208 protein-coding genes, 2 tRNA genes and 1 pseudogene (2 of these 211 only partly in view) are annotated in these 230,686 nt (G+C 57.1%); 115 read left to right on the top strand and 96 right to left on the bottom strand.

Going from position 1 to position 230,686, the window contains the following annotated elements; genetic code table 11:
- On the top strand, positions 1–47 hold the final stretch of the coding sequence (locus KP707_RS02580; RefSeq protein ID WP_099211091.1) for a helix-turn-helix domain-containing protein. 343 nt of this gene lie to the left of the window's left edge; the window shows 47 of its 390 coding nt (coding positions 344–390); its start codon lies off the left edge, out of view; the stop codon is at positions 45–47.
- 45 nt (positions 48–92) lie between these two features.
- Here KP707_RS02580 and KP707_RS02585 read toward each other — a convergent pair whose 3' ends face one another.
- A complete protein-coding gene (locus KP707_RS02585) occupies positions 93–2,558 on the bottom strand; it encodes a helicase-related protein (protein ID WP_174694765.1) in 2,466 nt (821 codons plus the stop codon).
- A 136-nt stretch (positions 2,559–2,694) separates the two neighbouring features.
- On the opposite strand from KP707_RS02585, the gene KP707_RS02590 reads away from it, so the two are divergent.
- The 3 genes from KP707_RS02590 (at position 2,695) to KP707_RS02600 (ending at position 7,125) form a co-directional block, all read left to right on the top strand.
- The gene (locus KP707_RS02590; protein WP_046899709.1) at positions 2,695–3,582 is read left to right on the top strand and encodes a ferredoxin--NADP reductase; all 888 of its coding nucleotides are present in this window, start codon (positions 2,695–2,697) and stop codon (positions 3,580–3,582) included.
- Between the two features lie 27 nt (positions 3,583–3,609).
- Entirely contained in the window at positions 3,610–5,010 is a 1,401-nt protein-coding gene (gorA, locus tag KP707_RS02595; protein WP_211502048.1) for a glutathione-disulfide reductase, read from the top strand.
- 75 nt (positions 5,011–5,085) lie between these two features.
- Positions 5,086–7,125: an FUSC family protein gene (locus KP707_RS02600; RefSeq protein WP_086634575.1), complete on the top strand. Its 2,040-nt coding sequence runs from the start codon at positions 5,086–5,088 to the stop codon at positions 7,123–7,125.
- A 9-nt stretch (positions 7,126–7,134) separates the two neighbouring features.
- Here the strand turns inward: KP707_RS02600 and KP707_RS02605 are convergent, their stop codons facing one another.
- Complete coding sequence (locus KP707_RS02605) at positions 7,135–7,956, bottom strand: alpha/beta fold hydrolase (RefSeq protein ID WP_211496539.1); 822 nt, start codon at positions 7,954–7,956, stop codon at positions 7,135–7,137.
- An 84-nt stretch (positions 7,957–8,040) separates the two neighbouring features.
- Positions 8,041–8,496, bottom strand: coding sequence for a hypothetical protein (locus tag KP707_RS02610; protein WP_086634573.1), 456 nt, complete (start codon positions 8,494–8,496; stop codon positions 8,041–8,043).
- A 96-nt stretch (positions 8,497–8,592) separates the two neighbouring features.
- On the opposite strand from KP707_RS02610, the gene alkB reads away from it, so the two are divergent.
- The 8 genes from alkB to KP707_RS02650 all read left to right on the top strand — a co-directional run bounded on the left by alkB (position 8,593) and on the right by KP707_RS02650 (position 18,989).
- Complete coding sequence (gene alkB / locus KP707_RS02615; protein ID WP_211502049.1) at positions 8,593–9,249, top strand: DNA oxidative demethylase AlkB; 657 nt, start codon at positions 8,593–8,595, stop codon at positions 9,247–9,249.
- Between the two features lie 48 nt (positions 9,250–9,297).
- Positions 9,298–10,692, top strand: coding sequence for a class II 3-deoxy-7-phosphoheptulonate synthase (locus KP707_RS02620; protein WP_064273966.1), 1,395 nt, complete (start codon positions 9,298–9,300; stop codon positions 10,690–10,692).
- Positions 10,689–11,879, top strand: coding sequence for a nicotinate phosphoribosyltransferase (locus KP707_RS02625; RefSeq protein WP_211500059.1), 1,191 nt, complete (start codon positions 10,689–10,691; stop codon positions 11,877–11,879). The genes KP707_RS02620 and KP707_RS02625 overlap by 4 nt, the downstream gene beginning before the upstream one ends.
- Complete coding sequence (locus tag KP707_RS02630) at positions 11,876–12,328, top strand: hypothetical protein (RefSeq protein WP_086634570.1); 453 nt, start codon at positions 11,876–11,878, stop codon at positions 12,326–12,328. The genes KP707_RS02625 and KP707_RS02630 overlap by 4 nt, the downstream gene beginning before the upstream one ends.
- A 131-nt stretch (positions 12,329–12,459) precedes the next feature.
- Positions 12,460–15,129: a pitrilysin family protein gene (locus tag KP707_RS02635; protein WP_211502050.1), complete on the top strand. Its 2,670-nt coding sequence runs from the start codon at positions 12,460–12,462 to the stop codon at positions 15,127–15,129.
- An 88-nt stretch (positions 15,130–15,217) separates the two neighbouring features.
- Positions 15,218–15,712 (top strand): DUF523 domain-containing protein, encoded by a 495-nt coding sequence (locus tag KP707_RS02640; RefSeq protein ID WP_211502051.1) that lies wholly within the window; start codon positions 15,218–15,220, stop codon positions 15,710–15,712.
- 90 nt (positions 15,713–15,802) lie between these two features.
- The gene (locus KP707_RS02645) at positions 15,803–17,620 is read left to right on the top strand and encodes a M3 family oligoendopeptidase (protein ID WP_211502052.1); all 1,818 of its coding nucleotides are present in this window, start codon (positions 15,803–15,805) and stop codon (positions 17,618–17,620) included.
- Positions 17,621–17,627: 7 nt separating this feature from the next.
- Positions 17,628–18,989, top strand: a complete 1,362-nt coding sequence (locus tag KP707_RS02650) for an AarF/ABC1/UbiB kinase family protein (RefSeq protein WP_086634566.1) — start codon at positions 17,628–17,630, stop codon at positions 18,987–18,989.
- A 73-nt stretch (positions 18,990–19,062) separates the two neighbouring features.
- Here KP707_RS02650 and KP707_RS02655 read toward each other — a convergent pair whose 3' ends face one another.
- The 7 genes from KP707_RS02655 to KP707_RS02685 form a co-directional block, all read right to left on the bottom strand.
- Entirely contained in the window at positions 19,063–20,436 is a 1,374-nt protein-coding gene (locus KP707_RS02655) for a glycosyltransferase family 1 protein (RefSeq protein WP_211502053.1), read from the bottom strand.
- On the bottom strand, positions 20,433–21,893 hold the full coding sequence (locus tag KP707_RS02660; RefSeq protein WP_211502054.1) for a glycosyltransferase family 1 protein: 1,461 nt from the start codon (positions 21,891–21,893) through the stop codon (positions 20,433–20,435). Before KP707_RS02660 ends, KP707_RS02655 begins: the two co-directional genes overlap by 4 nt.
- Before the next feature lie 366 nt (positions 21,894–22,259).
- Positions 22,260–23,474, bottom strand: coding sequence for an HAD-IIIA family hydrolase (locus KP707_RS02665; RefSeq protein WP_338085299.1), 1,215 nt, complete (start codon positions 23,472–23,474; stop codon positions 22,260–22,262).
- A gap of 132 nt (positions 23,475–23,606) precedes the next feature.
- Entirely contained in the window at positions 23,607–24,518 is a 912-nt protein-coding gene (locus KP707_RS02670) for a GDP-mannose 4,6-dehydratase (protein ID WP_211502055.1), read from the bottom strand.
- A 9-nt stretch (positions 24,519–24,527) separates the two neighbouring features.
- A complete protein-coding gene (locus KP707_RS02675; RefSeq protein WP_064273974.1) occupies positions 24,528–25,511 on the bottom strand; it encodes a GDP-mannose 4,6-dehydratase in 984 nt (327 codons plus the stop codon).
- Positions 25,512–25,726: 215 nt separating this feature from the next.
- Positions 25,727–26,143 carry a hypothetical protein gene (locus KP707_RS02680; protein WP_211502056.1) on the bottom strand — a complete coding sequence of 139 codons (417 nt, stop codon included), beginning with the start codon at positions 26,141–26,143 and terminating at the stop codon, positions 25,727–25,729.
- Between the two features lie 106 nt (positions 26,144–26,249).
- Positions 26,250–26,474, bottom strand: a complete 225-nt coding sequence (locus KP707_RS02685) for a hypothetical protein (protein WP_211502057.1) — start codon at positions 26,472–26,474, stop codon at positions 26,250–26,252.
- A 52-nt stretch (positions 26,475–26,526) separates the two neighbouring features.
- Here KP707_RS02685 and KP707_RS02690 point away from each other — a divergent pair, with 52 nt between their 5' ends.
- From KP707_RS02690 to gshB, 6 genes are all read left to right on the top strand, one after another.
- A complete protein-coding gene (locus KP707_RS02690; protein WP_211502058.1) occupies positions 26,527–26,694 on the top strand; it encodes a hypothetical protein in 168 nt (55 codons plus the stop codon).
- 98 nt (positions 26,695–26,792) lie between these two features.
- Positions 26,793–29,000 (top strand): excinuclease ABC subunit UvrB, encoded by a 2,208-nt coding sequence (uvrB, locus tag KP707_RS02695; RefSeq protein WP_277355119.1) that lies wholly within the window; start codon positions 26,793–26,795, stop codon positions 28,998–29,000.
- A 64-nt stretch (positions 29,001–29,064) separates the two neighbouring features.
- On the top strand, positions 29,065–29,946 hold the full coding sequence (locus KP707_RS02700) for an aldose 1-epimerase (RefSeq protein WP_211502059.1): 882 nt from the start codon (positions 29,065–29,067) through the stop codon (positions 29,944–29,946).
- Positions 29,946–30,446 (top strand): transcription elongation factor GreB, encoded by a 501-nt coding sequence (greB, locus tag KP707_RS02705; protein WP_211502060.1) that lies wholly within the window; start codon positions 29,946–29,948, stop codon positions 30,444–30,446. The genes KP707_RS02700 and greB overlap by 1 nt, the downstream gene beginning before the upstream one ends.
- Positions 30,447–30,457: 11 nt before the next feature.
- Positions 30,458–30,871 carry an NUDIX domain-containing protein gene (locus KP707_RS02710; RefSeq protein WP_211502061.1) on the top strand — a complete coding sequence of 138 codons (414 nt, stop codon included), beginning with the start codon at positions 30,458–30,460 and terminating at the stop codon, positions 30,869–30,871.
- 83 nt (positions 30,872–30,954) lie between these two features.
- Positions 30,955–31,932 carry a glutathione synthase gene (gshB, locus tag KP707_RS02715; protein ID WP_211502062.1) on the top strand — a complete coding sequence of 326 codons (978 nt, stop codon included), beginning with the start codon at positions 30,955–30,957 and terminating at the stop codon, positions 31,930–31,932.
- A 36-nt stretch (positions 31,933–31,968) separates the two neighbouring features.
- On the opposite strand, the gene KP707_RS02720 is transcribed toward gshB, so the two are convergent.
- On the bottom strand, positions 31,969–32,175 hold the full coding sequence (locus KP707_RS02720; RefSeq protein ID WP_211502063.1) for a hypothetical protein: 207 nt from the start codon (positions 32,173–32,175) through the stop codon (positions 31,969–31,971).
- 163 nt (positions 32,176–32,338) lie between these two features.
- Between KP707_RS02720 and KP707_RS02725 the strand changes: the two genes are divergently transcribed.
- From KP707_RS02725 to KP707_RS02735, 3 genes are all read left to right on the top strand, one after another.
- Positions 32,339–33,019 (top strand): class I SAM-dependent methyltransferase, encoded by a 681-nt coding sequence (locus KP707_RS02725; RefSeq protein WP_211502064.1) that lies wholly within the window; start codon positions 32,339–32,341, stop codon positions 33,017–33,019.
- Between the two features lie 83 nt (positions 33,020–33,102).
- Positions 33,103–34,278 (top strand): cbb3-type cytochrome c oxidase subunit I, encoded by a 1,176-nt coding sequence (locus KP707_RS02730; protein ID WP_211502065.1) that lies wholly within the window; start codon positions 33,103–33,105, stop codon positions 34,276–34,278.
- Positions 34,275–35,222: a heme o synthase gene (locus KP707_RS02735; protein ID WP_211496521.1), complete on the top strand. Its 948-nt coding sequence runs from the start codon at positions 34,275–34,277 to the stop codon at positions 35,220–35,222. The genes KP707_RS02730 and KP707_RS02735 overlap by 4 nt, the downstream gene beginning before the upstream one ends.
- A gap of 126 nt (positions 35,223–35,348) precedes the next feature.
- On the opposite strand, the gene KP707_RS02740 is transcribed toward KP707_RS02735, so the two are convergent.
- From KP707_RS02740 to KP707_RS02765, 6 genes are all read right to left on the bottom strand, one after another.
- A complete protein-coding gene (locus KP707_RS02740; RefSeq protein ID WP_211500074.1) occupies positions 35,349–36,254 on the bottom strand; it encodes a TIM44-like domain-containing protein in 906 nt (301 codons plus the stop codon).
- Positions 36,254–37,585: a TldD/PmbA family protein gene (locus KP707_RS02745; RefSeq protein WP_211502066.1), complete on the bottom strand. Its 1,332-nt coding sequence runs from the start codon at positions 37,583–37,585 to the stop codon at positions 36,254–36,256. The genes KP707_RS02740 and KP707_RS02745 overlap by 1 nt, the downstream gene beginning before the upstream one ends.
- Positions 37,582–38,847, bottom strand: coding sequence for a pitrilysin family protein (locus KP707_RS02750; protein ID WP_064273984.1), 1,266 nt, complete (start codon positions 38,845–38,847; stop codon positions 37,582–37,584). Before KP707_RS02750 ends, KP707_RS02745 begins: the two co-directional genes overlap by 4 nt.
- 68 nt (positions 38,848–38,915) lie before the next feature.
- On the bottom strand, positions 38,916–40,316 hold the full coding sequence (gene thrC / locus KP707_RS02755) for a threonine synthase (protein ID WP_211500076.1): 1,401 nt from the start codon (positions 40,314–40,316) through the stop codon (positions 38,916–38,918).
- A gap of 22 nt (positions 40,317–40,338) precedes the next feature.
- Positions 40,339–41,331 (bottom strand): hypothetical protein, encoded by a 993-nt coding sequence (locus KP707_RS02760; protein WP_211502067.1) that lies wholly within the window; start codon positions 41,329–41,331, stop codon positions 40,339–40,341.
- Positions 41,332–41,380: 49 nt separating this feature from the next.
- Positions 41,381–41,719: a hypothetical protein gene (locus KP707_RS02765; RefSeq protein WP_249202728.1), complete on the bottom strand. Its 339-nt coding sequence runs from the start codon at positions 41,717–41,719 to the stop codon at positions 41,381–41,383.
- Between the two features lie 152 nt (positions 41,720–41,871).
- Here KP707_RS02765 and KP707_RS02770 point away from each other — a divergent pair, with 152 nt between their 5' ends.
- Positions 41,872–43,560, top strand: a complete 1,689-nt coding sequence (locus tag KP707_RS02770; RefSeq protein ID WP_211502068.1) for a lipopolysaccharide assembly protein LapB — start codon at positions 41,872–41,874, stop codon at positions 43,558–43,560.
- Here KP707_RS02770 and KP707_RS02775 read toward each other — a convergent pair.
- From KP707_RS02775 to KP707_RS02790, 4 genes are all read right to left on the bottom strand, one after another.
- Positions 43,529–46,378: a [protein-PII] uridylyltransferase gene (locus KP707_RS02775; protein WP_046899676.1), complete on the bottom strand. Its 2,850-nt coding sequence runs from the start codon at positions 46,376–46,378 to the stop codon at positions 43,529–43,531. The genes KP707_RS02770 and KP707_RS02775 overlap by 32 nt on opposite strands.
- Complete coding sequence (mutS, locus tag KP707_RS02780) at positions 46,375–49,005, bottom strand: DNA mismatch repair protein MutS (RefSeq protein ID WP_211502070.1); 2,631 nt, start codon at positions 49,003–49,005, stop codon at positions 46,375–46,377. Before mutS ends, KP707_RS02775 begins: the two co-directional genes overlap by 4 nt.
- Before the next feature lie 98 nt (positions 49,006–49,103).
- Positions 49,104–50,660 carry a murein biosynthesis integral membrane protein MurJ gene (gene murJ, locus KP707_RS02785; RefSeq protein WP_203548525.1) on the bottom strand — a complete coding sequence of 519 codons (1,557 nt, stop codon included), beginning with the start codon at positions 50,658–50,660 and terminating at the stop codon, positions 49,104–49,106.
- A 64-nt stretch (positions 50,661–50,724) separates the two neighbouring features.
- The gene (locus KP707_RS02790) at positions 50,725–50,961 is read right to left on the bottom strand and encodes a hypothetical protein (RefSeq protein ID WP_046899673.1); all 237 of its coding nucleotides are present in this window, start codon (positions 50,959–50,961) and stop codon (positions 50,725–50,727) included.
- A 105-nt stretch (positions 50,962–51,066) separates the two neighbouring features.
- On the opposite strand from KP707_RS02790, the gene KP707_RS02795 reads away from it, so the two are divergent.
- Positions 51,067–51,522, top strand: a complete 456-nt coding sequence (locus KP707_RS02795) for a DUF4112 domain-containing protein (protein ID WP_211502071.1) — start codon at positions 51,067–51,069, stop codon at positions 51,520–51,522.
- Here the strand turns inward: KP707_RS02795 and KP707_RS02800 are convergent.
- Positions 51,463–51,957, bottom strand: a complete 495-nt coding sequence (locus KP707_RS02800) for a glutathione peroxidase (protein ID WP_083956279.1) — start codon at positions 51,955–51,957, stop codon at positions 51,463–51,465. The genes KP707_RS02795 and KP707_RS02800 overlap by 60 nt on opposite strands.
- Before the next feature lie 89 nt (positions 51,958–52,046).
- Between KP707_RS02800 and KP707_RS02805 the strand changes: the two genes are divergently transcribed.
- A complete protein-coding gene (locus tag KP707_RS02805; protein WP_249202729.1) occupies positions 52,047–53,291 on the top strand; it encodes a NupC/NupG family nucleoside CNT transporter in 1,245 nt (414 codons plus the stop codon).
- 8 nt (positions 53,292–53,299) lie between these two features.
- On the opposite strand, the gene KP707_RS02810 is transcribed toward KP707_RS02805, so the two are convergent.
- Genes KP707_RS02810 through tsaD form a run of 3 tightly spaced genes read right to left on the bottom strand, consistent with a single transcriptional unit; the run spans position 53,300 to position 56,199 of the window.
- Positions 53,300–54,277: an NAD(P)H-dependent glycerol-3-phosphate dehydrogenase gene (locus KP707_RS02810; protein ID WP_211500082.1), complete on the bottom strand. Its 978-nt coding sequence runs from the start codon at positions 54,275–54,277 to the stop codon at positions 53,300–53,302.
- A complete protein-coding gene (locus KP707_RS02815) occupies positions 54,274–55,101 on the bottom strand; it encodes a 23S rRNA (adenine(2030)-N(6))-methyltransferase RlmJ (protein ID WP_064273992.1) in 828 nt (275 codons plus the stop codon). The genes KP707_RS02810 and KP707_RS02815 overlap by 4 nt, the downstream gene beginning before the upstream one ends.
- Before the next feature lie 24 nt (positions 55,102–55,125).
- Positions 55,126–56,199 carry a tRNA (adenosine(37)-N6)-threonylcarbamoyltransferase complex transferase subunit TsaD gene (tsaD, locus tag KP707_RS02820; protein WP_211502073.1) on the bottom strand — a complete coding sequence of 358 codons (1,074 nt, stop codon included), beginning with the start codon at positions 56,197–56,199 and terminating at the stop codon, positions 55,126–55,128.
- Positions 56,200–56,257: 58 nt separating this feature from the next.
- Here tsaD and hemC point away from each other — a divergent pair, with 58 nt between their 5' ends.
- A complete protein-coding gene (hemC, locus tag KP707_RS02825) occupies positions 56,258–57,307 on the top strand; it encodes a hydroxymethylbilane synthase (protein WP_064273994.1) in 1,050 nt (349 codons plus the stop codon).
- 2 nt (positions 57,308–57,309) lie between these two features.
- The gene (locus tag KP707_RS02830; protein ID WP_211502074.1) at positions 57,310–57,981 is read left to right on the top strand and encodes a uroporphyrinogen-III synthase; all 672 of its coding nucleotides are present in this window, start codon (positions 57,310–57,312) and stop codon (positions 57,979–57,981) included.
- A gap of 4 nt (positions 57,982–57,985) precedes the next feature.
- Here the strand turns inward: KP707_RS02830 and KP707_RS02835 are convergent.
- Positions 57,986–58,243 (bottom strand): annotated as a pseudogene (locus KP707_RS02835) (protein-export chaperone SecB); the annotation flags it as partial.
- 207 nt (positions 58,244–58,450) lie between these two features.
- Here KP707_RS02835 and KP707_RS02840 point away from each other — a divergent pair.
- From KP707_RS02840 to KP707_RS02855, 4 genes are all read left to right on the top strand, one after another.
- Positions 58,451–59,206, top strand: coding sequence for a Tim44/TimA family putative adaptor protein (locus tag KP707_RS02840; protein ID WP_211502075.1), 756 nt, complete (start codon positions 58,451–58,453; stop codon positions 59,204–59,206).
- A gap of 16 nt (positions 59,207–59,222) precedes the next feature.
- Positions 59,223–60,368, top strand: coding sequence for a murein transglycosylase A (locus tag KP707_RS02845; protein WP_211502076.1), 1,146 nt, complete (start codon positions 59,223–59,225; stop codon positions 60,366–60,368).
- Entirely contained in the window at positions 60,365–61,195 is an 831-nt protein-coding gene (locus tag KP707_RS02850) for a site-specific DNA-methyltransferase (RefSeq protein ID WP_211506691.1), read from the top strand. Before KP707_RS02845 ends, KP707_RS02850 begins: the two co-directional genes overlap by 4 nt.
- 96 nt (positions 61,196–61,291) lie before the next feature.
- Positions 61,292–62,752: a cytochrome-c peroxidase gene (locus KP707_RS02855; protein ID WP_064273998.1), complete on the top strand. Its 1,461-nt coding sequence runs from the start codon at positions 61,292–61,294 to the stop codon at positions 62,750–62,752.
- A gap of 60 nt (positions 62,753–62,812) precedes the next feature.
- Here the strand turns inward: KP707_RS02855 and KP707_RS02860 are convergent, their stop codons facing one another.
- Positions 62,813–63,019, bottom strand: a complete 207-nt coding sequence (locus tag KP707_RS02860) for a hypothetical protein (RefSeq protein ID WP_211502078.1) — start codon at positions 63,017–63,019, stop codon at positions 62,813–62,815.
- A 310-nt stretch (positions 63,020–63,329) separates the two neighbouring features.
- Here KP707_RS02860 and KP707_RS02865 point away from each other — a divergent pair, with 310 nt between their 5' ends.
- Positions 63,330–63,908, top strand: a complete 579-nt coding sequence (locus KP707_RS02865) for a Smr/MutS family protein (protein ID WP_211496505.1) — start codon at positions 63,330–63,332, stop codon at positions 63,906–63,908.
- Between the two features lie 4 nt (positions 63,909–63,912).
- Here KP707_RS02865 and KP707_RS02870 read toward each other — a convergent pair whose 3' ends face one another.
- Together KP707_RS02870 and hemF are read right to left on the bottom strand one after the other, a co-directional pair.
- Positions 63,913–65,001, bottom strand: a complete 1,089-nt coding sequence (locus KP707_RS02870) for a hypothetical protein (protein ID WP_249202771.1) — start codon at positions 64,999–65,001, stop codon at positions 63,913–63,915.
- On the bottom strand, positions 65,001–65,918 hold the full coding sequence (hemF, locus tag KP707_RS02875) for an oxygen-dependent coproporphyrinogen oxidase (protein ID WP_099210370.1): 918 nt from the start codon (positions 65,916–65,918) through the stop codon (positions 65,001–65,003). The genes KP707_RS02870 and hemF overlap by 1 nt, the downstream gene beginning before the upstream one ends.
- A gap of 256 nt (positions 65,919–66,174) precedes the next feature.
- On the opposite strand from hemF, the gene KP707_RS02880 reads away from it, so the two are divergent.
- On the top strand, positions 66,175–67,065 hold the full coding sequence (locus tag KP707_RS02880) for an S-methyl-5'-thioadenosine phosphorylase (protein WP_211502080.1): 891 nt from the start codon (positions 66,175–66,177) through the stop codon (positions 67,063–67,065).
- A gap of 47 nt (positions 67,066–67,112) precedes the next feature.
- On the opposite strand, the gene KP707_RS02885 is transcribed toward KP707_RS02880, so the two are convergent.
- The 3 genes from KP707_RS02885 to KP707_RS02895 are packed head-to-tail and all read right to left on the bottom strand — an operon-like array spanning position 67,113 to position 68,964.
- Positions 67,113–67,499: a DUF2934 domain-containing protein gene (locus KP707_RS02885; protein ID WP_046899656.1), complete on the bottom strand. Its 387-nt coding sequence runs from the start codon at positions 67,497–67,499 to the stop codon at positions 67,113–67,115.
- Between the two features lie 2 nt (positions 67,500–67,501).
- Complete coding sequence (locus KP707_RS02890) at positions 67,502–68,242, bottom strand: SDR family oxidoreductase (RefSeq protein WP_211502081.1); 741 nt, start codon at positions 68,240–68,242, stop codon at positions 67,502–67,504.
- An 8-nt stretch (positions 68,243–68,250) separates the two neighbouring features.
- Positions 68,251–68,964, bottom strand: coding sequence for a dienelactone hydrolase family protein (locus KP707_RS02895; RefSeq protein ID WP_083956283.1), 714 nt, complete (start codon positions 68,962–68,964; stop codon positions 68,251–68,253).
- Between the two features lie 42 nt (positions 68,965–69,006).
- On the opposite strand from KP707_RS02895, the gene KP707_RS02900 reads away from it, so the two are divergent.
- Positions 69,007–69,201, top strand: coding sequence for a DUF4169 family protein (locus KP707_RS02900; RefSeq protein WP_215751552.1), 195 nt, complete (start codon positions 69,007–69,009; stop codon positions 69,199–69,201).
- Here the strand turns inward: KP707_RS02900 and KP707_RS02905 are convergent.
- On the bottom strand, positions 69,111–69,332 hold the full coding sequence (locus tag KP707_RS02905; RefSeq protein ID WP_215751576.1) for a hypothetical protein: 222 nt from the start codon (positions 69,330–69,332) through the stop codon (positions 69,111–69,113). The two genes, KP707_RS02900 and KP707_RS02905, sit on opposite strands and share 91 nt — an antisense overlap.
- Here KP707_RS02905 and groES point away from each other — a divergent pair.
- The 3 genes from groES (at position 69,331) to KP707_RS02920 (ending at position 74,516) form a co-directional block, all read left to right on the top strand.
- On the top strand, positions 69,331–69,621 hold the full coding sequence (gene groES / locus KP707_RS02910) for a co-chaperone GroES (RefSeq protein ID WP_046899653.1): 291 nt from the start codon (positions 69,331–69,333) through the stop codon (positions 69,619–69,621). The genes KP707_RS02905 and groES overlap by 2 nt on opposite strands.
- A 51-nt stretch (positions 69,622–69,672) precedes the next feature.
- Complete coding sequence (gene groL / locus KP707_RS02915) at positions 69,673–71,310, top strand: chaperonin GroEL (protein ID WP_064274005.1); 1,638 nt, start codon at positions 69,673–69,675, stop codon at positions 71,308–71,310.
- 254 nt (positions 71,311–71,564) lie between these two features.
- A complete protein-coding gene (locus KP707_RS02920) occupies positions 71,565–74,516 on the top strand; it encodes a TonB-dependent receptor domain-containing protein (protein ID WP_211500093.1) in 2,952 nt (983 codons plus the stop codon).
- Between the two features lie 84 nt (positions 74,517–74,600).
- Here KP707_RS02920 and KP707_RS02925 read toward each other — a convergent pair whose 3' ends face one another.
- Positions 74,601–77,495: an ATP-dependent DNA helicase gene (locus KP707_RS02925; RefSeq protein ID WP_211500094.1), complete on the bottom strand. Its 2,895-nt coding sequence runs from the start codon at positions 77,493–77,495 to the stop codon at positions 74,601–74,603.
- 202 nt (positions 77,496–77,697) lie between these two features.
- On the opposite strand from KP707_RS02925, the gene KP707_RS02930 reads away from it, so the two are divergent.
- From KP707_RS02930 to KP707_RS02940, 3 genes are read left to right on the top strand one after another with little or no spacing between them, the layout of a single operon-like run.
- Positions 77,698–79,317, top strand: a complete 1,620-nt coding sequence (locus KP707_RS02930; protein ID WP_211502083.1) for a lysine--tRNA ligase — start codon at positions 77,698–77,700, stop codon at positions 79,315–79,317.
- Positions 79,318–79,322: 5 nt separating this feature from the next.
- A complete protein-coding gene (locus KP707_RS02935; RefSeq protein WP_099210354.1) occupies positions 79,323–81,422 on the top strand; it encodes a lysylphosphatidylglycerol synthase domain-containing protein in 2,100 nt (699 codons plus the stop codon).
- Complete coding sequence (locus KP707_RS02940; protein ID WP_211502084.1) at positions 81,419–82,117, top strand: MarC family protein; 699 nt, start codon at positions 81,419–81,421, stop codon at positions 82,115–82,117. The genes KP707_RS02935 and KP707_RS02940 overlap by 4 nt, the downstream gene beginning before the upstream one ends.
- A 4-nt stretch (positions 82,118–82,121) precedes the next feature.
- Here KP707_RS02940 and KP707_RS02945 read toward each other — a convergent pair whose 3' ends face one another.
- Positions 82,122–82,727: a uracil-DNA glycosylase family protein gene (locus tag KP707_RS02945; protein ID WP_211502085.1), complete on the bottom strand. Its 606-nt coding sequence runs from the start codon at positions 82,725–82,727 to the stop codon at positions 82,122–82,124.
- Entirely contained in the window at positions 82,724–83,287 is a 564-nt protein-coding gene (gene thpR, locus KP707_RS02950) for an RNA 2',3'-cyclic phosphodiesterase (protein ID WP_211500099.1), read from the bottom strand. Before thpR ends, KP707_RS02945 begins: the two co-directional genes overlap by 4 nt.
- A gap of 149 nt (positions 83,288–83,436) precedes the next feature.
- Between thpR and KP707_RS02955 the strand changes: the two genes are divergently transcribed.
- From KP707_RS02955 to cyoD, 5 genes are all read left to right on the top strand, one after another.
- The gene (locus KP707_RS02955; RefSeq protein ID WP_211502086.1) at positions 83,437–84,207 is read left to right on the top strand and encodes a Bax inhibitor-1/YccA family protein; all 771 of its coding nucleotides are present in this window, start codon (positions 83,437–83,439) and stop codon (positions 84,205–84,207) included.
- Between the two features lie 448 nt (positions 84,208–84,655).
- On the top strand, positions 84,656–85,594 hold the full coding sequence (cyoA, locus tag KP707_RS02960) for a ubiquinol oxidase subunit II (RefSeq protein WP_046899644.1): 939 nt from the start codon (positions 84,656–84,658) through the stop codon (positions 85,592–85,594).
- A 7-nt stretch (positions 85,595–85,601) separates the two neighbouring features.
- Positions 85,602–87,590: a cytochrome o ubiquinol oxidase subunit I gene (cyoB, locus tag KP707_RS02965; protein WP_086634522.1), complete on the top strand. Its 1,989-nt coding sequence runs from the start codon at positions 85,602–85,604 to the stop codon at positions 87,588–87,590.
- Between the two features lie 14 nt (positions 87,591–87,604).
- Positions 87,605–88,225, top strand: a complete 621-nt coding sequence (gene cyoC, locus KP707_RS02970; RefSeq protein ID WP_046899642.1) for a cytochrome o ubiquinol oxidase subunit III — start codon at positions 87,605–87,607, stop codon at positions 88,223–88,225.
- On the top strand, positions 88,225–88,554 hold the full coding sequence (gene cyoD / locus KP707_RS02975; protein ID WP_086634521.1) for a cytochrome o ubiquinol oxidase subunit IV: 330 nt from the start codon (positions 88,225–88,227) through the stop codon (positions 88,552–88,554). The genes cyoC and cyoD overlap by 1 nt, the downstream gene beginning before the upstream one ends.
- A gap of 199 nt (positions 88,555–88,753) precedes the next feature.
- Here the strand turns inward: cyoD and fdxA are convergent, their stop codons facing one another.
- From fdxA to KP707_RS02990, 3 genes are all read right to left on the bottom strand, one after another.
- Positions 88,754–89,086: a ferredoxin FdxA gene (fdxA, locus tag KP707_RS02980; RefSeq protein ID WP_046899640.1), complete on the bottom strand. Its 333-nt coding sequence runs from the start codon at positions 89,084–89,086 to the stop codon at positions 88,754–88,756.
- Between the two features lie 78 nt (positions 89,087–89,164).
- The gene (locus tag KP707_RS02985) at positions 89,165–89,461 is read right to left on the bottom strand and encodes an RNA-binding S4 domain-containing protein (RefSeq protein WP_046899639.1); all 297 of its coding nucleotides are present in this window, start codon (positions 89,459–89,461) and stop codon (positions 89,165–89,167) included.
- Positions 89,458–92,016, bottom strand: a complete 2,559-nt coding sequence (locus tag KP707_RS02990) for a helicase-related protein (RefSeq protein ID WP_211502087.1) — start codon at positions 92,014–92,016, stop codon at positions 89,458–89,460. The genes KP707_RS02985 and KP707_RS02990 overlap by 4 nt, the downstream gene beginning before the upstream one ends.
- A 77-nt stretch (positions 92,017–92,093) precedes the next feature.
- Here KP707_RS02990 and KP707_RS02995 point away from each other — a divergent pair, with 77 nt between their 5' ends.
- The gene (locus tag KP707_RS02995; RefSeq protein WP_211506690.1) at positions 92,094–93,485 is read left to right on the top strand and encodes a leucyl aminopeptidase family protein; all 1,392 of its coding nucleotides are present in this window, start codon (positions 92,094–92,096) and stop codon (positions 93,483–93,485) included.
- A gap of 310 nt (positions 93,486–93,795) precedes the next feature.
- The gene (locus KP707_RS03000; protein WP_046899636.1) at positions 93,796–94,197 is read left to right on the top strand and encodes a MarR family transcriptional regulator; all 402 of its coding nucleotides are present in this window, start codon (positions 93,796–93,798) and stop codon (positions 94,195–94,197) included.
- On the opposite strand, the gene KP707_RS03005 is transcribed toward KP707_RS03000, so the two are convergent.
- Entirely contained in the window at positions 94,198–95,163 is a 966-nt protein-coding gene (locus KP707_RS03005) for a glycosyltransferase family 4 protein (protein WP_211502089.1), read from the bottom strand.
- Between the two features lie 96 nt (positions 95,164–95,259).
- On the opposite strand from KP707_RS03005, the gene KP707_RS03010 reads away from it, so the two are divergent.
- The 3 genes from KP707_RS03010 to KP707_RS03020 are packed head-to-tail and all read left to right on the top strand — an operon-like array spanning position 95,260 to position 98,773.
- Positions 95,260–97,212, top strand: a complete 1,953-nt coding sequence (locus tag KP707_RS03010; protein ID WP_338085302.1) for a nucleoside-diphosphate sugar epimerase/dehydratase — start codon at positions 95,260–95,262, stop codon at positions 97,210–97,212.
- On the top strand, positions 97,209–98,351 hold the full coding sequence (locus KP707_RS03015; protein ID WP_211502091.1) for a DegT/DnrJ/EryC1/StrS aminotransferase family protein: 1,143 nt from the start codon (positions 97,209–97,211) through the stop codon (positions 98,349–98,351). The genes KP707_RS03010 and KP707_RS03015 overlap by 4 nt, the downstream gene beginning before the upstream one ends.
- Complete coding sequence (locus tag KP707_RS03020; RefSeq protein ID WP_046899633.1) at positions 98,348–98,773, top strand: hypothetical protein; 426 nt, start codon at positions 98,348–98,350, stop codon at positions 98,771–98,773. The genes KP707_RS03015 and KP707_RS03020 overlap by 4 nt, the downstream gene beginning before the upstream one ends.
- On the opposite strand, the gene KP707_RS03025 is transcribed toward KP707_RS03020, so the two are convergent.
- From KP707_RS03025 to KP707_RS03035, 3 genes are all read right to left on the bottom strand, one after another.
- Positions 98,733–99,539: a MerR family transcriptional regulator gene (locus KP707_RS03025; RefSeq protein WP_211502092.1), complete on the bottom strand. Its 807-nt coding sequence runs from the start codon at positions 99,537–99,539 to the stop codon at positions 98,733–98,735. The two genes, KP707_RS03020 and KP707_RS03025, sit on opposite strands and share 41 nt — an antisense overlap.
- Before the next feature lie 61 nt (positions 99,540–99,600).
- The gene (locus KP707_RS03030) at positions 99,601–100,743 is read right to left on the bottom strand and encodes an AI-2E family transporter (RefSeq protein WP_099210338.1); all 1,143 of its coding nucleotides are present in this window, start codon (positions 100,741–100,743) and stop codon (positions 99,601–99,603) included.
- 145 nt (positions 100,744–100,888) lie between these two features.
- Positions 100,889–102,805: an ABC-F family ATP-binding cassette domain-containing protein gene (locus KP707_RS03035; RefSeq protein ID WP_211502093.1), complete on the bottom strand. Its 1,917-nt coding sequence runs from the start codon at positions 102,803–102,805 to the stop codon at positions 100,889–100,891.
- Between the two features lie 114 nt (positions 102,806–102,919).
- Between KP707_RS03035 and ndk the strand changes: the two genes are divergently transcribed.
- Complete coding sequence (ndk, locus tag KP707_RS03040; RefSeq protein ID WP_046899630.1) at positions 102,920–103,342, top strand: nucleoside-diphosphate kinase; 423 nt, start codon at positions 102,920–102,922, stop codon at positions 103,340–103,342.
- A gap of 156 nt (positions 103,343–103,498) precedes the next feature.
- A complete protein-coding gene (locus tag KP707_RS03045) occupies positions 103,499–104,902 on the top strand; it encodes a DUF2142 domain-containing protein (protein ID WP_211502094.1) in 1,404 nt (467 codons plus the stop codon).
- 72 nt (positions 104,903–104,974) lie between these two features.
- Here the strand turns inward: KP707_RS03045 and KP707_RS03050 are convergent, their stop codons facing one another.
- The 3 genes from KP707_RS03050 to purM form a co-directional block, all read right to left on the bottom strand.
- Complete coding sequence (locus KP707_RS03050) at positions 104,975–106,387, bottom strand: DUF2142 domain-containing protein (protein WP_211502095.1); 1,413 nt, start codon at positions 106,385–106,387, stop codon at positions 104,975–104,977.
- A gap of 231 nt (positions 106,388–106,618) precedes the next feature.
- Positions 106,619–107,200, bottom strand: coding sequence for a phosphoribosylglycinamide formyltransferase (gene purN, locus KP707_RS03055; RefSeq protein WP_211502096.1), 582 nt, complete (start codon positions 107,198–107,200; stop codon positions 106,619–106,621).
- The gene (purM, locus tag KP707_RS03060) at positions 107,197–108,258 is read right to left on the bottom strand and encodes a phosphoribosylformylglycinamidine cyclo-ligase (RefSeq protein ID WP_211502097.1); all 1,062 of its coding nucleotides are present in this window, start codon (positions 108,256–108,258) and stop codon (positions 107,197–107,199) included. Before purM ends, purN begins: the two co-directional genes overlap by 4 nt.
- A 101-nt stretch (positions 108,259–108,359) precedes the next feature.
- On the opposite strand from purM, the gene KP707_RS03065 reads away from it, so the two are divergent.
- From KP707_RS03065 to KP707_RS03090, 6 genes are all read left to right on the top strand, one after another.
- Positions 108,360–109,085, top strand: coding sequence for an HdaA/DnaA family protein (locus KP707_RS03065; protein ID WP_052750013.1), 726 nt, complete (start codon positions 108,360–108,362; stop codon positions 109,083–109,085).
- A gap of 183 nt (positions 109,086–109,268) precedes the next feature.
- Positions 109,269–111,461 carry an RNA degradosome polyphosphate kinase gene (locus KP707_RS03070; RefSeq protein WP_211502098.1) on the top strand — a complete coding sequence of 731 codons (2,193 nt, stop codon included), beginning with the start codon at positions 109,269–109,271 and terminating at the stop codon, positions 111,459–111,461.
- A gap of 6 nt (positions 111,462–111,467) precedes the next feature.
- Positions 111,468–112,946 carry a Ppx/GppA family phosphatase gene (locus KP707_RS03075; RefSeq protein WP_046899624.1) on the top strand — a complete coding sequence of 493 codons (1,479 nt, stop codon included), beginning with the start codon at positions 111,468–111,470 and terminating at the stop codon, positions 112,944–112,946.
- Positions 112,947–112,954: 8 nt separating this feature from the next.
- Positions 112,955–113,719, top strand: coding sequence for a CDP-diacylglycerol diphosphatase (locus KP707_RS03080; RefSeq protein WP_099210322.1), 765 nt, complete (start codon positions 112,955–112,957; stop codon positions 113,717–113,719).
- A gap of 78 nt (positions 113,720–113,797) precedes the next feature.
- Positions 113,798–114,940, top strand: coding sequence for an MFS transporter (locus KP707_RS03085; RefSeq protein WP_046899622.1), 1,143 nt, complete (start codon positions 113,798–113,800; stop codon positions 114,938–114,940).
- Positions 114,937–115,623, top strand: coding sequence for an HAD family acid phosphatase (locus KP707_RS03090; RefSeq protein ID WP_211502099.1), 687 nt, complete (start codon positions 114,937–114,939; stop codon positions 115,621–115,623). Before KP707_RS03085 ends, KP707_RS03090 begins: the two co-directional genes overlap by 4 nt.
- Before the next feature lie 67 nt (positions 115,624–115,690).
- Here KP707_RS03090 and KP707_RS03095 read toward each other — a convergent pair whose 3' ends face one another.
- Both KP707_RS03095 and lysA read right to left on the bottom strand, forming a co-directional pair.
- Positions 115,691–118,372 carry a DUF4175 domain-containing protein gene (locus tag KP707_RS03095; RefSeq protein WP_211502100.1) on the bottom strand — a complete coding sequence of 894 codons (2,682 nt, stop codon included), beginning with the start codon at positions 118,370–118,372 and terminating at the stop codon, positions 115,691–115,693.
- A complete protein-coding gene (lysA, locus tag KP707_RS03100; RefSeq protein ID WP_211506688.1) occupies positions 118,365–119,696 on the bottom strand; it encodes a diaminopimelate decarboxylase in 1,332 nt (443 codons plus the stop codon). Before lysA ends, KP707_RS03095 begins: the two co-directional genes overlap by 8 nt.
- Before the next feature lie 68 nt (positions 119,697–119,764).
- On the opposite strand from lysA, the gene KP707_RS03105 reads away from it, so the two are divergent.
- The 3 genes from KP707_RS03105 (at position 119,765) to KP707_RS03115 (ending at position 121,400) form a co-directional block, all read left to right on the top strand.
- The gene (locus KP707_RS03105) at positions 119,765–120,157 is read left to right on the top strand and encodes a cytidine deaminase (RefSeq protein WP_202206617.1); all 393 of its coding nucleotides are present in this window, start codon (positions 119,765–119,767) and stop codon (positions 120,155–120,157) included.
- A complete protein-coding gene (locus KP707_RS03110) occupies positions 120,154–120,846 on the top strand; it encodes a serine protease (RefSeq protein ID WP_211506687.1) in 693 nt (230 codons plus the stop codon). Before KP707_RS03105 ends, KP707_RS03110 begins: the two co-directional genes overlap by 4 nt.
- Positions 120,847–120,974: 128 nt before the next feature.
- Positions 120,975–121,400 carry a response regulator gene (locus KP707_RS03115; protein WP_233126240.1) on the top strand — a complete coding sequence of 142 codons (426 nt, stop codon included), beginning with the start codon at positions 120,975–120,977 and terminating at the stop codon, positions 121,398–121,400.
- A gap of 19 nt (positions 121,401–121,419) precedes the next feature.
- On the opposite strand, the gene KP707_RS03120 is transcribed toward KP707_RS03115, so the two are convergent.
- The 3 genes from KP707_RS03120 to KP707_RS03130 all read right to left on the bottom strand — a co-directional run bounded on the left by KP707_RS03120 (position 121,420) and on the right by KP707_RS03130 (position 122,047).
- Positions 121,420–121,496, bottom strand: a tRNA-Arg gene (locus tag KP707_RS03120).
- Between the two features lie 36 nt (positions 121,497–121,532).
- Positions 121,533–121,609 (bottom strand) — tRNA-Arg (locus KP707_RS03125).
- 63 nt (positions 121,610–121,672) lie between these two features.
- Positions 121,673–122,047, bottom strand: a complete 375-nt coding sequence (locus KP707_RS03130) for a hypothetical protein (RefSeq protein WP_211502103.1) — start codon at positions 122,045–122,047, stop codon at positions 121,673–121,675.
- 75 nt (positions 122,048–122,122) lie between these two features.
- Here KP707_RS03130 and guaA point away from each other — a divergent pair, with 75 nt between their 5' ends.
- Together guaA and KP707_RS03140 are read left to right on the top strand one after the other, a co-directional pair.
- A complete protein-coding gene (gene guaA, locus KP707_RS03135; RefSeq protein ID WP_174694761.1) occupies positions 122,123–123,745 on the top strand; it encodes a glutamine-hydrolyzing GMP synthase in 1,623 nt (540 codons plus the stop codon).
- A 367-nt stretch (positions 123,746–124,112) separates the two neighbouring features.
- Positions 124,113–125,663 (top strand): M81 family metallopeptidase, encoded by a 1,551-nt coding sequence (locus tag KP707_RS03140; RefSeq protein ID WP_211502104.1) that lies wholly within the window; start codon positions 124,113–124,115, stop codon positions 125,661–125,663.
- 161 nt (positions 125,664–125,824) lie between these two features.
- On the opposite strand, the gene KP707_RS03145 is transcribed toward KP707_RS03140, so the two are convergent.
- Both KP707_RS03145 and KP707_RS03150 read right to left on the bottom strand, forming a co-directional pair.
- Complete coding sequence (locus tag KP707_RS03145) at positions 125,825–126,274, bottom strand: CHRD domain-containing protein (RefSeq protein ID WP_211502105.1); 450 nt, start codon at positions 126,272–126,274, stop codon at positions 125,825–125,827.
- 42 nt (positions 126,275–126,316) lie between these two features.
- Positions 126,317–126,880, bottom strand: a complete 564-nt coding sequence (locus tag KP707_RS03150) for an HNH endonuclease (RefSeq protein ID WP_046899613.1) — start codon at positions 126,878–126,880, stop codon at positions 126,317–126,319.
- 150 nt (positions 126,881–127,030) lie between these two features.
- Between KP707_RS03150 and gluQRS the strand changes: the two genes are divergently transcribed.
- Positions 127,031–127,864 carry a tRNA glutamyl-Q(34) synthetase GluQRS gene (gene gluQRS / locus KP707_RS03155; protein ID WP_211502106.1) on the top strand — a complete coding sequence of 278 codons (834 nt, stop codon included), beginning with the start codon at positions 127,031–127,033 and terminating at the stop codon, positions 127,862–127,864.
- Positions 127,865–127,926: 62 nt separating this feature from the next.
- Here the strand turns inward: gluQRS and lptM are convergent, their stop codons facing one another.
- Complete coding sequence (gene lptM / locus KP707_RS17220) at positions 127,927–128,064, bottom strand: LPS translocon maturation chaperone LptM (RefSeq protein ID WP_215751551.1); 138 nt, start codon at positions 128,062–128,064, stop codon at positions 127,927–127,929.
- Positions 128,061–129,506 (bottom strand): argininosuccinate lyase, encoded by a 1,446-nt coding sequence (gene argH, locus KP707_RS03160; RefSeq protein WP_211502107.1) that lies wholly within the window; start codon positions 129,504–129,506, stop codon positions 128,061–128,063. The genes lptM and argH overlap by 4 nt, the downstream gene beginning before the upstream one ends.
- A 15-nt stretch (positions 129,507–129,521) precedes the next feature.
- Between argH and KP707_RS03165 the strand changes: the two genes are divergently transcribed.
- From KP707_RS03165 to KP707_RS03220, 12 genes are read left to right on the top strand one after another with little or no spacing between them, the layout of a single operon-like run.
- Complete coding sequence (locus KP707_RS03165) at positions 129,522–130,097, top strand: TlpA disulfide reductase family protein (protein WP_211502108.1); 576 nt, start codon at positions 129,522–129,524, stop codon at positions 130,095–130,097.
- A gap of 39 nt (positions 130,098–130,136) precedes the next feature.
- A complete protein-coding gene (locus KP707_RS03170) occupies positions 130,137–130,706 on the top strand; it encodes a TlpA disulfide reductase family protein (protein WP_215751550.1) in 570 nt (189 codons plus the stop codon).
- A 34-nt stretch (positions 130,707–130,740) separates the two neighbouring features.
- Positions 130,741–131,376 (top strand): TlpA disulfide reductase family protein, encoded by a 636-nt coding sequence (locus tag KP707_RS03175; protein ID WP_086634042.1) that lies wholly within the window; start codon positions 130,741–130,743, stop codon positions 131,374–131,376.
- Between the two features lie 15 nt (positions 131,377–131,391).
- Entirely contained in the window at positions 131,392–132,156 is a 765-nt protein-coding gene (locus tag KP707_RS03180; RefSeq protein ID WP_211502110.1) for an N-formylglutamate amidohydrolase, read from the top strand.
- Positions 132,153–132,983, top strand: a complete 831-nt coding sequence (locus tag KP707_RS03185) for a shikimate dehydrogenase (protein WP_215751573.1) — start codon at positions 132,153–132,155, stop codon at positions 132,981–132,983. The genes KP707_RS03180 and KP707_RS03185 overlap by 4 nt, the downstream gene beginning before the upstream one ends.
- Before the next feature lie 3 nt (positions 132,984–132,986).
- On the top strand, positions 132,987–133,592 hold the full coding sequence (coaE, locus tag KP707_RS03190; RefSeq protein ID WP_211502112.1) for a dephospho-CoA kinase: 606 nt from the start codon (positions 132,987–132,989) through the stop codon (positions 133,590–133,592).
- Positions 133,589–134,275 carry a DNA polymerase III subunit epsilon gene (gene dnaQ, locus KP707_RS03195; RefSeq protein WP_046899604.1) on the top strand — a complete coding sequence of 229 codons (687 nt, stop codon included), beginning with the start codon at positions 133,589–133,591 and terminating at the stop codon, positions 134,273–134,275. Before coaE ends, dnaQ begins: the two co-directional genes overlap by 4 nt.
- Positions 134,275–135,183, top strand: a complete 909-nt coding sequence (locus KP707_RS03200; protein ID WP_211502240.1) for a glycosyltransferase family 9 protein — start codon at positions 134,275–134,277, stop codon at positions 135,181–135,183. Before dnaQ ends, KP707_RS03200 begins: the two co-directional genes overlap by 1 nt.
- A 37-nt stretch (positions 135,184–135,220) precedes the next feature.
- A complete protein-coding gene (locus KP707_RS03205) occupies positions 135,221–136,297 on the top strand; it encodes a glycosyltransferase (protein WP_211502113.1) in 1,077 nt (358 codons plus the stop codon).
- Complete coding sequence (asnB, locus tag KP707_RS03210) at positions 136,297–138,057, top strand: asparagine synthase (glutamine-hydrolyzing) (RefSeq protein ID WP_211502114.1); 1,761 nt, start codon at positions 136,297–136,299, stop codon at positions 138,055–138,057. Before KP707_RS03205 ends, asnB begins: the two co-directional genes overlap by 1 nt.
- A 33-nt stretch (positions 138,058–138,090) precedes the next feature.
- A complete protein-coding gene (locus KP707_RS03215; RefSeq protein WP_211502115.1) occupies positions 138,091–139,410 on the top strand; it encodes a dihydroorotase in 1,320 nt (439 codons plus the stop codon).
- 45 nt (positions 139,411–139,455) lie between these two features.
- The gene (locus KP707_RS03220) at positions 139,456–139,836 is read left to right on the top strand and encodes a hypothetical protein (protein ID WP_086634050.1); all 381 of its coding nucleotides are present in this window, start codon (positions 139,456–139,458) and stop codon (positions 139,834–139,836) included.
- A 7-nt stretch (positions 139,837–139,843) separates the two neighbouring features.
- Here KP707_RS03220 and KP707_RS03225 read toward each other — a convergent pair whose 3' ends face one another.
- Positions 139,844–140,146: a hypothetical protein gene (locus KP707_RS03225; protein ID WP_046899858.1), complete on the bottom strand. Its 303-nt coding sequence runs from the start codon at positions 140,144–140,146 to the stop codon at positions 139,844–139,846.
- A gap of 109 nt (positions 140,147–140,255) precedes the next feature.
- Between KP707_RS03225 and KP707_RS03230 the strand changes: the two genes are divergently transcribed.
- From KP707_RS03230 to KP707_RS03250, 5 genes are all read left to right on the top strand, one after another.
- Positions 140,256–140,981 carry a tetratricopeptide repeat protein gene (locus KP707_RS03230; RefSeq protein ID WP_211502116.1) on the top strand — a complete coding sequence of 242 codons (726 nt, stop codon included), beginning with the start codon at positions 140,256–140,258 and terminating at the stop codon, positions 140,979–140,981.
- On the top strand, positions 140,981–142,375 hold the full coding sequence (locus KP707_RS03235) for a PQQ-binding-like beta-propeller repeat protein (RefSeq protein ID WP_086634052.1): 1,395 nt from the start codon (positions 140,981–140,983) through the stop codon (positions 142,373–142,375). Before KP707_RS03230 ends, KP707_RS03235 begins: the two co-directional genes overlap by 1 nt.
- A 4-nt stretch (positions 142,376–142,379) precedes the next feature.
- A complete protein-coding gene (gene der / locus KP707_RS03240) occupies positions 142,380–143,771 on the top strand; it encodes a ribosome biogenesis GTPase Der (RefSeq protein ID WP_211502117.1) in 1,392 nt (463 codons plus the stop codon).
- 184 nt (positions 143,772–143,955) lie between these two features.
- Complete coding sequence (locus tag KP707_RS03245) at positions 143,956–145,368, top strand: sugar porter family MFS transporter (RefSeq protein ID WP_046899598.1); 1,413 nt, start codon at positions 143,956–143,958, stop codon at positions 145,366–145,368.
- 6 nt (positions 145,369–145,374) lie between these two features.
- A complete protein-coding gene (locus KP707_RS03250; protein ID WP_211502241.1) occupies positions 145,375–146,763 on the top strand; it encodes an MFS transporter in 1,389 nt (462 codons plus the stop codon).
- On the opposite strand, the gene KP707_RS03255 is transcribed toward KP707_RS03250, so the two are convergent.
- Positions 146,732–147,400 (bottom strand): methyltransferase, encoded by a 669-nt coding sequence (locus tag KP707_RS03255; RefSeq protein ID WP_211502118.1) that lies wholly within the window; start codon positions 147,398–147,400, stop codon positions 146,732–146,734. The genes KP707_RS03250 and KP707_RS03255 overlap by 32 nt on opposite strands.
- Positions 147,401–147,405: 5 nt before the next feature.
- Positions 147,406–148,317: a 4-hydroxybenzoate octaprenyltransferase gene (gene ubiA, locus KP707_RS03260; protein ID WP_211502119.1), complete on the bottom strand. Its 912-nt coding sequence runs from the start codon at positions 148,315–148,317 to the stop codon at positions 147,406–147,408.
- A 36-nt stretch (positions 148,318–148,353) separates the two neighbouring features.
- On the opposite strand from ubiA, the gene KP707_RS03265 reads away from it, so the two are divergent.
- The 3 genes from KP707_RS03265 (at position 148,354) to KP707_RS03275 (ending at position 151,306) form a co-directional block, all read left to right on the top strand.
- Positions 148,354–149,094 (top strand): 16S rRNA (uracil(1498)-N(3))-methyltransferase, encoded by a 741-nt coding sequence (locus tag KP707_RS03265; RefSeq protein WP_211496462.1) that lies wholly within the window; start codon positions 148,354–148,356, stop codon positions 149,092–149,094.
- A 75-nt stretch (positions 149,095–149,169) separates the two neighbouring features.
- Positions 149,170–150,546: a glutamate--cysteine ligase gene (locus KP707_RS03270; RefSeq protein WP_211502120.1), complete on the top strand. Its 1,377-nt coding sequence runs from the start codon at positions 149,170–149,172 to the stop codon at positions 150,544–150,546.
- A 127-nt stretch (positions 150,547–150,673) separates the two neighbouring features.
- Complete coding sequence (locus KP707_RS03275) at positions 150,674–151,306, top strand: outer membrane lipoprotein carrier protein LolA (RefSeq protein WP_211502121.1); 633 nt, start codon at positions 150,674–150,676, stop codon at positions 151,304–151,306.
- 3 nt (positions 151,307–151,309) lie between these two features.
- Here KP707_RS03275 and rsmI read toward each other — a convergent pair whose 3' ends face one another.
- A complete protein-coding gene (rsmI, locus tag KP707_RS03280) occupies positions 151,310–152,143 on the bottom strand; it encodes a 16S rRNA (cytidine(1402)-2'-O)-methyltransferase (protein WP_046899856.1) in 834 nt (277 codons plus the stop codon).
- Positions 152,144–152,292: 149 nt separating this feature from the next.
- On the opposite strand from rsmI, the gene KP707_RS03285 reads away from it, so the two are divergent.
- Positions 152,293–153,573: a penicillin-binding protein activator gene (locus KP707_RS03285; protein ID WP_211502122.1), complete on the top strand. Its 1,281-nt coding sequence runs from the start codon at positions 152,293–152,295 to the stop codon at positions 153,571–153,573.
- 116 nt (positions 153,574–153,689) lie between these two features.
- On the opposite strand, the gene KP707_RS03290 is transcribed toward KP707_RS03285, so the two are convergent.
- The 7 genes from KP707_RS03290 to pdxH all read right to left on the bottom strand — a co-directional run bounded on the left by KP707_RS03290 (position 153,690) and on the right by pdxH (position 160,363).
- Entirely contained in the window at positions 153,690–154,073 is a 384-nt protein-coding gene (locus tag KP707_RS03290; protein ID WP_198150455.1) for a hypothetical protein, read from the bottom strand.
- A 164-nt stretch (positions 154,074–154,237) separates the two neighbouring features.
- Positions 154,238–155,152: a lysophospholipid acyltransferase family protein gene (locus tag KP707_RS03295; protein ID WP_211502123.1), complete on the bottom strand. Its 915-nt coding sequence runs from the start codon at positions 155,150–155,152 to the stop codon at positions 154,238–154,240.
- Complete coding sequence (lpxK, locus tag KP707_RS03300; protein WP_215751549.1) at positions 155,149–156,132, bottom strand: tetraacyldisaccharide 4'-kinase; 984 nt, start codon at positions 156,130–156,132, stop codon at positions 155,149–155,151. The genes KP707_RS03295 and lpxK overlap by 4 nt, the downstream gene beginning before the upstream one ends.
- Positions 156,129–157,994, bottom strand: a complete 1,866-nt coding sequence (locus KP707_RS03305) for a glycosyltransferase N-terminal domain-containing protein (protein WP_211502125.1) — start codon at positions 157,992–157,994, stop codon at positions 156,129–156,131. The genes lpxK and KP707_RS03305 overlap by 4 nt, the downstream gene beginning before the upstream one ends.
- A gap of 53 nt (positions 157,995–158,047) precedes the next feature.
- Positions 158,048–158,758, bottom strand: a complete 711-nt coding sequence (locus KP707_RS03310) for a polysaccharide lyase family 7 protein (RefSeq protein WP_211502126.1) — start codon at positions 158,756–158,758, stop codon at positions 158,048–158,050.
- Positions 158,759–158,833: 75 nt separating this feature from the next.
- Positions 158,834–159,718: a universal stress protein gene (locus tag KP707_RS03315; protein WP_046899585.1), complete on the bottom strand. Its 885-nt coding sequence runs from the start codon at positions 159,716–159,718 to the stop codon at positions 158,834–158,836.
- Between the two features lie 42 nt (positions 159,719–159,760).
- Entirely contained in the window at positions 159,761–160,363 is a 603-nt protein-coding gene (gene pdxH, locus KP707_RS03320; RefSeq protein ID WP_211496455.1) for a pyridoxamine 5'-phosphate oxidase, read from the bottom strand.
- Positions 160,364–160,654: 291 nt separating this feature from the next.
- Between pdxH and fabI the strand changes: the two genes are divergently transcribed.
- Both fabI and aroC read left to right on the top strand, forming a co-directional pair.
- Positions 160,655–161,506, top strand: a complete 852-nt coding sequence (gene fabI, locus KP707_RS03325) for an enoyl-ACP reductase FabI (RefSeq protein WP_015074825.1) — start codon at positions 160,655–160,657, stop codon at positions 161,504–161,506.
- Position 161,507: 1 nt separating this feature from the next.
- A complete protein-coding gene (gene aroC / locus KP707_RS03330; protein WP_211502127.1) occupies positions 161,508–162,590 on the top strand; it encodes a chorismate synthase in 1,083 nt (360 codons plus the stop codon).
- A gap of 16 nt (positions 162,591–162,606) precedes the next feature.
- On the opposite strand, the gene KP707_RS03335 is transcribed toward aroC, so the two are convergent.
- Positions 162,607–163,038, bottom strand: coding sequence for an OsmC family protein (locus KP707_RS03335; RefSeq protein WP_086634066.1), 432 nt, complete (start codon positions 163,036–163,038; stop codon positions 162,607–162,609).
- A gap of 439 nt (positions 163,039–163,477) precedes the next feature.
- Here KP707_RS03335 and KP707_RS03340 point away from each other — a divergent pair, with 439 nt between their 5' ends.
- Complete coding sequence (locus tag KP707_RS03340) at positions 163,478–165,331, top strand: ribonucleoside-diphosphate reductase subunit alpha (RefSeq protein ID WP_232309134.1); 1,854 nt, start codon at positions 163,478–163,480, stop codon at positions 165,329–165,331.
- A 69-nt stretch (positions 165,332–165,400) separates the two neighbouring features.
- Here KP707_RS03340 and KP707_RS03345 read toward each other — a convergent pair whose 3' ends face one another.
- Positions 165,401–167,971: a YfhO family protein gene (locus KP707_RS03345; protein ID WP_215751548.1), complete on the bottom strand. Its 2,571-nt coding sequence runs from the start codon at positions 167,969–167,971 to the stop codon at positions 165,401–165,403.
- Positions 167,972–168,247: 276 nt separating this feature from the next.
- Between KP707_RS03345 and KP707_RS03350 the strand changes: the two genes are divergently transcribed.
- Complete coding sequence (locus KP707_RS03350; protein ID WP_046899852.1) at positions 168,248–169,273, top strand: ribonucleotide-diphosphate reductase subunit beta; 1,026 nt, start codon at positions 168,248–168,250, stop codon at positions 169,271–169,273.
- Between the two features lie 18 nt (positions 169,274–169,291).
- Here KP707_RS03350 and KP707_RS03355 read toward each other — a convergent pair whose 3' ends face one another.
- Positions 169,292–170,131 (bottom strand): tRNA1(Val) (adenine(37)-N6)-methyltransferase, encoded by an 840-nt coding sequence (locus KP707_RS03355; RefSeq protein ID WP_252348822.1) that lies wholly within the window; start codon positions 170,129–170,131, stop codon positions 169,292–169,294.
- A 147-nt stretch (positions 170,132–170,278) separates the two neighbouring features.
- Between KP707_RS03355 and KP707_RS03360 the strand changes: the two genes are divergently transcribed.
- Positions 170,279–171,334: a polyprenyl synthetase family protein gene (locus KP707_RS03360; RefSeq protein ID WP_211502129.1), complete on the top strand. Its 1,056-nt coding sequence runs from the start codon at positions 170,279–170,281 to the stop codon at positions 171,332–171,334.
- 49 nt (positions 171,335–171,383) lie between these two features.
- Here the strand turns inward: KP707_RS03360 and murI are convergent, their stop codons facing one another.
- The gene (gene murI / locus KP707_RS03365) at positions 171,384–172,220 is read right to left on the bottom strand and encodes a glutamate racemase (protein ID WP_211502130.1); all 837 of its coding nucleotides are present in this window, start codon (positions 172,218–172,220) and stop codon (positions 171,384–171,386) included.
- Positions 172,221–172,225: 5 nt separating this feature from the next.
- A complete protein-coding gene (locus tag KP707_RS03370) occupies positions 172,226–172,972 on the bottom strand; it encodes an orotate phosphoribosyltransferase (RefSeq protein WP_016737749.1) in 747 nt (248 codons plus the stop codon).
- A gap of 174 nt (positions 172,973–173,146) precedes the next feature.
- On the opposite strand from KP707_RS03370, the gene KP707_RS03375 reads away from it, so the two are divergent.
- Positions 173,147–173,383 (top strand): hypothetical protein, encoded by a 237-nt coding sequence (locus KP707_RS03375; RefSeq protein ID WP_211502131.1) that lies wholly within the window; start codon positions 173,147–173,149, stop codon positions 173,381–173,383.
- A gap of 23 nt (positions 173,384–173,406) precedes the next feature.
- On the opposite strand, the gene KP707_RS03380 is transcribed toward KP707_RS03375, so the two are convergent.
- Positions 173,407–174,708 (bottom strand): citrate synthase, encoded by a 1,302-nt coding sequence (locus tag KP707_RS03380; RefSeq protein WP_211496451.1) that lies wholly within the window; start codon positions 174,706–174,708, stop codon positions 173,407–173,409.
- Positions 174,709–174,971: 263 nt separating this feature from the next.
- On the opposite strand from KP707_RS03380, the gene KP707_RS03385 reads away from it, so the two are divergent.
- The gene (locus tag KP707_RS03385; protein WP_249202732.1) at positions 174,972–176,717 is read left to right on the top strand and encodes a Hint domain-containing protein; all 1,746 of its coding nucleotides are present in this window, start codon (positions 174,972–174,974) and stop codon (positions 176,715–176,717) included.
- An 18-nt stretch (positions 176,718–176,735) separates the two neighbouring features.
- Here KP707_RS03385 and KP707_RS03390 read toward each other — a convergent pair whose 3' ends face one another.
- The 11 genes from KP707_RS03390 to KP707_RS03440 form a co-directional block, all read right to left on the bottom strand.
- Positions 176,736–177,251, bottom strand: a complete 516-nt coding sequence (locus tag KP707_RS03390; protein WP_211502132.1) for a histidine phosphatase family protein — start codon at positions 177,249–177,251, stop codon at positions 176,736–176,738.
- Positions 177,252–177,566, bottom strand: a complete 315-nt coding sequence (locus KP707_RS03395) for a chorismate mutase (RefSeq protein WP_046899577.1) — start codon at positions 177,564–177,566, stop codon at positions 177,252–177,254.
- Positions 177,556–178,242: a metallophosphoesterase gene (locus tag KP707_RS03400; RefSeq protein ID WP_046899576.1), complete on the bottom strand. Its 687-nt coding sequence runs from the start codon at positions 178,240–178,242 to the stop codon at positions 177,556–177,558. Before KP707_RS03400 ends, KP707_RS03395 begins: the two co-directional genes overlap by 11 nt.
- A gap of 113 nt (positions 178,243–178,355) precedes the next feature.
- Entirely contained in the window at positions 178,356–182,879 is a 4,524-nt protein-coding gene (locus KP707_RS03405) for an AAA family ATPase (RefSeq protein ID WP_211502133.1), read from the bottom strand.
- A gap of 28 nt (positions 182,880–182,907) precedes the next feature.
- Entirely contained in the window at positions 182,908–183,546 is a 639-nt protein-coding gene (locus KP707_RS03410; protein WP_061931762.1) for a thioredoxin domain-containing protein, read from the bottom strand.
- Positions 183,547–184,176 (bottom strand): thioredoxin domain-containing protein, encoded by a 630-nt coding sequence (locus KP707_RS03415; protein ID WP_086634075.1) that lies wholly within the window; start codon positions 184,174–184,176, stop codon positions 183,547–183,549.
- 58 nt (positions 184,177–184,234) lie between these two features.
- Entirely contained in the window at positions 184,235–185,173 is a 939-nt protein-coding gene (locus KP707_RS03420) for a hemolysin family protein (RefSeq protein WP_064274061.1), read from the bottom strand.
- Positions 185,170–185,658, bottom strand: a complete 489-nt coding sequence (ybeY, locus tag KP707_RS03425) for an rRNA maturation RNase YbeY (RefSeq protein WP_211502134.1) — start codon at positions 185,656–185,658, stop codon at positions 185,170–185,172. The genes KP707_RS03420 and ybeY overlap by 4 nt, the downstream gene beginning before the upstream one ends.
- On the bottom strand, positions 185,627–186,811 hold the full coding sequence (locus tag KP707_RS03430; RefSeq protein WP_046899571.1) for a PhoH family protein: 1,185 nt from the start codon (positions 186,809–186,811) through the stop codon (positions 185,627–185,629). Before KP707_RS03430 ends, ybeY begins: the two co-directional genes overlap by 32 nt.
- Complete coding sequence (gene miaB, locus KP707_RS03435; protein WP_083956298.1) at positions 186,805–188,214, bottom strand: tRNA (N6-isopentenyl adenosine(37)-C2)-methylthiotransferase MiaB; 1,410 nt, start codon at positions 188,212–188,214, stop codon at positions 186,805–186,807. The genes KP707_RS03430 and miaB overlap by 7 nt, the downstream gene beginning before the upstream one ends.
- Positions 188,215–188,455: 241 nt before the next feature.
- The gene (locus tag KP707_RS03440; protein ID WP_211502135.1) at positions 188,456–189,412 is read right to left on the bottom strand and encodes a 1-acyl-sn-glycerol-3-phosphate acyltransferase; all 957 of its coding nucleotides are present in this window, start codon (positions 189,410–189,412) and stop codon (positions 188,456–188,458) included.
- A gap of 215 nt (positions 189,413–189,627) precedes the next feature.
- Here KP707_RS03440 and KP707_RS03445 point away from each other — a divergent pair, with 215 nt between their 5' ends.
- A complete protein-coding gene (locus tag KP707_RS03445; protein WP_211502136.1) occupies positions 189,628–191,739 on the top strand; it encodes a BamA/TamA family outer membrane protein in 2,112 nt (703 codons plus the stop codon).
- Entirely contained in the window at positions 191,739–195,878 is a 4,140-nt protein-coding gene (locus KP707_RS03450) for a translocation/assembly module TamB domain-containing protein (protein ID WP_211502137.1), read from the top strand. The genes KP707_RS03445 and KP707_RS03450 overlap by 1 nt, the downstream gene beginning before the upstream one ends.
- Here the strand turns inward: KP707_RS03450 and KP707_RS03455 are convergent.
- The 5 genes from KP707_RS03455 to KP707_RS03475 form a co-directional block, all read right to left on the bottom strand.
- A complete protein-coding gene (locus tag KP707_RS03455; RefSeq protein WP_211502138.1) occupies positions 195,872–197,449 on the bottom strand; it encodes a tetratricopeptide repeat protein in 1,578 nt (525 codons plus the stop codon). The genes KP707_RS03450 and KP707_RS03455 overlap by 7 nt on opposite strands.
- A gap of 4 nt (positions 197,450–197,453) precedes the next feature.
- The gene (locus tag KP707_RS03460) at positions 197,454–197,834 is read right to left on the bottom strand and encodes a response regulator (RefSeq protein ID WP_099210234.1); all 381 of its coding nucleotides are present in this window, start codon (positions 197,832–197,834) and stop codon (positions 197,454–197,456) included.
- A 3-nt stretch (positions 197,835–197,837) separates the two neighbouring features.
- Entirely contained in the window at positions 197,838–198,638 is an 801-nt protein-coding gene (locus KP707_RS03465; protein WP_064274068.1) for an SDR family NAD(P)-dependent oxidoreductase, read from the bottom strand.
- A 157-nt stretch (positions 198,639–198,795) separates the two neighbouring features.
- Positions 198,796–199,383 (bottom strand): CarD family transcriptional regulator, encoded by a 588-nt coding sequence (locus tag KP707_RS03470; RefSeq protein ID WP_046899564.1) that lies wholly within the window; start codon positions 199,381–199,383, stop codon positions 198,796–198,798.
- Positions 199,384–199,436: 53 nt separating this feature from the next.
- Complete coding sequence (locus KP707_RS03475; RefSeq protein ID WP_064274069.1) at positions 199,437–200,312, bottom strand: bestrophin family protein; 876 nt, start codon at positions 200,310–200,312, stop codon at positions 199,437–199,439.
- A 234-nt stretch (positions 200,313–200,546) separates the two neighbouring features.
- Here KP707_RS03475 and KP707_RS03480 point away from each other — a divergent pair, with 234 nt between their 5' ends.
- From KP707_RS03480 to KP707_RS03490, 3 genes are read left to right on the top strand one after another with little or no spacing between them, the layout of a single operon-like run.
- On the top strand, positions 200,547–201,662 hold the full coding sequence (locus KP707_RS03480; protein WP_211506680.1) for an S-(hydroxymethyl)glutathione dehydrogenase/class III alcohol dehydrogenase: 1,116 nt from the start codon (positions 200,547–200,549) through the stop codon (positions 201,660–201,662).
- A gap of 2 nt (positions 201,663–201,664) precedes the next feature.
- Entirely contained in the window at positions 201,665–202,513 is an 849-nt protein-coding gene (gene fghA, locus KP707_RS03485; RefSeq protein ID WP_215751547.1) for an S-formylglutathione hydrolase, read from the top strand.
- Positions 202,510–203,286: a ribonuclease T2 family protein gene (locus KP707_RS03490; RefSeq protein ID WP_211506678.1), complete on the top strand. Its 777-nt coding sequence runs from the start codon at positions 202,510–202,512 to the stop codon at positions 203,284–203,286. The genes fghA and KP707_RS03490 overlap by 4 nt, the downstream gene beginning before the upstream one ends.
- On the opposite strand, the gene hisI is transcribed toward KP707_RS03490, so the two are convergent.
- Together hisI and KP707_RS03500 are read right to left on the bottom strand one after the other, a co-directional pair.
- Positions 203,280–203,690, bottom strand: coding sequence for a phosphoribosyl-AMP cyclohydrolase (gene hisI / locus KP707_RS03495; protein WP_211506677.1), 411 nt, complete (start codon positions 203,688–203,690; stop codon positions 203,280–203,282). The genes KP707_RS03490 and hisI overlap by 7 nt on opposite strands.
- Entirely contained in the window at positions 203,687–204,496 is an 810-nt protein-coding gene (locus KP707_RS03500) for a folate-binding protein YgfZ (protein ID WP_211506676.1), read from the bottom strand. Before KP707_RS03500 ends, hisI begins: the two co-directional genes overlap by 4 nt.
- 278 nt (positions 204,497–204,774) lie before the next feature.
- Here KP707_RS03500 and KP707_RS03505 point away from each other — a divergent pair, with 278 nt between their 5' ends.
- The 6 genes from KP707_RS03505 (at position 204,775) to KP707_RS03530 (ending at position 211,936) form a co-directional block, all read left to right on the top strand.
- Positions 204,775–207,093, top strand: coding sequence for an adenylate/guanylate cyclase domain-containing protein (locus tag KP707_RS03505; protein WP_215751546.1), 2,319 nt, complete (start codon positions 204,775–204,777; stop codon positions 207,091–207,093).
- Positions 207,090–207,905 (top strand): ABC transporter permease, encoded by an 816-nt coding sequence (locus tag KP707_RS03510; protein WP_046899556.1) that lies wholly within the window; start codon positions 207,090–207,092, stop codon positions 207,903–207,905. Before KP707_RS03505 ends, KP707_RS03510 begins: the two co-directional genes overlap by 4 nt.
- Position 207,906: 1 nt before the next feature.
- On the top strand, positions 207,907–208,635 hold the full coding sequence (locus tag KP707_RS03515) for a hypothetical protein (protein WP_064274077.1): 729 nt from the start codon (positions 207,907–207,909) through the stop codon (positions 208,633–208,635).
- Positions 208,635–209,588 carry an MlaD family protein gene (locus KP707_RS03520; RefSeq protein WP_211502242.1) on the top strand — a complete coding sequence of 318 codons (954 nt, stop codon included), beginning with the start codon at positions 208,635–208,637 and terminating at the stop codon, positions 209,586–209,588. Before KP707_RS03515 ends, KP707_RS03520 begins: the two co-directional genes overlap by 1 nt.
- Positions 209,585–210,409 carry a hypothetical protein gene (locus KP707_RS03525; protein WP_211502144.1) on the top strand — a complete coding sequence of 275 codons (825 nt, stop codon included), beginning with the start codon at positions 209,585–209,587 and terminating at the stop codon, positions 210,407–210,409. The genes KP707_RS03520 and KP707_RS03525 overlap by 4 nt, the downstream gene beginning before the upstream one ends.
- A gap of 81 nt (positions 210,410–210,490) precedes the next feature.
- The gene (locus KP707_RS03530) at positions 210,491–211,936 is read left to right on the top strand and encodes a glycoside hydrolase family 32 protein (protein ID WP_211502145.1); all 1,446 of its coding nucleotides are present in this window, start codon (positions 210,491–210,493) and stop codon (positions 211,934–211,936) included.
- Positions 211,937–211,940: 4 nt separating this feature from the next.
- On the opposite strand, the gene KP707_RS03535 is transcribed toward KP707_RS03530, so the two are convergent.
- A complete protein-coding gene (locus KP707_RS03535; RefSeq protein ID WP_099210214.1) occupies positions 211,941–213,245 on the bottom strand; it encodes an Hsp70 family protein in 1,305 nt (434 codons plus the stop codon).
- Positions 213,246–213,350: 105 nt separating this feature from the next.
- Complete coding sequence (locus KP707_RS03540) at positions 213,351–213,758, bottom strand: helix-turn-helix domain-containing protein (RefSeq protein WP_086634094.1); 408 nt, start codon at positions 213,756–213,758, stop codon at positions 213,351–213,353.
- Between the two features lie 122 nt (positions 213,759–213,880).
- Between KP707_RS03540 and KP707_RS03545 the strand changes: the two genes are divergently transcribed.
- Positions 213,881–214,435, top strand: coding sequence for a flavodoxin family protein (locus KP707_RS03545; RefSeq protein WP_211502146.1), 555 nt, complete (start codon positions 213,881–213,883; stop codon positions 214,433–214,435).
- Positions 214,436–214,487: 52 nt separating this feature from the next.
- Here KP707_RS03545 and bioB read toward each other — a convergent pair whose 3' ends face one another.
- Entirely contained in the window at positions 214,488–215,513 is a 1,026-nt protein-coding gene (gene bioB, locus KP707_RS03550; protein ID WP_211502243.1) for a biotin synthase BioB, read from the bottom strand.
- A gap of 116 nt (positions 215,514–215,629) precedes the next feature.
- On the opposite strand from bioB, the gene KP707_RS03555 reads away from it, so the two are divergent.
- The 4 genes from KP707_RS03555 (at position 215,630) to KP707_RS03570 (ending at position 220,156) form a co-directional block, all read left to right on the top strand.
- Positions 215,630–216,451 carry an acyl-ACP desaturase gene (locus KP707_RS03555; protein ID WP_046899547.1) on the top strand — a complete coding sequence of 274 codons (822 nt, stop codon included), beginning with the start codon at positions 215,630–215,632 and terminating at the stop codon, positions 216,449–216,451.
- Positions 216,452–216,544: 93 nt separating this feature from the next.
- Positions 216,545–217,177, top strand: a complete 633-nt coding sequence (locus tag KP707_RS03560; protein ID WP_211502147.1) for a Dabb family protein — start codon at positions 216,545–216,547, stop codon at positions 217,175–217,177.
- Between the two features lie 14 nt (positions 217,178–217,191).
- Positions 217,192–219,351, top strand: coding sequence for a M13 family metallopeptidase (locus tag KP707_RS03565; RefSeq protein ID WP_211502148.1), 2,160 nt, complete (start codon positions 217,192–217,194; stop codon positions 219,349–219,351).
- Between the two features lie 73 nt (positions 219,352–219,424).
- Positions 219,425–220,156, top strand: coding sequence for a glycine betaine ABC transporter substrate-binding protein (locus KP707_RS03570; protein ID WP_064274085.1), 732 nt, complete (start codon positions 219,425–219,427; stop codon positions 220,154–220,156).
- Between the two features lie 51 nt (positions 220,157–220,207).
- Here the strand turns inward: KP707_RS03570 and KP707_RS03575 are convergent, their stop codons facing one another.
- Complete coding sequence (locus KP707_RS03575; protein WP_211502149.1) at positions 220,208–220,987, bottom strand: acetoin reductase; 780 nt, start codon at positions 220,985–220,987, stop codon at positions 220,208–220,210.
- Between the two features lie 455 nt (positions 220,988–221,442).
- Between KP707_RS03575 and KP707_RS03580 the strand changes: the two genes are divergently transcribed.
- The 8 genes from KP707_RS03580 to mltG all read left to right on the top strand — a co-directional run bounded on the left by KP707_RS03580 (position 221,443) and on the right by mltG (position 229,320).
- A complete protein-coding gene (locus tag KP707_RS03580; RefSeq protein ID WP_373687772.1) occupies positions 221,443–222,870 on the top strand; it encodes a carbohydrate porin in 1,428 nt (475 codons plus the stop codon).
- A 124-nt stretch (positions 222,871–222,994) separates the two neighbouring features.
- On the top strand, positions 222,995–223,873 hold the full coding sequence (locus KP707_RS03585; protein WP_064274087.1) for a bifunctional 2-polyprenyl-6-hydroxyphenol methylase/3-demethylubiquinol 3-O-methyltransferase UbiG: 879 nt from the start codon (positions 222,995–222,997) through the stop codon (positions 223,871–223,873).
- Between the two features lie 26 nt (positions 223,874–223,899).
- Entirely contained in the window at positions 223,900–224,646 is a 747-nt protein-coding gene (locus tag KP707_RS03590) for a DUF2987 domain-containing protein (RefSeq protein ID WP_215751544.1), read from the top strand.
- Between the two features lie 71 nt (positions 224,647–224,717).
- Positions 224,718–225,662 (top strand): ACP S-malonyltransferase, encoded by a 945-nt coding sequence (gene fabD, locus KP707_RS03595; protein WP_211502152.1) that lies wholly within the window; start codon positions 224,718–224,720, stop codon positions 225,660–225,662.
- A gap of 12 nt (positions 225,663–225,674) precedes the next feature.
- The gene (gene fabG, locus KP707_RS03600; protein ID WP_046899539.1) at positions 225,675–226,415 is read left to right on the top strand and encodes a 3-oxoacyl-[acyl-carrier-protein] reductase; all 741 of its coding nucleotides are present in this window, start codon (positions 225,675–225,677) and stop codon (positions 226,413–226,415) included.
- 202 nt (positions 226,416–226,617) lie between these two features.
- The gene (locus tag KP707_RS03605; protein WP_007282219.1) at positions 226,618–226,857 is read left to right on the top strand and encodes an acyl carrier protein; all 240 of its coding nucleotides are present in this window, start codon (positions 226,618–226,620) and stop codon (positions 226,855–226,857) included.
- Between the two features lie 120 nt (positions 226,858–226,977).
- Positions 226,978–228,261, top strand: a complete 1,284-nt coding sequence (gene fabF / locus KP707_RS03610) for a beta-ketoacyl-ACP synthase II (RefSeq protein ID WP_202206687.1) — start codon at positions 226,978–226,980, stop codon at positions 228,259–228,261.
- 18 nt (positions 228,262–228,279) lie between these two features.
- Positions 228,280–229,320 (top strand): endolytic transglycosylase MltG, encoded by a 1,041-nt coding sequence (gene mltG / locus KP707_RS03615; RefSeq protein ID WP_211502153.1) that lies wholly within the window; start codon positions 228,280–228,282, stop codon positions 229,318–229,320.
- A 39-nt stretch (positions 229,321–229,359) separates the two neighbouring features.
- Here mltG and KP707_RS03620 read toward each other — a convergent pair whose 3' ends face one another.
- Positions 229,360–230,238 carry a lipid-binding SYLF domain-containing protein gene (locus KP707_RS03620; protein ID WP_046899537.1) on the bottom strand — a complete coding sequence of 293 codons (879 nt, stop codon included), beginning with the start codon at positions 230,236–230,238 and terminating at the stop codon, positions 229,360–229,362.
- Positions 230,239–230,329: 91 nt separating this feature from the next.
- Positions 230,330–230,686 carry the 3' portion of an inositol monophosphatase family protein gene (locus tag KP707_RS03625; protein WP_086634127.1) on the bottom strand. It continues 432 nt past the right edge of the window, so only the last 357 of its 789 coding nucleotides appear in the window; the start codon falls outside the window, past its right edge; the stop codon is at positions 230,330–230,332.

Raw genomic sequence — 230,686 nt, forward strand, 5'->3', positions numbered from 1 at the left:
GGGTAGAACGGCGCGTTCGGCAGGCTGAAGACGCCGCAGAAGGTTAAGGTGCTTCGAAGGGCAGGATGTTTCCTGCCCTTCGGAACAGCTTTTCAGCTTCGTTTCCGAGGGAAGCCGCCAGGCTTCCCTTTTTTCTTGAAGCCCGGCTTGGCAGGGTGGCCTGACTTTCCGGCAAAAGGCTTGTCACTGCGGCCTCTCGGCGTGAACCCGCCGCGCTGCTGCTTCTGGCTTTCGCGCATTCGGCTCTGGGTGCGCAGAACCTGCTCAATCCAGTCATTCAGGATCGACGTGTTGATCTCAGCGTTCTGCTGCGCGGGATAGGCTTCCGGGAAGCGCAATGCGAGCCAGCGCCAGGCGACGAGGCGCTTATGGCGCTTCTCTGCTCGTTCCAGCTCTTCGCGGCCTGCCTGCTCTGGATGGGGCAGGCGACCCGTTCCTGGTGGCGGAACTGGGCGACCCGCAGCGTGATCCGCGGCCCAACTCACCAAGCGCTGAATCCCATTGTCCCGCTCATCAATCGGGCACATGGCGTAGGTCCAGCGTGTGGTCAGATCGAGGTTTTCCACGCCTTCCAGAGCTGCCGCAATCTCAAGAGACTGTTCCATGTCCGCCAAGCGGTAGTTTGGATCATCCGGCCGCAGAACAGCGTGCTTGATGCGTGTCAGAACACCATAAAGACTGTCGCTGCCGATTTCTTCAGCAACGGCACGCACGATGTCTGAGTCTGGCTGAACCAGTGGTCGCAACTCCGTCACAGGTTCTGGAGGAGCAGCCAGCATGTGGCGAACGAAAGTCGGGCTGCCAGATTCTGCAAGAACGCAGACAAGGCCTTCCTCATGCTTGCCGTAGCGGCCAGCACGCCCACCAATCTGTTTGACCTCCTGCGAGATCAGATCGCGGGTCTGACGCCCATCAAACTTGCGTAGGGCGCTGAAGACAACGCGGCGGATGGAGAGGTTCAATCCCATTCCAATAGCATCTGTCGCAATCAGAATATCTGCATCACCGTTGTTGAAACGGGCGGCTTCTGCGCGGCGCACTTCCGGACTGAGGGCGCCATAAACAACGGCCACCCGGCGTCCACGGGCCATAAGCTCGGCCCGCATGTCCAGAACTTCACGCCGTGAAAACGCAATGACGGCATCGCCGACCGTCAATTCGCTGAGATGAACTGTTCCGCCAGCTTTGAGCGGACTTTTTCGTTCGAGATGGATCTCGTCCACCGGGTCGTCACAGAGTTCGGCAATCCGTTTGACGAGCGGGATACAGTCCGCAGCGCCAAGAATGTACACATGTCGAGCTGGCACACCCATGATCGCGGCTGTCCATGCTGCACCCCGATCCGGGTCTGCCAGCATCTGGGCCTCATCAATGATGGCGACGTCCACCGGCTTATGGAACGGGCACATTTCGACCGTTGCTGCCAGGTGGCGAGCACCGGGCATTTCAATGCGCTCTTCACCCGTGGCCAACGATGCGGGGACGCCACGGGTCAGCAGAGCTTCCCGGAATTCATGCGCCAGGAGACGAAGAGGGGCGAGCGCCAGGCCGCTCTCTGCATTGGCGAGAGCATTGAGTGCTGTGTACGACTTCCCCGAATTGGTCGGGCCCGTAACGAGCGTAATGCGGCGCTTGAGAGAACGCGCCGTGCGGAAATGAGCCGCAAAACGGTCCAGCGCTGCAACGCGGGCAATGGCGGCATTGCCGACCTTGGTGCCACGCTCCAGCTTCTCCGGACGATCCGGTGTGCCACTGCGCCATTCGGGAAGGCGCGCGCGCAGTTTCTTCAGTTCGTCTGGATCGAAGAAGAACAGTTCGATGCCGTCGTCACGTGTTTCGCGTTTGGCAATGGGAAGACGGTTTTCCGCCACCCACCGCAACGCTTCACGCCGGGAACAATGGAGAATGCCCGGGACTTCTTCAAACCCGGCAAGATTGGCTTCCCACTCTTTCAGGCGTTCGAGCTCACGCTCCCGGCGACGTTCTGCGCGAGCCTGAATGTCAGCCTGTTCGCGGGCGCGGCGCTCTTCCGCCAGACGGAGATCGTCTTCGAAGCCGAGGTCAACGCTTCCGAATGCGCTCGCAATACTGCGGGAAAGCTTTTCAAGCTGGCCGCCAGACAGGATCAGTCCGGCATCTGCAAGATCGGCACGAACCTCTTCGAGAACGCTGCGTGGCGAGTCTCCCAGATCCTGCCAGCGTGAGACCAGAACATCCTCTAGTGTGAGGCGCAGAGCCGCAATGTCGGCACGAGGGTCATGCGTGCGGGCTGCAGCTTCCTGTGTGTCGGCTTTCGTGACCCAGACTTCACCGGCACGGCGGGCGACATTCATGAGCTGGGACGCCCATGTCTTACGCCGTACGACGCACAGCGCGTCGATCAAGGCCTCGTGGGGGAGGGTAGCTTCATTACCCTCAAGCCGCCGGGCGACCTGCCGAAGCAGCGCTGGCCGCTCACGGGGGGTGATGTCCAGCGGTGTCCCGAAATCGGCTTCAGCCTGGTTCAGGGCACGTTCGGCGGGAGAGAGGGGGGCGTCGCTCACGGAGTCGTCTGTCATGAAAAGACTTTTGCGTCATTCGGCTATCGGGTTCAACGCAGATGGGTTTTCCGAAACGTGATGATTGCGCTAAAAGGTCCGGCTCTTATCAGGTCCGAGACCTGTTATCCGTGCCACACCGGAGACAGAAACCGATATGTCCACCCCGAGTTTTGCCGCCCCGACTCCTGAGATCGACGAACCCATTACGGGCCTGACGCCGTATGAAGGCCATCCGAAACAGTATCGCCTGGCTGAACCCAGCAAGGAATACGCTCATCTGTATCCTGCAAAGGTTCTGACCGTTCATCACTGGACGGACCGTCTTTTCAGCTTCACCACAACGCGTGACCCGGGCCTGCGGTTCGAGAACGGCCAGTTCGCGATGATTGGCATTGAGGTCGAGGGCAAGCCGCTTCTGCGCGCTTATTCCATCGCGTCTGCCAACTATGAAGACCACATGGAGTTCCTCTCCATCGCCGTGCCGGAGGGGCCGCTGACGTCCCGGCTGCGTCATGTGAAAGTGGGCGATACGGTTCTGATCGGTCGTAAACCGGTGGGGACGCTGCTTCTTGATAACCTGAAGCCGGGTCGTAACCTGTACTTCCTGTCCACAGGCACAGGCCTCGCGCCGTTCATGAGCCTCATCAAGGACCCGGAAGCCTACGAGCGCTATGAGAATGTGATCCTCAGCCACACAGTCCGTATTTCGGGCGAACTGGCTTATGAGAACCACATCCGTCATGAGCTGCCGGAGCATGAGTTCCTGGGTGAGTTCGTTGCTGAGAAGCTCAAGTACTACCCGGCTGTGACGCGTGAAGACTATGCTGTCACGGATCGCATCACGAAGCTGATCGAAAGCGGCAAGATCTTCGAGGATCTGGGCATCGATAAGCTCGACCCTGAGCATGATCGCGTCATGATCTGTGGTTCGCCGGAAATGCTTGCGGATACGGAAGCACTTCTGGAGCGTATGGGCTTCGAAGAAGGCAACATGAGCCGTCAGGGTTCGTATGTTGTCGAGAAGGCGTTCGCAGAGCGCTGAGACCACAGGCACGGAAGGCCGGGATTTATGCAGGAATTCGATCTTTTCGTCATCGGAGCCGGATCGGGTGGTGTACGCTGTGCGCGTATTGCTGCCCAGAACGGCGCGCGCGTCGCGATTGCGGAGCGTCGTCACTGGGGCGGAACCTGCGTCAATCTCGGCTGCGTGCCGAAGAAGCTGATGGTCTATGCGGCGGAGTATGGCCGCGAGATCGACGATGCCCGCGCTTATGGCTGGGATGTAACTCCGGGACCGCATGACTGGCGCACGCTGATTGATGCCAAGGACCGTGAGATCGAACGCCTGAATGGCATTTACGTCTCAATGCTGAAGAAAGCTGGTGTTGAGCTGTTCACCGGCGATGCACGCTTTGTAGATGCGAATACGGTTGAAATCGGCCCGTCCGAGCTTGATCCGGATGCTGAGGTTCAAACCGTTCGTGCCAAGAACATTGTCATTGCGACGGGTGGTGCGCCGACGCGTCTCGATATTCTCGGCGCAGAGCACGCGATTGTCTCGGATGATGCATTTCATCTGGAGAACCGGCCTGAGCGCGTTGCCATTATTGGCAGCGGCTATATCGGAATTGAATTCGCAGGAATTTTTGCGGGTCTCGGTTCGCAGGTAGACTTTGTTTATCGGCAGGACCTGCCGCTGCGTGGCTTTGACGAGGAAATGCGTCGCCATATCGCAGAATTGGTGCCACTGAATGGCATCACATCCCATCCGGGCAGCACGCCGGAACGGATTGAGAAGACTTCTGAAGGGTATAACCTTCACCTGAAGGGTGGGAAGGTTATCGAAACCGACTGCGTTTTCATGGCAACCGGGCGGCATCCGAACCTGACATCCCTGCGGCTGGATCTGGCCGGGGTCGAGGTCACAGACGGTCGGATCGTGACGCGCCTTGAAGATGCAAAGACGAACGTTCCGGGCATTTATGCCATCGGGGATGTGACCGACACTTATAACCTCACGCCGACCGCCATTGCCGAAGGTCATCTTCTGGCGGAGCGTCTATTCGGCGAAACGGGCCGCGAGTGGTCTTTCGGAACGACCCCAAAAGCTGTTTTCTTCAGTCAGCCGCTCGCTTCGGTTGGGCTAACGGAAGAAGAAGCTGCGGAACACCATACACTTGATATCTATACGTCGTCTTTCACGCCGATGCGCCAGTCGCTGTCTGGTCGCAAGGGCAAGGCGTTCATGAAGCTGGTCGTGGATTCAAAAAGTCAGGTTGTGCTGGGTGCCCACATGATCGGTCCGGATTCACCGGAAATCATTCAGGGGCTGGCCATTGCCGTCACGGCAGGTCTGACCAAGCGCGATCTGGACCGCACGATCGGCCTTCACCCCACAAGTGCGGAGGAGTTCGTGACCATGCGGACCCCGACGCGCCATGTTCCTCCTTCTTCCGACAAACAGAACTGATACTCCGATGGCTCATGACGATCCTTTGCCGCCCCTGAAGATCATGAGCCATTACACAGCAGGGCAGGTGCAGGCGTGAAACTCGGCTGGCTGTTTGCGCCGTCCATCACCTCTGTGATGTTCGCCCTGCGTACGACGATTGCTTCGCTACTGGCTCTGGCCATCGCTCTGTGGATGGAACTTGGTGAGCCGCAATGGGCCGCCATGACGGTCTGGATTGTCGCGCAAAATTCCCGCGGAGAAAGTATCTCCAAGGGCCGCTGGCGTCTGGTCGGCACGGTTGCTGGTATGGTTGCCGCCATCGCCCTGATGGGCATGTTTCCGCAGTACCCCTGGCTCTTTCTTCCTGCCTTGGCGATCTGGGTCGGACTTTGCGCCGGGTTCGCCACACTGACGCATAACTTTCGAGGCTATGCGCTCGTTCTTGCCGGCTACACCTGCACGATCATTGCTCTTGGCGCCGTCAAGGAGCCGGACAATGTGTTCAACATTGCCATGGCGCGTGGAACGTACATTTTTCTGGGCGTGATCTGCGAGACGGTCATGGGAATGGTGTTCGTTCCCAATGTGGCAGACCGCGCCCGCGAAGAACTGCGAAAGCGGTTGCAGGCTATTCTTACAAAGGCCAGCGGTGCTCTGACGGACGTTCTGAACCAGAAAGCCAACGCCACAGATACGCTCTGTGCCCTCATGGGATCGCTTCAGGCATCAAGCGATCAGATCGAGTTCTCCCGGATCGAAATTCGCAGTCAGGGAAATGAGGTCGAACATGCCTATGTGACGCTGGGTCTCGTGGCGCGTGTTCTGTCACGTGGACTGGGGCTCAAGACGCGTATGACGTCTGTGTCTCATATTCCGGAAGCGCTTCTCCCGTTTCTTCACGACATGGGGGTCGCCCTTGAAGGGCTGCCAGCGCGCTTGGAAAGCGACCGTCGCGGCATTGCAGCTCTTGTTCAGACGGAAGCCTTACTGGCTGAATGTCGAGGTCGAATGCAGGCAGTTTTGCCACGGGACGACGAAGATTCCCTGAATGAAGGCATTATTCTGACCGGCGTGGAGGTCATGATTTCGGACCTCTGTGAAACACTGCGTTCCTATCGCGCCAGTGTAGATGGTGCCCCGATTTCTGAGCGTCATCGCCTGACCCGGAACACAGACTGGCGCGCGGCCGTCCGAAACGGAGTGCGGACGATGGCTGCTCTTCTATTCGGGGCTTACGTCTGGGAAGTGACAGCCTGGCCGCAAGGGAGTGTGTTCCTGACCTTCATCGCCGTGGTCTGCGCGCGTTTTGCCACCTTCGAGAACACAGTTCTGTTGAGTGGCGCATTCTTTTACGGCGCAGTCTGGGCTGCATTAGCGAGTGTTATTCCCGTTTTCGTCGTGATGCCTGTGACGGCCAGCTATGTCTTTTTCTGTCTGACCGTTGGCTTCTTCATGATGTTGGGCGGTCTTGCGACGCGTAATCCTGGCACGGCCGTCATGGCAGCGTCCTATGGGACGTTTTTTCCGTTCCTTCTCGGAATGGATAATCAGGGACGTATGGACGAGATTTCGTGGTTCAACACGACGATCGCCCTGCTGCTTGGTCTTGGAGCCGGCGTCGTAATTTTCCGCGCAGTTCTGCCGTTCACACCACGCCGTGCGGCGGAGGTGCTGCGTTATCAGCTGCGTCGCAGTCTACGGCGTCTGGCGCTTCCCGGCGTCGTCATGGACGAATACGTCTGGATTAATGATGGTACGCAAAGCATGGAGCGTGCCGTCCGATTTGCAGGCTCTCTGGCAAGCGATCGCGCTGAAGAAATGCTGCGTGGAACGCTATCAGTCATGACGGTCGGGCGAAATGTGTTGATGCTGCGAAAGCTGGCGCAGCATGGTAGTTTGCCAGATACTGCCGTAGCTGCGGTGGATGGTCTGATCCGCAATCTTCTGCGTCGTAAACTGCCGCTCACCCATACAGCCGCAACGATTGAGCCGACACTGACGGAACTTTACGCCCTCGAGCGTGAATCTCAGGACCCGTCCATTCGTCATGATCTCGTGCTGGCGATTGGCTCCCTGCTGATCGTACAGTCAGAACTGCCGACCAGCAGGGCATTTCTCAGGGCAACAACCTGAGTTTCAAGGTCAGGACGCCAGGAATTCCAGCAGGTCTGCATTGACCTGTTCGGCATGGGTGAAGAACAACCCATGCGGAGCACCGTCATATTCCCGGAAGATCGATCCCGGAATCAGATCGGCGGCACGTCGGCCGGCGATATCAGCCGGAACCGCTGAATCAGCCGTTCCATGGATGATGAGCGTGGGAATGGTGAAAGATTGTAGATCACTGCGGAAATCGGTTTTCCCCCAAGCATCTACGCAGTCGAGCGTCGCCATCGGGCTAGCCATGCTGGCCAGTGTGAAAGACCATTCCAGCACGCCCTCACTTACAGGGTGGTGCAGCATGGTCGTACCATAAAAGCCCGGCAGAAAACTCTTGAGGAAGCCGAAGCGATCCTGTCGAATTTCCTGTTTGATGCCATCGAAAACAGAAATATCCACGCCTTCGGGATTGTCCGCAGTCTTCAGAAGGAATGGGACGATGGAGGCCAGAAGCACAGCTTTTGAAATTCTTGAGCGACCATGGCGCGTCAGATAGCGGGCAACTTCGCCACCCCCCATGGAGAAGCCCACGAGGGTCGCATCCCACAGGTCAAGCTGTTCCAAAATGACCGCAAGGTCATCGGCCAGAACGTCGTAATTATAGCAGTTGATGGGATGGCCTGAGAGACCAAAGCCGCGCCGGTCATAGGTAATGACGCGGTAGCCAGCTTCGACCAGTGCGAGGGTCTGTTTTTCCCACATGTCGCCGGTCAGCGGCCAGCCGTGGATCAGAACAACCGGGCGTCCGACGCCCATATCCTTCACATGAAGGCTCGTTCCGTCAGTAGCAGTAATATACGGCATGGAGTCTGCTCCTCATACGATCTGGCTGGATGATACCAGCCGCATCCTGAAGAGCAGAACCCCCACGCTGAAGATTGGTTTCTTTTACCAGCCGTTGCCGCGTGGAGCGACATAACCGTTGCCGGTGGCATCACCGAGCTGGCCAGACTGGGTGTTGTTGCTGCCCTGATAGGACGACCCGAATTTGGAGAGGTTGGCACCCGTTACGCTATCGCGTTCCACCCCGGCCTCATGGTCCGGATCGGGCCCGTGCTCGAATTCCGTGCTCGGAGCATCCTGATAGCCAGGTGGTAGGGACCGGTGGCCACGGGCACGGAAATGCTCTCCGCCATTGGCCTTCTGTTCAGCGCCCGGCACTTGAGACTGGGTGCTGTTTTGCTGGGGGGCTGTTTCGTAGGGCTGACCGAAAGTCGTGCTCTGAGCCTGAGCCACCCCTCCCAGCAGAGCGGTCGCCAGCAGGGCATGGCAGAAAAAGCGGGAAGAGGGCAGCATGGGATCTGGTCCTGAACCAATCATGGAAATCAACGGCCCCATCACCATATGGAAAGCAGAACCGCATATTTTTTTATAATCGGTCCGCTTGGGCTGAGGTTCAAGAGTTCTTTTCATCTCGAATGGCGGGAGCAGGAGGAAGCAGTGGAGGATCTCTTTGCGGAAATGCGGGTTCGCACAGAGCTTGGGACAGGCGCGGTCTGGTTTCCAGGCTTCGTCGACTCCGTTGCAGACCAGCTTTTGCAGCATATCCATTCTCTCTCCCAGATTTCTCCTTTCCGCGTCATGATGACGCCGGGTGGTCGCTCAATGTCTGTCGCTATGACCAGTTGTGGGGCCTGCGGGTGGTATACTGACAACCGTGGATACCGGTACGTTCGACACGACCCGATGACTGGCGAACACTGGCCGGGTATGCCGGATATATTTCGTCATATCGCTGTCGCGGCTGCGCAGGAGGCCGGATTTCCAGATTTCACTCCCGTGTCGTGTTTGGTGAACCGCTACGAGCCAGGCGCAAAGATGGGGCTTCATCAGGATCGGGATGAAGATGATCTGGCGTCTCCGATTGTGTCTGTTTCTCTTGGGGTTCCGGCCCGATTTGCGTTTGGAGGCTTACAGAAGACAGACCCGGTCAGGCGCTTTGATCTGAGGCATGGAGACGTCATGGTGTGGGGCGGGCCGTCTCGGCTGGCATGGCACGGCGTTTCGCCCGTGCGTGAAACATTCCATCAGCAGACAGGTGCCATGCGTTACAATCTAACTTTTCGCGCTATCAACCCGGCGCTTTTTCAGCCATAAACAGCGCCCCGCAATTCTGTTCACTTCCCGACCCCCGGAGGGCATTCAATGCACCCCTCGACCAAGACCCAGACGTCCGACAACACGATGTCATGGTCTCCTGCAAGCTGGCGTTCCCGTCCGATCGTCCAGGCCCCGTCTTATGAAGACGAAGCTGCGCTTGCTGCTGTCGAGGCTCGTCTGCATCGATATCCTCCGCTGGTTTTTGCCGGTGAAGCTCGCCGCCTGAAGACACGTCTGGCCGCAGCATCCCGCGGTGAAGCCTTTGTGCTTCAGGGTGGGGCCTGTGCGGAAAGCTTCGACGAATTTACGGCCGATATCGTCCGCGACACTTTCCGTGTGCTGCTTCAGATGGCTGTGGTTCTGACATTTGCCGCCAAGGTGCCTGTCGTGAAGATCGGTCGTATGGCGGGTCAGTATGCCAAGCCACGCTCATCCAACACGGAAACAATCGATGGTGTGACGCTGCCGTGCTACCGCGGTGACATCATCAATGGTCCGGAATTCACGGCGGCTTCCCGTATCCCTGATCCTGCCCGCATGGAAACGGGGTATTTCCAGTCTGCCGGTGTGATGAACCTCCTGCGTGCGTTCGCAAATGGCGGTTATGCAAACCTGCATCAGGTTCATAGCTGGAACCTCGGCTTCGTGGAGCGCTCACCGCTCGCAGCCCGCTATCAGGATCTGGCCCATCGCATTGACGAAACGCTGTCCTTTATGCGGGCTTGTGGTTTCGACAGTGCGGCATCCCAAATTGATGAGACGGAATTCTATACGTCTCACGAAGCTCTTCTGCTGCCCTACGAGCAGGCTCTGACGCGCATCGATAGCACCAGCGGTAACTACTATGACTGCTCTGCGCACTTCCTGTGGATTGGTGATCGCACCCGTCAGCCGGATGGCGCGCATGTTGAGTTCCTGCGTGGCGTTCAGAACCCGATCGGTATCAAGGTTGGTCCGACGACCACAGTCGCCGATCTGGAAAAGCTGCTTGAGATCCTGAACCCGAATGACGAGGCAGGCCGTATTACGCTGATCTCGCGTATGGGCAAGGACAAGGTGCGCGAGCATTTGCCGCCGCTTCTGGATGCCGTCATCAAGACGGGGCGTACGGTCACATGGCTGTGTGACCCGATGCATGGCAACACCACCACAACGTCCAGTAAGGTCAAGACGCGTTCTTTCGAGAGCATTCTGGGTGAAGTGCTTGGTTTCTTCGATGTATTTGAAGCCGCAGGCCGTCGTCCGGGCGGTATCCACCTTGAAATGACAGGTCAGGATGTGACCGAATGCATTGGTGGTGCCCAGTGTCTGACGGAAGCCGATCTGGGTGATCGGTATGAAACATTCTGTGATCCACGCCTTAATGCGGAACAGTCGCTTGAAATGGCGTTTCTACTTGCGCATGAACTGACAGGCCGACGAGCAGGAAAGCAGGAATGAATTCTTCCGTTTCTCAAAGCGCATTAGAACAGTCCAGCGGTGCCATTGGCCCGCTGGATCAACAAACAATTGAATCCAGGACCGATGCTTATTTCGGGCGCACCCGAAAAATCGTCGAACATTTTGGTGATGCGAAAGTCACCTATGCGGTTTTTATCCGCCGCCCGGTCATCGCGGCCTGTGGCATAGCAGTCACCTGGCTGCGGAATGTGGCCAAGGCCCAGAGTTTCGATCTCCATATTCGCGAAGTTTATGAAGAAGGGCAGTGGGTCGGCGCGGGTGAACCGCTTCTGTATCTGACTGGCCCGTTCACAAAACTTGCTCCTCTTGAAACTCTGCTCCTTCAGCGTCTTGGCGCTGCCTGTGTCGCTGCCCATAATGCCTATCAAATGGCAATGGCCTTGCCAGAAGTCCCGTTCCTGGCAATGGAAGCGCGTCATTGTGCTGGCTTCGAAATGCAGGAACAAATGGGCTATGCGGCAGCCGTTGGCTCCCGTGCAGCTCAAAAGGAAGGGGCTCGTGGGTTCATTGGGAATGCCAATGATGCAACAGCTGGCTTCTTTGGTCAGGAGCACGGTCTTGGGACCATGCCGCACGCCCTGATCGGGTATGCAGGTTCAACGCTCCGGGCTGCCGAGATGTATGCCGAAGTCTACCCGAATGATCCGCTGACCATTCTGGTGGACTATTTCGGACAGGAAGTGACGGATGCGCTGGAAGTCTGCCGACGTTTCCCGGAAAAAGCTGCTGCCGGGCAGTTAAGTGTCCGCCTCGACACGCATGGTGGGCGCTTTCTGGAAGGGCTGGACCCACAGTCGTCTTACGCCGTGCTGGAACGCTACACGCCGGGTACGATCCGTCGCTACCGCTCCGATGCAGAGCTGCGGGATCTGGTTGGTACGGGTGTTTCGGCTGCTGCGATCTGGCGGATGCGCGAAGCTCTGAATGAGGCTGGTTTTCCGAAAGTGAAAATCACGGTGTCGTCAGGGTTCAATGTGTCCAAGTGCACAAGTATGCGCGATGCTCACGCGCCGATTGACGTTGTTGGCAGTGGCTCTTTTATTCCTGATCGTTGGTCCGAGACCTATGCAACGGCAGACATCGTGGCCTATGACGGCACGCTTCGCGTCAAGGTTGGGCGTGAATTTCTGCTGAACAAGGCAAAAGCCGAACAGGAGGTCTCATGAGCGACGAAGCCGAAAACCCGGGAACGGAAACTGCCGGGCAGGGCCAGTCCTGGAGTGTCAGGATCATCGATCTCTCCGGTGCATCCGAGGATGACACTGTAGAAGTTGTAAAAGACTTCATGGACCTGATGCACGCCAATGCTTACGCCCGCGCCTATGTGCGAGACAGTATTGAGCGCTGCCGTGTTTCCGGTGCGACAAGTCGTGAAGTGCTGGAAAGCTGGATGGCTTTTGGTGAGAACGCGGAAGTTGTTGATGCGGGAGATGATGGCTGGAAGTCGTCCACGGAACTGGATGACTTCGTTGCCAATCGGGCGACACCCATGGAGCGCGACTGGCGCGCTATTGATCCGCGTCGTCTCGTGGATGACGACGAGATTGCTGGTCCTCCAGACGATGACGAAGATGATGAAGACGACGAAAATACCCACGAAGTCATTCGTCACTGAATAAATTGCTGCCCTTGTGAAACAATAGTCTCACAAGGGCGGCATCCCCGCACCGAGTGGGGTCACAAAATATCCACATGACTTGGGATCTGTAACTGTTACGTTACATTGACCGATACACTGATGAAGTCATGTCGATGCATATTTTTCAAAAGACATTTCTAGCGATTTCCCTGCTCACGGGTCTGGCCTGCTCAACGGCTTATGGCGCAGACATTGGGCGCGAAACTTTGCCGAATGGTTTGCGGGTCGTTGTGGTCCGCAATCCGATCGCCCCTGCCGTCAGCGTGCAACTGAACTATATGGTGGGGTCTGCTGCGGCTCCGAAAGGCTTTCCGGGAACAGCTCATGCGCTTGAGCACATGATGTTCCGTGGAACGCCCTCTCTCAGTGGAGACCAGCTTTCAACAGTGATGGGGACGCTAGGGGGGCAGTTCGATGCTTTCACGCAGACGGACCTGACCCGCTATCACTGTCTGATTCCGGCGCAGGATCTGGATGTCGTCCTACATATGGAAGCGGATCGGATGCAGCATCTTTCATTGGATGCGGGGCAGTGGGCGAAAGAGCGGGGTGCGATTGAGCAGGAAGTTTCGCGGGATCTTTCGAGCCCTGATTTCCGGCTGAAAGAACAAATGAATTCTATTCTGTTTGAAAACAGCGGCTACGATCATTCGCCGTTAGGAACCCGGCTGTCTTTCGAGGCGACAGACGTGAAGCTCCTACGAGATTTTTACAGTAAATGGTATGTGCCCAATAATGCTGTTCTAGTTATCGTCGGGGATGTCGATCCGGCTACGAGCCTGAAGCAGGTTGAACAGATCTTTGGATCTATTCCCGCACGGCCGCTTCCAGAACGTCCGAAGGCTCCTGTTACGCCGGTTGTTCCCCAGGCCTTGAGCATGCAGTCAAATTATGCGGTCGATGGGGTTACTTTGTTCTGGAGAGGACCCACTCTCCGCGATAGGGATGCTCCCGCTGCAGTCCTGTTGGACGCAGTTCTTTCGAACCGTCGTGGACCCCTCTACAAATTGGTGCTGCAACATAAGGCGCTGTCGGCGGAATTGGGTATCGCTCGGGGTCTTCACACGGGAACCGTTCAAGCATCTTTGACAATTCCCAGAGGAGGCGACCCAAAGGCGGCTATGGCCCTTCTCAAGACGACACTTACTGAAATTCGGGCCAAGGGTGTATCAGCGGATGTGCTCGAGGGTATGAAAAAACGGGTGCTTTCGTCGAAGGCTTTTGAAAAGAACTCCATTGCAGGGCTTGGTAGTCAATGGTCTGCCGCTGTGACAGCAGAGAATGCCGATAGCCCCGATGCTGTCTACGATCGTTTTACAAAAGTGACTGTGCAGGACGTCAATGCTCTGGCGCGTAAACTTCTGGATCCGGAACATGCCGTTGCGGTGACGATGCTTGCATCAGATCATGCGGTTTTGCCAGCAGGAACAGGCTTTGGTGGCGCAGAATCCTTTGGCAGTCACGCTAGCGCGACAGGGCCGCTGCCTGATTGGGCCAAGCCGATTGAAAATGTTCCCGTGCCCCCAATCTACGACGCGCCGGATGCAGACTTCATGCTTCCAAACGGTCTGCGGGTGCTGGTGCGAACCAGACATATCAGTCCAACGGTATTTTTGTTTGGGTACATAAAGTCCGACCCTGACATGCAGGCCCCAACCGGAAAAGACGGAGTTGCCGCCCTGACAGGTCAGTTGTTTTCGTTTGGCTCAGTTACACGAGACCGGGAAATATTAGAGAAGAATCTGGATGATCTGGCAGCTACTGCAAGAGGTGGGACCAATTTTTCCATTCGAAGTCGGACACAGGATTTTGGTGCAGCCCTTACCATTTTGGCAGACTTGGAACTGCACCCGGCGTTTCCCCAATATGCGTTTGATTTGATACGTCAGAACATGATCCGTCTGCAGTCAGGGGCTGAGCAGATGCCTGCCTATCGTTTTCGGAGAAGCATCACGAACACATTGATGCCGGAAGGTTTTCCCTCTCGTCGCATGCAAACCATGAAGACACTATCGGATCTGACCCGTGAGGACGTGCTATCCTATTACGCGTCCGTCTATCGACCAGATATGACGACGATAGAAGTTGTTGGTGACATTTCCGTCGAAAAGGCACGCAGACAGATCACAGCGGCCTTTGGGGGCTGGAAAGCCAGCGGACCAAAGCCAGATGTGGATTTGCCAGCCCTTCCATTGCGTACGCTTCCGGAAGTCCAGTCCGTCAAAGATTCTGTTCGGTCACAGGATATGGTGATTATCGCACAGGCGAATGCCCACGGATGGACGGACCCTCAGCGTTACAACATGATGTTGGCTGATACCATGTTAACCAAAGGCCCTGACAGTCGCCTGTATCAAGATCTGCGGATCAAAACGGGATATGTTTATACTGTCGAATCAATGGTCTTTGCTCAGAAAAATTTTGGTACCTACAGTGTGGGTTTTGGTGCTGATCCTGGCTCCGTGAAGGTCGCGCGGGAGCATGTTCTGCAAGAGCTGCAAAGCATGGCAGCAACGCCCGTCACTATTGGAGAGTTGAACAGGGCCAAAGCTCATTTGATCCGCGATATGATTCTCTCAAATGCGACTATGACGGCACCAAGCGGCCTTGATGCAGATCTGACACTACATGGACTAGGCTGGGAGCATTTGAACGATGCCGCCAAAGCCTATCAGGCTGCGACACCTGAAAGCGTTCAGGCGGCATTCAAAAGTTATATTCGTCCAAATGGGTTTGCGACGTTCATATTGGGGCCAATGCCGGCGGGCCTGAACTGAGGCAGAACCAGAAGGCGTTCTGTTTTCGGGCAGATGAGGGTATTGGAACAGAATTCTTAGATGCTCCGAAAGCAGGATATTGCCGCTCGTGAAGAACCGAATTCTGGTCAGTGCCTGTCTGCTGGGTCAGCCAGTCCGATATGATGGCAAGGCAAAGACCCTTCTGCACCCGCTGCTTCAGCAATGGCAGGAAGAGGGACGTCTGGTTGTGGTCTGTCCCGAGCTTGCAGGTGGGATGCCCGTTCCACGCCCCCCGGCGGAAATCGGGGCACGGCAGGATGGCAAAGATGTTCTTCTGGGTGAGGCGCGTGTGACCGACACGTCCGGTGCAGATGTGACGGATGAGTTTATAGCGGGAGCCCGGATTGCCCTGAACGTCGCGCAGGCACAGGGATGCGGGTTCGCGTTGCTTATGGAAGGTAGCCCGTCCTGTGGAAGTCAGATGATTTATGACGGCAGTTTCAGCGGGCAGAAACATGCCGGAGCAGGTGTAACGGCTGCGCTGCTCAGCCAGAACGGGATTCAGGTTTTCAGTCAGGACACGATTGAAGATCTGAGGATTGCTGTTCAGTCAGCCCATTAAATACTGCTCTGAATGGGGTCAGTGCATTTCCTACCGATTTGTCATCAACCTCCCGTTTGACCCGGCGGCAGGGACGTCTAAATTCAAATTATGAACAGTCAAAATCTCTCAGCGGCCACTGGCCCGTCTGCCCCCTCGGCCGAGAACGGTGTTCCGCCGCGCTGGGACCTGTCCGATCTGTACGCGTCGTTGGACGATCCGGCGATCGAACAGGATTTCGCGACTCTGACGTCATCCGCCAGGGCTTTCAGCGAAACCTGGAAAGGCAAGCTCGGTCAGGCCGATGGTGCTGCTTTGGCGAAGGCATTCGCAGAATATGAGCGGATCGAGGAAGGGCTGGGACGCATCGGCTCCTTTGCCCAGTTAGGTTTTGCCGCTCATACGACAGATCCGGTCTGGGGTCGTTTCACACAGGGCATTCAGGAGCGTGTCACAGACATTTCTGCTGATCTGCTCTTTTTCTCGCTGGAACTGAACCGTCTGGATGACGATGTTCTGGACAACGTGTCAGTTGCGCCAGAAATGACTAAATGGCAGCCGTTCCTGCGGGATCTGCGGGTATTTCGTCCTTATCAGCTCTCGGATGAGGTTGAGCAGGTTCTGATGGACAAGTCCGTAACGGGACGGAGTGCCTGGAACCGGCTGTTCGATGAAACCATGGCCAGCCTGACTGTTACGCTTGATGGAGAAACAAAGCCCCTCGGTGCGGCGTTCAACACTCTGACGAGCGCTGAACGTGACAGGCGTGCCGCAGCCGCAGAGCAGATCAGCGCTGTACTGGCAGACAACTCCCGTCTCCTGACGATGATTACCAACACGCTCGCCAAGGATAAGGCGATCGGGGATAAGCTCAGAGGCTATCCGCGCCCGTCCAGCAGCCGGAACCGTGGCAACATGGTCGAGGACGAAGTTGTGGACGCGCTGGTCAGCGCCGTTGATGAGGCTTACCCGCGTCTGTCCCATCGTTATTACGCAATGAAGGCCAAGTGGCTCGGTCTGGACAAGCTGGAGCACTGGGACCGGAATGCGCCCCTGCCGGGTGTGGCTGACACGGTTATTCCGTGGGAGAGCGGCAAAGAGATCGTTCTCAATGCCTATACGGGTTTCGATCCGGCGCTTGGAACACTGGTGGACCGCTTCCTGACGCATCCATGGATTGATGCGGAAGCCGCACCGGGCAAATCTTCGGGGGCTTTTGCCCATCCAACCGTACCGTCCGTCCATCCCTATATCCTGATGAACTATCATGGTCGCGCCCGCGATGTGATGACGCTGGCTCACGAGCTTGGGCATGGTGTGCATCAGATCCTTGCTGGCCAGAAGCAGGGTTATCTGAACTCCGCGACGCCTCTGACACTGGCTGAAACAGCGTCCGTCTTCGGTGAGATGTTGACCTTCCAGTCTCTGCTCGATCGGGAAACCGATCCGAAGCGTCGCCGTCATCTTCTGGCAGCGAAAGTGGAGGACATGCTGAACACGGTAGTCCGCCAGATCGCGTTCTATCAGTTTGAGGTTCGCGTGCATGATGAGCGGGCCAAGGGTGAGCTGTCCGCAGAGCAGCTTGGTTCCATCTGGCGCGACGTACAGGAACGAAGCCTCGGTCCGGCGTTCCACTTTACGCCGGATTATGACGCCTATTGGTCCTACATCCCGCACTTTGTGCATTCGCCGTTCTATGTGTACGCCTATGCGTTCGGGGATTGTCTGGTGAATGCGCTGTATGGCGTCTATCAGGACCAGCCTGACGGCTTTGCCGACAAATACCGGACCATGCTCGAAGCTGGCGGGACACTTCGCCACAAGGAATTGCTGGCGCCGTTCGGTCTTGATGCGACGGATCCGGGTTTCTGGCGTAAAGGACTGGATGTAATCTCGGGTCTGATTGATCAGCTCGAGCAGGAGGGCTGAGGGCACCATGGCGCGCGATCTCGATAATACCGGTTTGATGGGCGAACTTCGCCGGATGGCACGGACATCTGGTGCAGTCGGCGGCATCGCTGCGCGCCTGGCTGGAAACCGTCTTGGTATCAAGACGGACAAGGGTGTCCACGCTGAAGGCCTGAAGTCTTCGCTGGGCAACCTGAAGGGGCCGCTCATGAAGGCCGCTCAGCTTCTGTCCACCATTCCCGGCGCTCTGCCGGATGAATATGCGGAAGAACTGGCTCATCTTCAGGCCAATGCGCCCCCGATGGGCTGGAACTTCGTACGTCGTCGAATGACGGCGGAACTGGGTGCTGGCTGGGAAAAGAACTTCCGCTCCTTCAGTCACGAAGCCGTAGCCGCGGCGTCTCTGGGGCAGGTGCATCGGGCCCGTCTGGTTGATGGACGCGAGGTGGCCTGCAAACTCCAGTATCCGGACATGCAAGGCGCGGTAGATTCCGATCTACGGCAGTTCCGTGCGGCTCTTGGCGTATATAAGCGGTTTGAGACAACGATCCGTCAGGACGAGGTTTACACCGAACTGTCTGACCGGCTTCGGGAAGAGCTGGATTATCGTCGGGAAGCCAGTCATCTGCGCCTGTATCGGGACATGCTGTCTGAAACCCCGACTGTGACCGTTCCGGCACCCATTGAGGAACTGTCCACCGGGCGTCTTCTGACGATGGACTGGGTGTCTGGTCGCGGCATGAAGGCGGTTTTGGCGTCTGAGGCGACGCAGGAGCAGCGGGATGATATGGCGCGGGCGTTGTTCCGGGCCTGGTACACACCGGTTTATCGCTACGGTGTCATTCACGGTGACCCGCATATGGGCAATTTCACCGTGCGCGATGATTACGGTCTGAACCTGCTGGATTTTGGGGCCGTCCGTATCTTCTCCCCTCGGTTTGTTGAGGGCGTGGTGGATCTGTTTGCCGCGCTTCGGGATAACGATGAAGACAGAGCTTTCCACGCCTATAGCAAGTGGGGCTTCGAAGGTCTGTCGCGCGAGACGGCTGAGGTTCTGAACGAGTGGGCTCGTTTCTTCTATCGGCCGCTGATGACTGATCGTGTTTGCTCTATGCAGGAGAGCAATGATCCAGCCGAAGCCAAGCAGGTTCTGGAAAGGGTCTATGACGGGTTGAAACGAACGGGAGGGGTGAAGCTCCCTCGTGAGTTTGTTCTGATGGATCGCTCGGCAATTGGCCTGGGAAGCGCGTTCCTCCGTCTGGGCGCGCGTCTGAACTGGCATCAGATGTTCCAGGAGTTGATTGACGGTTTCGACGTGAATGTTCTGGCGGCACGTCAGAAAGAAGCTTTGGCTAAGGCCAAAGTACCTCCTGCGCTGTCATCCCTCTAATTAAAAAGGGGCGTCCTCCATGCGGAAGACGCCCCTTTTTAAGTTCAGGCCAAGCTAATGACTGAAGAAATTCTCAGCTTATGAACTTGAGAATGGCTTTGGCGCTTTCAGTCCACGGGACCGGCTGGAATTCTGAGCGGACCTGTTCTGTCCAGGCTTTCAGGCCCTCAGTATCTTCAATGGTCTTGCGAATGAGCGTGTAGGCTTCATTGATATTGTCCGGGTTGAAATAGCGGCTCAGCTGGCCCCCAGCTTCCGGAATGGATGTGGTTCCTGATGCCAGACAAGGGCGCCCCATGGACAGGCTTTCCGTCACAGGCAGGCCCCAGCCTTCAAAGAAGGAGGGGAAAATCGTGAAACTGCAATCAGCGTAAAGGCGTCGCAGTTCGGCGTCTGTAGGGTTCTGGATGAAGCGGATCTTTCCATCCAGCCACTCAGCGTTTTCGAGTTGCTGCATGAGGTCGGAAACCAGCCACCCCTCGCGCCCCGCAAAAACGAGCGTGGGAACATTTTCTGCCGGCATTTCCTCAAGCATTCTGCGCCAGACCCGGAAAAGAAGGGCATGGTTTTTGCGTGCTTCAATGGTGGAAACGAAAAGAACGTATGGTTCCTGTATAATCGGCTCAGGTGCCATAGGGGCGTCGGCAAGACCAAAGCCCGTACCAAGTGGAACGGTCTGGACCGTGACATGAGTGCCCACATCCTGCTCGGCCAGATAAGACTGAACGTCCCGTGCCGTTGCATCACTGTTGGCAAAAATCATATCAGCCAAAGGAAAGATTGCGCTGTGCCAGGCTTTGAATGTGATGATGATGCCACGATCGCACCATTCGGGGTGACGAACGGGAACCAGATCATGCATGAGCATTCCAAACGACATGCGCAGCTCGTCGCGCATCCATCGAATGCTCTGAACATAGTTGGCATGATGCCAGGGGGCGCCGAGAGTTAGGAAAACGTCGCCTGGTTGGGCAGCATCAGCCAGCTTCGTGCCCTCGTCGTATTGAGCTGATGGCTTCTCCTGCTGGCGCTCTTGCATTTTTGCCCGGCCGAGATCCAGGGCAAAATGTCCAAGGGCGCGAGGGACAGTGACAAGCTCTTTAAGCGCCCAGCTTTCTGCTTGCAGGAACGTGGAAAGGACGTCCTGCGAGGCCACTTTTTCAATCGGTGGGGTAACGGGGAACGATCCGGCTGATCGAGAAGATCCGATTTGGGCACTATTACCTTCCATGATTTGCCGAAACAGGGCCTCAATGGAAGACCAATCTACTGTTCGGAAGCCACGGGGATCCGCAGAGTCTGCCCCACGGCGGACGAACTGGATTTCATGGCTGCGAAGCTCACGCAAAGCAGCACAAATCTCGAAAACGACGCGCTGAATTCCGCTCGGTCGACTATGATGCAGGAGATGGAACAGCAGGTCGTCAATATCTACCCAAAGTGTCATGACAGGCCTCCGCTCAGATAAGCAGCGTGGCATGCATCCAACACTGCATCTGCGCTGTCTTCCCATGGCACAGGCTTGAACTGGGTTCGGACCTGCTCCTGCCAGGCCTTCAAACCAGCTCGGTCTTCGATTGTTCCGCGCACAACACGATAGGCGTCGTCGAAGTCTTCAGGGTCAAAGTAGCGCGTCAGCGGGCCACCAGCTTCGGGAATGGAGGTTGAATTGGATGCCACACAGGGACGACCATTCACGAGACTTTCGGTCACTGGTAGTCCCCAGCCTTCGTAAAGCGACGGAAAAAGAGTGAACATGCAGCCGTCATAAAGATGGGCCAGTTCATCGTCACTTGGATCGCGCAGAAGGCGAATTTTTCCGCGCAGCCATTCCGTGTTTTCAAGCTGCTGCATGAGGTCAGAAACCAGCCAACCCACGCGCCCTGCAAAAACGAGCGTTGGTACCTGATCTCTTGGAAGGTCAATGACCATACGCCGCCAGATCCGAAACGCGAGCAGGTGGTTTTTGCGTGCCTCGAGTGTAGAGACAAAAAGGACGTAACTGTCCTTCGCGGGAAGACCCAGGGGCCTTTGGCCCTCAGCGTGTCGAGGAGGGCCAAAGCCACTGCCAATTGGAATGGTCTGAACCGGCCCCTGTAATGTCAGGCGCTGTTTACGGGCATACTCTTCAACGCTGCTAGCCGTGGAATGACTGATGGCTAACAGGCGGCCACACTGCGGGAGCGTCGTGTCCAGCCAGTGACGGAAATCGCAAATGAGCGAAAGGGCACACCATTCGGGCCTGACGGCTGGAATGAGGTCGTAAACAAGGAGAACGGGTTTGACGCCAAAAGCCTTGCGCAGGCGCGCCAGGCGCTCCCCAAAATCTGGCTCGGACCATGCCGCACCAAGGATCAGAAAAATATCCCCTGGGCTCGGTGATGCCTCTGGGTGTGCTGCGACATAGGCGGGGGAGGGCTGAGCCACGGGAGCGGGCTGTACAGCAGTTGATGCCTGGCGATGAAGCTTTGAACGCGCGTAACGTTTCAGGAGCTGTAATGCGCGCAACTGATTAACAGCGATGTTGAGGAGTGGGCGGGCAAGTTCCGGCGGCAGACTTTCCAGGCGTCGGATAACGGTATGACGGAAGCTGCGCATGAGCGAGCGGGCGTTCTGTCGCGTTTTTTTTGCGACTGTCGTCCGGGGCGGCGTGATTTTTTCTTCCGAACGGACGGAGAAAAGCGCTTCCAGTTCCTCAAAAGTAACTGACGAGAGAAGGCAGGCTTCCTCTTTGCCGCGCCGGGTCAGAACTATGCGACCGATACCTGGCTTTTGGGCAGCCTGCTGCCGGATGACATGCAGTATTTCAAAGACAACGCGCTGAATTCCGCTAGGACGCGCATTGTTTTCGAAGTACTGAAAGATGTCTTCGACGTCGATCCAGATAACGTAATCTTTGTTCATGGGTCCAGGCTAGCTTCAGTTTGGCCGACGGAAACGGCATTCATTCAAATCATTTTGAACGAAGATTGTATGACAAGTGTCGTCCAGTGATCAAGGGCGTGTGCCTAACTTCCAGAGTATCGAGGAGTTGTTATTTATTTCTCGATATTACTTTGATTTTGACACAATTGTTTGATCTGTGGGTGTCGCGACAGAGCAGAAAACACGTTGCAGGTGCACAGATGACGGACACGCATCGGTAGGGCGAAGGTAAAGAATTTGTCGCGATGACAAGCTCACTCTAGAAACTTCACTCTATCAGGTCACATACGATAAACGCGAAAAATTTGCGTAAACAGGTATCCGACGGAGCCTGAAAACCCTTATTTACTGGAATGCGTTCATCTGGGAAGCCAGTTCATAAAGAAGCAGCGGACCAACACGAATACCTTCAATTCCAGCGGCTTCGGCAGCCTGGATGTCCGAAGTCTGGTCTCCAAACATAACGCAACGCGCGGGGTCTAACTCCCACCGGCTTGATAAGTCGAGTATCATACCTGGCGATGGCTTGCGGTTCGGGCTTTGGCCACGATACCGGTCCACCACGGCTTCCGGATGCATGGGGCAGTATCGCCAGTCATCGACCGTTCCGCCATGCTCGCGAATTGTGTCGATCACCCAGCTCATAAGCTGTTCGAGGTGGTCCTCAGTATAAAGCCCGCGGGCAATTCCAGATTGGTTTGTCACGATGAAAACGTGATGGCCGCTGTCAGTAATCTTCGCGATGGTCTTCAGCACATCCGGCTCCCATTCGAAGCGGTCGCGTGTTCCAACCCAGCCATGATCGTGATTGATCACGCCATCACGATCAAGAAATACCGCTGGACGGAGAAGGGTGGTCGGGAGGTGCGTCTTCGCTTTGGCGCAGTCTTCTGGTCGCCTCACATCCCAGACATCTCCGGGAACCGACAAACCTTTTAGGACACCGTTCTTAAGGAGAGCGGGCAGGACGTCCTGCTCTGGCGAGCATGCTGCCGTCAGATACGGGAATATGGAGTGGTCGAATAGAAAGATACCGCTCTTTTCAGGGGCGGCTGGATAACTGTGCTGTGTTGTTAAAAGAGACGGAGCAACCTTTTCGTCGTCTTCCCCCGAGCAAGCCAAACTCTCTTGATCGTCGCTGTCATCCACACGAAGCAATGCCCAGTTTCCTTGTCCGGCATGCGTAAGAAACCGTGCCAGATTGCCCGAAAAGAGAACCTCTCCGTAACAAAAGAGAAAGCATTCCTGAAGGTGCTGACGCGCATGATGAAGCATGCCGCCACTGCCAGCCTGATGAGGTGCTGTTAGAAGAGTAATGTTTGCCGGTTTCGGAAGGCGTGAGCGGATCAACTCAACAGCAGTTTCGAAGTGCAATACGGACTGCTCTGTCGCCAGCAGTACGAAATCTTCTATTCCAAAACGCTGCATTTCGCGCATGAGCCATGCCAGAAACGGTCTATCTCCACACTGCATGAGAGCGTGTGGAGGTGTATCTGTCTCACCGTGTAGTTCTGTGGGTTCGAGCAGGATCACACATTGTCGGACAGGAAAATGGCTCACAATTAGTGTCCGCTTATGCTCGACAGCAGATAAGGTCCGAAGAGTTCAAATACGTGTTTTTCTGACGTCTGCTTCAGGAACGTTGTACGACTGAAATCACTGCTCTGCAGCATCTGTGATTGTAGGATATGACTATTCAGTTCCAGCACGCTCTAAACAATCTGTGTAAATATCACTCAACGTTTGCTCCCAAGGGATACGAGGCGTCCATGAGAGAAGCTGTCTGGCTAAGGACCCATCACCACGGGCGACGGGAGTGTCTGAAGGGCGCAGACGGTTTGGGTCCGTGAGAATGTCGGCCTTGACCCCGCTGAGGGCGATGAGGTCATCCAGAATGGAACGAATTGAGCGTGTCTGTCCCGAACAGAGGTTGAGGATTGTCCCGCGTTCCAGAGCGTTGTCGGGCATCAGGACGTCAAGATAAGCATCGCAGACATCCCGTACGTCCAGAAAGTCCCGTTGGGCTTCCAGGTTGCCTACGCGGATTTCTGGGGCTTGAAGCCCTTTGGCAATGCGGGCGATCTGTAAGGCGAAAGCCGGAACGACAAAGTCAGCTGACTGGTTCGGGCCAGTGTGATTGAACGGTCGCATCCGGATGACATTCAAGCCCTCCTTTGCCATAGCGCCCAGTGCCAGATCTGCGGCAGCCTTGGTGGCGGCATAAGTATTGCCAGGGGCAAGAGCCGCATCTTCTGCGACGGGAGTTCCGCGCTGGAAGGTGGAGCCATAGGCTTCAGCCGTTGACGCAAACAGAAGTCGGCCCTGCGGAGCATGACGCTGCATGCTTCGTGCAACATGGAGCGTGCCCTGCAGGTTGACCTGCCAGGCATGATCGGGGTCCTGCCTGGCGTTTCCAATGCTTGAGATGGCTGCCAGATGAATGCAGTGATCTGGTTTGCTGGTTGCTACAGCCGCATCGACGGCTTTTGCATCCCGAATGTCCGGACTGGACGGAAGGATCTCGCTTTGCGGAAAGCGAGCCTTCAGTCGGTTTTTTAAATGCTGTCCGACAAAGCCCCGCTGGCCCGTAACAAGAATACGCATGAAACGTCCTTAAATGGCCGTTCGGTTGCGATGGCGGGCCAGGTCAGCGTCCACCATTTCGGCAACCATGCTTTCAAGGGTTGTCTCAGCTTCCCAGCCAAGAACGCGCTTGGCTTTGCCAGCATCCCCCAGAAGAACTTCCACCTCAGCGGGGCGCAGGAAAGCCGGGTTTGTGACCACATGGTCTTCGTAGTTCAGGCCAGCGTAAGAGAACGCGATGCGGCACAGGTCGCGAATGCTCGTCGTGCGACCTGTCGCGACGACATAGTCGTCCGGGGTGTCCTGCTGCAGCATAAGATGCATGGCGCGAACGTAATCGCGGGCATGGCCCCAGTCCCGTGTTGCGTCCAGGTTCCCGAGCGGAAGTTCCTTTGCAAGCCCCAACTTGATGCGCGCTACGCCGTCCGTAACTTTGCGGGTTACGAATTCAATGCCGCGAAGGGGACTCTCATGGTTGAAGAGGATGCCTGACGATGCATGCATTCCGAAGCTTTCACGATAATTCACCGTCATCCAGTGAGCGTAGAGCTTGGCAACTGCATAGGGAGAGCGGGGATAGAACGGGGTGTTTTCGTTCTGAACCGGCTGCTGGATCAGGCCATACATTTCAGACGAAGACGCCTGATAAAATCTGGCTTTGCTTTGAACAATACGAGCTGCTTCCAGAACGTTGACAGCGCCAATGCCCGTCACGTTCCCTGTGAGGAGCGGTTGCTGCCAGGACGCTGCAACAAAACTCTGGGCGGCTAGATTGTAAATCTCGTCTGGTCGGACGGTTTCCATGATGCGGATCAGGGAAGAAAGATCCGTCAGGTTGCCATCGATCAGCTCAACATCGTCAATAATTCCGAGCCAGCGAAGTCTTTCTCCGACAACATCTGCTGAGGCGGAGCGGCGCAGAAGACCTACAACGCGGTAGCCCTTTTTAAGCAGAAGCTGGCTGAGATAAGCACCGTCCTGGCCGGTGATTCCTGTGATGAGCGCTGTAGTCATGGTTTTCCTGATCCCGGTTTCGGTCCCGATCCGCGACTGTCTTCCGGCCGCATGAGTTCGTGGTGGGTTAGCGCTTCAGCCTCAAGACGGTCAATGCGTGAGCGCACTCTGGTGTCTTCGGCAAAGGTGGCAATTTAATGGGAGCACGAATGGATGCCCCCATTGAGGAAAGGAATACAAAGCTCGCCTCAATCGCCGCAGCAGCATGAAGAGGCTCAGAAAATCTCTTTGATCAGATCATTGCCGATGCTGAAGCCTGCACCAGCTTCTACGGACCGTGCAAAGCCTGAATTAAGGATATTCGAGAAAAATCCGTTATCCTGCGCTTGCCCAACAACCTGAACAGGGGGTTGAGCATCATATGGCGATTGGGCCGCCGCCACCGGCTGCTGGTTTGAAGCCGCATTTGTAAGCGCTGCGTGCAATTGCTGAAGCAGGTTTGTGACCTGTTGCTGTTCAGCCTGAAAAGAGAGCGCCAACTCCCGCAGATCCAAAGACCACTCGCGGGCCTGCATGTCCCCGGTTTGAGCCGCGGTCTGCATCTTTGCACCCAACGCCTGGAGCGCCTGCGCAGACTGCTGGGCCTGTTGCTGAAGCTGATTATACGTCTGTTCGATCGTCTGGACGTCCATGATCGGTCTTCCTTCAGAAATATGCTGGTCTGCATAGCGCGGGAAAACGAGTTTCACTATCCATTTTTAGAAATGTTATGTCATGGATGATATTTCATCACTTGCCCTACTGGGAAAATGTGGCTGTGGCGGATGTCAGAATGCGGGACAGCACGAGCTTGGCCGGTCGGGGCAGGACAGTTGGTTTAGGCATCTTCAGTGCAATCGTCCTGCATGGTGCTATGGCGCGAGCCCAACCTGTCAGCACGTTTGCGAGCATGCCGATATTGTCTGCAAAGGATTTGTCTTTTTCCGCCACGTCACAGCCGGACGGTGTGAAAGGAGAGGTCATTCATGTGCAGGGCCGTAAGTCGATAATGCGGCCTGCTGTGAAAGAACCATTGATGCGTCAGTTTTCTGATGGGCATACGGAGCGTGATGTTCAGGTCTGGCCCGGAGTTCGCGTTCATGTGCGGCTAGGTGCTGATATGGATCATGACCCTGTCACAGGCGCGAATTTAAAGGCTTTCGGGGAGGCTTACGAAAGTTCATCCCCTCTCGTTCGGCATTAGAGTGATAGCCGGTTGCAGGAATTCTTTGCGAAGAACGAAACGACAAGCCCGGTGAGACGCTCTTGTGATGTTCCCGTTTCTTTCCCATCTTGGACCCTATGGCCAAAAAACCTTCCGCGCTCCGCAATGCGACCGAAATGCCCCTGACGGCATTCATCCCTGAAAAGCAGCCCACCAAGGCGAAGACGCGGAAGTTTGTGGTCAAGGCTGACTATGAGCCCGCAGGGGATCAGCCGACTGCAATCGGGGAACTTGTTCAGGGTGTAGAGGCCGGAGAGCGGGATCAGGTTCTGCTTGGTGTAACGGGGTCGGGCAAGACGTTCAGCATGGCCAAGGTCATTGAGCGGACACAGAAGCCTACCTTGATCCTTGCGCCAAACAAGACGCTGGCTGCCCAGCTTTACGGCGAGATGCGGCAGTTTTTTCCTGATAATGCCGTCGAATATTTTGTCTCGTACTACGACTACTATCAGCCTGAAGCCTACGTTCCACGGTCAGATACGTATATCGAGAAAGACAGCCAGATCAACGAACAGATCGACCGGATGCGCCATGCAGCAACGCAGGCTCTGCTGGAGCGGAATGACGTTATCATCGTTGCGTCCGTATCCTGCATTTACGGTATCGGTTCGGTTGAGACGTATTCGAAGATGGTTGTCCGGCTTGAGGTGGGCGGCGAGATTGATCGCGAGAAGCTCATCAAAGCTCTTGTCGAGCTTCAGTATCGTCGCAACGATGCGGCCTTTGAGCGCGGGACATTCCGTGTGCGCGGCGAACAGATCGACATTTTCCCCGTGCAGAATGAAGACCGCGCTTGGCGTGTCTCTCTGTTCGGGGACGAAATCGATCAGATCACCGAGTTTGACCCTCTGACGGGAAACAAAACGGCGGATCTGGCCGAGATTAGTGTTTACGCAAATTCGCATTATGTGACACCGCGACCAACGCTGAATCAGGCGATGATCGGGATCAAGAACGAGCTGCGGCAGCGGCTTGCGCAGTTTACCGAAGAAGGAAAGTTGCTGGAGGCAGAGCGCCTGTCACAGCGGACAACGTTTGATCTGGAAATGATCGAAACGACGGGGGCGTGCAAAGGGATTGAGAATTACTCCCGTTACCTCTCAGGCCGTGGTCCCGGTGATCCGCCGCCGACACTGTTCGAATATCTACCGGAAGATGCTCTTCTGATTGTAGATGAAAGCCACGTCACAGTGCCACAGATTGGCGGCATGGAGCGCGGAGACAGGGCACGGAAGTCCGTGCTGTCTGACTTTGGATTCCGGCTGCCATCCTGCATTGATAATCGCCCGCTCGCCTTTGGTGAGTGGAATGCTTTCCGGCCGCAAAGTATCTTTGTCTCGGCAACGCCTGGTCCGTGGGAAATGGAACAGACTGGGGGGGTGTTTGCCGAGCAGATCATTCGTCCGACAGGTCTGATTGATCCGGTCACGGATGTGAAGCCCGTGGAAGGTCAGGTTGATGATCTGCTGCACGAAGCGCGTGAGACGATTGCCAAGGGCGGACGCATTCTTGTCACAACGCTGACCAAGCGGATGGCGGAAGATCTGACGGATTATCTTGGCGAAGCGGGGATCAAAGTGCGTTATCTGCATTCTGATGTGGATACGCTGGAGCGGATCGAAATTATCCGTGATCTGCGTCTGGGTGCTTTTGATGTTCTGGTCGGGATCAACCTGCTGCGAGAGGGTCTCGACATTCCGGAATGTGCCCTCGTCGCTATTCTGGATGCAGACAAGGAAGGCTTCCTGCGATCCCGGACATCGTTGATCCAGACAATCGGCCGTGCAGCCCGTAATGTGGATGGTCGAGTTCTGCTGTATGCGGACAAGATGACGGATAGCCTCAAATTCGCGATTGAGGAAACCGCTCGGAGACGCGCAAGACAGACTGAGTGGAACGACGCTCATGGGATTACGCCCATGACAGTGCGTTCGAAGATTGGTGATGCGCTGTCGTCTATCTTTGAGCAGGACTACGTCACTGTTGCACCTGATGGCGCTGGCGACACGGAAGAATTCGTTGGCAAGTCTCTGCCTGTTACGATTCAGGAGCTGGAAAAGCGGATGCGCGAAGCCGCAGCCAATCTGGACTTCGAGCAGGCTGCCCGGCTGCGTGATGAGGTGCGGCGTCTGGAAGCTATTGATATGGGGCTGGAGCCTCCGCCGCTGGCAACGTCCACCGCCGGGCGGCCGGGGGGCGGGAAAAAGCCAAAAGGCCCAACGCCCCTCGGGCCGGGCGGCGGAGGCTATGACCCGAACAAGCGCAAACGTGGCGGGCGTCGCTGATCCGGCTATATGAGGGCCCCGGGTTGCCCATGACCGACCGCCATTATCAGGATTGCAGACTGTCATGATTGAACTGAGTTGCGGCAAGAGCCGGCTCACTATTCTTCCCGAAACCGGAGGCTCTGTCGGCCTCTGGCAGCGGGATGAAAAAGATATTTTTCTTCCGACCCCGAATGACGCTTTGCGCGCGCTGAATGGAGTGGCAGTTGGGGCGTACCCGCTAATTCCGTATTCCAATCGTATTGCCAATGGGCGCTTTTCGTTCGGCGGACAGAGTTATGATCTGGCTCCGAACATGGCGGATCATCCGCATACAATTCACGGTAACGCCTGGGAGCAGGCCTGGACTGTTGCTCATCAAGGGGAAAGCCATGCGGTACTGACGCTCGATCACGTCCCGCAGGACAATGATCAAGCGTGGCCTTTCGCCTATCGTGCTGCTCTGTCTTACCAACTGACAGATGCAGGTTTTGACGTGCAGATTGCCATTGAAAATCGGGGTGAGGCGGAGCAGCCAGTCGGGTTTGGTTTTCATCCATTTCTCGCCGCAGATGAAAACGCAACGTTGTCATTTGATGCTGAAAAGGTCTGGCTGACGTCTCCGGATGGTTTGCCTGTGCAGGGTGCTCCCTGTGACGGGGAGTGGTCTTTTCATACGCCCAAGCCCGCTCATGATCGTTTTATCGATAACTGCTTTGCAGGTTTTGGCGGGCGGGTTGTTTTGAAGCGTCCGGACGATGGGCTGGCAGTAACGGTTGAGGCGGATCCAATCTTCAAGCATCTGGTCGTCTTTACCTCCCCGGATAGCCCGTTTGTCGCTGTGGAACCCGTCACGAACATGACGGACGCCATTAATCAGACTGATGTTGTCGCCAGCGGGCTGCATCTCCTCAAACCAAAAACACGGATTGGTGGTCGGATGCGCTTTCGGGTTCAGGCGCTCTGATGTCTGAGAAAACACCCCTCTCTCATTATCTCTCCCCGCGTGGTGCGGAGGTGATGCGAGCTGAACTCAAGGAACTGGCGCAGAAAGAGCGTCCGCGCATTGTCGAAATCGTCTCCTGGGCCGCAGGCAATGGGGATCGATCTGAGAATGCCGATTATCAGTACGGCAAACGCCGATTGCGGGAGATCGACCGGCGTTTGCGGTTCCTGGGAAAAAGACTTGAAAATGCGGTCATCGTTGATCCAGCGGCGCAGACCACGCGGGATCGGGTCTTTTTTGGCGCGACCGTGACCTATGTCGATGAGGACGATGTCGAACACACCGTAACGATCCTCGGTGTAGACGAGTCGGATCTGGTGCGAGGGGAGGTCAGTCTCATTTCACCCATCGCACGTGCCCTGATGCGAACCCGTGTCGGGGATGTGGCCATGTTGCAGACGCCTCGTGGCCCTGTCGAAATCGAAATTCTCAAAATCACTTATCCTGAGACACAGGGTTGAAAGAGGGCGTCGTGCAATCTGAACCGCGTGTTGGATGTGGCGCTGCCATTCTCGTGGATGGAAAGCTTCTGCTGATTCGTCGCAAAAAGGCGCCCGAAGCCGGATGCTGGGGACTACCCGGCGGTAAAGTAGATCTGTTTGAGCCTGTTTCGCGTGCTGTCGACCGGGAAGTTGCAGAAGAACTGGGCATTACGATCCACGCCCGGGACATGCTGTGTCTGGTCGAGCAGTCTGATCGGGAGAGCGGTACGCATTGGATCGCCCCCGTTTATCTGGTGACGAAACTGACTGGAACGCCAACGGTCATGGAGCCAGAAAAGCATAGTGATTTTGGCTGGTTTCCTTTGGGTGAGCTTCCCTCTCCCCTGACCACACCGACAGTGCAGGCTATGGCCGCTTTGCGTAGCCGGGCCGACATCTTTTGAGAGCGAGCTGTGGGTGGCTTTGAAAAAGCCATTCTGGCCGCTACAGAATAAAATCCTATTTTTCCTTAGCCGGAGTTTCCGACATGCCCCGCTCACTCCGGGTCGCCGTACAGATGGACCCGTTAGAACAGGTCAACATCGATGGCGACTCCACTTTTGCCCTCATGCTTGAAGCGCAGGCGCGTGGACACGAGCTCTGGGTTTATCCTGTCACCACGCTCAGTCTGATTGAAGGTCAGGGCAAGGGTGGCCGCCTTCAGGCCCGCGCGCGCCGGGTCGAGGTTCGCCGTGTTCGTGGAGATCATGCGACGTTTGGTGAAGAAGAAATTCTTCCGCTGGGCGAGACCGATGTGATCCTGATGCGTCAGGACCCGCCGTTTGACATGGGGTACATCACCGCGACCCATATGCTTGAGCACGTTCATGGGGTGGGCGAGGGGCTGTCACTTGTCGTGAACGATCCAGTCGCCGTTCGGAATGCGCCTGAAAAGCTGCTTGTCACGCATTTCCCACACCTTATGCCGCCGACATTGGTTGCATGGGATAGCCGGGATATTCTGGCATTCCGCGAGCAGCACAAGGACATCATCGTCAAGCCGCTTTACGGCAATGGTGGCGCCGGAATTTTCCGCATCAAGCCGGATGATGAAAATCTGAAGGCTCTGCTGGAAATGCACTTCGCCCGCACCAACGAACCGTTGATGATCCAGCGCTATGAGCCCGCTGTACGCCTTGGAGACAAGCGCATCATTCTCGTGGATGGGACGCCAATTGGTGCAATTAACCGCGTTCCTGCTACTGGTGAAGCGCGGTCAAACATGCATGTTGGCGGGCGCGCAGAACGGGTGGAACTGACGGAGCGCGATCGGGAGATCTGTGATTCGATCGGTCCGTACCTTCGAGATCATGGCCTGATTTTCGTTGGTATTGACGTGATCGGGGACTGGCTGACGGAGATTAATGTCACATCCCCGACCGGGCTCCAGGAGTTGGATCGGTTCGAGGGCATCAACAGTGCCGGGCTGGTTTGGGACGCGATTGAGCGGCGCTACCCGTCCTGAAGTGACGGAGCAAGAAAGACGTCTGAGCGGTACAGCTCAGGCGTCTTTTTTTTCTGTTTCAGCTGGCGCCGCATCATAGCGGATGGGAAGTTGCAACTCGGGCGTAGGCTCGTCCTGCGGTTCCGGTGCCTTGTCCTTTACAAAACGGTTATCCCACCATTCCGTAATTTGCCCCCGAAAATGAAACACGTAGACACCGCCCCATGTAACGAGGCAGAGCAGGATCAGCAGGAAATTCAGCATCCGGGACCTCCAAAACGGTGAAAAACGGGTAACTCGCCCGTCATCCGCAACGCGTGTCTTGCCAGATGCATGTCTGGAAGGGCAAGAAGGACCCAACTGAACGAAGTTTCCGGACAAGCTCTCCAGTCTTGATGGGGAGCGGACACAGAAGGTCGCATATATTATGTCTTCAACCCTCTCCCCGCGTTCTGCACTGGATGCGGAGGCCGTCAAGGCGGCCTATCGTCGATGGGCGCGAGTTTACGATACTGTTTTCGGTGGTATCTCCGGCTATGGACGCAAGAGGGCTGTTGAAGCCGTAAATGCTCTCCCAGGAGAGCGGGTTCTTGAAGTTGGCGTTGGGACAGGCCTCGCGCTGCCGTCATATTCTCCGGATAAACGCATTACTGGCATTGATCTGTCGGAAGATATGCTTGACCGTGCCCGCCAGCGCGTTCTTCAGGACCGTCTGACCAACGTCGACGATCTGCTGGAAATGGATGCGGAAGCCACGACTTTCGAAGACAACAGCTTTGATATTGCCGTTGCGATGTTCGTCGCGTCCGTCGTTCCACACCCCGACCGTCTTCTTGCCGAACTGAAGCGCGTTGTTCGTCCGGGTGGTCACATCCTGTTTGTGAACCACTTTCTTGCAACGGGTGGCCTGCGGCTGACGGTAGAGCGCGGCATGGCCCGTGCATCCCGTTCTCTCGGCTGGCATCCGGACTTCGCAATCGAGTCTCTTCTGCCACCAGGAGACCTGAAACGCGCGACTATGACGCCCGTTCCGCCTGCCGGGCTGTTTACACTCGTGACATTGCCGCAATGCGAGAGTAAAAGCGACGCCGCAGCCCTGGTCGCCTGATCGGCGTATGGCTCCGGTTAAGCCGGCGCCGAGTATTCCGACGCTCGCTGCGGTATTCCTTGGCAGGGACCGACTACGCGATCATGACTTATCAGGCCTTCGACTCTACCCCCGCTCTTTCCAATAGACGGATCGGCGCATCCTTTATTTTACTGGCACTGTTTGCTGGTCTTCTGGGTGGGTCGTTGGCTCTGCCATTCCTTCAGATTCATCCGACTGCCGGGCAGGCTTTCTGCCACGGCATTCTGATGGCTTTCTTTGTAATCTGCCCGGCTGCGCTCGGTGGATTCGGCCAGTGGCTACTCCCCGCTGAACTTGGAACAGACAGAACAACCCTTCCGGCTCTGACATTGACGGGCTTCTGTTTTCTGTCATCCGGCGTTGTGTTTCTGCCAATCCAGCCAATCATTGCACTAGCGCTTTGGGCTGTGGGGGTTTTCGCGGTCGCTCTGGATGTAATCACGACTTTTCTTGAAGGACGTGTTCTTCAGTTCCGGAAGCTTTCCCCACTGGCCTGGTCCATGCTTGCAACGGCGTCAGGTGTGACGATTGTTGCGCCTGTTCTTGCTGCAATCATGACACGGATGATGATCAACGGGGCTCCGGCCAATGCTGCTCATGAACTGGTCAGTCTGCTTCATCTTCCAGAAACATCCCTGATGCTGACGCCAGCTCTGGGGCTGGTCTGCTATCTGCTGTCGTCGAGCCGGAATAAGCCAGGACTGGCTGACCGGCTGGCTCCCTATGCTTTTGGCGTGATGGCCGTCGTTGGTCCGCTCTTCTGGATGGACGGCCTCTTCGGGGGGGGGCCTGCTGCAGTGCAGGGAAGCCTCGTGGTGTTGACGCAGCTTGTACCGTCAGTGCTGCTGGTGACTGCGCTTTGCATTGACGTCTGGAAGCAGCGCCAGGAACTGGACGGGACGACGCTTTGGGCGTTGGGTAGCGTGATCCTTTTCTCAGCGGGTTGGATTGCAGAGTTCATGCCGGGCCATGGAACAGATCATTCAGCTGCGGCATTTGGTGGCATCATGGCGCTCTGTGGTGGTTTCTATGCCTGGATGATGCGTGTGCTCCCGGACCATATTCCGTCTCCATTGAGCCGTATGCATGCAGGCCTGACCTTTGTGGGTGCTCTTTGCTCCTTGACGCCAGCGCTGATGGTGGTCGGAGAAGGCCTGATGGGCCTCAGCCTGCTGACATTCGGCATACTCGGACTTTTCCTGATCAAGGAGACCGGGCGCGCCCGGGCCAAAGCATGAGTGAAGCAACACCCCTAGCCCCCTCGGGGCTTTTTTCAGTTCTGGGCGATAAAGGAGACTCGTCGCTCAAGGACTGGCTGGCTCTGCTGAAGCCGCGCGTTATTTCCCTTGTTGTGTTTACGGGGGCTGCGGGCATGGCTGTGGCCCCACAGTGGCCATCCATTCCCATCGGTCTCATTACCATCCTGTGCATCTGTATCGGTGCTGGCGCCGCCGGTGCGATCAATATGTGGTATGATCGCGATATCGACGCAGTCATGCGCCGAACCAATGTACGCCCGATTCCTGATGGCAGAATGCCAGCGGATAGCGCGCTGGTTTATGGTATCGCGCTGTCCGTGCTGTCTGTTGTCGTGCTGTGGCTTGCCACAAATGCTCTTGCTGCAGGTATTCTGGCGTTCTCGATCTTTTTCTATAGCGTTGTTTACACGATGTGGCTCAAGAGAAGTACGCCGCAGAACATCGTGATTGGTGGTGCCGCCGGAGCGTTTCCTCCAATGATCGGCTGGGCAGCAACCATGAATTCCATGGCGGTTCTGCCCGTTGCCATGTTCGCCATTGTGTTCCTCTGGACGCCACCGCACTTCTGGTCTTTGTCGCTCTACGCGTGCAAGGATTACGACAAAGCGGGCATCCCGATGCTGCCGGTCGTCAAAGGCGCCCGTCACACACGCTGGCAGATTCTTCTTTATACATTCATCCTCACGGCCGTCTCACTGTGGCCATCTTTCGCGCATGAATGCGGAATGTTTTACACAGTGACGACAAGCCTGCTGGATCTGGGCTTCATCCTGTGTGCCGTGCGTGTGCTGATGGACCAGCAGGATGCAACGGGCGTGAGCCTGACAAAAGACAAGCCAGCGCGCTTCGCTTTCCGATACTCGCTGGCTTATCTGTTTTTTCTATTTTGTGGTCTTTTGGTGGATCGGGTTCTGCTGTCATGAAAACAACGATGCCTGATCTCGCAGCGAAACGGCGTCAGAGCCGTATCGTCGGAATTGCAGGAGGGGTCATTACCCTCGCTGCAATTTTCTATGTGATTACACTGATCCGTTTCTAAGAACGGGCTTTCAGCCAGCCTGCTGGATGGCTGAAAGGATCCAGTTCCCGCGCCCGTCCGCGCGGACAAACGTCCAGAGTTCCGTAACGGTGACGGGCTCTGTTGAGCTTCCATCAATCACATTGCCAAACGAGTCGGTTGTGACGTCCGTCATGGAATAACGCATGGCAACCGTCGCATAGGTCAGGTTGCGTTCACGCCAGGCTTCAGACAGATCGCCGCGCTGGAACTGAACATTGGAAACAATGTTACGTGCGCCACGGCTGGCGAGATCAGAAAGCTGTTCGTTGAAGTATCCAGCCATTTCCGGTGTGGTCATGCTGGAAAGCGCACGTGTGTTCTGTGCACTCCAGGCTGCCTGGATATCAAGAAGGAGGCGCTGGAAGCTGGTATAATCGTCGTTGCTCAACGTGACGGGCGCGCTTCCTCCAGCCGCGCTGAACGGAGCGCTGCCAGACACCCCGTTTGCTGCCGTCTTGCGACGATTAAACAGCCGAAGAACGAACATAATCAGCGCACCAATCACGAACACCTGGAACAAAAATCCAAGGAATGACGTGCCGCCGTTCATGCCACCAAAGAACCCGTGCCCACTCAGCATTCCGAACAGACCAGCGCCCAGCAGGCCTCCTGCAAAACCTGTCATGAACGGATGGCGGTTTGGAAAGGACGGGCGATAACCCGGCGTCATGGGAGCCATCGGACGGGGAGCGGTCTGTGCACCATAGTTGGACTGCGGCGCCATTGTCCGGTCCATTGGGCGTGTCCAACTCGGCGTGATGGATGTCCGTGGAGGCGCACTCCAGGTGCGCGAACCACGGCTCCCCATAGAGGCACCGCCACCCGGACGGGCATCGGCGGAACCCAGCACGCAAAGCAGCGCACAGGCGACGGAGAAAAGACGAAAATTACGCATCAAAGTCCTGCAATGCTCATGCCATCAATCCGGATGCTCGGCGCATTCACGCTGATCCGGAAGGAAAGATCGCTGGCCGGAACCATACGGGAGAACATGTCCCGAAGATTTCCAGCAATCGTGAGTTCCGCAACGGGCTCAGCAAGCTCGCCGTTACGGATCATGAAGCCGGAAGCTCCTCGGCTGTAATCACCCGTCAGCATATTGAGGGATGATCCCATGAGTTCCGTGACCAGTATCCCTTCCTTTATATCGGAACGCAGATCCCCTGCGGAAAGATCACCTGGTTCAAGATGAAGATTTGTCACACTTGGGCTCGGTGGACCTGAAACGCCTCTGCTTGCGCGCCCGTTGGACCGCAGGTCAAGCTGACGGGCGCTTCTGGAATCCAGCAGCCATGTGGTGAGAACGCCGTCCGAAATCAGATCCAGAGCTGTCGCGGGGCAGCCTTCACCGTCGAAGGGACGCGAGCCCGCACCACGAATACGGCGAGGATCGTCACGGACTGTCAGGCCAGCGGACAGAATACGCGTCCCCATGGCTTCTTTCAGGAATGACGTGCCTCTCGCAACGGATGCGCCATTGATGGCACTCGCCAGATGACCCAACAGGCTGGAGGAAACCCGCGGATCATAAATGATGCTGTATGTGCCAGTCTTCGGACGAGAGGGGTTCACGCGCGAGACAGCACGTTCTCCTGCCTCACGGCCGATAAGGGCAGGTGCGTCCAGATCTTCCAAATGGACGGTGCCGTGATGAGCATAGTCCCGCTGCATCAGGGCGCCATCACCGGCCAGTACGCTGGCGCTGATGGAGTGCCCTGTACGGCTGTAACGCCCCATGAAGCCCGCAGACGTACCAAGCGCAATAACTGTGCGGCCATGTCCGGCAGAAGCGCCGTTCGTGTTGGTAACACCAGACACAGCCACGGCAGCGTCTTCCGCTTCTCGTGCGCGCGCCAGAAGGGCGTCCATGTGCGGTGCTGCCGTGTCTTCCAGATCCAGACCGGACGCATCAAAATGTCCGACCATGCTGTCAGGCGCAAGACCGCCAAAGCGGTCTTCTGGCACGACAAGCGCCATGGCACAGGCCTGTTCTGCCAAGCGATCAAACTCGGCTTCATCCAGAACGCTGGTTGACACCGATGCGGCTTTTTGGCCCCGGAAAACACGGAGACCAAGCGCGACACTTTCTGAGCGCTCTATGCCTTCAGGGACACCTTTCCGAACCATCGCGGATTCGGATTCATTTCTGATGAACACGGCATCAGCGTGATCGGCACCATGTCGTTTGGCAGCGGCGAGGAGGGCCTCAATGGGCGTAGTGGTCATGCAGCAAGCCTCGCAGTGATGTCTTCAATGGCAGGCACATTCTTCACGGGCCCGATAGCCGTGAAAGTTGGGGTGCCTGCAAAGATGGTCTTCGCAACCCGAAGAATGTCAGCTTCCGTTACGGCATCAATTTTGCCGACTGTCTCCGTGACAGGAACAGGGCGGCCATGAACCTGGATCTGGCGTGCCAGCTGTTCGCACCGGCTACCCGTGCTCTCCAGAGACATCAGCAGGGATGATTTGAGCTGCGCCCGGGCACGAGAAAGCTCTTCAGGTGTCAGGCCGTCCTGAAGGCGCTTGAGCTCGTCAATCATGACCGGCACCAGCTCAGCCACTTCGGCTTCGCCCGTTCCCGCATAAAGTCCGAACAGACCACTGTCGCTGAATGGGGAGGCAAACGAATAGACGCTGTAAACCAGCCCGCGACGTTCGCGAATTTCCTGAAAGAGCCGCGAAGACATGCCGCCGCCCAACAAGGTGGACAGGATCATGACAGCGTAATGATCGGGGTGGTGATAGCTGACAGACGGGAAGCCCATCACCAGGTGGGCCTGATCCAGTTCACGCGTGGTGCGGATGTCACCCCCGGCATAGTCCGCATTGCGGGGCGTTGGGGTCTGATGAGTGGGAAGGTCGGCGAAGTGCTCTTTCACGAGATCCACAACCTGCTGGTGATGCAGGTTGCCGGCCGCGGCGATCGTGATGTTACGCGTGGTGTAATGTTCACGCATGTAGCCCATCAGCGTCTCACGCGTCATGCCGGAAACAAGCTCTTCGGTTCCTAGCGTCGGGCGGCCCATCGGTTGAGCCGGGAAGGCGCATTCCTGGAAGTGATCGAAGATGATGTCATCTGGTGTATCGTTGGCCTGACCGATTTCCTGGAGAATGACACCACGCTCACGCTCGATTTCAGCATCCAGAAACGTGCTGTGCGTAAGAATGTCCCCGATAATGTCTACACCAAGCGTCAGATCCTCCTTGAGGAGCTTGACGTAATACGCGGTGGTTTCCCGCGCAGTGTAAGCATTGATATGACCACCGACATTCTCGATTTCTTCGGCAATACGGGCTGCGGACCGTCTTTCTGTGCCTTTGAAGGCCATATGCTCGAGAAAGTGGGAGACGCCGTTGTTTTCGGCAGTTTCGTCGCGTGTGCCGATCGAAACATAGGCGCCGAAGGATACGGTCTCAACGCGTTCCATGCGTTCCGTGATGATGGTCAGACCGTTGTCGAGCGTGGTGACTTCAATCGTATCGGGCATGAGTTTCCGTAAAATCATAAAAAGACAGGCTCCCTGAGATGGGGAGCCTGTAGGAAGGGACAAGCCTGTCAGTGGCGGCGGATATGGGTGCGAACCGCATCCTGAATACCGGCGAGCTGACTGCTCATGGTGTCATAGCGCTCTGGGCGCTCGAAAAGATCAGCGAGGTGAGGCGGCAGAGCAGCCTTTATTCCGGTCGCTGCGAAAACAGCATCCGGGAATTTGGCAGGATGTGCAGTGGCTGCAGCGACCATAGGAATGCCCGGCTCCTGGAAGCGCTTGCCGACTGCCAGGCCGATCGCCGTATGGGGATCGGCCAGATAGAGGCTTTCGCTGTAGAAGTGACGCATGGCTTCGCTGGTCTGCTCATCACTGAGCGTCATGCCATCAAAGACGTCTTTCATGCGCGTCCACGCATCGTGTGGTACGGCCATTCGGCCAGTTTCACGGAATTCTTTCATGATCGCAGCGCAACGCGTCGGGTTGCGGTCCAGAAGTTCGAACAGCAGACGTTCGAAATTGGACGAGACCTGAATGTCCATGGACGGCGAGAGGCTTGGCTCCACCGTACGGACACTCATATCGTTTTCAATCAGGAAGCGCGTGAGAATGTCATTGCGGTTCGACCCAATACACAGGCGACGGATGGGGAGGCCCATCTGGCGTGCGGCCCAGGCTGCCAGCACATTGCCGAAATTGCCGGTCGGAACGGAGAAAGACACTTCGCGGTCTGGTGCGCCTAATGCCAGCGCTGCCCGGATGTAATAAGGGATCTGGGCGGCGATACGGGCCCAGTTGATGGAGTTGACGGCGGAAAGAGAAACTTCGTCGCGGAACGTCGTGTCTGCGAAGAGGGCCTTTACCATGTCCTGACAGGTATCGAAGTCACCCTCGACGGCGATGTTCAGGATATTGTCATCTGGAACCGTCGTCATCTGGCGGCGCTGAACTTCTGACGTCCGGCCTTTTGGGTGAAGAATGACGACGGACAGGCGCTCGCGGCCACGGCAGGCTTCGATGGCAGCCGAGCCGGTGTCACCGGATGTCGCACCGACGATCGTAACTTTCTGGTTCCGCTGCGTCAGGACATGATCGAACAGGCGGCCGAGCATCTGCATCGCCATATCTTTGAAGGCGAGCGTAGGGCCATGAAACAGTTCAAGTGAGAAAAGGTCCTGCTCCACTTCGCAAAGCGGCGCGACAGCGGCGTGATCAAAGCCCGCATAGGCGTCCCGGGCCATGTCGCGAAGAGTATCGCGGTCAATGGCGCCTTCGGAAAACAGGGAAATGACTTCGGCAGTCAGGTCCGCGTAGGAGAGCGTGCGCCATTCACGGAACGTCTGGGCGCTGATTTTTGGCCAGCTCTCCGGCATGTAGAGACCACCGTCTCCAGCAAGGCCGGCAAGGAGGATGTCGGAGAAGTTGGGTGCGTCGGCGGTCAGGTCGCCGCGAGTAGATCGGTAGCGCATGGGAAGTTTATATCACGACCTTCTATGGCAAGGCGATGCGAAGAATGTGCGGTTTTCCATCTTCTGATGTCAGAACGGCAACCTGATGGCTGTCAGAAACCGCCAGTGCTCCAGCTTCGAGAAGGCGAGTATCCCGGATGAGGATCAGAGGATTGCGTTCGCTGCCGAACTGAAGGAGAGCGCCATCCGTAAGGTCAGACATGTAGAAGACGTTTTCAGGGCTTAGGGTGATGCCGCCGAGGCTCGGCGTATCGCGCCATTCCACAATGCCATCAAGCTGCTCAACGGGCGTGAAAGCCGGATCTGTCAGGAGGGAGGCGTCAATCCGATACAGGGGGCCGCAGGCGGGCATGTAAAACAGCCATTGCCCCTTTGCGTCGAGCGCCAGAAACCGAACATTCCCGCCAGTCAGAGGGTGCCCGTCCGGTCCGTTGGTAATTTGTGCGTTGCGCGTGAACGGTCTGCGTCCTGTGACGGATGGATCATAGGGCAGAAAGCGCTGTGCTTTACCGTCCTTCAGGGAAACGACAACGAGGGCCGGTTTTCCTTCGTCCGTCACATAGGCAAAACTTCCATGGACTTGAAGTACCGTGAGATTGCTGCCTTTCAGCGTTCCGCCGACGAAGGGGACCTCTCCAAGAAGCTTCCCATCCACAGAGAGATGAACAAGCTTAGCCTGAGGCGACACTGTCAGGCCCCAGTAATCCGATCCTGCCTGCGTCAGAAATGCGAGGGGCGGGATTTGTCCCTGCTCAGCGGCATCAATCGGAAACGGATGAGTGTGATTTTGGGAATCGAGTAAAACAGGGCGACCCTCTTCACTCAAAGCCAGGAAAGTGTCTGCGCTATGTGGAAGCAGGGAGCCAAGCTGAACACGATCAAGCGCAGCATCAGCAACAATCTGTGCTGACTGCGGAGCATCTTTCCACGGATGGTCTGCATAAGCAGGTGAAGAGAACAGACCAGCAGCGCCCAGAAGAGCGCTCGCGACGGAATATAAAAACCGGCTTTTCATAGCTCCAGACATCGGCCCGTCCAGAAAATTTGGCAAGCCTCAAACAGGACTAATAATCCAGCGTGGCTTCTTGCTCCGTTTTTTCTTCTCGGGTTTTTGAAGAAAGAATGCGGGCTGCATGACGTTGCACGGGCGACAGTGCCGGTCGTGGGTTGGATAGCCAGGGAGCGTGCTCATGCTCAACCGGGAAAAGCACGGCTGCATGCATAAGCAACGCCGTATCTACAGTCATACATTCAATGGACCAGCGTTGGTCGGGCATGCGGGCAATGTAATGACCGGATGCCGTTTGTCTGATTTCAATAGGGAACGTGCGCGTGGTCATACCCTGGCGCACAGTTGCATAAACCAGGCCCGGAACGCTGCCTGTCCGTTGTTCAAGATGCATGGTCAGACGCCTCTGGCTAGTCTTGTTACAAGACGTTATGACGCCCAGAGTCTGAAAATTTCGTTAACGTCTCATGGTGTTTCTTTGGGTTGTCTTGCCGAAATCTTCTCGAAGGAATGGATTTTCAGGGCATTTGGCCGCATCACTGACGGATGACAGGTCATTACAAGCCAGATCCGACGCGTTTTGCTTTTGACTGCTTCGCCAGAGGCGACCTCGCGAGCGCTGAAAAATCCTTGCGTGACATTCTGGCTCATGACTCTGCGCAACCTGATGCGTGGCACGGCATGGCCTGTCTGGCTCGTGCTCGCGGGCAGAATGCGACCGCTATTGCGATGGCCGGACGGGCTTTGCAGGCTGGTGGCCTTCCAGCATCAAGATCAGCGCGTGTTCATATCACATTGGGGTTGGCACTCGCTGCAGAGGGCCACTTTGAGCCTGCACGTGCGGCTCTCTCCGTAGCGCGAATATTGCAGCCTGCTGACCCGCGCGCCCATGCCGCGAGTGCTGAAGTCTTTTTGCTGCTGGGGCAGCGTAAAGAGGCTTGTGAAGCTCTGGAGGAAGCGTGCGCCCTTGCGCGAGACGATGTCGAATATCTTACAAGGCTTGGTGAAATCTATCTGCAGGATGGGCGTCCGGATAAGGCACTTTTCTGTTTTGACAGAGTGACGAAACGTGCGCCGCGCGATGGGCGTGGCTGGGCTAATCTCGGAGCAGCGTTTTTTGAAAGTAGACTTTTAGAGTCAGCCCTTCAGGCTTTGGAAACGGCATGTGATTTGGGAGCCCGAACCGGAGCAACCCTGAATAGTCTCGGCTTGGTTCAGATGGCTCTTGGGAACTTGCAGGAAGCACGCCGAACCTTGGAAGAAGCGCTAGGTTTTGCTCCCGAGGATGCCCGGATTGCCAATAACCTTGGAACGGTTCTGATGGAGATGGGCGAGGAAGAGACAGCCAAGCGGCTTTTTTCGGTCATCGCTGGTCGGACGTCTGATTACGAGCAAGCCCAGGCTCGCTTCAATCACGCGACTATTTTGCTGGGAGAAGGTGAGTTTTCGGAAGGCTGGCAGGAATTTGAAAGTCGACATCGCCTTCTGAATACGCCGCAGTCTTCTCTAGCGTGGGATGGCTCCGAAGGTGAATTGCCGATTGTCGTGACGGCAGAGCAAGGTCTGGGAGATAGCATCCAGTTTTTGAGGTTTCTGCCTTTAGCCACCGCCAGACGACCTCTCCGACTGCATTTTCCAGTGGCTTCGTTAGTAAGCCGGATGCCTACGATGGACCATGCTCGGATTCTGGAACCTGAAGGACCTGTCGCAGGAGAAATCAGTCTTCTGAGCTTACCATTTGTTCTGGGGCTGGCGGGCCAGGGAGGAGCAACGCCCTATCTGGAGTCTGCGTCGATCCCGGAGCCGCGGGTTGTTGGACTCTGCTGGGCGGGAAATCCGTCTTACAGGTTTGATCGGCGTCGCTCTCTAAACCTGGAATGGGTGGAGCCGTTGCAACGTGTTGAGGGCGTTCGTTTTGTGTCCCTTCAACAGGGAAATTGCCCGGAATGGATGGAAAAGGTCTCTCTCGAAACACCCGAAGAGCTTGCGGACGCTGTAGGGCGGTGCTCGCTTGTTATTAGTGTGGATACTGCGGTGGCACACATGTCTGGTGCCATGGGGCGCCCGCTTTGGCTGTTGAATCGCCGGGGCGGTGACTGGCGCTGGAAAACCACTCCCTGGTACCAGAATGTGCGGCAGTTCAGGCCAGAAGGCTTCCTGCCAGAAGCGTGGCCACCCGTTGTGGAACAGGTGGCCGAAAACCTCAGGACGTGGGTGCAGCAACAGCCTTCTTGACGGTTTGTGGCGTCAGGGAAGCAAGGAGTGTTTCACGTATGTGAGCCAGGCGCGTTGGATCTGTGATCTTCATGCCCAGAAGGTCACGAACATAGAAAACGTCCACGGCCCGCATTCCATAGGTGGTAATGTGAGCAGAGGAAATCTGAAGCGACTGCTCGCTTAGCGTCGTTGTGATGTCATGGAGCAGTCCCGATCGGTCACGACCGTTGATCTCGATGACAGTGTGCCGATCCGAAGCGGTATTATCGATCACTACACGGGGTGGAACGTGAATAGCGCGCATCCGGCGGGAAGCTCCGCGATGACGCGCTTCTGCGATACCCTTCTTCAGGTCAAGGCGACCAGATAGGGCCTGCTCGACCAGATGATTAAGACGCCCAAGCTGGTGAGGATCTTCAAAGGAACATCCATCAGCGTCCTGAACCCAGAAAGTATCCAGAGCCATGCCATCGCTGAGGGTGTGAATGCGGGCATCCACGATGGATGCGCCTGCGACAGCAAGGGCACCAGCAATCTGTGAGAACAGTCCTGGATGGTCAGCACAAAGCACTGTGAGCTCTGTCACGCCGCGTTCCGGAATTGGATAAGCTTCGACGGTGACGGGTGAGCGATATCGGTCCGAATCGTGGATCATGCGCGCATGGCGCATGTGGGTATCGGTGTCGAAACCGAGCCAGTAGCTGGGATATCCGAGAGCCAGAAAGTGCTCGATACTGCTTTCTGGCAGCAGCGAGCTCAGACCATCTCGGGCCAATTCACGGGCATGCGTGACGCGGCCGTCCTGCTCCGTTGCGGCCAGTCCGCCTTCCAGAACTTCTGCCACACGGGAAAACAGCTCACGTAGAAGCGTGGCTTTCCAGGCATTCCAGACTTTGGGGCTGACGGCGCGCATGTCAGCGATTGTCAGGAGGAGGAGAAGGCGAAGGCGTTCCGGAGACTGAATGGTGTCTGCAAGATCAAGGATCGTCCGGGGATCATCAATGTCTCGGGTGAATGCTGTCTGGGACAGCAGTAGATGATGCAAAACGAGCCACGAAACTGTCTCTGTCTCTTCAGGGTCCAGACCCAGTTGCGGGCAGATGGTGAGGGCCAGATCCGCCCCGAGTTCCGAATGATCGCCGCCACGGCCCTTGGCAATGTCATGGAGAAGAACCGCGACATATAGGGCCCGGCGTGAGCGCAGATCCTTGGCGAGACCATATGCAAGCGGGATCTCATCCGCCATATGACCCGCTTCGATCTGGCCCATCATGCGGACGGCCTCAATGATGTGCTCATCCACCGTATAGATGTGATAGCTGTCGAACTGCATTTGGCCGACAACGCGTGACCAGTCCGGAAGCAGGCGACCGAGCAGGCCGGTTTCGTTCAGAATGGGAAGCCAGAACGGAACGGTCTTTGTTTCATCCGCACTTGGTTCACAAAGCAGATTAAGAAAGATCTGCGCTGTTTCCGGATCATCCCGCAGTTCAACGGCGTGCCGTTCGTTGCGGATCAACTGCTGAATGGCAAGTGGGTGCAGTTCCAGATCATGCCGGCGCGCGCAGTCCAGCATTCGGAACATGTCACGCGGGTTCTTTGCAAACGTGACCGGATCAACAGGGCAGAGACGTCCGGCAATACGTTCGAAACCTTCTGGCCCCGGGAGTGCTTCCGGATGAGTGTCGCTTGCCTGATCCTGCAGGCGCATCAGCACGATCGGCTGAAGAACATGCGTCAGGCGCATGACGTCCCGTGCCGTCAGGAAGTAGTGTCGCATGAAGCGTTCGACACCGCGCTGACGTCCGTGCGTGGCATATCCCATCCGGCCCCCGATGACGGGCTGAACGTCAAAGGTGAGCCGCTCTTCCGCGCGGCCGGTGATATAGTGAAGGTGCAGCCTGACAGTCCAGAAAAAATCCCACGCACGCCGGGCGCGGTGGGTTTCACGGTTGGTCAGGAGGCCAAAGGAAATAAAGGATGGTGTCGGGACGGCTTCGGCAGGGGCCGTGCTCTGGTCTGGCGTTGTAATGGCGCAGCCAAGTGCGGCACGGCCCATCCAGTTCAGCGTTTGAAGATCACGGAGGCCGCCGCGGCCTTCCTTGATGTTCGGCTCAACCATGTAGGGGTTGTCACCAAAGCGGCGATGACGCAGCTCACGCTCTTCAATCTTGCCACGGACGAAATCGCACAGCGTGTCGTTCTGGAGATCTGCACCGAGGGCAGAGCGGAGATTACGGGCGAGCGTTCGATCACCATAAAGGGGGCGCAGGTCCAGAAGGGCCGTGCGGATGGTCAGATCTTCGGCCACGTCCTTGATGCAGGCGCTGATGGAGCGCGTCGCATGACCGACTCGGAGGCCAAGATCCCAGAGGGCATAGAGAATGAACTCAATGCGTGTGGTCAGGGCCGGAGATGCATCTTCCGGAATGAGAAACAGGATGTCGATATCGCTGAAGGGGGCGAGAAGGCCCGCTCCATAGCCGCCGGTGGCACACAGACAGAGTGGCTCTTCGGAGGACGCATTGTCCTGCGCGGCAGAAAGATCAGCCAGCGCACAGACAACGCTGTCGGCCTGAGCCGCGAGCGCGCGTGCCGCATCAATCCCCGAGATCAGGCGCTTTTCGAACCTGATGCGGATATCTGCATGGCCATTGCCAAGATGACGACGAAGGATGGAGAGGACGTCATCTCGGGACGTCAGCCCCTGTGCGGCGGCAGTCTGAAGAGCTGTTTGCAGCGACGGGGTCATGGCTTTGCGGTCAGACAGGGTCGTATCCGTATCGTCAGCGAAAGGGGAGGGAAGACTTTCGCCCCAGAAACCAGCACTTTTCAAGTCCTGTCTCCTGTAGCGAGGCGTTTAAGATCATATAGCGCGGCTAGCGCCTCTCGGGGAGAGAGATCATCAGGGTTGATGGTCGTGAGCGCATCGAGGGCCGGAGAGTGCAGAACCTGCGGCTCGGGGGCGTCTTCTGATGCGTCTGCAACGGCCTCGAACAATGGCAGCGAAGAGCGGGCTTCAGCCTGTTCACGTTCGAATGTGCTGAGAAGCCGAGAGGCACGGTTCACCACCGATTGCGGAATCCCGGCCAGTTTGGCCACATGAAGGCCCCAGCTCTTACGGGCTGAACCAGGGCGGACTTCATGCTGGAAAATGACCTCGCCCCGCCACTCTTTGACGGCCATAGTGTACGGAGCCAGGCGCGGCAGGAACTCAGTCAGAGCGCCCAGCTCATGGAAGTGCGTAGCGAAAATCGTGCGCGAGCCAAGCTGGGTATGGAGCGCTTCAAGCGTAGCCCAGGCAATGGAGAGGCCGTCCAGCGTTGCCGTTCCACGTCCAATTTCGTCGACGACGACAAGAGACTTGGGACCGGCCTGATTGAGGATGGCAGCGGTTTCAGTCATTTCCACCATGAAGGTGGAGCGGCCACGCGCCAGATCGTCTGCACCACCCACGCGGGAAAACAGCCGATCCACAACACCAATACGGGCGCTTTTCGCCGGAACCGGCAGCCCGGCCTGCGCCATGATCACGGCAAGCGCAGTCTGACGGAGGAATGTGGATTTACCCGCCATATTCGGGCCGGTGAGGAGCATGGCGCGGTGTTCTGGGGGAAGAGCGCAGTCATTGGGAATGAAGCGTGCGTCCGCGCTGCCGGTTTCTGTGAGGGCGGCTTCGACAACGGGATGTCGGCAAGCGACAAGCTCGAAATCGGTATCGTCCGTGACAGTTGGGCGGCACCACGAGCCTCCCTCTGCCAGAATTGCGCAGGATCGTAAGACGTCTGTCAGAGCAAGATATTCTGCGACTTCGTCCAGCGCGGGAGTTTCGAGGATGCGGGTGCAGAGGGCGGTGAAAAGTCGGCGCTCAAGCGTGCTCGCTTTGTCTGCGGCCTCGAGAATGGCGCGGTCCAGCGCAGCGAGTTCTTCGGTGGAGAAACGTGCGAGGCTCGCTGTGCCCTGTCGGAAAGAAAGCTCAGGTCGCTCTTTCAGCTTCGCCCCGGCTGCAACAGGGACCTCAATGACGTAACCCAGCTGGGCATGATGGCGGATCTTAAGATTGCCGATCCCGTACTCTTCGGAGAGGCGCCCCTGAAGTGCTGCGACGATCCGTCGACTTTCATCCCGGAGTGTTCGGTATCGATCCAGCTCAGCATCAAATCCGACGGCGATGAAACCACCGTCCTCGATGCGTGCAGGCAATTCTTCCGCAAGCGCAGCTTTCAGCGTGTCTAAAAGGGCATCGGCGCGGCCATAAAGGCCAGCCGTCAGCGTGCGGATCAGGGACGGTGTGTTTTTGTCGCAGGCCGGCTGGAAAAGGGCTGTCAGATCGTCGGCGGCAATCAGAGTATCGCGGATGGATGCGAGATCGCGCGGTTGGCCACGTCCTGCCGACAGCCGGCCGAGGGCGCGAGCCGGGTCTGGTGTGCGTTTAAGAATATCGCCCAATGCGGCTGTAAAACCCGGAACGGATCGAAGCCACAGCCATGCGTTCTGACGCTCGGTGATGGTAATGGCGTTAGTGAGTGGAGAGGAAATCCATTGAGAAAGCAGGCGGGAGCCTGCTGCTGTGACGGTGCGGGAGATCACACCGAACAGGCTGTATTTTGTCTCCCCATCACGGGTACGCAGAATATCGAGGCTGGCGCGGGTTGCTGGGTCGATCCCGAGCACGCCGCTGATGCCCTGCGGCATCGGGCGCGAGAGTCTGGGAAGCGCTCCGGCCTGACTGCGCTGAACGTAGTGAAGTGCCATGGCACAGGCGATGGCCTGCTCGTCCGGAAAGTCTCCGAGCGCATCAATCTGTGCCACCCCATAGGCACGGGAAATCAGAGTACGGGCGCTATCCAGAGACGGCGGAACAGCGACTGGTGCAAGCCGGCTGGCGTGGTCTGCCGGGATGAGCTCTGGATCTGAAAGAACTTCCGCAGCGTCCAGACGGGCCATCAGCTCTGGAAGGGCGACTTCAGGCACAGACGTTGTCTCGAACGCGCCTGTAGAAATATCGATCCAGGCTGCGCCAATCATTTTGGAGCGGCGGTCTCCGGAGCGGGCAATAGCCAGAAGCAGATTGGCGCGGCCAGCTTCGAGCAGTTCGTCTTCCGTCAGAGTGCCCGGAGTGACGACACGGACGATCGCGCGGGGAAGAGGGCCTTTCTGGCCTTTTTGCGGTGCCTGCGTTTGCTCAGCAACAGCAACGCGAAAGCCTCGGCGAATCAGACGAGACAGATAGGCCGGTGCCGCTGCAACCGGAACGCCGCACATGGGAATCGGCTCGCCGTTGTGATTGCCCCGTGCTGTCAGCGCGATATCGAGTGCCATCGCGGCGGCTTGGGCATCTGCGAAGAATAGCTCGTAGAAATCACCCATTCGGAAAAACAGAAGAGCATCTGGCTCCTGATGCTTGAGCGCGAACCATTGCGCCATGGAAGGCGTAGCATTGGCGGCAGAAGGCAGGGGCATGAACGTGCCGATGGGTCCGGTCTCCGGTGGTGAGATATGAGGAGGGGAGGGGAAACTACCGTGTCCCTGCCGGTGTGTGAACCGGCAGGATCAGTGTCTTAGCGTGTGCGTCTTCTGGCGATGCGCGTTTGCAACGCTGCGAGCACGTCACTGAGTTTCAGAACCTTCAGGGCGTCGAGAGAAATGGCGTAGACCACGCCTCCGAACACGATCAGTGCGCCCAGCATGCTCAGGCGCCAGATTCCGTGCCAGTTCGGCAGGTCGGGAGCGGCAAATTTTTGTGCTGCGGCAACCCAGAGGGCCATCATGAGAGAGGCTCCAATTATCCGGGCTGAGCGGCTTTTCAATCGTGGGTCAGGCTGGAAGATGCCACGGCGATGCAAAAGCACGGCCAGAATGGCAACGTTCACGACCGCTGCAATCGTGCTGGCCAGTGGAGGGCCCACATGAGCCAGTGGTTTGTAGAGCGCCAGATTGAGCGCCAGATTTAATCCAAGGGTAAAGAAGCCAATTCGGACGGGCGTGCTGGTATCCCCTTCAGCGAAAAAGCCGGGCGAAAAGACCTTGATGAGTACAAATGCTGGAAGCCCAAGGGCGTAGGCCCGCAGGGACTGGGCAGACTTCAGTGCATCTGCGACCGTAAAGTGACCGTAGCTGAACAGGCCAGCCATGATCGAGGGAGCCAGTGCAATTAGGCCCATCGTTGCGGGAAGGGTCAAAAGCAGAGCGTAATCGAGGGCGCGGTTCAGGCTGGCATGTACGGAAGCGCGGTCGTTGTTGGCAACGTGTCGCGTTAGAAGCGGCAAGAGGGTTGTACCCGCAGCAGCACCAAGAACGCCAAGAGGGAGCTGGTTGATCCGGTCCGCGAAGTACAGAATCGACGGGGAGCCAACGGGCAGTCTGGTGGCAATGATCGTGTCCACCATCAGGTTCATCTGTGTGACACCCGATCCGACGAGACCCGGCCCCATCCGTCGCATCAGACCACGGATATCTTTTGAAAAGCTGGGGCGGACGAGATGCGGCGCGACACCGGCCCGATGAGCGGCCCAGTAGAGGGCACCCAGCTGGACGATGCCCGAAATAACGACACCCCACGCACTGGTCAGCGCAACACTGTGCCAGACATAGGCCCCCAGAAAGATCGCTGCGATGCCGATGATGTTGAAACTCAGATAGGCGGCGGATGCAGCGCTGAATTTTCCCAGACCATTCAGCACACCGGAAACCAGAGCCGCCGCACAGATCATGACCATGTAGGGGAAAGTGATCTGTGTCAGCGTCAGGGCCATCTCAAAACGCTCGCCCTGAAAACCGGGGGCAAGAATCGAGATGATGAGGGGCATGCACAGTTCACAGATGATCGTCAGGATCACCAGCCATGCCACCAGAGCGGACAGAGCCTGCCCCGCAAAACGCAGGGCTGCGGTGCGTCCCTCAGTCTCATACTTGGCGGTGAACATCGGCACGAAGGCTGCGTTGAACGCGCCTTCTCCGAACAGTCGCCGGAACATGTTCGGCAGGCGCAGGGACACCAGATAGGCGTCCTGTGCGGGGCCGGCTCCAAGGAAGGCAGCAAGAAGCTGGTCACGAATCAGGCCCAGAACACGCGAAAGCATGGTCCAGCTGCCAACTGTCAGGAAATTGCGAAGCATTTCCTGTCTCTAGCGTATCCCGCTGACGGGTAACATATCCTCCTGAAGCCAGAAGGAACGATTTTTAGCGAAGAACAGTCTCGCGAGCGTAAAGTTTTTCCGATGGACGCGTCATGGAGGGGCGAACGGCAGCCAGACCGATACAAAGCAGAACAATTTCCAGCGTCAGCATGACGCTCGCCCAGAAGATGCCGGGCAGGCCCAGAAAGCTCGTGACGTGATGTGCGACAGAAGGCGTGAAGGCGCCAAGGGCAGCAACGACCAGAAGCGGCAGAATGGGCCGAAGGAGAGACGCTGTCATGAGAAGTCTCCTGTCATATTCCTGTCATGAGGCTCGCGTTTTTTGATACGCTGCGTCAAGGAAAAAGAGGAAACTCTCGATCCCGTCTGCGTGTTAATTTGTATCATGGTTAAAACCGCATTTTCCTCATCTCCGTCAGACACCGCAGAACTCTTACGAAGGCTGGAGCGGCTCAAGCGTCTGGCCTGGGTTCTGAACTCGGCTGTCCGAATTCCCGGGCTTCGCTTGAGAGCAGGTGTTGATACGGTCTTGGGGCTCATTCCCGGAGGAGGGCTGGCTCTTGGAACGCTCCTGTCCCTCTATATTGTCTGGGAAGGCCACCGGATGGGTGTGGGAGCAGCAACCATGCGCAAGATGCTGCTTAATGTCGGCATTGAAGCGGTAGTTGGTGTTGTTCCGCTAATGGGGGATCTGTTCGATACCGTGTTCAAGGCTGACATGCGCAATGTCCGCCTGATTGAGGAGGCGCTGTCCCGGCCGGAAACCGGGGCACCCTATAATTCAGTGATCGAGAAGAATCCGGCGGACGGCCTCTTCTACCCGTCCGGGCGTCGGTTTTGAGAGCGGTGTGAACCACCGCACGAGATGCCCTTCGCGGTTCACGAGGTACTTATAAAAATTCCAGCGGGGGCGAGATAAAAATCCGCCCTCTTTACCCAGCCATTTGAAGAGCGGGATGGCATCTGGCCCTTTGACATGGGCTCTGGCTGCCATAGGGAATGAGACCCCGTAATTGCGGTGGCAGAATGTCTTGATCTCTTCTGCCGAGCCCGGTTCCTGCTCTCCAAAATCATTCGAAGGTACGCCGAGAACCGTCATGCCATCCGGGTAATCGCGCCCGTAGAGGGACCACAGATGCTGCAAGCCTTCATACTGGGGGGTAAAGCCGCATTTCGAGGCTGTGTTGACGATCAGGAGTGGCCGACCACGGAACTGGGAAAGATCAATTGTTTCCCCAGACAGTCCGGGCAGGTGGAAATCATAGGCGCAGGTCATGGTTTCTCCCCCTCATTTTCATCTACTGTAATATCATACTGCTAAAGAGGCGAGAGCAGGGCTGGACATGGCGCTGTCATGCAGACAGGTTGTGCAACCGTTCTGTTTTTGAAAGGGAGCTTGCCTTCGTGATCCTGCGCGTCCTGATCGGCATGGCCGGTCTTCTCTGTCTTGGCGCGTTATTTTCCACGAACTGGCGGGCGATCGACTGGAAACTGGTTGCGCGTGCCTTAACCCTTCAGGTGGCTATTGCAGCCGTAATTCTCTGGATTCCCGCCGGGGCACATGGGCTCCACATGATTTCCGGGGCCGTGACGAAGGTCCTGTCTTACGGGGATCAGGGAAGTGCCTTCCTTTTCGGTGGTCTTGTAGGTCCGAAAATGGACACGGTTTTCGGGGACGGAGGATTTATCTTCGCCCTCAAGGTTCTGCCTGAAATCGTGTATGTCGCAGCGCTTCTGGGGCTGATGCAGCACTGGGGTGTGCTTCAGTTCCTGTCGCGCATCATCGGTGGCGCTCTCACGAAGATTCTTGGCACCACACAGCTGGAATCCTTTTCAGCCGTTCTGACTATTTTCCTTGGCCAGAGTGAAATGCCGATTGCCCTTCAGACCTGCTTGGCCGGTCTTTCTATTGGAGAGCTGGCGACGGTTCTGTGCAGCGGGACGTCATCCATCGCAGGCTCGGTTCTGGCAGGCTATGCGTCGCTAGGGGTTCCAATGGAGAACCTGCTCGCTGCGTCTGCAATGGCTATTCCGGGTGGGCTGCTGTTTTCACGTGTTCTGTTCCCCGGCCCGAGGCATGTCAGCACGGAAATTGCCGGGGCGGATCATGGCCATCACAGCATGTTTGAGGCCTTGGCCGAAGGTGCCATGAACGGTGCCAAAATCGCGGTTGCAGTCGGGGCGGTTCTGATTGCCTTTGTTGGCATTATTGCCCTGACAGATGGTCTTCTGGCGATGGTCGGTCTGTCTCTCGCGCAAATCCTTGGTTACGTTTTTGCGCCCTTCGCGTGGCTCATGGGTGTGCCGTGGTCTGAATGTGTGGTGGCGGGTGGATTACTCGGTCAGAAAATCGCATTCAACGAGTTCGTCGCCTACGTGAATCTTTCTCCCATGATTCATGCGCATGTCCTGTCGCATCGAACCATCACGATCCTGTCTTTCGCACTGTGTGGATTTGCGAATATTTCCACTATTGGCATTTTGATTGGTGCGTTTGGCAGCGCGGAGCCGCGTAGGCGCACGGATGTATCGAAGCTGGCGGTTCGCGCCGTGGTGGCCGGTACACTTTCCAACGCCATGAGCGCCGTGATCGCCGGGCTTTTCGTCTGAAAGACTGATTATTCCAGCGTCGGCGGCCGGTCCAGCAGCAGCGTTCTGGCTTCTTCCAGTGTAAGTTTTTCTGAAAGCAGATGGGTGATTGTCTCAAGGATCGGGACGTGCACACCCATCTTTTGAGCGAGGGCCACGAGCGCCGGCGCGGTCAAAACGCCCTCTGCAACCGTTGTACGGGAAGCGAGGATTGCTGACAGGGGGCGACCCTCTCCGAGCTCGATACCGAGACTGTAGTTCCGTGAGCCCCGCCCGGTACAGGTCAGGATCAGGTCTCCAACGCCAGATAGGCCCGCCAGAGTGGCAGCACGTCCGCCCAACGCTTCGGCCAGGCGCGCAATCTCGGCGACAGCCCGGGTGATAAGGGCTGCCCGGCCATTTTCGCCCAGGCCTGCTCCGATCACGATACCCGCGCCGATCGCCACAACGTTTTTTGCTGCTCCGGCAAGCTGCACGCCCGCAATGTCGTCACTGGCATAGAGGCGAAACGATGACGAGTTGAGGATACTGGTGAGATGTTTTGCCAGCGTCAGATCCGTGCTGGCCAACGTCGCTGCTGCCGGAAGGCCTTTTGCAATTTCAATGGCGAAGTTTGGCCCGGAGAGAACGGCAGTTGGCCGATCAGGCATCGTTTCGGCGAGTACGGTAAGCGGCAGAAGCGAGGTCGCCTGTTCCAGGCCCTTGCAGCACGTCACGACCGGTACACCTGGAGCAAGAACACCTTCCAGTGCGACGGATACGGACCGGGCAGTCTGAACAGGCACAACCAGAAGCACAACGTCCGCATCTGTTGGGAAAACGCCTGTAACGGTGACCGCGTCCGGAAGCTGGATCCCGGGTAAGCGAGGAAGCTCCCGGACGCCATCAGGAACTGGAGTTCGCATCCAGAGTGTAACGCGTGCTCCGGTACGGGCCGCGGCACATGCGAGAGCCGTTCCCCAGGCGCCTGCGCCGATGACTGCGATATGGCGCCCGTTCATGTTCATTCCTCTACCAGACGTTCGATATGCACCTGCATGTCGTCTTCCGGGTCATCGGTCGCAAGCCCCAGCTTCAACGCATTCAGGACACGAGCGGCATCCTCTTCAAAGCCGAAAGGAGCATTCACGACCAGCATTCCGCATCCATTCAGGCGAGACGGATCCAACGCCGGGCGCAGAAGAAATTCACATGCCAGAATATCGCGAATGCCTGCATCCTTCAGGGCATTGTAAAAGGCCCGAACCGGAGTGCGGTGCTTGATGGGATACCAAACCGCGACAATGCCTGCGCGAAAGCGATTGCGGATCAGCGAGATCGCCTCAGCACATTGCGTAAAGTCGTCCAGCTTCTCAAATGGTGGATCAATCAGAACCAGACCACGCTTCAGATCTTTAGGGGGGAGAAGCGCGCGTAAAGCTTCATAACCGTTGCGATGATGAATAGAGACCTGCGGGTCATCCCGGAAAAGGCGACGTAACGGACGAACGTCTTCTGGGTGAAGTTCGCAGGCTACAAGCTGGTCCTGGGGGCGCAGCGCATGGCGAGCGAGGGCCGGTGATCCCGGATAAAGGCCGAGGTCGCGCACTGCGGACAGATAATCCTGAAGGGCCGGATCTTCCGAGTCCAGAAGTCGGCCGATCCCGCTTTTCCATTCGCCGGTTTTCTGGGCTTCTTCAGAAGACAGGTCATACTGTCCGCAGCCTGCATGTGTATCGAGAACACAAAATCCAGCAGGTTTGCGGGCGAGTGACTTCAGAAGCACCAGAAGGATCGCGTGTTTCATGCAATCCGCAAAATTTCCGGCGTGGTAAGCGTGTCTGTAGTTCACGGGAGACGGGTTCCGGCTATGGAATCAGGAAGGGCTATGAGCGGGATGACGTTCCGCAAGAGGCCAGCGGGGGCGGGCCGCGACATCTATTTCGTTGGGATGCTCACCGGCATGAAGGCGCTCAAGGGCTGCCCAGCCGATCATGACAGCATTGTCCGTGCAGAGGCGAAGCGGAGGAGCGATAAATGGGATACCGTGGCGGTCTGCGACAGTTTCCAGCGCACAGCGAAGTGTCCGGTTCGCAGCCACACCACCTGCGACGACGAGTGCAGTCGTGTGAGGCGCCATTGCAAGCGCGTGTTCCGCACGGTCTGCCATGACATTTGCCACAGCCTGCTGGAAGGATGCGGCGACGTCGGCAGCGAACTGGCGCGGAAGAGCGCCTGATCCCAAGGGCTCAATCAGGCGGCTGACGGCTGTTTTCAGGCCGGAAAAAGAAAAGTCGCAGCCTTCACGCCCTTTAAGCGGGCGGGGAAGCGCAAAAGCATCAGCGCGGCCTTCCTGTGCCAGTTTTTCAAGAGCAGGCCCTCCCGGCCAGCCAAGACCAAGCATTTTAGCAACTTTGTCGAAGGCCTCGCCGGCGGCGTCATCAATGGTGCCGCCAAGGCGCACGTACTGGCCTGTCTGTTCCACGGAAATGCACTGGCAGTGACCGCCTGAGACCAGCATCGTCAGGAATGGAAACTGAAGATCGGCCTCAAGAGACGGCAGGCGAGCCGTCAGGACGTGCCCTTCAATGTGATTGACTGCAATGAAAGGGCGGCCCAGTGCGAGAGCCAGCCCTTTTGCATAGGAACTGCCCACAATCAGCCCCCCAATCAGGCCCGGGCCAGTCGTTCCTGCGAAAGTATCAATGTCCTGCAAGGTGAGGGACGCCTTGTCGAGCACGGACTGGACAAGGGCGGGCAGGGCATCAAGATGAGCTCGTGCTGCAATTTCCGGTACGACGCCCCCAAGAATGGCGTGATCGTTCTGGGAAAGAACACCTTCGGCGAGAATGGTGCCGTCATAGGCCAGAATAGCGCAAGCGGTATCGTCGCAGGACGTTTCGATCGCCAGAAGGGGGCGGGATGCAGCAGGGTCAGACATGGCATGCATTATGACCGAGTCTCTCATATCATGACAGCCCCGCCTGAATGAGCTACAGGTGCGGTCCATGAATGCTTCCGTCCTGTCTTCCGACGCCCTTCAAAAGGTCGCGGCGGAAGCCGTCCGCCGATCTCATGCCGCCAGCCCGTCCGGCCAGCGCAAACTCCCACTCAGAGTGGGCTCGCGCGCGTCACCGCTGGCGCTGTGGCAAACGCGGACGTTTCTGACACGTCTGACCCGTTTTTGCCCGGTCCTGCGTGACATGGGAGCATTCCAGGAACATCAGATCAGTACTGAAGGTGATCGGAACCTCAGCCAGCGTCTGGCGGAAATTGGTGGCAAGGGCCTGTTTGCCAAGGAAATCCACGAAGCTCTTGTAGCGGGCCGGATCGACTTTGCAGTTCATAGCCTCAAGGATCTCGAAACCAATCTCCCTCCCGGTCTTGTCCTGGCGTGCACGCTGAAGCGTGAAGACGCCCGTGATGCCATTATCCTGCGTGACCGGTCCACCAAAGTTGACCCGGCTGATCCGTATGCCTCTCTGCCAGAGGGCGCCTTGATCGGTTGTGCGTCCGTCCGTCGACAGGCGCAGATGCTGAGCCGTCGCCCGGATCTCCGATTTGGTTTGTTGCGTGGCAACGTTCAGACGCGTCTCGACAAGCTGCAGGCGGGTGCTTGTGATGCCACGCTTCTGGCTCTTGCGGGATTACGGCGTCTCGGGATGGAAGACCGCGTTGATATCGTGCTTGAGCCGGACCAGATGCTTCCGGCCGCAGGGCAGGGTATCGTCGGTGTAACGGTACGCGAGAGTGACACGGAACTGCGTGAGCTTCTGTCTGCCATCGAAGACCCGGAAGCCCGGGCCGTTTCAACTGCGGAGCGTGCTCTGCTGGCCGAGCTTGACGGCTCCTGCCGAACGCCAATTGGTGGATATGCCAGAATTGAAGCTGGCGTACTGAAGCTGACAGGTATGGTTGCGAGCGAAGACGGAACGTTCCTGATCCGCCGTGAAATCACTGGTGCGCCACTTGAGGCCGCCCGGATGGGAACGGAACTGGCAGACGAACTGCGCCGCAATACGCCAGCAGCGATTTTCGCCGAGATGACACGCGCCTGATTATGGCGCGGCGCGCTGTTCTGGTCACGCGTCCCGAGCTGGGTCTGGCTTCTACCTCCGAGGCCCTCCAGCTTCAGGGATGGGAGGCGATTGCCTGCCCGATGCTGGAAATTCAGACCTACGAACCTATAGCGGTGACTGACTGCGCGGCTGTAGCTTTGACAAGCGCCAATGCGCTGGCCGCTCTCAAAAATTGGCCGCGAGACCGTTTGATGGTCACTGTAGGAGCAAAAACGGCTGAACATGCTCGCGCCATGGGTTTTTCCAATGTTCATGCCGCAGATGGCGACGCTGAAGCCCTGCTGGAGTTCTGCCGTCGTCACAACCTGACGGGACAGTCCCTTATGCTGGCATGTGGCAAGGGTTACGGCCTCGACCTGGCCGCAGCGTTGGGGGCCAGGCGCATCGACGCATACGCAGTGACGAAGAGGCAAGCTCTTACGGATGCTGCGCGAGACGCTTTGTTGAGCGACCGTCTCGAAGGTGTTGTTCTTTATTCCGGAAAAACGGCTGAAGCCTTCATGGAGGCTTTGGGTGCGCCGGAGCGAAATGCTCTGTCCGGTGTGAGGGCGCTCTGCCTGTCAGAGGCCATCGCTGCACGCCTGACCGAAAAGGACTGGCGTGCAGTGGAGTGGCCCGATCCGCTGGAACGGCTCGGGCCTTTCGTCACCTGAAGGATCAGGCTTCGCCAGCTGGCTCCGGGAACTGCTGGGCGCGCTTGGCCTGCCACAGAGCAACGAAGTCGATCGGCTGCAGAACCACCGGCGGGAAGCCACCGTCACGAGTGACGTCGCTGATGATGGAACGCACATACGGGAAGATCAGGCGCGGCACTTCAACCAGCAGGATCGGCTCGACGAGTTCCTGCAGGTCCTTTGTGTACTGCAGATTGACGGCAAGCGGCATCTGCGGCGGAGCGCCTTCCATGTTCTGTGCAGTGTTGTCGGTGGTATTCTCGGACATGTACGGTCTCCGGATCCGCGAGGCGGATAGCGATGGAACGATTGCGATACAGTGGCGGTAGCATGATGTGTCATGCGCGCCAAGACGGGGTTCCTGCATGCGGAAGGTTGAGATTGGTCCGCTGTCGCCCTATCTGTAAGACAACGGAAATTCCAACGATCTGTGTGAAACATAATCTTCATGTCTTCTGACGACATTCATCTTCCCTCCGCTCTGATGGGCCATTCCGGCCACGCGTTCCCATGGGACATCGTGGTGCTGGCAATTCTAGCGATTGCCTTGGGCTTTCGCCTGTACCGCGTGCTGGGGCGTCGCATTGGCATGCAGGGTGTGCGTCAGGAGCGTCCGCCGGTTTTCGCTACTGGTGGGCAGGCCTCCGCGCGTCCGACGCCTCCACCGCTGCCTGGTACAAGCCAGCGGGGTGAGGAAACGGTCGTGGCGCAGGTCGAATACGACATTCCCGCTCCGGCAACCCGGGTGGGCAGCGTACTGGGTCGTATGACCCAGCTTGATGCGGGTTTTACGCCTCAGGCTTTTCTTAAGGATGCTGAAAACACGTTCCGCCAGATTGTTCCTGCTTTCGCTGCGGGAGACCGCGCGGCTCTGTCAGGTCTGATGACACCGGAGACGGAAGACGCCTTTCTCTCCGCGATCAACGTGCGCGCCGAAGCAGGCGAAACACAACGCAGCGATCTGCGCGGTATCGAAAGTATGGCTATTCTGGATGCAATGCTTCCCACCGACGATGCGGCTGCCCAGATCGGTCGAATCGAAGTTCGGATTGTGTCCCGTCAGGTTAATATGCTGACGGATCGCAACGGAGACCCGGTGCAGGGCACGGATGCCGTGACGGAATTCCATGATCTGTGGCTGTTTGAACGTCAGTTCGGGACGTCGGACGCGCGGTGGCGTCTTGCGGCATCGCGCCCAGCCTGAAAATAGTTCGTCCATTATGAAAAAGCTGCTGAGTCTGGCTGCCTTGGCCATGTTGGCCGGGTGCACCCCGTCAAATGAACCGTCATCTTCTGTTTCATTGACGCCTGTAGGTTTCGATGCACTCGCGGGGTGGGATCAGGAGGATTTCGCTTCGCTCCTGCCCGTTCTACGGCAGGAGTGCCATCGGTTGACGCAATTGCCGCCTGAAACGCCTCTCGGGGGGGCGGAGACCCTTCCGTATGGCCGTCAGGTTGGAGACTGGTCTGGTGCTTGCGCCGGACTGGAGAGTGCTGCGGATGCCAAATCTTACCTGCAGACATGGTTCCAGCCCTACGAGACCGATACCAAAGCGTTTTATACTGGGTATTTTGAACCCCAGATTGAGGCATCGCTGACGCGTGAGGGGCCATATCAGACGCCTCTTTTTGGGCGCCCGGCAGATCTGGTTCGTGCCAAAGCAACCAACGGTCAGATGGTCACGGGACGTTGGGAGAACGGCCAGTTCAAACCATATTATGATCGTGCCCAGATTGATGGTGGTGCTCTGGCGGGGCGCGGGTTGGAAATTGCATGGCTGAAAAGCCCTGTGGACCTGTTTTTTCTTCAAATTCAGGGCTCCGGTCGTCTGATCCTGCCAGACGGATCGCAGATCCGGGCTGGTTATGACGGCAAGAATGGCCAGCCTTATGTGCCGCTTGGGCGTGTGCTGGTTCAGGATAACGAGCTGGCTCCCTCTGCTGTCAGTATGGAAAGCATCCGTGCATGGCTGGAGGCGCATCCGGATCGCATGATGGCGATGATGGAGCGTAACCCGAATTACGTTTTCTTCCGCAAAGATACGGGAAGTCTGGCACAGGGCGCGACAGGAGCATTCGGTGTGCCGCTGACTGCGGGGCGGTCCGTTGCGATTGACCGATCGATCGTGCCGTTTGCGACCCCGCTGTGGGTTGAGACAAAGCTTCCGGATGCAAAGGGCCAGCCAGCGCCATGGCAGCACCTCGTGTTCGCTCAGGATATCGGAACCGATATCAAGGGGGCGGGACGTGCCGATCTTTTCACCGGATGGGGTGCTTTTGCCCAGTATGTTGCCGGCAATCTGCATGAAAATGGCCGGATGGTCATTCTGTTGCCGCGTCCTCCAGCGGATTCGTCCACTCCATGATCCGGAGCCGCCGGGAAACACTCGGCGCCCATACGCTGATCCGGGGAGACTGCACCACAGTTCTGCGGCGTATGTCGTCGCAGACGGTGGATGTCGTGGTGACGTCTCCGCCCTATAATCTTGGGATCGAATATCGGACCTATCAGGACCAGTTACCGGAAGATGCCTATCTGGACTGGATGGAAGACGTCTGTGCCAGTGTGAAACGGATCATGAAGGACGATGGATCGTTCTTTCTGAATATCGCTGGATCATCTTCACAGCCCTGGCTTCCGTTTGAACTGATGTCCCGGTTGCGGAAGCTCTTTGTGCTTCAGAACCATATCACCTGGATCAAGTCGATTTCGGTTGGTGAAATTACCTATGGGCATTTCAAGCCGCTGAATTCACCCCGCTTTGTTAACCGTAATCACGAGCATATTTTTCATCTGACGAAAAAGGGAGACGTCAGAGTTGCCCGGTTGGATGCTGGCGTTCCATTTACGGACAAGAGCAATATCTCGCGCCGACAGCATGAGATGGATCGTCGATGCCGTGGGGACACGTGGTTCATTCCCTATGAGACCGTGCGAAGCCGAAAAGAAAAATTCAGCCATCCGGGGACGTTTCCAATCGCGTTGCCGGAAGCCTGTCTGCGGTTGCATGGCGCCAAGCCAGGCGGGGTCTTGCTGGACCCGTTCATGGGAGTGGGGACCAGCCTGATTGCGGCGGAACGCAAGGGGTTGTCCGGCATTGGCGTGGAAAAGGACACACGTTACGTCAACATTGCCCGTAAGCGCCTCAGGGCTGCGATTGGGACCCGGGAGGAAGACTGGGAAGACGAATGATCGGTCAGACCTGTAGGTCTGACAGGATCAATCGTTTTGACTTCTTGTGTTACAATCTCCAAACCTCACATTCTCGTGACAGTGAGGAGATTTGCGGTGCGTCGCAGCACAATTACCAAAGGAATTGCCGGTCTGGTGGCACTGGGCGTTGTCGCCTGGGGCGGAACAGTCACCTATCTTGAGCATTTCGATCATGCTGGTGCGCCGCAGCTTCCCGCGAGCAGCCCCACACGGCATGACCCTATCGCCATGACGGCGTTTGCAGCGTTTCAGGAAGTCCGTTGTGACTACTGCCACACGCGCAATGCCGATCTGCCATTTTACTTCAAACTCCCGCTCGCCAATCAGATTATGAGCCGTGATCTGGAGCAGGGGCAGCGTCATTTTGAGTTTGCGCCGATCATTGAAGCGTTCCAGCAGGGCAAGCCACCATCGGTTGAACAGCTTTCCCGTATTGAGGAAGTGATTGTTCAGAACCGTATGCCGCCTGCGGCTTACCTGACGATGCATCCCCATGCTCATCTGGACGAGAAACAGCGTGCGGACATTCTGAAGTGGGTACGTGATCAGCGTGAACGCTATTATGCCAGCTCTGACGTGGCCCCAGAATTCCGTGGCGAAGTTCTTCAGCCGATCCCGGAAACAATTGCCGTGGACTGGAAAAAAGCTGAACTGGGCCGGACCCTGTTCTTCGACAAGCAGCTTTCAGGCAACGGCCAGCTCAATTGTGCAAGCTGCCATGGCCTGAACAAGGGCGGTGTGGATAATCAGACCACAGCGACCGGCATTAATGGTCAGACCGGCCCGATTAACGTACCGACGGTTTACAACTCCGTCTTCAATATCGGTCAGTTCTGGAATGGTCGTGCCAAGGATCTGGCTGAGCAGGCTGCAGGCCCGGTGATGAACCCGCTGGAAATGGGATCTCATGACTGGGCATCCGTTGCCGATCGTGTGCGTGCTGAGCCTGGATATGCTGATCAGTTCACGGCCATCTATGGTTCGGATGATATCACCAAGAACACGGTGACGGACGCAATCGCCGAATATGAAAAAACACTGATCACCCCAGACAGCCGCTTCGACCTGTACCTGAAGGGCAAGGCAGACGCGATTACGGCTCAGGAAAAGCGTGGCTATGAACGCTTCAAGGCGATTGGTTGCTCGGGCTGCCATAGCGGTGTTGCGGTCGGTGGAGACGCTTACGAAATTCTGGGTCTGGAAGGGCCGTATTTCGAGGATCGTCACACCAAGCTGACGGCTGTGGATGATGGTCGCTTTGCCTTTACGAACAATCCGTCTGATCGTGAGCGCTTCAAGGTCCCCAACCTGCGGAACGTGGAGCTGACAGGCCCATGGTTCCATGATGGATCAGCAAAGACGCTGGACGCTGCGGTTCGTGCCATGGCCCGTTATGAGACGCCCGATCATGACATCACAGAGCAGGATGTTACGGACATTGTGGCCTTCCTGAAAACTCTGACAGGAAAGTATCAGGGTATTCCGCTCAAGGATGTCCCGGCAGATGCGCCGCTTCGGGGCGCGCAAGCCAACTGAATGTTCCAATGACGTCAGCGAGCGGCTTCGAAGAAATTCGGGGCCGTTTCTGATTCTGGATTATTCTTCCTGTAATTTGCGATCTGCCGCCTGATCAATTTCATTTCTCTCTTCCGGCGTCAGGAGACCGCGTTCAAGCTCCTGCGTTGCGCGCGCTTTCGCATTTCGGGCCCGAGCTTTTGTGTCGACGGGGTAGGCCCTTTTTTCAGGAAGGCCGAATTCATCGTCGGGTAGGCTGTCTCGCTCTTTTTTGGTCAATTTGCTCACGGTCTGTCTCCTTCATGAGAAGACTTGGGACAGCTGCTTCCGGTTTTACAAGGCGCAGCTCGGACAAAAAAAATGGTCTCTTTCCGAATTGATCGTGCGCCAGAAATGTTCGGATCTCTGTGAGGGAGCAGTGCCATCGTGGCCAGTCATAGAGTTGTAGGACCGAACGTTCTAAAAATGAGCCTGATGCCAAAATTGCGAGAGGCCTGAAATTACGTCTTTTCCATTGTTCGATCGGCATGGAAACAGTTACACGCAGTGCAGGTTATTTGCGGGATGCAAGACTGAATCAGGTCAGGTGGGGTCTTTGGTGGCAAAACGGGTTCTGAAAGAGGAGGAGGAAAGCCTGTGGCGCATGGTCGTGCGCGACATCGTGCCGCTACACCCTTCCAGACCCAAATCCAAACCCGTTCCGCCACCTACGCCAAAAGTTGAAGCAGTAAAGCCCGCGCGAGTTCCGCTTGTTCCGTCTCCACCCGCTGAACAGGATCTGTCATTCCGCGCTCTTTTGGCGCGTCCAGTTCTTCGTCGACCCAGACCGCAGGATCTGCGGGTCGGTGTTCGATCACCTGGTCTGGATGATACGAGCTGGAAGCGCCTCTCCCGCGGGGAGCTCAAGGTCGATGCGAAGCTGGATCTGCATGGATATATTGTGCAGGACGCTTTTGAGCGCCTGCTGGACTTCATGCATCGCGCCAAAGCACGAAACTGGCGGTGCGTCGAAGTCGTGACAGGGCTGGGGAGTGGCGCCACGAGCGGACTGATCCGTCGGGAGCTGCCGCTCTGGCTCCAGAGAGCAGACATCCGGCCCATGGTGCTGGCCGTTGTCCACCCTCATGCTGCCAACCATGGCTCCGTCCGGATTTTGCTGCGGACAAAGCGCCGGTAAAAGGTCAGAGCGGCCGAGTTTCCTGGCCGATGCGCCAGCGCGGCGTATTCATGGCAATCCAGCGCCTCAGAGCAAGGATTGCGCCAATATCAGGCGTTGCCCGGGACAGGAATGGCGCTGCATTGTCGCCCGCAGCCAGCATGAAATGGTGCTTTTCTGCCCAGTGGCGCACGGTTGGATCTACCGCTGCGTCCCAGCAGGCCTGCTTCCAGCTCTTGACCATATCAGGCGGGGTGAGCATCGGGAGTGCCACAGTCAGAGCTGTGTAGGTACTTGCGGAGACTGCTTGCCAGGCTCTGTATAGCGCTCCTTCAGGCGGACGGCGGCGTGCCTCCTGATAGGCCTCCAGAAAATTCGGGATCGTATCTGACCCTGTGTCTGACAGGTCGCCTGTATGATAGAGCGGCGCTGTACCGGGCGGCAACTTGGCGAGAATGGTCTCTACCGGCACATCCAGCGTGTAAGGGAGCAGCTGAACGGCATCGACCTGATTGTTCGCGAGTGCTTCCAGTGCGTCTTCCGTTCGGCTGAACCCAGACACCGGAATAGGACGCAGGCCAAGGAGCGTCAGGCCAAGAAGGGCGTCAAGTTCTGTTCCCGTTGGGCGAGAAACAGCCAGTCGAACCGGATGATCGTGAAAGAAACCCTTGAGGCGGCTTCGGAGCGTTTTGTGCAGTTCTGCACGCGCAATGACGACTGTTGTCGTGTGAGCCGTCAGAAGGGGAATCCACCGTGCAAAATCATAGTGGACGCGAGAGTCACCCGTTAGGGAGGCCAGCAGGACGCTTCCCGGCGCAATAAGGGCCGTGCTTCCGTCCGGGGCGCTGTTAGCATCAAAAAGATTGGCAGCACGTACGCCGTCCTGACCGATATCGGGTGTGATCTCCAGGGGGGCGTCCAGTCCCAGCGTACGGGAAATAACGCCAGCCGCGAGTTCCCCGAACTGCCCTTGGATGGACGCCAGGGTTCCACCAAGGAGCAGATGTGCGTCAGGCATGTCCGCAGCACTGGCCTGCAGAGAAGGCATGGCGCTTCCGGCACCGAGCACGGCCAGCCCTTTCAGGCAGTCACGGCGGGTCGGGGAACGGAGCATCACGGCCAGCGAACTTCTGGAGGCATGCTCATCAGGATCGATTCGGTGTTGCCGCCCGTCTTCAGGCCAAACAGCGTTCCACGATCATGAAGCAGATTGAATTCTACATAACGTCCGCGGCGGATCAGCTGGGCGTCGCGGTCGGCGTCCGTCCACGGGTTAAACATGCGGCGTCTGACAACTGCGGGGTAGGCGTCATGGAAGGCCATGCCGACGTCTTTTGTGAAGGCGAAGTCACCTTCAAGGCTTCCAGTCGAGAACTGATCGTAAAAGATGCCGCCGAGACCGCGGGGCTCGTCGCGGTGATGCAGATGGAAGTACCGGTCACACCATTCCTTGAAGCGCGGATAGTGCTCCGGATCGTGCTTGTTGCAGGCGGCTTCAAACATCTTGTGGAAGTAGTCGGCGTCAGTGCGGGCTTCGGCACTGTCTGGGAACATTGGCGTAATATCGCCACCGCCACCGAACCAGCCCTTGGTCGTAATAATCATGCGCGTATTGAAATGCGCGGCACTGACATGCGGATTGCAGGGGTGAGCGACCAGGGACACGCCTGTTGCGAAGAAGCGTGGATCTTCCGATGCGCCGGGAATGTTTTTACGAAATTCGGGAGAGAATTCGCCCCACACGGTAGAGACGTTCACGCCAACCTTCTCAAAGACGCGACCGCGCATCACGGACATCACGCCGCCGCCGCCATCGGGGCGATCCCAGGCCGTGCGAACGAAGCGTCCCGGCTGCGTGCGATCTCGCAGGACCTGGGAATTGCCTTCGGCGGCTTCATCTTCAAGTTTCTCGTAAGACGCGCAAATCCGGTCCCGGAGAGATTCAAACCAGGCCTTCGCCTCACGCTTCAGCGTGTCATGAGGCACATCCGGGCGAACGAGTTCAGCAAAAACGGGGCTGATCTGGTCCATTTTTCTCTCCCCTACCATCCTAAGGACGAATTCTTGTTACGCGGAGTGTCCTAGCAAATTGCGCTCAAGACGAACAGTTGGCTGGCTGCATGTCTGCTGTCGCTCTGTGGCGCGATGATGGCAGAGAGCATCTTGCCGCTTCGTAAATGCCTATGTGTTTTTTTTCGACACGGATCAGCGGAGACTTGCGCCAATCTTCCGTCTCGTGTTCCTGAACGGTCCTCAAACATGTTCATCAGGGGCGGACTGAACAACCATGTCTTCGGAAACAGAAATTCAGCCGGTTATCGGCGTTATCGGTGGCTCCGGCCTCTATGATATTGACGGTCTGGAAAACAAGGAATGGCGTCGAGTTGAATCGCCGTGGGGCGAAACCTCTGACGAGCTCCTTTTCGGAACGTTTGAAGGCATCAAGTGCGTCTTCCTGCCCCGTCATGGTCGTGGTCATCCGATCCCGCCCTCACGCCTGAATTTCCGCGCGAATATCGACGCCCTCAAGCGCGCAGGCGTGACGGATATTCTGTCTCTTTCAGCTGTGGGCTCTTTAAAGGAAGAACTGCCGCCGGGCCGTTTCGTGCTTGTCGATCAGTTCATTGATCGCAGCTTCGCGCGCGAGAAAAGCTTCTTTGAGACGGGATGTGTGGCGCATGTCGGCATGGCGGACCCGGTGTCTGCTCGTCTGCTGGATGTGCTGGAAGCGCAATCCCGCAAGCTCGATATTCCGGTGACACGTGGTGGAACCTACATCGTCATGGAAGGGCCACAGTTCTCGACGCGTGCCGAGAGCGAGCTCTATCGGTCATGGGGTTGTTCGGTTGTTGGTATGACCAACATGCCGGAAGCCAAGCTCGCCCGTGAAGCCGAGATGACCTACGCAACGGTGGCCATGGTCACGGATTATGACTGCTGGCACACCGAGCATGACAGCGTGACGGTTGAAGGCGTGGTGAAGGTCATGAAGGGGAATGCGGATAATGCCCGCCGTCTCGTGAAGGCTGTGATCCCGGTTCTGGGTCAGAAGCGCCCTCTGGATCTTTCCGCCGAGCGTGCGCTCGACTTTGCGATTATCACCGCACCTGAGAAACGCGATCCGGCTCTTGTTGCCAAGCTGGATGCCGTTGCAGGTCGCGTTCTGAACAAAGCCTGAAATGGCTTGCCGCCCGCGTAAAAGCGGGCGGCAGAAGGGAAGGGCAATCAGTGCCCTTCCTGCTTTTCGTCGATTTGAGCATAGCCCGGCTGACCGGCGTCGGTGCTGGGATCGTCCAGTAGTTCGCGTTCTTCTTTTCGATCCGCGACGGGAAAATGGCGGTGATCGCCCTGATCCGTGCTGCGCTCTGGGAATTCCCCAAGATTCTCCTGTAAGCGGGGATCTTCGATCTGAACATCCGCCAACTCTGGCGGTGGAAGATCCTCAACAGGCGTGCCCTCGGGAACGCCCTTGATGGAAATCAGGTCCGTCGCTTTGTCCAGATAGGCTTCAGGGCCGCCGTCCGGCTTTCCATCGGCTTCCCAAAGTAACTTGGCCTCGCGGCGGATTGCTGCGTCACGCTTTGGATCTGCTTCGAGTGGGTTGTTGCTCATGATCAGAACTCCTGAAGGGTTGGGCGCAGGACAATCTCGTTGATGTCCACGTCGTCAGGTTGTGAGATGGCGAAAGCGATGGCCCTCGCCACGGATTCCGCCGGAATTGCAATCTTGTAGAACGCTTCGACGTGCTGGCGACTTTCAGTGTCGCCGCTGCCCGTTTTGAGTTCGCTTTCCACTGCGCCCGGCTCGATGGATGTAACGCGAAACGCGTTGCCAGCCTCCTGCCGGAGGCCATCGCTAATGGCCCGCACGGCAAACTTCGTTCCTGAATAGACGGTGCCTCCAGGGGCGAAGACCTTGATCCCGGCAACCGAGGACAGGTTGATGACATGTCCCGATTTCTGACGCTCAAAGATCGGTAGTGCTGCGGCAATGCCGTAAAGAACGCCTTTGATGTTGATGTCGATCATCCGGTCCCACTCGTCGACCATCAGTCGTTTCATGGGGGCAATCGCCATCAGCCCAGCATTGTTCACGAGGACATCAAGACGTCCGAAGTCCTGCTCAACGGCTTTTACAACGTCCGCAACGTTCTGGCGGTTCGTGACATCCAGTGTGTAGGCCCGTGCAGTCTGGCCAAGTGCTTCGAGTTCCGAGACAATTTCGTCCAGCCGGTCCCGACGTCTAGCGGCGATAGCAACGTAAGCCCCTCGTGCTGCGAGATAACGCGCGGTTGCTTCACCGAGGCCGCTGCTGCCACCTGTGATGAGGACAATTTTTCCTGCAATGCCTTCCATGTCAGGCCTCACGCACGCTTGATGTGATGCTTCAGAAACGCGACGCTCCGGCTCCAGGCCAGATCACGGGCGTCCTGATTGAAGCTGGAGCGTTCGGGGCATCCAAAGCCATGCCCAGCTTGGTCATATAGGAAGACCTCGACTTCCGGCCGACTTGCGCGAATTTTCTGAACGTCACCTGGCGGAATAGACGCATCTTCTCCGCCGAAATGGAGCTGCGTTGGGCAGTGCGGCGCTGTGTCACAATGGTTGGCAATACCGCCGCCATACCATCCCACGGCGGCATTAAAGTGGTGCGTCCGTGTCGCAGCAAGCCAGGCGATGAGGCCGCCCCAGCAGAAGCCGATAATCCCGACTGGGCGGTGACCATCATCCTGTCTCAGTTTCTGAGCGCAGGCTTCCAGATCCTGCTGGATCAGATCCGGAGAAATGCCGCTTCGAAATTCCAGCCCTTCCTTCAGGCCTGCCTCGTTGTACGCCAGAACCGTGTGGGGTTTGACGCGGTCAAAGAGGGCAGGGGCGAGAACATGGAAGCCCTGCTGAGCCAGATCAGAGCAGACGTCCCTGATGTGCCCGGTCAGGCCAAAAATTTCCTGCACGACGACAATGGAGCGTGTGGACTCGGGGGAGCCCGTCTCCCATGCCTCGAATTCGTGGCCGTCTGCCGCTGTGAGGCGGATCATGTGGCCCTCGGTCTTTTCTTGGGAATGCTTGTGGTCCATTGATTTCTGTCCAGTCTCTGTAACGCCGGAAAGGCAGATGCCATGAGCGACGTCATCAATCTCCGTCGGGAACGCAAACGCCGCAAGTCCGTAGAGGATGCGAAGGAAGCTGAGACCAATCGTCGTCTTCATGGCAGGACGAAAGGTCAAAAAATGGCGGATATGCTGGAGAAAAAGCGTTCCGAGGCCTTGTTGGACGGAAAGAAAATTTTTTCTGTCGAGGGTGATGGTTCTTGACGAAAACGGGTGGCGGCACTACCTCTCTTGGCACTCTCGATATGGGAGTGCCAACTGCGCTGCAGTAATTGAGCGCGTAACCCGGCCGCGTCGCTTTGTAGAAGGGCACGGCCTAAAATGGAGCGATCCATGACGACATTTCGTCCCCTGCATGACCGCGTTGTAGTCCGTCGCCTGACCGGTGAAGAAAAGACCGCTGGCGGCATCATCATCCCTGACACCGCCAAGGACAAGCCGACCGAAGGCGAGATCGTTTCCGTAGGCCCGGGCGCCCGGAACGAGCAGGGCCAGATCGTGGCTCTCGACGTCAAGGCAGGCGACAAGGTGCTGTTCGGCAAGTGGTCCGGCACCGAGGTGAAGATCAACGGTGAAGAACTGCTGATCATGAAAGAGAGCGACATCATGGGTGTGATCGGCTGAAAAGCCGTCCCCGTTTCCTCTCGTTAAAAACCTCAACAGGAGATTAAGAACATGGCTGCCAAGGAAGTTAAGTTTGGTGCCGACGCCCGTGACCGTATGCTGCGTGGCGTTGATATTCTTGCAAATGCCGTCAAGGTAACGCTGGGCCCGAAGGGTCGTAACGTTGTTCTCGACAAGAGCTTCGGCGCACCGCGCATCACCAAGGACGGTGTGTCTGTCGCCAAGGAAATCGAACTGGCTGACAAGTTCGAGAACATGGGCGCTCAGATGGTACGCGAAGTTGCGTCCCGTACGAACGATCTGGCTGGTGACGGCACGACGACGTCCACGGTTCTTGCTCAGGCAATCATCCGTGAAGGTGCCAAGGCTGTTGCAGCTGGCATGAACCCGATGGACCTGAAGCGCGGCATCGACAAAGCTGTCCTCGTCGTTGTTGAAGAGCTGAAGAAGAACAGCAAGAAGATGACCTCCCCGGAGGAAATCGCTCAGGTCGGTACGATCTCTTCCAACGGTGAGCGCGAAATCGGTGAGATGATCTCCTCTGCCATGCAGAAGGTCGGCTCCGAGGGCGTCATCACGGTTGAAGAAGCCAAGGGCCTGCACACGGAACTCGACGTTGTCGAGGGCATGCAGTTCGACCGCGGCTACATCTCCCCGTACTTCGTGACGAACCCGGAGAAGATGACGGCTGATCTCGATGCGCCGTACATCCTGATCCATGAAAAGAAGCTGTCTTCGCTTCAGCCGATGCTGCCGCTGCTCGAGAGCGTTGTGCAGTCCGGCCGTCCGCTGATGATCATCGCTGAAGACGTCGATGGCGAAGCACTTGCCACGCTGGTCGTGAACAAGCTGCGTGGTGGCCTGAAGATCGCTGCCGTCAAGGCTCCGGGCTTCGGTGACCGTCGCAAGGCCATGCTGGAAGACATCGCGATCCTGACGGGTGGCCAGGTCATCTCCGAAGACATCGGGATCAAGCTGGAATCCGTTACCCTCGACATGCTGGGCCGCGCCAAGAAGGTTCACATCGAGAAGGAAAACACCACGATCGTTGAAGGCGCTGGCAACAGCGACGACATCAAGGGTCGTTGCAACCAGATCCGCGCTCAGGTTGAAGAAACAACCTCTGACTACGATCGTGAGAAGCTCCAGGAGCGTCTTGCAAAGCTGGCTGGTGGCGTTGCCGTCATCCGCGTCGGTGGTAGCAGTGAAGTTGAGGTGAAGGAGCGCAAGGATCGCGTTGACGACGCTCTGCACGCAACCCGCGCAGCTGTTGAAGAAGGTATTGTCCCGGGTGGTGGTACGGCTCTTGCCCGCGCTTCCGTTGCTCTGAAGGGTCTGACCTTCGATAACGACGATCAGCGGATTGGTGGCGAGATCGTTCGCAAGGCGCTTCAGACGCCGCTGCGTCAGATCGCTGAGAACGCTGGTGAAGACGGCGCCGTGATCGCTGGCAAGGTGCTCGAGAACGACACCTACAACTTCGGCTTTGATGCTCAGAATGCTGAGTACAAGGACCTGGTTGGCGCAGGCATCATCGACCCGACGAAGGTTGTCCGTACGGCTCTGCAGGATGCCGCTTCGGTTGGTGGTCTGCTGATCACGACGGAAGCCATGGTTGCCGAGCGCCCTGAGAAGAAGGCTCCGGCTGCTCCAGGTGGCATGGGCGGCATGGGCGACATGGATTTCTGATCCAGCGCTTCAGATTCCCCGGTGTTAAAAAGCTGGGGAATATGTCGAATAATTACAGAAAGAGCCGTCTCACCTCAGGGTGGGGCGGCTTTTTTTTGACTTGTTTTGATATGCGTCCGACACATATGTGACCCTTATGCAACGCTTGTCACAAAACCATCACGGAGCGATCGTACTCGCTGGAAGTTGGGGTGACACTTTCGCAATGAAATGTCTAAAGGACGTCACTGCCTTTAGAAGGATTTCGTCTTATTATGATCGTATCGCGTCGCAATATGCTACTTTGCGCGTCGGTTATGGGTGTGGGTGCGCTGTCAGGCGCGGCACAGGCCGCAACAACCGATCACGCTAAAACCACGTCCTCACATGTGCGCCACAAGACTGTGACACATAGTCCGGTGCGTTCTGCTGCGACGCCTGCAACGACAGCTCCGGTTGCTGCAACCCGTCAGGTTGCCGCTCCGCAGTATGCTGCGCCTGTTGCGGTCAGCAATACACGTGCCCTGCGTTCCATCGATTCCAATCGATCCGAGAACGTTGTGGTAACGGGTTCGGCGCTCAGCACGTCGAACAACTCCAATGCCAATCCGGTCCAGATCGTGACCAGCAAGCAGATTGAGCAGACGGGTGCCACCACGATTGGTGACTACCTGCAGCGTCTGCCGTCCATGGGGTCAGGTGGAACGACGAACAGCCAGACCAATGGTACGGGCGGTTCCTCCTGCATGGATCTGCGTAACCTTGGACAGAACCGTGTCCTAGTTCTGGTCGACGGCAAGCGTGCTGCCATCAATGGCAACAACAGCTGCTTCGACATGAACACGATTAACGTTCATCAGGTTGCCAGCATTGAAATCCTGAAGGATGGCGGTTCCGAGCTGTACGGTGCTGACGCTGTTTCCGGCGTTATCAACATCAAGCTCCGTCATGACCTCAATGACGCCAACCTCACGGTTCGTGGCGGCATCGGAACGGATCATGGCGACGGCCAGACAGGCATGATCTCCGGCTACAAGGGCTGGAACTTCGATCATGGCAAGGGCAACGTAACGCTCTTCGGGTCTTACATGACCTCGAGCGGCATTAAGCAGGCTAACCGCTCCTGGGCGACCCCGGTTCAGGGTAACGACCCTATCAACCCGGCCAATCTTTCCTTTGGTTCGGGCTATCCGACGGGTGGTCTCTTCCAGACCAGCACCGGTAACTATGTTGGCAGTGAGAGCGGCGCCCTGCGCACCTTCACGAAGGCTGATCGTTACAACTATGGTGCTGACCAGAACCTGACGAACTCCCTGACGAACGGGACGCTGTCGTTTGATGCTCACTATGACATCAACCGTCACTTCACGCCGTACCTGAACTTCAACTACGCTCATCGCAATTCGTCCACGACGATGGCGCCGATCCCCGTTGCCGGCAGCATCTATCCGTCCACGCTGCCGACCGCCCTGTATGTTCCGGAGAACTATCCTGGAAATACGCTGGGTGAAGACGCCTACATGTCCAAGCGTATGGGTGAGTGGGGCAACCGCCGCAGCGAAACGGCAACCGATACTTACACGGGTATTGCTGGCGTAAAGGGTGAAATCACCCACGGCTGGAACTACGATCTGTCCTACACCTACGGCTGGAACCAGGTCATGTCCCAGACGTCTGGCGTTGGTAACTACTCCAAGCTTCTACAGACATACGGCTTGCAGCAGGATACTCCGGGTGATTCCGACAGTACGCTGAGCTACAATCCGTCTGTTTGTAATGCTGCTGCAGGTTGCGTTCTGTCGAACCCGTTCGGCAAGCTTTCACCGGAAGCCGCAGCTTATTCCAATTACACGTCGCATGATCACTATTACTACCAGCTTCGTGACCTGAACCTGCGCATCAACAACAACCATGTTGTTCACATGCCATGGAACAACGGTGGCGACCTGGGTCTTGCGCTCGGTATGGAACACCGTGGTGAGCAGCTTGCCTATCACCCGGATGCACTGGTTGAATCCGGCCAGACGCTGACGAACTCTGCGTCCTACACCGGCGGTGGCTTCAATGTTTCCGAAGGCTACATCGAAGGCAAGGCAACGCTGTTGCATAACGCTTTCCTTGCCAAGGATCTGACGATTGACGGTCAGGGTCGTTACTCTGCCTACAATACGTTTGGTGGCACGAAGAACTGGAAGGTCTCCATCAACTGGGCACCGATTCAGGACATCCGCTTCCGCGCAACACTCGGCACGTCCTATCGTCAGCCGAACGTGTATGAGCTGTATGGTGGTCAGTCCCTGGGTTACGCTTCAGCGACCGATCCGTGTGATTCCGTGCAGGCCGCATCCTACGGTGCGCAGTCTCCTGTCGTAGCAGCTAACTGTGCACGTCAGGGCATCAACAGCAGCACGTTCTCGTCCAACTTCTCTGGACAGGCACCGACGCTGTATGGCGGTAACGCGAAGCTGCGTCCTGAAACGGGCCGGACCTACACGATCGGTACGGTGATCACGCCGCGCTGGATCCCGGGTCTGTCTGCGTCCGTTGAATACTGGCACTACACGCTCAAGAACATGATCACGTACCTGAGCAGCCAGTACATCATGGACCAGTGCTATACGGGCACGAACACGTCTTACTGTGATCGTATTACCCGTGTTGCAAGCACCGGGCAGCTGAATGCTGTGACGTCCATGTATGACAACATTGGCGGTCTGAAGACGAGCGGTATCGACTTCGACCTCGACTACCGTATCCGTGTCACGCAGCACGATGTCCTGACGCTGTCCAACAACTTCCAGCAGCTCGTCAGCTACCTGCAGCAGAACGAAGCTGGTGGTCAGTGGTACAACTATGCCGGTCGCATGATGTATCAAACCGGCAACGGCAACCCGCGCGTTCGTGACTACGCAACGGTTGGCTGGCAGCACGGTGCGTTCGGCGTGACGTACATGATGCAGTACATGGGCGGCATGGTCTGGAACGATGGCACGACAGATCTGAAGCGTGCCAACGGTTATGGCCGTACCAGCACCCCGGGCATCTTCTCTCATGATGTGACGGTGTCTTATCGCTGGAAGAGCTGGAACTTCGAAGGTGGTGTGAACAACCTTCTCGACAAGAAGCCACCGTTTGTTGCCAGCGCAACGGACAACAGTGCAGCCGCGCTGTACGGCAACCTCTACATGGGACGTTACGTCTTCCTGCAGGCAGGCGTGAACTTCTGATCCTCGGGTTTTCCGGGAACATGAAAAAGGCGGTGGAATTTCCACCGCCTTTTTTTATGCGTCACTGTCTTCGAAATGGTCGGATCAGGACGGAGTAAGAAACGCCGCAATATCAGTGATGGTCTCTGCCAGGCTGAGGCGCCGGACTTCTACACCTGCGGGGAAGGCAGAGAGAAGGCGCGAGGGCATTCTGCGATCAAGCATCACAAAAACACCCCTGTCATCACCCTTCCGGATCAGGCGGCCGAAAGCCTGTCTCAAGCGCATTCTGGTAATGCGATCATCATAATCACCGGGCCGTCCTTCCGAGAGAAGGCGGCGTCTCTCACGATGCAGAATATCCGGGCGGGGCCATGGGGTTTTTTCAAACACAACCATGCGTAAAGCTTCTCCCGGCACGTCCACCCCATCCCGCATGGCATCGGTGCCCAACAAGCAGCTGTGGGTTTCCGTGCGGAAGACATCGACGAGTGTCGCGTTATCCATGGCATCAACGTGCTGGGCATATACGGGGAAGCCATGAGCCTCCAGCGGCTCGTTAATGCGACGATGGACCTCGCGCAGACGACGGATTGCCGTAAAAAGCCCAAGAGCTCCTCCACCTGCTGCTTCGAAGAGTGCCCGAAATGCATGGGCAAGAGACGCGATTTCGACGGAAACGTCTGTCACAACATAAGCGCGCGTCTGCTTGGCGTAATCGAACGGGCTCATGAGTGAAGCGCGGATTGGTGGCTTCATGAAATGCGTGGCCCCAAGCCGCAGTTCGGCTGCGTGCCAGCTTTCTTCTCCGTCTTCTGAGCCGGTCTGATCGCGCAAAGTGGCGGATGTCAAAAGCAGGCCGTGAGCCGGAGTCTGAATGGTCGATGCAAATGGAATTGTCGGGTCCAGCCAGTGACGATAGAGGCCCACGTCATGGTCCCCCTGCGCCCCACGTGTTCTGGGGAGACGTTCAGTCCGGATGAAATCAATATGGACGGGTGTCAGGTCAGGCTCAGGGGGCGTCTGAAGGGCATCCAGCATTCCGACCCAGCCTGTAACGCGGCTTATGGCGCGACGGTGCAAAGTCCGGATGAAAGCCTCGATCCGCTGGCGCGTGGGGGCTTCCATTTCCGGATCGTCTTCTACCGTTGCTTCAAGCCGTTTTGTCAGCTGGATCAGTGGGGTTTGAAGACGCCGCAACGCTCTGGCCAAGTCCTCTGCGCTCGTCCGCACTGTATCATTCGTGGGGTGCAGATCGCACTCGGTGGAGATGTATGTGGTGTCTTGCTGTGGGCCTTGGGTGCGTCGGGCCTTAAGTTGATGGTCGAGGGCCTGAAGAAACAATTCAGCAGGGTTATCCAGTTCCGGCTCGGGTGCCATGAGCGGAAGAAACGCGGGTGCTTCGTCTTCCTGCGGAACCGGCGCGTCCATTCCGTTTTTCAGTCTTGCGCTCCAGCCCGGAGCTGGCAGCGCTCGGGCAGCTTGCAGCACGGCATGCAGTGGAGCGTCTATTGTCGGAATACGTTCAACCAGATCATCAAGGCGCCGCAAGAGTCCGCGTGCTCTGGATCGGCTTCCCTCTGCACCCAGAAGCCAGCGCCTGAGTTCGGCTGTTTCAAGCCCTGACAGAACCATGGCAAAGGCGCTGTCTGCTGCTTCAGGGACGTGATGCCCTTCATCGAAAACATATCGTGTTGGCGTCGCATCTTCATCGGGGAGCCCGGGAGGTGCGAGAGCAGTCCAGGCCGCCTGCGACATGACAAGCGCATGGTTGGCTACGACAAGATCTGCCTGTCTGGCACGACGAATGCCATGTTCTACGAAGCAGGTTTGGTAATGTGGGCAGGCAGCATGGATGCATTCGCCACGCCTGTCTGCCACACCGTGCAATGTGCCCTGGCCGAAGAGATCGCCGAACCATCCCGGGAGGTCGCCGCCCATCAGATCACCGTCGCGGCTCGCTTCAGCCCATCGTGCAAGAAGACTGAGGGGAAGCAGGGCTGCCGCTCCGTCATTCCCCCGAGAGGTGGCGGCATTGAGCAGATCTTCCATATTCAGGAGGCACAGGTAATTCTCACGTCCTTTGCGGACGACGACCTTTTGTCTCAGTGTTGCCTCATCGGGATAGAGACGATGAAGTTCCTGCTCGATCTGCCTTTGAAGATGTCGCGTGTAAGTGCTGACCCAGACGGCTCCATCATTCTGCTCGGCCCACAGGCTTGCGGGCGCAATATAGCCAAGGGTCTTCCCCGTGCCTGTTCCAGCTTCAGCAAGTACGACATTGGGCGATCCGAGCGTTTCCCGGGGCTCGAAAGCCGCAGTGGCCACAGATGCAAAGTCAGCCTGTCCGGGCCGTGCTTCTGCATTCTTGCCAAGGATCTGGCGTAGTCTTTCACGCGCAGCCTGCGGTGAAACGGGCTGGCTGCCGGGAGCCGGTCTGGGGGCTGTTTCCTCCCAGCGTGGCAGGCGGCGCCAGACGCGTACTGCATCATAAGGATGCGCACTGCCCGGGTCGGAGGCTGTGCCGATGGCATCCGCGACTTCGCCACTCCAGATCCAGCCGGCCCGCGTCAGCGGGAGCAGGAGGGCCCGTAAGCGCTTTCCTTCAGGAGTATCAGCTTTTTCCCGTAACTTGCCGAGCAGGGTCTCGCAGAGCAGCGGCAGGAGATCCGCCGTGGTGGTTTCTGGCGGCGTCAGTCCAAGAGCGATCGCCAGTCCGCGCGGGGTAGGCGCAACGGTTGTGGCGGGACACACGAACAGAAAGAGATCCAGAAGATCAAACCAGGGGACAGGCTGGGATAGCGGTGTGAGATCAAGGGCGCGCAGGGCGGCCGGGCCATGAACGAGAAGGGGAGGTGGAAGCTGCGCCAGTCTTTCCCGTACCTCATCGGCCGGGAGGTCCAGAAGCTCACCATCGGGTGTCAGGAGAGAGGACAGGCCTCGTCTCGCGACAAGAGCGGGTGCGTCAAACGGAGATGGGAAAGATGGCGAGCGCGGCATTGCGGTCAGTCTAACTGGAAGGGCAGAAGCGAGCGAGTGCTTTAAAGAACAGACCGTGAAAGAATGAAGGGGCTTGGGCTGTCATATCGGTTTGGAAGTAAATTTGACACATTTCGTCATGGTTTGGGGGCCTTGGAGAAACTTCGTTTGCTCTCGTACTGCTTGACCCGCGATACGTGTCTGCCTACGTTTTCCGATAATCATGCACAATTCCAGAACACATATCATCCCGTCCCTCGCATCTGACGCGCCGCTTCCAAAAGCATGGCCGTTTGAAGAGGCAAAAAAAATTGCCGAGCATGTTGGCGCGCGCGCTCCAGAAGTGCCCGCACTGCTTGAGACCGGGTATGGCCCGTCCGGGCTGCCACACATCGGTACGTTTGGCGAAGTGGCCCGTACGACGTGGGTACGTCAGGCTTTCGAGGCTCTGACAGGCCGGCCGACGCGTCTGCTGGCTTTCTCGGATGATATGGATGCCTTGCGCAAGGTTCCGACGAATGTGCCGCAGCAGGAACTCCTTGCAAAGCACCTCGGCCTGCCTTTGACGCGCGTTCCCGACCCTTTCGGTGAATACGAGAGTTTCGCCGCTCACAATAATGCCCGCCTGCGCCAGTTTCTTGACGGCTTCGGCTTCGACTACGAATTTGCATCCGCGACAGACTATTATACGAGCGGGACATTTGATGCTGCACTTCGGCGGATGCTCGAAGTGCATGATGAAGTTGTTGCGACCATTATTCCGACACTTGGTCCGGAGCGCCGTGCGACTTACTCCCCTGTTCTGCCGATCCACCCTGAAACAGGGCAGGTGATGCAGGTCCCGATCATCAAGGTGGACCCGGATGCCGGTACGGTCGTCTGGAAAGATGAAGCGGGCAAGACGTTTGAAACATCCGTCTTCGGTGGACACGCCAAGATGCAGTGGAAGGCCGACTGGGCCATGCGCTGGTATGCTCTGGGTGTCGATTATGAAATGTCCGGCAAGGATCTGATCGATAGCGTGAAGCTGTCTTCGAAGATCTGCCGTATTCTGGGTAAGCAGCCGCCTGCTGGACTGACCTATGAGCTGTTCCTTGATGCTCAGGGTCAGAAGATCAGCAAGTCAAAAGGTAATGGTCTGTCTGTCGAAGAGTGGCTGCGTTACGGCACGCCGGAAAGCCTCGGCCAGTACATGTACCAGCAGCCTACGCGTGCAAAGCGTCTGTTCTTTGACGTTATCCCCCGCGCAACGGATGACTACCTGACACTCGTCCAAAAGGCTGAGACGCAGGAACCGGTAGACCTGATGGCAAATCCGGTCTGGTTCATTCACGGCGGAACGGTGCGCCCGGAAGATACCAGCCCGGTTTCCTACACAGCGCTGCTAAATCTCGCGAACGTGGCAAATGCGGACAATCCAGAAACACTCTGGAAATTCCTGCGTCGCTATGACGAGACGCTGTCGCCAGAAACGCATCCGTATGTCGACAAGCTTGTTCGTTGCGCTCTGACGTACTTCCAGGAGCAGGTGTACCCGAACAAGGTTTATCGTGATCCGTCCGAGACTGAACGGAAGGGTCTTGAGGACCTGGCTGTCGCTCTGGAGAAGCTTCCTGTTCATACGTCTCCTGGCGATGTGCAGGATGTCGTGTTCGAGGTCGGCAAGCGCTACTTTGAGAAGTCTGAGCTGCGCTCATGGTTCGGTTGTCTGTACGAAGTGCTTTTGGGTCAGAGCGAAGGCCCACGCTTCGGCATTTTCGCGTCCCTCTTCGGTTTGCCTGAGACCGTAGCCCTGATCAGGGGTGCACTGGCTCGCCCGGCTGCCGGGACGCCTCAGGCCTAACGTCGATGTGCCCGCCTCGGGAAGACGACTGGCAAAATGATGGGCTTGCTCTCGACGTGGAAGACGAGAGCGGGCCTGTTAAAAGCCGCTGGAAATTATTGCTGACACGTGCCCCGGCAATTGTCGGGCTTGTGCTGTTGATTGCTGCTGTTGTGGTGATCTGGCGTGAGTTGCGCAATCTGTCCCTGCGGGACATTGCCAGAAGTCTCAGCGACATTCCGGATGGTGCGCTTCTGGCAGGAGCCGGAGCGACATTCCTGTCGTATTTTATCCTGTCATTTTACGACCGCCTGGCCTGCTTGCATGTCCGGGCTGATGTCTCGTTCAAGCGCTCTTCTTTTGCGGCGTTCTGCTCTTACGTCCTATCGCATAATCTTGGCTGCGCCGCGATTTCGGGTGCCGCAGTGCGGTTCAGGCTTTATCGGAGCTGGGGTGTCGCGCCTGCGGATATCGCACAGATCATTGCCTTTTGCTCAGCAACCTATCTTTTGGGAACGCTGGCTCTGGTCGGAAGTATTCTGACCATTGAGCCCCACGCTATTCCGGTTCTCTCCCATCTGCCCGCTTTTCTGCTACGGCTGGCTGGTCTTGGCTGCTGGGGTATTCTGGCTGCTTATGTCGTCTTTTCTCGCATCCGCCGGCACGTAAAAATCTGGCGTTACGAGATCGAAATTCCCAGCACGGGTATAGCGATTGCACAGATTGCAGTTAGTGCAGCTGATATGGCTGCGACGGCCCTGATTGCGTATAGCGTGCTGCCGCCGTTGCCTCCGGAAGCCCATTTTGGCTTCGGGACATTCCTTGCCATTTATATCGCGTCTTACACAGCAGGTCTGGTGGCGAGCGTTCCGGGCGGGCTGGGCGTTTTTGACAGTGCCATGCTTCTGGCATTGCGGCCGTATCTTCCGGTGCCAGAAATCATGGGCGCGATCCTTGTTTTCCGCCTTTTCTATTACATTATTCCGCTGGTCATGGCGGGTCTGATGTTTGCCGGGCATGAATTGTTTCTGCGGGGAGAGCAGGCGCTTGTCTCCGCGGGGCAGGCGCCGCGGCGTATTCGCCCCAGTCAGGTTGTACGAGAGTCCGAAGCGGATTTTTCGGTCACAATTGCAACCAGCGTTCAGGCTGTAGCCGGAATTCTTCTCGTCTTTTATGCGCTGGTCGCTGAGCTGCCGCCTTTGCGCACCTCTCTTGGCGCCGCAGTTTCGCAGATTGCAGATCTGTTCCTTACCGTGTCGGGTGTTGCGCTTGTTGGGCTGGCCATGGGGCTGTCCCAGCGCGTCGCCCTCGCATGGAAGGTTTCTCTCGGCGTTCTTGGCGCATCAGTCGTTCTGCTCGTGTTGCGGCATGCACCCTGGGAAGCTCCGGTCGCGCTGGGGCTCGTGATGTTACTGATCGCGCCTTTCCGAAACTGTTACTATCGCAGGGCACATCTTCTTGTGGCTCCCCTGACGCCTGCGATGCTGGCACCAATGTCCTTATGGGCGCTGGGGCTTGTTGGGGTGGGCTGGGTTGCTGTGCAACGGCATTTAGGCCCCATCTGGTGGCGCTCCATGATTTATGATGCGCACACGGCTGTAGGCCGGTGGTTTCTGGGGCTGTCTGCGCTTTGCGGTCTGTTCGCCCTTTGGGTTGGTATGCGCAGAACGCGCATCCGCTTCGAAGCGTGGAATGCAGAGAACGAAAGCCACTATCGGAGCCTGTCTCATGCTTTGCAGGAACTGGGCCCGCGTCGTCCCAGTGGTTTGCTGCACGATGAAGCAGGCCGAGCAGCTATTCCCTTTTTCCGGACGGGTCAGTTCATTATTGGCCTCGGAGATCCGGCGGGTGCTGAGCGCAACTGCATTGCCGCCATCTGGCGGTTGAGAGATCTTGCGCGTCAGGAAGGCCGAAAACTTGCTTTTGTGCGTGTTGGCCAGTCTCTGATGGCGGTCTATAATGATCTGGGTCTGACGGTGTGTCTGGAAGGCCGGGCAGGGACGATCTGCTGTTTTTCCGAGGACTATCGTATGATCCGGGCATTCCTCACGGGAGAAGAGCGGCGCGCTCGCAAAAAGCGGGCGTCGTGTCGTTCGGACGTCGCCTCAGGCACAACAGGGTCATGAGCCTGCCTCCCAGTCTGGGTAATGCGGTCAACAGTTGGCTGATTGCATTTCCAGCGCTGTTTTCGATCATTAATCCCCTTGGTGCGTCTTTGATTTTCGCTCAGGCGACAGAAGGGAGGACACGCAAAGAGGTTATCGAACTGGCGCGGCTTGTCGCGCTGAATTCTCTGGCGATCCTCCTGGTGTCCATCTGGTTTGGCAGCTGGATTCTGAGTTTCTTTGGCATCAGCATGAATGCCCTGCGCATTACCGGCGGTCTTGTTGTGGCCTCGCGCGCGTGGGTCATGTTGCAGCAGCCGGAGACAAGCGAGGCCCGAAAAGAAAAGCAGGCGCTTCAAGGCGGTCGAACCGTTGCTGCGCCTGATCTCAAAGAACGCGCTTTCTTTCCGCTGGCCATGCCTTTCACCGTGGGGCCGGGGAGCATCTCCGTAGCAATCGCTCTGAGTTCTTCATGTCCGCCCCATATGCCCGTGCCGGATTATTATATGGGCGTATCAGCGGCGGCGACGGCCATGGGCATCGTCGTTGCCATCGCTTACGCCTATGCGGAGCGGATCGTTTCCATGCTTGGCATCACAGGCGCGCGGATTGTCAGTCGTTTGGCTGCACTCATTCTTCTGGCTATCGGAATCCAGATTTTCATTTCAGGCGTACAGGGCGTTCTTGTTGATACTTTGCGTCTGGTTCGGCACTGATATTTCAATCGGAACTGAGTATCTTCTGGACCTCTTCCCGAAGGGCAGGGATGACTTCTTCCTGAAACCAGGGCGCCCTTTTTTCCCAAACACCCGTTCTCCATGATGGATGAGGCAGTGGAAAATAGTTCTCAGGCAGATAATGGCGAAAATTCCTGACACGCTCCGTGACTGACCCGCGACCCAAGACGTGATGCTGGGAATAACTGCCAACCAATAATGTAAGGCGGAGAGCGGGCATCAGGGACAAAACCCGCTTCCTCCAGATTGGCGCGCATTCCGAGCGCGGCGGGCAGTCTCCTCCTTTAGGGAGTCTCCCCGGATAACAAAGTCCCATAGGCAAAATTGCGATTTGCCGGGTATCGTAAAATACCTCTTCCGAGAGGCCGAGCCATTCTCTGAGGCGAACTCCGGACGGATCCTTGAAGGATGTGTTGCTGAAATGGGCTTTGGTTCCAGGCGCCTGACTTGCGATCAGAAGCCTGGAGGTTGCTGAAACATGGATCAGCGGGCGTGCGCCAAGTGGAAGGTGCTCCTCACAGACCCTGCACGCACGAACCTCGCGCACCAGGGCTGTGAGACGATCTTGTGTCGTTGGGCTTGAAATCATTCATCCTCAGGAAGAAGGGGCATTTCAGGGTGCCAGGCATATTCGGCCTGCGCGACATAAACGTGCTGGTCGTAGCCACGCAGGCTCTCAAAGAGCGTAACGTGCTCGACAGGCATTGGCTCACTTCTGAAGAGATTATGCCTCTGAACCCAGCGAGCCGCATCGGCCCTCTGGCTTGTCGCGAGGTGGCCTAGCGTGACACTGGGCTGGAAGCGACGCTTGGCAGGGGGACATCCCGCCTTGCGAAGGGTCTTTTCTACCTGCGCCTGAAGTGTCTCCAGTGCAGTAGATCGTTCAATGCCAATCGTCAGGCTGTCAGCCGTCGTGCCTTCTCTCAGGCCAGCCCCTGAAAACGATATCTCGAATGGTGTCCAGGAGAGGCGGGAGAGGGCGAGATCAATCTCCCCCATCACGTACCGATCTGTAATTTCGCCGATAAAGCGCAAGGCAAGATGGTAGTTTTCCGAAGGTACCCATTGCACGCCAGGAAGCGTTCCACGGAGGAGAGCAAGCGCTTCGCGCTGGGAGGGGGAGAGGTCGAGTGCGACAAAAAGTCTCAAGAGGCTCGTTTCCCGAGGAAATGAAACACAGATATGAAGGGTCTTCTTGACGGTACAGTGAAAAGCCCCACATTCAAGGAAAGTACGGGCGAGCTTCCAAGGTTCGTCAAGCGCCCTTTTTAAAAGGGCCTTTTACTGGAAAAGGTGTCATGGCTTTTAATTCCAACTTCGGCAGGGCCGGCACTCAGGCGGGCGCAGGCAGTCTTGATGCCGGTCTTCGCGCCTATATGTGCCGCGTCTTCAACTGGATGGCGATTGGCCTCGTTGTTACGGGGCTCGTTGCTTATGGCGTGGCGGAAACCTCTCTGCGCGCGCTGTTCTTCCACATCGCAGAAACCTCAACCGGCGCCTTTGTGCTGCGGCCTACTTTCCTGGGCGGCATCATGATCTTCGCGCCACTGGCGTTTGTGATGGTCCTGTCCTTCGGGATCAACCGACTGTCGCGCCCTGCGGTGCAGGCGATCTTCCTGCTCTTCAGTGCGACGATGGGAGCCAGCATGGCCAGTCTGCTGCTGAGCTATACGGGTGTTTCCGTAGCGCGGACCTTCTTCATCAGTGCGGCGATGTTCGGCGGTATGGCTCTGTGGGGATACACCACCGGAGCTAACCTTCTTCGACTCGGTTCCTTTCTCTTCATGGGCGTGATTGGCCTCATGATTGCGATGGTTGTGAACATCTTCCTGCACAGTGCACCACTGGCAATGCTTGTTTCTCTAATCGGGGTTGCTCTTTTTACAGGTCTCGCGGCTTACGATACCCAGCGTATCAAGATTAACTACCAGCAATATATGTCGTTCGCGTCTTCAGATGATATTGCCAGACTAAGCATTTACGATGCGCTGTCGATGTATCTCAATTTTGTGAACCTCTTTCAGTTTCTTATTCAGTTCACAGGTGTTCGCTCCAGTAATAGCGACTGACAGTACATTCACGTTACTCGAAAGTTTCCAGAGGGAGCGACAGTCAATGTCGCTCCCTTTCTTGTTTACGGACTAAAAAGGTCTTGAATTATTTCCGTCTCATTCGGAAAGGTTTACATTAAAAAGTTGTAACTTTATCGTTTAATGTAATTTATAATGAAATCAAATGTGGCGAAAAACAGCCATTTGTAGGTTTGACAGGGGGCTGCCCCATCCCTCACGAAATCCGTGATAAGCCTTGTCTTCCGGGCGATTCAGGCAGAAAAAACCTGAGGAACCGGGACAGTCGTGTCCCATGCTGAATGAATTTCAGGGTCGGATCTTTGATCCGGTTCCTGACGTCAGGATACGAACGAGAAAGGCAGCAGACTATGGCAGCGTTCGGCAGCTCTGATGCGGCCCTTATCGTGTCAAACCGTTTCCCGGCGAATACTCCATGCCGGAACGGATGATGAAAGCAGGACCGATGAAAAAACTCTGGCGATATCTCCCAGCGTTGCCGGCGCTGATGCTATCGGGTTGCACGGTTGATCTGCTTCAGCCGCGCGGTCCGATCGCAGAAATGAACCGCGATGTCATGGTGGCAGAATTTGTCATCATGATGTTTGTTGTGGTTCCGACCTGTATCGCAACGCTTTACTTTGCTTGGAAGTATCGTGCTTCCAACACCCAGGCCGAGTATCTGCCGACCTGGGATCACTCAACGAAGATTGAGTATGTTATCTGGGGCGTACCTTCCCTGATCATTATCGCTCTCGGTGCGATCAGCTGGTACAGCACTCACGCTTACGACCCGTACCGCCCAATTCAGACGGCTGACAACGTCAAGCCGCTGAACGTGCAGGTGGTCTCCCTCGACTGGAAATGGCTGTTCATCTATCCGGATCTGGGGATCGCAACGATCAACCAGCTGGATGTCCCGACGAACACGCCGCTGAACTTCCAGATCACCTCTGACACCGTCATGACGTCTTTCTTCATCCCGCGTCTGGGATCGATGATCTACTCCATGCCAGGTCAGCAGACGCAGCTGCATCTTCTTGCAACTGAGTCCGGTGATTATCTGGGTGAAGCTTCCCAGTTCAGTGGTCGCGGTTTCTCTGACATGAAGTTCCGCACCCTCGCCATGGCACCTGAAGAATTCAGCGCCTGGGTCGAGAAGGTGAAGAGCGGCAGCGAAAACCTCGATGACACGACATATCCGAAGTATTCCGCCCCGCAGGAAGCTGCGCCGGTTCAGTACTTCGCGCATGTCCAGCCGGATCTCTTCGACGGCATCGTCGCCAAGTACAACAATGGCATGATGGTTGAGAAGACGACGGGCAAGGTCATGCATATGCAGTCCGCTTCCAGCGCTGCACCGTCCGACACTGGCATGAAGGAATAACCGACAGATGCTCGGAAAACTCTCCCTTTCAGCCATACCTTTCGATGTGCCGATCCTTGTCGGCACATTCCTGGGTGTGGCTGTCATCGGCCTTGCCGTGCTGGGTGCCGTTACTTACTTCGGTAAGTGGGGTTACCTGTGGCGTGAATGGCTGACGACAGTCGACCATAAGCGCCTTGCCGTGATGTATATCATCCTGGCAATTGTCATGCTGTTCCGCGGCTTCGCGGACGCCATCATGATGCGTACCCAGCTCGCGCTGGCCTATGCCGGTAACCCTGGTTACCTTCCGCCACACCACTACGACCAGATCTTCTCCGCTCACGGCACGATCATGATTTTCTTCATGGCCATGGCGTTCATGACGGGGCTGCTCAACCTGGTGGTGCCTCTCCAGATCGGTGCGCGCGACGTTGCGTTCCCGTTCCTGAACTCGCTCAGCTTCTATATGACGCTGGTCGGCGCCCTTCTGATCAACCTTTCACTGTTTATCGGTGAGTTTGCTCAGTGCGGTTGGCTGGTTTACCCGCCTCTGTCCGAGATGCAGTTCAGCCCGGGCGTCGGCGTTGACTACTACATCTGGGCCGTTCAGATTTCCGGTGTCGGAACGCTTCTGACGGGCGTGAACTTCTTCACGACCATCGTTAAGATGCGTGCTCCTGGCATGGGCTGGATGCAGATGCCGGTCTTCACCTGGACAGCGTTCTGCACAACCGTGCTGATCATGGTGTCCTTCCCGGTTCTGACGGTTACGCTGGCACTGCTCAGCCTCGACCGTTACCTCGGCATGCACTTCTTCACGAACGATGCCGGCGGCAACGTCATGCTGTATCTGAGCATGATCTGGACCTGGGGCCATCCGGAAGTTTACATCCTGGTCATCCCGGCCTTCGGTGTTTTCTCTGAAGTTACCTCAACGTTCTCCCGCAAGCCGCTCTTCGGCTACAACACGATGGTTTACGCTACGTGCTCCATCATGGTGCTGTCGTTCGTCGTGTGGGTGCATCACTTCTTCACCATGGGCGCAGGCGCCAACGTTAATACCTTCTTCGGTATCATGACGATGGTTATCGCAGTCCCGACTGGTGTGAAGATCTTCAACTGGCTGTTCACCATGTATAAGGGACGTGTTGAATTCACGGCTCCGATGTACTGGACGATCGGCTTCATGATCACCTTCTCCATCGGTGGCATGACGGGCGTCATGATGGCCATGCCGGCCGCTGACTGGATCCTGCACAACTCCCTGTTCCTCATTGCCCACTTCCACAACGTCATCATCGGCGGCGTGTACTTCGGTTACATTGCAGGTATGGGCTTCTGGTTCCCGAAGGCTTTCGGCTTCAAGCTGAACGAAGCCTGGGGCAAGCGCGCGTTCTGGTGCTGGTTCGTTGGCTTCTATCTTGCCTTCGTTCCGCTCTATGTCCTCGGTCTCGAAGGCATGACGCGTCGTATGAACCACTACGACAATCCGGACTGGCGTCCGTGGCTGCTGATTGCAGAAGCTGGTGCGGTTGTTATCGCTCTGGGTATCGTCTGCCAGCTCACGCAGCTTTACGTCTCCATCCGTGACCGTAACCTACCGGAAAACCTCGACCTGACGGGCGATCCGTGGGGTGGCCGTACGCTGGAGTGGTCCATTTCTTCTCCGCCGCCGGCTTATAACTTCGCAGTGATCCCGGACATTCACGGTCTGGACACGTTCCACACCGAGAAGCAGCTTGGCCGTCGTGCACACAACAAGCCGCTTGCTCCGATCCACATGCCGAAGAACACCGCTGCTGGTGCCTTCATCGGTGCGTTCGCCTTCATCCTGGGCTTCGGTGCAATCTGGTACATCTGGTGGATGGCTGGTCTTGGTCTGATCGGTATCGCTGCCACCATGATCATGCGCAGTGCAAACCGTGATATCGACTACTACGTCCCTGTCAGCGAAATCGAGCACAACGAGGAAGTCTATTCCCGTCGTATCGCCGCTGCTCAGGCAGCAGAGTAAGGGGGGCATAGCTAATGGCTCACGAAGCAACCATGTCGCCTCTGGCACACGCTGACGGTCACGATCACGAGCATCACCACGAGAGCCCGAACGTCTTCGGTTTCTGGCTCTACCTGATGACCGACTGCATTCTCTTCGGGTCGATCTTTGCTGCTTTCGCAGTCCTCCGGAACCAGTACGCCGGAGGCCCTTCGGGGAAAGAACTGTTCGATCTGACGAATGTCGGGATCGAGACGGCTATCCTGCTGTTCTCGTCCATCACCTACGGCTTTGCCTCGCTCAGTGCGCTGGCAAAGAACAAGGGGATGGTTCTTCTGTGGCTCGCCGTGACGTTCGTTCTGGGTCTTTCCTTCGTCGGTCTTGAGGTGACTGAGTTCACCCACATGATTGCAGAAGGAAATGGTCCTGACCGTTCTGCATTCCTCTCCGCGTTCTTCACGCTGGTTGGTACGCACGGTCTTCACGTCACCTGCGGTCTGATCTGGATGGCAGTTCTGATGGTCCAGATGATGGGCCCGCAGGATCTGTCTCCGCGGATGATGGACAAGCTGACTTGCCTCAGCCTGTTCTGGCACTTTCTGGACATCGTCTGGATCTGTGTTTTCTCCTTCGTCTATCTCGCAGGTGTGATGTAATGGCCCAGGCACATACAACCCACGATGGTAGCCACGGCTCCTATCAGTCTTACATCATCGGGTTCGTTCTTGCGGTCGTCCTGACTGTTGCGTCTTTCGCAGCAGTCATGACACACGCACTGGCCCCGGGGATGGCACTTGCAGCTCTCGGTGTTCTTGCGGTCGTTCAGATCGTGGTCCACCTGGTGTTCTTCCTTCATATGAACACCAGCAACGAGCAGAGCTGGAACCTGATGTGCTTCATCTTTGCAGCAGTATCAGTCATCGTCATTATTGGCGGCACGCTGTTCATCATGCATGACACGGCCATCAACATGATGTCCCGCTAAGATCTCTTTTGGGATCACGGCAGGAAAGGCTGGCAGGAGAAATCCTGTCAGCTTTTTTTATGTCTGCTGTCCTGATCGGTACTCAGGTGCCCCCCTTAATGCCCTCGCAGTTTCCAACTGAGCAGGGGGTAGCAGGCGCAATAAAAAAAAGCCCGGCACAATAGGCCGGGCTTGATAGTATCTTGGTGGGAGAGGCGTCTCAGTCCTTGTGGGGAGCCTCGGACAGCATGGCTGCCTTGCCCGGCTGATCTTTCCACTCTTCCGCGTCAGCTGGCTGTTCGCCCTTGCGGGTAATGTTTGGCCATTGGGCGGCGAGACGGGAGTTGATCTCGATCCATGGAGCTGCACGGTTGTCGCTATCCGGGAAGATGGCTTCTGCCGGGCACTCAGGTTCGCAAACGCCGCAGTCGATGCATTCGTCCGGATTAATGACGAGGAAATTTTCTCCGGCATAGAAGCAGTCTACGGGGCAAACTTCCACGCAGTCCATGAACTTGCACTTGATGCAGTTTTCCGTGACCACATAGCTCATTGGTGTCTCCGATCCTCATTCGGGCCCGGCTGTGCGGCCCAATTTCATATTGTGCGGGATGATATGCGAAGGATTGGCCTAGGAAGCAAGCTTCTTAGGCTCTTCTCTCACGATCTCGTATAGCTGGGATGCTTCTTTCGCGGGGCCCCGACGCTCCCCAAGGTCCAGAACGCGCCAGACACGCACGTCTTCACCGGGGCTGAGAGGCGGAAGGGTTACTACATCACCCACCCTGAGTTTAGCATGCGGCTTGCTGGTGGGCTGTCTGTTTACCCGGATGCGCCCTTTGCTGACAATGGTTGCACAGAGCGGGCGTGTCTTGGCGACGCGGGCATAATAAAGCCACTGATCCAGGCGTTGATAGGCATCACTCATGGGGCAGCACGATCTCTCAGAATGGCCAGGGCGGCGAAAGGGCTGTCTGGTCGGACAATGGGGCGTCTTGCGTTGCTGGCCGCTCCTGACGGTCTGGCCTTTCTGCGTGTTGCTCGATTGCGGCGGTCAGCCAGGAGCATCAGTGGTGCAGGGGGCCCAGCATGCGTTTGGCTGGGAGAGCACGGTGGTTTGTGGGCAACGCCAAGGGCACCAAGAACCTCAGGAAGAAGATCGGCTTTGAGTCCAAGGCGTGAGGCGAGACCGGCGGGAGCAGGATGATCCCGCTTGCGCGTCAATTGCTCCAGCTCTTTCACAATACGTTCGGCGATATCGAGTCTGACCCCTGTCTTGGCTGCCTGCAGCCAGCCTGGAACGCCTTCCACCATATGCCATGGCAACGAGACACGACCGGCTGGTGGGGGCATCAGGGGAAGGCCAAGGCGGAGTTGTGTGAGAAGTGTCAGAAGGGCCGATGCTCGTGGACGCAGAAGTGCGGGACAGAAAACGGCAAAACGACCCACTTCCACGCCGAGCTTCCGCAAGGCCCGTTGAGCTGGAGGCGGGAGGGACTGATCTGACGGCAGGACAGAGGAGATACCGCCGTCTTCATGCAATCGATGTAGAATGCCTCTGAGTTGAGGCTGATCCGTTACGGCGCTTTGCGCTTTGTAGAGAACGGAGAGATCCCGTTGAAGTGTGCTGTCCACATAACGGAGAAGGCGCTGCTCAACCTGAATTCGCTGATTGGTGTCAGTGAACTCAGCGGAAAACAATCTGACGGCTGGCTGTAGAAACGTTTTTCCAACCGTCAATCGGCCGAGGGGGATGTTGTCCCACGATAGAATGCCGGTTTCTGTCTCAAGGGACAGAGCACTATCTGGCGTCTCCTGAAAAAGACGGACCCGACGTGGAATTTCCTGCAGGAGCGCTTTGCGTCCGGCTTTGAGAACGATCTGATGATCAGGCCCGTTTGTGGTGTCAGTTTGGAGAGAAAAGCCACGGATCTTGCCGATGCTGTGGCCTTCGACAATGACCTCGCCGTCTGCGGTGACGGCGGACAGGAGATTGCGATCTGTCTCAGCATCCAGCCGGCGAAGCAGGGACGTGGCGCGTCTGTCCACAAAGCGGGAAGTCAGGCGCTCATGCAGTGCGTCTGAAAGCAGGTCTTCCACTTCCCGGGCGCGTTGCTGCCAGACGGATGAGTGACGGCTCCATTCTGTTCTGGCGGCCACATAAGAGCAGACCCGTACGCCCGTCAGACGATGCATCAGGGTATCAATGTCACCTTGGGTGCGTGCAAAACCCTTGATGTGTCCTTCCATCCAGTTTGCTGGAACGGCGCCATCCTTGAGAATGTGCAGGAACAGGCGTGCGCAGAGCCGTGTGTGGCTGTCATCGCCAAGTTTGCGAAAATCGGGGATCTGACAGACTTCCCAGAGAAGAGACGTCGCACGCTTTCCTTTGGCGACCTCCCGAATTTCCGGGTCCAGGATCAGGGACTCAAGAGTTACAACGTCAGATGCAACGCGGCCTGCCATCAGGCCGCGGGAGGGCGGCGCGACCGTAAGGCTGGCGAGAAGAGCCCGGGGATTGCTGAAATCCAGTGCGTGATTGCGCCAGTATAGCCGTTGGATCGGATCGAAGCGGTGCTGTTCTACGGCATCTATGGTTGCGGCAGACATGGGCGGGCAATCAGCCGTGGTGCCAAATGTACCGTCTTTCATGCCACGCCCCGCACGGCCGGCAATCTGCGCTATTTCCTGCGGGAAGAGCGGGCGGGGTGTTGTGCCGTCAAATTTGGAAAGCTGGGCAAGCGCAACATGGTCCACATCCATGTTCAACCCCATCCCGATGGCATCGGTAGCCACTAGGTAATCGACTTCCCGGTTCTGGTAGAGCTCGATCTGGGCGTTTCGCGTCCGGGGGCTGAGTTGCCCCATGATGACAGCACAACCACCTCTTCGGCGTCGTATGACTTCGGCCAGAGCGTAAACTTCTGACATCGAGAAAGCGACGATGGCCGATCGGGGGGGAAGGCGAGAAAGCTTGGTTGGTCCGGTGCTGGCGAGACTCGACAGGCGTGTGCGTGTGTCGATTTCGATTCCGGGCACCAGCTTTTGCAGGAGCGGACGAATTGTTTCCGCACCAAGGAAGAGTGTCTCTACGGTTCCCCGGGCGTGGAGAAGACGATCCGTAAAGATATGTCCACGGTCCGGGTCAGACGCGAGCTGGATTTCATCGACAGCCACGAACTCAGCTTTCCGGTCCAGTGGCATGGCTTCGACCGTGCAGGAGAACCATCGCGCACCTGGAGGAACAATTTTTTCCTCTCCTGTTATAAGGGCGACGGAACGCTCCCCTTTGGCCGCGACCAGGCGTTCGTAGTTTTCGCGCGCAAGAAGGCGCAACGGAAAACCGATGATGCCGGAGGAATGAGCCATCATGCGAGTCAGAGCATAGTGCGTCTTGCCCGTATTGGTTGGGCCAAGTGCCGCACGGACGCTTGCTGGCATGATATGATGAGCGGAATGGTTACCGCGGTGTGCACCCTTCATGTGTGAATGGTCGGGTGCCTGCGGAACAAAAGCAAGCGTTCGAGCCAAAAGGTTCGATCTTTTAAGGAAAGAGGTTCATGAGTTCTCACATCCAGCTCCCTTTTGTTTCCGCCAGCGAGGCTCCAACACCGCGCGTTGTGCATCTGGTGAAGGTGCAGGATGACAAGACGATTGCCGGTCTCCTGGGCGAGCACGCATCTTTTCTGACGGCGCAGGGGTTCAAAGCAAAAGATGGCGCTTTTACGCTTCTGCCTGGCGACGGTGGGGCGGGGGCCGCTCTGCTTTGTGTCGATGAGGGGCGCCTGAATGACCCGACAGCCTTCGGCGTGCTGGGAACGATCCTTCCGGAGGGTGACTGGAGCCTTCTGCCGCACGGGATGGAAAGCGCCGTTCAGGAGACTGCTCTTCTCGGGTTCGCCATGGGAACATATCAATATCGTGTCGGGGTCGTGCGGTCATTCACCACGCGATTGGTTGTTCCGGACGACGCGGCTACCGTTATTGCCTATGCGAAAGCAAACTGGTTTGGCAGGGATCTGATCAATACGCCTGCCAATCTGCTTGGTCCGAAAGATTTGGCGCTGTCGGCTTATCGGGCTTTGGAAAATCGTGGTGCAGACGTTCGCATTGTTGAGGGCGATGACCTGAAGGCCGCGTATCCATGTTTGGCAGAGGTGGGTGAGGGGTCTGAGCGCAAGCCTGCTGTTGTTGTGGCCCGCTGGAAAGCGCGTGAAGGCGCGCCACGTCTGTCTCTTGTTGGGAAGGGCGTGTGCTTCGATACGGGGGGGTACGACCTGAAGCCCGCAGCAGGCATGCTGCGTATGAAAAAAGACATGGGCGGCGCAGCCCTGCTTCTGGCTGTGATGTGCGCGGCGATTGATCTGCAACTGGATGTTGATCTGGAACTGCGTCTTGGATGTGTTGAGAACAGTGTGTCTGGCCATGCCATGCGCCCAGGCGATGTTCTGCGGACGCGAAGCGGAAAAACGGTAGAGATTGGCAACACGGATGCAGAGGGGCGTTTGGTGTTGTGCGATTTGATAACGGAAGCCGCTGAATCTGCCCCAGATTACATTGTGGATGCTGCAACCCTGACCGGCGCTGCGCGCGTAGCTCTCGGTCCAGACCTTCCAGCGGTGTTCAGTAACAGTGACGAACTGGCTCAATTACTGCTCGAATCGGGCTCAGATACTGCAGATGCTTTGTGGAGATTGCCACTCTGGCATGGCTATGACGCATGGCTTGATAGTAAAATAGCCGACGTCGGAAATATTACATCCAAGCCCATGGCAGGCGCTATTACAGCCGCTTTGTACCTTCAGCGCTTCGTTCCTGCCGGACAAAACTGGCTGCATATAGACACTTACGCGTGGAATGACGCCAATTCTCCGGGTCGGCCAGAGGGTGGCGAGACGCTGGCACTTCGTGCGCTTCTTAAAATGATAACAAACATTCGCAGGTCTTCGTGAAGTGAAGAACCTGACGGGAAGGTGATCCTTAACGAACCGTAATATGATTGTCTTAAAACTATGGGGTGTAAATCTGCTTCTGATAGGGCATACGGCCTTCCATGTTCGAAAGCTGCTAGCCGCAGCATAAATCGTTTTGAAACCCGCATACTTGCGGATGCGTTTCAAAACACCAGATGTAGAAGACCAACGCTCAATCCCATGATGGGGTGAGCCACAGATGAAACCCCTCGGGCCGGCAAGGCTCGAATGTTCTTTTTCCTGTTACTCGATCGGGTAACAGGCAGGGCAGACCGTTAAGGAGAGAGAAATGCCTCAGGCTAACAACGACCAGATGCTTCACCTTCTGTGCGACACCGTCGTCTCCATGGTGCGCCGTGATGGTCCTGATCTGTCTGCCCGCCAGCTTGCTGTGTTCCTGACCTGCTACCTGCGTGACGGTGCACACACCGTTCGTGGTCTGGCTTCGGAGCTCAAGGTGTCCAAGCCCGCTATTACACGCGCTCTGGACCGTCTGGGTGAGCTGGATCTGGCACGTCGTAAGGTTGATCCGCTGGATCGTCGTTCCGTCCTCGTGCAGCGCACGCTGAAGGGTTCTTCCTTCCTTCGTGAGATGCGCGCTGTCATGGCTGAAGCTTCCGGCACCCGTCCGGTTCGTGCAGAGCGCGCAGCTGCTTCTGTCGAGCGTATCAGCACACGTCGCGCTGGCTGATTACCAGCGATCCTGCACGCGGGCTCTGGCTCGCGTGCAGATATAGCCTGTCCAGCAAAGCTGAGGCAGAAAAATGAGCAGGGCAGTTACGAGCCACTCATTGGCCAGACAGGCCACTGCACCCCACAGTGCAAATCCCCAATAGACAGTCGTTACAAGCGGCATTGGCAGTCCTGAGCGGATCGCGAGCTGATAAAGATGCCCACGGTGAGCCTCGGTCAGTCGATCGTCTGCGCGGGCGCGGCGAGCCAGCGTAAAGAGGACATCCCACAGCACGCCTGAAAGCACTGCGAGTACGATGAGCGCCGAAGTATGGAGAGGCTGCATGGCCCCCCAAGCGATGACAAGCGCTCCTGCCTGACTGCCAACATCTCCCATAAAAATGCGGGCCTTGGGAAAATTCCATGGCAGAAATGCTGCAAGGCACACCGCGAAGAGCACGAAAATAACAGGCTGTATCCCTGCTGACGCCAGAAGGGCTGCGGCGATCATCATCGTGCCTGAGGCTAGCCCGTTAATCCCGTCGATAAAGTTGAGGGCATTGGTGATAAACACGGCCCCCAGGATGAAAATCCCCATCATTGGCAGAGATGCGCCCGTTCCAGCCGCGGCCAAAAAGGCGGCCATGAACTGTGCACCAAGCTTGTAACGCGCCCTGAAAGAATACAGATCGTCCAGCCAGGAAACGGCAGCGAGTAGAATAACGCCGGCCAGCATCCCGATGACGGACGGATTTAGGATGGGCTGCCCTTTGAGAAACAGGCTTGGTAACGCGCAGAGCAGAAAAGCTCCGATAATGCCGATGCCTCCGCCTTTGGGTGTTGGCCGCGTATGGGAGCTCCGGTGCACGGGAGTGTCCATAATTCCGGCCTGAATCATCAGGACGACCAGGACCGTGCACAGGACTGCGGCACACAAGTCCAGCAGGGTAAGACCGGAGAGAAAGGACGACAAAGAAAAGGGCATGGACGGACTTTATGGGAACAGTGGTTTTGGCGTTATAAGGGAGACGTGAAAGTCACACCATCTTCTGGCCCTCAGTTTCCGGCCCCGTCTAGCGCTATCAGCCGTACAGGTCGCACGACCGCACAGGCGAGACGCATCGCTCTCAATGTTCTTCTGGATGGAGTCGTGTCCGCAGCGGCAGCCCCTGTGGCACGTTGGCTGGCTGACCCTCATGGAGGACTGCTTCATCCGCTGTGGTTTGTGGCGGGCGGGGGGATTACGCTCCTCGTCAGCGGGCTGCCTTTTCGTATGGCACAGCAGTACTGGCGGTTTTCCGGTCTTTCCGATCTTTTTAATATTGCCTGTGCATCAGTTGTCAGTGCCACGCTGTTCTCAACTTTGCTTCACCTGGCTGGCTACCCGCTTCCAAGCACGACATTCCCGGTCATTCATGCGCTGGTCCTCCTGACATGCCTGGGTGCTCTACGCATGTTCTGGCGGCTGACAGCGCGTCGTCGCCTTATGGTCGCTGAGCGTGAGCGCGTGCTGTTACTCGGCGCTGATCACGAGGCGGATCTTTTCATTCGCGCAATGGAGCGGGATCATCAGGCTGGCCGTCGCGTTGTCGGGCTTCTGACAGGTGGGACGCAGCAGGCAGGACGACGCATTCACAGTTGTCCCATTCTTGGAACGATTGATGAAACGCCTGAAATTCTGAAGCAGATGTTAGCCTCGGGGCGTCTGCCGGATACGTTGGTTATCACCACGTCCGAACTGCGGGGCGCTCCGTTGTCCCGTATCCTTGAAGTCGCACGTGAGTATGGCGTTGATGTTCAGAGAACGCCCTCTCTGACTGATCTGAAGCCCGCAGACAGTGTTGAGCTTCGTCCCGTCGCCATTGAAGATCTGTTGAACAGACCTCCGGTAGCGTTGAATAGCGAAGGGATGAGCCGCCTGATCGCTGGGCAGGTCATCGCTGTGACGGGGGCCGGCGGCAGCATTGGATCTGAGCTGGCGCGACAGATTGCCTCGTTCAGGCCTGCTGCCATTCTTCTGATTGAAAACAGCGAGTATGCGCTGTGGCAGATCAATCTGGATCTTTCAGAGCGATATCCTGCGGTTCAGCGGCATCAGATTATTGCTGATGTGCGCGATCGCGGCAGGATATCCGAAATTTTCATGGAATATCGTCCAGCACTTATTTTCCATGCCGCCGCGCTCAAGCATGTACCGATCGTGGAATCAAATCCGATCGAGGGTGTGCTGACCAACGTCGTAGGAACTCGCATTGTTCTGGACGAGGCCGAGCGTTCAGGGGCGCAGGCGATGGTGATGATTTCGACGGACAAGGCCGTTAACCCCTCCAGCCTCATGGGGGCCAGCAAGCGCTGCGCTGAGGTCTATGGACAGGCGCTCGATATGCGTGCGCGTGCTGGTAAAGGCGGTTTGCGGTGTGTGACCGTGCGTTTTGGGAATGTCCTGGGCTCTACGGGGTCTGTCGTCCCCCTGTTTCGCCGGCAGCTTGAACATGGCGGCCCGCTGACCGTAACCCACCCGGACATGACCCGTTACTTCATGACGATCCCTGAAGCGGTCGGTCTGGTGCTTCAGGCAGCCGTCCGTGGCACTCAGGATGCTTGCGGGGAAGATACAACGGATCAGCGTCTCCGGCAGGGCGGCATTTTCGTTCTGGATATGGGCGATCCGGTCAGAATCATGGATCTTGCCTGTCAGATGATCCGCCTGGCTGGCCTCAAACCAGAAACAGACGTGGAAATCCAGATTACGGGCCTACGCCCTGGCGAGAAGCTTTTTGAAGAGCTGTTTCATGGCCGGGAAGCCCCAGTGCCGACAGATGCGCCCGGTCTGAGAATGGCGTCTCCCCGGACAGTGGATTTCAATATCGCGACTGATGCCATGAATGCGCTGGAAGCGGCGTGCCACCGCGAAGATCTTTCAGCTGTCATGGAAATATTTCACCGGCTGGTGCCGGAATTCAACCATAACCGGGATGGAAAGGCGCCGTCTGCGGTCGCGCTTTCACAGCCTGATGCGGAGGTCACTGCATGATTACCCCGATAGCCTTCCTGGATCTGCCCAAACAGCAGGCTCGTTTGAAAGACGCGATCAAGAGCCGTGTTGACGCAGTGTTTGAGCATTGTCGCTTTGTCATGGGCCCCGAGGTCGAGGAACTTGAGCAGCGGCTGGCCGAGTTCGGGGGCGCGAAATATGCTGTTGGCGTCTCGTCGGGCACCGATGCACTCCTGATGGTTCTGATGGCAGAAGAGATCGGACCGGGGGACGCGGTCTTTCTACCAGCCTTCACCTATACGGCGACGGCTGAAGTTGTTCTCCTTTTGGGCGCAACGCCCGTTTTCGTTGATGTGGAACCAGATACGTTCCAGATCAGTCTGACGTCTCTCGCGGAGCGGCTGACCGCTGTGCGGAAGGGTGGGGAACTGGAGCCGCGAGCTCTGATTGGGGTGGATCTTTTCGGGCAGCCTGCGCCTTGGGATGAACTGAAAATTTTTGCGGCCCAGGAAGATCTGACGCTCATTGCGGACTGCGCGCAGTCTTTCGGGGCCTCCTATCACGGACGCCGTCTGGGGCACGAGGCGCGTGCTACGACGTTATCGTTTTTCCCGTCCAAGCCTCTCGGCGGCTACGGAGACGGCGGCGCTATTCTGACGGATGATGAGGACCTGGCCACCCTCTATCGTTCCCTGCGAACGCACGGTGAGGGCAAGACGCGATACGAAGTGGAGCGGATCGGCATCAACGGTCGGCTGGACACGATTCAGGCGGCTGTTCTTCTGGCGAAACTGGATGCTTTTGAAGATGAACTGATCAAGCGTGAAGCCATTGCCTGCGCATATGACCGTGCCATGCCGCAAGGTATTCAAGAGCCGGTGCGCGTGCGTGACAGCGAAAGTGCCTGGGCGATTTACAGCGTGTTGCTGCCAGATGCAGCGAAACGGGATTCCCTTCAGGCGCACCTGAAGGCCGCGGGTGTGCCGACGGCAGTGTACTACCCGAAACCTCTCCATCATCAGCCCGCGTATAGCGAGCATCATGACGGTGCAGCTCTTCCTGTTTCGGAAGATCTCGGAACACGTATTCTCGCACTTCCTATTCAGCCAGAGCTGACGAGTGAAGAAGTGGATCGTATCACGGAAGCCCTGAAAAGCTGGGCAGGAGACACGTTATGAGGCGCGAGCAGAAGCTGTTACTGGCTTTTTGTGCACTGGTTTTCATTCCAGTAGGTATCGTCTGGTTCGTGGCGTGGCCACTGATCCACGCATGGAAATTCCCGCCGGTGACTGAAGGCAAGATAGTCGCTCCTGTCAGCCGGGATCTGAGTGCAACTGAAGTTCAGGACATTAATCTGTGGCTTCAGTCCCACACAACGGCCTGGGGCCCCAGCGGGGAGCAGCCGCCTGCGAAGGGGCAGGTCATCCTGCGCATGAACAACGCGGACAATCATCCGGTCATCATTTCCATCTGGAAGCACAAGCATCAAGCGGACATCGTCGGTGTTCAGCTTGAGGACAATGGCCCGTACCGCATGAACGCCTTTGAAGACGCGTCTCTCACGGCGCTCCAGCCAGCAGAATTGCAGCCTCACGGATAAAGCTGAACACTTCAGGACTGAAAGGCGCCTGTCGTTCAGGTGTCTGCCATTCCTGCATGTCTTCGTACATTGTCCCCGTCTTGCGCCAGAGCTCCGGGCCCACGGCCTTTTGCAAAGGCTTCTGAAGTTCTAGCCAATCCTTTGCGAGGCTTTGAGCTTCTGGGGCAGATGGGGATACCGAGCGGGCAAGAGCATCTTCACAGCGCACGATAAGTCGTTCCCAGAGAACCTGATAGGATGCTTTGTCTTCAGTTGGGAAGTGACGATCCATTTGCGTCTGCCACGCCATCTGTTCTTCGGCAGTAAAGTATTTTTCAAAAACGGGCTGAATATTTTCCCGTTGTAGAATGGCTTCTCCTTCTCGCAGCAGAAGGCAAAATGCCACCAGATCCATCGGACCATCGTAAATTTGGCTCTCTGAACCGGAGAGGTGGCCAGAAATTAGATTATGGGTGGTGCGGAGTTGGGAAATTGTTCTTTCTAATACTGTCATGCGTGCTGACAGCAGGGAAAGTTGGGTCCCTATGATATCTTTTGGGGATGCCGGCTTCAGCTCCAGGGAGCGGATCTCAGCGAGACTGAATCCCATGCGCTTTAAAAGAAAAATGCGTGCCAGCGTGCTGATTGTCTGGAGCGTGTAAACGCGTCTGCCATTTTCAGCCCGGGCTGGCTTGATGAGCCCCAAAGCTTCGAAATGTCGAAGTGTCCGGGGTGTTGTTGCGCTGGCTTTGGCAAGTTCGCCAATGGTCAGGGTCTTTGCAGTCATTGATCTTCCTCCTGACGCATCATCTGCAATGATGACGTTACGTCAGGAGCAAGCGAAATATTCAGTCTTTCCGGGCTTCGTCTTCAGAAATTTCGCCGACGTCGCGGCGGGTCTGTTCTTCGTCATCGAGAGGGGCCGTTGCCTTGTCTCCCATAGCCAGCAGGGCTGCCGTGATCGGAGACGCCAGGATCAGGCCTGGGATGCCAAGAATGGTGCTGAAAACCGTCTGGGACAGAATGGCAACGGCGGGTGGCATATGGACTGCACGCCGCTGGATGAGGGGCGCAAGAACGTTGCCTTCAAAGAACTGGATCACGCTGTAAAGAATGGCCACGAACAGGGCTTCTTTGCTTCCCATGGAAAGGCCCAGGAGCACGGCCGGGACCGCACCAAGGATGGCGCCGATATAGGGAATGAAGTTGCAGATACCGGCGACCACACCGAGTGCAAGCGCAAGAGGGACACCAATCAAAGAGAGGCCAATCCCGGACAGAATGCCCACGACGAGCATGTCGAGGGCCTGACCTGCTGTCCACGCCCAGAGTGTCGTGCCAGCCGCCATGAGTAACTCACGTGCGGATGCGCGGTGCTGGGAAGGAACGAGGCGTAGAAAACCGTCAATGTAAATTGCAGGCGACAAGGCAAAGTACAGCCCTGCAATCAGAATGACAGCCAGTGTGCCCAGCACACCAAAGGCGCTGCTGAGAATACCAGTCACGGACCCTGCAAGGCCGGAGCCGAGGGAACCAAGGCTGCCAGACGTTGCATCATTTCCGCCAACTGCGGTTGGAAGATGATCCAGAACAAGCTGACCGAGAGTAGACCCTGAAAGATGCGATTTCAGATCGCCGGACTGCTGGACAAGCGCCTGTTTGAGGCGAATGAACTGGTCCCCGATCGCCGGGCCGCTGCTCCAGACAAGGCCTGCCAGTGCGAGCAGGATAACCACTGTGACAAGAGCAACAGCGCCCTGATAAGGGATGAACGAGACGTGGCGCCGTACGATCCGGGCGAGGCCGTGCAGGACGACGGCCATCAGTGCTGAGGCGAAAACAACAGCCAGCACATCCTTCATTAGCCAGACGGCCAGAAGAATCAGCGTCACAGTCAGGGCGATCCGTAACAGGCTGGCAATTTTTGAAAGTTCGCGCGCGCGCGGTTCCTTCTCGTCTCGGTCCTTCGGGTCGGAAAACGAAATAGGCATCAGCCGGTCCATCCTGAATCTGTAGGCCGGTGTTGGCTTATGGACTTCGGGAAGGCGGGTCAATTGGCTGAGGTAATCTAACGATACTCTCACGGAGTGCTGACATCCGTGAGAGTACACACGCTACAGTTGAGTTCGGCTCTGGTTAGGCAGAAGCATCTTCAAGTTCCGCCTGTGCTTCGAGCCAGAGCTCTTCCGTCTTCTCCTGTGTCGCATTCAGAGCAGAAAGATGAGCATTCAGAGACGCGATTTCGCCGGGATTCCCTGACTGATAGAGCTCCGGATCGGCAAGCTTGGTCTCAATTTTCTCTTTTTCCCGATTGATCTGAGCCAGCTTCGCTTCAGCATCACGAATTTTTCGGCGGAGCGGGGCTAGCGCTCGTGTGAGCTCCTTGCGGTCAATTTTCTTCTGGGGAGCTGTCGCCTGAGACGTTTCCTGTGAGGCCGGGCGATTGGCGTTTCTGTTCCGCTCCGTATTTTCCGCTCTGGCCTTGCGAGCACGTTCGACCAGCCATGCCTTGTATTCCGCCATGTCGCCGTCAAACGGCGCAATGGTCCCGTCTTCAACCAGCCAGAACCGATCCGCCACGGATTCCACCAGATGGCTGTCATGGCTGATGAGGATTACCGCGCCCTCAAATTCGGAAAGGGCACGGATCAGGGCATCGCGTGCGTCAAGATCAAGATGGTTGGTTGGCTCATCGAGGATGAGAAGATGCGGGGCGTCACGAGTGGAGAGCGCGAGAAGAAGGCGTGCTTTTTCCCCGCCGGACAATTCTGAAACACGGGTTTCAGCACGATTAACATCCAGTCCGAAGCGCGCGAGCTGCGAGCGTACGGCAACCGGCGTCGCGTCAGGCATGGCGCGGGCCATGTGGTCGATCGGTGTTTCAGACAGGACAAGTTCATCGGCCTGATGCTGCGCAAAATAGCCGATCTTGAGCTTTGGCGAATGATTGTAAGATCCCGCCATTGGATCAAGACGTCCTGCCAGTAGCTTGGCGAATGTGGACTTGCCGCGCCCGTTCTGGCCCAGAAGCGCGATTCGGTCTTCCATATCGAGCCGCTGGTTCAGCCCTTTGAGAACCACCCGTCCGTCATATCCAAGGCTGACATTGTCGAGGGTGATCATCGGTGGGGGAAGGGGCTGCGGTTCCGGGAATGAAAAGCGTGTCGGCGTGTCTTCCACCACGCTATCAATCTGCGGAAGGCGCTCAAGCGCTTTCAGGCGGGCCTGAGCCTGTTTGGCTTTCGTGGCCTTCGCGCGGAAGCGATCGACGAAGGACTGCATATGCGCACGCTGTGTTGCAATGCGCTCAGCCATACGGTTTTGCTGAAGGGCCTGTTCTGTCCGGATGCGCACGAAGTTGTCGTAGCCGCCGGGCGTCAGGCTGAGTTTCTGATGATCCAGATGAGCAATGGCATCGACTGTATTGTCGAGAAGTGATCGGTCATGGCTGACGATCAGAGCCGCACCAGGGAATTTTGCGAGCCAGGATTCGAGCCAGAGGGTGGCTTCGATATCAAGATGGTTGGTGGGCTCATCCAGCAGAAGGAGATCGGGGCTGAGGAAGAGGGCCGTCGCCAGCGAGACACGCATTCTCCAGCCGCCTGAGAAGTCCGAGACCGACCGAAGCTGCGCGTCCTGATCGAAGCCCAGCCCCGACAGGATGGCACCGGCACGGGCAGGGGCCGTGTAGGCGTCAATAGCAATCAGGCGCTCATGCACATCTGCGATACGGGCAGGGTCCGTGGCCGTCTCGGCTTCGGCAAGGAGAGCCGCGCGCTCGATGTCGCCTTCCAGCACGGTGTCGATCAGCGAGGTGTCACCAGATGGTGTTTCTTGCTTTACGCGGCCCATTGTGGCCCGATTTGCAAGCGTGATGGTGCCCCCATCCGGGACAATATCCCCTGCAATCGCGCCAAGAAGTGTTGATTTTCCAGCCCCATTTTTTCCGATGAGGCCAATTTTCCGACCGGGGTCGACTGTCAGCGATGCGCCATCCAGCAGGGTACGGCCGGCGATGCGGAGAGTCAGGTCAGTGATGGTGAGCAGGCTCACGGGCGCCTCGATCAGTCGGGAAGAGTGAAAAAACCGCGACAGACCTATCAGGAACTACGAATTTGCTCTAGTGGAACGGCGGGATTTACCCCTTTGTCCAACAGGAGAAGAAAGATGGCTCTCGAGCGCACGCTTTCAATCATCAAGCCCGACGCCACGAAGCGTAACCTGACCGGCAAGATCAATGCCGTGTTCGAGGAAGCCGGTCTGCGCATCGTTGCTCAGAAGCGCATCCAGCTGACCGAGAAGCAGGCTGGCGCTTTCTACGCAGTTCACAAGGAGCGCCCGTTCTACGGCAGCCTCGTGTCCTCCATGCTCGCTGAGCCGGTTGTCGTGCAGGTTCTGCAGGCTGAGAACGCTGTTGCAAAGCACCGTGAAGTCATGGGCGCAACGAACCCGGCTGATGCAGCTGAGGGCACCGTGCGTAAGCTTTATGCTGAAAGCATCGAAGCAAACTCCGTGCACGGTTCTGACAGCCTTGAGAACGCGAAGAACGAGATCGCTTTCTTCTTCGCTGAGACAGAAATCCTGCCGTAAGGTCTGGGTTCTGCCAATGGAGAGCCGCAGGTTCTGTGGCTCTCCATTTCCAATGATTTGGGACGGTATCTGAACGCCCCGACTGGTCAGCCTTCACACGTTCCCGGTTCCGCTGTCATCCAGGCCCACTCTGCGGCATGATGATGGAAGAGAGGCATGGTTCGATCTGTGGGCAACGACGCTACAACTTCTTTCCTTTACAAATATCCGCTGGCTATTGTCTGGGGACTTCTGGTCTCTGCCTGCCTGATGTTTCTGGTGATCGCGACCCCGCCATTACAGGTCGCCGATGAGCCAAATCATTTTCAAAGAGCCATACAGATCTCTCAGGGACAGTTGATCGGCCATCGTTTCAGTGCCTCTGATAGCGGTGGTGTCATTCCTGAAGACAGCGTTGTATTCGCTTACAGATATGATGATCTCAAAGGTCGATATGAACGGAAAGTAGACTGGAACCGTATCTTCGGCAGCGCACCGTTAAGCTGGAAAAGTCCGAAGCGGGAAGCAGGCTTTCCAAACACGGTGATCTATTCTCCGATCTTTTATTTTCCATCAGTGGTGGGGATTGAAGTCGGCAAAAGACTTCATGAAGATATTTTAAAGTCTTTTTATCTGGCGCGCATGTCCAGCGCCGTCTTTTGCGTACTTGCCGGAATGTTCGCCCTTGCGATTGTCCGTCAGGGACGACTGATTATTGCAGCATTTCTCTCAATGCCTATGTCGCTGTCGTTGTTCGCATCCTGCTCTCAGGATGGGCCTTTGATCGCAGCCTGTGCAGTCTGTACGGCTCTCATGACGCGATTAAATGATGATTTCTGCAAGAACAGATGGTTCTGGCCGACACTCGCGCTTCTGATGGGATGCATTATTGCATCCAAGCCGCCTTATATTCTTATCGCGTTTCTACCGCTGATCATTGCTCCATGGGCGGCCTGGCGCTCGGCTGCGGGTGCGTGTGTGTTTACCGCACTTGCTGCTCTGGCATGGTCAGTTATGGGCGTTGGCTCCACAAAAATCCCTTTTCGCTCCGCAGATGGCGTTGATGCTGCGCGCCAGCTACATTTCGTTCTTTCTCACCCGCTCAAAGCAGTCGCGGTACTTCTGCACACATTCAGGGTTTCTGTTCATTCCTTGATGGGCCAGTTTGTCGGTGTTCTGGGATGGCTTGATGCACGACTTCCAGACTGGTTTTACCAGTTCGAAGTCATGTTTTTCATTCTCGTAGGTATTTTCTCTTGCCTGTACCTTACAAGAAAAATTGGAAGAGACGAGCTAGTGAGAAAGGCGCTCATACTTTGTGTGTCCATTGGGACTGTCAGCGCTGTTAGTCTTTCTCTTTATCTTATATGGACCCCCGTCGGTGACAGTTATATTGGCGGCCTTCAGGGGCGATATTATATCCCCGCTGCAATTTTCTCAGTACTGATCTTTCCTTTCGCATCAACGCCCCATTTTCTATCCGTTGCTAAAGCAAAGGCCGTTGAAATCGGGCTTCTTACGGTGGGGCTATGGGTAGGATTTGGCGCTATCGTTCAGACGATACTGGCACGGTATTGGTAATTGCCGTGACCATTTAAGAGTGAGGGGGCGGTTGCTGCGAAAGAGGTAGCCGACCCCTTGGGTCTTTATGCGTTAATTCCAAAGACGCGCATAAATGCCGGTTGCTTCAATGCAGACATGCGCAACGCAAACGAAATAGGCGCCTAAAAGGCCCGCACAGACCGTTTGATACGTCTTGTTTTGGCGCGGCAGGAACAACAGAACGCCACTTAGAATAGCAGCACAGCTTATATAAAAATAACGTCCCTGAAGGCCGCTGACAGTGTCTTCTCCAAGGTGAGAGAAGCCAACGTAGAATGCCAGAAGAGTTAAGAGCGAATAAAGCGCACCAAGCGCAATCAGGATTGCTCCGGATCGTGGACTAGCAATGGGCCGTCTGTCAGCGAGAGCCATTAGAACAATCAGAGCTATAGCTAGATACCCAGTGCCTTCGCCAATCTTGAAGAAAAGTGGCACTGGACCGCCGCCAAAACGTCCCCATGCGTCCTCCCACCACCAGTGCGAGCCAACACGGTAGGTTTCAGCGATTTCCCGAACAAAAGACCATGGGTGCTTCAGCATGGTCAGGATCTGGACTTTAGGATCTCCTCCCGTGTTCCAGTAATGCGCAGGCGTGAATGGGTAAATTCCGTTCCAGACAACGGCGGAGACAAGGCTCAATCCGACGACCGTTATACAGAATTGGATATATTTTCTCTGGGTCGGAAAGGAGTTCGTCGGCACAAGAAAGCAGCCGAGACTTAGAAAGCTGCAGGTTAATTTGAAAAGCCCCAATGGAGCGGCCAGGGCGATAATCAGTCGGATCCAGATTTTCCGGTCTTCGGGAGGGGCCATCCGGGCCCGTAGGCAGCAGGCGAGGAACAGCATTGATCCCAGATTGGTGACAGGATCGGCGCTATATGTTGTCGCCAGATGGAGGCTTGTTGGCGTGGTCATCAGGGCAAGGACGGCCAGTCGCCCTATGGGCAGCACCGCAAGGACGAGTGCGAGCATCCCGATGTATCCAAACAGGTTCCCTAAACGACCAGCGTAATATCTTGTGTCCACGTCGCCATGTCCGGCATTGGCGATCATCATAGCTGCTGCTGAGGGAATATACATCAGTGGGGAATATGAAGCGGTCGAAGGGAAATGAACGACTTCCCGGTCTCTTTTGGAGTTCTCCAGATCCTTTGCGATCTGCGCAGCGACAGTGCTGTCAGAAGGCTTATGCTGGTCCCGGTTTGAATTGAAATAGCGCACCCAGGTCAGCATACTGGTGTCGAGCCCACCCCCGAACATATGCCCCGAATAACGCTGTGCCAGAAGATTTCCCTGAGCGATCTGTTGCGCGCGGTAAAAATGGAATTCTTCATCTACGCCGCTAACAGGCGTGACGCGGTACACAAGAAAAACGCCGATAACAGCAATTGCGAGAAGATAAGCGAGTTCAAGAAGCCGCAGGTTTGTTTTGCAGAACGCAAAAAATGACGAAACGGACTTCATATCAGTGCTTATTTCCTTGTTGGGGCACATGACCGACTGCCATCCGGGCTCATATGCACCCACTCAGAGTAAGGCAATCCGAAAATTATAAAACTGAGTTTTGGAAGTGCTCAGCGTTTTTGCGGTCATTATCGGCAGGGCATTTAACTGAGAGGTGTCTTTAGTACACAGTGCCCAGATAAAATGAGGAGCGGGATGAAAGAAGAAATTTCCGTTCATCCCGCCGTCTGTTTACTGTCTGTTGATATAGTTCTGAAGAACCGAAGGATACAGGGCATGTTCCTGTTCCAGTACGCGTGCAGCAAGTGCGTCGGGTGTGTCACTCTTCAGAACCGGCACACGCGCTTGCCCAAGAATAGGCCCTTCATCCACCCCCGCAGTTACGAGGTGGACAGTACAACCGTGTTCGGTTGCGCCGGCAGCAATGGCAGCCTCATGCGTGTGCAGTCCTGGAAATGCTGGCAACAGACTAGGGTGGATGTTGAGCATCCGGCCATCCCAGGCGTTGACGAGATAAGGCGTCAGGACACGCATATATCCGGCAAGGCAGACGAGTTGGGCTCCGGAAGCGCGGATGGCGGCATCCACCTTGCGTTCGTGAGCTTCACGGTCTTTCCCAAACGCCTTGTGGTCAATGGCTGCCGTCTGAAGACCGGCCGCGCGGGCGACCTCCAGACCAGCCGCATCCGGCTTGTTACTGAGCACGAGTACGATCCGAGCCGGAAAATCCGGCCTTTCACAGGCCTCGATTAGTGCACGCATGTTGCTGCCCCGCCCGCTGATAAGCACAGCGATGGGCGTCTTCTGCATCATGCGAAGGAGACCGGTGCGGTCAGGGCATAAGCCTCGTCGGAGCGGACAACTTCACCGATCTGGAAAGCGCTTTCTCCGCGGGCTTCCAGTTCAGCCAGAACGCGCTCTGGCTCAGGAGTGACGAGAACCATGCCAATGCCACAGTTGAAGACACGGAGCATTTCATCAGCTGAAACATTTCCGGTTTCTGCCATCCAGCGGAATACGGAAGGGACGACCCACGACGAACCGTCAATGTGAACACCCAGACCTTCCGGAAGGACGCGCGGCAGATTACCTGGCAGGCCGCCGCCGGTAATATGTGCGCAGCCATGGAGCAGGCCCTTGGCGTGCAGATCCAGCACGCTGCGAACATAAAGCTTCGTAGGTGTCAGCAGGGCTTCGGCGAGTGTGTGTCCTTCAGAGAAGGGAGCCGGATCATTCCAGCCGAGGCCTGAACGGCGAACAACTTCCCGAACCAGAGAAAAGCCATTCGAGTGAACGCCTGAGGAAGGCATCCCGATCAGTGCGTCGCCTTCGCGGATGCCCGCGGGAAGGAGAGCGCCGCGTTCTGCCGCGCCGACACTGAAGCCGGCGAGATCATAATGCCCCGGTGCATACATGCCCGGCATTTCTGCAGTTTCGCCACCGACCAACGCACAGCCGGATTCTGCGCAGGCATGGGCGATGCCCTTCACGACCGTTGAGGCATCTTCAATGGAGAGCTTGCCGGTCGCCAGATAGTCTAGGAAGAACAGCGGGGTTGCGCCTTGAACGACCAGATCGTTTACGCACATCGCCACGAGATCAATACCGACCTCATCATGCTTGCCGGCTTCGATCGCGACCATGAGTTTCGTGCCCACGCCGTCTGTGCAACTGACAAGGACCGGATCGGTGAAACCGGCAGCCTTCAGATCAAACAGGGCACCGAAGCCGCCCAGTCCGCCCATTGTGCCGGGACGGTTCGTGGCTTTGGCTGCGGGCTTGATGGCATCGACCAGGGCATCGCCTGCTGCAATGTCTACACCAGCCTGTGCATAGCTGGCGCCCTGGGAGGTGTCGGGCTGATCGGTCATGATGAAGCTTCCCGCTGGTTGACGTGACGCCGTTCTAGAGCATCCTGCACGCGGGCGGAACGCTTGAATTGAAGGCGTAACGGCATGAAAAGGGATGAGGGATGACAAAACAGGACGGACAGGAAGGGCACGCCATAAGCGATGCCGGACCTCAGATGGCCTTTCCTCTGCGTCGTCCGACCGCGATGACAGCTGAACGCTTCATCACGAGCCCTTCAAATGCGCCTGCGCGCGCGTGGCTTTCACGCAAAGTGTGGCCTGATGGCCGATTGTGGCTCTGGGGGCCCGCGGGCACGGGAAAAACCCATCTGTTATCTGTCTGGGCGCAGGAGCATGATGCGACCATTCTGGATGCGCGCCTGTTTTCTCATGCCTCTTCCGGAGGGCGCATTCGCGTAAGGGGAAACCTTGCGATTGATAATGCCGATTCGCCGGGCGATGAGGCAACCATGCTCCACCTGCTGAATGACGCGCTGACGCAGGGGGACCGGGTGTTGATGGTTGGGCGCCTTCCACCGTCACGCAGCCATGTCTCCCTGCCAGATCTGGGAAGCCGGCTCCGTGCGACCGCAACGACGGCCACGGGAGAGCCGGAGGACGATCTGCGGGCAACGTTGCTACTTTCTCTTCTGGCGGATCGTCAGCTCGTTGTTTCGCAGTCCGTTACGGAATGGCTTTGGCGTCATCTGCCGCGCACGGGAAATGCTCTGGTTTCGGCGGTTGAGCGGCTGGATGATGCGGCCCTCGCCCGTGGAACCGCAATTACACGGGCGCTTGCGCGAGAAATGCTTCCCGATCTTCTGATGCCTGATATGTCAGAGGAATGACATAAAACCTACGTTTGACACACTTCTCCCAAGCCTTGATCTTAAACGGGTTTTGGTTCGAGCTTCCCGGAAGAGACCATCGTGACGACTGAAAATAATAAGCCAACTCCCCGTCGACGTTCGCGCAACCAGCCGCGAGAGGGGAATCTGACGCCAGCCGCAACCCGGGCCCGGCGGCGCAGAATGGTTGTTCCGACAGCTGAAGACTATGCTGACATGCCAACATCCCCAGCGCGGTTCATCAACCGGGAGCTTTCCTGGCTCGACTTTAATCAACGCGTCATTGAAGAAGCCGAAAGTTCGCGCAATCCGCTTCTGGAGCGTGTCCGTTTTCTCTCCATCAGCGCCAGTAACCTTGATGAGTTCTACTCGGTCCGTGTTGCGGGGCTGGTAGGGCAGGTCCGTGAAGGCATGGTTGTGCGCAGCCCGGATGGAGCGACGCCTGTTCAGCAGCTTTCGGCAGTACGTCAGAAAGCCCGGTTCCTTCTCGCAGAGCAGCAGCGGGTCTGGCATCAGCTTGAAGGTGAGCTGAAAGAGGCCGGTATTTCCATCCTGTCGACCGAAAGCCTGGACGCTACGGATCTTGCACAGCTCTCAGCCCTGTTTGATGAGCGTGTTTTCCCGGTTCTGACGCCGCTGGCCGTTGATCCGTCTCATCCGCTGCCGTTTATTCCGAACATGGGGCTGGCGCTGGTGATGCGTCTCAAAGACCCCGCCTCGGGCAAGCACGTCATGGACGGGCTGATCCTGCTTCCAGCACAGGTGCCGCGTTTCCTGCGCCTTCCGGCCCGGGTTGGTGAAGGCAAGGATGCTACGGGTGAAATCCGCTTCATCCTGCTTGAAGACCTGATCAGCCTGTTTGCGGATCGCCTATTCCCCGGTCTCATGATTGGTGCCGCCGGTGTCCTGCGGATTATCCGTGATACGGACGTCGAGTTTGAGGACGAGGCGGAAGATCTCGTTCGTTCTTATGAAACGGCTCTCAAGCAGCGCCGTCGTGGCGTCGGTATTCATCTGGCTCTCGATCACAAGCTCCCTGAAACGCTCGGGCGCGAAATGGGTGAAGAGCTGGGTGTTGGTGACGAAGATGTCGTGGTCATGCCCAATTTTGTGGGCGTTGTAGATCTGAAGCAGTTGATTGTGGATGACCGCCCGGATCTGGTTTTCCCACCGTACAGCCCACGCTTCCCGGAACGCATTCTGGATTATGATGGAGACTGCTTTGCAGCGATCCGGGCTAAGGACATTGTCGTCCACCACCCGTTCGAGAGCTTCGATGTGGTTGTGCAGTTCCTGCGGCAGGCTGCGCGTGATCCGAATGTGCTGGCCATTAAGCAGACGCTGTATCGGACCTCACGCGATAGTCCGATCGTTCATGCTCTGATCGAGGCGGCGGAAGCCGGAAAATCCGTCACGGCCATGGTTGAGTTGCGCGCCCGGTTCGACGAAGAAGCCAATATTCGTCTTTCGCGTGCGCTGGAAGCGGCGGGCGTGCAGGTTGTCTTCGGGTTTGCGCATCTGAAAACGCACGCGAAACTGAGCCTTGTGGTGCGTCGTGAAAACGGGACACTACGGTCTTACGCCCACTTCGGCACCGGGAACTATCATCCCATTACCGCCCGGATTTACACGGATCTGTCGTTCTTCACCTGCGATCCAAAACTTGCGTCAGACTCTGCGCGGCTGTTCAATTACATGACCGGTTATGCCACGCCGGAAAAAATGGACGCGTTAGCCTTCTCTCCCATGACGATCCGTTCCACGCTTGAACAGCTCATCCGTGACGAGATTGCTCATGCAAAGGCAGGGCGTCCCGCCCGGATCTGGCTGAAAATGAACAGTCTGGTCGATGCTGAACTGATCGACCTGCTTTACGAAGCGTCGCAGGCCGGTGTGAAGATCGTTGGGATCATTCGTGGCATCTGTTGCCTTCGCCCGGGTGTGCCGGGGCTGTCTGACAACATCGACATCAAGTCCATTGTCGGCCGTTTTCTGGAGCATGCGCGTGTCTTTGCGTTTGGAAATGGGCACCGGATGCCGTCGCATAAGGCAAAAGTTTTCATTTCTTCCGCGGACTGGATGGTGCGAAACATGGATTGGCGGGTAGAAGCAATGGTGCCTATCACCAACCCAACCGTCCACGCGCAGATTCTCGGCCAGATCATGACCATGAATATCAAGGACAACCTTCAGAGCTGGACGCTCTCCAAGGACGGGCGTTGGCATCGGGTGTCTCCTGGTGCACATCCGTTCTCCGCACACGAGTACTTCATGAACAATCCCTCCCTGTCTGGCCGTGGGTCGGCCGCACGGGAAAAAGCTCTTCCGGAGGCCCATCGCCCGCGCGAACGGCCTGACCGGATTCTGGAAGACTGAAACCTCATGTCATCATCTGCACAGCGCTCCGCCATCGTCGATCTCGGGTCCAACTCCGTTCGGCTCGTGGTCTTCGAAGGCGTAGCGCGCAATCCGCTCCCCATCTTCAATGAGAAAGTTACACTCAAGCTGGGGCGCGGTCTGGATGCAACGGGTCGCCTGAACGACGAGGGCGTTACACTGGCGATGGACGTGTTGGGCCGGTTCCACACCGTCGCGCGGGCCATGGGAGCGGAACCTTTCGAAGTTCTGGCCACAGCGGCTGTGCGTGACGCCTCTAACGGGCCTGACTTCGTTTCTGCCATCCGTGCAAGAATGCCGGGTGTGGCTATCCGTGTGCTCGAAGGCACTGAGGAAGCAGATTATGCGGCCCGTGGTGTTCTCTGTGGGCTGCCGGAAGCCAATGGTCTGGTCGCGGATATCGGCGGCGGCTCACTGGAGCTCATCCATGTTGCTGACGGACAATATTATGAAGCCCTGACAACCAAGCTTGGCGTCATTCGTCTTCAGGATCGGGCGAAGGGTGTTCTGCTGGAAGCTGAGCGGATTGCCTCTGAAATGCTTCAGGAAGTCAACTGGCTTCCGGGTATGAGTGGCCGCCCATTGTATCTGGTCGGCGGAGCGTTCCGGGCTCTGGCACGTCTTCAGATTGCACGGACGCAGTATCCTCTGAATCTTGTCCATCTCTTCACGCTTTCCGAGGGTGAAGCACGCGAGATGTCGGATTGGGTCATCGGCGCCTCAAAACGTACTCTTGAAAAACTGCCGAATGCCCCACGCAAGCGGTTGGGTGATGCGCCTTTTGCCGCGGTCGTTCTCAAGTGCCTGATGGAACGTGTTCGCCCGTCCAAAGTGGTGTTCAGCGTGGATGGCCTGCGAGAAGGCTGGTACATGCGGCACGTCGCCTCCTCTGTCGCCGGGGAGGATCCCATGACGACGCTGGCGGAGGAAATGGCGGACCGTTTGGCGCGAAGCGTAACGCTCTCAAAGGCGCTCGTGGATTGGACGACACCGATTTTCCGGGGTGAAACACCGTCCCAGAAGCGTCTGCGTCAACTGACCTGTACCCTCTCGGATATCGGATCCTACGATCATCCGGAATATCGTGCTGAACAGACCTATCAGCGTGTGATGCATTGTCACGGCGTGGGGTTCGAACACACGGCCCGTGCATTTATCGGCCTGACCCTGGCCGTGCGTTATGAAGTGGCGATGGACTCTCCACTGATTGAGCCCTCGCGCCGCCTTCTGTCCCGCTCTGAAATTGATCGTGCTGTGAAGCTGGGTCTGGCACTCCGTCTGGCCTATACGCTGTGCGCGGGAACAGAAGTGTTGCTGGAAGAATGCCGCCTGCTGGTGGAAGAACCTCAGCTTGTGCTGATCCTCGGTGCACGGAGTGTCCGTGCAGCAGGAAGTGCAGTCCGTCGACGCTTTGAACGATTGGCCGCAGCCATGCAGCTTGAGGCTCAGGTAAGGGAAGAATGAGTTTGAGAATGAAGATCGGGACTAAGGCTGCATTGGGACTGTGTGCGGCCCTCACGATTGGTGCCGGCCTTGTCGGTTGTGGCAAGGTTCCTGGGCATGACCGTAACAAGTTGTGGGAACTTGTCGGAAGCCGTTGCGCGAAGGATGCCCAGCATCATCCGTGTGCAGTATATGATCCGCAGGATGGTTATGCTCTTCTGAAAGATCTGGCCGGGCATGGTCAGTATCTGCTCATCCCGACACGGAAAGTGCCTGGCATCGAAGATCCTTCGTTGCTTCAGACTGACACGCCAAACTATTTCTCTGAAGCCTGGGCCGAACGTCACCGGGTGTCGGAGGGATATGGTTTTCCCGTTTCAGACGATCATCTTTCGCTGGCTATCAATTCCCGTGATGGCCGGACGCAGGATCAACTTCACATTCATATTGACTGTCTGACGCCCTATGTCCGTGGGGAAATTGACAAGAACATGATTGGTGAGGACTGGACCCCGGTCTCCCTTTACGGTCATCCGTATCGTGCCAAGCTGGTGCAGACCCTTGATCAGTCGCCTTTCCGGCTGATTGGTGCGGAGAACATGGGCGATCATACGATCGTGGTGACACCGGGCCATCATGGTGGCTTCGTCATTCTCGACGATGTCGCTCATGCTCTGGACCGCGCATCCGGTGAGGAAGTTCAGGATCACAAGTGCAAGATTGATGATCCAAAACACAAGAGCATGCATATGGACGGCATGGAGCCGGGCATGCACATGAACGGGATGATGTAACCCTCCATCTTGTTCTCTGCCTCCGGGACTGGCATGGTTCGATCATCCTCGAACACTTGTTAATCCCGGAGATTGCCCGTGAACTGGCCTTTATTGGCGCTGGCCGTGGGCGCGTTCGCCATCGGAACCACCGAATTCACTCCGATGGGTCTTCTGCCTGTCATTGCACAGGGCCTTCAGGTTACTGTCCCGAAAGCGGGCGGACTTGTAACGGCCTATGCTGTAGGCGTGATGGTCGGCGCGCCTTTCATAACTCTTCTTCTCGCAAGACTTCGTCGGAAATTCGCCCTGACGCTCCTGATGGGGCTTTACGTTGCGGGGAACCTCCTGTCTGCCGTTGCAGGAAGCTATGAGCTTCTGTTCGCTTCACGCGTTCTGACCAGTCTGGCGCACGGTGCGTTCTTCGGGCTGGGCGCTGTCGAAGCGTCTGCCGTTGTTGCGCCAGAGCGCCGGGCGAGTGCCGTTGCAACAATGTTCATGGGGCTGACGGTCGCCAACATTATCGGCGTCCCGGCTGCCACGTGGCTTGGCATGAATTTCGGCTGGCATATGGCCTTTGGTGTGACGGCCATTCTGGGCGTTCTGACCATGATTGCCGTGCAACTGGCTCTTCCGGCCCGTGAGGCTGGTCCTGTTCCAGACGTTGCCAGCGAACTCAAGGCGCTGTTGAGGGCGAATGTTCTGCTCGCTTTGACCACGACGGCCATCGGGGCAGGGGCCATGTTCGTGCTCTACACGTACATCACGCCTATTCTTCAGCACATCACGCATGCCAGCCCACTGGTCATTACGGTTGCCCTGATGCTGACGGGCGTTGGATTCTCCATCGGAAATGCGATTGGTGGTCGCAGCGCGGATCGCTCTCTGGATGGCAGTCTGCTGATGTTTTTTCCCATTCTGGGTGCTGTCATGCTGCTCTTCCCCTGGGTGGCTCAAACCGTACCAGGTGCGCTGATCGCAACACTCGTTTGGGGCGCAGCAACCTTTGCTTTGATGCCAGCTCTTCAAATGCGGGTCATGCAGGCTGCTCACGATGCACCAGCCCTGGCATCCTCGGTCAATATCGGTGCCTTCAATCTTGGAAATGCGATTGGGGCCGCTCTGGGTGGTGTCGCCCTGTCCATGGGGTTGGGTTATCCCGGTGTTTCCGTTATCGGAACGGCTCTGGCCCTCGTTGGGGTCGGTCTTGTTCTCTTTTCGCGAAAGGTGGCCCCGCCATGACCCGTTCCTTTCTGCTCGCCACCGGGCTTTTCTTCAGTGCGGCTCTCACGCCATTTGCGGCCTACGCCGAGCAGCCTGCCAACGTTGGTGACGCTGTCATGGCTGCCAGCGCGTATCACGATAGTGGTGACTACCAGCACGATTTTGACACGGTGATCGCACAGGCTCGTCACTGGGTGTCCGAGCGGGCGCCTCAGGTGCACAAGCCAGCTATTGTTCTCGATATTGATGAGACGACACTCTCCAATTGGGACGAGATCCGGGCGGACAACTTTGGTTATATTGCCAATGGTCCCTGTGATGCGCTGCCGAAAGGTCCTTGCGGGGCGATTGCCTGGGAAAAGAGCGGCCGTGCTCCGGCGTTCGCTTCCACGCTGGCTCTGATTGATGAAGCCGAACGGAATCATGTCGCTGTGTTCTTCATCACAGGCCGTCATGAAGATGAGCGTGAAGCGACAGCACGCAATCTTCATCTGGCTGGAATCAAGCATTGGGACGGGCTGGATCTGCGTCCAATGACATCTCATGGGTATGCGGCGCACTATAAGGCTCCAGCACGCGCTGCCATCGAGGCCAAGGGGTATACGATCATTGCAAGCTTGGGAGATCAGCCTTCTGATCTTGCGGACGGACATGCAGAGAAGGGCTTCCTTCTCCCCAACCCGTTTTATCGCGTTCCCTGAGACATATCTGTTTTCGGTATAAAAAAGGTGCTCAGGAGAAAATCCGGAGCACCTTTTTTTTGTAGCTTCAAAACGACTTTAGAAGACGTTCCAGATAGTCCAGTTCACCCTGAGGGCGGGTTCTGTCGGAAGCGCGACGACGTAGTTCACGTTCGATATCCCGTGCCCTGTCACGGGCGTTACGATCAGGGATGTGGGCGTCCGAATCCTTGCCGCTCTGACCTTCGCCGAGCTTGCGGCCCAGTGGATCCTGATCCTTGCGGTCTTCGTCCCCGTCGTCATCATCCCCGGCGTTAGGCTGATCGCCTCCGTCACCCTGCTGTCCAGCTTTGCCATGCTGCTGTTGCCCGGAGCCACCACCGCCCATGGAAGGGATGAAACTCAGGCTTCCGCCTTTACCCTGGCCAGACCCGCCGGACTTCTGGCTCTGGCGCATCTGCTTTCCGGCCTCAGACAGATCTGCGAGAGCCTTCTGTTCTGCCGTAAGCGCCTGATCATCCTTCCGGTCTGCCAAGGCCTTGCGAGCATCTTGCATATCCGCTTTTGCCTTGTCGAACGCAGTGGCGGGCTTGCCTGTCAGGTCTTTTACCCGCCGGCCAAGAATTTCATCCACACGAGACAATGCACGCTGGAAGGCATGATCTGCACGGCGCTCAGGCGACTGCGCAGCGACTGTCGCAGGATCAACAGGCGCTACCGGTTTAGGAGATGCTGACTGTTCCATATTCGGCGGCGGCTGCATTCCAAGCTGGCGCAGCAAATCGGCTGTAGACATCTGGCTGATGTCTTCATGGCCGTCCTGCTGGTCAGGCGGCAGAGCGGCCTTGCGGGCAGCAGACAAACGGGCCTGTGCATGGTCCAGCAGGGTCGTTTCCCGATGAACCAGATCATGAAGGGCGGCACGTTGTGCCCGTGCCTCTTCCTGAGCCTTCATCTGAGCCGCGAGGGCTTTCAGATCTTCCGGCGTGGCCTGACGCATATGCTCGGCCATGTCTTCCATCTGCTGGAGTTTACGTAACGCTTCGTCCCCATGTCCCTGCGATGCATCGTTTTGAAGGCGCTGCATCTGATCTGACCATGGATCAGCAGAGCTTGTGCCGGATTGCGGCATCATGATGCCGCTCTGGGCTGCCTTCTGAAAAAGAAGCTGCATGCGGTGGTTAAGGGCGTCCTTGAGAGCTTTCGTGCGCTTCTGAAGTTCTTCCTGTTCAGCCAGAGTATGGCCTTTCTCTCCCAGAGACTGCATGTGATCGAGCTGTTGCTGAACACCCTGCTGCGCTGCACGGACGGCCGCGGCTGCATCCGCAATTTCCGGCCCATCCCGGCGTAGATCATCAAGATACAGAGCCAGTGCCCAAAGCTGCCCCGGCACCTGTTCCGCCGCGCCTTCAGGAGCATTGGACTGCAGGGAAGCAATATCGAGGCCAAGTGGGGCGAGGAGGGCGAGGACATCCGTTGTCTGCGTCAGGAGCTTCAGTTCGTCTGCCGCCTGCTGCGGACGTTCCTGTCCCAGCATCAACCGGCGACGTAATGCGACAATGGCTCGTGCCAGTGGATCCGAAAACTTCCGGGAGCCTAGGCGGAAGTGCACAAAAGCACTGTGGTTTTCCCGGCCGGAGACACTAACGGCATGAAGGCGGCCTTCGACTTCCATTCCGGCAAATGGGTCCGAAGAAAGATCCGGGCGTGCCTCTCCCTTTGCATCTTTGGGGTGTCCATTCAGCGGCACTGGAACACGCACGACGCGGCCTTTGGGCAGGTCAGGCAGTCGGATTTCCGCTTCCAGAGAGGCTACGCCATAAGTCTGCTGAACGTGCCAGGGAAGGCTGGTGCGCCAGTCATCTTTCTGGGGAGCGGGTTTTCCGTCCCAGGTTACGACTGGGGGCAGATCCGGCTCGACGTCCACGCGCCATGAACCCAGCGTACGGCCGCGGGCTTTTAGCGTGACAGTGCCGGTCTGCTGCAACGTCGCTTTTTCGCTCCAGCTCTGTTCGTCCAGACGATCATGACTGATGGAGGTCACCCCCCGAAGAACCGGACGTCCGGATGTGCCTGTGATGGTCGCATTCAGAATGGCGCCCTGAGGAACGTGGATGGGATTGCCCTGCTGCGTTTGCGACAGAAACACTGGCGCGCCGGGAGCGTAGGATGGTCGGTCGATCCAGGCTTGAACGGACGGGAGCGGAATACTGTCGTCATCGACACCGGGCACAAGGCCAGCGTGCAAGCGGGATTGGGAATGTGATCCGCTCAGAACGGCCGCAATGGCAAGGGCTGCGGCGACAGAGGCAAGCCCGAGTTTTTCCTGCGTCGTGACGTCTGGCTTTGGCAGGCTGACCTTAAGCGGTCCTAGAGAAGAAACCACACGTTGAACGTGCTGCGTCCAGATGGCGCCTTGTTCGCCATCTGCTGCGTAGGCGGGGCGGTCTGCTAAGGTCAGAAGGGGCTGGTAGGCCAGGCGAGAGTCGCGCTCGATCCGGCGATCAACCTGAGCATCCGTAGGCTGCGGGATAGTACGCAGGCCTTTGATGCCCAGCCAGAAGGCAGTCCCTAAGACTGTGAGCTCGAAAAGAGCGTGTAACCAGTCAGGCAATGACTGGGGAATGCGGGCCAGACAGGCCAGCAGATAGAATGCCGCGAGAAGCAAAGACCAGCGCAGAGCTGGCCAGGCGTGTTCCCACCACAGAACGCGTCGAGCGCGACGGCGGACGGAAGCTAGGCGAGCTGCTGCGGCAAACGAATCAGCCATGGGCGGGCAGGAGCCAATCCGGAACGGTTTCTGCGGCGATCAGGTCTTCTACGCTCTGTCGCTGGCGGATGATCTCCCAGCGACCATTATCAACGAGAACCTGCGCAGCAAACGGCCGGGAATTATAGGTCGAACTCATGACGGATCCGTACGCTCCCGTATCCAGAAGGGCGACAAGATCTCCGCGCTTTAAGGAAGCGGGCAGAACCCGGTCCTTGGCAAAGATATCGCTGCTTTCACAGACTGGCCCCACCACGTCCCATGGCTTGAGTGCATCGTTAAATGCCGCCGGAGCGACGGGCAGGATACCGTGCCAAGAATCATAAAGCGCAGGACGGGCGAGATCGTTCATTGCTGCGTCGATCACGACGAAATCCGGATTGCCTGCTTTTGTTTCGATCACACGGGACAGCAAAATTCCTGTCGGAGCAGAGAGCCAGCGGCCGGGCTCAATGCTGAGCTCTACCCCAAGGTCTCCAAGTGTTTCGGCAATGACACCTGCCAGCATTTCCGGTGGCGGAGCAATTTCGTCCTGATAGCGAATGCCTAGGCCGCCGCCACAGTCCACTGTTTTGACGGCATGCCCAAGGGCACGAATTTCCCGAACCATATCTGCCAGACGGGAATAGCCCTGGCGGAAGGGCTCGGCCGTTAGCATCTGACTGCCAAGATGAACCGCCAGGCCGAGAAGCTCCACATGCTCCAAAGCAGCAGCTTCGGCGTACAGTTCAACCGCACGGCGATGCTCAATCCCGAACTTGTCTCCTGCGCGGCCCGTGCTGATCTTGTCATGCGTCTGTGCGTCGACATCCGGGTTCACGCGGAGTGCCGCCGGAGCAATCTTGCCACAGGACCGTGCAATATCGTTCAGGCGATAAAGCTCTTCGACGCTTTCGACATTGATCTGCCGGATGCCGTGTTCCACTGCTGCGCGAAGTTCAAGATCCGATTTTCCAACGCCTGAAAAGACGATTCCATCCGGCTTGATCCCGGCATGTAGCGCGCGGGTCATCTCTCCACCGCTCACGATGTCCACGCCATAGCCACATTCGCGAAGGATCGTCAGTGTGGCTTGATGATCCTGTGATTTCATCGCGAAATGGAAATGCACCGGCAAATTGCGGGCTTCAAACGCAGCTTTGAGCGCGTTTGCACGGCGACGCAGAGTGCCTGCTCCCGTGATCCAGCAGGGTGTTCCTGCTACGGCGGCGATGACATGCAGAGGCACGCCTTCAAAAAGAAGACCATCGCGCGCATTGACCTCCAGCGGAGGGCGGCTTGTCAGAAGGTCGTTGAGCGTGAGTTCGGAAGAGAGAGCATTCATGATCTTCCTACCGTATCGTGGACGCTTGGATGTTCCAAGCTGTTCAGACAGGCGCTAGTGTCTGAATTATGATGGAAGAACTGATCTCCCGGGCTCTTGAAGCCCGATCCCGGGCCTATGCGCCGTACTCCCGCTTTCAGGTTGGCGCGGCCCTGCGCTGTGAGGGCGTGGTTCATTCAGGCTGTAATGTCGAGAATGCAGCCTATCCGCTTGGAACCTGTGCTGAAGGCGGGGCCATTTCGGCCATGATTCTTGCCGGGGGCCGACGTATTGAGGAAATCGTGATTGTGGGTGGTGGAGATCAACCTTGCACACCGTGCGGTGGCTGTCGGCAGAAACTCCGTGAATTCGGCTTGCCTGATCTGAAAGTGCACATGATTTCGCCCACAGGAACGTTGCTCCTGACACGCACCCTCGCAGAGTTGCTGCCTGACGCATTCGGTCCGGACAATCTGGAATGAAATACTGGCCCTGTTTTCTGGGACTGCTGGTGGTGGGAACGGTCTGTGCGCAGCCTCTTCCGTCTCTGCCCGGTCTTGGGGATGGGGCCAGACGTGAACTGATTGACGTCCGTGCGGCACCTTGGCGAATTCTGGGGCGTGTACAGACTGAACTCGGCGCTAAATGTACGGGTTTTGCCGTAGCTCCCAATGTGGTCATGACGGCAGCTCACTGTCTCTGGCTGCCGAAAGCGCACACTTATATACGGCCGAGCGATGTTCATGTGCTGATGGGATACTCGCGGGGCTCATACCGCCAACACGCCCATGTTGTCCGATTCATTATCCCCCCCGGATACGACCCGAAAAACGAATCCGCTACTGGGGCCAGTGATCGGGCAACACTGTTGCTGTCGGAACCAGTCATCGCGACGCGGGACCTGCTTCCGGCGATTCCTGTGCAGGATGGCGCAAGGGCAATGCTGGTTGGGTATTCGCAAGATAGAAACGAAGTGCCTTTCGGCGATCTGGACTGTCATATCAACGGAGTGACAGTCAGTGGTCTTGTCCATCACGATTGCGAGGCGACAAAGGGAGTGAGCGGCGCTCCGCTTCTGCTTCAAAAGCCTGACGGAACGTGGGGTATCGGCGGGCTTGCTGTCGCGGCAGATGTGGGGCCGGGTGGGTTGGCTGCCCCACTTGTTCCTTAGTTGATGGCAGAAGAATTTTCATAATTCTGCAAACATCGCCTGCATGACGCGTTTGAAGGATCGGGAAACATCATCTTTGGTGTTCCCCACTCTTTATTCGGTCCGGAAAGGGGCACTTTATGTATGTCATGGCAGGGAAAGGAACGGCGTCTGTCGGGCAGTCTCGTGGCATGCATGCGAGCAACGCCTATCTGACGCATCGCAAGAATGTTCTGGTTGTTGAAGACCAGGCCCTGTTGCGCTTTCTGGCTGCGGATATGCTTGAAGACGCCGGCTATAACCCGATTCTTGCTGCCACTGCCGATGAGGCGATGGATATTCTTTCCAAAGGTGAGACGGTCGATCTCGTCTTTTCGGATGTGAACATGCCCGGGCGGCTCAACGGACTGGATCTGGCTGAGACAGTTGGAGCTCGCTGGCCGCAGATCGGCGTTGTACTGACGTCAGGTGCTTATCTTCAGGAAAAACGACCTTTGCCAAACAAGGCGATGTTTCTTCCCAAGCCATATGAATGGGAAGACGTCTATCGTGCCCTGAAAGCACTGCAGCACTGATTTTTGTGAAGATGTTGTGTGGTGCACCCGAAAGGACTTGAACCTCTAACCCCCAGATTCGTAGTCTGGTGCTCTATCCAGTTGAGCTACGGGTGCGAACACTGTATGTTTTTGGCAGAGCCAAAAATAAGATGGTGCACCCGAAAGGACTTGAACCTCTAACCCCCAGATTCGTAGTCTGGTGCTCTATCCAGTTGAGCTACGGGTGCGTCTTGAGGCGGGGTTTTACAGGCGGTTTCAAAACCTGACAACCCCCCTCTGAAAATTAATTTCTACTTTCTTGTCATGGTGATGTGAGCACGGCAGGCACTGGAACCAAAAGTGCCACCAATCGCCTGACCAACGGGATATCCGTTAAAAACTAGCGCGGTCGTACGGCCATTCATGTCCTTGCTGGCAAGCTCTGCGTGATAGTGATGAACGCCGGGCTGATAGATGCCAGAAAGCACTTCAGAGCCATCTCCCGGTGTGAAAACGATCTTTCGCCCACGAATATCAAGTGTGGACGTGCGTTCCGTCGGGCAGGAGCCCTGATCCGTGACGAGAGCGCCTACCCAACGGCCTGATGGATCATTTCCAGGATCAGGAGTGGCGCAGGCTGCCAGAAAAGCCATGGCAGAAAGAGAAAAAAGAGCAATCGGACGCATGTTGTGCCTGTCCTGTGATGCAGAATGGATGACGCAGACGACACAACACCTTATAGGAGAGCATCAAAAGGCACCATGAACACGGAACGCGAGGCCATCACATTGACCCAGCAGGACGCCAGCACCGTCGCGAAACTCGACGAAACACTTCACGAAGACCGTATCCTCATTCTGGATTTCGGCAGCCAGGTAACGCAGCTCATCGCCCGCCGTGTGCGTGAAAGCGGTGTTTACTGTGAGATCTGGCCGTTCACGGCGACGGACGAGAAGATCCGTGAATTCAATCCGCGCGGTATCATTCTGTCTGGCAGCCCTGCCAGCGTCCATGACGAAAATGCTCCGGCGATTCCGGAAATCGTCTTTTCACTGAATCGCCCGGTTCTTGGCATCTGCTATGGCCAGCAGGCCATGTGCCAGAAGCTGGGCGGCAAGGTCGAAACGCACGAACATCGTGAATTCGGTCGCGCTTATATCGACATCGCTGAAGATTGCGCCCTGTTCCGTGGCGTCTGGGCACGCGGCAAGCGCGAACAGGTCTGGATGAGCCATGGCGATCGCGTCACGCAGCTTCCGCCGGGCTTCCGCGCTGTTGCCTATTCGGAAGGGGCTCCGTTCGCGATCATCGCCGATGAAGGCCGCCGCCTGTATGGTGTGCAGTTCCATCCGGAAGTCGTGCACACGCCGCATGGTGCTGCGCTAATTCGCAACTTTACGCACAATGTAGCGGGTTGCAGCGGCACGTGGACGATGGCTGGCTTCCGTGAGCTGGAAATCGCTCGTATCCGCAAGCAGGTCGGGGACGGCCGCGTCATTTGTGGTCTATCCGGTGGTGTGGACAGCTCCGTGGCTGCGAAGCTGATCCATGATGCTATTGGCGACCAGCTAACCTGTATTTTCGTGGATCCAGGCATCCTGCGTTCCGGGGAAGCCGACGAAGTCGTTAAGACGTTCCGCGGTCGCTTCAATATCCGTCTGGTTCACCGCGACGCATCTGACCTGTTCCTGAGTGAACTTGCAGGTGTCAAAGATCCGGAAATCAAGCGGAAGACCATTGGTCGTCTCTTTATCGAAGTGTTCGAGGAAGAAGCTGCAAAGCTTGGTGGCGCACAGTTCCTTGCTCAGGGCACGCTCTACCCAGACGTGATTGAAAGCGTCAGCTTTACGGGTGGCCCGTCCGTTACCATCAAGTCCCATCATAACGTTGGCGGCTTGCCGGATCGCATGAACATGCAGCTGGTCGAGCCTCTCCGCGAACTGTTCAAGGACGAAGTTCGTGAACTGGGGCGTGAACTTGGCATTCCGGAACATATCGTGGGCCGTCATCCGTTCCCGGGGCCGGGGCTTGCTATTCGTATTCCAGGTGAGATCGACAAGGAAAAGTTGGATCTTCTGCGGAAGGTGGATGCGATCTACCTAGAAGAAATCCGCAATGCCGGCCTGTACGATGCCATCTGGCAGGCTTTTGCGGTTCTGCTTCCTGTGCGGACTGTCGGTGTGATGGGCGATGGCCGGACCTATGATCAGGCCTGCGCTCTGCGTGCCGTGACCAGCACTGACGGCATGACCGCTGAAGTCTATCCGTTCGACTTCGCGTTCCTGAATCGTGTTGCTGGCCGTATCGTCAATGAAGTCCGGGGTGTTAACCGCGTGACTTACGACATTACGTCCAAGCCGCCGGGAACAATCGAGTGGGAATGAGGTTCTAAACCTCTGTCATTTGGAAAGGCCTGTCCCGAGAGGGACGGGCCTTTTTTTTTATGATCTTGCCATCAAGGCGGCCATTTGTTTTGCCTCGCGTCAATTTAACGTGCATTGCGACATTAGTTTTTGTAGCAAAACAATATCGATCTCGTTCAGACTTTCGCATGTTCGTGTCATCGCCATTTTCTGGCGGACAAAACAAGTGAGGAATTGCCGGTGTCAGGCACGGTGACAGTTCGAAGGCCGGTCCATTTTTTGCTTAGAGGCGCCTGCAGCGAAGTACTCTGGGCGGGCCTCCGCTTTAAGAGAGCTGCGACAATTCCGGCTTTTTGAACATCTGGACAATAGGACGAGGGCTAACGACGTGCGTCGCAGACTGATCTTGAAGATGCTTCCAGCGGGTCTACTGGCATTACGAGGGCAGGGGTATGCCCAAGATCGTGGAAACGGGCTGATACCAGCTTTTAAAGGTACGCCCCGGATTGCCGTGGGTGGGATTGCGTCAGAATGCAGCACTTACAGCCGTATTCGCTCCCGCATGCCGGAGTTCACCACGCTCCGAGGTGATGAGATTTTTGGAGCGCCGCTGTCCCAGCCGCTGCATCGTTATGATTTTGACCTCTTGCCGACCCTGGAAGCATCCGCACCACCAGGCGGCCCAGTTGAGCGCAAGACGTATGAGGCTTTGAAAGCAGAATATCTTGAGCGTCTGCGCAAGCTCCTACCGCTGGATGGTGTTTACCTGGCTATGCACGGTGCCCTGAGTGTCGAAGGCATGGATGATGCGGAGGGGGACTGGTATGCCGCAACGCGCTCTGTCGTCGGGCCGGATTGCCTGTTGTCCGCCTATTACGATCTTCACGGCAATCTCAGTCAGCGCAGTGTGGATACACTGGATGCTCTGACGGCATACCGCACGGCGCCGCATGTTGATCGTATCGAGAATGTCATGCGGGCTACGGATATGCTTACGCATTGTCTGCGTTACGGCCTGCGCCCCGGAATTGTGTGGGCAAGCATACCGGCGCTGCTTCCGGGGGAGCAGAGCAGCACAGAATGGGAACCGGGACGCCGCCTGTGGGCAGATCTAGCGGAATATAATCGGCTTCCGGGTATTCTCGATGTTTCCCAACTGGTTGGATATGTCTGGGCTGATGAACCCCGTTCGGCTGCATCCGTGGTTGTCACAGGTACGAACGTCGAAGAGCAGAAACGCATCGCTACGGAACTGGCGCAGCGATACTGGGACGCACGACACGACTTTCATTTCGGCACACCAACCGGAACGATCGATGAGTGTCTCAGCCGTGCGATGTCGTCAAAAACGCATCCCGTGGTCATTTCAGATTCCGGAGATAATCCGGGCGGTGGCGGAAACTCTGACCAGACTTTTTTCCTTCAGGCTTTGCTAAAGGCTGGCGCGAAGAATGTTCTGCTGGGTGGCATGACGGATCGGCCTGCAACGGATGCCTGTTACAAGGCGGGTGTTGGCGCAGTTCTTCCGTTATCTATCGGCGCGACTTTAGACCCCGTGATGTGCAAGCCTGTGCATGTCCGCGCGACTGTGAAGCATCTGACGCCGGTCTCGCATCCCGATGAAGGTGAAGCTGTCATTGAATTCAATGGCATCACGGCGACGCTTTCTGCTCGGCGGCGTCTGTATCATTCCGCAGAAGCATTCCGGGATATTGGGCTGGAGCCAACCAATTTCAGTATTGTCGTTCTGAAATGCGGGTATCTCAACCCAACCATGAAGCCGCTGGCGAATCCGGCGCTCATGGCGCTTTCGCCGGGGGCAATCAATCAGGATATCGTCAATATCGGTAATCATCGCCGTAAACCGACGTGGCCCTGGGTGCCCGATCTGACGTACACGCCGAAACCTTATGTGTCGGCTCGAATTCATCGCAGCTAAGGAAGGTAGATAGAGGGGGGGAGATCTTCTCTTTATCCGCATAAAACTACGCCTCGAGTGACTGGATGGTCACCTGAGGCGGGTATAAACGCTCGTTAAGCTCTATCCAAAATAACGGCCTGCTTCGGAAGAAGCAGGCCGTTGTCTAGGCTGGAAAGACCTTAGTGTTCCATATGGTGCTTGTGGCCCGTCAGCTCAGTCGTGAGCTGGGCGCGGGCCTCACCGGATGGGAATTTTTCCGTGTGCAGGTTGATGTAGCTTTTGCCAGCCAGCACGTCCTTCACCTGATCTGCAGTCAGTGTCAGGGTTCCCGTCATCCGGGTCTGGTAAGGGCCAGGGATCGGCGCAATTACGCCGGCATCTTCACCCTCAGCTGCCGGACCATGCAGGTGGATTGCATTGACCGGACCTGTCAAACCGTTGTCTTCGAAACGGTACGTCAGGGTGTTTTTGGTTGTGTCTAGCATGGCAGACGCAGATCCCTTGATCGGGGATGTTGCGCCATGTTCGCCCTTGAACGGACCAAAAAGATGGATCGTTTCAGCAGAAGCAGGCAGGGCTGTAACAGAGAGACCCAGCGCGAGAGCGGTAACAAAGAGACCTGTACGCATGGAACGTGATCCTTGCAGGAGTTGGAGACACTAAACGTGGTGTCAGGTCTCCAGTTCAGTGTTCCAGTACAGATAATCACGCCAGCTTTCGTGAAGATAGTGGGGCGGGAAGGTCCTCCCGTTTTCCTGAAGAAGGCGGCTGCTGGGCTGATCGGGTTTTCGGTGGGGGTGCATGCCGATCTCGCTGGGGAGGCGGGAGCCTTTAAGGAGATTGCAGGGGCTGCAGGCGGTAACAACGTTCTGCCAGGTTGTTTTTCCCCCTTTCGCACGGGGGATGACGTGATCGAAGGTCAGCTCATGTGTTGGCAATCGATCATGGCAGTACTGACACGAAAAATTGTCCCGTAAGAAGACATTGAATCGTGTGAAGGCGGGTTTTCGTGCTGAAGGAATGTAATCTTTCAGTGCGATGACGCTGGGAAGGCGCATGGCCATGCTGGGAGAGTGAACGACGGCGTCTTCGTACTCTGATAGAACGGATACCCGGTCCAGAAACACAGCCTTCACGGCTTCCTGCCATGACCATAGCGACAGCGGAAAGTATGAGAGCGGACGAAAATCCGCATTCAGAACAAGAGCCGGAAAATGCTGACTACTGACAGGCACCACGCGCTTCCTTTTTTGAAGGACGGCACATGCGGGAACTTCGGCGTAGAAAACTTAAGACAAACGCCGATAAACATGCGTCGTCGGCTTCTTTGAGATGACTATTTCAGTAAACTTCATGAACTGCAAGAAAACCCTGATGAAAGCTTGATGACGCTGTCTCCTGTAACGCGCTTTGCGCCCAGCCCGACTGGTTTCCTGCATCTTGGACATGTTGTGTCTGCCCTTCACGCGCGTGCGTCCGCCGGACAGGGTGGGCGGTTTCTTGTGCGGATTGAGGACATTGATACCGCGCGGTGCACATCAGCTTTTACCGATGCGCTGGGCGAGGATCTGCAATGGCTGGGGCTATGGTCGCAGGAACCTGTGCGTCAACAATCCCGGCATCTGGCGGAATATGCCCATGTTTTGACTGAACTCAGGAACAGGGAGCTTCTCTACCCCTGCGTTTGTACACGAGCTGAAATTGCTGCGGCTTCTACGTCTTATGCTCCAGACGGAAGTATTGTTTACCCGGGCACATGTCTCTGTGGCGGCCGATTAATATCCGGGCGTGTGCCAGCCTGGCGCCTGAACATGCAGCGCGCGCTTGATGAGCTTCAGGAAGTTCCGTCTTGGTACGAAGTGGGGCAGGGAAGAATTTCTGGCCGCGCTGACGAATTTGGAGACGTTGTGCTGGCCCGACGGGACACGGGTGTTTCCTATCACCTCTGCGTCACGCATGATGATGCCAAACAGGGTGTGAACTGTGTCACGCGTGGTCGGGATCTGTATGGCGCAACATCCATTCATCGTGTTCTTCAGTGCTTGATGAAATGGCCAGAACCTCACTATCGCCATCATGCCCTTATCAAAGACGCAGGTGGCCAGAAGCTCTCAAAACGGAATGGAGTGGAAGGTATTCGGACGCTGCGTGCTGCTGGATGGACTGCCGAGCAGGTTCTGGCTCATCCGCTCGTGCTTCAAGCACTCGCGGAGAGCTGAAATCATGGGATGACCCAGCGGAGTGGGAGCATCCCATGAAAAGTGCTTACCGGAGCAAAGTGCTACTCCGCAGGATAGCTCCGCGGGTATGTGACGTCAGAGTCTGGGCCCGGTGGGCGTGGCGCCCCTTTCTTTCCACAGGCACTCAGGCTGGTGCTGAGAGCGAGAAAAGTCAGACTGAGAATCAAAAAACGTTTCATGTCGTCTCTCCAAGTTTGTTCAGCCAGGCCTGAGCTTGGTGCTGAACGTTGGACGGAGCCGTGCCGCCAAAGCTGGTGCGGGAGGCGAGGGAAGATTCAACCGTCAGAACATCAAAAATCCCTGCAGTGATGCCTGGTTCCACAGCCTGCATTTCGGCAAGGGACAGATCAGCCAGATCACAGCCTTTCTGTTCAGCCAGGCCGACCAAACGGCCTGTAACGTGATGAGCCGTCCGGAAAGGCACGCGGAGTTCACGCACCAGCCAGTCCGCCAGATCTGTGGCGGTGGAGAAGCCCATGCCTGCGACTTCACGCATCCGGTCTGTGTTGGGCTTAAGGTCCCGGATCATCCCGTCCATGGCAGCTAGGGACAGTGTCATGGCTTCTGTCGCGTCAAAGACAGGCTCTTTGTCTTCCTGTGTGTCCTTTGCGTAGGCTAGCGGCAGGCCCTTCATAACAGTCAGCAGGCCAACGAAATTCCCCATAATGCGGCCGATCTTGGCGCGCACCAGCTCAGCCGCGTCGGGGTTACGCTTCTGCGGCATGATGGACGAGCCGGTCGTGAACGCGTCCGACAGGGTTACGAATCCGAAAGGAGCAGATGCCCACATGACGATTTCTTCAGCCAGTCGCGACAGATGCATAGCCTGAAGAGACAGGGCTGACAGGAACTCCAGAGCGAAATCACGGTCTGAAACGGCGTCGAGCGAATTGGCCGTCGGGCGATCAAAATCCAGCGCTGCTGCCGTCATTGCACGGTCGATCGGGAAGGACGTTCCAGCCAGAGCCGCAGATCCTAGCGGACATTCGTTCAATCGAGCCCGTGCATCGCGCAGGCGTCCACGGTCGCGTGAAAGCATTTCGACGTAAGCCAGAAGGTGATGGCCGAACGTTACAGGCTGAGCGACCTGAAGATGCGTGAAGCCGGGCATCGGCGTTGCGTGATGTTCCAGTGCGCGTGTCGCAAGGGCGCGCATGAGGGAGGCGGTCTGTTCCTGAAGGCCGTCAATCGCATCACGCACCCACAGGCGGAAATCTGTGGCCACCTGATCATTGCGGGACCGTGCCGTGTGCAGGCGCTTGCCGGCTTCGCCAATCCGCTCGGAGAGGCGTGCCTCAATGTTCATGTGAATGTCTTCGAGGGCAGGGGAGAACTCGAAGCGTCCTTCGCCGATTTCCTGTGCGATATCACCCAGACCCTGCCGGATTTCCGCAAGTTCGGTTTCCGTCAGAAGGCCGACCTTCTGAAGCATCGCTGCATGTGCGAGGGAGCCGCGGATATCCTGACGCCAGAGGATTTTATCAAAGCCGATGGAAGCGTTGATCTCACTCATGATCGCAGCCGGTCCGGAGGCGAAACGGCCACCCCATTGCGGGTTTGCAGCCGTACCTTCAAAGCTTGAGGCAGGATCGGTTTCTTTTTCGACAGGAACGTTTTTCATGATAACCGTAACAGGATGAAACAGAAGCAGATCGACCGGCGAACCCTTCTTTCAGGAGGCCTAAGCCTAGCTGCGGCGGCCAGCCTGCGCAATTCCGCACGTGCTGAAGATCGCCCGAAACCGATTGTTCCGTCTCTGGAGCCGGGGGCGGCACGTCTTGCTCCGCTGGAATTGAAGCTTCAGCGGCCCGAGGGCGGCAGTCGTGCCTTGTCGGCCTGGCGTGGCACGCCATTTGTTCTGCATGTCTGGGCAACCTGGTGTGCGCCCTGCAAGCATGAACTGCCGCAACTGGACGCCTTTATGAAGGCGCTTGGGGACGACAGCCCTATCGTCCCGGTCGCCATGGCCAGTCATGGGCCGGATGCGGTCGCTGCGTTTCTTAAGGCGCAAAATCTGACCCATATTGATCCGTGGTCTGCGGATGCTCATGAATTCCAGAGCTGGCTGGGTGATAAGCCGCTGAGCTTTCCTTCTACCTATCTGATTGATGCAGAGGGTCGTCTTCGCGCGGTGATTGAAGGCGAAACGGACTGGGAGGCGCCAGAGAGTGTGGCGCAGTTCAGAAAAGTTATTGCAGCTTTGAAAAAGTAATGGTGTTCTGGCGAAAGTGACAGCAGAACGAGTGATTTGATGGCAGTGACGATTGGTCGGCGTGGATTTATTGCGGGCGTAGGCGGTTTAAGCGTGGCTGCCGGCCTCTCTGGCGCCGCATGGGCTGGAAAGCAGGAAAATCTTCGTTCGGTCAGGAATTTGGCGCCAGGTAAGCCGCAGCTTGAGCCCGTAGCGCTGCAACTGATTGGCCCAGCAGGGGCAACGCAATCGCTGGCCTCGATGCGAGGTAAGCCGTTCCTACTGCATGTGTGGGCAACGTGGTGCGGTCCTTGCAAACAGGAGCTTCCAAAGCTCGACGCTTTCTGTGCTTCCCTGGGAACAGACTGTCCCATCATTCCCGCTGCTGTAGCCAGTGGCACACCGGAAAAGGTTGCGTCATTTCTGGATGACGCGGCTCTGAAGCACATCCCGGCGTGGACGATGGACAAGGCTGCTTACAAAGCATGGTTGAAGACATCCGATGTCGCCATTCCAGTCACATACCTGATTGATTCGTCGGGTCGTGTTCGGGCTGCGGCCGAAGGTGGCGTGAACTGGTCCGCCCCTGATGCCGCACGTCAACTGCACGACGTTCTTGCCGGAATCTGATTTTAATTTTCTGACGACACCAGGAATTCCACTGATGACTTTTTCTTTGACCCGCCGTGCCGCGCTCGCAGGAGCCGCCGGACTGCTCGCTTCTTCCCGTGTTTTCAGCGCTTCAGCTGAAGACAAAGGCATACCTTTTGTCCCGAATTCATTCGGCGTTCTGGCCAAGCCTCGTGCCCTGCCAGTGCTCTCTTTCCAGAATGAGCAGGGGCAGGAAGTCCCTTTGTCGCATTGGTTCGGAAAACCCTTCGTTCTGCACTTCTGGGCGACCTGGTGCCCGCCATGCATTCGCGAACTTCCGTCCGTTAACGCGACGGCCAAGGCTCTGGGTGCGGATGGGCCACAGATTGTGACGGCAGCCGTGCGCGGCAGTACGGTGCCCAAGGTCCGGGCCTTTTATGATGCACACAAGATTGACGCCCTGCCGCTTCTCGTGGACCCGACGTCCTCTGTAATGATGGAAACGGCGGATCAGGATGCTCTTGTGGCGTCTATCAAGCATGTACGTCCGGACGATCTGAAAGATCTTACGCCAAGTGTCATGGCGCTGCATGGCGTGCCCCGGTCCCTTCTGCTGAACGCCAAGGGTGAAGTTGTCGCCGAGGCCATTGGGAATATGGACTGGTCTGCCGATGCGGTCCGCCATACCCTGTCCGTCCTCGCAGGCTAACAACGTAAAGAGTCGATGTCCCTTTCTCTGCTGGGTGCCGATGATCCGGCACCGTTCCTCCTGTTCCCCGAGACCCAACCGTCACCGTTTGTGCTGGTGAGTGACCATGCGGGAAAAGCTGTTCCCAAAGCATTGGAGTTTCTGGGCGTTGGGGAACCCGACTGGCACCGGCACATTGCATGGGACATCGGAATCGTCGGGGTAGGGCGCTTTCTGCGTGACCTGCTGGGCTCTCCCCTGATCGAGCAGGTCTATTCCCGGCTGGTCATCGATTGTAATCGCGCGCCGGGTCACCCGACATCCATGCCGCATGTCAGTGATGGGACCCACGTTCCAGGAAACAGTGAAGCGCCTGTTCATTGCCGGGCACGGCGCGAGCGCGAAATCCTCCATCCCTATCACGATGCAATTGCCGAGGTTCTGGCGGAACGGACATCGCGCCCGACGGCGTTGATTGCTCTGCACAGTTTTACTCCGGAAATGGCGGGTGTTTGGCGCCCTTGGCAGATCGGCATTCTTCATCACAAGGATAGCCGGATGGCTCGTGTGATGATCGATACTCTGCGGGCAGAAGGTGACCTTTGCGTTGGAGACAACGAGCCTTACGTCCTGACTGATACCAACGAATACACAGTCCCCCGGCATGCAGAAGCAAACGGGTTGCCCTATCTGGAAATTGAACTTCGACAGGACCTTATTGCGGATGAGGAGGGGCAACGTGCATGGGCGGAGCGTCTCGCGAGACTTCTGCCTCAGGTCTGGGAGACACTGGCTGCATGATTGACGGACACACAAAACTTGCTGGTGTCATGGGATGGCCCGTGGAGCATTCCCGTTCGCCCATGCTGCACAATCACTGGTGCAGGGTGCACGATGTGAACGGGGCGTATGTGCCGCTCCCCACGCGACCGGAACATTTTGAGGCTGCTCTCAAGGGACTGGCTGCAGCGGGCTTTCGGGGCGTGAACGTCACGATTCCGCACAAGGAAGCCGCGATGCGGGCCTGCGACAGCATGACGGATACCGCCAGGCGTGCGGGAGCCGTTAACACTGTGCGTTTTGAGAATGGTCAGATTATCGGTGACTGCACTGACGGCACGGGTTTTTGTGACAACCTCACCGCACATGGCGTCATCTTGTCCGGCCGAGCGCTAATCCTTGGGGCTGGAGGCGCAGCGCGCGCCGTTGCGGCTGCACTGCTGGATCGCGGCTGTGAAGTTGTAGTCGCGAACCGAACCATGGCGCGCGCCGAAGCGATGGTCGAGGCCCTGAAGGGAGGGGAAGCTGTCGAGTGGTATGACTGGCCGTCTCTCCTTCCGGGCTGTTCACTTCTGGTCAATGCAACGTCGCTGGGGATGAATGGCAAAGTCGACATAGACTGGAGCGCAATGCTGCGACAGGCCGGGTCCAGCCTGTGCGTGACAGATATTGTTTATACTCCTTGGGAGACACCGCTCCTGAAAGCGGCAAAAGCTGCCGATCTGCAAACGGTTGATGGTCTCGGGATGCTGATTCATCAGGCTCGGGCAGGGTTTCGATCCTGGTTCGGGGTGGACCCGGAAGCCGATGAGGCAACCTTTAATCTACTGGCTGCAAGTCTGCGCTAACCCATGAAAATCATCGGTCTGACAGGCGGAATGGCGGCGGGGAAAAGTACAGTCGCCGCTCTGTTTCGCCGGGCCGGTGTACCGGTTTTTGACGCGGACGCTGTTGTGCGGACCCTCCAGGGGCCAAGAGGAAAGGCGCTCCCCGCCATTGCCCGCGTCTTTCCTGTTGCAGTGCAGAACGGCGCTCTGAATCGTATGGCCCTGCGTCAGGCTGTGGTTGGAAATGTCGTCGCGCTTAAAGCGTTGGAGGCCATTATGCATCCGCTTGTAAAAGCCGAGCGCGGGAGGTTCCTGCGTCAATGTCGTGCGCGAAAAGAACCGTTCTGTGTCCTGGATATTCCGCTCCTGATGGAAATCGGGGAAGACCGGAAATGCGATGTAGTGGTGGTGGTTGAGGCCCCCATGGCAACACGCCTGTCCCGTATTCATCAGCGCGGGAAAACGGGTGCCAGAATGAGCGAGGCACAAGCACGTTCCCTCATCGCACGGCAAATGCCGGACCACGAACGCAGACGCCGGGCACACATCGTGATACGAACCGGCCTTTCCCGTGGATCTGCTGCCCGGCAGGTTCGCGCTCTTTTGCACCGTCTGCGCGAGGCTTCATGAAACGCTCGATCCTGTTCGATACGGAAACCACAGGCTTTGACCCGGATCAGGGCGATCGCATCATCGAAATCGCGGCCATCGAACTAATCGATGATCTGCCGACGACCAATTATTACCACGTTATGGTGCACCCTGAGCGCGACATTCCGGCCGAGGCCACGAAGGTGCATGGTTTTCGGATTGAAGATCTGGAGGGTGCGCCGAAGTTTCCAGAAATCGCAGACGGATTTCTGGAGTTTATTGGCGACGCCCCCATGATTGCGCATAATGCTCGCTTCGACTTCAAATTCGTGAACGCCGAACTGCAAAAATGCGGTCGCGCGCCGCTGGATTACGCCAGTCGTGCGATCGATACCGTGGAAATGGCGCGCAAAAAATATCCGGGTATGCCCGCCAGCCTTGATGCGCTGTGTCGGCGCTTCAACATCGACCTGTCCCAGCGTGGCACCCATAACGCTCTGCTGGACTGCAAATTGCTGGCGGAAGTGTATGTCGAACTGATGGGCGGCCGCCAGCGCGGGCTTGGACTGGCTGGACCTTCACGGAGCCGCAGTATTGCAGAAGCGGGTGATATGCTCGCGAACCGGACCCCACGGAAAATGGCACTCCCGAATGCAGAAGAGCTGGCGGCTCATACAGCGTTTGTGGATGGTCTAAAGGATCCAGTGTGGCGCCGCGACTGATGAAGATCCTGTTCATCACGTCCAATAGGCTTGGCGATGCCGTTATTTCCACCGGTGTGCTGGATGCTCTGGAAAAACGCTATCCGGCAGCTTTATTTACCGTTGTCTGTGGGCCGGTCGCGGCAGGGTTGTTCGAGCCAGATCCTCGCTGTGAGCGGGTTATTACTCTTGAAAAACGCCGCCACGATCGACACTGGCTGGACCTCTGGTCTGCATGCGTTCGAACGCGCTGGTTTATGGTCGTGGATCTTCGAGGCTCCCTCCTCAGCCTCACGCTCCGAACGCGTCGAAGGTTGATCGTTAAGGGAGGACGCCGGGACGGACGCAAAATCGAGCAGCTTCGTGACGCGCTTGGCCGTCACAAAACCCCGATGCCGCGTGTCTGGACCTCCAGCCAACATGACAAAACCGCAGAAGACCTGCTTGCGGGTGGCCCTTGGCTGGCTTTGGGGCCAACGGCGAACTGGGATGGCAAGATCTGGCCTCCAGAACGATTTGTCGCGCTTGCTGAGGGCCTGCGTCGTCAGGGGATGCGACCTGTTCTGTTTTATGGGCCGGGAGATGCCGAAAAGGAACGCGCCAGGCCTGTTCTGGAAGCGCTCCCGGAGGCGCTGGACCTCGGCGGAGACAGGTCTCTCGGAGAGGTGGCAGCGCTGCTTGCTCGTTGTGCGCTCTTTGTAGGCAATGACTCAGGCCTCATGCATTTGGCCGCCGCTGCCGGAACGCCCACGCTTGGTCTGTTTGGGCCCTCCCGCAGGTCCGAATATGCGCCGTCGGGGACTGAGGCGTTCGCAATCGCGGCTCCCGGGCCGGAAGGAAAAGCGTCGTTGGAAGACCTGAGTGTCGAAGCGGTTCTGGATGTTGCCAAAGCCATTCTGGCAGGAAACGCTGGTTCCTTCCGGACCTGACCTTGAAGCGTTGCCCTGCATGGCCGATAGAGAAAGTATGAGCGTTTCTTTCCAGCCTTCGCCTGTGGTGTCGTCTTCTTTTCCCGGGCGTAAAGCCAGAGTGGCCCATGTCATGGCGGGGTCGGCACGAGGCGGGGCGGAACTGTTCTTTGAGCGCCTTTCCATGGCTCAAACTCAGGATGAACGCCCTGTTCGCGCTCTGATCCGGCATGATTCCGCGCGGGAAGATCGTCTTCGTGCCGCTTGCGTGGAAACACATACGTTCAGGTTTGGTGGCGCTCTGGATGTCACAACGCGGTCGCACTTGCGCCGGAACCTGCGTGAGTTTCAACCTGATGTCGTTGTGGCCTGGATGAGTCGTGCGGCGCGCAAACTGCCGATTGGTCCCTGGCGGACAGCTGGGCGTCTGGGCGGATACTACGATCTATCCAATTATCGGCGCTGCGAGCATCTGATTGGTAATACGCGTGGTTTGGCCGATTGGATGAAAGCCCAGGGATGGCCTGCGAACCGCGTTCATTACCTACCGAATTTTGCGACAGATTTTGCGTCTGTGACGCCTGTACGCCCGGATTTCCTGCCTCCCGATGTTCCGTTTGTGCTGGCTCTAGGGCGCCTGCATGAAAACAAGGCGTTTGATGTCCTGATCCGTGCCATGACCCGTCTGCCAGGCGTGCACCTCGTCATTGCGGGGGAAGGTCCGGAGCGTGCGACGCTGGAAGCGCTGATCCGAAGCGAAAATCTTTCAGACCGTGTTCATCTTCCGGGGTGGGTCGCGGAGAGTGGGCCGTGGCTGCGAGCATGTGATGTTATGGTTTGCCCATCGCGGATCGAGCCGCTTGGAAATGTCGTGATTGAAGGTCTTTCAGCAGCGGTGCCTGTTGTCGGAAGTGCTATTCAGGGGCCTCAGGAAATTCTTTCCGGGACCGAAGATGGCCTTCTTGCTCCCGTTGAGGATGCTGAAGCCTTCTCTGCCCAGATCGGGAATATTCTGGAAGATAAAGCGCTTGCCCATCGTTTGCGACACAATGGTCGTGCCCGGTTCGAGCGCGAGTTTGCACAGGATGTTGTGATGGCCCGCTGGTCCGAATTTCTGGACGGAGGGCTGACCTGATGTGTGGAATCGCCGGTCTGTCCTGTCTGCCCGGAAAGGCACCCGATCAAGCCGCGCTGGAACGAATGTCTGCTGCGATTTTTCATCGTGGGCCGGATGGGGAAGGGCGCCTGGATCTTACGGGCGCCGCGCTGAGACATCGCCGTCTGTCCATCGTGGATATTGCTGGCGGAACCCAGCCCTTCCGGGTCGGGAATGCGGCGTTGATTGCCAATGGAGAGATTTACAACGATCCGGACATTCGCAGTACGTTTCCTGCTGATCGTTTCCAGACCAGGAGCGATTGTGAACCGCCTTTGCACCTCTGGCTGAGAGATGGAACTGGCTACACGCATGAGCTGCGTGGCATGTATGCCATCGCCGCCGTTGAGAATGAGCAAGGCCAGCACGAAATGCTGCTGTCCCGTGATCCGTTCGGCATCAAGCCACTTTATATTGCGGAATACGAAGGTGGAATCGCTTTCGCCTCAGAGGCGCAGGCTTTGCTGGCTGGAGGCTTTGGTATCCGGCGGGTCAGGAGCAAGGCGCGGAATGAACTGCTCCAGCTTCAGTTCACAACCGGGCAAAAAACAGTTTTCCCGGGAATACGGCGCCTGTTGCCGGGTGAAACCCTGCGGATTGTGGATGGGCGGATCGTTGAATCGCGTCGTCGCCACGCTTTGCAGGAAGCCACGGAAACCATCCCCGCTGACCTGACGGACGAGCAGGCTCTGCGCAGGCTCGATGCCGCCTTGACCGACAGTGTTCATGCGCACCTTCGGGCCGATGTTCCTCTGGGACTGTTTCTATCGGGCGGAATTGATAGCTCTGCCATTCTCGCGGCCGCTCATAAACTCGGGCTACCGCGTCCCATGACCTGGACGGCGCGCTTTGACACTGGAAAAGCGGACGAATCTACCGATGCCGCAGCGCTGGCGGCTTCGGTTGGTGCAGATCATCATGTTTTGACCGTCACAGAAGCAATGGTCTGGTCCCATCTGCCTGCCATCGTGGCCTGCATGGATGACCCCGCGGCAGATTACGCGATCATCCCAACGTGGTTTCTGGCGCAGGAAGCGCGCAAGGACGTCACTGTGATCCTGAGCGGCGAAGGGGGAGATGAGCTCTTTGCCGGATATGGGCGCTATCGTCGGGCCATGAAGCCGTGGTGGCGCGGCGGAAGAGGCCCCTGGCGTTCGGGTACATTTGGTCGGTGTGTGCCGGGGCAGGGGCGTCAGTGGCGCGCCGGGCTCGCGGCCATGGAACTGTCCCAGCGTTTGACGGGGCTTCCCGCAGTGCAGGCGCTTGATATCGCCGAATGGCTTCCGAATGACTTATTGCTCAAGTTGGACCGCTGCTTAATGGCCCATTCTGCCGAGGGGCGCACACCGCTGCTGGACCCTGTTGTGGCAAAGGCTGTCTGGTCTCTCCCGGATCATTTCAAAGTGCGGGATGGATACGGTAAGTGGCTTCTGCGCCGCTGGCTTCAGGATGCGCTTCCCCAGGCAAAGCCTTTCGCCCCAAAGCAGGGTTTCACTGTGCCTGTTGGGCCGTGGATCGAAAAACAGTCTCAACGACTGGGCCCGCTGGTCGCGCAACAGTCCTGCATTCAGGACGTCATGGCTCCGAACAAGGTCGAACGTATTTTCTCGACTGCGACCCAGCGCGGTCACGCCCGCCAAGCCTGGACGCTTTTGTTCTACGCTTTGTGGTTCCGACACCATGTTGAAGGCATCCCGGCTGACGGAGATGTTTTCGAGACACTTTCCCGCGCTCGCTAAGTGCGGTTTTCATCAGACTGACAAGGACAGACCATGCATTACGATCTGATTATCCGGGGTGGCCGCTGCGTATTCCCGTGGGGAGAAGCGGAGGCGGATCTGGGTGTCCGAAACGGCCGCATCGCTTCTCTGTCCATTTCGCACGACGATGAGGCTGACAGGGTGATTGATGCGACGGGGCTGCATGTCCTGCCGGGCCTGATCGATAGCCATGTCCACTTGCGTGACCCCGGAAATGCTGCGGTAGAAACTCTTGAAACCGGAACGCGCGCGGCAGCTTTGGGCGGTGTCGCAACAGTTTTCGATATGCCGAATACCTCGCCCAGCGTTACGGACAAGGCGATGCTGGACTGGAAGCGAGAGCACATCAGTAATGTCGCTCATGTCGATGTCGGCATGTACATCGGGGCGACCCGTGAGAACACGCCTGACCTTGCCATGCTCGAGCAGCAGCCAGGCGTCTGTGCGATCAAGGTGTTTGCGGGGTCTTCTACCGGCAACCTGATGATCGAGGACGACGAAGGCATCGAAGCCGTCATGCGTTCCGGCCATCGTCGTGTCTGCTTTCACTCAGAAGATGAATACCGTCTTCAGGCACGCAAACCAATGTTTCATGAAGGCCAGCCTTACGCCACACATAGTGTCTGGCGGGATGTGGAATGTGCGTTTCTGGGAACGCGCCGCATCATGGCGATTGCCCGCAAGACGGGTCGGCCGGCCCATATTCTCCACACGTCCACAGCCGAAGAACTGGAATATCTCGCTGACTTTCGGGATGTCTCAACCGTAGAAGTGCTGGTCAATCACCTCACGCAGGTTGGCCCGGAATGCTATGAAAAGCTGGGTGGGCTTGCCGTAATGAACCCGCCTTTGCGGGATCGCTATCACTACGAGGCAAGCTGGAAAGCCATTCAGGATGGTCGTGTCGATGTTGTGTCTTCGGACCACGCGCCGCATCCACTGGAAGCAAAGAAACGTCCTTGGCCGAATTGCCCGGCTGGCCTGACTGGTGTGCAGACCATTGTTCCGGTCATGCTTGATCATGTGAATGCAGGCCGTCTGTCACTGGCACGTCTGGTGGATCTGATGTCCGCCGGGCCAGCGCGCGTTTACGGTCTTCAGACCAAGGGCCGCATGGCAGTTGGTTTCGACGCAGATTTCACGCTTGTGGACATGAAAGCACAGCGGGAAATTACCAATGACTGGATTGTCTCGCCTGCAGGGTGGACGCCATTTGACGGAACCCATGTGACGGGTTGGCCAATGGCAACCATCGTGCGTGGAACGGTGGTCATGCAGGACGATGAGGTGATTGGTGAAGCGACGGGACGGTTTGCCAAATTTGCGCCTTGATCGGGGCGTAGGGCGCGCGACGCTTCGACCATGAAAGAGAGTTTTATGATTCGCCCCGTCGCCGCACTCTGCGGCCTGTCCCTTCTGTCCGTGTTCGCCTTTGGAACAGCCAGTGCCGCCGAATCCGGTTGGAGCGCACCCAAGTGTGGTGCCGAGCCAGACGCTCCGGCCGTGAAGGCTGGGACTGTTGCCCAGTACAACGAGAGCGTGGACCGAGTGACAGCCTACGAAAAAGAAGCGCGGGCCTATAACGCATGCGTTTCAGGGCAGGCAAACCGTGAAGAGACGGCCATTAGCCAGGAAGCAAGCGCTAAAATCTCACGAATTCATTCTGCCAGTGCAGCTGTTCAGACTCACATTGCGGGGTCATTTCAGAAGCTTTCTTCCGAACTGACTGCCGCTGGACGTAAGCTCGGCCATCACTGACGGGTTTTCACTGGCCCATCCGCACCTGATTCTGTTGTGGCGTTAGAGACGTCGGGCCTTCATAGGTCTGGCGCGCGACGTTTGGCATCAGGTCCGGCCTGGCCCAGCAATCCGTGCCTTCAAAACTGGTGGTGCAGTATGGCTGGGGCGGGGGTGGACCAACCGGGCGGGAGCAGAAGCTTTCGTCATCATACAGATAGGCCGTATTGCAATCTTTTCCGGTAATGGCAGAGGCAATCCGGTCCGGCGCGCAGCCGCACAGTGTGCAAAACATCAGAACCGGCGATAGAAGCAGAGCTGGTTTTTTCATGTTTGGCAGCATCATGCGGCGGGGGTTAAGAAAGCCCTAAATTGATAGCCGGTTTCTTTCGGTAACAGCTTCTCAAGCGAAGCGTTTGCCGCAAACGTGCGGCGCCTGTATGGTTCCGCCAGAACTTTACAAGACCGATCCAGCAGGGGACCAGGTGGCGGACGATTTCATCACAGAGGTGAACGAGGAAATTCGGCTTCAGCGCCTACGGGCAGCTGCGCGCCGATGGGGTGCTGTTGTGGCAGGTGTCGTCGTCGTGGGAGCGATTGGCGGCGGTGTCTGGGAGTGGCAGAATCACGCCCGGAAGCAGGCCCAGCAGGCTGCCTCAGCTCAGTATTTCAATACACTTGAGACGCTGGCTGATCCCAAGCACGACAAGGCTGTCACGCAGAAAGCCGAGACAGTTTTTCAGGACCTGGCAGATCATGGACCTGTTGGCGTGCGGTCTTATGCAGCGCTGCGTCTGGCGGATCTGAAGATGCAGGATCATGATCTGGCATCTGCTTTGAAGGCCTGGAACAGTGTCGCGTCCGATTCTGTCGCTGAGCCTGCCTTGAAGGACATGGCCCGTTACATGGTCCTGAATGCTCAGACCAACACGGCGGACCCGAAGACGTTGCGTCCCGGCTATGAAGGGCTTGCGCAGAATGGTGGCGCCTGGTCAGCTCTGGCTCAGGAAGGTCTGGTTGCTCTGGATCTGCGTCCAGATGCGACGGCTGACCAGCAGAAAGAAGCCCGTCGCCTTCTGACGCAGATTGTTGGAAGTGTATCTGCACCTGAAGGGGCTCGTGCGCGTGCGCAGGCTCTTCTCGAAACTTTTGGAGACGCTGGTTAATGCGCCGTCCTGACCGTTCTTCTGCGCCCATGAACCGCCGTTCGATGCTGCGTGTTGCCTGTTCTGGCGCCGCTCTGACTGCGATGGGTGGATGCAGCCTCTTCAACGATGATGAGAAGCCCACGCTGGCCGGCCATCGCGTTGACGTGCTCTCCACTGGGGCAGGTCTGACCGTTGATCCGGAAGATCATACGCCCATCACATTGTCTGCACCGCAGTCCGTGACGGAATGGCTTCAGCCTGACCGCACGCCGGACCATGTTGCCGTCAATGCTGTCTGGAACGGCTCGGACATCAAGTGGAGCCGCTCTATCGGTGCCGAGGTGAATCCGACGAGCTTCCTGTCCATGGTGGCGATCATGCCAAACAGCCGCGGGGCCATTCAGTCCCCGCCGGTGATCGGGAATGGTCGGATTTTTACCACGGATGCACAGGGTGTGGTGAAGGCGTGGACGTGGCCGGGCATGAAGCAGCTCTGGTCCCATCAGCCGGCTCCCAAGAAGTCTCGCTCCACCAATATTGGCGGCGGTGTCGCACTCGACGGAGAGACCCTCTACATCGTGGATGGCGTTGCGCAGGCGTTGGCCGTCGATGCGGCCAGTGGCAAGATCAAGTGGGCTGTCGATCTCGGCACACCCGGGCGCTCAGCCCCTACGATTGCCGATGGTCTTGTCGTTTTCGGGACAATTGACGAGCGTCTTTACGCACTTGAAGCCGCAACTGGTCGACAGGTCTGGACATATCAGGCAACGGGTGCGGACACCGTCATCTTCGGGCAGGCCGCCCCTGCGATCGTAGATGGTGTGGTTCTGGCAGGCTTCGGCAGTGGCGACCTCGTCGCGCTACGTGCGGCTTCTGGTGAAATGGTGTGGAGCGATAGCCTTGGCGGTGCCAACGGTATGGGCGCCATGCTGGATTTCTCCTGCATCCGCGGGGCTCCGGTCATCAAGGATGGCACGGCGTATGCCATTTCCATGTCCAGCGTTCTTGTGGCTGTGGATATGCGCTCCGGACGTCGCTTGTGGGAGCGCGAAGTCAGTGGCCAGACGCCCCTGACAATCTGCGGTGACTGGATGTTTGTTCTGTCCACCGATCAGCAGCTTGCCTGTCTGGACCGTCTGTCCGGCCACGTACGCTGGATTACCCAGCTTCGCCGCTTCCGCCGACAGGAAGTGCAGAAGGACGCCATCCAGTGGGTGGGGCCTTTGCTCGTAAACGGCAAGCTGGTCTGTTTCTCTACCCTGCCGCAGGAAGGCATGGTGATTGTTGATGCCGTAACCGGCAAAATTGAATCGACCCGTAAAACCACGGCTCCATGCCAGGTTCAGCCGATCGTCTGTGACGGTCTGGTTCTGACGCTGTCCCAGGATGCTGTTCTGCGGGCCTATGGCTGAACGAATGACCTCTGAGAATCTGCCCGTAGTTGTTATTGCCGGGCGCCCGAATGTCGGGAAATCCACTCTTTTCAACCGGCTTGTCGGGCGTCGTCAGGCGCTCGTCTCCGATCAGCCCGGTGTGACGCGTGACCGCAAGGAGGGCGAAGCCCACATGCGCGGTCGCCGCATCCGTGTGATTGATACGGCAGGCCTCGAAGAAGCTGCGCCGGACACGCTGTTCGGTCGTATGCGTGCATCATCCGAATCTGCCGTCTCCATGGCAGATCTGGTGCTGTTCTGCATCGATGCCCGCGCCGGTATCACGCCAACTGACGCTCATTTTGCCAACTGGCTGCGTCGTCAGAACCGTCCGGTTCTGCTGATTGCCAATAAGGCAGAAGGGCAGGCTGGGACCAATTCCGCACTAGAAGCCTACTCGCTGGGTCTGGGCACGCCACTGGCGCTGTCCGCCGAGCATGGTGAGGGGATTAGTGACCTCATGGGAGAGATCGTCGATCGTCTTCCCGGTGCTCCAAAGCAGGAGCGCCGTCGTCGTCGCGACGAGGAGCTGGAAGAGGGCGAAGAGCCTGAAGAACGTCCGGCTGGCCCGCTTCATCTGGCGATTGTGGGGCGCCCGAATGCAGGCAAATCCACGCTTCTGAATTGCCTTCTCGGTGAAGAGCGGATGATCACCGGCCCCGAAGCCGGTCTGACCCGCGATTCGATCTCCGTCGATCTGCATGACGAACACGGCCCGATCAAGCTTGTTGATACGGCAGGGATGCGTAAGCGCGCCCGCGTCGAGCAGCATCTTGAGCGCATGTCTGTTTCCGCCTCTATCGAAGCGCTGAAAATGGCAGAAGTCGTCGTGCTGACGATTGATGCCACACTAGGTGTGCACGAGCAGGATCTTCAAATTGCCCGTCTGATTGAGAAGGAAGGCCGCGCCTGCGTGCTGGCTCTCAATAAGTGGGACGCCGTTGAAGACCGCGTTGCTACACGTCAGGCCATTTCAGACCGGATCGAGACGTCCCTTGCTCAGGTTCGTGGCATCCCGGTCGTCACGTTCTCGGCGTTGACGGGGGCTGGTGTTAACCGTCTTCTTCCGGCTGTTCGGAAAGCGTACGAAGTCTGGAATTCGCGCGTCACGACGGGTGAGCTGAACCGTTGGTTCGAAGCAATGCTGGACCGTCATCAGCCGCCTCTGGTTGATGGACGCCGCCTCAAGCTGCGTTATATGACGCAGGTGAAGGCTCGTCCGCCGACATTCATTCTTTTCGGTACCCGAGCAGAAATGCTGCCCGATGCTTACAAGCGCTATCTGGTGAACGGGCTGCGCGAGACATTTCATATGCCTGGTGTGCCCATTCGTATTCAGCTTCGCGGGACGACAAATCCTTACGCGGATAAGTGAGAGTTGTTTTTTGTTCCGTTATGCAATGAACGCATAGCGGAACAAAATCTTCTCACAGGACTGCAAAACTCCCCATTTTCGTATACCTAATCCTTCGTCAGCCTATGGCGGTGCATGGTGTTCGGCCCTAGAAGAGCCGCCAAGCCCTACATCAGGCCTGAGTTAGAGATGAGGATTACAGATTATGGTCGGGATTGCTGCGGTTCGCAGTGAAGGCTCCTCAGGAGAGCCTCAACGCAGCACGGCGCGCGCCACGGCATTGGGCATCATGGCAGCTCTCGCTGGTCTGATGTTTGGTCTCGATACCGGCGTTGTCGCTGGCGCCTTGCCCTTTATCGCTACAGATTTTCACGCGAGTGACGCCCTTCAGGGGTGGATCGTATCTTCGATGATGGCGGGGGCAGCATTCGGCTCTCTCGCCGCCGGTCGGATCTCCAGCCGCTATGGCCGGACAGGAGCCATGCTCGTGGCTGCGGTTCTGTTCCTTGTAGGAACGTTACTGTGCGCGCTGGCGCCTTCTGCTCTGGTGCTGATTGTCGGGCGCGTTTTCCTGGGGCTTGCTGTCGGTTTGGCGGCGTTTGCCGCTCCTCTCTATATCTCTGAAATCACAGTGGAATCTGCGCGCGGGTCCATGATTTCATTCTATCAGCTTATGGTCACGCTCGGGATTTTCCTGGCCTTCGTGTCTGACAGTCTGCTGGCAACAGGTCAGCATTGGCGCTGGATGCTGGGGATCATGGCTGTTCCTGCCACCCTGTTTCTGGGCATTGTCCTGATCCTGCCACACAGCCCGCGCTGGCTGATGATGCAGGGACGCAAGGATCATGCGCGTCGCGTGCTCAATAGCCTTCGGTCCGACGAAGAAGTGGCAGAAGCTGAGCTCGCAGATATTCAGGCGCGTCTTCACAAAAGCAGCGACGCAGGCTTTGGCCTTTTCCGAAGCAATCCCAACTTTCGCCGCTCCGTCTATCTCGGAATGCTTCTGCAGGTCATGCAGCAGCTCACGGGTATCAACGCGCTCCTGTATTATGCGCCACGGGTCTTTCAGGCCGCTCATTTCGGGGTCAACGCGTCCATCTGGGCCACGACACTCGTTGGTCTGACGAATATGATTCTGACGGGCGTTGCCATTGCCTGCGTGGACAAGTGGGGGCGCCGTCCTTTGCTTATCCTAAGCTGCGCAATTGCGGGTTTTGCGCTCTTGGGCGTGGGTGCGTTGCTGGCCGTGGGCGCGTCGAGCTTTGAGGCACAGATCGCACTGTGTGGATTTGTTCTGTTGTTCGTCGCCGGATTCGCAATCGGAGAGGGGCCGCTGGTCTGGACGCTGTGTTCCGAAGTTCAGCCAACGCGCGGACGTGATTTTGGAATCGGCTGCTCAACGGTTACGAACTGGGCGGCAAACTGGGCCATTTCCAAGACTTTCCCCATGATCATGGTGGCTATGGGGGCAGCATCAACATTCATTATGTTTGCAGCGTTCAATGGACTTTTTGTTCTCGTCACCCTCATGATGGTTCCGGAAACGAAAGGTGTTTCCCTGGAGACACTTGAGGCCAATCTGTTTTCGGGCAAGAAACTTAGAAATCTGGGACGTTAAATCGTGATGAAAGCCAAGGCGGCGGACGAGAGTGATCTCGGCGTCGACCCTCAACGGCACGCTGGGCTCTACGGAGCCCAGCGTGCCAAAGCAATGTCAGCCGTTCTTCTTGGGCTGCTTCTCTCCGTTCTGGATTACGCCATAGCAAACGTGGCGCTTCCCTCCATCGCCCACGATCTGAACGCCCCGTCGTCTCGGGCGATCTGGGTGGTGAACGCTTATCAGCTCGCCAATCTGTCCTGCCTGCTTCCACTCGCGTCTTTTGGCTCCCGAGTAGGCTTTGCCCGCATGAGCCAGATCGGGATTTTTCTATTCCTCATTACGTCCGTTGGCTGTGCCCTGTCCCAGAACCTGCTGGAACTGACATTGGCGCGCGCCCTTCAAGGTGTGGGTGGCGCCTGCATCATGAGCGTGAATATCGCGCTCGTACGCTTCATTTATCCCCACGCAGAGCTTGGTAAGGGCATTGCTCTGAACGGTCTGTTTGTTGGGATTGGCGTCGCTCTTGGCCCGACAATTGGGTCGATCGTCCTTTCGGTCGCGACGTGGCCCTGGATTTTCTGGATCAATCTTCCACTCGCGCTTGCCGCTCTCGTCATGGCCCATTTCGCGTTGCCGCAGACACCGCGGAGCGAGACGCAGGCAGACATTCCAGGTTCCCTTCTGACCGTAGCATCCTTCGCTTTGCTCGGCATCGGGCTGGACGGATTGATGCACGGCGATTTTCTACCAGGATCGTTGCTCACGGGAGCGGGCGTCATCTGCTGGTGGCTGCTTCTGCGGTACCAAAAGGGACGGCGTGAGCCGATTGTCCCGGTGGATCTGCTGGCGCGGCGGCCTTTTCTGTTGGCGTGTCTGGTCGGATTTCTCGGTTTTGTGGCCTCCAACCTCTACATCGTCGCCATGCCGTTCACCTTGGCATCGGCTTTTCATCGAGAAGATTCCACGATTGGATTGCTGATTGCGCCTTGGGCAGTTGGCGTCGCGGTGATGTCTTTTGTCGTTGGAAAGATTGCTGACCGCTTTCCCGCTTCAGTTCTCTCCTCGCTCGGACTGCTCCTGACAGCATTCGGCTTTATGTTGCTCTGGTTGCTGCCCTTGGACGCGAGCAACGCTGCGATCGCGTGGCGAACGCTTTTGGCGGGATGTGGGTTCGGGCTTTTCCAGCCACCCAACAATCGGGCCATCATGGTCTCTGCGCCGGCTGGGCGGGAAGGTGGGGCCAGCGGCATGCTGTCCGTCGCACGACTGGGTGGCCAGACGACGGGTGCGCTGCTCGTTGCAGCTCTTTTCACGATCTTCCCACATCCAGCCTTCATCTGCCTTGGAGGCGCGATGATCGCCGCGCTAACGGGATCTGCCCTTAGTCTTGGGCGGAAATACCTCGCAGACTGAAGAGCGTCGTCGTTCGTTGATCGGTACTTTCCAACTCCTGAGTGGTCTGGACGTTCTGTTGAATCAGGATGTCCAGATCCAGTTTCGGAGCGTAGTGGCGACCTGGATCACAAAGCCAGACTTCGCAGTGCCGGGCACATTCCAGCAGCCAGGGCATGATGCGTGCAGCCATCGCCTCGTTGTAACAGACATCTCCGATCACCAGCAGATCACAGTCCGGTTTCGATCCGACAAGATCGCCCGGACAAAGCGCTACTGTCACGGCATTGAGCGTAACGTTCAGGGCTGTTGCTTCCAGAGCCATGGGGTCGATATCATTGGCCGCAGCAGTGGACGCGCCCGCTTTTACGGCGGCAATGGCGGCTAATCCGCATCCACACGCCACGTCCAGAACTCTTCTACCTTCAACGCGCTGCGGATTATCCAGAATATATCGCGCAATTAGCTGACTACCTGGCCACGCAAATGCCCAGAACGGAGGCTCAATACCGTGCGCTTCGAGGAAGGCTTCGCTGGCCTGCCAGATGGGGGTGATGTCTGTTGCCAGATGCAGTGGAATTTCGGGAACAAGGCTGGCGGTCTCGACCGCCGTATTCTCGCGGATAAATGCCGCGGGGTCCTGCAGTCTGACTGACATGATGTTCAAAGTCTTCCGCAGATAAAGGCCAGAGCCAGAAGGAAACCGATTGGAACGTTCTGCTTGAATTGTCGCAGGCAGTTTGGCGCATCGTATGGGTTCAGCGTGCGAGCCTGCTGGAGAAGGAGTCCGCCGGCGATCAGGAAGAACAGCCAGAACCCCAGATGCAGATGGGCATGAATGGCGACGAGTCCCAACGCCAGAAGCATCAGGCTGTAGCAGGTGGCAATAAAGGGCTGAGCGCGCTTTTCCATAAGGCGAGACGTGGAGCGAACACCGATCCGGGCGTCATCTTCCATGTCCTGGAAGCCATAGATGGTATCGAAGCCGAGCTGCCAAAGGATGACAGCGCCATATAGCAGCGCGCCATTTCCATCCAAGCCGCCCCCTGCTGCGGCATAGCCCATGGGCGCACCAAAACCGAACGTGAAGCCCATAACGAGTTGTGGCCACCACGTCACACGTTTCGCCGCGGGGTAGAGCGCCACAAGCAGCAAAGCAAAGGGCGCCAGAAGCCAGCATGTGCGCGGCAGACACACCAGAACGCCCAGACCACACAGAAGTAAAAAGGCCAGCAGCTTAAGGCCCTGCTTCAGGGAGAGCGCACCGCTGGCAAGCGGACGGCCCGCGGTTCGAGCAACCTTGGCATCAATATCCCGGTCCCAGATGTCATTCACCACACATCCGGCAGAGCGCATAACGAGTGAGCCGAACGCAATCAGCGCTGTGTAGACAAGGCGGAGTCCGAGTGGCGCATCTGGTGCAAGGAACAATCCCCAAACCCCAGGGAGAAACAGCAGCCATGTCCCAACTGGGCGATCCAGTCGGGCCAAAAGTGCGTAGGACCGCCAAGGTTCAGGCAGGCGGCCGGTCCAGCCTGTCAGGCTGATATCGGTATGGGGGCGGGTTTCACTCATCAAAGCACGTGATGAGGGGCAGATGCGCTTCCGTCAATGGCTGTTGCGCGCTATCGGAAAAGGATGAGCCGATCTGATCCCCGTCTTTATCTTGAAGTGCCGGATGTTCCCTTCACGGAAGGGCTGGAACTTCCTCTTCCCGCCAGTCAGGCCCACTATCTTGGCAATGTCATGCGGCAGAGCACTGGAGATCCGGTACGTGTCTTCAATGCGCGAGATGGAGAGTGGAATGCCATCATCCAGACCTTGCGAAAAGACAGAGGGACAGTGCGGCTGGGAACGCGAGAGCGCGCACCTCAGGTCACAGAGGGTGTGGAACTGCTGTTTGCGCCCCTCAAGCGGGATGCGACAGAACTCGTTATCCGGATGGGGACTGAACTCGGGGTGACGTGTTTTCGGCCCGTCGTAACCGAACGAACCAACACGCACCGCCTGAACCTCGACCGTCTTGCCCTGATTGCCAGTGAAGCTGCTGAACAATGCGAGCGGCTGGATATTCCCGAAATCCAGCCGCTGGAGCCCTTGAAATCCGTTCTTGCGGAATGGCCTGAGGACAAGCCGCTGTTTGCGGCTCTTGAGCGACGTCCCGGAGCGGATGGTCCTTTGGTCGCGTCTGCTCTTCTCATTGGGCCTGAAGGTGGCTTTTCCGATGCGGAGGTGGCGCTGCTTCAGAAGCATCCTGCTGTTCATGCGCTGACACTGGGGCCGCTGGTACTGCGCGCCGAGACGGCTGTCTGCGCCGGACTGGCGCGACTTGCACTGCGTCGTGGCGCCTGAGGGTGACAGGACAGTCTGAGGTGCTACAAGTTCAATCAATATCGAACAACGATCGCAAATCGAGGCAAAACCGCCATGTCCAATCCCGGCACGTCTAATAGCGCAACGATCGAGAATCGGGCGCAGCTCGTCGAGGTTCTGGAACGGGGCTCCAAGCCGCGGTCCGAATGGAAGATCGGAACCGAACACGAGAAGTTCGGCTTTGTACTGCCGGGGCAGGACGATGGGCGTACACCGTTGTCAGCGCCTCCTTATGAACCCAAAGGTATTGGTGCGCTGCTGCGGAAACTGGAGGGGCCGGACTGGGCTCCGATCCACGACGGTGAGGCGCTGATCGGTCTGGCCGGGCAGAACAGCCAGAAAGGGCGGTCCATTTCTCTGGAGCCCGCTGGACAGTTCGAGCTTTCCGGTGCGCCGGTTGTCTCCTTGCAGGAAACGCAGAGCGAGATGCAGGAGCATTTCGATCTGATCCGCGGTCCTGCTGCTGAGCTCGGATTGGGCTTTCTGCCATTTGGTTTTCAGCCGCTCTGGGCGCGCGACGAGATGCCGTGGATGCCCAAGAGTCGGTACGCCATCATGCGCAGTTATATGCCCAAGGTTGGCACGCTGGGCCTGGATATGATGACGCGGACCTGCACCGTGCAGGTCAATCTGGACTTCGGTGATGAAGCCGATATGGTCCGCAAGATGCGTGTATCGCTGGCGCTTCAGCCATTGGCCACGGCTCTGTTCGCGAATTCGCCTTTTGTAGAAGGCAAAGCAAACGGCTTCCTTTCCAATCGCGCCCGTATCTGGACGGATACCGATAATCAGCGTTCTGGCCAGCCATCGCTGTTCTTCGCAGAAGATTTCAGCTTCGAGAAATACGTGGACTGGGCGCTGGATGTGCCGATGTATTTCGTCGCTCGGGACGGAAAAAACATCGACGCCAGTGGCTGCTCCTTCCGGCGTTGGCTGGAAGGCACTGCGCAGTCTGCTCTGGAAGGTCTGACGCCGACCATTGGTGATTTTGAGGATCACCTCACGACTGTTTTCCCTGACGTGCGCCTCAAGCAGTTCCTTGAGATGCGTGGCGCGGACGCCGGTCGTCCGGAGATGATGGTTGCCCAGTCTGCGCTCTGGGTTGGCCTGTTCTACGATGCCGCAACATTGGAAGCCGCTGAAAAGCTGGTATTGGAACAGCCTTGGGAGGTTTATCAGCAACTCCGTGCGGATGTTCCTGCCAAGGGCATGCAGGCTGACTTCCCTGGTGGCCTGAAAGCGCTGGCAAAGCGCGTTGTGGCTCTCGCGGAGCAGGGACTTCGCGCCCGTGTTCGCAACGAAGCACAGTTTCTGGACCCGCTGCATCTGATTGCAGATGGTGGCCCCAACCAGGCTGAGTACTGGCTTGCCCTGTATGAAGGTGCATGGGGCGGAAATGTGAAGCCGCTGTTCCGCGAAGCATCGATCTGACGTCAGACGTATTGGAGTAGGGCGTTAAGCCCTGCTGCGATCAGTTTCCGGTTTGTGCAGGAACACGTTATGGAATGCAGGTGCGAAGCTTTTTGCAACCCGTGACCTGATCGGCAGTTCCAGAGGCATGATGAACCGTCTTTTCTTCCGCGCGGCTGTGGCCAGCGCTTTCATATCCGTAGCAGCTCTTCCGCTGCCTGCCATGGCTCAGGCCGTTCCCGCACAACTCCGTCCTGTGGATCAGGGCTGGGTTGCGCGCGTTCAGGATACGCTGGCGCAGATCACAACGCTTCAGGCGCGGTTTCAACAAATTGCACCAGATGGGAAAGCTGTTGCCGGGACAGCCACGCTTGATCGTCCGGGGCGGATGCGCTTCGACTATGACAGTCCCAGCCCGCTTCTTCTTGTCGCCAATGATGGTAAGGTCGTTTTTCAGGATCGGAGCGTCGGACAGGTAACGGTTATGCCGCTGGACCGTACTCCCCTCGGTTTGCTGCTACGGCCTGATCTGAAGCTCTCAGGCGATGTCACGGTAACAGGATTTGAGCGTAAGAACGGTCAGATCAACCTTCAGGTTGAAAAAACAGAAAGCCCGGGTGAGGGGAATCTGACCCTCATGTTCTCCGAAGCACCACTTGCTCTTCTGGGGTGGGAAGTCGTGGATGCTCAGGGCCGAACAACGCGCATCGCACTGTCGGACATCAGGATGGGCGGGAGCGTATCCCAATCTCTGTTCACGCTCCCGAAGTCTGAGGACTGACGTTCAGTCCTTTGTTTCGCGGGAAAGCTCCAGTGCGCGGGCATAAACCGTGCGCTTGGGCAGTTTGATAATTCCCGCCACGAGAGTGGCCGCATCCTTCACCGAATGACTGGTCAGCGCTTCGCGGAGATGCGTATCCAGATCGTCTGCCCCGCTGTCGTCCTCTGCTGAGGGGCCGATCAGGAGTGTAATCTCACCCCGTGGTGCAGTGTCCTGGAAATGGGCGAGCACTTCCGCCAACGTTCCCCGCACCATCTCTTCGAAGCGTTTTGTCAGTTCTCTGCCAACCGCTGCCTCACGGTCAGGGCCGAAGACGGTGATCAGATCTTCCAGTGTCTCGACAAGTCGGTGCGGCCCCTCATACCAGATCAGTGTGGAACGAACGCCAGCCTGTTCTGCGGCCCGAAGCGTCGCGAAGCCTGTCTTGCGGGCTTCGCTTCGTGGGGCTGGAAAGCCGAGAAACATGAAGGGAAGAGGGGGAAGGCCTGAAAGAGTCAGAGCCGTGATGACAGCGTTTGGGCCCGGGATGGCCGTAACATGAACGCCAGCCGCGATCGCTGCCCGGACGAGCCGATAGCCCGGGTCCGAGACAAGGGGAGTGCCTGCGTCTGACACCACGGCAAAGCTGGCACCAGCCACCATTTTTTCCACAAAGAACGGTGCGCGATCCTGCTCGTTATGATCATGAAGCGTTCGTGTGGGAGTGGAGATGTTACGCGACATCAATAATTTTGCCGTAACGCGTGTATCTTCGCATAAAATAGCTTCAACACTATTCAAGGCTTCAATTGCGCGCTCGCTGATATCGGCCAGGTTGCCGATCGGCGTCGCAACCAATATCAGTTGTCCCCCCACTCTCGGGCCATGCTCCGAAGGCGGGGCGGCCGTTAACGTTTCAGCCGTATCGCTCAAGGGAGTTTCAGCGGAACATGACTTTTCGGACATCTGCATCCTCGGTGACGAACTCAAGGGTCTATTCTGGACCGATGAGCCGTCTGCGCAAGGGTGTAAGCACTGGGCTGGCCGCAGGAACCTTCCTGACGCTGGCCGCCTGCTCCGGCGGAAACTCCTCTTTGACATCTGGCGTGGGTGGAATTCCCGGCTCTGGCCAGGCTCCTGGTGCGCATGACGTTGGCCTTATCCTTCCCCTGACGGGACGCTACGGTGCCATCGGTGCGCGAATGCGTGATGCAGCCAAGCTGGCTCTGTCTTCACAAGGCTCGCCTGTGCTGGACGTTCATGACAGTAACGCCGTCGGTGGCGCAGCTCAGGCTGCCCATGACGCCCTGACACGTGGCGATGCCATGCTCCTTGGGCCGCTAACGGCTACAGAAACCGCGGCTCTTGCGCCGCTGGCTGTTGAAGCAGGCAAGCCTGTTCTGGCGTTCACAAGCGATTCCACGCAGGCTCGTCCTGGCGTCTGGGTGATGGGCCTGACACCGGAGCAGCAGGTTCGCCGGATGGTGGATGCTGCACGCGCAACGGGCCGTAAGAGTTTTGCAGCCTTTTTGCCTGATAGCGCGCTGGGGCATGCGATGGCGGAAGGACTACAGCGGGCCTGCCGGGATGACGGCCTGAAAGATCCGCAGATCGTTTTTCATTCCATGGATGCGCAAACCATCGACGATGGCCTGAAATCCCTTTCAGATATTGCCAATCGCCAGCCGCCGGCACCTGTGGTTTCGACGCCGACCGGTCCATCGGCTGTTGATCCTACGGCCGATTCGCCTGCCGACTCGACAACGCCTGCGCAGCCCCCAGCAACTCCAGTTGCTGCGCCAGCGGTGCCGCCCCCTCCGTTTGACGCTCTTCTGCTGGCAGATACCGGTGTGGAGCTAGGGCGCATCATCACTGCGCTACACGCTGACCAAGTAACGTCAGATCAGGTGCAGATCATGGGGCCAGCACTCTGGAAGGCATTTGATGGCAAGCTCAGTGCCCTGCATGGTGCCTGGTATGCTGCGCCCGATGCCAAGGATCGCAATGGGTACGTGGCCCAATACAAGGCGGTTTATCATCAGGCGCCATCACCTGTGACGGATTTCGCCTATGATGCCGCAGCTCTTGCCGGCAACCTGATGAAGCAGGGAGGCCCGACCGTTCAGGCATTGACCCGTCCGGACGGCTATATGGGTGTGGATGGCCTGTTCCGCCTGCGCGCTGACGGTCATGTCACTCGCGCGCTGGCTATTTTCCAGATTCAGCGTGGCGGTGGTGCCCGCATCGTTGTTCCAGCATCCCGGGATATTGCGGTCCGTCCAAGCTGAGAAAATACTGCTGGTTCAGAAATAGAAACACGCGTCCATGGCGATTGGCGCGTGTTTTTTTTATGGCTTTTCTTGAAAGCCAACTGGCGTGTCAGGGGCAATCCTGACCGCGCGGCTCAGGCTGCGTAGGTCTCGGCCAGCGGCAGAACCGGGCGAATGGTGTGAAGAGCCAGTTCAAAGCTGGCATAGCTGCCCAGTTCATGATTGCGTAGATGATCGATCAGGATCCAGCGCATCCCTTGCGGGCGGAGCATGTAGGCTGGATCCGGGTTCTCACGGACCCAGACCAGAACATGCTCAATGGGTGTCGTTCCATCGAAATTCGTGACCCCGGAATCCGTCGGTGTGATTTCTGCATCGAAGAGACCCATCCGCATTCCGGCTTCCAGCCACCGCGACAGATATTCGCGGTGACGAGGGAGAACACCCTGCCTCAACGTCACGACATTACCGCCCATCGAAACGGGTGAAAGATCGTATAGGGGAGTTGCCTGCGCCATCAGGAAAGTCCTCATCAGAGCGGGGCGGGGGAGCCCGTGGATTGCGATAAGGTCAGGCTAAAATCCAAACGGCCCCTTTCACAATCTAAAATGACGCCAAAACCCCTTTCCGCGACATAAACTTTCCCCACTGTGACAAATCTGCCATGCAAAAATTGCATGGCTCAACATGTTGTTGTCATATTCCGATACAGCGCCTTGTCCCATCTCCGGTGAAGCCAGAGCCATGAGCCGGGTTCCTGCTCTATCCACTCCTGAAGACGGTCGTTGAGTTGCTGTGTCAGCTTCAGGACATCTGCCTGACGATTCTCGGTAGGCTGTGGATCAATGGGGGGATCCACAACGAGTACCAGTCTGGCAGGGCCTTCGCGGCGCACATGTCCGGTTACAATCAAGGCTTTATGCCGCAGGGCAAACACGGCAGTTGCAGAGGCTGTCATGGCGGGACGACCGAAAAGACTGGCCTCGATGCCATCATTCATTTTCTGATCGCCAAGCACGCCTAAATGCCCGCCGTGAGACAGGTGCTTCAGCGCAGAGCGAGCTCCACGGGCTCCTTTGGGGAACATTGGAACATCCATGCGCATAGCTCGGCGGCGAAGGGCGTGGATGATGGAATCTACAATCGGATTGCTGGCTGCCCGATAGAAGGATGCAAAGGGCATCCCGAATCGTGCGACGACCGGGGGCATGAGTTCCCAGTTGCCAATATGGCCGGAAAAGAAAATGACCGGGCGCCCCGTTGCGCGTGCGGCTTCCAGATATTCCGATCCTTCAACACGCCATCCTGGGCCCGTCGGCGTATTCTGTTTCAATCGCCCCACATGCGGAAACTCCGCCACGGTGCGTCCCAGGTTTTCCCAGCAGTCTTTGACGATACTGCCCCGTTCTTCCCGGGTCAGTTGTGGCATGGCCAGTTGCAGGTTTCGGTCGGCCACTTTGGAGACGGGAATAAGAGGTCCGATATGGCGCGCGACGGAGCCACCCAGTGTGGACGCGGCCGCAGGGGGGAGAATGCGCAGCCAGCCCAGCAGGACGCGCACAAGCAGGGCTTCCGCCCGATGTGGAATTGAGGTCATGAGTGAGGGAACAGAAGATCCAGAATATAGTCCGGCGCTTTTGGGTCCGCCCAAAGAAGCTCAACGTTGATGACGGTGACCTGCGCCCGGAAAGCGGGAGGAAGTTTGACCGCATCCTTGGCTGTGGTCACGAGCGTGGTTCCGGATTCCCGACGCAGCGTTTCAAGGCGCTGGATGTCATTGGCCGAGTAGGCATGATGATCCGGAAAGGGAAGGCAGCGAACAGGAGAGACTCCTGCGTCCTGCAGCATGGTGAAAAATTTATCGGGGCGGCCGATCCCCGCGAAAGCGACAACTCTCCGGCCTTGCAGACCGCGGATTTCAGGGCCGGGAACCAGTCTGGCCTGAGCTTTGAAGAGAAATGGGGGAAGGGTGAGCAGCAGGCCGTGACGGTCTTCCCCGATGATGACCACACACTGCGCGCGCTTCAGAGCATCCAGCACCGGTTCACGCAGAGGACCGGCGGGCATGACCTGCCCGTTGCCAAACCCCACGACGCCATCCACGACCAGCACCGAGAGGTCCTTGTGAAGTCCTGGGTTCTGGAAACCATCATCCATCACAAGACAATCAGCGCCTTGGCCAACCGCCAGTCTCGCGGTCTGGGCCCGGTCTGCTCCGACCCATGTCGGTGCGGCTTTTGCCAGAAGAAGAGGCTCATCGCCAACATCACGGGCGCTCGAACGCCCCGGATTGACCTCCAGCGGCCCTTTCTCTCTGCCACCATGACCGCGGCTGAGAATATGCGGAGAATGTCCACGATCTTTCAGTCTTTGGACCAGATCCAGTGTCAGGGGTGTTTTTCCCGTGCCTCCAGCAGTCACGTTGCCGCAACATAGTACCGGGACTACGGCTCGGTAGCCTTCGCGGGTCATACGGCGACGGGTCAGACGGATCGCGATTCCTGCCAAAGGGCGCAGCATGAATGCCGCAGGGCCTACCCTCGGGACGGACCAGAATCGCGGAGCCCGTAGTCTCATCGTTCAAGTGTCTCCAGAATGCGGGGGCTTAGTCTGGACACCACGGAGCGCTGAAGCACTGCGGGTGAAGGCGTGACATGAGGTTCAGTGATCCACTGGTTCAGACTATCGATATCCCTAACGATGTGAAGATAATCGTGCAGCAGGTTAACCGCTTCCCGCCAGTTTTCCATAAGAGGGCCGGTTGCAGTCGGAACGCCCAGGCGAAGTGGTTCGAAAGGATTGTGGCCACCGCCTTTCCCCGCGAGAGAGTTGCCCAGGAAGCAGCAATTCGCGAGTCTGTAGAACAGGCCCAGTTCCCCTAATGTGTCGGCAATCCAGCCATGAGTCTTCTTGTTCGGCTCCTGCCCAACAGATCGCCGGGGCAGATCAAAGCGCGAAGCCAGTTCCTCGCCACGTTTTGGATGCCGAGGAATGAGGATTGTTAGAAGGTCGGGTTGTTTTTCTCTGGCGAGTGTTGCTGCTGCCAGAACCAGTTCCTCCTCACCAGGATGAGTCGAAGCCGCGACGAAAACCGGACGATTTCCAATCACGGCCTGAAGTCGTTCTAATTCAGCGAAGTCGCATGACAGAGGAGAGGCGTCCTGTTTGAGGTCTCCATCTTCATAAACGGCTTTGGTGCCTAAGGAGCGGAAGTGTGTCGCGTCTTCCGGGCCTCGGGCTGCAACCCAGGAAAGGCGGGAAAACATGCGTCCAGTCAGGCTTGAGGCTTTTTTCCAACGGCGAGCCGAGCGATCCGAGAGGCGACCGTTGACCAGCATGACGGGAATAGCCTTGCGGTAGCAGGCTGCAATAATACCGGGCCAGAGTTCGCTTTCTACAAAGACAGCACCATCCGGCTTCCAATGCGTGAGAAAACGGCCAAACCAGCGCGGCACATCGTGAGGAATAAAACGATGAGAGACGCGGCGCCCGAATTCTGGATGGCGGCTGACAATTTCTGCACCCGTCACCGTGGCGGTTGTGAACAGGACATGCAGATCTGGGCGCTTTTCCAGAAGATCATCAAGTAATGGTCGCGCACACAGGGTCTCCCCCACGCTGGCGGCATGTATCCAGAGAAGTGTACCTTCAGGGCGATGACCGCCCCCTAGACCCATTCTTTCACGAAGGCGGTCTGGCAGCTCCCGTCCTCGCTTCAGACGTACCCGCAGCATGATCGTCAGAGCAGGAGCCAGAAGGCTGCCAACGCCCCCCCACAACCGATCCATGACGGAAAGATTTTGATTGTGGACGTTAGCTTCCGCCTGCTTCGCAACGGCATTGAGTGCAACACGGAGCGTCTCGGTATCCGGTTCAAGAAGCGGTTCACCGACCACGACAGACCCGCGCCCAAAGGGGAGTGGAAATGTAAGGCCGTCCCACGAGGGCAGGCGAATGCTGTTACAGGCCATACCCAGAGGAATAATGGGGCGTCTGGAAATCCGCGATAGCACGAGAATGCCCGGCTGCACCTCTTCTGCTGGGCCGCGTGGGCCATCTGGAGTAATGGCGACAAAGGCACCCTGCTTCAGTTCCCGAAGAGCGACTCTCAGTGCCGCCGCGCCGCCTTTGTCCTTCCCTTTGCGGGACGTGGAGCCATGAATGCCAATGATTCCCCAAGGACGAATAGCATCCGCGATAAGGCGTCCATCCGCGTTGCGGGAAATCAGAACCCGCAGCTTCACCCGTGGTTCGATCGCCCGGGCCCAAAACCAGAGCGCTGGAGCCAGTGTCAGGGAACGGTGCCAGAGGGCAAGAACTGTTCCCTGATCAGCTTGCGTCAGAAGCGCTCTTGCCTGTTTGGTGCCTCCGACATTCCAGTGGGTGGAGCGCAGACAGGCACCTAACCAGACATGGATCATGCGAGCGGGCGATATCATGAGCAGTCGGGTAGCATGGTCAGATGGCGCTCGCAAAACTTTGTGACAGACTGTCAGGCTGCTTCGTGATGAACCTGAAGGCCGGTGAAGGTTACCCGGGCCATATCGGAGTGAGTTGGTGCGTGCCAACCCTGTTCGCCAGCCACAGCTTCGAACCATACACCCTGTGCTATCGCGGCAGAGGGCAATGAGAAGTGATTGTCTGTTCCGTTGACGATGATGCGCATCAGACCATTCGGAGACGTATGAATTCCGTAGCGAATGGTCTGATGCGGATAGACCGTGCCGACCACAACGCTCTGCTTGGATGTGCCATTGTCCACGAGTGCAAAGACCCGGTCGCCCTGAACACTTAGCTCTGCCACTGGATGCTGTGTGCTTGCCAGGCGGCCAATGACCACTTTTCCATTTCGTGGAAGCTGATCAATGTGCACGGTCGCTGTCATGTCAGAATTCGTTTGCTGAAAATACCATGCAGTATTTTCTCTCAAAAGCGTTTCCGGGGCGACCTTTCCACGAATGACTGGCTGGAGGCCGTCAGTCGTGAGTGTCAGGGCACCCGTCTGCTGATCGCGGGAGTAAAAAGCTGTGTTGTAGCCAGAGCTGAGTGTCGTGGATGGAACAAGATGCAGGCCCAGACGCTTGGCAGGCTCCTGAAGCGTAAAAGCCGAAATGTCCGGCGCTTGCGGGACATCCATGGCATGCACCGGCATAGCGATCAGAGCACTCAGGCAAAAAGCTGGGCCGGCAAGTCGGGAGATCATAATGTGTCCTTCCGGGGTTCTGGTTGTGACGTCAGATGACTGTTTCAACGCAGAACTCCCGAAAAGGACGCATGATTAGCGGCTCATGAGAACCGTGAGTTTCATGTTCTCAAGGATATGACGGGTCACGCCCCCCAGAATCATCTGGCGAAGACGGGAGTGGGAGTAGGCCCCCATGCTCAGCATATCAGCACCAAAATCTTCAGCCCCCTTTAACAGGCCGGCACCGACATCCTTATTGATGGGGTCGCAAGCGCGTGTCGTAGCGGAAATGCCATGTAGACGCAGGTAACGGACAACATCGTCGCCCGTAGGGCCGCGACGCTGATATTCCTGGCATGTCAAAACCTGAACGCCTTCCGCAGTATGCGCCCATGGCAGGATGCAGCGGAGTGCAAGCGAAGACTCGGGCGTTCCGTTCCAGGCAATGGCAATGCGGCTGCCTACTGTTTTCGGAGCAATTGGCGGAGCAATGACCAGAGGACGCCCACTGTCAAAAAGAATGGCATGCAGTGTTTCTGATGCGCGCGGGTCAGTGGCTGAAATCAGATTGGGCACGAGCGTCATGTCTGCCAGACGTGAGCGCCATGTGAGAGCATCATGTTCCGTGCCGTCCAGCACTTCGAGGCTGGCACTGACGCCACCGCCAATGGACATGCCGATCTTAGAGGCTTCGACGCGGCGAAGCCCGTTATTATGCACGAAGCTGTCGAAACTGTGTCGGATCCTGATGGCGCGGCGGTGAGCTTCCGTGGCCGCCGCATCAATCATTTCCGTCACCATTCCGGCAGAAATGCCTTCGCCAGCGAGTGTGGCAACTTCGGTCGGATCTGATCCGACAACGACAGCAGACAGGTGTGCATCAAAACGACGGGCAAAATCCAGGGCCACCGACATGACTGAATCCAGATCGTCGGCCCCGGTGAGGGGGAGAAGGATGTTCTTGATTTCGATAAGCATAACGTAAGGCTCCCCACCTTGGGAAAAGGGTGTTCTCTATCTTTACGGATAAAGACGCGTGACGTTCCATTCAGATCCATCACGAGTCCATAATGCTCGGTCATGGAGGCGGAAAGGCCGGTCCTGCCAGAACTCTATGGCGTCTGGAGCAACGCGGAAACCTGTCCAGTTGTTCGGGCGCGGAATAGGGCCATTGCCATATTTTTCTTCTGCGGCCTTCAGGCGCTCTTCAAAGGTGCTACGCTCATCCAGAGGGCGGGACTGGTCAGATGCAATGGCCCCCAGCCGGGACATGGGCGACCGGCTGGCGAAATAAGCATCTGCTTCTTCGTCACTGACCTGCGTAACCGGTCCTTCGATCCGGATCTGCCGACGCAGGGACTTCCAGTGGAACAGCAAGGCGACATGCGGATTGGCCAGCAGGTCGCCACCTTTGCGGCTCTCCACGTTTGTATAGAAGACAAATCCGCGCTCGTCCGCGCCCTTGAGCAAAAGCATGCGAACGGAAGGGCGGCCATCTGGCGTGGATGTTGCAACGGCCATGGCGTTCGGATCATTGGGCTCAGACGCTTCTGCGTCTGACATCCAGGCTGCAAACAGGGCAAATGGATCAGAAGTCAGATCGATGAGGGGCAGAGAGGGCATGGAAGTCTCCTGAAGCAGCGGGGACAGCCCGAAAGGGCGATGTGAGAACCATAGCGGCTCCGTCGGGGTCCCGGAACAGACCCTGTCAGGTTCCGGCTCCGAATTATGGCGTCAGAGGCATTATATAGAGGAAGCAGGAGCAGTTGCCTTGACCTGCCTCATGGGCCTGAAATCCACACTACGGCTGGAAACTGCCGTCCAAGAGGCATTGAGTGTCGTGTTACTCTTGTTTGCTGGCATCTCTTGTGCGACCACGGCGCTAACACGCCAACGCGATTCAGGAAACCTTCAATGTCTGAAACAGAAGACAACATCCCGGCTCCCGTGACCGGCACCCTCATGAAGGGCAAGCGCGGTGTTATCATGGGTGTCGCCAACAAGCATTCCATCGCTTGGGCTATTGCGAGCGCCTGTGCTGCACAGGGCGCGGAACTTGCTTTTACCTATCAGGGTGAAGCTCTTGGCAAGCGCGTGCGTCCCCTCGCGGAAAGCGTTGGCTCTGATCTGGTTCTGCCGTGTGATGTCAGCGATGATGCAGCAATCGATGCGACGTTCGATGAAATCGAAAAGGTGTGGGGCAAGATCGACTTCGTGCTTCACGCCATTGCTTTTGCTGACAAGCAGTACCTGCGCGGGCGTTACATCGACACGCCACGTGATGCTTTCCTCCAAGCCATGGACATTTCCTGCTATTCCTTCGTGTCCGTTGCCCGTCGTGCATCTGCCATGATGAATGCTGGTGGTTCGTTCCTGAGCATGACCTATCTCGGTGCAGAGCGCGTCATGCCACATTACAACGTTATGGGTGTTGCCAAGGCGGCTCTTGAAGCCTCCGTGCGTTACATGGCCGCTGATCTCGGCCGTGACGATATCCGCGTGAACGGCATCTCCGCAGGCCCGATCATGACGCTGGCCGCCAACGGCATCAGCGACTTCCGCTACATCCTGCGCTGGAACCAGCTCAACGCTCCGATGGAGCGTAACGTGACCCTGAAGGACGTTGGTGGTTCAGGCATGTACCTGCTCTCCGACCTCTCCAGCGGCGTGACGGGCGAAATCCATCATGTGGATTGCGGCTACCATACGGTTGGTATGAAGAACCCGGCAGCTCCGGACATCGCCGCTGTCAGCTCCGGGGACTGACATGTCAGACAACAGCTTCGGGCAACTCTTTCGCGTTACCACCTGGGGTGAAAGCCACGGACCAGCCATTGGCTGCGTCGTAGATGGCTGTCCACCCCGCCTGAAGCTGTCCGAAGCGGACATCCAGCCTTGGCTTGATCGCCGTCGGCCGGGGCAGTCCCGCTTCACGACCCAGCGTCGGGAACCGGATCAGGTCCGGATCCTGTCGGGGGTGTTTGAAGGCCAGACGACCGGCACGCCTATTTCGCTGATGATCGAAAACATCGATCAGCGGTCGAAAGATTATGGTGAGATTGCCCAGAGCTATCGTCCGGGCCATGCGGACATTGCCTACGATCTGAAATATGGCATCCGCGATTATCGTGGCGGCGGTCGCTCTTCCGCGCGTGAAACAGCCATGCGTGTCGCGGCTGGTGCTGTTGCGCGCGTGCTGCTGAAAACGTTGGTCGGAGAAGGCGTGAAGATTCGCGCGGCCCTGACGGGGATTGGCGGTCAGACCATTGATCCAACCCGCTGGGACTGGGACGAAGTGGAGCGCAACCCGCTCTGGTGTCCGGACGCTGCGAGCGTTGGTCCATGGGAAGAGCTGCTCGACTCCATTCGCAAGGATGGCTCATCCATCGGGGCCACTGTTGAGGTTGTCGCGGAAGGTCTGCCGCCGGGTCTTGGTGCGCCAGTCTATGGGAAGCTCGATGCTGATCTCGCGGGTGCTCTGATGGGCATCAATGGCGTAAAGGGCGTGGAGATCGGCGACGGTTTCGCTGTCGCGGCTCTTCGCGGTGAGCAAAATGCTGATCCGATCGCACCAGGGCCGCAGTTCGCATCGAACCATGCCGGTGGCATCTTGGGAGGCATCTCCACGGGGCAACCAATCGTGGCTCGCTTTGCCATCAAGCCAACCAGTTCGATCCTGACGCCTGTGCCGAGCATCAATAGTGCAGGGGATTCGGTGGAGGTTCGCACCAAGGGACGACACGATCCCTGCATCGGTATCCGTGCCGTGCCTGTGGCGGAAGCCATGATGGCCTGCGTTCTGGCAGACCATCTGCTGCGCAATCATGCGCAGTGTGGCTGGGACAACTGATCCCAGCCTTCAGGCTTTAGCTGGCGAGCTTGGCGTCCAAAGTGATCTCCGTATTGAGAACCTTGGACATTGGACAGCCAATCTTGGCCTTGTTGGCAGCGTCCAGGAAGTCGGCCTCGGTTGCGTTCGGAACCACGCCACGAAGCGTCAGATGGGCCTTCGTAACGGCAAAGCCATCACCAACCTTATCCAGGGAAATTGTCGACTCCGTATCGAGGGAGTCGGCTGTAAAGCCAGCATCACCAAGGATCAAAGATAGCGCCATTGTGAAGCAGCTGGCATGGGCCGCGCCGAGCAGTTCTTCCGGGTTGGTGCCGGGCTTGTCTTCGAATCGCGTGTTGAAACCATAAGGCTGGTCCTGAAGGGCGCCGCTCTGCGTCGAGATGGTGCCCTTGCCTTCCTTGATGGTGCCGCTCCAGTGGGCCGAAGCTTTCTTGTTGATGGTCATGAGACGCTCTCCGCGTGTTGGGGGATGCTGTCTCCAACGTGACCAGACAGGAAACGTTGCCGTGAAAAAACAGTGTGGTGTGGTTGTGAGGCCACTCAGGAAAAGCCCCCTTGGGGATGAATGGGAACCTATGGCGGTTTTCTGCGATTGCCCCAATATATAGGGGTGTGGATCGTTTATGCCCCTAGATATGGATGACTCCAAATTCACAGCTCTTTCCAATTTGCAAGAGAAGAGTTCGCTTGCAGTGACGGGCGCGGGTGTGGAATTGGAGGGTCATCAAATCGAAAAAATCAGACTGCCGGAGCAGAGCGCAATGACACTTCATGACGTGACGATGGACACGCCACATACGGCCGACCGCCCGCATGACGTGCTTCCGCCTGTTGACCATCCTGTTGGCGAGCGTGCCGTTGGGGAGGGGGAAGAAACGCCGGACATGTTCGATGATGTCGTGCAGCTTCCGGGCCATCATGCCGTCCGTGTGGATCGTTCACGTGATTCGCTTCTGACGGATTTTGGCAAGGCGACTCTGAACAACCGCTACCTTCTGCCGGGCGAGCATTATCAGGATCTGTTTGCGCGTGTTGCGTCCTATTACGGGGCGGATCAGGGCCATGCCCAGCGTATTTATGATTACATTTCGCGCCACTGGTTCATGCCAGCTACACCGATTCTGTCTAACGGTGGAACGTCCCGCGGTCTGCCGATTTCCTGCTTCCTGAACGAAGCCGAAGATAGCCTGGAAGGTATCGTCGGCCTCTGGAACGAAAACGTCTGGCTGGCATCCAAGGGCGGCGGCATCGGGTCTTATTGGGGCAATCTGCGCTCAATCGGCGAGAACATCGGTCGTAACGGCAAGACGTCCGGCGTCATTCCGTTCATCCGCGTGATGGACAGCCTGACACTAGCTATCTCGCAGGGGTCTCTGCGTCGTGGGTCTGCGGCTGTGTATCTGCCGGTCTGGCATCCTGAAATCGAAGAATTCACGGAAATGCGCCGCCCAACGGGTGGTGACCCAAACCGTAAGGCCCTGAACCTGCATCATGGCGTTCTGATCACAGACGCCTTCATGCGGGCTGTTGAGGCGGACGAGGAATGGCCTCTGCTGTCCCCGAAGGATCACAGCATCATCCGCAAGGTGTCCGCTCGCGGGCTGTGGATCCGCATCCTGACGGCCCGTATGGAGCAGGGCGAGCCGTACGTCATCTACTCGGATCATGTGAACCGCGCCCGTCCAGAACATCACAAGCTGGCCGGTCTTGAGGTCAAGACTTCCAATCTCTGCGCCGAGATCACGCTGCCAACCGGTATCGATCATCATGGCAAGAACCGGACGGCTGTCTGCTGCCTGTCTTCCTTGAACTTGGAAACCTGGGACGAGTGGAAGGACGATCCGCAGTTCATTGAGGACGTCATGCTGTTCCTCGACAACGTTCTGCAGGATTTCATTGACCGTGCCCCGGATGACATGGCGCGTGCCAAGTACGCCGCTGCCCGGGAACGCTCTGTCGGTCTTGGCGTGATGGGGTACCATTCCTTCCTTCAGGCCCGGATGATCCCGTTCGAAAGCGTGATGGCGAAGGTCTGGAACAAAAAAATCTTCCAGCATATCCGCGCTCAGGCCGATGCGGCTTCAAAGAAGCTGGCGGAACTGCGTGGTCCTTGCCCAGATGCTGAAGAGTACGGCTTTATGGAGCGTTTCTCGCACAAGCTGGCAATTGCTCCGACGGCGTCCATTTCCATCATCACGGGTAATGCCAGCCCCGGCATCGAGCCGATCAGTGCCAACGTCTTCCTTCAGAAGACCCTGTCTGGTTCCTTCTCGGTCCGTAACCGCCATCTGACCACGATTCTTGAAGAGCGCGGCCAGAACACGGACAAGGTGTGGTCTGACATCACCCTGAGCAAAGGCTCCGTTCAGCATCTGGACTTCCTGACGCAGGATGAGAAGGACGTCTTCAAGACGGCCTTTGAGCTGGATCAGCGCTGGGTTGTCGAACATGCCGCCGACCGTGCGCCGTTCATCTGTCAGGCACAGTCGGTCAACCTCTTCCTGCCGGCGGATGTTCATAAGCGCGACCTGCATCAGATCCACTTCCAGGCCTGGAAGAAAGGCCTGAAGTCTCTGTATTACTGCCGTTCCCTGTCGGTGCAGCGTGCTGATGCAGTCTCCACGCTGGCCGTGAAGAGCGATATTCTGGACGATGAGAAGTACGAAGCTACTGTGCAGGCTGCCCCGCGTGGCAAAATGAGCAGTGGCGATTACGACGAGTGCCTCGCCTGTCAGTAAGGCAGGTTGGTACTATCGGTTTAAAAATCCTGGCTCCTCGTTTTGGGAGCCGGGATTTTTTTTATCTTCTCAGGGCGTGTCAGGCGCTCTAACACGACGGAAACCCAACCAGAGTAGGATGAGCCCCACTGCTGTAGCGATCCATCCGAATGTTGCGCCGGGAGGTTCAAAATGAAAGTGGATCCGGGTTGGTCCTGCAGGAAGCGGGATACGTTCAAATAACCCGTCCCACACTTCCGGGACGATGGGAGTGCCATTCACCTCGGCCGTCCATCCAGGCAGCATGACCTCGCGACGAACAAGATAAGTTGGCGCTGGGCAGTTTGCGGCAAGCGTCTCCCGGTCTTTCAGAGTAAGGGTGCAGGCTACCTCAGTCTCAAAATAGGGGGCAGCGTTCTTCAGTTGGATGAGATCTCCGGTTCCCGTGTGCAGGACGGGCATCATGGCTTCGCGCACAGCCTCTGTCTCAAAGCGGATGCGCGGCCAAGCCACATGATCCTTCACGGTGGACCAGATCATGATGTCTGTGGTGGCCTCTTTAAGGCTTAATGTCAGGGTGTGGGCATCGGCTGGAATGATTCTATCCAGTTCGATCGACGTCAGACCGTTGTCTGTTGCCTCTTTCAGTCGTGTCTGACCCGTTGCGCATTGCGTGTCGGAACAAGTGGACAGAATCAGAATTCCGTTCGAGTTTCCGGCGTAAGTGCCCAATTGCAGCGTTGCGAGGCGGCTGACCGGCTTTTCCCATGATGAAATATCGATTGTGACTTCTGGGGCGCTTGGCGTCAGAGGAAAGCCGCTTGGTTGGCGGTTTTCTAGAGGATAGGGCGCGATACTTGGCATGCCATGACCCGGAGGAACCAGCACGGCTGACACGCCAAGTTTGGCAAATAGATCAGGATGCTGGGCCAAAGAGGCTTCCAGAAAGGCATCGCCATTTTCAGCAAAAGGATAGGAGCCATTAAAGGTTACGGCGTCGACTTTTGAGCCGAAGTCCTGTTTCAGGCGCTCGATCCATGCTTTCGGTGTGGGAATGGCGTTGTGATTGATAGAGGCGATCCGCAGATAAGCGCCATAATTTGGCTCAATCGGGCCAATGGTCACGAAGCGCTGTAGGCCGGTTTCACCCTGTAGTGCCGTAATAAGGCGTTGGTCTGGATGGGGTTGTTCCGGATAGGCGCTTAGAAGAGGAAATCCGAACAATAAAAGGGTCTCACAAAAGAGAACCGTTCCAATAATTTTCGGATGTTTCCTGCTCACTGCAAAAAAAACCACAACAGCCAAGCAGAGGCTGCCAAAAATCAGCGATCCCACCGCATAAATGTGGGAGGAAACTGGTCCTTCGGAAACCGAGCGAAGTTTAGTCAGGAACTGATGATCCAGACCATAGGTCGTGACAATCAGGGCGCTCATCACACAAGCAGACAGGATGATTGCTCTGGGGCGCCACATACCACGGAACATGTCATCCAGGGCGAAGGCTGCAAGAAAGATCAGACAGCTTTCCACCATGGGTTCGCAAAGGCGAAAAAATACGGTGTGCCCAAGTCCTGGCACCAGATCGACGAGTTGAGTGAGCCCCGAAACACCGGCCTGTTTTCCCACGACAGCAAGGAAAATGCCGAGCAGCAGGAAGCGCAGCCCTCGCTCGTTGTTGCCCCCGATGGCGCATAAAGCCAGAAACGGAAGAGTAAGCCCGCAATAGCCTCCTAGGGCATACCATGCCTCCAATTCGGAGCCGTAGAATATGGGGCCGTTGATGTAGGGGAATAGCAGCATCGACCATGCCTGATGCGGCAGGGTCTCATCATTGATGCCGCCGTGAACGCCGATGTCAGCATGGGGTAGGAATGTCAGAAAAGCGAGGAGTTGTGGGGCGGCAATCAAACCTGCCGTGAGGCCCCCAAGGCAGATGTGAAGGGCAAAGCGGGATCTGCTGTCAGGAGCAGTCTGGAAAAAGCGTAGAACCGCAAGCCCGAGCGCGATCAGTCCTAAAAGAAAGGCAGTTTCGGGAAAGCCTGCCAACAGGAGATAGGTTAGGCTTAGAGCAAGCCAGCCCCAGTTCCCGGTTCGGGCACGTTCCACGCCATAGAGAGCGAGAGGCAGAAAGGCGAGGGGTTCAGACGGGCCGTCCGACGCCCATGCATAGGTGCCGTTGAAAGCATAGAGCAGGCCACCGATCAGCGCGGCGCGCGGATCGAGACGCAGCTGTTTCAAAAATGCATATGTGGACAGGCCCGCGATGATTTGCAGAGTGCACTTCATCATCAGGAGACCATTCGGCAGCCCCAGAAACAGCACGAATGGTAGAAAAAATGCGGCAGGCTGGTATTCGCCTGCCAAAGGCATGCCGACACCGCTGTAGGGATTCCACCAGGGAATGACCCCATGTACCCAGTCGTGCGCCACAAGTCGGCCGAGGGCTTCTACGAAAACGCCTGCGCAACCGTCGATCCAGCCTGGATGTCCCGGTATCAGTCCCTTCGCGGCACTGGCGGAGTTCTGCACCATCAGTGACGTCGTCATCATTGGGTCGCTGGAGCGTAATCCGAGCCATTCCGGCAGATAGATGCAGATTGGCAGGAAGATCAGCGCGAGAAGGTGAGAGCGAGGCCAGAAGCGACGCGTTTTCTGGGGCATGGAAGCTCCGCCGGGAGGATTGTGTTCTTTGCATAACTAGAGCCTTCTGGTCCTTCAAGAGAATGCGCTGTGACGCGTGACTATGATCGCATCCGAAGCTATGCTTGGAGCAGCAGGAAACCCAAAGGCCAGACAGGCTGCGTACCTTAGCGCCCTTTGATGGAAAGCCTTTGTCCTGGTTAAGATATTGAGAAAACACGTTATTCGTGCGTCTGTGGCTTTCCCGTAAGGAGAGGTAAGGTGCACTGAAAACGTGTCTTTGAGGAAAGTAAGGTCATGAGCAACACGACCCCGAATGCTGGCGAAACGCCAGCGACCGAGCAGCATTATGACCTGATGACTGCGAACCCGGTGTACAAACCGTTTCGCTACCCGTGGGCCTATGATGCCTGGCTAACCCAGCAGCGCGTTCACTGGCTCCCGGAAGAAGTGCCGCTGGCTGATGACGTGAAGGATTGGCACCGTACGTTGACGGAAGCCGAGCAGCATCTCGTGACGCAGATCTTCCGCTTCTTCACGCAGGCGGACGTGGAAGTGAATTCCGCGTACATGAAATATTACAGCCAGGTCTTCAAGCCGACTGAAGTGCTGATGATGCTGTCATCGTTCTCGAACATCGAGACGATCCACATTGCGGCCTATTCCCATCTTCTCGACACCATCGGGATGCCAGAAACAGAGTATTCGGCCTTCCTGAAGTACAAGGAGATGAAGGATAAATACGATTTCATGCAGTCGTTTAACATCGACAACAAGCGTGAGATCGCGAAGACCATGGCGGCCTTCGGCGCCTTCATGGAAGGGCTTCAGCTTTTCGCATCGTTCGCGATCCTGCTGAACTTCCCGCGCTTCAACAAGCTCAAGGGCATGGGGCAGATTGTCTCTTGGTCCGTGCGTGATGAAACGCTGCACTGCCTGTCCATGATCCGTCTGTTCCGCACGTTCATTCGTGAGAATCCGGAACTGTGGACGGAAGATTTCCGTGAAGAACTGAAGGAAATCTGCCGCACGACCGTTGAGCATGAAGACGCGTTCATTGATCTGGCCTTTGAAATGGGCCCGGTTGAAGGAATGTCCTCGGAAGACGTCAAGCGTTACATCCGCTTTATTGCGGATCGTCGTCTGACGCAGCTTGGTCTTGATCCGGTTTATGGTGAGGAAGAAAATCCGCTCCCGTGGATTGATGACATGCTGAACGCTGTTGAGCATGCCAACTTCTTCGAAAACCGCTCTACGGAATACTCCCGTGCCTCTACGTCCGGCACCTGGGAAGAAGCCTTCGAAGGCAGCGTCTTCGAATAATCTGGGGATAGGGGAGAGTCAGCTTTCGGACAGGCTTTCTCCCCGTCGCAGAACCCGTTCGGCCGCATCGGTAAAGCGGCCATCCTCTTCATGTAAAACCAGTCCCGGACGCAGGCGAAAGATGCCTTTGCCGCCGTGGATGGCCTGGATTAGCACCAGTTTCGCTTCCCGTCCCTGTTTGGGCCAGAAGGGGTAGAGCTGGAGTGAACCGCACCCGTTTTCCAAAAGCGTGTGGCAGGCTCTGTCCGTGATCGCTGCGGATATGATGAACGTCAGTGTTCCACCGGGTAGAACCCAGCGGGTGAGGCTGCGGATCCACGCCTGTGGGTCGGTGTTTTCTGCGCTGAGGGCTAGTCGCCGTCGTTCGTCGGGGGAGGGCGTACCATGCGCGCTGTGCCAAGGAGGATTGGCCATCACGTGATGGAAGCGACCGTTGGCTGTCGGAGCCAGAACTCGCAAGGATGATGGGATTGTCGGGAGCACGGCCTGAAGAGCCGAAAGCGATGTTCGCGAGTCTGGAAACGGGTTGTTCAGGAAATTGTGAGCTGCCAATTGTACTGTATCCGCATCGGCCTCTAGCCCAATGCCGCTCACGCCAGCAACCCGTGCTGCAAGGCATAGCAAGCCTGCGCCTGCACCGCATCCTGCCTCCAGAATGGTCTCTCCGGCTCGTGCAGGGACCGCTGCCGCCATCAGGACGGGCTCAAGCCCCGTACGATAGCCCTTTCGAAATTGTCGGTAGTGGAGTCGTCCGTTGAGCAATGTTCCGTCCCTTTCGTTTTCAGAAAGGGGGGAAGTGCTCTTCAGATAGGCCTTAGGGGGCTGCAATGGGTTGACCACCTTCCTGCTGCCGCTCATATGGTCATTCCAACCTGTCGTCCGGCGTTAATATGGCCTGGTCGCTTTTCCAGACAGGAAGAACGAGCAGGGATACGCCACATCATATCGTGCCTGCACGGTCCTGGGCAGTCCTGGGATAGTGTGCAGGAACTGGAGTAAAGACCCTTGGATTCTGCCGCACCGGATGCTGCCGTGACCGTTGATAAAGCTGTGGTTCAGGGTACAGGTGGCGAAAGCGCACTGTCAGCGCTGTCAGCCTATCTCGAAGAGGACATGCTGGCTTGCAACCGCGCCATTATCGCGCGGATGGAGAGCCCTGTCCCCCTGATCCCGCAGCTTGGCGCTCACCTGGTGGCTGCTGGCGGCAAGCGCCTTCGTCCCCTTCTGACGCTCGCTTCAGCACGGCTGTGTGGTTATCAGCCAGGCCCTGATCATCAGCGTCATGTCGGGCTCGCAGCCTGCGTGGAGTTCATTCACACCGCAACTCTGCTGCATGATGATGTCGTGGACGAGAGCACCCTGCGTCGCGGGCTGGCTTCAGCCAATGCCGTGTTCGGCAACAAGGCGTCCGTTCTGGTGGGGGACTTCCTGTTCGCCCGTTCGTTCCAGCTTATGACGGCAGACGGCTCCCTGAAGGTCATGGCGATCCTGTCAGATGCGTCTGCAACGATTGCTGAGGGCGAAGTCCTTCAGATGGTTGTGCAGAACGATCTCACGACGCCTGTTGAGCGGTATCTCGAAGTCATTCACGGCAAGACGGCCGCACTGTTTGCGGCGGCCTGCCGCGTCGGTGCTGTTGTGGCCGAGCGTCCGAATGCCGAAGAGGATGCTCTGGAGCAGTTCGGCACTAATCTTGGTATGGCGTTCCAGCTTGTTGATGATGCTCTCGATTATGCCGCGGACCAGCAGGTTCTGGGCAAGACCGTTGGCGATGACATGCGGGAAGGCAAGATCACTCTGCCGGTCCTGGCCGCCTATGAGGCTGGCTCACCGGAAGAGCGTGTGTTCTGGGAGCGCGTTATCGGGGAAGGCGAGCAGACTGACGAAGATCTGCCTCACGCTCTGAACCTGATTGCGAAAACAGGTGCGATCAATACGACGATCGCCCGAGCGCAGGTCTACGCAGATGCGGCTGTTGAAGCCCTGTCCATTTTCCCAGATAGCGAACTGCGTCGCCTTCTGATTGAGACGGTTCAGTTCACGGTGAACCGGGCCCGCTAAAAAGCTCTGTTTTGCGCCAGTCCGCTCAGGGCTGGCGCAGACCTTGCTTTCAGGCTGTCAGTGCGAGCGGGCTGAAAAGAGACCATTCCGAAAAACCTAAACGGCTTACGGCAGCTCCCAGGCGTGGCGCATTGAATGGTGCGCTTGTCATGAAAAGCCGGGGCGGGGCTGAAACTTTGTCTGTTGTGATGGGTGCTAGGGTTTCAAGCACAGTCCGCACCTGACGGGCGACGGCTGGTGCTGGGTCAAGCCAGTTCAGGTTGGGATGTGCAAGGCGTTGAAACGCTGGCATCAGGAACGTGTAATGCGTGCAGCCAAGCCCGACGGTATCGATGTCCTCGCCATGAGGCTGTTCGAACAGGCACGTCAGTTCGCGTTCGACGTCTGCATCCGGAATGGCATCGCCCAGAAAAGCACGTTCAGCCAGATCGGCCAGTCCGCGCGCACCATGGGTGATGAGACGACAATCCGAGGCAAACTGTCGATGCAGTTCCAGTACATAGGGTCGCCGGGCTGTTGCTGACGTGGATAGCAGACCAACGGTCCGGGTCGTGGAAACACGACCGGCCCAGCGGATAGGTGGGACGCATCCGACAACAGGGATGGAGAGACGTTCACGGAGCGCTGGCAGTGCAATAGTGCTCGCCGTGTTGCAGGCAATCACCAGAACATCTGGCTGGACGTCACGGCAGGCTGCTTCGAGCAGGCTGACGATGCGGCCGGTCAAGCGGTCATCAGGTTGTTCCCCATATGGAAACAGCGCGGTGTCAGCCAGATAGTCGATCGTGAGGGCGGGGAGGATGTCGCGCAGAGCCTGAACGACACCCATCCCTCCGATGCCCGAGTCAAAAACAAGGCATCGGGACAAAAGGGCAGGAGAGCCCACGGGCGTCAGCCTTCTGCTTTGGCCTTGAGCGCCAGCGCTTCTTCGGCGCTGCCAACACCGCCGTGCTTGCGGGACCAGCCACAGGGATCTTCAAGGAAGCGACGAACCTCGGCACTGTCCTTTTCAGAGAAATAATCGCCGCCTGCACACGCTTCGAGAACATCCCACCACGTGCACAGCGCGTGCAGGGAGATGTCCATGTCTGCCAGCGTTTTGTGGGCGCCGGGGAACACGCCATAAAAGAACACGACGAAGGTGTGATTCACGATGGCGCCTGCATCGCGCAGGGCATTGGCGAATCGGATCTTGGATGCGCCGTCTGTCGTCAGGTCTTCGACCAGCAGGGTGCGCATGCCATCGGGCACATCACCTTCGATCTGCGCATTACGTCCAAAACCCTTCGGCTTTTTGCGGACATACGCCATCGGCGTCATCATGCGGTCTGCGATCCACGCAGCGAACGGGATACCTGCCGTCTCGCCGCCGACGACCGCATCGATGCTTTCATAGCCGATGTGGCGGCCGATCTTCTCGACGGCCAGTTCCATGATCTTGGTCCGGGCGCGGGGGAAGAAGATGATCTTTCGGCAGTCGATATAGACCGGGGACTTCCAGCCTGACGTCAGGGTGTAAGGCTCTTCCGGACGGAAGTTGACGGCCTTGATCTCCAGAAGGATGCGGGCGGTGGTCAGGGCTGCGTCCCGGTCCCACTGGGTGCGACCCGCGATCGGGCTCTCTCCATGTTGTGTCATGCTGCTCTCCACTGACGTCGTTTTCTGTGGTTTACCGGCCACAAGACACAAAGGGTAGTGCCAAATTCGTACGCACTTGTTGCTGTTATAGGGAGACCCAATCTATGCTTGCGCAGTCAGGCCTTGCCCCCTAAGGAGTAAGACCGTTTTTCCTCTTCTGAAGCAGGATCAAAAGTGAGCATCGAAACCAGCCGGATCGGCCGGAAATGCGAACGTGCCGTTGTCACAGCCTATCAGGAACTGCGTGAGGTCGGTCAGCCGGACATGCAGGCCTTTGCTGCATGCACGACGCTTTACCGCATCCATCATCCTGAATCTTCCATCACGGAAGCACGTCGCCTTGTTGCGGAATGGATCGACCATCACGTTGTCCGCAAGGCTGATGGCCAGACTTCGGGCTGCGATTGCTAATCCAGCCCGTAGACAGGGGCCTTTCAGCCCCGGTCACTCATGGAAACAAACTCCCGCTTTGTTTCCCCTACATAAAGCTGGCGAGGGCGCGTAATCCGCCCGGCCGGATCTTCAATCATTTCTTTCCATTGGCTGACCCACCCCACTGTCCGCGCAACCGCGAAGAGAACAGTGAACATGCTTGTCGGAATCCCGAGAGCTTTCAGGATCAGACCTGAGTAGAAATCCACATTCGGATAGAGCTTACGGCTGACGAAATAATCGTCTTCCGTGGCCACTCTTTCCAGTTCCTTGGCAAGGTCGAGCAGCGGATCGCGCTCCAGGCCAAGCTCGGAAATCACTTCATGGCACGTCGCCTGTAGGATTTTCGCGCGAGGATCAAAATTCTTGTAGACGCGATGGCCAAAGCCCATCAGACGAACGCTGGAATTTTTATCTTTAACCTGCTCCAGAAAAGCAGGGATGCCCTCACGTGTTCCGATAGACTGAAGCATGTTCAATGCCGCTTCGTTGGCTCCCCCATGAGCCGGTCCCCAGAGCGCAGCAATGCCGGCAGAGATGCAGGCGTAAGGGTTCGCGCCGGTAGAACCAACAAGTCGAACCGTCGTGGTTGATGCGTTCTGCTCATGATCGGCGTGCAGGAGCAGGATACGGTCCATGGCGCGCGCCAGAACCGGATTGACCCGGTAGTGATTGCCCGGGCGGGCAAAAAGCATGTGCAGGAAATTCTCGGAGAACGACATCTCTTCATCTGGATAGATGAAAGGCTCTCCGATGGAATATTTGTAGGCCCACGCTGCAATCGTCGGCACTTTGGCAATGAGCCTGCGGGCAGAGAGATCCCGGTCTTCTGCCTGTGAAATATCCAGACCATCATGATAAAATGCGGACAGCGCACCAACAGTCCCGCACAGAATAGCCATCGGGTGGGCATCTCGGCGGAAACCGTTGAAAAAATTGCGGATCTGCTCATTGAGCAGCCGGTGGGTGTTCATGTCAGCTTGAAACGCCTGATACTGCGGAGTGGTCGGCAGTTCTCCGTAAAGCAGCAGGTAGGCTGTTTCCGTGAAGCTTGCATTCAGGGCGAGGTCTTCAATGGGATAGCCGCGGTGAAGAAGCGTTCCTGCATCGCCATCAATGAATGTGATCTTGCTGGTGCAGGTTGCCGTTCCCGTCAGGCCCGGATCAAAGGAAAAAATACCCAGATTCTGTTGGATTCCACGCAGGTCTGCGACGTCCGGGCCCATGGTGCCTTTCAGGAGGGGCGCCTGCATGGAAGCGCCGCCAGCATGAAGGGTAGCAGTTTCGGACTTTGGATCGTGCATGGAACAGGCGCCTGTCTGGCAGAGTGACGGAAAGGACTAAAGTCTAGGGTGTAGGGGTTTTCCCTGTCCAGAGACACCATCTGTCAGGCCGTCGATGGCCTCAAAAAAAGCGGAAAAACCTAAAAACCGCCGTGAAACCGCGCGCCTTAAAGTTTTTGTTAATAAAATTGTGTTTTTGAATGCGTTTCGGCTACAACCCGCGCTCTTCACGTCGTCAGGTTTAGAAAACCTTCGATTTTCTTTTCCGTCAAAACAGGATCTTCATGTCTCAGATAGTTTCTTCAGGTCAGGCAATCTCCGGGGGTACCGTCAGCGGAGAGGGTAACATTCTGACCGTTGAAAATGGTGGCTCTATTCAAAGGGTGACCGTTGTGAGCGGTGGTGCTGTTTCTAACGAAGGGGAAGATCGTTTTCTGACCATCAGCAATGGTGGAACCCTGACAGTTGGGTCTGCAGGTAATTCCTACAACGCGACTGTTTTGTCCGGGGGGCTCCAGGCTGTTACGAACGGCGGTCATGCCTACAATGTAGCCGTCAGCAGCGGGGGAATGCAGGTTACGTCTTCGGGCGGTAAGTTGACCCATACACAGCTGAACCCCGGCGCTACCCTCTCGGCTCTGTCTGGCTCGATTGTTGACCATGCTGAAGTTCGCAGTGGAGCGTCGTTCTACGTTGCATCCGGAGCGGTTGCAGATACGACCGTTATTTCGTCGGGCGCTGTCCTGACGCTGCAAAGCGGGGGAATTCTGACCGAGACGATCCTGTCGTCAGGCGGACGGATTGACCTGGATGGACTGAGCTATTCGGACGGGGAAACAGCGACCTTTGTCAGTAGTGGGGGCGCTTATTATCTGAACGTCACTTCTGGTGGAAATGTCGTTTATTCCACGCGGATGCAGGGCGATTACAGCAGCAATGGTGTGACCCTGACGAAAGATGATGACGGTTCAACAATCGCTTCGCTAGGCCCGGTCTGCTTTCTTGGAGGAAGCCTTATCCAGACACCGACTGGTGAGGTCGTTGTTGAAGACCTGCGTGCCGGGGACGAAGTTGTGGTCATCCGGGACGGCACCGAGCAGGTTGAACGTCTGAATTGGGTAGGACGCAAGAAAGCACAGGTTCGTAAAGGGCCCCATCTGGATGAAGCTGGCTATCCGGTCCGCATCTGCAAAGGGGCCGTGTCTGAGCGTGTTCCTCATACAGATCTGCTGTTGACGTCAGAGCATTGCCTTTATCTCAATGGTGTTTTCATTCCAGTGCGTATGCTCGTGAATGGCGGCAGCATTGCCTACGCAACTGACATCACGTCCTATGACTACTACCATGTCGAGACAGCCAACCATGATGTGATTGTGGCAAACGGTCTGACGACAGAGAGCTATCTCGACACAGGAAATCGCAACAGCTTTGCTCAGCCAGGAAGCATTGCTCACTTCTCGACTGTTGCAAAAAGCTGGGAGCACGACGCATCTGCACCACTGGAGACGGATCGGGCAGTCGTAGAGCCTGTCCATGCTCGTTTGGCACAGCGCTCTGAACAGCTTGGCCTGAACGTGGCGTCTGAATCTGAGACCACGGGTGAACATGATCTCCATCTTGAAACACGTTCGGGGCAACATATTGCTCCTATGCGTCAGGTCGGAGGAAGGCTCCTCTTTTCACTTCCGACGGGTGCGCGCACGGTTCGTCTGGTGTCACGCGCGTCTCGGCTGTGTGATTCGGTTGGTCCCTATCTAGATGACCGCCGGATGCTCGGCGTTCTGACGCGAACGATCCGTCTTTGGGATGGAGATGGAATGCAAGACCTTATGGCGCGCCAGCCCGCAGATGCTGAGGGATGGTATCCAGCAGATCCGTCAGGAATCCGTTGGACGAATGGCAATGCTCTTCTCGAACTCGGGGCGCGTTCGGCCACTGACGCCGGTGTTCTGGAAGTCGAAATTCTTGAGGCTGGCCCCTATGTAAAACCTCAGGCCGCTGAAAAACGCATCAGCCTTCTTTGCGCCTGAGCGAGGCTGGTACGCCAGTCAGGGGGTAAGAACCTGACTGGCTCTGACAGTGGAAGGCCGGATATTCATCCAGTCTTCCTGTGTCTGAAAGACAGTTAGGGTTGCCGGCGCGTAACCATGTCTCAGAGCCGCAAAAGTATCGCTTTGGAGAGCCGGCCCAGCAAGGTCGTGAGCCAGTGTTCCTATGGCCGGGTTGTGCCCGATCAGGAGGAGTGTCCTGATATCTTCTGGTGTGGCGTGAATGAAGCCATAAAGCGTGTCGACGTCAGCCCCATAGAGGTTGCTCTCAAGCTGCGGAATAGCCGCGTCTGGAAGAGCAGAGAGCACGCCCTCTGCCGTTTCCCGTGTTCGGCGTGCAGGGCTGCAAAGCACTTGAACAGGCCCTGGTAACTCCAGCTTTGCAAGCTGGGCACCAATTCTGGCCGCCTGTTGATGGCCCATTGGTGTCAGTGGCCGCTCAATATCACCCGATCCTGAATAAAGGTGAGGACCCGCTTCAGCATGCCGCAGAATGAGGAGCAGGCGTTCGGTCATTCAGTGGGTACCGTTGGCTTGGGCAGCGATGGCCTCGTGGTGGCGAATGACCTCACGAATAACAAATGCGAGAAATTTTTCAGCAAAATCAGGGTCCAGATGCGCGTCTCGTGCCAACTGGCGCAGGCGTTCGATTTGCCGGGCTTCCCGATTAGGGTCTGCGGCGGGCAGGCTGGAACGCGCCTTGAGTTCGCCAACAGCCTTGGTGCAGCGGAACCGCTCTGCCAGCATATGAATCAGGGCGGCGTCGATATTGTCGATGCTGGCACGCAGGCGCTCAAGTTCTGCGAGGGCGGAAGAGCTGTCAGAAGTCATTGATATCGATCCATGCAAGGTGGCCGCCTTTTCCTGCGCCCAGATCCGTGAAGACAGCCGTGCCGCCAAGACGCCCCGTCCGGCGCCAGGGGCGTCCGTCAGTCGAGCGGCGGTCATGGCCGACATAGACCGTCATTCCGTCCGGAATGCGGTTGATCCAGGTTAGGCGGCGTTCGGGATATCCGTCCGGCTGCATGCGGCCGGTGGTTTCGCCAAAAAGGGCGCGAGACAGGGGCGCGGACATTTCGCCCAGACCCGGGACTGCGGGTTCTGAGAGCATCGCTGTATGGAAGCCGCCGTGTACGAACAGCGCGCGGCCAAGCTGAAGCCATGTCGGGGCCGCCGCAATGGCGTCATAAGTGCGCTGTTGAAGCCCTTCGTACTCGGGAAGGGCAAATTGGCGCAGCGTTTCTTCAAGCGGTGGGTCTCGCCGCAGACGCCGCCCTTCCAGGGCACGACCGAGCTTCCGATCGTGATTGCCGAGAATGAAGAGGCCACGCTGTGTTTCAAGCAGGTCAAGCATGAGCTCCATCACACCTGCGCTGTCCGGCCCATGATCCACCAGATCCCCGAGCTGGATGATAAAACGTTCCGTCGCTGTCGCGTGACGGAAAGCGTTCAGATCACCGTGCACGTCTCCCACCACACGAAGACCGTGTTCACGGATTCGCGTCATGATTGGGGCGGGGAGAGGTGGTTCGACGAAAATGGGTTCGGTCTTTCAAGGCGTTTTGTCTATCAAAAGGCTTCAACGCCTTAACGTCAATTTTCGATTGAAGAAAAAAGACTTCAGCCTTCGACAAGAGCGGCAGCACGCCCCAGATCAACCGACAATACCCGGCTTACACCACGTTCCTGCATCGTAACACCATAAAGCCTGTCCATATGCGCCATGGTGAGCTGATGATGGGTCACGACAAGGAAGCGCGTACCCGCTTCCTTGGTCATATCGGTCAACAGGGAACAGAAGCGTTCCACGTTGGCGTCATCGAGCGGAGCATCCACTTCATCCAGCACGCAAATTGGCGCAGGGTTACAGCGGAACGTCGCAAAGATGAGAGACAGTGCTGTCAGAGCCTGCTCACCGCCGGAAAGCAGGGAAAGGGTGGAGAGCTTTTTCCCCGGCGGCTGGGCAAAGATTTCCAGACCAGCTTCCAGCGGATCATCACTGCCGACCATACCCAGATGCGCGCGGCCACCCCCGAACATGCGTGAGAACAGCGACTGGAAATGCCGGTCCACTTCCGTGAAGACGGCTAGAAGTCTCTCGCGCCCTTCGCGATTGATGGTTCCGATGCCGCCACGTAGCCGGTTGATGGCGGCCGTGAGTTCTTCATGCTCTCGGGCGATGGTCTCGGCTGTCTGCTTGGCGTCCTGATACTCTGTCTCGGCGCGTAAATTGACGGCCCCCAGATCATCCCGCTCACGGGTAAGGCGGGAGAGCCTACGGCGGGTGGACGTTTCAGCCTGCTCGGACAGGTCAGAGGGATAAACGCCCCCTTCTGGCGGGTCGCTTTCCGTCAACAGACGCTCACGCGCTGCCACGGCCTGTTCAGCGCGTTCTGTGTGGCGGGCAATGGCTTCGCGTGCGGAGGACAGGGCCAGATCAGCTTCTCGACGACGTTCCTGCGCAGCCTGACCAGCCTGATCGGTGGCCTCGTCTTTGGCGCGGGCCTCATCATAGGCCGTCTGGGCCTTCTCAAGATCCAGATCCTGCTGCTTTAGCGCGGCTTCGAGACGAACCGGACTATGGGCTGCTTTGTTCCAAGCATTTTCCAGCGTGTTCCGGCGCTCTTCCAGTTCCGCATGGGATTGAACGGCTTGAGAAATCTGTCCACCAAGATCGGATAGTCGTCCTCTGAGCGCCGCGATGCTCCCGTTCAGGCGCATATCTTCCAACGCAAGATGAGACAGGCTCTCCCGGACCGTCTGAAGCGCCGTGCGGGTTTCTTCCAGTTCTGCCGTTCCTTCTAGTACGTTTTGTTCCAGAAGCGCCGGGTCTGGACGCTCTGCAATGGCAGCGTCCTGGGCCTGATGGTCCTTTGTGAGCTTTTCGACGAGCGCCTTAAGCTCCGCTGCACGTGGAGCAAGTGCCGTGCGCCGGGCGAGGGCTGCTGTTGCAGATTGGTCCAGGGTTTGCAATTCGGCAGAAAAGCGATCCGCTTTCTTGCGGAGATCGCTCGTGGTCTTGCTCGCGGCTTCAAGTTTCTGCCGGGCATCCTGATGCTGCTGACGGGCTACGGCTTCACGGCGCTCCAGATCCGGAAGGTCCGGCCGGTCTGTCGTGGTTCTTGCAGTTTCAAGCTCAGTCTGAAGACCGTCGATGTCCCGCTCCAGCCGCGTCAGAGCGTCTTCCAGTTCCTGAAGGCGTGTCTGTGCTGTCTCATGACGCAGAATGGCCTGATCCAACGTGCGATCAGCCTGTTCAGCCTCTGTCCGGGCTGTCTGGAGATCCCGCGTCAGTGCCAAGAGAGCTGCTCGAGCCTCCTCCACGACCTGAGCCGCCTGTTCAGCCGTATCCGTCAGAGCTGCCGGAGAAGGATGAGCGTCATAATCGGCCGCGGCTTTCTCAGCGTCCGAGCGTGCGCTTTTCGCAGCGGCCTCGGCGTCTGACAAACGACGTTCTGCTTCGTTCCATCGACCTTTGGCCAGCGCAGCCTGCTGTTCGCGTGACGAGAGCTGCGTGCGGGCCTTGCTTAGTTCTGGTTCAAGCCCCGAACGCTCCGATCGCAGACGCTGCACGGTCTGCTCTGCTTCAACTCGAGTGCGCTGGGCGTCCTGAAAAGCATTTTGTGCAGCAGTAAGACCTTTTTCCTGCTCCGTGAGAAGGGCACGAGCCTCCGTTAGGCGCTGTCTCTGCTCCAGACGGGCGGCTCCGGCATCAGGCGCGTCTCCAGAGCGAATGAAACCGTCCCACCTCCACAGAGCGCCATTCCGGCAGACAAGCGCCTGGCCGGGCTGGAGATGCGTTTGAAGAGCGGCACCTCTACCGGGATCATCCAGCAGGAAAACAGCGTCCAGACAGCGTTTAACAGCATCTGGAGCCGCAACCAGAGACGAGAGGGGCGGGCAGGAATCAATCCGTGGGCTGTCTAGTGCTGTGAGAGCAAGCCACCGACGGTCAGCGGCCACGGTTGTGGGTGCAAGCGAGGCATCCAGTCCGTCCGCCAGTGCCGCAGCGACGGCCCGTGCCAGATCCGCCGGAATATCAAGTCGGTCTTCCAACGGATCCGGCTGCGCGGCGACGGCTGCGAGTGTCTGTTCCAGTCCCTCACATTCCGAACGAAGGCGGAGGATCGTGTTTTCTGTGCGGGTCAGAGCCTCACGGGTAGAGCTCTCAGCTTCGGACGCGGAAGAAAGAGCTTTTTCGGCCTCGGAAAGAGCGCCCTGAAGGGCATCCAGTCTCGCTTCCAGACCCGTGACGGCTGCTCTAAGGGCTGCTACGTCAGTGTCCGGTACGAGAGCTTTCGCGGCGGTATCCCGCTCCCGAAGAGTCGTTTCTGCGCGTTGCGCTGCCTGACTGGCGACCTGCTGGGCGTTGTCTTTCGCACGCAGAAGACCCTTATGGCGCTGAACGCCTTCCTCAGCCTTCGCGCGGGCTTCAAGCCATGCCGCATTGGCCTCATCCAGAGCCTGCCGCGCTGCGCGTTCCCGAGCGGAAATATCTTCCAATGTCTGCAGGGTCTTTTCCCGCTGAGCCTGAAGCTCGGCGCGCTGTGCATCCGTCAGTAGAGCAGTGGCCGTCTGCGCATGAGCGGTGCGGTCCTGAGACAGGCGGTCTACCGCCGCCTGAAGGCGACGCTTCAGATCCGCCTCGGTCTTTTCCAAAACAGTCAGGCGTTGCCGTCCGTCTTCGAGTGTACGGCCCTGCAATTCCATTGCCAGACGCGCATCCTGAAGCGTAGCGAGAGCAGCAGCTTCGATCTGTCGGGCGTCTTCAGCCTCATTGATGGCGACATCGACCTGTTGGCGCAGGCTTTCCAGGGCGTCATCGTCCGGCCGATTTTTCTCCAGCGCAGTCAGTTCTGCTTCAAGTGCCTGAAGAGCGCCTGTTTCAGTATCAAGCCGCGTTGTCAGAGCATCCAGAGCGCTTTTTAGCCCATCGCGACGGATCGCTTCTGCGTCTCGCAGACGGACTGCTTCTTCCAGAGACGCTGCCTGCGTGCGCTCAAGTGCTGCGAGGCGGTTCTGCTCTTCGGTGGCTTGAGCGCGCTGTTCAGGAAGCTGGGCGTGTTCCTTTTCCTGCGCTTCCAGATCTGCAAGAGCGGCCGCCTGGGCGGCTTGATCTTGCGAGAGCCGTTCCGTGCTTCGGGTAAAATCTGCTTCCGCCTGCTGGAAGCGCGCCAGTGCTTCGGCCTCTGCTTCTCTTGCACGCGTAACATCGACCCGCGCCGTCTCGGACTGGACTTTCAGGCGCTCTAAAGCACTGCGAAGAAGGTCTGTTTCTTCTCTTGCCTGTGGGGTGGCCTTGCGGGCTTCGAACTCTGCAATGGTCGCATGTTCGGCTTCCTGCTCGGCTTTACGAAGAGCCTCGCGGGCTTTGGCCAGATCATCTTTGCTGCGTTGTACGGCGAGGTTGGCGCGGGCGTGCAGGAGGGCATGAAGCTGAACCTCGGCTTCACGCAGCTTCTCGGAGAGCTCACGATATTTCCGGGCCTGAACGGTCTGCTCTTCGAGGCTGCCGAGCCGCTCTTCAATCTGAAGGCGCAGATCTTCCGCACGGGAGAGGTTAGTTTCGGTCTGACGGAGTTTCAGTTCCGCGTCATGACGGCGGGCATGAAGGCCGGTGATGCCAGCGGCTTCTTCCAGCAGAAGGCGGCGTTCTTCCGGCTTGGCCGCGATAAGCTGGCCAACACGGTTTTGGCTGACGATGGCGGAACTGCGCGCACCGGACGCCAGATCAGCAAAAAGCGTCTGTACGTCACGCGCACGCATGACGCGGCCATTGATACGGTATTCGCTGCCGGAGCCACGCTCTGCACGACGCGTGATTTCGAGGTCTTCAGCATCCTGAAACGGAGCAGGGGCAAGACCCTTCGCGCCGGTCAGATGGAGCGTGACCTGAGCGATGTTCCGGGCGGAACGTGCGCCTGTTCCTGCAAAGATCAGATCGTCCAGCTCGCCGCCCCGGAGGGCCCGGGCGGAGGTCTCACCCATGGCCCAGCGCAGGCCTTCGACGACATTGGATTTGCCGCAGCCGTTTGGGCCGATAATGCCCGTCAGGCCCGGAAGGATGTCAACACGCACCTCATCGGCGAAGCTTTTGAAGCCGCCGATCGTCAGGCGGCTGATCGTCGTGGTGTGCGTTGACATTGGTGTTTATGAAACGCCCTGAAAGAAATCAGGACGCCTTGGCGACCAGATCGGCAAACTTCTCGTAGGTTTCCGGGTCCTGATCGTAGTGCGTGTTGTTGAAGCGGAAATATGGCGTGCCCTGGATGCTATAGGTGTCCGCATCCTTCTGCACCTGATTGAACATGGCCTGCATGAACGCCGTGTCTTCGCTGATGCTTTTGAACTGCGCGGCAGAGACGCCTGCCAGAGCCGACATCTGCTGAAGCCGCTGCATCGGGTCGCCACCCGAAGCGAACGCCCACTGCATCTGGCTGGAAAGCAGCGCGCCAATGAAAGGCACGTAACGGTCTTCTGGCAGGGAACGGGCTACCATTGCGGCGGTCAGGCCGACGCGATCTCCGCAGAAATCATGGAACTGATAGCGGATCTTACCGGTATCAATGAGCTGTTCCTTGATCTTCGGGAATTCTTCCGTTCCGAAATGGGCACAATGCGTGCAGGTCAGGGAAAACCACTCCTGCACCAGCACCTTTGCGTTCGGATTGCCAATGATGCGCGGTCCCATGCGCGGGTCATTGGCAGGCAGGGCCGGCGGCGCATCTGCTGCACGGGCTGCCGTACCAGCAACAGCCAGCGCTGGTGCTGCGGACAGGATGAAACGGCGGGAAATCATGGGACGGGTCATTCAGGAAGCCTTTGCAACTGCTTTGGCGAACGCATCATAGCTGGAGACGACATCCGGTGCCGGAACGTCATTGATGCGGAAATAAGGAGTACCCTGGATCTGAAGAAAAGCACCATCGCGGTCCTGACGGTTCACAATGGCTTCACGCAGGGCATTATCGGCATTGATCTTGTCGAATTCAGCCGCTGAGATGCCAGCAAGGACAGCGCGCTTTTTCAGTTCCTGTATGGGATCGATGTTTTGAGCGAATGCCCACTGATCCTGTGTCCGCAGGAGATCGTCCACAAAAGGGGCGTAGCGATCTGCAGGAAGAGACCGGGCTAGCATTGCGGCCAGAAGCGCGACCTGATCCAAGGGGAAGTCATGATAGCGATACCGGATTTTTCCGGTATCGATCAGGTTGGTCTTGATCTGAGGAAAGATGGTCTGTGCGAAGTGAGCACAGTGAGAACAGGTGAGCGAAAACCACTCATCGACCTGAACCTTGGCATCTGGCGATCCCAGAACGCGCGGACCCATCCGGGGATCAGTCGAGGGAAGTCCATTTTCTTCTGCATGCGCGGAAGAAAATGACGCAACTGCCGCAAGGGCAGGCCCGGCAACGAGAAATGCACGACGGCCAAGGGTCATGGACAAGGCTCCACTACGGACAAGATGTCCTACTCACAACGCTGATCTGGCTCAGACGTCAAGACCCGCGTTCGTCGTCCTGCTGTCCCGTATCGGGCAGGGGCTTCTTTTCCCAGCCTTCCGGCACCCGCATCCGCAAGGCTCGAATATGGCGCGCATCCGCATCCAGAACGCGGAATTCCAGCCCGCTCTCATGGGTCAGAACTTCGTCTTTTGCTGGCACATGCTCTGCCAGGCGGAAGACAAGTCCACCAACCGTCTCGATCTCGGCTTCGCGCTCAGCATCCGTGAGAACAGCCCCCAGCCGCTCTTCAAGCTGACGGACGGGCAGACGGGCATCAATATCGAAAGAGCCATCCGCGCGTTCGACCCAGGGGGTCGTTACAGGGTCGTCGTGTTCGTCCGAGATATCACCCACAATCGTCTCGATCAGATCTTCGATCGTGACGAGGCCATCGATGCTGCCGTATTCGTCAATGACAAGGGCCATGTGCATTCGGCGCTGACGCATCTGTAGCAGCAGATCAAGCACCGGAATGGTCGGAGCAATCATCAGCGGCTGACGAAGAAGCGGGCGGATGTCGAATGCCTCAGGGTCATCAACATAAGCCACCAGATCCTTCACATGGATCATGCCCGCGATATCGTCGAGCTGGCCGCGATAGACCGGCATACGGGAATGGTTTTCCCGACGCATGTGATCCAGGGCATCGTTGAAGGAGATGCTCTCTGACATGGCAATGATATCTGCGCGGGGGATCATCACGTCATCTGCCGTGATGTCTCGCAAGCGCAGGACATTCATGATGAGGGCACGTTCCTGCCTGTCCAGTTCCGGCTCATCTCCCGTCTCTTCGAAAGGCTGGGCGGCTTCGTGGACAAGTGTAGCGATGGACTCGCGTAAACCCTGATCACGGTTGCGGCGGCCAAACAGTCCGAACAATCCGCGGGAATTCTTTCTACCGTCGTCTGAACGGTCAGTAATGTCTTCGCTCATGCCCGTCTTCCTGCCTGTCGCCATGGATCGCCAAAACCAAGCTGGCGCATCGTGCGGGTTTCAACCCCTTCCATGTCCCGGGCTTCGCCGGGAAGATAATGATCGTATCCTGCAAGATGCAGGGCCCCATGAACCACGAGGTGGGACAGATGAGCGCGAATGCTGCGATGGGCAGCATCCGCTTCTTTCCGGACTGTCTCGTAACCCAGAATGATATCTCCGCCGTGAAGGGGAGAGACCGGCTCGAACGTCAGAACGTTCGTGGGTTTGTTCTTGTTGCGGAAGCGGGCATTGAGCCGCTTTACGATCCGATCTGTCGAGAGAAGAATCGACGGAGCAGGAGACCGGCTGAAATCCGGGCCACCCTGACGGGCGACGGCGGTAAGCGCACGATGGATCGTGCGCTCTGTATCAGAGACCGAGGAGCGCCATCTGGCGTCCTCGATGATGATGTCAGTACCGGCGTGACGACTTGGAGGTTCCATTGTTATCCCGGCGCGGCCGATCCCGGAAATTATCCAGGGGGGCAGGCGCTTTCTGTTCATAGGCATCGACGATACGGGCGACCAGCGGATGGCGCACCACATCAACGGATGTAAAGCGAGTGATGCCGATTCCCTTGATACCTTCCAGGGTCTCGACGGCTTCCCTTAGCCCAGATGATACCCCGTTGGGCAGATCAATCTGACTAAGGTCACCTGTAACAGCCATGCGTGTGCCTTCACCCATGCGGGTCAGGAACATCTTCATCTGGGCTGGGGTCGTGTTCTGGGCTTCATCCAGAATGACGAAAGAGTGGGCGAGCGTTCTGCCGCGCATGAAAGCCAAGGGCGCAACTTCGATCTCGCCCGTGCCCATCCGTCTCACGACCTGGTCACCCGGCATCATGTCATTCAGGGCATCGTAAAGCGGGCGAAGATAGGGGTCGATTTTTTCCCGCATATCGCCGGGCAGGAAGCCCAGACGCTCGCCTGCTTCAACAGCCGGGCGGGAAAGAATGATCCGGTCCACCTGTCCGGCAAGAAGCATGGCAACGCCCTGAGCAACAGCCAGATAGGTTTTGCCGGTTCCGGCAGGGCCAATTCCGAAAACCAGATCAGTCCGACCCAGCATTTCCATATATGCGGCCTGCCCATGAGACCGCGGAGCAATCACGCCGCGCTTGGTGCGAATGGCCGGGAGATCGGTCAGAGGAGCAGACGTCGGAGAGGTCTGGAAATTTTGAGGGGCAGGTTTGTGCTGACCTGCTTCTCGACGAGGCTGTTGCTGCCTGGAAGGTGGGGCTGGCGGAACAGCAGCGCGTTGGCGTTCGTGATGCCGTGTAGGCAGCGCAGTCATCCGGATCACACCATCAACCTGCGAGCTGTCGATGGTGCCGCCCTGTTCGAGCTGATTGTACAGCGCAACGATAGCCGCCTGAGCGCGGCCTACGGCATCCGTTTCGCCTGAAATGGCGATTTTGTTGCCGCGGCATGAAAGCCTGACATTGAACCCCTCCTCAAGCTGGACGAGGTGCCTGTCATGATCTCCCAGAAGTCTCTGAAGGAGAATATTGTCATTGAAGCGCAATGCGACGGTGCGATTGCCTTCGGTACCACCAGGGGCGGCGACGGAGCGCGTCGGGGGTGTTGTCAGCAAGCGGAGGCTGTCTCCCGGATGAGGGTTCCACCAAGTGAGTTGGTCATGCGAGTGGTGATGGCGACCTTGGCGATGGTGCCAATCAAATGGTCCGGCCCTTCGAAATGAACGGGCTGGAGATACGGAGACCGGCCGGAGAGCTGTCCTGGCTTGCGGCCTTTCCCCGTAATGAGAATATCCTGAACCGTGCCGACCATGTCTGCATTGAACGCATCCTGCTGTTCACGCAGAAGGGCCTGAAGCTCTGCCAGCCGACGGGTCTTCACGTCTTCGGCCACCTGAAAAGGCTGGCCAGCGGCTGGGGTGCCGGGACGGGGGGAATATGTGAAGCTGTAGGCCATGGCGAAGCCAATATCGCGGACAAGCTGCATTGTCGCTTCAAAGTCTTCTTCTGTCTCACCGGGATGCCCCACGATAAAATCAGAAGACAGTGCCAAGTCCGGACGAGCTTCCCTCAGCCGACGGACACTCTCGCGATATTCATCCGCCGTGTGGCCGCGGTTCATGGCTTTCAGGATGCGGTCCGAACCACTTTGAACCGGCAGATGGAGGAAAGGCATCAGGGCACGGTTATCACGGTGCGCGTCAATGAGGCTCTGGTCCACATCGCGCGGGTGTGAAGTCATGTACCTGATGCGATCCAGCCCATCCAACTGGCCCAGCTCGGCAGCCAGCTCAGCCAGTGTTGCGCTTCCGCCCTGGCCATTATCACCGTGATAGGCGTTGACGTTCTGGCCCAGCAGGGTGATTTCCCGAACGCCTGCAGCAACCATCCGGCGGGCTTCTGCCATGACCGATGCAACGGGGCGGCTGGTTTCCGCGCCTCGCGTGTAAGGAACAACGCAGAAGGAGCAAAATTTATCGCAGCCTTCCTGAATGGTCAGAAAGGCAGTGAGATTGCCTGAGGATTGCGGCGCAGCTTCGGCGGGCAGGAAGTCAAACTTCTGCTCGGCAGGGAAGTCTGTTTCAATGACAGCGCCACCAGCGCGTGCGGCCCGAGCCACCATTTCCGGAAGGCGATGGTACGTCTGAGGCCCAAGCACCAGATCGACGTACGGCGCACGGCGAAGGATTTCTTCTCCTTCGGCCTGTGCCACACATCCAGCGACAGCAATGATGCTGCGATCCTGACCATTCTCAATGCGTTCATCACGAATTTTGCGCAGCCGTCCAAGCTCGGAGAAAACCTTTTCCGTAGCCCGTTCGCGGATATGACAGGTGTTGAGAATCACCATGTCAGCAGCCTCAGGCGTGTCGACAGGGCCATATCCCAGAGGGCGTAGAACATCGGCCATGCGCGCGCTGTCATAGACGTTCATCTGACAGCCCCATGTAATGACATGCAGGCCATGACGGGCACGTTCGGCAGGGGCGGGCGCGGAGGCGGAAGTCTCGGTGGTCAAGGTTTCAATCCGGGGCTGGCAATATCAGGCACACACATCAGGGCTGCGGGCAGCGGGGTCAAGCCCATCCTGACAGAGGAAAGGTCAAACATGAGACTGGACCGGCATGTCAGACTGGCCTGAAGCGGCATCACCATCTCCGGATGGACGCTGAATTGCTCCCATCAATGAAACTGAAAGTGACGCGGCGCTCGCCTGCAAGTCAAGACAAACCTTGGGTTGGTCCAAAGATAACTCGGGCTCAGTTCTGGTCGTCAGGAACAAGTCCCTGTCTGAGCTTTGCCGCGCCCTCGCTGACGGCCTTGAATGTGGCGTTTGCCAGCTCTTTCCGGGAACGGAAATTTTCCGGGTCTAGTGGTGGATGGAGCAGAATTGTGGCCCGCATCGAGCGCCATTGGCAGAAAGACCACAGGTGAGGCGTCAGATCCATGTCTCCGTACCAGGAGAAAACGGATCGGCGACTGCGGCCAACTGGCAGCCCTTCCAGGCGATCATAAACGATAGACACAGGCTGGACGAGCGTTGGTGGAGGCTTTGGCATGCCAGCCTGATCAAGCCGTCCAGGCTTTGCGACGGCAAAAAACGAGGACAGAAAGGGCAGAACACGGGAGCCGTCCGTCGATGTTCCTTCAGGGAACAGAACGATGTCATCTCCATTCCAGAGATGTTCGGTCATTTCCTGTAGCTCTTTGCCAGTATTCTGCCTGTTGCGGCTTACAAATATTGTTCTGCCCAGCCGTGAGATGGTGCCGATCAATGGCCAGGAGCCAACTTCACCTTTCGCAACAAAAACAGTGTGAAGCGTGCCGCCAACAACAGGGATATCCAGCCACGAGCAATGGTTCGCGACATAAATAATAGGACGTTCTCCGCGCTGGACGTCCTTGGCGTTCAGGATTTTTCCGGCTCTCGTGCCGACGATGCGGATCTGCAAGCCGAGAATACGGCTGATCATGCGCCAGAAGATCCGAGGCACCCGAATCTTGCCGGAGCCAGGAAGGCGAATGAGTACGAACTGGATGATAGAGACCCAGAATGCCCAGATCAGAACAGCTGCAAGCCTTGCCACACAGGCAGTGCGGCTGAAAGCAGAGAACTGGGTCGTTGCCTGTTCGACCGGAAAATTGACACTTTCGTCAATGATCGGTCGGTTATGGCGACGGCGGCCGAGTGGTGGCTGAGCATCAGGATGGGGCATGGGTGCTGAGTGATAAGGATTTCAGGCGCTGGAGACAATCTCGTTTGTCTTACGAACATTGTATACCTGCCTCGAAAGGTCTTTCTGTCATGGACTTGACAGTGCGTCGTGGGGTACTGCCACAAGGGTATGCGGCCACATCCGATCGGTTCGCTTTTCGTGGTTCGGCCTCTTCGGGGTCGATCATTTCTCAAAACGGATTATCAGGACCTCCGGTGAAGTCACGCGGTCGCTCATCTGCTGTTTCCCTTTCTCTTGCCATTGGGGCAATGGCAGTCTGCTGCCATGCGCCCAGGGCCAAGGCAGATACGGCGCCTGTCGCCGGCGAAACTGCTGAACAGGCTGTTCCCTACAAGGTCACGATACAGCCAACGAAAAATGCTGATCTTGATGCCGCTGTAAATGCGTCCTCCCAGCTGCAATCGCTTCAGAATACGCATGCCGTCGGGCCCTATGCCCTCGCTGGCCGTATCCGGTCAGATTATGACCGTGTGGACACGGCACTGCAGTCTCAGGGGTATTATGCCGGGACGGTTACAATTCTTATCAAGGCAGGAGCACGAGAGTTAGACGGACGTGATCCGGCCGTGCCGGACGTGCTGAACACTCTTCCCAAAGACGCCAAAGTCACCATCACGATTTCCGTCACCAAGGGGAACCAGTTCCGCCTTGGGAAAATTATCCTGACGACACCGCCACCGAAAATAGAGCCTCAACCTGACGTTTCTGGCGCTCCGAAAACAGCGCCATCCCCCAAAGGAAGTGCGGCCCCCGTCTCGAGTAAAGCTCAGACGGCCGACAAAATGGGGGCGGTTGATACCTCCGGGCAGGCCGCGGGGCAGGGAGTACCGGTCGAGCTTACATCTGATGAACAGAAGGCCTTTAAGCTCAAGGCGGGCCAGCCTGCGATTGCTTCGGACGTTCTGGCTGCCCAGGGCAACCTGCTGACCCAGTTGCAGGAAGAGGGTTACGCCGTCGCGGATGTCTCTACGCCGCTGGCCTATCTCCAGCCACATGATGAGACCCTTGATATCGTTTTTCGTGTCGGGAAAGGGCCGAAGGTTGTCATCGGTCCAATCGGGATGGATGACCTCAAGCGTGTGCATCAGTCCTTTCTGCGGCGGCGTCTGACGATCCGGGAAGGGCAGCTTTACCAGCCCTCCAAGATTGAAGCGGCCCGTCAGGATCTGGCAGCAGTCGGCGTGTTTTCTTCCGTTCAGGTGCATAACGCGCCGCCCATCATCACACTTCCCGCAAGCCAGACGCTTATGCCTGGCGTTCTTCAGGCCATGCCGGTCAATTTCAGCTTCAAGGAAGCAAAAAGACGCACTGTTGCGGTGCAGGCAGGCTATTCGACAGATCTCGGTGGGCGTGCCGGTGCAACCTGGACGCACCATAATTTGCTGGGCAATGCAGAGCAGCTCAAGCTCACAGCTCTTATTACGGGTCTTGGAGGATCAGCGCAGCAGGGGCTGGGCTATGATGTCTACGCGGACTTCAGCAAACCGGACTTCCTGCATAAGAACCAAAACCTGAGTCTGCGTGTCGAAGCTATTCGTCAGCTTCTGTACTCCTATCATCAGACCGCCTTCCTCATCCGTGGTGGCATCGGACGTCGTCTCGGCAAGTTCTGGTATGTGTCCGGCGGCCTGATGGGCATGCAGGAGCAGATCCAGCAGTTCGGCGATACACGAAGCTACTTCATCGTATCGGCGCCTCTCAGTGCGGCCTACGATAGCACTCAGCTGGAAAATCCGATTGACCCGGCCACACATGGCGTTCGGGCCTCTCTGTCTGCCACACCTTCTGTGTCGCTGGAGAACGGAACATCGTTCTTCACACTACTGTCCGCGCAGGTCTCTACATATTTCGATCTGGCCAAGATCGGCCTGACGAAGCCGGGCAAGAGCGTTATCGCGGTTCGTGGAACTGTTGGGTCTGTGCAGGGCGCATCGACGTATCAGATCCCGCCAGATCAACGGCTCTATGCGGGTGGACCGGCTACAGTGCGTGGCTTCCGATATCAGGGTGTAGGCCCGCAATATGGTCACACGAAATATGCGATCGGTGGCACCTCACTGGATGCCGGGACAGTTGAGTTCAGGCAGAGACTGCCCATGAACCTCGGTCTGGCAGGCTTCGTGGACGCCGGACAGGTCGGCACAGGTTCCCGCCCCGGGCAGGGAACACTTCGCGTGGGTTATGGCGGAGGGGTGCGCTATTTCACTCCTATCGGGCCAATTCGTGTCGATGTCGCGCTGCCGATGAACAGACCGGCCTACGGCGATAAATGGGAACTGTATATTGGTCTTGGAGAGACGTTCTGATGCGCGCCCGCAGGATTATTCTCTGGATCGTCTCTCTCGTCATTGGCGTTCCTCTCGGGCTGGTTGTTCTGGCGCTGGTTGTCGTTCTTGTCGGGATCAATATCGGTCCGGGCCAACGCTTGATTGAACAGAAGGTCAGTCCACTCACGGGTGGAATGGTGCAGATCTTCGGTCTGTCCGGTGCGCTTCCGCAGCATTTGAAGCTTGCCCGGCTAGCAGTGAAGGACAGCAAGGGCGTCTGGCTCGAACTGGATAATTTTGAACTTCGCTGGTCGCCCCTGTCCCTTGTGGGCATGGATGCGCACGTCAAGGTTCTGAGCGCTGAGCGCCTCGCTCTTCTGCGCAAACCAATTTCTGACACAACGGTAGAGACGACTGAAACCCAAGCCAGTTCCAGCCCATCAAAGCTGAATATTCAGGTTGATCTGGATGTCCTGAAAGTCAGTCGGATCGAAATTGGTCCTGATTTCACGGGCAAGGCAACGCTATTCAGCCTGAACGGTCACGCTCATATTGCGTCTATCGCGCCATTCCTGAATGGCGTGACGATGCAGACATTGCCCAAGATGGACATTGCCCTGCAACTGGCCCGTCTGGATGCGGCCGGGGGACTTACGCTTTCAGCCCAGACGCCGAAAGATCGTTTGGCTCTCGCCGTTACCTTCAAGGAAGGTGTCAACGGCTTTGCAACCACACTCGGACAGCTTCCGCAGCTTGATCCTGTGGACATGCATCTGAACCTTGCAGGCCCTCGCACGGCGGCGGCCCTTGATTTCGGCCTGAGTGCTGGACCGATCACGGCATCTTCAACAGGGCAGATCAATCTCTACACCAACATCGCAAACCTGCACGTCAAGGCCAATGCCCCTGCGATGACGTTGAAGCCGGGCATTGGCTGGAATGCGATTGCCCTGAACACGGATCTACATGGTCCGCTCAAGGCTCCTGCCGGACAGGGACTGCTGGATATTGATGCTCTGACTGCGGGTGGCGCATCCATCGGCCATCTGCACGCGACGTTCGATGGCACGGAAGCCGCAAAGCCAGAAGATACCGTTGCACATCTGCAAGCCGCTCTGGATGGCCTGCGGATTCCCGGAAGCCAGCCAACGCTTCTGGCTTCGGCGCCTCTGACACTGGATGTGACGGCTCATCCTCTGGCAGCGACACTTCCGGTTGTCGCCAGGATTGACCATCCTTTGATGCACGTCGCAGCCAATGTTGATGTGAAGCCGGCGTCCAAAGGCCATGTGACACTGGCGCTGCCAGATCTGCATCCTCTTGCTGCGATCGGAAGTACGGATCTGAGTGGTAGCGCGGCCCTTGCGGCTGATTTCGCCATGCCAGTGACCGATCATGATGATCTGACACTCGAGAGCTCAGGCACGATCTCAGTTACGGGCGGTCAGCCACAGGCTCTCCATCTGATTGGCAAGGATGGTCATCTGGCGCTTCAGCTTAGCAAGTCACCCGCCAATGTTCTGACGGTGAAGAGTTTTGGTCTGGACGGTCAGGCGCTTCATCTTCTGGTGTCTGCCGTTGTTGATTTGGCGCATGGCAACACGATGCAAACCAAAGCAACGGTTGCTCTTCCTGATCTGCGGCAGGCCAGCCCAGCACTTCTGGGCAGCATGACCCTGACGGCAACGGCCGATGGCCCTACCGATGACCTGGCTGTCAAAGCAGGGCTCGAGGGTGAGTTCGGCACCAAGGATGTCGCCAAGGGCCCAGTCGCGCTGGATGCTGATTTCCAGCATTTGCCCGGCCGACCACAAGGTACCCTTACGGCACATGGAACACTGGATCATGCCCCGCTGGCGCTGGATACGGCTGTTCAGAAAACGGATGACGGTGCTTTCCATCTCGATCTGAACAAATTGAGCTGGAACAGCCTGACGGGGCAGGGGAAACTCCGCCTCCCGAATGGCGCGAAAGTGCCGCTGGGCGATCTGGACGTCAGCATAAAAAATCTTTCGGATTTCCAGCGACTGATTGGGCAGGCCATCAAAGGTCATCTGGCGCTGGCCATCCATACGACTGAACCGCAGGGCACGCCACCGCAGGTCAAGCTGGGACTGGACGGTGCACTCGCCATGGCTCAGGCCAGTGTGCAGGCTCTCAATCTAAAAGGAACGATTTCCAACCCGATTGACGATCCCGCTCCAGATCTGACACTGGATCTAACGGGTGTTCGCTCTCAGGACATCACCGGCAAGGCTCATGCCACAGTCAAAGGTCCTCAGTCCGCCATGGCTGTGACCCTGAATGGCGCCTTTCAGAACGTCATGGGTTCTCCGGCCAACGTGGATGCGGCGGTTCTGCTCAACCTGCCCAAAAAGACGGTGCGCGTGGACCGTCTGACGGCCATGGCCAAGGAAGAGTATATCCGGCTGGGTGGCCCTGCGAATGTCTCTTTCGGAGATATCATGGGGGTCGATCATCTGCGGGCGACACTGGCTCCGCAGGGTGTTGCGCCTGCAACGATTGATATTGCCGGGTCCATCAAACCTCGTCTGGCTCTGACGGCGACAGTTGACCGACTGACGCCTGCCATAGCCAAGCCTTTTGCCCCCGAACTTGCTGCCAGTGGTATCATTTCAGCAAAGGCCAATCTGGCGGGAACGATTGACGCTCCTACCGGGGCTGTCGCGCTGACGGCGCATGGCTTGAAAATGCAGACCGGTCCCGCAGCATCACTGCCAGCAGCTGAGATTCTGGCCAATATCGGTCTGGCCGGAAAAACGGCTAAAGTTGATGTGACGCTTGGAGCCGGGCCGAAAGTTGCCTTGGCTGTTCGAGGAACAGCGCCTCTTTCCAAAGAAGGAGCGATTGCACTGGCCACAACAGGTCATGTCGATCTTTCCGTTGCCAATGGCGTGCTCGGTGCGAGTGGAATGGCAACGAAAGGGCAGGTTGGCATCAATCTGAGCGTTGCTGGCACGGCCAGTCAGCCACGGGCGACGGGGCGTGTAGAGCTCCAGAACGTTTCATTTGACCACTATGCACAGGGCGTTCGTCTGACGGACATCAATGGCGCCGTTGTCGCTTCGGGCGATAGCCTCACGCTGGAGCATATTCTGGCTCACGCGGGGCCGGGAACGATCGCACTTGACGGTACGGTTGGAATTTTCCGTCCCGGTCTACCGGTGGACATCAAGGTTATTTCCGACAAGGCCCGCCCTGTCTCAAGTGATCTTGTAACAGCCGTCATCAACACGGACCTGCACATCCACGGTCAGGCCACAACGCGTGTGGATGTGGATGGGAAGATTGTCCTGCCAAGCGTGACAGTCAATATTCCGAACTCGATGCCAGCATCGGTCGCGCAGCTTGACGTAGTCCGGCCGGGGCAGAAAGCGCCTGACAATACCAGCAGCCTCATTATTGGGCTGGGGATCGATGTGATTTCGCCGGGACAGTTTGTGGTCCAGGGGCATGGCCTGGATGCGGAAATGCAGGGCCGCTTGCATGTACGCGGCACGAGTAGTGCCCCGTCCATTACAGGGGGTTTCGATCTCAAGCGGGGCAACTTCAATCTGGCCGGAATTAATCTGAACTTCACACATGGTCGCGTCGCGTTCAATGGAACCGGCGTCAATCACAAGCTGGACCCGACACTTGATTTCCGCGCGGACCGTAATGCCAAGGGAACGCTCGCGAGCCTTCTTGTCACGGGTTATGCCAGTGCGCCGAAAATTGACTTCTCGTCTGTACCAACTCAGCCTCGCGATGAAGTCATGGCCATTCTGCTGTTTGGAACGGATGCCCATTCACTTTCCACGACGCAGCTTGCAGAGCTTGCTGCCGCCGTCGCACAGCTTGCCGGCGGGTCATCATTCGATCCACTTGGAAAGGTGCGGAATGCCCTCGGCCTGGACCGACTGGCTGTCGGTGGCGGTGGTGGCGTTGATAACGGTGGGACCAGCGTTGAAGCGGGCAAATACGTCATGAAGGGCGTGTATGTCGGCGCAAAACAGGCTACCTCTGGCTCCGGTACGCAGGCTCAAGTCCAGATTGATCTGACCAAGCGGCTGAAGCTCAATACGACAGTCGGGACGGGCGGCCAGGTGACAGGCTTTACCACGCCCGAGAACGATCCCGGCTCAAGTGTGGGTCTGTCTTACGGATTTGATTACTGAGCGTGAACGGCGTCTTCCAGAAGGGCCTTCACGCGGGTCACGACGTCCGACCATTCCCGGAAACGGGTCTGGCGGACGATCCGCATCTGTGGATACCAAGGACTGTCTTCGCGCTCGTGAAGCCAACGCCAGCAGTTGTTGAAACGGTCCATCATGATGACCGGTTTGCCTAACGCTCCAGCCAGATGAACCATGGACGTATCCACGGAGATAATCAGATCAAGGCAGGACACCAGGGCAGCTGTGTCGTCCATGTCCAGACACTGGGGCATGAAGTCCACCAGCGGGGCCGGGAAATCCAGGCGTTGAAGCGCTGCGTCATCTTTCTGCAGGGAGTAGAACGTAACGCCTTCTACATTCGCGAGGGGTGCCAGCGCCGCAAGAGGCATTGACCGCTGACGGTCCACCATCTGCGCGCCAGTGTTTTCCGGGCGTGCGCCACCGGCCCAGACCAGACCAACACGCAGGTTACGATCCGCCTTCAGGGATTTCTTCCACTGAGACGCCTTGCCAGGGTCAGCCCTCAGATAAGGCACGGGAGCGCCCATGGCGTCAGGTGTGGCCGAGAATGCGCGGGGAAGACTGATGAAGGGGCAGTGATAGTCAAAAGCAGGGGCCTCGCCGCCATGCTGAACAACGGCTACCCCTTCAACGCGACGGCACAGATCTGCCAGTGTTGAAGATCCCCAGATGTGCACAACTGCACCTGTTCGTGCCAGCGCAGGGATGTATCGAAGATACATCAACGTATCACCCAATCCTTCCTCTTGCGTGACGAGCACGCACTTGCACTGAAGATTGAGAGTCGGGGAAATGTTGGGCAGGAGGGTGTCTTTGGGCAGGTTGGTGTGCCCGGGGACGCCAAAGCGCCACTCATGTTCTGTCCATCCTTGCGCCATTCGACCGCTTTTGAGCATGGCAATGGAATGGTTCAGTCGCAGGGCTGGTTCGTATGGAGCGAGCGGAATGGTCTCTCGATAGACGTTAGCTGATTCTTCCAGCCTGCCGATGTTGTTAAGGATTGCAGCGGTATTGCAGCCGATCTTCCAATCTTCCGGATGCTGGCGGCGCAGGTCATCCATAATGGACAACGCTTCGTCAAACCGGCCCTGTTCCGTCAGGTTCATGACGAGAAGATTAAGGGTATTTTTATCGTTAGGGCGTCTTTGCAGGCTCTCGCGGAAGGCGACATCTGCTTCATCGAAGCGCCCCGTATGCATCAGAATGGTGCCGTAGGCATCCAGAAGGCGTGTGTCTTGCGGGGAGAGGCGACGGCACTCCTTGATAAGCAGGAGCAGATCAGCCCGGCGACGGAGGGAGGCTGCTTCCTCAATGAGGGCAGTGATGGCATGGCCGCCGAAAGGCTTGCTCGCGGATTCAAGCTCTATTGCAGCCTGCGCGTACTGAGCGGAACGGAAAAAAGCACGCCCCTTCACCAGATGAACGGCGTCACTCGGGGGGAGTGGCCGCAGAATGTCCAGTGCCTGTTTCGGATTGCCTGCCTGTATGGCGTTTTCAGCGCGGGTGAGGGCCTCACCGTCTGTCGTAGAAGTACTTTGGCTAGCCGTCACAGTGTTATCCTGAAACAGGTTCAGCCATCTCCCGAAGTGCTTTCAGAATGGCTGCAAGCGAATAAGGCTTGGAGATAAAGCGGGCCAGAGCCGGATTGTCAGAGGCTTCATCCCGCCGAAGGTCCCCATGACCACTAATGTAAATCACGGGGAGATCAGGCCATTTTTCTCTGGCCTGATGGCTGAGGCTCATGCCGTCGCCATCAGGAAGAGACATATCTGCCACGAGAGCATCAAGGCTGCGTTCAGCGGAAATACAGGCAATGGCTTCCGCGCAGTTACTGGCTTCCCTCACTGTAATCCCACTGTCTTGCAGAAACTCCACAAGACAGGTCCGGATCAGAAAATCATCTTCAATGATGAGAACAGTGAGGGAAGATGTCATAAATTACGAGGACCAGTTCTTTTCAAAGTCACCATACAACGTCAGGCCGCCATCAACAAAGAGGGTTTGACCAGTGATGTAGGTGCTGTCTTCGGCGGCCAGGAATGTGACGGCATCCGCGATCTCACGTCCTTCACCCGGGCGCTTCATCGGAATGTGGTCAGCCACGTTCTTGTACTGCTCTGGATCGTTGATCCAGGACATGTTGATCGGCGTCACGATTGCGCCAGGCGCAACAGCATTTACGCGGATGCCACGGCTTGCATATTCCAGAGCCAGCGTGCGGACGATGTTGCCCACGGCGCCCTTGGAGGCGGAATAACCAAGATAATGAGGCTTCGGGATGATCTGGTGCACAGAGGAGTTCACGATGATCGCGCCCTGAATGCCGTTTTCGAGCCAGTACTTGATGGCTTCGCGGCAGGGCAGCATCACACCCGTCACATTGACGGCCATCACGCCTTCAAAGTCTTCCAGCTTGATGTCTTCAGACGGGGAAGGGATCTGGTAGCCTGCATTGCAAACCAGCACATCCAGTCCACCCATGGCCTCAATGCTTTCGCGCATCAGGCGGCGGACGTCTTCTTCCTTAGAGATGTCACCCGTGGCGATCGGGTGTTCACCGCCAGAAACCTTTGGAAGCTTGTCGCGGACAGCAATCAGCTTGTCTTCCTTGCGGCCATTCAGCGCAACCTGAGCGCCTTCTTCTGCAAAGCGTAAGGCTGTTGCCTCACCAATACCTTGGGACGCACCCGTAACGAGTACTTTCTTGCCGGCGAAACGATTGCTGTAAGGGGCGGGCATAGGTCCTCACCTCTCCTTGAACGTCAGTGATTTAAAGATGGGATAGGGCATCCGGGAGCGGCCTTCCGTGTCGCCAACGCGGAAACGGCCTGAAGGATGCTTTTCAAACTGTGATGTTTTCGTAATTACGCGAAAACATCACAGAATTCTGGAAGGCTCAGGCGGCCTTCATGGTCTTGGTCAGGCTCTCGAGGACCGTTGCGGGGTCCGTATTTTCGAGAACGGCAACTTCCGCAACAAAGCGCTCCTGTGCAGCTTCGAAAAGCTTACGCTCGGAGAAGCTGCCATCAAGGCTGTCGACGTTACGACGCAGGTCACGAAGAACTTCCGCAATCTGGATCAGATCACCGGAGTTGATCTTTTCCTGATAGGCGACAGCACGGCGGGCCCACATGCCTTTGCTGACATGCGGCTTGCCCTTGATGACCGTCATCGCCTTGTCCACGATATCCCGCGTCACGATCTTGCGGAGGCCAGCCTTACGGGCCTTCGCAAGCGGAATGCGGAGCATCATCTGGTTGCCGGGGAACGAGATCTGGATCATCTCGATCATGGTATCGGCCACTTCGACCATACCAATCTTTTCCACGCGGCCTACGCCATGGGCGGCATAGACGATGGAGTCACCTTCGCTGAACGGGTCAGTGCCGTGTTCAGGGTCGGTTTGACGAGCGGTGTACTTGGCTGCGGCACGAGCCATTTCGTCGGTCATGCCGCCCTTCGGGGGGGTCTTGAAGGTGTTCATAGCCACGGATGATACCAGAAAAACCCCCTCCTGTCCTGCACTATCATGTCCAATCAGGGCTGAACGCCGTGCTTGGACTGAATGATGCCAGGAGCAGGCTCTCCAATCGGCTGAAGCAGGTCACGCTCGATTGTCCGCGCCATCGTGTGCATCGGGAGGGCATGAACGCTGGCAATAAACGGTTCCTGCAGGTCACGGCCACTGCGATCCAGCATCTGGAACAGAAGCCCGATGACACTGGAACCAAGCGGCGTAATCCACCCAAGGGTCTGCACGGCAGAAAGCGGCAGAATGATGCAGAAAAGATGCGTCGCGATTTCGGGAATGACCGAATACTGCACCGGAAGCGGCGTATTGCGGATACGTTCAAGACCGCCCTGCGCATTGGCGATATCAGACAGGATGCGGTCCACGGTGCCATGAACGGCGCCGTCAATATTCTTGAGAGCCACTTCCTGCTGTACACCAAGGCCAATTTCGTAAAGCAGGGCGTTGGCCGTGTTGGAGCAGGCGAAGACTTTTTCACGGATGTCGGACGGAAGGAGGCGATCTACTTCCTCGCCCGTCTTGTCGCCACGCAGAGCTGCGCGCAGGACGTGCGGGTAGGCTGCCATCAATCTGGCCAGATCGGGCCGGCCGCCGAGCAGGGATGCAGCCTCACGGCCAAACGACCGGCAGTTGTTCGTGATGGAGCCCCAGAGGGTTCGTCCTTCCCACCACCGGGCATAGGCCGCGTTATTTCGCATGCCCAGGAAAATGGCCAGTGCGGAGCCCATGAGAGAAATTGGCAGCGCTGGCTGGTCCATCCACTCCTGATGATAGATCTGGAAGAGAATGACGACCACGAGGTCCCAGAGCGCCAGAATCAGAAGAGGTGGCAAGGACTCTCTGAAAAGAATGGCTAGCCCGTGTTGGCGATTGACGATCAAGCCTGTGCTCCTTGCCTGAAAACGGTATGGCCGGTGAAACTAACCGTGAAAAGTGTGACCGGCCAACACCAAAAGATGTCCACTCTCTTGCACTCTTTTGCCACTCGAACCGGAAAAGAAACCTTTCGAGCATCAAGTGTTAGGGCATGAGAAGAGTGTAAAGCGTAACGCGGCTCTTGCGTCCCGTTTCCCTCATGAGACACTTTGTACACATATATCAGGGAGCCAGTTCAGATGGATGTCATCGCCGCGATTGCCTTTGAGGCCGGAAAGCCTCTTGAAATTGACACCGTGCAGCTTGAAGGCCCGAAAACGGGTGAAGTTCTGGTCGAGATCAAGGCGACTGGTCTGTGTCACACGGACAAGTACACGCTTTCTGGTCAGGACCCGGAAGGCCTCTTTCCGGCCATTCTCGGGCATGAGGGTGCGGGCATCGTTTGGGAAGTGGGGCCAGGCGTCAAACATCTGAAGCCGGGCGACCACGTCATACCGCTTTACACTCCGGAATGTCGTGAGTGCCCGTCCTGCCTGTCTCGCAAGACCAATCTGTGTACGTCCATCCGCTCCACGCAGGGCAAGGGCGTCATGCCGGATGGGACATCCCGGTTTTCATACAAGGGTCAGCCCATCCATCACTATATGGGGTGCTCGACCTTCGCGAATTTTACGGTTCTCCCGGAAATTTCCCTTGCGAAAATTCGTCCTGACGCTCCGTTCGACAAGGTCTGCTACATCGGTTGCGGTGTCACGACTGGCCTCGGGGCAGTCATGTTCACGGCCAAGGTGGAGCCGGGATCGACTGTCGCCGTGTTTGGGCTTGGCGGGATTGGCCTGAATGTCATTCAGGGCGCTAAGATGGTCGGGGCGACACGCATCATCGGTATTGACGTCAATCCGGCCCGGGAGCAGATGGCCCGCGAGTTCGGCATGACGGACTTCGTTAACCCCAAGGACCTGGGCCCGAACGGTGATCTGGTGGGGCATCTGGTTGAGATGACCGGCGGCGGCGCAGACTACACGTTCGAATGTGTGGGGAATGTCACCCTTATGCGGCAAGCTCTGGAAAGTGCTCATCGTGGCTGGGGTGTGTCTTGCGTGATCGGCGTGGCCGGGGCAGGGCAGGAAATCAGCACGCGCCCATTCCAGCTTGTGACGGGTCGCCGCTGGATCGGTTCAGCCTTCGGTGGGGCGAGAGGCCGCACGGATGTTCCCAAGATTGTGGACTGGTACATGGATGGACGGATCGACATTGATTCCCTCATCACCCACAAACTCAAACTTTCCGAAATCAATCACGGTTTTGACCTCATGACGCGCGGCGAGAGCATCCGCAGCGTCGTGGAGTATTGAGCATGACTGATGTTGAGACGCTTGGGCAGCATGCCTGTTGTGGCGGGTCTGTCCGTTTTCTGAGGCATCAGTCGTCTGAACTGGGCGTACCTGCAACTTTTGGGATTTTTCTGCCCAAAGAGGCTCTGGCAGGCGAAAAGGTTCCGGTTGTTCATGTTCTCGGCGGTCTGACCTGTACGCACGAGACTTTTCTCATCAAGTCCAATGCCGTTCGTTTCGCTGCGGAACACGGCATTGCGCTTGTGGCACCTGATACGTCTCCGCGGAACACCGGAACAGCCGGTGAAGATGATGAATATGACTTAGGAACCGGGGCTGGGTTCTACGTGGATGCGACGCACGAGCCATGGAGTGCCCATTACCGGATGGAAAGCTACATCCGGAAGGAGCTTCCCGCTCTGACCGAAAGCCTGTTTCCGCTGGATGGAAATCGACGCGGGATCCTGGGCCATTCCATGGGCGGCATGGGGGCTCTCAATCAGGCCCTAAACCATCCGGAATTCTGGAAAACAGTTTCAGCCCTCGCGCCCATCTGTCATCCCAGCGTTATTTTCTGGGGGCGAAAAGCCTTTGATGCCTATTTCGGCGGAGACCCTGCGAAGTGGAAGGAATGTGATCCCACGTTTTTGCTGCGGAGCGGGCATAAGCATCCAACGTCAATTCTCGTGGATCAGGGGCTTCAGGATCAGTATCTCGCTGACCTCCGTCCAGACGCCCTTGTTGAAGCGGCAAAAGAATGTGGGCAAGCGCTGGACATGCGCCGGCATGACGACAGTGACCATTCGTATTGGTTTATCCAGACCGTCATTGCTGATCATCTGAGCCATCACGCCAAAGGACTAAAGGCATGAGACGTCTTGTAGTTGCCGCCCTGCTTGTTCTGGGGGGCTGTGTCTCGTCTCAGGCTCCTGTTGGGCCAGCTTTGACCCCTGTCACGCATGCGGATTTCAGCCACGATACACTGGCCCTGACCTGGCAGCCCGGCTTTTGTGCAACGGGCGGAGGATGCCTCACAGGGCAACCGCATAACCATCTGATCGGGCTACATGGGCTCTGGGCATCCGAGCCGCACGCTCTGGAAGCGCAGGCAGTGCCAGTGCAGCAGTGGTGGATGAAGGGGTGCGATATTTATGACCATGACGACGCGCCGCCAAAGCTTCAGCCTGCCACTGAGAATGCGCTGGCAAGCGTTGTGCCACACCTCAAGCACCCGCTGCATGTGCATGAATATACCAAGCATGCGCGTTGTTTCGGATATGACGCTGACAAGTTCTTCGTCACATCCATGATCCTGCGGGATCGTTTTGCTTCTTCAGCTTATGGACAGTGGCTCGCACAGCATAGCGGCTTTCAGGTAAAGAAAGACGATCTGCTGTCGATGTTCGTGCAACTCACGGGCGTTCGGGAGGAAAGAGCGCTTCAGTTTCAGTGTGAGCCTGACCACGAGGGTCGAGTTGTCCTGACGCAGTTCTGGTTCACTCTGGACCCGAAGAAGCTTTCAGTCTTCCCGGGGAATGGTGCTTATCTTTCGTCCCCGCAGGTGCAGGACAATTGCCCGGCAACGTTCATGATGCCGGGTTGGCCGCTGCCAGGAGCAGCGGTGCCGGTTAACGTCAGTCAGTGACCGTATAGTTCTTTGGTGCTGATTTCGGGCTGTGTGGTGTCGCGCAGCCCGTCTGGTGTGACGCCATGATAAAAACAGCTGCGACGCCCGGTGTGGCAGGCGACACCAGTCTGATCCACAATCATCAGCACGGCATCCATGTCACAGTCCAGTCGGGCTTCAATAAGATGCTGCTGCTGGCCTGACGTTTCGCCTTTGCGCCAGAGAGACTGTCGGCTCCTGGACCAGTAACATACACGTCCCGTCAAAAGCGTTTCCCGCAGAGCATCCGCATTCATCCACGCGAGCATGAGAATGACGCCTTTCGTATCCTGCGCGATGGCGGAAATCAGACCATTCGCATCGAACTTCGTCTGGCTGACAATGTCATCGACGACGGCGGGGGCAGGCGGGGTATAGGTCACGAACGCATCTCCAGAGGGAACCAATCAGGCCACACAACGGAGACTGGTTTGCCCTCAAAAGCAAGGTCTGGCGACAGCCACGCTTCACGCCGGAGGAGGGCCAGAGCGTGCGATCCATGACGTGAGCGCAATTCACCGACCTCTTTGTCACCCATCGTGAGAATGCCGCCTATTTCCGGAAAAGTACCGTCTTTCACCGTGACTGGCAGGATGCGGCGGCGGAGAAGGCCACGATAGTGGGTGCGGGCAGTTAACTCCTGCCCCATGTAGCAGCCTTTCTTCCATGACACGCCGTGCAGCAGGTCCAGATTGGCTTCCAGCGCGAGCGTTTTTTCACTCTCGAAGTCGTCCGTGTCGGGAAGGCCAAGAGTGAGGCGTCGGTCCAGCCAGTCATGGCCCTGTGGGGTTTCGACAGGTGGCTGGGAGACAATCGCTCGCCACCCAGCATTCTCGCAGCGTGGGTCGGGCGCGGAGCAGAGCGCTTCAGGTGGTATCGTCTCAGTGGCACCAACAATGACATGCAGTGCTGTCAGTTCAATTTTGACATCTGCGCGCAAACGAAAGCGTGACAGCTTTTTGACCAGCATTTCTGCATGCTCGGACGGACAGTCCATCAGAATGCGATCGCCATCGCTGAAGAGAAAAAACTCGCTTAGCCATCTTCCCTGCGGCGTCAGAAGGGCGCTCCAGACAGCGTTACCAGGTGAGAGGGACTGAACGTCGTTCGTGATCAGCCCTTGCAGGAATGACGCTCTGTCAGCGCCTGAAAAAGTCAGAACAGAGCGGTGGGGGAGCAGTTCAATCATGGGAGGCACCGGGGCATGCGTGAATGAAAGGCGGGGCAGTATGATATGCTGCCGACTGAAGACGAATAAAAGAGGACTTGTACGATACGGATTAAGCTGTCTCTTTGTACAGAGCAAGAATTGACGAAAGTTTATTGGAAGCAGGCAAAAAACCTGCTGGTTCGAGCGTTCGTTCAGTATCGTATGGGTTGCGGTAGATTAATCGGCAGGAGATATTGGCATGTCAAAGCCTGTCAGAAATACCATCAGACTATCCGTGCTTCCGGAGTAACACGCCCTTGTCAGCTGCCGAGATTGTTGATCCGACACGTAGCCCAGCCAGTAGCCGGCAAAAGGTTCTGCAGTTTCTTGGGCCTATTGTTGGTGTGCTGCTGGTCATTGCCGCCATTATTGCGATCAGTCTGCACAACTATCGGACCACCCGTCAGGGCGCGATTGCGCTTTCCTCGGACCTGCTGCGCAGTCAGCAGAAGTATGTGACGGAAGAGGTCCGGAATTATCTGTCTCCCGCATCTGACAGCGCCAGCATCGCCCCAGACATGTTTGGTTCACCGCTGACGGACGCGTCACCAGACTCGTTCATGCTCTATGGCCGTTCCATGCTGGCTCATACGCCGCAGGTGGACAGCTTTTATCTGGCCAGTGACCAGGGCCAGTTCTGGATGGTGACACGGCACGGTAAGGACTACGAGCAGACCCATTTTCAGGTCGAGAATGGTCATGAGGTCTATCGGCACACATACGTGGACCAGAATGGCACGTATCTGGGCACGGCATTTGATCCGGCTGACAAATATGATGTCACGGCGCGTCCATGGTTTCAGGGCGCCATCAAAAGGATTGGACGGGGAGACGGAGCGCTCTACTGGACCAACCCTTACGCATATTTAGCGGCTCGCGAGTTTACCATCACCGCGTCCATTGCCTTCCCGATGAAGGATGGGCACCACGCGGTTTTTGCTACCAATATCTCCCTGAACCGGCTGACGTCTTTTCTTAACGAGCTTCAGGTTGGTCGCAGCGGTCGAGCTGTGATCGTGGACATGAAGGGGCAGATCATCGCCGGGCATAATATGGGCGAGGATGGGGCGGAGCCGTCCTTCGATCCCGCCCATATGCAGCTTGATCCGAAGACGCAGCCTGTTTTCATTCGGGCTCTGAATACTTTCAGGGTCAAAGGACCGGGGCCGGGCCTCGTGACGGCGCGCAACAAGAATTACGTGACCATCGCCGCAACGCTCCCCTTCGTGCACAGGCGCTGGGTTCTGTTGCTGAATGCGCCAGAAAACGACTTCTCGGATTTTGCCGTTACGGCGCGCCGTCAGAACCTCTGGTTTTCGGCACTGGTCGTCGGGCTGGCCTCTTTGCTGGCGCTTGGTCTGATCATACAGGGGCGGCGTATCGAACGCCTGCGCAAACGGCTTGAAATTGGTCGTGAGCAGATGCGCGCGGAAAATGCCTCTTTGTATGAAATTGCCAGTACCCCGGATCTGTTTGAAGCGTCGCATGATGTCCCGATCCTGACCGAAGCTCTGGCAGCGCGGACCGGCTCCCGTCGGGCCAGCCTCTGGCGATTGCTGCCGGACGGAGAACGTCTGCTGTGCGAGGACGCTTTTGATCCCGTGCGGGATGTTCACAGTACGGGCATCGAGATTACGAAACGCGAGCACAGCAAGCTTTTCGATGCTTTGATGGAAGGGCATTCCCTTTTCATTGAAGATGCGCGTCAGGATGAGCGCAGTCAGAATTTCCAGCGCATCATCATGCGATCCGTCGAGGCCAAGTCGCTCGTCTTTCATCCGGTTATGCGTGGGCATCAGGCTGTTGGTGTTATTGTTTTGGAAGACCCCTCCAGAGCAGATGCGATGGAGCATATTGTCGCGATTGTTTCGTCTGTCGTGGCACTACGGTTTTCTCAGGCTCTGGATCAGGGCGACCAGCAGGCTGGGGCGCGTCCGAGCGTGTCGCATGAGCTGAAAGACACGCGTTACGATGAGGGCTTCCTCCTGCCACCAGGTTCGGGTGTTCAGGACGGCGTGGTGCCAAGTGGGATTTACCCGCAGGTGCCGGTTATGGTGATTTCCTTTGCTGATCCTTATTCAATGGATAGCCACAGCGCCGAACGTGCCATGAAAGTTGTCTCGTCGCTCAGCGAGGATATTCAACGCATTGCCCGAGAAACAGGCCTGTTCTCTGTTCAGGTGGTGAGTAACCGTCTGGTGCTGGTTGGCGGATGTTCGCAGGAGCCCGATCCAGGTGCCGTGCTGCGTCTGGCAGATGCTGCGGTCTCCATCCGTGAAGCCTGCCTGTCCCTGCTGGCGTCCGTAGATATTGATCCGGTCTTCCGCGTGGGCATTGATGTTGGGCCTGTTATGGCTGCGATGCTCGGCAAGGAGCCGTCCGTCTTTAATCTGTGGGGCGAGGCTATCAATGTGGCTGAGCTTCTGGCTGCCAGCGCGCCAGATGCCGGGACAATTCAGGTTTCGGAACAGGCCTATCTTCAGCTTCGGGAGCATTTCCTCTTCAGAGCCCGGGGCATGTTCTATCTGCCAAACAGCGGCGTGACCCGCAGCTTCATTCTGGCAGGGCGGCGATGAAAACCCGCTTCGATCGTATTCCGCGCGTGCAGAATGCCTTGGGCACTCTGGGGCATTTTACCCGGACCCAGATGCGGTTCACCCTGATGGTCATTGGTGCTTCCTGGGGCGTTATTCGTGTTGGTCTGTCACCGACGTCATGGCGCCGGACTGTGCGGATCGAATTCTGGCATTCCCTTCAGCAGGCCACAGGCGGCGGTCTTCTGAGTGTGTTGGTGACGGCCGCTCTGACAGGGTTCGGGATTGTGGCACAGGCCGTTTACTGGCTGGGTTTTGCCGGGATGGCCCAGATGACGGGCTCGATCCTGTCCACCGTGATGGTGCGGGAGATTGCTCCGGTGCTGGTTGGCGTCATTCTTCTGGGGCGTTCCGGGATGCTGATGTTGACGGAACTGGGTACCCTGACGACGGGTGGTCAGATGCGTGTTCTGACGGGCATGGGGATTGACCCGTTCGTGGCGTTTCTGCTTCCGCGAAGTCTCGCCATGACCATCAGTGGGTTCACGCTAGGCATCATCTTCAGTTTGACGGCATTGCTGGTCGGTTATGCGGTGTGCCGTGTTGAAGGTGTCATCACCATGCCGGTCTGGGCGTTTCTGGATCAGGTGGTGAGCAGTATGCACCCGGTCGACTATTTCGCCATTCCGGCCAAATTCATTTTCAGTGGCTTTGCGGTGGGTGTGTGCTCGTGCCTGTCGGGAATGGATGCAACAACCGAAGACGATCTGTCGTCTCTGATGCCTCGAGGATTTGCGCGTGGCATTCTGTCCATCATGACGATTAATGTCGTCCTCAGCGTCTGGCTCGGTTGATATGGCCGACGAAAAGACAGTCCCGCCTGCTGAACTGAACATCCTCGATCCTATTCTGGAGTTGCTGGATGCTCGTCCACGCTTTGACGGCAGTGGCCTGGCCTCTGTCCGTTATAACCTGCGTTTGAATCCGGGTGACTGCGCCCTGATTGAATGTCGGGATATGCAGCAGGCCAGCCTCTTTGCCGATATGTGTGTCGGGCTAGTGGACTTGGATGATGGGATTGCCCGCTGCATGGGGCTTGAATGGTCTGATCTGGATGAACGCCGGGCTGCGGCCTTGCGGGGGCGGATCGGGCGGATGGTGGCCAATGGCGGGTGGATCGACCTGTATGGCACTCACATGAACATTCTCTGGCCACAGCTGCATCATACTCGGGTGCCCGAGGAACGGTTGATGCAACAGGCCGTGCAACTGGGAATGCAGTTTGGTCTGCCCGGCCTGCCGGTCGTTTCTCCGGGCAAACTGTCTCCTCTGGATCGTTGCCGCGCGGACTGCGTGCGTGCGTTTCTGGGGGAGCCTGCACTTCTTCTGCTGGAAAACCCGATGGGAAGTGCCAACCCTCCGCTCATGAACGCCTTTCTGTCTGCGCTGACGGATGCGCGTGACCGGGGTTGTGCTGTTGTCTGGCTTGCCCCGAATGACAGCGGCTGGGGAGCGTATGAAGCGGATGCGACCATTCGCCTCCGACTGTATGATGATGGACTGTTTTCGATGCGAGGGTCTTGATGTTTCGCGTACGCCGCCCTGACACTGCCCGCCCGCTTTTCCAGAACCGCTATGCGGATGAATGGGTGGGATTGCTGGTCCTTGTGACCATCGTCCTCTTTGCTGTGGCTGTGGCAGAAGCCGGCTTTCTCAAGCAGTGGCTTACACCCGAAAAGAAGATCCACTTTGTCCTGCCGGAAACCGGCGTGGCCGGGCTGGCTATTGGTGACGACATTGAGATCATGGGCGTGCATGCCGGTGAAATTCGCCATCTGGATTTGAACAGCACTGGCCGCATGTATGCCGAGGGCTATATCGAGCCACAGTTTGTGCCCTTCATCCGTCAGGATAGTGCTGCGGTGATCCGGCATCGTTTCGTGGTGGCCGGTGCCAGCTATATCGAGTTAGGCCGTGGACGTGGGGAAGACATGGACTGGGGCTATGCCGTGCTGAACGCAACGGTAGAAGCAAACCCGGCAGACGTGATTACCCAGACGGTTACGGACCTGAGAAACAAACTCGTCCCTGCAATGGATAGCGTTCAGGCCATTACCAGGCAGGTCAACGACATGCTGACGGACATGCGGGCTGGCAAGGGCACGGTTGGCGGCCTTCTCTCGAAGGATGATACCCTTCAGAAAGCCAATCAGGCGCTGGAAAATCTTACAGAAGTTATTGCCCGCCTTCAGCCGATTGAAAAGCAGCTTGGGGGTGTCATGACGAAAGCTGATGGCACGATGGATAATGCCAAATCGGCCACGGATACTCTTCGCAAGAGCATGCCGCAGGTGCAGGAAACGATTAACCATACCAGCGCCGCAACGGCCCAGCTTCCTGCGCTCATCACGCAGGCGGAAGCGAGTGCCAATAGCCTCCGCAAGCTGACAGATCAGCTCAGGGGCCTATGGCTGCTGGGTGGTACAGCGCAGAAAGCTCCGAGTCATCGTCTGCCAGCGGAGGCTGTCCGTCCATGAAGCGTATGATTCTGCTGTGTCTTGCCATGGCAAGTTGCTCGTCTGTGACGAAGGGCCCTGATCCGGACCAGGCTTATGAAAACGCCATGGACACCGGGCGGAGCACTTTTGAGCTTGGACATCCGGACCAGTCCGAAAGTCAGTACCGTGCGGCGATGGACCGTGCCCTTATCCGGGATGATGCTGCCCAGATCCATGATGCGGGCTTCAATCTTGCGACGGCCCTGCTGGAAGAAAACAAGCCTGCCGATGCTTTGACAGCGCTCGATCGCACCGGAAAAGCCCTGAGGCTGCGTCAGTACAGTCAGACCAGTGATCTGGAGCTTGTCAGAAGTGCAGCGCTCTATCGGCAGCATGATCTGACGGGTTCTGAGGCGTCCGCGCGCGTGGCGCTTCAGTCGCCTGATGTGGGTATTCGCAATCGTGCGGCTTATCTGGCTGGTTTGGGGGCTTCGGATCAGGGTGATACAGCGCAGTTGACCCGCATGGAAGCATTATTGGCTCCCTCAAAAGAGCCTACTGCTATGCTGGATCATCAGGATCTGGCGGCCCGTCTGGCACTCCTGAATCATGCGCCAGCACTTGCGCTGGAACAGGCCATGTCCCTGACACAGAAGAGACGGGATGCGCAGGACTATGAGGGAATGCGGCGTGCTCTGCTTGTCGCGGCTCAGGCTGCTGAAGCACAGGGTGACATGAACACCGCTGCCGCTTTACGACAGCAGGAACTCTCAAGCCGAAGTGTGCAGCAGACTGGCCATGTGGAGAAAGCCTCCATCACGGTCTCTGCCGTGAGTGCGCCTGCAGCAGCCATTCGCTGATCAAGGAAAAACTTTTTCCGTCATTGCCAGAGCCGCCCCTCTCATTCGATAGTAACGAAATCGGAACGAGAAGGAGAGAAGATGAGGCCTACATCCAGACGAATGGTTCTTGGGTCTGGAGTGGCCTTGCTCGCTCTGAGGCTGACGCACAGGAGTCAGGCGCGGCCTTATCGTCTCCCGTCAGCCGCCGCTATGGCTGCAGATCGGTTGCGCCCTCAATATCATCTGATTGCCCCTTATGGGTGGATGAACGATCCCTGCGGCCCGGTCTGGGTCAATGGTCGTTATCACATGTTCTATCAGTGGGGTCCGGACAAGGCTGCGTTTGGAAACATTCACTGGGGCCACGCGACCAGCTCTGATCTCGTTCACTGGCATCACGAACCCGTTGCGATGAGCCCTGTCCCCGGGGGGCCAGATGCCCTTGGAGTTTTCAGTGGTTGCGTTGTGATCGTTGAAGATCAGGCGATCGCTTTTTACACGGGGATTGAGCCATCCGTGCAGTGCACGGCGACATCTGATCTTCAGATGATGCAATGGAAGCAGAACCCCGTCCCGGTTCTGTCTGAGCCTCCGCCGGGATTGCATGTTGATGGATTTCGCGACCCGCTCGTCTGGAAGGATCACGAGAGATGGCACATGCTGCTCGGCGCCAGCGTTCGGCAATCCGAGTTTGGTCCGGGTGGCGTCATTCTGAAATACGATAGCGAAAATCTGAAAGACTGGACCTATCGCACTGTTTTCTATGGCCCCACGCATCAGGCTGGCTCTTACGACGATGCCATGGAATGCCCGGATTTTTTTGTGCTCGGTGACACTTGGGTTCTGATCTACTCGCTGGGCAGTACTGTTTATTATGCCTCAGGCATTTACAGCGAAGGCGCATTTCATCCGCGCATTATTCAGCCGCTTGGATATGGCTCGTTCTATGCCGGACGGACCATGTTAGATGAGCACGGACGGCGCGTTCTCTGGGGTTGGGTGCCTGAAAAGCCTGAGCGCAGTCATGGGGCCATGGAAGCGGGCTGGAGTGGTGTCATGTCTTTACCGCGGGTTCTTACGGCTGACGGGGATGCGGCTCTGCGTCTTGCACCCCATCCCAATCTGGCAGCGTTGGAAGGCCCGCATTTCCGCCGACTCACGCCCTCATCCTGGGCCGCTCCCGATGGACCGAATGGCCGAATTCGTCTGACCTTTATCGGAACCGAGGCCGGGCGCCTGATATTTGGAGGGGAGGGGCCATTTCTGGAACTCGATTACGATCCATACCGGCCCGGAAAAGAATTGATGGCCAATGGAGATTCCGCACCCTTGCCATTGGCCGCCCGCAATATGCTGGATATTTTCGTAGATGGTTCGGTCGTGGAAATTTTCACCTCTTCCGGTGTCTGTCTCACGACCCGGGCTTATGGAAATACGAATGTGGCCTTCAAGTTGTCTTTGGAAGGAACGTTCCGTGAGGCCGTTGTCTCTGCCCGCGCGATGAGCCCCATTTCTCCAGATCGCCTGACCAGTAGCCCGGCCTGAACATTCAGGCCGAGGCTCTTGCTTCCACTTCGATCAGGGCTAGACCTTCAGCGACAGAGACGAATTCTGATCCGCCATCGACCCGGCTTTCACCAAAGCGATCCGTGAACAACTTTCGGACAGCCGGAACGAAAGACGTGCCGCCGGTGAGGAAGACGTGATCGATATCGTCAATGCCGAGGCCTGTAACGTTCAGGGCATCGTCGATGGCGGCTGCGAGTTTTTCCAGATCGGGTTTGATCCAGCTTTCAAAATCTGCGCGCGTGATGGTCTGCTCGATTTTCAGGTCCCGGTGGCTGAACTTCAGGACCGTGCTGTCGTGCCGTGAGAGATCGCTTTTGGCCTGACCAATCGCCCGATACAGGTTCTGGCCTTCCTGATCTTCAATCAGACGCAGCAGATTTCGCAGCTTCTGCGGATCGGAGGCCGTCTTTGCGACGTCTGCAATGCTGCGAAGGGTTTGAGGGGTCCGCATCAGGGACAGGCGATGCCAGCGCCCGAGGCTCGCATACCATTCAATAGGGACGGGAAGAGGCTGCCCACCCATCACCCGATACGTCGTGTCCCGACCAAGTGCTGGCGCGACGACATTGTCGATAATACGGAAGTCGAACTGGTCTCCTGCAATCCCGACACCGGAGTGACCCAGCGTGACGGTGCGCGGTGTGCCATGGGGGTCAAAGCGCATGACAGAGAAATCGCTTGTGCCGCCGCCAAAGTCTCCTACCAGCACAGTTGCTGGTGCATCCAGTCGCTGCATGAAGCGCCAGCCAGCCCCTTCGGGCTCAAGCACGACGTTCGGCTCAGTAAAACCTGCCTCGACAAAGCTTTCCTTCAGGCGCTTCACACCCAGATCGTCATCGGCCAGTTCACCCGCAAAGCGCACGGGCCGGCCGATCGTTGTGCTGACCTGCTCTGGTGTAATGCCGGCTTTGTCCATCAGGGAGCGCAGGAACCGGGCGATCAGGTTCTGAAGCGTCATGGTCGAGGCAAAAACACGTGTTTCGCGGAACGAGCCTTGAGCCAGATAGGTCTTCATGGACATGATGAGGCGGCTTTCTGCCGGATCATCCAGATAGGCCTCGATGGCATCAAGCCCAATAGCGTCCTGAAGAACGCGTCGATTGCCCTCCTGATCCATCCAGAGACAAAGCAGGGTGCGGCAGGTTTCGGAAGACGGGCTGTCAATGAAGTTGAAGATGGCAGGCTGCGTGTTGCCCTGTTCATCTGCGATGACGACGACACTATTGGTCGTTCCAAAGTCGATGCCGACGCGAATTTTTGGCGCTTTAAGAGGTTGCGTCGTCATTTTGGCTGGTCCCGTCCCGAATTCGCGAAGGGCGAGGGTTTAGGAAAGAACGGCTACGAGGCCAAGGGAAAAGTTGAAAAATGGCTTTATGAAAGGTCCAAAACGTCAGAGCGCGCTGTTTTTTGCTTCATCGTAAAGACGTTGAGAGTCCTGAATGTCAGCCATATGGGTTTCAGCCCAGTGCGTGAGGCTCGAAACAGCCTGGATCAGGGTCTCTCCAAGAGGTTTGAGGCTATATTCAACAGTGACGGGCACGGTTGGATAAGCTTGCCTTAAAATAAGCCCGTCGCGTTCAAGATTTTTCAGCACCTGAGACAGGATCTTCTGTGAAATCCCATTGATGTCCCGCTTGAGGGCATTGAAGCGCACAACGTCATTCTGAAGGCGGTCCAGCACGAGAAGGGCCCATTTGTCACCGAGCCTGTCCAGCACCATGCGGGTCGGACACTCTTTCGCATAGACGTTGAAACAGAGGTTTCGTGCCGGCGTGTCTGGTTTCTGCGAGGTTACCATGTGTCTTGAAAGTGCCTTCTTGCCCCGAATTTTCCAACATAATACCAGAAAGGGTGTTGGTTTCCAATGGATACCACGTATCACATTGTATGTTTGATCTCTTGGTTCGAAGGACAGGAACGATGTCTAAAGTCTTGGTCGTCTATCACTCAGGGTATGGGCACACCAAAGTGGTGGCGGAGCATGTGGCGCAGGGAGCTGAGGCTCAACTCGTGGCAATTAGCGCGGATGGTGAAATTACCGAGGCAGAGTGGGCCGCATTGGATGACGCGGATGCCATCATCTTTGGAACGCCAACCTACATGGGGAATGTGAGTTGGCAGTTTAAGAAATTTGCAGATGCCACGTCCAAAATTTGGTTCACGCGAGGCTGGCAGGACAAGGTGTTCGGTGGTTTCACGAACTCCGCCAGTCCGAACGGGGACAAGCAGGTGACGTTGATTACGCTGCAAACACTTGCATCCCAGCATGGTGGCATCTGGGTGAGTTTGGGAATTCCGCCGTCCAACACTCTTGAGGCAACGGGCGACGATCCGAACAATCTGGGTGGCTCAGTCGGTCTTCTGGCGCGCGCTCCAGCAAATGCGGGTGTCGATGGCGTTCAGAAGGGAGATCTGCTGACGGCTGAGCGCTATGGCCGTCGTGTGGCTGATATTGCGGCGCGTCTAAAAGCTTAATCAGCAATGTATGGGGCGAGGCACCGCAAACAGCATGCCTCGCCCTTGTCGGTTAGGACAGAGCCGCTTCGTAGGCAGCAACGTCTGGAACGGCAGGACGTAGCGTTCCCGTTTCTGCTTCAGACTGAACCATTGGCGTCATGCCCAGAGCGGACAGAAGCTGACGGTCACGGTGCTCAGCAGGGTTTGGCGTGGTGAGGAGCTTTTCACCACAGAAGATGGAGTTGGCACCTGCGAGGAAGCACAGAGCATGTGCCTCATCGGTCATGTTTTCACGCCCTGCCGCCAGACGCACATGGCTTTCCGGCATCATGATGCGGGCTGTAGCGATGATGCGAACGAATGTGATCGGATCGACCGCTTCAGCTTCGCCTAACGGTGTGCCTTCAACGCGAACGAGCAGATTGATGGGTACGCTCTCGGGATGCTTCGGCAGGTTGGCGAGTGTCATCAGCAGGCCGGCGCGGTCGGACAGATCTTCGCCCATACCCACGATTCCGCCACAGCAGACATTAATGCCGGCATCACGCACGTTTGACAGCGTATCGAGCCGCTCCTGATACGTGCGGGTGGAGATGATGGAGCCGTAGAATTCCTCAGAGGTGTCGAGGTTGTGGTTGTAATAATCCAGCCCGGCATCCTTCAGGCGCTGAGACTGTACGGAGTCCAGCATTCCCAGCGTGACGCATGTTTCGAGACCAAGGGATTTAACGCCCTCGATCATCTCACAGACGGAGTCGAGATCGTGGTCCTTCGGGGAGCGCCAGGCAGCACCCATGCAGAATCGGCCTGCGCCTGCTGCCTTTGCTGCACGCGCCTCGGTCATCACCTTTTCGACGGCCATCAGACGCTCGGCCTTCACGCTTTTTTCGTGTCGGGCGCTCTGCGGACAGTAGGCGCAGTCTTCGGGGCAACCGCCTGTCTTGATCGAAAGAAGCGTGGAAATCTGCACTTTTGTGGGGTCGAAATAACGACGGTGCAGTTCCTGGGCGCGGAACATCAGGTCCGGGAAGGGGAGGTTGATCAGCGCTTCAACCTCAGCGCGCGTCCAGTCGTGGCGGACGTCTGGCTGTGTCATTTTCTGAGCCGTCACGGGGCTTTCTCCAACGTTGTTGCGTCACACCTACCCAAAATGGCCCCGGCGTGTCATCTCATCGTCATGATTATGAGCCGGAAAACGGACGAGGCAAAGCGATGAAACACTGGCGTATCGAGCAGATGGACTGGGATTCCTTTGATCCATCCCGCGTGGACCCGGATATCATTCCTCTGGTGAAGTCTGCTTCAGTCGTTGAAAAGAATGGCTTGGACTACGCTGAATATCTGAGACACGTCTTTGTGGGAGACCCGGATTTCAGCGCAGCAACAGCCAACTGGGCAGTGGAAGAAGTTCAGCACGGAGATGCTCTGGGCCGCTGGGCCATGCTGGCAGATCCGAGCTGGGACTATGAAGAGGCGTTTGAGCGCTATCGCGCAAGTTACAAGATTGATGCAGACGTCGATGCGTCTATCCGCGGGTCCCGCACGGGTGAACTGATCGCGCGTTGTATGGTCGAGACGGGAACGTCGTCTTTTTACACGGCGCTGGCGGATGCGACAGATGAGCCCCTGCTGAAAGCTATCTGCAAGCAGATTGCCGCCGACGAATACCGGCATTTCAAACTCTTCTATGATCACATGCATCGCTATCTGAAGCGCGAGAAGCTCAGTGTCTGGGCACGGACGCGCATTGCTCTTGGGCGTGTAACCGAGAGTGAGGACGATGAGTTGGCGTCCGCCTATCACACGACCAATGAATCCCCGGACATGCCCTATGATCACAAGCGCTGCATTGCGGCTTACATGTCCAAAGCCATGGGATTCTACCAGCAGAAGCACATTGATCGTGTGACGGCGATGATCTTCAAGACAATCGGCTTCACCCCGCATTCCCGTTGGCAGAAGCTGGCAGCGAATGGGGTGTATCGACTGATCCAGTGGCGTCGCAAATCGTTTCAGCGCCAGATTGCGGCCTGACGGTTCGTCAGACTTACGGAAATTCACAAGACGGAAGAGGCAATTTCGTGCCATGAAGGGCTGCATTTTCTGTCTTGTAACTGGAGCTTGAGAATGGACGTTCGACCACTTCTGTCCCGTCGCTTTATCTGGGGAGCAGCTGCCCTTCTGTCCATCGCAGGGCTGTCGCAGGGCTTCTCAGCCAAAGCAGATCCGTACTCGTTGCCGATCGCGACATCAGGCCCGGTGACAAGCGACACACCGGCAGCCGCAACGGTGGCCTCCCAGCAGCTTGCCCGACAGGTCGGATACGCGCAGTTTACAGCGGCGGACTGGCATGTTGGCACCGTGCGGCACATGGTGATGTTCCGGTACAAGAAGGACGCCACGACGGCACAGCGTGCAGAAGTGTCCGGCCGTTTTCTGCATCTTGCACAAGACAGCCGCCGCCCGGACGGCCGCCCCGTTGTGGTGAGCATTGAGACCGGGTTCCAGAATAGTGGCGAAGGTGTAGAGGGCGGCCTGCAGCAGGCGTTCTTCGTAACGTTCCGCTCTGAAGGGGACCGGAACTACTATGTTGGCAAGCCCGTCGTGACAGATCCGGCGTTCTTTGACCCTGCCCATGAGGCCTTCAAGGAATTTGCCGGGCCATATCTCGATAAGGTTATGGTCTTTGATTATGACGTGCTGGCTGTCTCCGCACCCGCTGACAAAGCACGCAAGACAACCCGCAAAAGCGGGAAGTAACAAAAAGTCTCCGTTTGTATGGATGGCCTTTTGACGAAATGATCTTTTATGCCTCATGCTACGGCGATCGCCAGAACATGAGGCATAATGTGAAGACTACAGTTTCTGTTAAACGCCACCTGACGCAAGGTGCGAGTGTACTTGCGCTGGCTATGGGCCTTACAGCCGCAAGTGCACAGGCCGCCGGTTACAATTCAGGCTGGGGCTTTGATGAAGCCGGCATGAACCATAGCGTTAAGCCGGGCGACAATTTCTTCGAATATGCCAACGGCACGTACCTCAAGAACCTGAAAATTCCAGGCGATATGAGCAGCTATGGGCCGTTCCGTATTCTGTACGAACTGTCCATGGAGCGCCAGAAGGCGATCCTGAGCGAAGCACAGAAGCACGTTTCTGCCGAGCCGTCTGACGACATGGGCAAGATCGGCACTTTCTACGCCAGCTATCTGGACCAGAAGGCCGTTGATGCTCTGGGAGCCAAGCCGCTTGCTGTGGATCTGGAGAATATCCGCAAGGTCAGTGATGCCAAGAGCCTGGCCGAAGCGTTTGGTACGTCCCTGAATTCCATGGCGTTCTCGACGTTCCAGATTGGCGTCGAGCAAGATCAGAAAGATCCGGAACATTATATGCTCATGCTTGATCAGGGCATGAGCATTGGCGTCAGCGGTGGCCTGGGCCTGCCCGATATCAGCTACTACACAGACCCGAAGCTTGCCGACAAGAAAAAGGCCTATCAGGCTTACGTCGCGAAGATGCTGACGCTTGTGGGCTGGGCTGATCCAGCCAAGAACGCGCAAGCTGTCGTCGATCTTGAAACGGCGCTTGCCAAGGTTGAGATCCCCCGCGATCAGACGCGTGATCCGCTCAAGCTCTACAACCCGATGACGGTCACGCAGCTGCAAAAGATCGCTCCAGACTTTGACTGGGTCACGTTCCTGACGACTGCAGGGCTTCCGGCCGAAAATATTGCCGATCGCAAGGTGGATGTGCGTGAGCCGGATGGCATCGCAGCCATGTCCCGCGTTCTGAAGAAGGCTGATTACAGCGTACTTCAGGCCTGGCTAGCCTTCCATCTGGCAGATAATGCTGCAGCCTATCTGTCTCATGATTTTTCTGACGCGTCCTTTGACTTCAACAGTCGCACCCTGTCGGGCGTGGCGCAGCAGTCTCCGCGTTGGAAGCGTGCGACGCGCGTGACCAATGGCGCCATGGGCTGGGCTCTGGGCAAGATCTACGTTGCCCGTTATTTCCCGCCGTCAGCACAGGCTCAGATTACAGAGCTGGTGCAGAAGGTGAAGTCCTCCTTCCATGATCGGCTTGAGCACAACACATGGATGGACGAGCAGACCCGTAAGGCTGCTCTGAACAAGCTGGATCACTTCGCTATTCAGGTTGGCTATCCTAAAAAGTGGTGGGACTACAGCAACCTCGTAGTTCGCAAGGGCGACGTGTATGGCAATGCTGTGCGTGGCGCCGCGTTTAACTGGCAGCATGAGCTGAACAAGCTCGACAAGCCGGTGGATCGTGACGAGTGGGGCATGACGCCGCAGACTGTGAACGCCTACAACGATCCGACGATGAACGAGATCGTTTTCCCGGCTGCCATCCTTCAGCCGCCGTTCTTCGATCCGAAGGGCGATATGGCTGTGAATTACGGTGCCATTGGTGGCGTGATCGGTCATGAGATGAGCCATGGCTTTGACGACCAGGGCCGTCATTATGATGAACATGGCCGCCTGAATGACTGGTGGACCAAAGCATCTTCGGATGCCTTCCAGAAGCTGGCCGATCGTCTTGGTGCACAATATGACGCGCAGGAGCCTCTGCCGGGCACGCACGTGAACGGCAAAATGACCATGGGCGAGAATATTGCGGATTCCGGCGGGTTGAACCTCGGTCTGCAGGCTTATCATGACTCCCTGCATGGCAAGCCGCAGACAACCGTTCATGGCCTGACAGGCGATCAGCGCGTGTTCCTGGGCTGGGCACAGGTGTGGCGTGAGAAGGATCGTCCGGATGCGCTGCGCCAGCAGATGCTTTCGAACGAGCATGCCCCGGCCGTAACGCGTGTGAACATGCCAGCGCACAATATTGACGCTTGGTACGATGCATTCGGCGTAAAAGAGGGCGACCAGCTCTATCTGGCCCCGGATCAGCGCGTAAAGATCTGGTAAGGGTCGTGACAAAATGAAGCGTGAGGCTTATCCACGGTCTCACGTTTCAATTTTCTGACTGACGGACTGCCTCATGACGCAAATGACGATCGGCCATCTGTACACCTCGCTTCATGCCGGGTGTGCCAGTGCGGTCGCCCGTGTTCTCGAAGCGCATGAGGTGGACGTCGAGTTTGTGGACCTCGACCCTGAAGATGTGGCGGAAGCCATGGAGCAGGGCGAAGTCGATCTTCTGGTCTCTGCCTGGTTCCCGCGCGATGAAAAATTCGCTGGGCCTGGCTTTCGTGTCATCGGGGATCTGTATCAGCCGCAGATTTCGTTTGCTGCGCTCCGTGCGCTCGGTCCTGTCAATGCGCTGACATCAGCCGAAGTGGATCGGGTGATCGTTGCGGAGGACAGCCGCGAAATTCTTGAAAAAGCACTCAAGCAGCTTCCAGCCCTTTCTTCCCTGCCGCTTGAAGTTGTGGGGGAGGCCGCTCTGATCGGTCGTTTGGAAAAGGCGCAGGCAGACGGCGAATCTCCGCTTGTGGTCGCCACTCAGCCACATGCGGTGTTCCACACCGCGTTGCTGACGCTGGTTGAGGACCCTGACAAGCTGCTCGGCGGGGAAATGTCTGCGCGCATGGTGCTGCGGGAAGATGTAGCCCGCAAGGCAGACACGGATCTTCTTGACGAATTGTCCGAGATGATGCTCGGCAACAAGGTCATGAGTGCGCTGGATTATAACATCGGCGTTGAAGGGCAGGACCCTGATGATGCTGCGGAAGCATGGCAGCGTGGACGTCTTATTCCGCGGGATGCCTGAGGATTTCAAAAAAGGGCCGGATTTCTCCGGCCCTTTTTTGTATCTACAGCCTTAGCGGTAGACGAGGCCGCCATCGATCAGGATGGACTGGCCAGTAATGTAATCGGAATCTTTGCCCGACAGGAATGCGACGAAGCCAGCAACGTCGTCCGCTGTTTCGACCCGTCCGAGCGCAATGCCTTCAACATACTTCTTGTACGTTGCGCCCAGCTCAGCGCCGGTAATCTCAGACATGCGCTTGTCGATCTCGACCCACATATCCGTTCCGACGATGCCCGGGCAGTAGGAGTTCACGGTGATACCGAAGGCGGCCAGTTCTTTGGCGGCCGACTGCGTCAGTGCGCGAACTGCGAACTTTGTGGAAGAATAGATCCCGAGAAGGGGAAAGCCTTCATGGCCAGCGATGGAGCAGGCATTGATGATCTTGCCCTTCTTGCCGGTCTCTTTGAAAATGTTGGCCGCAGCCTGGATACCCCAGATCACGCCCTGAACATTAATGCGGTAAATCTTCTCAACTTCTTCCTGGGTGACGTCCAGAAGAGGCTTCACCTGACAGATGCCGGCGTTATTGACCATGATATCGAGGCCGCCAAGCTGGCTGGAGGCTTCTTTCAGGGTCTTCTGAAATTCATCGCGATTGCTGATGTCAGCCGTTAGAGCGATAGCACGCCGACCAAGAGCCTCAACTTCCTTGGCGGCTTGCTGAACGGTTTCCTGTTTGACATCCAATAGAATGATGTCAGCTCCTTCGCGCGCCAGACGAAGAGCGATGGCCTTGCCGATACCTTGAGCCGCCCCGGTTACAGCGGCAATTTTACCAGAAAGAGACATGCAGAAATTTCCTCTCTCTTCATGCGCCACGAAATGTGGTTCGCACGAATAGTAAACGTCTTCTGCTTTCAGGCTTTGATTTTCCACAAAAAAAGACATGTTTTCGAAAATAGGCACGCAAACGTGTTTCATGTGAAAGAAATATTACATAACTAATTTTCTAAATTAACGATTTTGTAGATATTTGAATATTAATATAATATTTACTTCACTTACACAAGTATTTTTACTTTAAAGCGAATAATAAAAAATATTTTAATTATTTTATATTTGTGAATTATTAATCAAATTTACGAGAAATTCTAAAATGTTAATTACGCTACAATGCTCCGTCGCGTAGGGATTTTGCATGCTCACTCTGGATCGGGCGCAATTCGTTTCAGAGGTCGTGATGTAACATTATTCCTGTTCAAATAGGGGCGCCAGATTTGCATCTTCGTGTGCTGGGTTATGCTCTGAGAAGCTCATGGTTCGTGTGGTTTTTCAGTATTTTCGTATCGCTGCCTGCTTTTGCTCAGGTCATGGACCGCGATATTGGATCTGCGCCAAGTCAGTTGGTTTCAACGCCTCTTCCTGTGCACGCATCGCGTGAAACAACCGTTCCAGCATTTTCCCATCCTGAGGCTATCGTCTCCAATCCTTTGTCAGACTGGCTGCGTAAGCGTGGCATCAATTTCCTCGTCGATAATACAAATGAATTTGCCGGAGCGATAACGAAGCCGACGCGCGGAACAACGCCGGGGTTTGAAAACTACAAGCAGGGCGCGAGCAATGCGGGCCAGTATGCCATGCAGCTTGATGTTGACTGGGAAAAGCTTGCTGGTCTGCGTGGTTTTGCGACGCACATGATTACGGTGGGGCGATACGGTACGACGGCCAATCGCATGTTTGGTGACTGGCTCAATCATGCTTCCGAAGATTATGGCGGTGGCGGRAATGTTGTCGTGCATTTGGTCTATATGTACGGGGAAGAAACGCTTTACGGTGGGCGTCTGGCGATCGCCGCTGGCCGTATGTCAGAAATTTCAGATTTTGCGGCGAGCCCTTTGTTCTGCAATTTCCAGAACGGTAGTTTCTGCGGTCGTCCTAAAGGGATTACGGACACGAATTTTGACGCTGGCTATCCTGCTGCGACCTGGGGATTTCGGGTTCGAGGACGGCCGGTGCGGTCTGTCTATGTCCAGACGGGGGTGTATCCGATCGAAAACGGGATTTATCAGGTCTATCAGCATCGGACCGGATTCAAATTCAATGGGGCCAATATCATCGGGTATGCGGCACCGATTGAAACAGCCTGGGAACCGGTTTTCGGGCATGGCACGTTGCCGGGCCATTACAAATTCGGTGCCCAGCTCTTCAGTACGCCGCAGACTGACAACTATTACGATCTGTATGACGGTTCTTATGCCGAGAGCGGACTTGCGCATAAAAAGCGAAGCGCGTCTTGGTCAACCTGGGTCATGCTAGATCAGCAGTTGCTGCACTATCTGGCAAAGGGCTCAGGCCTGACGGCGATGACGGGGCTTATTTACAATGATCCCCATACATCCCTGCGCCGGTATCTCGTTTATGGTGCACTGATTAACCGCGGATTTCTGAAGTCTCGACCCTATGATACGCTCGGATTTTCGCTGACCTACACCAAGATTGCATCCGGTGTGAGCCGAAGTGAAGCTGCGCTGATCCGGAAAGGGCAATCACTTCCCAATCATGCGACAGGTGTTCAGCAGGATGCTGTCGTGATGGAGTTCAACTACGCTATCCACGTTGTGAAGGGTGTGATTTTTACGCCTTTGTTTGAATATTACATTCACCCGAATGCCCAATACAATCTGCGGGATGCGGCTCTTTTGGGGTTTAAGAGCCATATCCAGTTTATGTGAGAACTCTTTCTTGCTGTGTATCTGAAAGGCGCGGGGCAGGATTTTTCATGCGTAGGTGGCTTGGTTCTCTTGTTGGTGGAAGTGCGTTAATAAATCGTTACTGACATGGCGTAACGGTAGAAGAATGACCCACTCCGACAGGACGGATGCTGTTTTTGAAGCCTTTCACGGGCTTGCGGATGAAGAATGGCTGCATGTTCTGGTCTCGTCCCTTGGCGGACACGAGGTGCGGGGCGTTCGGATGCCTGAGTTCCCCCCGGATGATCTTCAGCGTGAAATTCATGGGCATCATGGGGAAGTTTCGATTCATGAGGCGCATGTCTTTTATCGGGAAATAAAGGCGTATTGCGCCTACGCGGGAAGGCCTGTGAGGCCTGAGACTTCCGTTCTTGATTTCGGATGTGGGTGGGGGCGGATGGCGCGTCTTTTCATGAAAGATGTGCGATCCCAGTCCCTCGTCAGTGTCGAGCATACGGACCGCTTTCTCATGGCGGCACGGCGCGCCAATCCATTTCTTCCCTTCTTGCAGGCAGGGCTGGTGCCCCCATTGCCGCTCGTGCCCGGTACGCTGGATCTGATCACGTCCTGGTCAACATTTTCACATCTGGATGAATTTCTGGCCGGCCACTGGATGAGGGAGTTTCATCGGCTTCTGAAGCCAGATGGGTTGGTTGTTTTTACAACGCAGAGCCGGCGGTTTCTGTCATTTTGTGCAGAGCAGCGCTTGCGTCGTGCTTCTGGAATGCAACTGGAGCATCCATGGCATGAAGCCTGTGCAAACAGTTTTGTGGATGAAGCGCAGGCAAATTCACATTTTGAAGCCGGACGCTTTCTTCATGCAGCGTCTGCAAAGCGTCCTCAGCCTCAGGCGCATTATGGAGAGGCCATCATACCACGGAACTATATTCTTAAGGCTTGGGGCGGGATGTTTCGCCTGATCGAATATCTGGATAATCCGGTAAGGCTGCCGCAGGTTCTGATTGTTCTGCAAAAAATTGAATAGGACATCATTTGTTGTAAAGTAAATTCATGACCTATCGTCTTCTGACGGGATGTTTCATCGCATTCCTTTCCTGTGTCGGGCTTCACGAGGCGCACGGTGCCTCCGAGGAGCATCTCATTGTCGCTGGCCGACATGACGTGCGCGTTGCGACATATCAGGACATCGCACGCATCTATGAGCGGTTTGAGCGCTTTCCGCAGGCGGCAAAAGAGGGTCTTTCACTTCATTTCACAGGCGAGTTGCTGCCTGACCATGATTACCCCTCAAAAGCGCGGCTTATGGTTCATAGCCGGGATGGGGATCTCCCTTTGTTCTTCGGCCAGGACCGGGACATGCATTTCCCGCTGACAGACCGCCTGAAGGCAGAGAACCCGCCAGTCCTTCAGACAGAAGCCATTGGGCATAATGTCAGAACGGAGCTGTCTCTGGTGGTCGCGTTGCCTGCGTCGCAGACATTTACCGGCATAGAGGCTCGTCACTGGCTGCGTCAGGTCAATGCGTGCATTCGTGATCTGACGGGTGTGATCTTGTCCTGGTTCATGCCGGATGCTCATCGGCTCAAGATAGATATTGCTCCGGGAGCAAATTTTGAGGCGGTGACGAGTGGCACCGTCCGGATGTTGGCGTCAAACGTGAGTAGGGAGCCAATGACTGTTCTGCTTCGACCGCAGGACTATGCAGAGGATACGGTATTCCGTTCCAGCAAGCCCTTTGGCCGGGTACGGGTTAAAATTCCGGGTGAGGTATACGTGACATTCACACCTGACAGATAACGCAGAATTTGACAGATCGCGTGTGAAACAGCATCACCCTGAGCCTGTTTTTCATGCCAGCAGGGGGATCCATGTCGGTTCACGCTTTTGTCTTTCCGGGTCAGGGCAGTCAGTCAGTCGGAATGGGGCAGGCCCTGCATGATGCCTTTGCTTCATCCCGCGCCGTTTTTCAGGAAGTTGACGATGCCCTCGGAGTGCATCTGTCAAAGCTGATGTTCTCCGGCGAAGCGGACGAACTGACAAAGACCGAGAACACGCAGCCGGCACTTTTTGCCGTATCGCTCGCTGCTGTTTGTGCCCTTGAAACCGAAGGTGGCTTCAAACTGGCAGACAAGGCCGCTTTGCTGGCGGGTCATTCTCTTGGAGAATATTCTGCTCTTGCTGCCGCTGGCACGCTCGGTATTGCTGAAGGTGCCCGTCTGCTGCGTCTGCGCGGTCAGGCAATGCAGCGGGCTGTTCCTGCAGGTGAGGGCGGCATGGCAGCTCTTCTCGGAGTTGAGGCTGAGCAGGCGCAGTCCATCTGCGAAGATGCAGCCCAAGGGCAGATCCTTGAGATCGCCAATGATAACGGCGGTGGCCAGATTGTTGTGTCTGGACACATGGATGCCGTGGATCGCGCTATTGCCCTTGCCAAGGAGCGTGGCATCAAGCGGGCTGTGAAACTTCCGGTCTCCGCGCCGTTTCATTCGTCACTGATGGCGCCTGCCGGTCGTGAAATGGCCGAAGCACTTGCAACGGCTACACTGAATGCGCCAAGCGTCCCGGTTATTGCCAATGTGACTGCTGCGAAGGTCACGGATACTGATGCGATCCGCGACCTTCTGGTGAAGCAGGTTACGGGAACGGTCCGCTGGCGCGAAAGCGTTCAGGCCATGGCGGCCATGGGCGTGACAAACATGCATGAACTGGGAGCTGGCAAGGTGCTTTGCGGTCTGGCGCGTCGTATTGCTCCTGATCTTGCCACGGACAATGCTGGCACACCTGCTGAAATCGAAGCCCTGCTCAAGGCTCTGTAAGGACAACGAACCATGTTCTCTCTTTCTGGCAAGATCGCACTCGTCACGGGTGCATCCGGTGGCATCGGTGCAGCTATTGCCCGTCAGCTTCACGCGCTCGGCGCAACGGTTGTTCTCAGCGGCACACGTGAAGCGGCTCTGAAGGAACTGGCAGACAGCCTGGGTGAGCGTACGCATATTGCGGTTGCTAACCTGTCGGATGCGTCTGAAGCTGATGGTCTTGTGGCTAAGGCTGAAGAAGTGGCCGGGGCTCCGCTGGACATTCTGGTGAACAATGCGGGTCTGACGCGCGATACGCTCGCCATTCGCATGAAGGACAGTGACTGGTCGCAGGTCATGACGGTGGATCTGGAAAGCCCGTTCCGTCTGGCCCGCGCTGCCCTTAAGGGTATGCTGCGCCGCCGCGCTGGCCGCATCATTTCCATCGCGTCTGTTGTTGGAACGACAGGAAATGCGGGTCAGGCCAACTATGCAGCCGCAAAGGCTGGCATCGTTGGTATGAGCAAGTCTCTGGCTCAGGAAGCTGGTCCGCGTGGTGTGACGGTCAATGTTGTGGCTCCTGGTTTCATTGAAACGCCAATGACGGATGTGCTGTCTGAGGGTATCCGCGAAAAGCTGGTTGGCTCCATTCCGCTCGGTCGGATGGGAAACCCGGATGACGTGGCCGCGGCAGTGGTGTATCTGGCTTCTGACGAGGCTGCTTGGGTCACGGGAACGACCCTGCACGTCAACGGTGGCATGGCCATGGTCTGAGACGCTTGGCGTTTCAGGTCAAAGCGTGCTAATCGCGCGCTGCTTTGCCCGGTCTGATGAAGGCCGATGTCCGGTTCGGCCGGTGGCAACGCCTTTCCGAAAGGAGAGGTGGCCTGCGCTGGAAGCCCGGATGGGTTCCCGGACTGGCAGACGGCAATACGAGTTTTTTGTAACGCCCTGAACGGGCAGAAGGAACAAACAGATGAGCGATATCGCTGACAAGGTGAAGAAGATCGTTGTCGAGCACCTCGGCGTTGAAGAAAGCAAGGTCACGCCGGAAGCGTCTTTCATTGACGATCTGGGCGCAGACAGCCTCGACACGGTTGAGCTGGTCATGGCTTTCGAAGAAGCTTTCTCCGTCGAGATCCCGGAAGATGCAGCCGAGAAGATCGCCACCGTCAAGGACGCGATTGACTACATCGAGAAGCAGAAGGCTGCCTAAGGCGCTTTCGGGACTGGTCTAAGGCTGGTCCCATCCCGCCTCGATTACCAGGGGCGGATACACGGAGCGGCGTTCAGGCCGCATCGTATGGTCGTTTACAACGTGAGACATGAGGCATCGATGAGCGGGAATGCAATCAACGGAAGACGCGTCGTCGTTACCGGAATCGGTGTTGTCAGCCCACTTGCGGTGGGTGCGGAACTGACGTGGAAGCGTCTGATCGAAGGGCAGTCCGGTATCGGGCGTATTACCCATTTTGATCCTTCCGAACTCCCTGCGCAGGTCGCTGGTCAGGTTCCTGAGGGACCGACCGAAGAAGGCGGTCTCACGCTGTCTGACTGGGTGCCGGTCAAAGACCAGAAGAAAATGGATCGCTTCATCCATCTTGGTCTGGCCGCTGCCATCCAGGCCGTCGAGGACTCGGGCTGGAAGCCTGAGAACGAAGATGATCGCTGCGCCACAGGCGTGATGATCGGCTCCGGTATCGGTGGTCTACAGACGATTTATGAAGGTTCTCTGACAGTTTCGAGCGGCAAGGCCCGTCGTCTGTCACCGTTCTTCATTCCGTCCGCGCTTATCAATCTCATTTCCGGTCATCTTTCGATCCGCTACGGCTTCAAGGGACCGAACCATGCTGTCGTTACAGCCTGCGCTACAGGCGTGCATGCGATCGGCGACGCGTCCCGTCTGATCCAGTACGGTGATGCAGACGTCATGATTGCCGGTGGTGCGGAAGCAGCCATCTGTTCGCTGGGTATTGCCGGTTTCTGCTCGGCACGTGCGCTCTCCACCGGTTCTAATGAAGATCCGACCAAGGCGTCCCGTCCGTGGGACAAGGATCGTGATGGCTTCATCATGGGTGAGGGTGCCGGTGTGGTCGTGCTGGAAGAGTACGAGCATGCCAAGGCTCGCGGTGCCAAGATTTATGGCGAAATCGGCGGCTATGGCCTGTCTGGCGACGCTCATCACATCACAGCCCCGGCTGAAGGTCATGAAGGCGCGTTCCGCGCCATGAAGGCCGCCCTGAAGAACAGTGGTCTTCAGGCATCCGATATCGACTACGTTAACGCGCATGGCACCTCCACCATGGCTGACGATCTGGAACTGGATGCGGTCGAGCGTTTCTTTGGCGACCATGCCAAGAACCTGGTGATGTCATCCACCAAGTCCGCCATTGGTCATCTTCTTGGCGCAGCTGGTGCTGTGGAGGCGATTTTCTGCCTTCAGGCCATCCGTGACGGCATCGTGCCGCCCACGCTGAACCTTGAAAATCCGGCACGCGAGAGCGTAATCGATCGTGTGCCTCTGAAGGCTCAGAAGCGTAAGGTTGATGTCGCTCTATCCAACAGCTTCGGGTTTGGCGGCACGAATGCCAGCATTATCCTGAAGCGCTGCAAGGACTGAGCGGAGTCGTTTTGATTTATGCCTGAAAGCCAGCCGGACGGCGAAGAAAACAGAAAACCTCTTCTTCCCCCCAAGGCTGGCCGTAAGCTGGCAATCTTTATGGCGCCGCTGCTTTTTGTCGCAGCAACGGTGGCCGGATACGGTCATTACACTGACCCTGGTCCGCTTCCTGAAACAAAAGCTTTTGTCATTCCACGCGGTAATAACGCGACGGTTACGAAAGCTCTTCAGGATGACGGAATTCTTTCCCCAACATGGTCCTCCGGAGCCTTCTTCCGGCTATCAGCCTTCCTGACGCATCGGGATGGACAGATTCATGCGGCGGAACTTCAGTTTCCCGCACGAGCATCTGTGGCTCATGTGCTGGAAATTTTGCGGCATGGTAAACCTGTTTCCCATCAGTTGACTGTTCCTGAAGGTCTGACTGCGCTGAAGATTGCGGATATTCTTCGCAAAGCACCGTTCCTGACGGGAGACGTTCCTCAAATTGTGGAGGGAAGCGTTCTTCCTCAGACGATTGCCTATGTTCGTGGCACTGCAAGGCAATCCATGGTTGATCGCCTGAAGCGCATGATGGACGCTCAGGTGCAGTCCATCTGGGACAAGCGGGATGTGGAAGCTCTGGATGGTCTGATACAGAACCCGCAGGATCTGGTGACGCTTGCATCCCTGATCGAGCGGGAAACAGCGGTGCCGACTGAACGTCCAATGGTGGCGCGCGTCTTTCTGAACCGCCTCAAACTTGGCATGCGCCTTCAGACGGATCCAAGCGTCATTTATGGCCTTAGCGAAGGTCTTGGGACGTTGGACCGCCCGTTGACGCATGATGATCTTCAGGTCCCTGGCCCATACAATACCTACCTGGAAACTGGCCTGCCACCGGGGCCAATCTGCTCACCGGGCAAGACGTCTCTTGAGGCTGCGGCACATCCAGCAGAAGGAAAGGCGTTATATTTCGTCGCTACGGGTGAGGGTGGTCATAGTTTCTCTGAGACGCTTCAGGAGCAGGACCGGAATATCCGCGCATACCGAGAAAAAATCCCAGTCGTCCCACAATAAAAAAAGCCCCGCATTTTCGTGTGCGGGGCTTTTTTTGTCTTACTTCACAGGGTTCAGAGATGAACTCTGCACACCTCGTGTTTGGGTGCTGTAAGGCTTTGAGGTGTCGTAATTGCTGGGATAAGGGCTGCTGCTTACGGGGTCGATATCCGTTGACGTGCTCCCCTGAGAGGCTGGAGCTGTTGCGCTTGTTGAGCGGGCCGTGGATGCCGTTGGTAGTTTCGCAATGTTCATCATCATGCGACGAAGCGGATCGGCAGACGGATTGTTGACGCGCATCGTCACGATAATGTCTTCAGGACCAACAGCCTGATTGTAGTAAGCGCGGTTCGCGCCGCTATCCACTGTCAGCTTGGAGCCACCAAGGGCTGCGCCCGCATAAAGGCCCTGAGCCTTCTGTGCCGCATAGATGTCCGTATTCTTTGCTCCGGCCGTGCTGCTTTCAACACCAGTTCCGATCGTGGCGAAAGAGGCGGATGCTGTCGCATCAAACTTGAACTGGCTATCCAGCAGGGCCTGAATGCCGCGCTGGGACATGATGAAGAAAATCATCTCGGAGTTCTGGACGCCAACCTGAACACCCAGAGACCCCGTGCTCAGACGGTAGAATGCTGGATCAGACCATGACCCACGCGCATCGCGGCTCATGAGGACGCAGCGACCGCCAGAGCCTCCCAGACCGAAAGACATGTTCAGAACAGACGGGCACACCATGACGGCTTTGGCTTCCGCCAGAAGCTGCTGTGAGCGGGATGTCGAGGTTGTTTTGGCAAACAGGTCCTGAACAGCCAGCGTCGCTTTATCTACAACGATCTGCTGTTCGCTTGCTGTCGTGGTGGTGGTGCCAGAACACGCAGCGAGCGTTGCACACCCTGTGGCGGCAAGAACGGTCGAACGCAGGAGACCGGACAGGGTCATAAAACTTACCTTCTGCTAACGGCAAAAATGGATCTGTCCCGCACTATGCGTGAAATGAGGCCAAATCACGAGTGCGGGGCAACAGGTCGTGTCAGATTTCCACCTTCACGGCGTTTGACAGGATTTGTGCGATGCTTGGAGCAGCCGCAAGGATAGTGGCTCCCCCTGTCAGGCCGCCCGTCTGAAGAAACGGAGAGACAGTAGCGCCTGCTTCTTCCAGAATGATCAGTGCTGCGGCCACATCCCAAAGCTGGATCACGATTTCCAGATAACCATCGCTGCGGCCACATGCGACGTCCGCCAGTGCCAGGGCTCCGGACCCACCTGAACGCGGCATGGCGCCCAGAGACATGATGGCACCGATTTTTTCTCCAAACAGTTCGGTCGACACCCGGCAGGACCATCCCATTTCGATCATGGCCTCCTGCGGGTTGCTGATAGGGGAGGC

The sequence above is a fragment of the Gluconobacter sp. P5E10 genome (genome assembly GCF_018812145.1).
Classification (GTDB): Bacteria; Pseudomonadota; Alphaproteobacteria; order Acetobacterales; family Acetobacteraceae; genus Gluconobacter; species Gluconobacter cerinus.

Bases quoted from the DNA above. Each gene is read 5' to 3' on its own strand.
- KP707_RS02585 (WP_174694765.1), bottom strand. From the start codon at position 2,558: ATGACAGACGACTCCGTGAGCGACGCCCCCCTCTCTCCCGCCGAACGT.
- KP707_RS02590 (WP_046899709.1), top strand. From the start codon at position 2,695: ATGTCCACCCCGAGTTTTGCCGCCCCGACTCCTGAGATCGACGAACCC.
- gorA (WP_211502048.1), top strand. From the start codon at position 3,610: ATGCAGGAATTCGATCTTTTCGTCATCGGAGCCGGATCGGGTGGTGTA.
- KP707_RS02605 (WP_211496539.1), bottom strand. From the start codon at position 7,956: ATGCCGTATATTACTGCTACTGACGGAACGAGCCTTCATGTGAAGGAT.
- KP707_RS02610 (WP_086634573.1), bottom strand. From the start codon at position 8,496: ATGGTGATGGGGCCGTTGATTTCCATGATTGGTTCAGGACCAGATCCC.
- KP707_RS02620 (WP_064273966.1), top strand. From the start codon at position 9,298: ATGCACCCCTCGACCAAGACCCAGACGTCCGACAACACGATGTCATGG.
- KP707_RS02625 (WP_211500059.1), top strand. From the start codon at position 10,689: ATGAATTCTTCCGTTTCTCAAAGCGCATTAGAACAGTCCAGCGGTGCC.
- KP707_RS02630 (WP_086634570.1), top strand. From the start codon at position 11,876: ATGAGCGACGAAGCCGAAAACCCGGGAACGGAAACTGCCGGGCAGGGC.
- KP707_RS02635 (WP_211502050.1), top strand. From the start codon at position 12,460: ATGTCGATGCATATTTTTCAAAAGACATTTCTAGCGATTTCCCTGCTC.
- KP707_RS02645 (WP_211502052.1), top strand. From the start codon at position 15,803: ATGAACAGTCAAAATCTCTCAGCGGCCACTGGCCCGTCTGCCCCCTCG.
- KP707_RS02650 (WP_086634566.1), top strand. From the start codon at position 17,628: ATGGCGCGCGATCTCGATAATACCGGTTTGATGGGCGAACTTCGCCGG.
- KP707_RS02655 (WP_211502053.1), bottom strand. From the start codon at position 20,436: ATGACACTTTGGGTAGATATTGACGACCTGCTGTTCCATCTCCTGCAT.
- KP707_RS02660 (WP_211502054.1), bottom strand. From the start codon at position 21,893: ATGAACAAAGATTACGTTATCTGGATCGACGTCGAAGACATCTTTCAG.
- KP707_RS02670 (WP_211502055.1), bottom strand. From the start codon at position 24,518: ATGCGTATTCTTGTTACGGGCCAGCGGGGCTTTGTCGGACAGCATTTA.
- KP707_RS02675 (WP_064273974.1), bottom strand. From the start codon at position 25,511: ATGACTACAGCGCTCATCACAGGAATCACCGGCCAGGACGGTGCTTAT.
- KP707_RS02680 (WP_211502056.1), bottom strand. From the start codon at position 26,143: ATGGACGTCCAGACGATCGAACAGACGTATAATCAGCTTCAGCAACAG.
- KP707_RS02685 (WP_211502057.1), bottom strand. From the start codon at position 26,474: ATGACCTCTCCTTTCACACCGTCCGGCTGTGACGTGGCGGAAAAAGAC.
- KP707_RS02690 (WP_211502058.1), top strand. From the start codon at position 26,527: ATGCGTCAGTTTTCTGATGGGCATACGGAGCGTGATGTTCAGGTCTGG.
- uvrB (WP_277355119.1), top strand. From the start codon at position 26,793: ATGGCCAAAAAACCTTCCGCGCTCCGCAATGCGACCGAAATGCCCCTG.
- KP707_RS02700 (WP_211502059.1), top strand. From the start codon at position 29,065: ATGATTGAACTGAGTTGCGGCAAGAGCCGGCTCACTATTCTTCCCGAA.
- greB (WP_211502060.1), top strand. From the start codon at position 29,946: ATGTCTGAGAAAACACCCCTCTCTCATTATCTCTCCCCGCGTGGTGCG.
- gshB (WP_211502062.1), top strand. From the start codon at position 30,955: ATGCCCCGCTCACTCCGGGTCGCCGTACAGATGGACCCGTTAGAACAG.
- KP707_RS02720 (WP_211502063.1), bottom strand. From the start codon at position 32,175: ATGCTGAATTTCCTGCTGATCCTGCTCTGCCTCGTTACATGGGGCGGT.
- KP707_RS02725 (WP_211502064.1), top strand. From the start codon at position 32,339: ATGTCTTCAACCCTCTCCCCGCGTTCTGCACTGGATGCGGAGGCCGTC.
- KP707_RS02730 (WP_211502065.1), top strand. From the start codon at position 33,103: ATGACTTATCAGGCCTTCGACTCTACCCCCGCTCTTTCCAATAGACGG.
- KP707_RS02735 (WP_211496521.1), top strand. From the start codon at position 34,275: ATGAGTGAAGCAACACCCCTAGCCCCCTCGGGGCTTTTTTCAGTTCTG.
- KP707_RS02740 (WP_211500074.1), bottom strand. From the start codon at position 36,254: ATGCGTAATTTTCGTCTTTTCTCCGTCGCCTGTGCGCTGCTTTGCGTG.
- KP707_RS02745 (WP_211502066.1), bottom strand. From the start codon at position 37,585: ATGACCACTACGCCCATTGAGGCCCTCCTCGCCGCTGCCAAACGACAT.
- KP707_RS02750 (WP_064273984.1), bottom strand. From the start codon at position 38,847: ATGCCCGATACGATTGAAGTCACCACGCTCGACAACGGTCTGACCATC.
- thrC (WP_211500076.1), bottom strand. From the start codon at position 40,316: ATGCGCTACCGATCTACTCGCGGCGACCTGACCGCCGACGCACCCAAC.
- KP707_RS02760 (WP_211502067.1), bottom strand. From the start codon at position 41,331: ATGAAAAGCCGGTTTTTATATTCCGTCGCGAGCGCTCTTCTGGGCGCT.
- KP707_RS02765 (WP_249202728.1), bottom strand. From the start codon at position 41,719: ATGCATCTTGAACAACGGACAGGCAGCGTTCCGGGCCTGGTTTATGCA.
- KP707_RS02770 (WP_211502068.1), top strand. From the start codon at position 41,872: ATGACAGGTCATTACAAGCCAGATCCGACGCGTTTTGCTTTTGACTGC.
- mutS (WP_211502070.1), bottom strand. From the start codon at position 49,005: ATGCCCCTGCCTTCTGCCGCCAATGCTACGCCTTCCATGGCGCAATGG.
- murJ (WP_203548525.1), bottom strand. From the start codon at position 50,660: ATGCTTCGCAATTTCCTGACAGTTGGCAGCTGGACCATGCTTTCGCGT.
- KP707_RS02790 (WP_046899673.1), bottom strand. From the start codon at position 50,961: ATGACAGCGTCTCTCCTTCGGCCCATTCTGCCGCTTCTGGTCGTTGCT.
- KP707_RS02795 (WP_211502071.1), top strand. From the start codon at position 51,067: ATGGTTAAAACCGCATTTTCCTCATCTCCGTCAGACACCGCAGAACTC.
- KP707_RS02800 (WP_083956279.1), bottom strand. From the start codon at position 51,957: ATGACCTGCGCCTATGATTTCCACCTGCCCGGACTGTCTGGGGAAACA.
- KP707_RS02810 (WP_211500082.1), bottom strand. From the start codon at position 54,277: ATGAACATGAACGGGCGCCATATCGCAGTCATCGGCGCAGGCGCCTGG.
- tsaD (WP_211502073.1), bottom strand. From the start codon at position 56,199: ATGCATGCCATGTCTGACCCTGCTGCATCCCGCCCCCTTCTGGCGATC.
- hemC (WP_064273994.1), top strand. From the start codon at position 56,258: ATGAATGCTTCCGTCCTGTCTTCCGACGCCCTTCAAAAGGTCGCGGCG.
- KP707_RS02830 (WP_211502074.1), top strand. From the start codon at position 57,310: ATGGCGCGGCGCGCTGTTCTGGTCACGCGTCCCGAGCTGGGTCTGGCT.
- KP707_RS02840 (WP_211502075.1), top strand. From the start codon at position 58,451: ATGTCTTCTGACGACATTCATCTTCCCTCCGCTCTGATGGGCCATTCC.
- KP707_RS02845 (WP_211502076.1), top strand. From the start codon at position 59,223: ATGAAAAAGCTGCTGAGTCTGGCTGCCTTGGCCATGTTGGCCGGGTGC.
- KP707_RS02850 (WP_211506691.1), top strand. From the start codon at position 60,365: ATGATCCGGAGCCGCCGGGAAACACTCGGCGCCCATACGCTGATCCGG.
- KP707_RS02870 (WP_249202771.1), bottom strand. From the start codon at position 65,001: ATGCTCCGTTCCCCGACCCGCCGTGACTGCCTGAAAGGGCTGGCCGTG.
- hemF (WP_099210370.1), bottom strand. From the start codon at position 65,918: ATGGACCAGATCAGCCCCGTTTTTGCTGAACTCGTTCGCCCGGATGTG.
- KP707_RS02880 (WP_211502080.1), top strand. From the start codon at position 66,175: ATGTCTTCGGAAACAGAAATTCAGCCGGTTATCGGCGTTATCGGTGGC.
- KP707_RS02885 (WP_046899656.1), bottom strand. From the start codon at position 67,499: ATGAGCAACAACCCACTCGAAGCAGATCCAAAGCGTGACGCAGCAATC.
- KP707_RS02890 (WP_211502081.1), bottom strand. From the start codon at position 68,242: ATGGAAGGCATTGCAGGAAAAATTGTCCTCATCACAGGTGGCAGCAGC.
- KP707_RS02895 (WP_083956283.1), bottom strand. From the start codon at position 68,964: ATGGACCACAAGCATTCCCAAGAAAAGACCGAGGGCCACATGATCCGC.
- KP707_RS02900 (WP_215751552.1), top strand. From the start codon at position 69,007: ATGAGCGACGTCATCAATCTCCGTCGGGAACGCAAACGCCGCAAGTCC.
- groES (WP_046899653.1), top strand. From the start codon at position 69,331: ATGACGACATTTCGTCCCCTGCATGACCGCGTTGTAGTCCGTCGCCTG.
- KP707_RS02905 (WP_215751576.1), bottom strand. From the start codon at position 69,332: ATGGATCGCTCCATTTTAGGCCGTGCCCTTCTACAAAGCGACGCGGCC.
- groL (WP_064274005.1), top strand. From the start codon at position 69,673: ATGGCTGCCAAGGAAGTTAAGTTTGGTGCCGACGCCCGTGACCGTATG.
- KP707_RS02920 (WP_211500093.1), top strand. From the start codon at position 71,565: ATGATCGTATCGCGTCGCAATATGCTACTTTGCGCGTCGGTTATGGGT.
- KP707_RS02925 (WP_211500094.1), bottom strand. From the start codon at position 77,495: ATGCCGCGCTCGCCATCTTTCCCATCTCCGTTTGACGCACCCGCTCTT.
- KP707_RS02930 (WP_211502083.1), top strand. From the start codon at position 77,698: ATGCACAATTCCAGAACACATATCATCCCGTCCCTCGCATCTGACGCG.
- KP707_RS02935 (WP_099210354.1), top strand. From the start codon at position 79,323: ATGTGCCCGCCTCGGGAAGACGACTGGCAAAATGATGGGCTTGCTCTC.
- KP707_RS02940 (WP_211502084.1), top strand. From the start codon at position 81,419: ATGAGCCTGCCTCCCAGTCTGGGTAATGCGGTCAACAGTTGGCTGATT.
- KP707_RS02945 (WP_211502085.1), bottom strand. From the start codon at position 82,727: ATGATTTCAAGCCCAACGACACAAGATCGTCTCACAGCCCTGGTGCGC.
- KP707_RS02955 (WP_211502086.1), top strand. From the start codon at position 83,437: ATGGCTTTTAATTCCAACTTCGGCAGGGCCGGCACTCAGGCGGGCGCA.
- cyoA (WP_046899644.1), top strand. From the start codon at position 84,656: ATGATGAAAGCAGGACCGATGAAAAAACTCTGGCGATATCTCCCAGCG.
- cyoB (WP_086634522.1), top strand. From the start codon at position 85,602: ATGCTCGGAAAACTCTCCCTTTCAGCCATACCTTTCGATGTGCCGATC.
- cyoC (WP_046899642.1), top strand. From the start codon at position 87,605: ATGGCTCACGAAGCAACCATGTCGCCTCTGGCACACGCTGACGGTCAC.
- cyoD (WP_086634521.1), top strand. From the start codon at position 88,225: ATGGCCCAGGCACATACAACCCACGATGGTAGCCACGGCTCCTATCAG.
- fdxA (WP_046899640.1), bottom strand. From the start codon at position 89,086: ATGAGCTATGTGGTCACGGAAAACTGCATCAAGTGCAAGTTCATGGAC.
- KP707_RS02985 (WP_046899639.1), bottom strand. From the start codon at position 89,461: ATGAGTGATGCCTATCAACGCCTGGATCAGTGGCTTTATTATGCCCGC.
- KP707_RS02990 (WP_211502087.1), bottom strand. From the start codon at position 92,016: ATGAAGGGTGCACACCGCGGTAACCATTCCGCTCATCATATCATGCCA.
- KP707_RS02995 (WP_211506690.1), top strand. From the start codon at position 92,094: ATGAGTTCTCACATCCAGCTCCCTTTTGTTTCCGCCAGCGAGGCTCCA.
- KP707_RS03000 (WP_046899636.1), top strand. From the start codon at position 93,796: ATGCCTCAGGCTAACAACGACCAGATGCTTCACCTTCTGTGCGACACC.
- KP707_RS03005 (WP_211502089.1), bottom strand. From the start codon at position 95,163: ATGCCCTTTTCTTTGTCGTCCTTTCTCTCCGGTCTTACCCTGCTGGAC.
- KP707_RS03015 (WP_211502091.1), top strand. From the start codon at position 97,209: ATGATTACCCCGATAGCCTTCCTGGATCTGCCCAAACAGCAGGCTCGT.
- KP707_RS03020 (WP_046899633.1), top strand. From the start codon at position 98,348: ATGAGGCGCGAGCAGAAGCTGTTACTGGCTTTTTGTGCACTGGTTTTC.
- KP707_RS03025 (WP_211502092.1), bottom strand. From the start codon at position 99,539: ATGACTGCAAAGACCCTGACCATTGGCGAACTTGCCAAAGCCAGCGCA.
- KP707_RS03030 (WP_099210338.1), bottom strand. From the start codon at position 100,743: ATGCCTATTTCGTTTTCCGACCCGAAGGACCGAGACGAGAAGGAACCG.
- ndk (WP_046899630.1), top strand. From the start codon at position 102,920: ATGGCTCTCGAGCGCACGCTTTCAATCATCAAGCCCGACGCCACGAAG.
- KP707_RS03045 (WP_211502094.1), top strand. From the start codon at position 103,499: ATGGTTCGATCTGTGGGCAACGACGCTACAACTTCTTTCCTTTACAAA.
- KP707_RS03050 (WP_211502095.1), bottom strand. From the start codon at position 106,387: ATGAAGTCCGTTTCGTCATTTTTTGCGTTCTGCAAAACAAACCTGCGG.
- purN (WP_211502096.1), bottom strand. From the start codon at position 107,200: ATGATGCAGAAGACGCCCATCGCTGTGCTTATCAGCGGGCGGGGCAGC.
- purM (WP_211502097.1), bottom strand. From the start codon at position 108,258: ATGACCGATCAGCCCGACACCTCCCAGGGCGCCAGCTATGCACAGGCT.
- KP707_RS03065 (WP_052750013.1), top strand. From the start codon at position 108,360: ATGACAAAACAGGACGGACAGGAAGGGCACGCCATAAGCGATGCCGGA.
- KP707_RS03070 (WP_211502098.1), top strand. From the start codon at position 109,269: ATGGTTGTTCCGACAGCTGAAGACTATGCTGACATGCCAACATCCCCA.
- KP707_RS03075 (WP_046899624.1), top strand. From the start codon at position 111,468: ATGTCATCATCTGCACAGCGCTCCGCCATCGTCGATCTCGGGTCCAAC.
- KP707_RS03080 (WP_099210322.1), top strand. From the start codon at position 112,955: ATGAAGATCGGGACTAAGGCTGCATTGGGACTGTGTGCGGCCCTCACG.
- KP707_RS03090 (WP_211502099.1), top strand. From the start codon at position 114,937: ATGACCCGTTCCTTTCTGCTCGCCACCGGGCTTTTCTTCAGTGCGGCT.
- KP707_RS03095 (WP_211502100.1), bottom strand. From the start codon at position 118,372: ATGGCTGATTCGTTTGCCGCAGCAGCTCGCCTAGCTTCCGTCCGCCGT.
- lysA (WP_211506688.1), bottom strand. From the start codon at position 119,696: ATGAATGCTCTCTCTTCCGAACTCACGCTCAACGACCTTCTGACAAGC.
- KP707_RS03105 (WP_202206617.1), top strand. From the start codon at position 119,765: ATGATGGAAGAACTGATCTCCCGGGCTCTTGAAGCCCGATCCCGGGCC.
- KP707_RS03110 (WP_211506687.1), top strand. From the start codon at position 120,154: ATGAAATACTGGCCCTGTTTTCTGGGACTGCTGGTGGTGGGAACGGTC.
- KP707_RS03115 (WP_233126240.1), top strand. From the start codon at position 120,975: ATGGCAGGGAAAGGAACGGCGTCTGTCGGGCAGTCTCGTGGCATGCAT.
- KP707_RS03130 (WP_211502103.1), bottom strand. From the start codon at position 122,047: ATGCGTCCGATTGCTCTTTTTTCTCTTTCTGCCATGGCTTTTCTGGCA.
- guaA (WP_174694761.1), top strand. From the start codon at position 122,123: ATGAACACGGAACGCGAGGCCATCACATTGACCCAGCAGGACGCCAGC.
- KP707_RS03145 (WP_211502105.1), bottom strand. From the start codon at position 126,274: ATGCGTACAGGTCTCTTTGTTACCGCTCTCGCGCTGGGTCTCTCTGTT.
- gluQRS (WP_211502106.1), top strand. From the start codon at position 127,031: ATGACGCTGTCTCCTGTAACGCGCTTTGCGCCCAGCCCGACTGGTTTC.
- lptM (WP_215751551.1), bottom strand. From the start codon at position 128,064: ATGAAACGTTTTTTGATTCTCAGTCTGACTTTTCTCGCTCTCAGCACC.
- argH (WP_211502107.1), bottom strand. From the start codon at position 129,506: ATGAAAAACGTTCCTGTCGAAAAAGAAACCGATCCTGCCTCAAGCTTT.
- KP707_RS03165 (WP_211502108.1), top strand. From the start codon at position 129,522: ATGAAACAGAAGCAGATCGACCGGCGAACCCTTCTTTCAGGAGGCCTA.
- KP707_RS03170 (WP_215751550.1), top strand. From the start codon at position 130,137: ATGGCAGTGACGATTGGTCGGCGTGGATTTATTGCGGGCGTAGGCGGT.
- KP707_RS03175 (WP_086634042.1), top strand. From the start codon at position 130,741: ATGACTTTTTCTTTGACCCGCCGTGCCGCGCTCGCAGGAGCCGCCGGA.
- KP707_RS03180 (WP_211502110.1), top strand. From the start codon at position 131,392: ATGTCCCTTTCTCTGCTGGGTGCCGATGATCCGGCACCGTTCCTCCTG.
- KP707_RS03185 (WP_215751573.1), top strand. From the start codon at position 132,153: ATGATTGACGGACACACAAAACTTGCTGGTGTCATGGGATGGCCCGTG.
- coaE (WP_211502112.1), top strand. From the start codon at position 132,987: ATGAAAATCATCGGTCTGACAGGCGGAATGGCGGCGGGGAAAAGTACA.
- dnaQ (WP_046899604.1), top strand. From the start codon at position 133,589: ATGAAACGCTCGATCCTGTTCGATACGGAAACCACAGGCTTTGACCCG.
- KP707_RS03200 (WP_211502240.1), top strand. From the start codon at position 134,275: ATGAAGATCCTGTTCATCACGTCCAATAGGCTTGGCGATGCCGTTATT.
- KP707_RS03205 (WP_211502113.1), top strand. From the start codon at position 135,221: ATGAGCGTTTCTTTCCAGCCTTCGCCTGTGGTGTCGTCTTCTTTTCCC.
- asnB (WP_211502114.1), top strand. From the start codon at position 136,297: ATGTGTGGAATCGCCGGTCTGTCCTGTCTGCCCGGAAAGGCACCCGAT.
- KP707_RS03215 (WP_211502115.1), top strand. From the start codon at position 138,091: ATGCATTACGATCTGATTATCCGGGGTGGCCGCTGCGTATTCCCGTGG.
- KP707_RS03220 (WP_086634050.1), top strand. From the start codon at position 139,456: ATGATTCGCCCCGTCGCCGCACTCTGCGGCCTGTCCCTTCTGTCCGTG.
- KP707_RS03225 (WP_046899858.1), bottom strand. From the start codon at position 140,146: ATGAAAAAACCAGCTCTGCTTCTATCGCCGGTTCTGATGTTTTGCACA.
- KP707_RS03230 (WP_211502116.1), top strand. From the start codon at position 140,256: ATGGTTCCGCCAGAACTTTACAAGACCGATCCAGCAGGGGACCAGGTG.
- KP707_RS03235 (WP_086634052.1), top strand. From the start codon at position 140,981: ATGCGCCGTCCTGACCGTTCTTCTGCGCCCATGAACCGCCGTTCGATG.
- der (WP_211502117.1), top strand. From the start codon at position 142,380: ATGACCTCTGAGAATCTGCCCGTAGTTGTTATTGCCGGGCGCCCGAAT.
- KP707_RS03245 (WP_046899598.1), top strand. From the start codon at position 143,956: ATGGTCGGGATTGCTGCGGTTCGCAGTGAAGGCTCCTCAGGAGAGCCT.
- KP707_RS03250 (WP_211502241.1), top strand. From the start codon at position 145,375: ATGAAAGCCAAGGCGGCGGACGAGAGTGATCTCGGCGTCGACCCTCAA.
- KP707_RS03255 (WP_211502118.1), bottom strand. From the start codon at position 147,400: ATGTCAGTCAGACTGCAGGACCCCGCGGCATTTATCCGCGAGAATACG.
- ubiA (WP_211502119.1), bottom strand. From the start codon at position 148,317: ATGAGTGAAACCCGCCCCCATACCGATATCAGCCTGACAGGCTGGACC.
- KP707_RS03265 (WP_211496462.1), top strand. From the start codon at position 148,354: ATGGCTGTTGCGCGCTATCGGAAAAGGATGAGCCGATCTGATCCCCGT.
- KP707_RS03270 (WP_211502120.1), top strand. From the start codon at position 149,170: ATGTCCAATCCCGGCACGTCTAATAGCGCAACGATCGAGAATCGGGCG.
- KP707_RS03275 (WP_211502121.1), top strand. From the start codon at position 150,674: ATGATGAACCGTCTTTTCTTCCGCGCGGCTGTGGCCAGCGCTTTCATA.
- KP707_RS03285 (WP_211502122.1), top strand. From the start codon at position 152,293: ATGAGCCGTCTGCGCAAGGGTGTAAGCACTGGGCTGGCCGCAGGAACC.
- KP707_RS03290 (WP_198150455.1), bottom strand. From the start codon at position 154,073: ATGGCGCAGGCAACTCCCCTATACGATCTTTCACCCGTTTCGATGGGC.
- KP707_RS03295 (WP_211502123.1), bottom strand. From the start codon at position 155,152: ATGACCTCAATTCCACATCGGGCGGAAGCCCTGCTTGTGCGCGTCCTG.
- lpxK (WP_215751549.1), bottom strand. From the start codon at position 156,132: ATGAGACTACGGGCTCCGCGATTCTGGTCCGTCCCGAGGGTAGGCCCT.
- KP707_RS03305 (WP_211502125.1), bottom strand. From the start codon at position 157,994: ATGATATCGCCCGCTCGCATGATCCATGTCTGGTTAGGTGCCTGTCTG.
- KP707_RS03310 (WP_211502126.1), bottom strand. From the start codon at position 158,758: ATGATCTCCCGACTTGCCGGCCCAGCTTTTTGCCTGAGTGCTCTGATC.
- KP707_RS03315 (WP_046899585.1), bottom strand. From the start codon at position 159,718: ATGCTTATCGAAATCAAGAACATCCTTCTCCCCCTCACCGGGGCCGAC.
- pdxH (WP_211496455.1), bottom strand. From the start codon at position 160,363: ATGCCCTCTCTGCCCCTCATCGATCTGACTTCTGATCCATTTGCCCTG.
- fabI (WP_015074825.1), top strand. From the start codon at position 160,655: ATGTCTGAAACAGAAGACAACATCCCGGCTCCCGTGACCGGCACCCTC.
- aroC (WP_211502127.1), top strand. From the start codon at position 161,508: ATGTCAGACAACAGCTTCGGGCAACTCTTTCGCGTTACCACCTGGGGT.
- KP707_RS03335 (WP_086634066.1), bottom strand. From the start codon at position 163,038: ATGACCATCAACAAGAAAGCTTCGGCCCACTGGAGCGGCACCATCAAG.
- KP707_RS03340 (WP_232309134.1), top strand. From the start codon at position 163,478: ATGTTCGATGATGTCGTGCAGCTTCCGGGCCATCATGCCGTCCGTGTG.
- KP707_RS03345 (WP_215751548.1), bottom strand. From the start codon at position 167,971: ATGCCCCAGAAAACGCGTCGCTTCTGGCCTCGCTCTCACCTTCTCGCG.
- KP707_RS03350 (WP_046899852.1), top strand. From the start codon at position 168,248: ATGAGCAACACGACCCCGAATGCTGGCGAAACGCCAGCGACCGAGCAG.
- KP707_RS03355 (WP_252348822.1), bottom strand. From the start codon at position 170,131: ATGAGCGGCAGCAGGAAGGTGGTCAACCCATTGCAGCCCCCTAAGGCC.
- KP707_RS03370 (WP_016737749.1), bottom strand. From the start codon at position 172,972: ATGACACAACATGGAGAGAGCCCGATCGCGGGTCGCACCCAGTGGGAC.
- KP707_RS03380 (WP_211496451.1), bottom strand. From the start codon at position 174,708: ATGCACGATCCAAAGTCCGAAACTGCTACCCTTCATGCTGGCGGCGCT.
- KP707_RS03385 (WP_249202732.1), top strand. From the start codon at position 174,972: ATGTCTCAGATAGTTTCTTCAGGTCAGGCAATCTCCGGGGGTACCGTC.
- KP707_RS03390 (WP_211502132.1), bottom strand. From the start codon at position 177,251: ATGACCGAACGCCTGCTCCTCATTCTGCGGCATGCTGAAGCGGGTCCT.
- KP707_RS03395 (WP_046899577.1), bottom strand. From the start codon at position 177,566: ATGACTTCTGACAGCTCTTCCGCCCTCGCAGAACTTGAGCGCCTGCGT.
- KP707_RS03400 (WP_046899576.1), bottom strand. From the start codon at position 178,242: ATGACGCGAATCCGTGAACACGGTCTTCGTGTGGTGGGAGACGTGCAC.
- KP707_RS03405 (WP_211502133.1), bottom strand. From the start codon at position 182,879: ATGTCAACGCACACCACGACGATCAGCCGCCTGACGATCGGCGGCTTC.
- KP707_RS03410 (WP_061931762.1), bottom strand. From the start codon at position 183,546: ATGACCCGTCCCATGATTTCCCGCCGTTTCATCCTGTCCGCAGCACCA.
- KP707_RS03415 (WP_086634075.1), bottom strand. From the start codon at position 184,176: ATGACCCTTGGCCGTCGTGCATTTCTCGTTGCCGGGCCTGCCCTTGCG.
- KP707_RS03420 (WP_064274061.1), bottom strand. From the start codon at position 185,173: ATGAGCGAAGACATTACTGACCGTTCAGACGACGGTAGAAAGAATTCC.
- ybeY (WP_211502134.1), bottom strand. From the start codon at position 185,658: ATGGAACCTCCAAGTCGTCACGCCGGTACTGACATCATCATCGAGGAC.
- KP707_RS03440 (WP_211502135.1), bottom strand. From the start codon at position 189,412: ATGCCCCATCCTGATGCTCAGCCACCACTCGGCCGCCGTCGCCATAAC.
- KP707_RS03450 (WP_211502137.1), top strand. From the start codon at position 191,739: ATGCGCGCCCGCAGGATTATTCTCTGGATCGTCTCTCTCGTCATTGGC.
- KP707_RS03460 (WP_099210234.1), bottom strand. From the start codon at position 197,834: ATGACATCTTCCCTCACTGTTCTCATCATTGAAGATGATTTTCTGATC.
- KP707_RS03465 (WP_064274068.1), bottom strand. From the start codon at position 198,638: ATGCCCGCCCCTTACAGCAATCGTTTCGCCGGCAAGAAAGTACTCGTT.
- KP707_RS03470 (WP_046899564.1), bottom strand. From the start codon at position 199,383: ATGAACACCTTCAAGACCCCCCCGAAGGGCGGCATGACCGACGAAATG.
- KP707_RS03480 (WP_211506680.1), top strand. From the start codon at position 200,547: ATGGATGTCATCGCCGCGATTGCCTTTGAGGCCGGAAAGCCTCTTGAA.
- fghA (WP_215751547.1), top strand. From the start codon at position 201,665: ATGACTGATGTTGAGACGCTTGGGCAGCATGCCTGTTGTGGCGGGTCT.
- KP707_RS03490 (WP_211506678.1), top strand. From the start codon at position 202,510: ATGAGACGTCTTGTAGTTGCCGCCCTGCTTGTTCTGGGGGGCTGTGTC.
- KP707_RS03500 (WP_211506676.1), bottom strand. From the start codon at position 204,496: ATGATTGAACTGCTCCCCCACCGCTCTGTTCTGACTTTTTCAGGCGCT.
- KP707_RS03510 (WP_046899556.1), top strand. From the start codon at position 207,090: ATGAAAACCCGCTTCGATCGTATTCCGCGCGTGCAGAATGCCTTGGGC.
- KP707_RS03515 (WP_064274077.1), top strand. From the start codon at position 207,907: ATGGCCGACGAAAAGACAGTCCCGCCTGCTGAACTGAACATCCTCGAT.
- KP707_RS03520 (WP_211502242.1), top strand. From the start codon at position 208,635: ATGTTTCGCGTACGCCGCCCTGACACTGCCCGCCCGCTTTTCCAGAAC.
- KP707_RS03525 (WP_211502144.1), top strand. From the start codon at position 209,585: ATGAAGCGTATGATTCTGCTGTGTCTTGCCATGGCAAGTTGCTCGTCT.
- KP707_RS03530 (WP_211502145.1), top strand. From the start codon at position 210,491: ATGAGGCCTACATCCAGACGAATGGTTCTTGGGTCTGGAGTGGCCTTG.
- KP707_RS03535 (WP_099210214.1), bottom strand. From the start codon at position 213,245: ATGACGACGCAACCTCTTAAAGCGCCAAAAATTCGCGTCGGCATCGAC.
- KP707_RS03540 (WP_086634094.1), bottom strand. From the start codon at position 213,758: ATGGTAACCTCGCAGAAACCAGACACGCCGGCACGAAACCTCTGTTTC.
- KP707_RS03545 (WP_211502146.1), top strand. From the start codon at position 213,881: ATGTCTAAAGTCTTGGTCGTCTATCACTCAGGGTATGGGCACACCAAA.
- bioB (WP_211502243.1), bottom strand. From the start codon at position 215,513: ATGACACAGCCAGACGTCCGCCACGACTGGACGCGCGCTGAGGTTGAA.
- KP707_RS03555 (WP_046899547.1), top strand. From the start codon at position 215,630: ATGAAACACTGGCGTATCGAGCAGATGGACTGGGATTCCTTTGATCCA.
- KP707_RS03560 (WP_211502147.1), top strand. From the start codon at position 216,545: ATGGACGTTCGACCACTTCTGTCCCGTCGCTTTATCTGGGGAGCAGCT.
- KP707_RS03570 (WP_064274085.1), top strand. From the start codon at position 219,425: ATGACGCAAATGACGATCGGCCATCTGTACACCTCGCTTCATGCCGGG.
- KP707_RS03575 (WP_211502149.1), bottom strand. From the start codon at position 220,987: ATGTCTCTTTCTGGTAAAATTGCCGCTGTAACCGGGGCGGCTCAAGGT.
- KP707_RS03585 (WP_064274087.1), top strand. From the start codon at position 222,995: ATGACCCACTCCGACAGGACGGATGCTGTTTTTGAAGCCTTTCACGGG.
- KP707_RS03590 (WP_215751544.1), top strand. From the start codon at position 223,900: ATGACCTATCGTCTTCTGACGGGATGTTTCATCGCATTCCTTTCCTGT.
- fabD (WP_211502152.1), top strand. From the start codon at position 224,718: ATGTCGGTTCACGCTTTTGTCTTTCCGGGTCAGGGCAGTCAGTCAGTC.
- fabG (WP_046899539.1), top strand. From the start codon at position 225,675: ATGTTCTCTCTTTCTGGCAAGATCGCACTCGTCACGGGTGCATCCGGT.
- KP707_RS03605 (WP_007282219.1), top strand. From the start codon at position 226,618: ATGAGCGATATCGCTGACAAGGTGAAGAAGATCGTTGTCGAGCACCTC.
- fabF (WP_202206687.1), top strand. From the start codon at position 226,978: ATGAGCGGGAATGCAATCAACGGAAGACGCGTCGTCGTTACCGGAATC.
- mltG (WP_211502153.1), top strand. From the start codon at position 228,280: ATGCCTGAAAGCCAGCCGGACGGCGAAGAAAACAGAAAACCTCTTCTT.
- KP707_RS03620 (WP_046899537.1), bottom strand. From the start codon at position 230,238: ATGACCCTGTCCGGTCTCCTGCGTTCGACCGTTCTTGCCGCCACAGGG.